At 58.0% G+C, this 230,686-nt stretch carries 194 protein-coding genes and 1 tRNA gene (2 of these 195 only partly in view); 94 read left to right on the top strand and 101 right to left on the bottom strand.

Annotated elements, in window-relative coordinates:
- The 14 genes from ACWXTG_RS10790 to ACWXTG_RS10725 form a co-directional block, all read left to right on the top strand.
- A protein-coding gene (locus tag ACWXTG_RS10790; RefSeq protein WP_309565979.1) for a ParA family protein crosses the window boundary here: on the top strand, positions 1-315 show its final stretch. The gene continues 474 nt to the left of window position 1, outside the view; 315 of the gene's 789 nt are visible here — the last part of the coding sequence; its start codon lies beyond the left edge, outside the window; it ends in the stop codon at positions 313-315.
- A gap of 8 nt (positions 316-323) precedes the next feature.
- Complete coding sequence (locus tag ACWXTG_RS10785; RefSeq protein ID WP_309565978.1) at positions 324-1,184, top strand: ParB/RepB/Spo0J family partition protein; 861 nt, start codon at positions 324-326, stop codon at positions 1,182-1,184.
- A gap of 109 nt (positions 1,185-1,293) precedes the next feature.
- Positions 1,294-1,680: an ATP synthase subunit I gene (locus ACWXTG_RS10780; protein WP_309565977.1), complete on the top strand. Its 387-nt coding sequence runs from the start codon at positions 1,294-1,296 to the stop codon at positions 1,678-1,680.
- Between the two features lie 11 nt (positions 1,681-1,691).
- Entirely contained in the window at positions 1,692-2,495 is an 804-nt protein-coding gene (gene atpB, locus ACWXTG_RS10775) for a F0F1 ATP synthase subunit A (protein ID WP_309565976.1), read from the top strand.
- A gap of 60 nt (positions 2,496-2,555) precedes the next feature.
- Positions 2,556-2,828: a F0F1 ATP synthase subunit C gene (atpE, locus tag ACWXTG_RS10770; RefSeq protein WP_011480965.1), complete on the top strand. Its 273-nt coding sequence runs from the start codon at positions 2,556-2,558 to the stop codon at positions 2,826-2,828.
- Positions 2,829-2,900: 72 nt separating this feature from the next.
- Positions 2,901-3,371 (top strand): F0F1 ATP synthase subunit B, encoded by a 471-nt coding sequence (locus tag ACWXTG_RS10765; protein ID WP_309565975.1) that lies wholly within the window; start codon positions 2,901-2,903, stop codon positions 3,369-3,371.
- A gap of 20 nt (positions 3,372-3,391) precedes the next feature.
- The gene (locus ACWXTG_RS10760; protein ID WP_309565974.1) at positions 3,392-3,928 is read left to right on the top strand and encodes a F0F1 ATP synthase subunit delta; all 537 of its coding nucleotides are present in this window, start codon (positions 3,392-3,394) and stop codon (positions 3,926-3,928) included.
- Positions 3,929-3,937: 9 nt separating this feature from the next.
- Positions 3,938-5,479: a F0F1 ATP synthase subunit alpha gene (gene atpA, locus ACWXTG_RS10755; protein ID WP_309565973.1), complete on the top strand. Its 1,542-nt coding sequence runs from the start codon at positions 3,938-3,940 to the stop codon at positions 5,477-5,479.
- Positions 5,480-5,507: 28 nt separating this feature from the next.
- The gene (atpG, locus tag ACWXTG_RS10750) at positions 5,508-6,383 is read left to right on the top strand and encodes a F0F1 ATP synthase subunit gamma (protein ID WP_309565972.1); all 876 of its coding nucleotides are present in this window, start codon (positions 5,508-5,510) and stop codon (positions 6,381-6,383) included.
- Between the two features lie 62 nt (positions 6,384-6,445).
- Entirely contained in the window at positions 6,446-7,843 is a 1,398-nt protein-coding gene (gene atpD, locus ACWXTG_RS10745; RefSeq protein WP_309565971.1) for a F0F1 ATP synthase subunit beta, read from the top strand.
- Between the two features lie 42 nt (positions 7,844-7,885).
- Positions 7,886-8,311 (top strand): F0F1 ATP synthase subunit epsilon, encoded by a 426-nt coding sequence (locus tag ACWXTG_RS10740; protein ID WP_309565970.1) that lies wholly within the window; start codon positions 7,886-7,888, stop codon positions 8,309-8,311.
- 158 nt (positions 8,312-8,469) lie between these two features.
- Complete coding sequence (gene glmU / locus ACWXTG_RS10735; protein ID WP_480221230.1) at positions 8,470-9,783, top strand: bifunctional UDP-N-acetylglucosamine diphosphorylase/glucosamine-1-phosphate N-acetyltransferase GlmU; 1,314 nt, start codon at positions 8,470-8,472, stop codon at positions 9,781-9,783.
- Position 9,784: 1 nt separating this feature from the next.
- The gene (gene glmS, locus ACWXTG_RS10730) at positions 9,785-11,617 is read left to right on the top strand and encodes a glutamine--fructose-6-phosphate transaminase (isomerizing) (RefSeq protein ID WP_309565968.1); all 1,833 of its coding nucleotides are present in this window, start codon (positions 9,785-9,787) and stop codon (positions 11,615-11,617) included.
- Between the two features lie 37 nt (positions 11,618-11,654).
- Positions 11,655-12,314: a DUF2490 domain-containing protein gene (locus tag ACWXTG_RS10725; protein ID WP_309565967.1), complete on the top strand. Its 660-nt coding sequence runs from the start codon at positions 11,655-11,657 to the stop codon at positions 12,312-12,314.
- Between the two features lie 134 nt (positions 12,315-12,448).
- Here ACWXTG_RS10725 and ACWXTG_RS10720 read toward each other — a convergent pair whose 3' ends face one another.
- Entirely contained in the window at positions 12,449-12,694 is a 246-nt protein-coding gene (locus tag ACWXTG_RS10720; protein WP_309565966.1) for a hypothetical protein, read from the bottom strand.
- Between the two features lie 453 nt (positions 12,695-13,147).
- Positions 13,148-13,513, bottom strand: a complete 366-nt coding sequence (locus ACWXTG_RS10715) for a four-helix bundle copper-binding protein (RefSeq protein ID WP_309565965.1) — start codon at positions 13,511-13,513, stop codon at positions 13,148-13,150.
- A gap of 313 nt (positions 13,514-13,826) precedes the next feature.
- Between ACWXTG_RS10715 and ACWXTG_RS10710 the strand changes: the two genes are divergently transcribed.
- The 7 genes from ACWXTG_RS10710 (at position 13,827) to ACWXTG_RS10680 (ending at position 22,997) form a co-directional block, all read left to right on the top strand.
- Complete coding sequence (locus ACWXTG_RS10710) at positions 13,827-14,549, top strand: response regulator (RefSeq protein ID WP_480219894.1); 723 nt, start codon at positions 13,827-13,829, stop codon at positions 14,547-14,549.
- Positions 14,546-15,955: an ATP-binding protein gene (locus ACWXTG_RS10705; protein ID WP_309565963.1), complete on the top strand. Its 1,410-nt coding sequence runs from the start codon at positions 14,546-14,548 to the stop codon at positions 15,953-15,955. Before ACWXTG_RS10710 ends, ACWXTG_RS10705 begins: the two co-directional genes overlap by 4 nt.
- Positions 15,956-16,096: 141 nt before the next feature.
- Positions 16,097-18,898 (top strand): sensor domain-containing protein, encoded by a 2,802-nt coding sequence (locus ACWXTG_RS10700; protein ID WP_480219893.1) that lies wholly within the window; start codon positions 16,097-16,099, stop codon positions 18,896-18,898.
- A gap of 109 nt (positions 18,899-19,007) precedes the next feature.
- The gene (locus tag ACWXTG_RS10695) at positions 19,008-19,490 is read left to right on the top strand and encodes a sigma-70 family RNA polymerase sigma factor (RefSeq protein WP_480219892.1); all 483 of its coding nucleotides are present in this window, start codon (positions 19,008-19,010) and stop codon (positions 19,488-19,490) included.
- A 3-nt stretch (positions 19,491-19,493) separates the two neighbouring features.
- Positions 19,494-20,474 carry a FecR domain-containing protein gene (locus ACWXTG_RS10690; RefSeq protein WP_480219891.1) on the top strand — a complete coding sequence of 327 codons (981 nt, stop codon included), beginning with the start codon at positions 19,494-19,496 and terminating at the stop codon, positions 20,472-20,474.
- 87 nt (positions 20,475-20,561) lie between these two features.
- Positions 20,562-21,797: a TonB-dependent siderophore receptor gene (locus tag ACWXTG_RS10685; RefSeq protein WP_480219890.1), complete on the top strand. Its 1,236-nt coding sequence runs from the start codon at positions 20,562-20,564 to the stop codon at positions 21,795-21,797.
- A gap of 81 nt (positions 21,798-21,878) precedes the next feature.
- On the top strand, positions 21,879-22,997 hold the full coding sequence (locus ACWXTG_RS10680) for a TonB-dependent siderophore receptor (protein ID WP_480219889.1): 1,119 nt from the start codon (positions 21,879-21,881) through the stop codon (positions 22,995-22,997).
- 59 nt (positions 22,998-23,056) lie between these two features.
- On the opposite strand, the gene ACWXTG_RS10675 is transcribed toward ACWXTG_RS10680, so the two are convergent.
- A complete protein-coding gene (locus ACWXTG_RS10675) occupies positions 23,057-23,269 on the bottom strand; it encodes a hypothetical protein (RefSeq protein WP_407996326.1) in 213 nt (70 codons plus the stop codon).
- A gap of 314 nt (positions 23,270-23,583) precedes the next feature.
- Here ACWXTG_RS10675 and ACWXTG_RS10670 point away from each other — a divergent pair, with 314 nt between their 5' ends.
- From ACWXTG_RS10670 to ACWXTG_RS10555, 24 genes are all read left to right on the top strand, one after another.
- On the top strand, positions 23,584-29,094 hold the full coding sequence (locus ACWXTG_RS10670; protein ID WP_309565958.1) for a glutamate synthase-related protein: 5,511 nt from the start codon (positions 23,584-23,586) through the stop codon (positions 29,092-29,094).
- Positions 29,095-29,161: 67 nt separating this feature from the next.
- Complete coding sequence (locus ACWXTG_RS10665) at positions 29,162-30,910, top strand: sulfite reductase subunit alpha (protein WP_480219888.1); 1,749 nt, start codon at positions 29,162-29,164, stop codon at positions 30,908-30,910.
- Positions 30,911-31,180: 270 nt separating this feature from the next.
- A complete protein-coding gene (locus ACWXTG_RS10660) occupies positions 31,181-31,807 on the top strand; it encodes a hypothetical protein (RefSeq protein ID WP_480219887.1) in 627 nt (208 codons plus the stop codon).
- The gene (locus tag ACWXTG_RS10655) at positions 31,808-32,965 is read left to right on the top strand and encodes an efflux RND transporter periplasmic adaptor subunit (protein ID WP_480219886.1); all 1,158 of its coding nucleotides are present in this window, start codon (positions 31,808-31,810) and stop codon (positions 32,963-32,965) included.
- A complete protein-coding gene (locus ACWXTG_RS10650) occupies positions 32,962-34,908 on the top strand; it encodes a MacB family efflux pump subunit (protein ID WP_480219885.1) in 1,947 nt (648 codons plus the stop codon). Before ACWXTG_RS10655 ends, ACWXTG_RS10650 begins: the two co-directional genes overlap by 4 nt.
- A 1-nt stretch (position 34,909) precedes the next feature.
- Positions 34,910-36,298 carry an efflux transporter outer membrane subunit gene (locus ACWXTG_RS10645; protein WP_480219884.1) on the top strand — a complete coding sequence of 463 codons (1,389 nt, stop codon included), beginning with the start codon at positions 34,910-34,912 and terminating at the stop codon, positions 36,296-36,298.
- A gap of 164 nt (positions 36,299-36,462) precedes the next feature.
- Entirely contained in the window at positions 36,463-37,380 is a 918-nt protein-coding gene (locus ACWXTG_RS10640; RefSeq protein ID WP_480219883.1) for a tetratricopeptide repeat protein, read from the top strand.
- A 97-nt stretch (positions 37,381-37,477) separates the two neighbouring features.
- Positions 37,478-37,978, top strand: coding sequence for a sigma-70 family RNA polymerase sigma factor (locus tag ACWXTG_RS10635; RefSeq protein WP_309565950.1), 501 nt, complete (start codon positions 37,478-37,480; stop codon positions 37,976-37,978).
- 11 nt (positions 37,979-37,989) lie between these two features.
- Positions 37,990-38,949, top strand: coding sequence for a FecR family protein (locus ACWXTG_RS10630; protein ID WP_309565949.1), 960 nt, complete (start codon positions 37,990-37,992; stop codon positions 38,947-38,949).
- A 165-nt stretch (positions 38,950-39,114) separates the two neighbouring features.
- On the top strand, positions 39,115-41,517 hold the full coding sequence (locus ACWXTG_RS10625; RefSeq protein ID WP_309565948.1) for a TonB-dependent siderophore receptor: 2,403 nt from the start codon (positions 39,115-39,117) through the stop codon (positions 41,515-41,517).
- Between the two features lie 27 nt (positions 41,518-41,544).
- Entirely contained in the window at positions 41,545-42,678 is a 1,134-nt protein-coding gene (locus ACWXTG_RS10620; RefSeq protein ID WP_309565947.1) for a PepSY-associated TM helix domain-containing protein, read from the top strand.
- Between the two features lie 29 nt (positions 42,679-42,707).
- Complete coding sequence (locus tag ACWXTG_RS10615; RefSeq protein WP_309565946.1) at positions 42,708-42,881, top strand: hypothetical protein; 174 nt, start codon at positions 42,708-42,710, stop codon at positions 42,879-42,881.
- Between the two features lie 352 nt (positions 42,882-43,233).
- Positions 43,234-43,884: a PEP-CTERM sorting domain-containing protein gene (locus tag ACWXTG_RS10610; protein ID WP_480219882.1), complete on the top strand. Its 651-nt coding sequence runs from the start codon at positions 43,234-43,236 to the stop codon at positions 43,882-43,884.
- 383 nt (positions 43,885-44,267) lie between these two features.
- A complete protein-coding gene (locus ACWXTG_RS10605) occupies positions 44,268-44,786 on the top strand; it encodes a sigma-70 family RNA polymerase sigma factor (protein WP_480219881.1) in 519 nt (172 codons plus the stop codon).
- Complete coding sequence (locus tag ACWXTG_RS10600; protein WP_480219880.1) at positions 44,783-45,766, top strand: FecR family protein; 984 nt, start codon at positions 44,783-44,785, stop codon at positions 45,764-45,766. The genes ACWXTG_RS10605 and ACWXTG_RS10600 overlap by 4 nt, the downstream gene beginning before the upstream one ends.
- An 87-nt stretch (positions 45,767-45,853) precedes the next feature.
- Positions 45,854-48,280: a TonB-dependent siderophore receptor gene (locus ACWXTG_RS10595; RefSeq protein ID WP_480219879.1), complete on the top strand. Its 2,427-nt coding sequence runs from the start codon at positions 45,854-45,856 to the stop codon at positions 48,278-48,280.
- A gap of 127 nt (positions 48,281-48,407) precedes the next feature.
- Positions 48,408-48,938, top strand: a complete 531-nt coding sequence (locus ACWXTG_RS10590; protein ID WP_480219878.1) for a sigma-70 family RNA polymerase sigma factor — start codon at positions 48,408-48,410, stop codon at positions 48,936-48,938.
- Positions 48,939-48,943: 5 nt separating this feature from the next.
- The gene (locus ACWXTG_RS10585) at positions 48,944-49,912 is read left to right on the top strand and encodes a FecR family protein (protein WP_480219877.1); all 969 of its coding nucleotides are present in this window, start codon (positions 48,944-48,946) and stop codon (positions 49,910-49,912) included.
- An 82-nt stretch (positions 49,913-49,994) separates the two neighbouring features.
- Positions 49,995-52,454, top strand: a complete 2,460-nt coding sequence (locus tag ACWXTG_RS10580; RefSeq protein ID WP_480219876.1) for a TonB-dependent siderophore receptor — start codon at positions 49,995-49,997, stop codon at positions 52,452-52,454.
- A 238-nt stretch (positions 52,455-52,692) separates the two neighbouring features.
- A complete protein-coding gene (locus ACWXTG_RS10575) occupies positions 52,693-54,291 on the top strand; it encodes a PepSY-associated TM helix domain-containing protein (protein WP_480219875.1) in 1,599 nt (532 codons plus the stop codon).
- The gene (locus tag ACWXTG_RS10570; protein ID WP_457136869.1) at positions 54,288-54,578 is read left to right on the top strand and encodes a DUF3649 domain-containing protein; all 291 of its coding nucleotides are present in this window, start codon (positions 54,288-54,290) and stop codon (positions 54,576-54,578) included. The genes ACWXTG_RS10575 and ACWXTG_RS10570 overlap by 4 nt, the downstream gene beginning before the upstream one ends.
- Positions 54,575-55,378 (top strand): DUF3325 domain-containing protein, encoded by an 804-nt coding sequence (locus tag ACWXTG_RS10565; RefSeq protein WP_480219874.1) that lies wholly within the window; start codon positions 54,575-54,577, stop codon positions 55,376-55,378. Before ACWXTG_RS10570 ends, ACWXTG_RS10565 begins: the two co-directional genes overlap by 4 nt.
- Position 55,379: 1 nt before the next feature.
- On the top strand, positions 55,380-55,715 hold the full coding sequence (locus ACWXTG_RS10560; RefSeq protein WP_309565935.1) for a hypothetical protein: 336 nt from the start codon (positions 55,380-55,382) through the stop codon (positions 55,713-55,715).
- A 160-nt stretch (positions 55,716-55,875) separates the two neighbouring features.
- Positions 55,876-56,118 carry a DUF2789 domain-containing protein gene (locus ACWXTG_RS10555; RefSeq protein WP_480219873.1) on the top strand — a complete coding sequence of 81 codons (243 nt, stop codon included), beginning with the start codon at positions 55,876-55,878 and terminating at the stop codon, positions 56,116-56,118.
- An 11-nt stretch (positions 56,119-56,129) separates the two neighbouring features.
- On the opposite strand, the gene ACWXTG_RS10550 is transcribed toward ACWXTG_RS10555, so the two are convergent.
- From ACWXTG_RS10550 to argS, 5 genes are all read right to left on the bottom strand, one after another.
- Positions 56,130-56,759 carry a pyridoxamine 5'-phosphate oxidase family protein gene (locus tag ACWXTG_RS10550; RefSeq protein WP_480219872.1) on the bottom strand — a complete coding sequence of 210 codons (630 nt, stop codon included), beginning with the start codon at positions 56,757-56,759 and terminating at the stop codon, positions 56,130-56,132.
- Between the two features lie 261 nt (positions 56,760-57,020).
- Positions 57,021-57,815: an SDR family oxidoreductase gene (locus ACWXTG_RS10545; protein ID WP_480219871.1), complete on the bottom strand. Its 795-nt coding sequence runs from the start codon at positions 57,813-57,815 to the stop codon at positions 57,021-57,023.
- A 16-nt stretch (positions 57,816-57,831) separates the two neighbouring features.
- Positions 57,832-58,467 carry a thiol:disulfide interchange protein DsbA/DsbL gene (locus ACWXTG_RS10540; RefSeq protein ID WP_457136863.1) on the bottom strand — a complete coding sequence of 212 codons (636 nt, stop codon included), beginning with the start codon at positions 58,465-58,467 and terminating at the stop codon, positions 57,832-57,834.
- A gap of 79 nt (positions 58,468-58,546) precedes the next feature.
- Complete coding sequence (locus ACWXTG_RS10535) at positions 58,547-59,158, bottom strand: SPOR domain-containing protein (protein ID WP_480219870.1); 612 nt, start codon at positions 59,156-59,158, stop codon at positions 58,547-58,549.
- Between the two features lie 134 nt (positions 59,159-59,292).
- Positions 59,293-60,951 (bottom strand): arginine--tRNA ligase, encoded by a 1,659-nt coding sequence (gene argS / locus ACWXTG_RS10530; protein WP_480219869.1) that lies wholly within the window; start codon positions 60,949-60,951, stop codon positions 59,293-59,295.
- A gap of 106 nt (positions 60,952-61,057) precedes the next feature.
- Between argS and ACWXTG_RS10525 the strand changes: the two genes are divergently transcribed.
- A complete protein-coding gene (locus tag ACWXTG_RS10525) occupies positions 61,058-63,268 on the top strand; it encodes a primosomal protein N' (protein WP_480221229.1) in 2,211 nt (736 codons plus the stop codon).
- A gap of 3 nt (positions 63,269-63,271) precedes the next feature.
- On the top strand, positions 63,272-64,336 hold the full coding sequence (locus tag ACWXTG_RS10520) for a glycosyltransferase family 2 protein (protein WP_480219868.1): 1,065 nt from the start codon (positions 63,272-63,274) through the stop codon (positions 64,334-64,336).
- On the opposite strand, the gene ACWXTG_RS10515 is transcribed toward ACWXTG_RS10520, so the two are convergent.
- Complete coding sequence (locus ACWXTG_RS10515; RefSeq protein ID WP_457136858.1) at positions 64,333-64,623, bottom strand: DUF5666 domain-containing protein; 291 nt, start codon at positions 64,621-64,623, stop codon at positions 64,333-64,335. The genes ACWXTG_RS10520 and ACWXTG_RS10515 overlap by 4 nt on opposite strands.
- 246 nt (positions 64,624-64,869) lie before the next feature.
- On the opposite strand from ACWXTG_RS10515, the gene ACWXTG_RS10510 reads away from it, so the two are divergent.
- Positions 64,870-65,658, top strand: a complete 789-nt coding sequence (locus tag ACWXTG_RS10510; RefSeq protein WP_480219867.1) for an SDR family NAD(P)-dependent oxidoreductase — start codon at positions 64,870-64,872, stop codon at positions 65,656-65,658.
- 67 nt (positions 65,659-65,725) lie between these two features.
- On the opposite strand, the gene ACWXTG_RS10505 is transcribed toward ACWXTG_RS10510, so the two are convergent.
- The 7 genes from ACWXTG_RS10505 to thiD all read right to left on the bottom strand — a co-directional run bounded on the left by ACWXTG_RS10505 (position 65,726) and on the right by thiD (position 71,045).
- Positions 65,726-65,980 (bottom strand): hypothetical protein, encoded by a 255-nt coding sequence (locus ACWXTG_RS10505; RefSeq protein ID WP_309565923.1) that lies wholly within the window; start codon positions 65,978-65,980, stop codon positions 65,726-65,728.
- A gap of 18 nt (positions 65,981-65,998) precedes the next feature.
- Positions 65,999-66,475 carry a peptidoglycan-binding protein LysM gene (lysM, locus tag ACWXTG_RS10500; protein WP_309565922.1) on the bottom strand — a complete coding sequence of 159 codons (477 nt, stop codon included), beginning with the start codon at positions 66,473-66,475 and terminating at the stop codon, positions 65,999-66,001.
- Positions 66,476-66,610: 135 nt separating this feature from the next.
- Positions 66,611-67,675 carry a uroporphyrinogen decarboxylase gene (gene hemE / locus ACWXTG_RS10495; protein ID WP_480219866.1) on the bottom strand — a complete coding sequence of 355 codons (1,065 nt, stop codon included), beginning with the start codon at positions 67,673-67,675 and terminating at the stop codon, positions 66,611-66,613.
- Between the two features lie 58 nt (positions 67,676-67,733).
- Positions 67,734-68,297, bottom strand: a complete 564-nt coding sequence (locus ACWXTG_RS10490; RefSeq protein ID WP_480219865.1) for an ATP-binding protein — start codon at positions 68,295-68,297, stop codon at positions 67,734-67,736.
- Complete coding sequence (gene hemL, locus ACWXTG_RS10485) at positions 68,294-69,580, bottom strand: glutamate-1-semialdehyde 2,1-aminomutase (protein ID WP_480219864.1); 1,287 nt, start codon at positions 69,578-69,580, stop codon at positions 68,294-68,296. Before hemL ends, ACWXTG_RS10490 begins: the two co-directional genes overlap by 4 nt.
- A gap of 9 nt (positions 69,581-69,589) precedes the next feature.
- Complete coding sequence (thiE, locus tag ACWXTG_RS10480) at positions 69,590-70,219, bottom strand: thiamine phosphate synthase (protein WP_480219863.1); 630 nt, start codon at positions 70,217-70,219, stop codon at positions 69,590-69,592.
- A complete protein-coding gene (thiD, locus tag ACWXTG_RS10475) occupies positions 70,206-71,045 on the bottom strand; it encodes a bifunctional hydroxymethylpyrimidine kinase/phosphomethylpyrimidine kinase (protein ID WP_405029510.1) in 840 nt (279 codons plus the stop codon). The genes thiE and thiD overlap by 14 nt, the downstream gene beginning before the upstream one ends.
- A gap of 401 nt (positions 71,046-71,446) precedes the next feature.
- Between thiD and ACWXTG_RS10470 the strand changes: the two genes are divergently transcribed.
- The 3 genes from ACWXTG_RS10470 to ACWXTG_RS10460 all read left to right on the top strand — a co-directional run bounded on the left by ACWXTG_RS10470 (position 71,447) and on the right by ACWXTG_RS10460 (position 75,444).
- Positions 71,447-74,137, top strand: a complete 2,691-nt coding sequence (locus ACWXTG_RS10470) for a cation-translocating P-type ATPase (protein WP_480219862.1) — start codon at positions 71,447-71,449, stop codon at positions 74,135-74,137.
- A 14-nt stretch (positions 74,138-74,151) separates the two neighbouring features.
- Positions 74,152-75,018: a universal stress protein gene (locus ACWXTG_RS10465; RefSeq protein ID WP_480219861.1), complete on the top strand. Its 867-nt coding sequence runs from the start codon at positions 74,152-74,154 to the stop codon at positions 75,016-75,018.
- Positions 75,019-75,195: 177 nt separating this feature from the next.
- Entirely contained in the window at positions 75,196-75,444 is a 249-nt protein-coding gene (locus ACWXTG_RS10460; RefSeq protein ID WP_480219860.1) for a DUF2171 domain-containing protein, read from the top strand.
- 33 nt (positions 75,445-75,477) lie between these two features.
- On the opposite strand, the gene ACWXTG_RS10455 is transcribed toward ACWXTG_RS10460, so the two are convergent.
- Positions 75,478-76,791 carry an OmpP1/FadL family transporter gene (locus tag ACWXTG_RS10455; RefSeq protein ID WP_480219859.1) on the bottom strand — a complete coding sequence of 438 codons (1,314 nt, stop codon included), beginning with the start codon at positions 76,789-76,791 and terminating at the stop codon, positions 75,478-75,480.
- A gap of 219 nt (positions 76,792-77,010) precedes the next feature.
- Here ACWXTG_RS10455 and ACWXTG_RS10450 point away from each other — a divergent pair, with 219 nt between their 5' ends.
- Positions 77,011-77,901, top strand: coding sequence for a crotonase/enoyl-CoA hydratase family protein (locus tag ACWXTG_RS10450; protein ID WP_480219858.1), 891 nt, complete (start codon positions 77,011-77,013; stop codon positions 77,899-77,901).
- A gap of 3 nt (positions 77,902-77,904) precedes the next feature.
- Here ACWXTG_RS10450 and ACWXTG_RS10445 read toward each other — a convergent pair whose 3' ends face one another.
- The 4 genes from ACWXTG_RS10445 to ACWXTG_RS10430 form a co-directional block, all read right to left on the bottom strand.
- Positions 77,905-80,037 carry an ATP-binding protein gene (locus ACWXTG_RS10445; protein WP_480219857.1) on the bottom strand — a complete coding sequence of 711 codons (2,133 nt, stop codon included), beginning with the start codon at positions 80,035-80,037 and terminating at the stop codon, positions 77,905-77,907.
- Between the two features lie 151 nt (positions 80,038-80,188).
- Positions 80,189-81,250 carry an HD domain-containing phosphohydrolase gene (locus tag ACWXTG_RS10440; RefSeq protein ID WP_309565910.1) on the bottom strand — a complete coding sequence of 354 codons (1,062 nt, stop codon included), beginning with the start codon at positions 81,248-81,250 and terminating at the stop codon, positions 80,189-80,191.
- A 406-nt stretch (positions 81,251-81,656) separates the two neighbouring features.
- A complete protein-coding gene (locus ACWXTG_RS10435) occupies positions 81,657-82,838 on the bottom strand; it encodes an MFS transporter (RefSeq protein ID WP_480219856.1) in 1,182 nt (393 codons plus the stop codon).
- A gap of 230 nt (positions 82,839-83,068) precedes the next feature.
- Positions 83,069-83,142: transfer RNA gene (locus tag ACWXTG_RS10430), tRNA-Gly, on the bottom strand.
- Between the two features lie 185 nt (positions 83,143-83,327).
- On the opposite strand from ACWXTG_RS10430, the gene ACWXTG_RS10425 reads away from it, so the two are divergent.
- On the top strand, positions 83,328-85,436 hold the full coding sequence (locus ACWXTG_RS10425) for a TonB-dependent receptor (RefSeq protein WP_480219855.1): 2,109 nt from the start codon (positions 83,328-83,330) through the stop codon (positions 85,434-85,436).
- Here ACWXTG_RS10425 and ACWXTG_RS10420 read toward each other — a convergent pair whose 3' ends face one another.
- The 21 genes from ACWXTG_RS10420 to ACWXTG_RS10320 form a co-directional block, all read right to left on the bottom strand.
- Positions 85,437-86,375, bottom strand: a complete 939-nt coding sequence (locus ACWXTG_RS10420) for a hypothetical protein (protein WP_480219854.1) — start codon at positions 86,373-86,375, stop codon at positions 85,437-85,439.
- A 169-nt stretch (positions 86,376-86,544) separates the two neighbouring features.
- A complete protein-coding gene (locus tag ACWXTG_RS10415) occupies positions 86,545-86,751 on the bottom strand; it encodes a CsbD family protein (protein WP_011480867.1) in 207 nt (68 codons plus the stop codon).
- A gap of 144 nt (positions 86,752-86,895) precedes the next feature.
- A complete protein-coding gene (locus ACWXTG_RS10410) occupies positions 86,896-90,429 on the bottom strand; it encodes a glycosyltransferase (RefSeq protein WP_480219853.1) in 3,534 nt (1,177 codons plus the stop codon).
- Between the two features lie 129 nt (positions 90,430-90,558).
- Positions 90,559-92,295 (bottom strand): hypothetical protein, encoded by a 1,737-nt coding sequence (locus ACWXTG_RS10405; RefSeq protein WP_309565905.1) that lies wholly within the window; start codon positions 92,293-92,295, stop codon positions 90,559-90,561.
- Positions 92,296-92,298: 3 nt separating this feature from the next.
- The gene (locus tag ACWXTG_RS10400; RefSeq protein ID WP_480219852.1) at positions 92,299-93,012 is read right to left on the bottom strand and encodes a methyltransferase domain-containing protein; all 714 of its coding nucleotides are present in this window, start codon (positions 93,010-93,012) and stop codon (positions 92,299-92,301) included.
- Positions 93,013-93,261: 249 nt separating this feature from the next.
- A complete protein-coding gene (locus ACWXTG_RS10395; protein WP_480219851.1) occupies positions 93,262-96,063 on the bottom strand; it encodes an FkbM family methyltransferase in 2,802 nt (933 codons plus the stop codon).
- Positions 96,064-96,131: 68 nt separating this feature from the next.
- The gene (locus ACWXTG_RS10390) at positions 96,132-98,105 is read right to left on the bottom strand and encodes a hypothetical protein (protein ID WP_480219850.1); all 1,974 of its coding nucleotides are present in this window, start codon (positions 98,103-98,105) and stop codon (positions 96,132-96,134) included.
- An 11-nt stretch (positions 98,106-98,116) separates the two neighbouring features.
- Positions 98,117-98,875: an SDR family NAD(P)-dependent oxidoreductase gene (locus tag ACWXTG_RS10385; RefSeq protein ID WP_480219849.1), complete on the bottom strand. Its 759-nt coding sequence runs from the start codon at positions 98,873-98,875 to the stop codon at positions 98,117-98,119.
- A complete protein-coding gene (locus ACWXTG_RS10380) occupies positions 98,872-99,810 on the bottom strand; it encodes a phosphoglycerate dehydrogenase (RefSeq protein ID WP_480219848.1) in 939 nt (312 codons plus the stop codon). Before ACWXTG_RS10380 ends, ACWXTG_RS10385 begins: the two co-directional genes overlap by 4 nt.
- Positions 99,807-100,514 (bottom strand): acylneuraminate cytidylyltransferase family protein, encoded by a 708-nt coding sequence (locus tag ACWXTG_RS10375; RefSeq protein WP_480219847.1) that lies wholly within the window; start codon positions 100,512-100,514, stop codon positions 99,807-99,809. Before ACWXTG_RS10375 ends, ACWXTG_RS10380 begins: the two co-directional genes overlap by 4 nt.
- A gap of 20 nt (positions 100,515-100,534) precedes the next feature.
- Positions 100,535-102,199 carry an MBL fold metallo-hydrolase gene (locus tag ACWXTG_RS10370; protein ID WP_480221228.1) on the bottom strand — a complete coding sequence of 555 codons (1,665 nt, stop codon included), beginning with the start codon at positions 102,197-102,199 and terminating at the stop codon, positions 100,535-100,537.
- A 22-nt stretch (positions 102,200-102,221) separates the two neighbouring features.
- Positions 102,222-104,465, bottom strand: a complete 2,244-nt coding sequence (locus ACWXTG_RS10365; protein WP_480219846.1) for a glycosyltransferase family protein — start codon at positions 104,463-104,465, stop codon at positions 102,222-102,224.
- Complete coding sequence (locus ACWXTG_RS10360) at positions 104,462-105,100, bottom strand: DapH/DapD/GlmU-related protein (RefSeq protein WP_480219845.1); 639 nt, start codon at positions 105,098-105,100, stop codon at positions 104,462-104,464. The genes ACWXTG_RS10365 and ACWXTG_RS10360 overlap by 4 nt, the downstream gene beginning before the upstream one ends.
- Entirely contained in the window at positions 105,090-106,238 is a 1,149-nt protein-coding gene (locus tag ACWXTG_RS10355; protein WP_480219844.1) for an aromatic ring-hydroxylating oxygenase subunit alpha, read from the bottom strand. The genes ACWXTG_RS10360 and ACWXTG_RS10355 overlap by 11 nt, the downstream gene beginning before the upstream one ends.
- 25 nt (positions 106,239-106,263) lie before the next feature.
- Positions 106,264-106,899 carry an acetyltransferase gene (locus ACWXTG_RS10350; RefSeq protein WP_480219843.1) on the bottom strand — a complete coding sequence of 212 codons (636 nt, stop codon included), beginning with the start codon at positions 106,897-106,899 and terminating at the stop codon, positions 106,264-106,266.
- Complete coding sequence (locus ACWXTG_RS10345; RefSeq protein ID WP_480219842.1) at positions 106,896-107,471, bottom strand: SDR family NAD(P)-dependent oxidoreductase; 576 nt, start codon at positions 107,469-107,471, stop codon at positions 106,896-106,898. The genes ACWXTG_RS10350 and ACWXTG_RS10345 overlap by 4 nt, the downstream gene beginning before the upstream one ends.
- A complete protein-coding gene (locus tag ACWXTG_RS10340) occupies positions 107,468-108,232 on the bottom strand; it encodes an SDR family NAD(P)-dependent oxidoreductase (protein WP_480219841.1) in 765 nt (254 codons plus the stop codon). Before ACWXTG_RS10340 ends, ACWXTG_RS10345 begins: the two co-directional genes overlap by 4 nt.
- A complete protein-coding gene (locus ACWXTG_RS10335; RefSeq protein WP_480219840.1) occupies positions 108,229-109,281 on the bottom strand; it encodes a ketoacyl-ACP synthase III in 1,053 nt (350 codons plus the stop codon). The genes ACWXTG_RS10340 and ACWXTG_RS10335 overlap by 4 nt, the downstream gene beginning before the upstream one ends.
- Positions 109,282-109,288: 7 nt before the next feature.
- Positions 109,289-109,513: an acyl carrier protein gene (locus ACWXTG_RS10330; protein WP_480219839.1), complete on the bottom strand. Its 225-nt coding sequence runs from the start codon at positions 109,511-109,513 to the stop codon at positions 109,289-109,291.
- A 27-nt stretch (positions 109,514-109,540) separates the two neighbouring features.
- Entirely contained in the window at positions 109,541-110,701 is a 1,161-nt protein-coding gene (locus ACWXTG_RS10325; protein WP_480219838.1) for a DegT/DnrJ/EryC1/StrS family aminotransferase, read from the bottom strand.
- Complete coding sequence (locus tag ACWXTG_RS10320) at positions 110,698-112,356, bottom strand: O-linked N-acetylglucosamine transferase, SPINDLY family protein (RefSeq protein WP_407993405.1); 1,659 nt, start codon at positions 112,354-112,356, stop codon at positions 110,698-110,700. Before ACWXTG_RS10320 ends, ACWXTG_RS10325 begins: the two co-directional genes overlap by 4 nt.
- Before the next feature lie 315 nt (positions 112,357-112,671).
- Between ACWXTG_RS10320 and thiS the strand changes: the two genes are divergently transcribed.
- The 4 genes from thiS to mltA are packed head-to-tail and all read left to right on the top strand — an operon-like array spanning position 112,672 to position 115,320.
- Positions 112,672-112,878: a sulfur carrier protein ThiS gene (gene thiS / locus ACWXTG_RS10315; protein WP_309565888.1), complete on the top strand. Its 207-nt coding sequence runs from the start codon at positions 112,672-112,674 to the stop codon at positions 112,876-112,878.
- Complete coding sequence (locus ACWXTG_RS10310) at positions 112,879-113,658, top strand: thiazole synthase (RefSeq protein WP_309565887.1); 780 nt, start codon at positions 112,879-112,881, stop codon at positions 113,656-113,658.
- 24 nt (positions 113,659-113,682) lie between these two features.
- Positions 113,683-114,060: a Co2+/Mg2+ efflux protein ApaG gene (apaG, locus tag ACWXTG_RS10305; protein WP_480219837.1), complete on the top strand. Its 378-nt coding sequence runs from the start codon at positions 113,683-113,685 to the stop codon at positions 114,058-114,060.
- Between the two features lie 3 nt (positions 114,061-114,063).
- A complete protein-coding gene (gene mltA / locus ACWXTG_RS10300) occupies positions 114,064-115,320 on the top strand; it encodes a murein transglycosylase A (RefSeq protein ID WP_480219836.1) in 1,257 nt (418 codons plus the stop codon).
- 177 nt (positions 115,321-115,497) lie between these two features.
- Here the strand turns inward: mltA and ACWXTG_RS10295 are convergent, their stop codons facing one another.
- Both ACWXTG_RS10295 and ACWXTG_RS10290 read right to left on the bottom strand, forming a co-directional pair.
- Positions 115,498-116,265: a DODA-type extradiol aromatic ring-opening family dioxygenase gene (locus tag ACWXTG_RS10295; protein ID WP_309565884.1), complete on the bottom strand. Its 768-nt coding sequence runs from the start codon at positions 116,263-116,265 to the stop codon at positions 115,498-115,500.
- A 136-nt stretch (positions 116,266-116,401) separates the two neighbouring features.
- Entirely contained in the window at positions 116,402-116,839 is a 438-nt protein-coding gene (locus ACWXTG_RS10290) for a DoxX family protein (RefSeq protein ID WP_480219835.1), read from the bottom strand.
- A 126-nt stretch (positions 116,840-116,965) separates the two neighbouring features.
- Here ACWXTG_RS10290 and ACWXTG_RS10285 point away from each other — a divergent pair, with 126 nt between their 5' ends.
- Complete coding sequence (locus tag ACWXTG_RS10285; RefSeq protein WP_480219834.1) at positions 116,966-117,823, top strand: LysR family transcriptional regulator; 858 nt, start codon at positions 116,966-116,968, stop codon at positions 117,821-117,823.
- Positions 117,824-117,898: 75 nt separating this feature from the next.
- Here the strand turns inward: ACWXTG_RS10285 and pqqA are convergent, their stop codons facing one another.
- From pqqA to ACWXTG_RS10260, 5 genes are all read right to left on the bottom strand, one after another.
- Positions 117,899-117,970, bottom strand: coding sequence for a pyrroloquinoline quinone precursor peptide PqqA (pqqA, locus tag ACWXTG_RS10280; protein WP_081774944.1), 72 nt, complete (start codon positions 117,968-117,970; stop codon positions 117,899-117,901).
- A gap of 151 nt (positions 117,971-118,121) precedes the next feature.
- Entirely contained in the window at positions 118,122-118,256 is a 135-nt protein-coding gene (locus tag ACWXTG_RS10275) for an entericidin A/B family lipoprotein (protein WP_457136820.1), read from the bottom strand.
- 223 nt (positions 118,257-118,479) lie between these two features.
- Complete coding sequence (lplT, locus tag ACWXTG_RS10270; protein WP_480219833.1) at positions 118,480-119,688, bottom strand: lysophospholipid transporter LplT; 1,209 nt, start codon at positions 119,686-119,688, stop codon at positions 118,480-118,482.
- Between the two features lie 2 nt (positions 119,689-119,690).
- Positions 119,691-121,814, bottom strand: coding sequence for a bifunctional acyl-ACP--phospholipid O-acyltransferase/long-chain-fatty-acid--ACP ligase (gene aas / locus ACWXTG_RS10265; RefSeq protein ID WP_480219832.1), 2,124 nt, complete (start codon positions 121,812-121,814; stop codon positions 119,691-119,693).
- 16 nt (positions 121,815-121,830) lie between these two features.
- Positions 121,831-122,136, bottom strand: coding sequence for an ArsR/SmtB family transcription factor (locus ACWXTG_RS10260; RefSeq protein ID WP_480219831.1), 306 nt, complete (start codon positions 122,134-122,136; stop codon positions 121,831-121,833).
- A 149-nt stretch (positions 122,137-122,285) separates the two neighbouring features.
- On the opposite strand from ACWXTG_RS10260, the gene ACWXTG_RS10255 reads away from it, so the two are divergent.
- The 7 genes from ACWXTG_RS10255 (at position 122,286) to ACWXTG_RS10225 (ending at position 131,731) form a co-directional block, all read left to right on the top strand.
- Positions 122,286-123,035: a 2OG-Fe dioxygenase family protein gene (locus tag ACWXTG_RS10255; protein WP_407996264.1), complete on the top strand. Its 750-nt coding sequence runs from the start codon at positions 122,286-122,288 to the stop codon at positions 123,033-123,035.
- Between the two features lie 256 nt (positions 123,036-123,291).
- Complete coding sequence (locus ACWXTG_RS10250) at positions 123,292-126,978, top strand: EAL domain-containing protein (RefSeq protein WP_480219830.1); 3,687 nt, start codon at positions 123,292-123,294, stop codon at positions 126,976-126,978.
- Between the two features lie 84 nt (positions 126,979-127,062).
- Entirely contained in the window at positions 127,063-127,344 is a 282-nt protein-coding gene (locus tag ACWXTG_RS10245) for a DUF5666 domain-containing protein (RefSeq protein WP_480219829.1), read from the top strand.
- Positions 127,345-127,709: 365 nt separating this feature from the next.
- Entirely contained in the window at positions 127,710-129,509 is a 1,800-nt protein-coding gene (locus tag ACWXTG_RS10240; protein ID WP_480219828.1) for a GGDEF domain-containing protein, read from the top strand.
- Positions 129,509-129,937, top strand: coding sequence for a GNAT family N-acetyltransferase (locus ACWXTG_RS10235; RefSeq protein WP_480219827.1), 429 nt, complete (start codon positions 129,509-129,511; stop codon positions 129,935-129,937). Before ACWXTG_RS10240 ends, ACWXTG_RS10235 begins: the two co-directional genes overlap by 1 nt.
- A 128-nt stretch (positions 129,938-130,065) precedes the next feature.
- Positions 130,066-130,428 carry a VanZ family protein gene (locus ACWXTG_RS10230; RefSeq protein ID WP_309565871.1) on the top strand — a complete coding sequence of 121 codons (363 nt, stop codon included), beginning with the start codon at positions 130,066-130,068 and terminating at the stop codon, positions 130,426-130,428.
- A gap of 67 nt (positions 130,429-130,495) precedes the next feature.
- Positions 130,496-131,731, top strand: a complete 1,236-nt coding sequence (locus ACWXTG_RS10225; protein ID WP_480219826.1) for an MFS transporter — start codon at positions 130,496-130,498, stop codon at positions 131,729-131,731.
- 21 nt (positions 131,732-131,752) lie between these two features.
- On the opposite strand, the gene ACWXTG_RS10220 is transcribed toward ACWXTG_RS10225, so the two are convergent.
- Positions 131,753-132,667 (bottom strand): LysR family transcriptional regulator, encoded by a 915-nt coding sequence (locus ACWXTG_RS10220; RefSeq protein ID WP_407993391.1) that lies wholly within the window; start codon positions 132,665-132,667, stop codon positions 131,753-131,755.
- A 178-nt stretch (positions 132,668-132,845) separates the two neighbouring features.
- On the opposite strand from ACWXTG_RS10220, the gene ACWXTG_RS10215 reads away from it, so the two are divergent.
- Genes ACWXTG_RS10215 through ACWXTG_RS10205 form a run of 3 tightly spaced genes read left to right on the top strand, consistent with a single transcriptional unit; the run spans position 132,846 to position 136,613 of the window.
- Positions 132,846-133,307, top strand: coding sequence for a (2Fe-2S)-binding protein (locus ACWXTG_RS10215; protein ID WP_407996259.1), 462 nt, complete (start codon positions 132,846-132,848; stop codon positions 133,305-133,307).
- Complete coding sequence (locus tag ACWXTG_RS10210) at positions 133,304-135,604, top strand: xanthine dehydrogenase family protein molybdopterin-binding subunit (protein WP_480219825.1); 2,301 nt, start codon at positions 133,304-133,306, stop codon at positions 135,602-135,604. The genes ACWXTG_RS10215 and ACWXTG_RS10210 overlap by 4 nt, the downstream gene beginning before the upstream one ends.
- A 4-nt stretch (positions 135,605-135,608) precedes the next feature.
- Positions 135,609-136,613 carry an XdhC family protein gene (locus ACWXTG_RS10205; protein WP_480219824.1) on the top strand — a complete coding sequence of 335 codons (1,005 nt, stop codon included), beginning with the start codon at positions 135,609-135,611 and terminating at the stop codon, positions 136,611-136,613.
- A 177-nt stretch (positions 136,614-136,790) separates the two neighbouring features.
- Here the strand turns inward: ACWXTG_RS10205 and ACWXTG_RS10200 are convergent, their stop codons facing one another.
- The 16 genes from ACWXTG_RS10200 to ACWXTG_RS10125 all read right to left on the bottom strand — a co-directional run bounded on the left by ACWXTG_RS10200 (position 136,791) and on the right by ACWXTG_RS10125 (position 158,506).
- Positions 136,791-137,387, bottom strand: coding sequence for a nucleotidyltransferase family protein (locus ACWXTG_RS10200; protein WP_480219823.1), 597 nt, complete (start codon positions 137,385-137,387; stop codon positions 136,791-136,793).
- A gap of 19 nt (positions 137,388-137,406) precedes the next feature.
- A complete protein-coding gene (locus ACWXTG_RS10195; RefSeq protein ID WP_480219822.1) occupies positions 137,407-137,838 on the bottom strand; it encodes an NUDIX hydrolase in 432 nt (143 codons plus the stop codon).
- Positions 137,839-137,900: 62 nt separating this feature from the next.
- Positions 137,901-138,401 carry a ProQ/FinO family protein gene (locus tag ACWXTG_RS10190; RefSeq protein ID WP_480219821.1) on the bottom strand — a complete coding sequence of 167 codons (501 nt, stop codon included), beginning with the start codon at positions 138,399-138,401 and terminating at the stop codon, positions 137,901-137,903.
- Positions 138,402-138,532: 131 nt separating this feature from the next.
- On the bottom strand, positions 138,533-139,354 hold the full coding sequence (locus tag ACWXTG_RS10185) for a mechanosensitive ion channel family protein (RefSeq protein ID WP_480219820.1): 822 nt from the start codon (positions 139,352-139,354) through the stop codon (positions 138,533-138,535).
- 17 nt (positions 139,355-139,371) lie between these two features.
- Positions 139,372-141,324 (bottom strand): amylosucrase, encoded by a 1,953-nt coding sequence (locus ACWXTG_RS10180; RefSeq protein ID WP_480219819.1) that lies wholly within the window; start codon positions 141,322-141,324, stop codon positions 139,372-139,374.
- A gap of 31 nt (positions 141,325-141,355) precedes the next feature.
- Entirely contained in the window at positions 141,356-143,533 is a 2,178-nt protein-coding gene (locus ACWXTG_RS10175; protein ID WP_480219818.1) for an HAD-IIB family hydrolase, read from the bottom strand.
- Entirely contained in the window at positions 143,530-144,465 is a 936-nt protein-coding gene (locus ACWXTG_RS10170) for a carbohydrate kinase family protein (RefSeq protein ID WP_480219817.1), read from the bottom strand. Before ACWXTG_RS10170 ends, ACWXTG_RS10175 begins: the two co-directional genes overlap by 4 nt.
- 163 nt (positions 144,466-144,628) lie before the next feature.
- Positions 144,629-145,642: a DUF2235 domain-containing protein gene (locus ACWXTG_RS10165; protein WP_480219816.1), complete on the bottom strand. Its 1,014-nt coding sequence runs from the start codon at positions 145,640-145,642 to the stop codon at positions 144,629-144,631.
- Between the two features lie 85 nt (positions 145,643-145,727).
- Positions 145,728-148,877 carry a type I restriction endonuclease subunit R gene (locus ACWXTG_RS10160; RefSeq protein ID WP_480219815.1) on the bottom strand — a complete coding sequence of 1,050 codons (3,150 nt, stop codon included), beginning with the start codon at positions 148,875-148,877 and terminating at the stop codon, positions 145,728-145,730.
- Complete coding sequence (locus ACWXTG_RS10155; protein ID WP_480219814.1) at positions 148,874-150,148, bottom strand: FRG domain-containing protein; 1,275 nt, start codon at positions 150,146-150,148, stop codon at positions 148,874-148,876. The genes ACWXTG_RS10160 and ACWXTG_RS10155 overlap by 4 nt, the downstream gene beginning before the upstream one ends.
- On the bottom strand, positions 150,145-151,464 hold the full coding sequence (locus ACWXTG_RS10150; RefSeq protein ID WP_480219813.1) for a restriction endonuclease subunit S: 1,320 nt from the start codon (positions 151,462-151,464) through the stop codon (positions 150,145-150,147). Before ACWXTG_RS10150 ends, ACWXTG_RS10155 begins: the two co-directional genes overlap by 4 nt.
- Positions 151,454-153,181: a class I SAM-dependent DNA methyltransferase gene (locus ACWXTG_RS10145; RefSeq protein WP_480219812.1), complete on the bottom strand. Its 1,728-nt coding sequence runs from the start codon at positions 153,179-153,181 to the stop codon at positions 151,454-151,456. Before ACWXTG_RS10145 ends, ACWXTG_RS10150 begins: the two co-directional genes overlap by 11 nt.
- Before the next feature lie 41 nt (positions 153,182-153,222).
- Positions 153,223-155,853 (bottom strand): S8 family peptidase, encoded by a 2,631-nt coding sequence (locus ACWXTG_RS10140; RefSeq protein WP_480219811.1) that lies wholly within the window; start codon positions 155,851-155,853, stop codon positions 153,223-153,225.
- A gap of 17 nt (positions 155,854-155,870) precedes the next feature.
- Entirely contained in the window at positions 155,871-156,884 is a 1,014-nt protein-coding gene (locus tag ACWXTG_RS10135; protein WP_480219810.1) for an AAA family ATPase, read from the bottom strand.
- Between the two features lie 321 nt (positions 156,885-157,205).
- Positions 157,206-157,940, bottom strand: a complete 735-nt coding sequence (locus ACWXTG_RS10130; RefSeq protein WP_480219809.1) for a dienelactone hydrolase family protein — start codon at positions 157,938-157,940, stop codon at positions 157,206-157,208.
- Between the two features lie 158 nt (positions 157,941-158,098).
- The gene (locus tag ACWXTG_RS10125) at positions 158,099-158,506 is read right to left on the bottom strand and encodes a PsiF family protein (RefSeq protein WP_480219808.1); all 408 of its coding nucleotides are present in this window, start codon (positions 158,504-158,506) and stop codon (positions 158,099-158,101) included.
- Between the two features lie 444 nt (positions 158,507-158,950).
- Here ACWXTG_RS10125 and ACWXTG_RS10120 point away from each other — a divergent pair, with 444 nt between their 5' ends.
- Positions 158,951-159,196, top strand: coding sequence for a hypothetical protein (locus ACWXTG_RS10120; RefSeq protein ID WP_480219807.1), 246 nt, complete (start codon positions 158,951-158,953; stop codon positions 159,194-159,196).
- 22 nt (positions 159,197-159,218) lie between these two features.
- Here the strand turns inward: ACWXTG_RS10120 and gndA are convergent, their stop codons facing one another.
- Entirely contained in the window at positions 159,219-160,730 is a 1,512-nt protein-coding gene (gene gndA / locus ACWXTG_RS10115; RefSeq protein ID WP_309565854.1) for an NADP-dependent phosphogluconate dehydrogenase, read from the bottom strand.
- Positions 160,731-160,890: 160 nt separating this feature from the next.
- Positions 160,891-161,301 carry a MerC domain-containing protein gene (locus ACWXTG_RS10110; protein WP_480219806.1) on the bottom strand — a complete coding sequence of 137 codons (411 nt, stop codon included), beginning with the start codon at positions 161,299-161,301 and terminating at the stop codon, positions 160,891-160,893.
- Positions 161,302-161,647: 346 nt separating this feature from the next.
- Here ACWXTG_RS10110 and ACWXTG_RS10105 point away from each other — a divergent pair, with 346 nt between their 5' ends.
- The 3 genes from ACWXTG_RS10105 (at position 161,648) to ACWXTG_RS10095 (ending at position 163,142) form a co-directional block, all read left to right on the top strand.
- On the top strand, positions 161,648-162,001 hold the full coding sequence (locus ACWXTG_RS10105) for a hypothetical protein (RefSeq protein WP_480219805.1): 354 nt from the start codon (positions 161,648-161,650) through the stop codon (positions 161,999-162,001).
- 14 nt (positions 162,002-162,015) lie between these two features.
- Complete coding sequence (locus ACWXTG_RS10100; RefSeq protein ID WP_309565852.1) at positions 162,016-162,552, top strand: YMGG-like glycine zipper-containing protein; 537 nt, start codon at positions 162,016-162,018, stop codon at positions 162,550-162,552.
- A 71-nt stretch (positions 162,553-162,623) separates the two neighbouring features.
- Positions 162,624-163,142: a hypothetical protein gene (locus ACWXTG_RS10095; RefSeq protein ID WP_480219804.1), complete on the top strand. Its 519-nt coding sequence runs from the start codon at positions 162,624-162,626 to the stop codon at positions 163,140-163,142.
- A gap of 22 nt (positions 163,143-163,164) precedes the next feature.
- Here ACWXTG_RS10095 and ACWXTG_RS10090 read toward each other — a convergent pair whose 3' ends face one another.
- The gene (locus tag ACWXTG_RS10090; protein WP_480219803.1) at positions 163,165-163,863 is read right to left on the bottom strand and encodes a uracil-DNA glycosylase; all 699 of its coding nucleotides are present in this window, start codon (positions 163,861-163,863) and stop codon (positions 163,165-163,167) included.
- Between the two features lie 166 nt (positions 163,864-164,029).
- Between ACWXTG_RS10090 and ACWXTG_RS10085 the strand changes: the two genes are divergently transcribed.
- Complete coding sequence (locus ACWXTG_RS10085) at positions 164,030-164,326, top strand: hypothetical protein (RefSeq protein ID WP_309565849.1); 297 nt, start codon at positions 164,030-164,032, stop codon at positions 164,324-164,326.
- Position 164,327: 1 nt separating this feature from the next.
- On the opposite strand, the gene ACWXTG_RS10080 is transcribed toward ACWXTG_RS10085, so the two are convergent.
- Positions 164,328-165,227, bottom strand: a complete 900-nt coding sequence (locus ACWXTG_RS10080) for a LysR family transcriptional regulator (protein ID WP_480219802.1) — start codon at positions 165,225-165,227, stop codon at positions 164,328-164,330.
- A gap of 117 nt (positions 165,228-165,344) precedes the next feature.
- Here ACWXTG_RS10080 and ACWXTG_RS10075 point away from each other — a divergent pair, with 117 nt between their 5' ends.
- Positions 165,345-166,097 (top strand): SDR family NAD(P)-dependent oxidoreductase, encoded by a 753-nt coding sequence (locus ACWXTG_RS10075; protein ID WP_480221227.1) that lies wholly within the window; start codon positions 165,345-165,347, stop codon positions 166,095-166,097.
- 91 nt (positions 166,098-166,188) lie between these two features.
- Here the strand turns inward: ACWXTG_RS10075 and ACWXTG_RS10070 are convergent, their stop codons facing one another.
- The 11 genes from ACWXTG_RS10070 to ACWXTG_RS10020 form a co-directional block, all read right to left on the bottom strand.
- A complete protein-coding gene (locus tag ACWXTG_RS10070; RefSeq protein WP_480219801.1) occupies positions 166,189-167,406 on the bottom strand; it encodes a hybrid sensor histidine kinase/response regulator in 1,218 nt (405 codons plus the stop codon).
- Positions 167,396-168,007 (bottom strand): chemotaxis protein CheB, encoded by a 612-nt coding sequence (locus ACWXTG_RS10065; RefSeq protein ID WP_480219800.1) that lies wholly within the window; start codon positions 168,005-168,007, stop codon positions 167,396-167,398. The genes ACWXTG_RS10070 and ACWXTG_RS10065 overlap by 11 nt, the downstream gene beginning before the upstream one ends.
- The gene (locus tag ACWXTG_RS10060; RefSeq protein ID WP_407996224.1) at positions 168,004-168,819 is read right to left on the bottom strand and encodes a CheR family methyltransferase; all 816 of its coding nucleotides are present in this window, start codon (positions 168,817-168,819) and stop codon (positions 168,004-168,006) included. Before ACWXTG_RS10060 ends, ACWXTG_RS10065 begins: the two co-directional genes overlap by 4 nt.
- Positions 168,820-168,870: 51 nt before the next feature.
- A complete protein-coding gene (locus tag ACWXTG_RS10055) occupies positions 168,871-172,335 on the bottom strand; it encodes a response regulator (protein WP_480219799.1) in 3,465 nt (1,154 codons plus the stop codon).
- Positions 172,336-172,554: 219 nt separating this feature from the next.
- Positions 172,555-172,752, bottom strand: a complete 198-nt coding sequence (locus ACWXTG_RS10050; RefSeq protein ID WP_407993361.1) for a DUF3008 family protein — start codon at positions 172,750-172,752, stop codon at positions 172,555-172,557.
- Between the two features lie 90 nt (positions 172,753-172,842).
- Positions 172,843-173,748 carry an efflux RND transporter periplasmic adaptor subunit gene (locus ACWXTG_RS10045; RefSeq protein ID WP_480219798.1) on the bottom strand — a complete coding sequence of 302 codons (906 nt, stop codon included), beginning with the start codon at positions 173,746-173,748 and terminating at the stop codon, positions 172,843-172,845.
- Between the two features lie 13 nt (positions 173,749-173,761).
- Positions 173,762-173,959 carry a DUF1656 domain-containing protein gene (locus ACWXTG_RS10040; RefSeq protein ID WP_407993359.1) on the bottom strand — a complete coding sequence of 66 codons (198 nt, stop codon included), beginning with the start codon at positions 173,957-173,959 and terminating at the stop codon, positions 173,762-173,764.
- Positions 173,952-176,135, bottom strand: coding sequence for an FUSC family protein (locus tag ACWXTG_RS10035; RefSeq protein WP_480219797.1), 2,184 nt, complete (start codon positions 176,133-176,135; stop codon positions 173,952-173,954). Before ACWXTG_RS10035 ends, ACWXTG_RS10040 begins: the two co-directional genes overlap by 8 nt.
- Positions 176,135-177,571, bottom strand: a complete 1,437-nt coding sequence (locus ACWXTG_RS10030) for an efflux transporter outer membrane subunit (RefSeq protein ID WP_480219796.1) — start codon at positions 177,569-177,571, stop codon at positions 176,135-176,137. The genes ACWXTG_RS10035 and ACWXTG_RS10030 overlap by 1 nt, the downstream gene beginning before the upstream one ends.
- Positions 177,572-177,622: 51 nt before the next feature.
- The gene (locus tag ACWXTG_RS10025; protein ID WP_480219795.1) at positions 177,623-178,126 is read right to left on the bottom strand and encodes a MarR family winged helix-turn-helix transcriptional regulator; all 504 of its coding nucleotides are present in this window, start codon (positions 178,124-178,126) and stop codon (positions 177,623-177,625) included.
- Between the two features lie 96 nt (positions 178,127-178,222).
- Positions 178,223-178,822: a TetR/AcrR family transcriptional regulator gene (locus ACWXTG_RS10020; protein ID WP_480219794.1), complete on the bottom strand. Its 600-nt coding sequence runs from the start codon at positions 178,820-178,822 to the stop codon at positions 178,223-178,225.
- Between the two features lie 102 nt (positions 178,823-178,924).
- Between ACWXTG_RS10020 and ACWXTG_RS10015 the strand changes: the two genes are divergently transcribed.
- From ACWXTG_RS10015 to ACWXTG_RS10000, 4 genes are all read left to right on the top strand, one after another.
- Entirely contained in the window at positions 178,925-179,716 is a 792-nt protein-coding gene (locus ACWXTG_RS10015; protein ID WP_480219793.1) for a quinoprotein dehydrogenase-associated SoxYZ-like carrier, read from the top strand.
- A 114-nt stretch (positions 179,717-179,830) separates the two neighbouring features.
- Positions 179,831-180,106: a DUF4242 domain-containing protein gene (locus ACWXTG_RS10010; protein ID WP_407993354.1), complete on the top strand. Its 276-nt coding sequence runs from the start codon at positions 179,831-179,833 to the stop codon at positions 180,104-180,106.
- Positions 180,106-180,456: a c-type cytochrome gene (locus tag ACWXTG_RS10005; protein ID WP_480219792.1), complete on the top strand. Its 351-nt coding sequence runs from the start codon at positions 180,106-180,108 to the stop codon at positions 180,454-180,456. The genes ACWXTG_RS10010 and ACWXTG_RS10005 overlap by 1 nt, the downstream gene beginning before the upstream one ends.
- A complete protein-coding gene (locus ACWXTG_RS10000) occupies positions 180,453-181,712 on the top strand; it encodes an FCSD flavin-binding domain-containing protein (protein WP_480219791.1) in 1,260 nt (419 codons plus the stop codon). The genes ACWXTG_RS10005 and ACWXTG_RS10000 overlap by 4 nt, the downstream gene beginning before the upstream one ends.
- A 36-nt stretch (positions 181,713-181,748) precedes the next feature.
- Here the strand turns inward: ACWXTG_RS10000 and ACWXTG_RS09995 are convergent, their stop codons facing one another.
- The 3 genes from ACWXTG_RS09995 to ACWXTG_RS09985 form a co-directional block, all read right to left on the bottom strand.
- Positions 181,749-182,681 carry a GGDEF domain-containing protein gene (locus ACWXTG_RS09995; RefSeq protein WP_480219790.1) on the bottom strand — a complete coding sequence of 311 codons (933 nt, stop codon included), beginning with the start codon at positions 182,679-182,681 and terminating at the stop codon, positions 181,749-181,751.
- Positions 182,682-182,851: 170 nt separating this feature from the next.
- Positions 182,852-183,766, bottom strand: a complete 915-nt coding sequence (locus ACWXTG_RS09990) for a DMT family transporter (protein ID WP_480219789.1) — start codon at positions 183,764-183,766, stop codon at positions 182,852-182,854.
- A gap of 85 nt (positions 183,767-183,851) precedes the next feature.
- On the bottom strand, positions 183,852-184,748 hold the full coding sequence (locus ACWXTG_RS09985) for a LysR family transcriptional regulator (RefSeq protein WP_480219788.1): 897 nt from the start codon (positions 184,746-184,748) through the stop codon (positions 183,852-183,854).
- Between the two features lie 118 nt (positions 184,749-184,866).
- Here ACWXTG_RS09985 and ACWXTG_RS09980 point away from each other — a divergent pair, with 118 nt between their 5' ends.
- The 3 genes from ACWXTG_RS09980 to ACWXTG_RS09970 all read left to right on the top strand — a co-directional run bounded on the left by ACWXTG_RS09980 (position 184,867) and on the right by ACWXTG_RS09970 (position 187,572).
- Positions 184,867-185,733: a pirin family protein gene (locus ACWXTG_RS09980; RefSeq protein WP_480219787.1), complete on the top strand. Its 867-nt coding sequence runs from the start codon at positions 184,867-184,869 to the stop codon at positions 185,731-185,733.
- Between the two features lie 42 nt (positions 185,734-185,775).
- The gene (gene ycaC, locus ACWXTG_RS09975) at positions 185,776-186,399 is read left to right on the top strand and encodes an isochorismate family cysteine hydrolase YcaC (protein ID WP_480219786.1); all 624 of its coding nucleotides are present in this window, start codon (positions 185,776-185,778) and stop codon (positions 186,397-186,399) included.
- 174 nt (positions 186,400-186,573) lie between these two features.
- Positions 186,574-187,572 (top strand): catalase family peroxidase, encoded by a 999-nt coding sequence (locus ACWXTG_RS09970; RefSeq protein WP_480219785.1) that lies wholly within the window; start codon positions 186,574-186,576, stop codon positions 187,570-187,572.
- Positions 187,573-187,676: 104 nt separating this feature from the next.
- Here ACWXTG_RS09970 and metE read toward each other — a convergent pair whose 3' ends face one another.
- Positions 187,677-189,962: a 5-methyltetrahydropteroyltriglutamate--homocysteine S-methyltransferase gene (metE, locus tag ACWXTG_RS09965; protein WP_480219784.1), complete on the bottom strand. Its 2,286-nt coding sequence runs from the start codon at positions 189,960-189,962 to the stop codon at positions 187,677-187,679.
- 105 nt (positions 189,963-190,067) lie between these two features.
- Between metE and ACWXTG_RS09960 the strand changes: the two genes are divergently transcribed.
- Entirely contained in the window at positions 190,068-190,958 is an 891-nt protein-coding gene (locus ACWXTG_RS09960) for a LysR substrate-binding domain-containing protein (RefSeq protein ID WP_480219783.1), read from the top strand.
- Between the two features lie 224 nt (positions 190,959-191,182).
- Here ACWXTG_RS09960 and ACWXTG_RS09955 read toward each other — a convergent pair whose 3' ends face one another.
- Positions 191,183-191,509, bottom strand: coding sequence for a hypothetical protein (locus tag ACWXTG_RS09955; RefSeq protein ID WP_309565825.1), 327 nt, complete (start codon positions 191,507-191,509; stop codon positions 191,183-191,185).
- Between the two features lie 206 nt (positions 191,510-191,715).
- Between ACWXTG_RS09955 and ACWXTG_RS09950 the strand changes: the two genes are divergently transcribed.
- The 3 genes from ACWXTG_RS09950 to ACWXTG_RS09940 all read left to right on the top strand — a co-directional run bounded on the left by ACWXTG_RS09950 (position 191,716) and on the right by ACWXTG_RS09940 (position 196,828).
- Entirely contained in the window at positions 191,716-192,054 is a 339-nt protein-coding gene (locus tag ACWXTG_RS09950) for a hypothetical protein (RefSeq protein WP_407996208.1), read from the top strand.
- Positions 192,055-192,487: 433 nt separating this feature from the next.
- The gene (locus ACWXTG_RS09945) at positions 192,488-193,681 is read left to right on the top strand and encodes an efflux RND transporter periplasmic adaptor subunit (protein WP_480219782.1); all 1,194 of its coding nucleotides are present in this window, start codon (positions 192,488-192,490) and stop codon (positions 193,679-193,681) included.
- A 21-nt stretch (positions 193,682-193,702) separates the two neighbouring features.
- A complete protein-coding gene (locus ACWXTG_RS09940) occupies positions 193,703-196,828 on the top strand; it encodes an efflux RND transporter permease subunit (protein ID WP_480219781.1) in 3,126 nt (1,041 codons plus the stop codon).
- A 173-nt stretch (positions 196,829-197,001) separates the two neighbouring features.
- Here the strand turns inward: ACWXTG_RS09940 and ACWXTG_RS09935 are convergent, their stop codons facing one another.
- Complete coding sequence (locus tag ACWXTG_RS09935) at positions 197,002-197,820, bottom strand: IclR family transcriptional regulator (RefSeq protein WP_309565821.1); 819 nt, start codon at positions 197,818-197,820, stop codon at positions 197,002-197,004.
- A gap of 155 nt (positions 197,821-197,975) precedes the next feature.
- Here ACWXTG_RS09935 and ACWXTG_RS09930 point away from each other — a divergent pair, with 155 nt between their 5' ends.
- Positions 197,976-198,632 carry a pyridoxamine 5'-phosphate oxidase family protein gene (locus tag ACWXTG_RS09930; RefSeq protein WP_480219780.1) on the top strand — a complete coding sequence of 219 codons (657 nt, stop codon included), beginning with the start codon at positions 197,976-197,978 and terminating at the stop codon, positions 198,630-198,632.
- 1 nt (position 198,633) lies between these two features.
- On the opposite strand, the gene ACWXTG_RS09925 is transcribed toward ACWXTG_RS09930, so the two are convergent.
- The 4 genes from ACWXTG_RS09925 to ACWXTG_RS09910 all read right to left on the bottom strand — a co-directional run bounded on the left by ACWXTG_RS09925 (position 198,634) and on the right by ACWXTG_RS09910 (position 204,024).
- A complete protein-coding gene (locus ACWXTG_RS09925) occupies positions 198,634-201,186 on the bottom strand; it encodes an ATP-binding cassette domain-containing protein (RefSeq protein ID WP_480219779.1) in 2,553 nt (850 codons plus the stop codon).
- Positions 201,187-201,231: 45 nt separating this feature from the next.
- A complete protein-coding gene (locus ACWXTG_RS09920) occupies positions 201,232-202,239 on the bottom strand; it encodes a sugar ABC transporter substrate-binding protein (RefSeq protein WP_480219778.1) in 1,008 nt (335 codons plus the stop codon).
- 26 nt (positions 202,240-202,265) lie between these two features.
- A complete protein-coding gene (locus ACWXTG_RS09915; RefSeq protein ID WP_480219777.1) occupies positions 202,266-203,243 on the bottom strand; it encodes an ABC transporter permease in 978 nt (325 codons plus the stop codon).
- Between the two features lie 124 nt (positions 203,244-203,367).
- Positions 203,368-204,024 carry a pyridoxamine 5'-phosphate oxidase family protein gene (locus ACWXTG_RS09910; protein WP_480221226.1) on the bottom strand — a complete coding sequence of 219 codons (657 nt, stop codon included), beginning with the start codon at positions 204,022-204,024 and terminating at the stop codon, positions 203,368-203,370.
- 1,008 nt (positions 204,025-205,032) lie between these two features.
- Between ACWXTG_RS09910 and ACWXTG_RS09905 the strand changes: the two genes are divergently transcribed.
- Genes ACWXTG_RS09905 through ACWXTG_RS09890 form a run of 4 tightly spaced genes read left to right on the top strand, consistent with a single transcriptional unit; the run spans position 205,033 to position 207,068 of the window.
- Positions 205,033-205,209, top strand: a complete 177-nt coding sequence (locus tag ACWXTG_RS09905) for a hypothetical protein (protein ID WP_480219776.1) — start codon at positions 205,033-205,035, stop codon at positions 205,207-205,209.
- Positions 205,202-205,648 carry a hypothetical protein gene (locus ACWXTG_RS09900; protein ID WP_480219775.1) on the top strand — a complete coding sequence of 149 codons (447 nt, stop codon included), beginning with the start codon at positions 205,202-205,204 and terminating at the stop codon, positions 205,646-205,648. Before ACWXTG_RS09905 ends, ACWXTG_RS09900 begins: the two co-directional genes overlap by 8 nt.
- 28 nt (positions 205,649-205,676) lie before the next feature.
- Entirely contained in the window at positions 205,677-206,261 is a 585-nt protein-coding gene (locus ACWXTG_RS09895) for a hypothetical protein (protein ID WP_480219774.1), read from the top strand.
- 51 nt (positions 206,262-206,312) lie between these two features.
- Entirely contained in the window at positions 206,313-207,068 is a 756-nt protein-coding gene (locus ACWXTG_RS09890) for an exonuclease domain-containing protein (protein WP_480219773.1), read from the top strand.
- Positions 207,069-207,301: 233 nt separating this feature from the next.
- On the opposite strand, the gene ACWXTG_RS09885 is transcribed toward ACWXTG_RS09890, so the two are convergent.
- Positions 207,302-208,456: a hypothetical protein gene (locus tag ACWXTG_RS09885; RefSeq protein ID WP_480219772.1), complete on the bottom strand. Its 1,155-nt coding sequence runs from the start codon at positions 208,454-208,456 to the stop codon at positions 207,302-207,304.
- Positions 208,457-208,945: 489 nt separating this feature from the next.
- On the opposite strand from ACWXTG_RS09885, the gene ACWXTG_RS09880 reads away from it, so the two are divergent.
- From ACWXTG_RS09880 to ACWXTG_RS09870, 3 genes are all read left to right on the top strand, one after another.
- A complete protein-coding gene (locus tag ACWXTG_RS09880; protein ID WP_480219771.1) occupies positions 208,946-211,693 on the top strand; it encodes a dsDNA nuclease domain-containing protein in 2,748 nt (915 codons plus the stop codon).
- 122 nt (positions 211,694-211,815) lie between these two features.
- Positions 211,816-212,969 (top strand): IS3 family transposase gene (locus tag ACWXTG_RS09875; RefSeq protein ID WP_480219770.1). Its coding sequence is split into 2 segments (ribosomal slippage): positions 211,816-212,050 and positions 212,050-212,969, totalling 1,155 coding nucleotides; the frame shifts between segments, so codons are not numbered across the junction.
- A gap of 46 nt (positions 212,970-213,015) precedes the next feature.
- Complete coding sequence (locus ACWXTG_RS09870) at positions 213,016-216,900, top strand: NACHT domain-containing protein (RefSeq protein WP_480219769.1); 3,885 nt, start codon at positions 213,016-213,018, stop codon at positions 216,898-216,900.
- Between the two features lie 245 nt (positions 216,901-217,145).
- On the opposite strand, the gene mauJ is transcribed toward ACWXTG_RS09870, so the two are convergent.
- From mauJ to ACWXTG_RS09835, 7 genes are all read right to left on the bottom strand, one after another.
- A complete protein-coding gene (mauJ, locus tag ACWXTG_RS09865; RefSeq protein ID WP_480219768.1) occupies positions 217,146-218,489 on the bottom strand; it encodes a methylamine utilization protein MauJ in 1,344 nt (447 codons plus the stop codon).
- A 140-nt stretch (positions 218,490-218,629) separates the two neighbouring features.
- Positions 218,630-220,162 (bottom strand): TniQ family protein, encoded by a 1,533-nt coding sequence (locus tag ACWXTG_RS09860; protein ID WP_480219767.1) that lies wholly within the window; start codon positions 220,160-220,162, stop codon positions 218,630-218,632.
- On the bottom strand, positions 220,159-221,172 hold the full coding sequence (locus tag ACWXTG_RS09855) for a TniB family NTP-binding protein (protein WP_480219766.1): 1,014 nt from the start codon (positions 221,170-221,172) through the stop codon (positions 220,159-220,161). The genes ACWXTG_RS09860 and ACWXTG_RS09855 overlap by 4 nt, the downstream gene beginning before the upstream one ends.
- Positions 221,162-223,105: a Mu transposase C-terminal domain-containing protein gene (locus ACWXTG_RS09850; protein WP_480219765.1), complete on the bottom strand. Its 1,944-nt coding sequence runs from the start codon at positions 223,103-223,105 to the stop codon at positions 221,162-221,164. Before ACWXTG_RS09850 ends, ACWXTG_RS09855 begins: the two co-directional genes overlap by 11 nt.
- Entirely contained in the window at positions 223,087-223,791 is a 705-nt protein-coding gene (locus ACWXTG_RS09845) for a Tn7 transposase TnsA N-terminal domain-containing protein (protein ID WP_480219764.1), read from the bottom strand. The genes ACWXTG_RS09850 and ACWXTG_RS09845 overlap by 19 nt, the downstream gene beginning before the upstream one ends.
- Positions 223,792-224,258: 467 nt before the next feature.
- Positions 224,259-224,972, bottom strand: coding sequence for a TSCPD domain-containing protein (locus ACWXTG_RS09840; protein WP_480219763.1), 714 nt, complete (start codon positions 224,970-224,972; stop codon positions 224,259-224,261).
- A gap of 71 nt (positions 224,973-225,043) precedes the next feature.
- Positions 225,044-227,203, bottom strand: a complete 2,160-nt coding sequence (locus ACWXTG_RS09835; protein WP_480219762.1) for an adenosylcobalamin-dependent ribonucleoside-diphosphate reductase — start codon at positions 227,201-227,203, stop codon at positions 225,044-225,046.
- Positions 227,204-227,668: 465 nt separating this feature from the next.
- Here ACWXTG_RS09835 and waaA point away from each other — a divergent pair, with 465 nt between their 5' ends.
- On the top strand, positions 227,669-228,946 hold the full coding sequence (gene waaA, locus ACWXTG_RS09830) for a lipid IV(A) 3-deoxy-D-manno-octulosonic acid transferase (RefSeq protein ID WP_480221225.1): 1,278 nt from the start codon (positions 227,669-227,671) through the stop codon (positions 228,944-228,946).
- Between the two features lie 21 nt (positions 228,947-228,967).
- Here waaA and ACWXTG_RS09825 read toward each other — a convergent pair whose 3' ends face one another.
- Together ACWXTG_RS09825 and ACWXTG_RS09820 are read right to left on the bottom strand one after the other, a co-directional pair.
- Complete coding sequence (locus tag ACWXTG_RS09825) at positions 228,968-229,525, bottom strand: isochorismatase family protein (RefSeq protein ID WP_407993329.1); 558 nt, start codon at positions 229,523-229,525, stop codon at positions 228,968-228,970.
- A 26-nt stretch (positions 229,526-229,551) separates the two neighbouring features.
- On the bottom strand, positions 229,552-230,686 hold the 3' portion of the coding sequence (locus ACWXTG_RS09820; RefSeq protein WP_480219761.1) for a TolC family outer membrane protein. Its footprint extends 245 nt past the window's final position; the window shows 1,135 of its 1,380 coding nt (coding positions 246-1,380); its start codon lies beyond the right edge, outside the window — the gene reads right to left on this strand; its stop codon occupies positions 229,552-229,554.

Genomic DNA, 230,686 nt, shown 5'->3' with positions numbered 1-230,686 from the left:
GACCTGGTGAACACCATCAAGAAAGTGCGTGCGCACCTCAATCCGCATCTCGAGATCGAGGGCCTGTTGCGCACCTTGTTCGATAACCGCAACACACTGGCGCAGCAGGTTTCCAATGAATTGGCGCAACACTTCGGCGACAAGGTGTACCGCACGGTGATACCGCGCAACATCCGCCTGGCGGAAGCGCCCAGCTACGGCGTCCCGGTGTTGCTGCACGACAAGGCTTCCAAGGGTGCCAAGGCATATCTCGCGCTGGCGGGGGAGATCATCAACCGGCATATCGTCAGCAATAGGCAAGTTGCAGCAAATTAGGAGTCACAATGGTTAAGTTGAAGGGTTTGGGGCGCGGGCTGGATGCCCTGTTGGCGGGAGATGTGGAGACGGTATCGGCCAATGATACGCCCAATACCTTGTCGGTAAGCCAGTTGCAGCCGGGCAAATACCAGCCTCGTACCCATATGGACCAGGCATCGCTGGCCAGCCTGGCGGATTCAATCCGCGCGCAGGGCATCATGCAGCCCATCCTGGTGCGCAGGGTGGCGGACGATAAGTTTGAAATCATTGCCGGCGAGCGACGCTGGAGGGCATCCCAATTGGCGGGCCTGTCGGAAGTGCCGGTGTTGGTGCGCGAGATTCCCGACGAGTCCGCCTTGGCCATGGCCTTGATCGAGAATATCCAGCGGGAAAACCTCAATCCGCTGGAAGAGGCGCAAGGCATCCAGCGCTTGATCAATGAGTTTGATATGACGCACCAGGCGGCGGCAGATGCGGTAGGACGTTCGCGCAGCGTGGTGACCAATCTGCTTAGATTGCAGAATTTGAATAAAAATGTGCAGGAAATGTTGATGCAGGGCCAATTGGACATGGGGCATGCGCGCGCCCTGCTGTCGCTGCCGGAGGCCAAGCAGATCATGGCGGCCGAGCAGATCGCCCAAAAACAGCTTTCTGTCAGGGAGGCAGAAAAGCTGGTCAAGCAATTAAGCGCCGAACCCCAGCAAAAGGCGCCCAAGACGGTGGATCGGGATGTGCTGCGCCTGCAGGAAGACTTATCGGAATTGCTGAGTGCGACGGTTGAGATCCGGGCCGGAAGCAAGGGCAAGGGCGAGGTCAAGATCCATTACGGAAGTTTGGATCAACTGGATGCGCTAATTCAGAGATTTAAGGGTGGAAATAGCAATTAAGCTTGACTTAATGCTGATTTAACAACAAAATCTCGGGATTTTACGGGTAGGGCAAAAATGCTCGGCTTTTCTTTTGCCCGTCATTTGTGAAACAGGGAATTCTCAAGGCATGGATGAACTACTGGCAAGAATGATCAAAAGACAGGTCTTTGCCACGTTGGTAGTCGCGGTGCTTGCGTTTGTCTTCCTCAACAAGTTTGGCGTCGGCCTTCATGGCGCATTTTCCGCGCTGGCGGGTGGTGGTTCGGCCATCTTGGGCGGCTTGGCCGCCAAAATGAAGCTGCGAAATAAGACAGCGGGGTTGGGCGCAGGTTCCGTACTGGTCAATATTTTGATCGCTGAGGCGATCAAAATCGCAGTGATCGCAATCACCCTGCTCTTGGTATTCAAGTTTTACGAAAAACTGGTTCCTATCGCGCTGATCGCAGGATTAGCGGCGGCGGCAATCATGTCTGGTGCAGCAATTTTTGCAATTAATGAGAAAAACAACGCTTAAGGTTTGAGGTTATGGCGACAGGTCAATTAACTCCTTCGGAATATATCGGGCACCACCTCTCTTTCAATACAAAGAGCGTCGGTGACGGCGGTTTTTGGGTATTGCACATGGATACCCTGGTCATGTCGATACTGCTCGGTGTTGTCGTGTTCGGCCTTCTCTGGTGGGTGGTGCGCGGCGCTACTTCCGGCGTGCCGACCAAGCGCCAGGCATTCGTCGAATTGCTGATCGAGTTCATCGACAACCAGGTCAAGAGCATTTTCCATGGCGACCGCCATGCTTTCGTTGCACCATTGGCATTGACCGTATTCGTCTGGGTACTGGTGATGAACGCGATGGACTTCCTGCCCATCGACATCATGGCGATTGTCTACGGCTGGCTGGGCCTGCATGAGTGGCGCAGCGTGCCGACTTCCGATATTAACGCGACTTTCGCATTGGCGCTGGCTGTCTGGCTGCTGATGATTTTCTTCAGCATCAAGGTTAAGGGCCTGGGCGGCTGGATCCACGAACTGTTCTGTTCGCCGTTCGGCTCAAACCCGCTGGTTTGGCCTGCCAACTTTGCGTTCAACCTCATCGAATACATCTCCAAGCCTCTTTCACACTCCCTGCGTCTGTTCGGCAATATGTACGCGGGCGAGATCATTTTCCTGCTGCTCGGTATGTGGGCGGCAACCGGCCTGGCTGGCACCTTCTTCGGTGCGTTGCTGGGCGCTGGCTGGGCGATCTTCCATATCCTGATCGTCTGCCTGCAGGCATTCATTTTCATGATGCTGACGGTTGTCTACATATCCATGGCGCATGAAAGCCACTAATTAGTTTGCTGTAGTTGATTTTTTATCGTTAACACTCTCTAAAAGCCGAAAGGAAATTAAATGGAGAATTTGCAATTGTTGGCCATGATTCAAGCTTACACCGGTGTTGGTATCGGTTTGATCATCGGTTTGGGCGCAGCTGGTGCCTGTATTGGTATCGGCATCATGTGTGCAAGCTTCCTGGATGGCGCTGCTCGTCAACCAGAACTGATCCCTGCCCTGCAAGGCAAGGTATTCCTGCTGCTGGGTCTGATCGATGCTTCCTTCATTATCGGTGTTGGTCTGGCCATGATGTTCGCCTTTGCAAACCCATTGCTGAGCGTAGTCGCTTAACTGAGCCAGTTCTGGATTAAGTGTAAGTAATTAAACTTAAGTCTGACTGGATTTAACGGCTCGGGAGCAAATATGAATATCAACCTGACACTCATTGCGCAGGCTATCTCATTTGCCATTCTGATCTGGTTCACCACAAAGTTCGTGTGGCCATATCTCCTGAATGCAATCGAGACTCGCCAGAAAACCATTGCGGATGGTCTGGCTGCGGCTGAGCGCGGTAAGCAGGAGCTTGACGTGGCAACCCAGCGTTCCGCTGAAGTTGTCAACGATGCCAAGCAGAAAGCGACTTCCATCATCGCTCAGGCTGAAAAGCGTGCCAGCGATATTGTGGAAGAAGCCAAGGCGAATGCCAAAGCAGAAGGCGATCGTATTATCGCTGGCGCCAAGGCCGAAATCGACCAGGAAGTGAATCGTGCCAAGGAAGGCCTGCGTCAGCAAGTATCTACGCTGGCAATTGCTGGTGCCGAGAAGATCCTGCGCAAGGAAATCGATGCCAAGGCGCATGCTGACCTGTTGACCAGCATCGCAAACGAGCTCTAAGGAAGGAATGGGAGCACGATATGGCTGAAGCGATCACCATTGCGAGACCTTATGCGGTAGCGGTTTACCGCCTGGCCAAGGAAAAGAATGCGTTGGCAGACTGGTCGCAAATGCTTGCTCTTGCCGCTGCAGTGGCGGCAGATGAGCAAATGCGGGCGTTTATTGACAACCCCAAGGTTGATGCGGCTGAGTTGGAGCGCGTATTCCTCTCCGTTACTGGAGACAAACTCAACGAGACGGGCGTCAACCTGGTCAAGTTGTTGGTGGAATACGGTCGTTTATCCATCCTGCCGGAAATTGCCACTGCATTCGAAGACTTGAAGTCCCAGGAAGAAGGTGTGTTGGAGGCGGAGATTACCGCCGCCGCCCAGCCTAGCGATGCTGAGTTTTCAGCCATCGTGAAACGCCTGGAAACCAAGTTCGGCAAAAAGGTTGAAGCAAGCGTAAAAGTGGATCCGGCAATTATTGGCGGAATCAAAATTGTAGTCGGCGATACGGTCATTGACGCTTCAGTCCGTGGCCAATTGCAAGAGTTGGCCTACACGCTGAAAGGTTAGGAAAAAGTAATGCAATTATCTACGTCAGAAATCAGTGAACTGATTAAGAGCAGATTAGAGAATTTCTCCACCAGTGCTGAAGCGCGTACCCAAGGTACCGTGATTTCAGTGACTGATGGTATTGTCCGTATTCATGGCCTTTCCAACGTGATGGCCGGTGAAATGATCGAATTCCCAGGCAACGTATATGGTCTGGCATTGAATCTGGAGCGTGACTCCGTAGGTGCCGTGATTCTGGGTGACTACGAAAACATCACCGAAGGTGACACCGTCAAGTGTACCGGCAAGATCCTGGAAGTGCCAGTTGGTCCTGAACTGGTTGGTCGCGTAGTGAATGCGCTGGGTCAGCCTATCGACGGCAAAGGCCCGATCAACGCCAAGCTGACAGACAAGATCGAAAAGGTCGCGCCAGGCGTGATTGCCCGTAAGTCTGTTTCGCAGCCAGTACAAACTGGTATCAAGGCGATTGACTCCATGGTGCCAGTTGGCCGTGGCCAGCGTGAGTTGATCATCGGCGACCGCCAGACCGGTAAGACTGCGGTTGCTGTTGATGCCATCATCAACCAGAAGGGTCAGAACATGACCTGTATCTACGTTGCGATCGGCCAGAAGGCTTCCACTATCGCCAACGTGGTACGCAAGCTGGAAGAGCATGGCGCGCTGGAGTACACCATCGTCGTGGCTGCCTCCGCATCCGATCCTGCTGCCCTGCAATTCCTGGCGCCGTATGCCGGTTGTACCATGGGTGAGTATTTCCGTGATCGCGGCCAAGATGCACTGATCGTCTACGATGACTTGACCAAGCAAGCTTGGGCATATCGTCAAATCTCCCTGCTGCTGCGTCGTCCACCAGGCCGCGAAGCTTATCCAGGTGACGTGTTCTACATCCACTCCCGCCTGCTTGAGCGTGCCGCTCGCGTGAGCGAAGAGTATGTCGAGAAGTTCACCAACGGCGAAGTGAAAGGCCAGACCGGTTCCCTGACCGCATTGCCTATCATCGAAACCGCTGCAGGCGACGTTTCCGCGTTCGTTCCGACCAACGTGATCTCGATTACCGACGGTCAGATCTTCCTGGAAACCGACCTGTTCAACTCCGGCATCCGTCCTGCGATCAACGCTGGTATCTCGGTATCGCGCGTAGGTGGTGCAGCGCAGACCAAGGTCATCAAGAAACTGGGCGGCGGTATCCGTCTGGCACTGGCTCAGTATCGTGAACTGGCTGCGTTTGCGCAGTTTGCTTCCGACCTGGACGAAGTGACTCGTAAGCAGTTAGATCGCGGTCGTCTGGTCACTGAATTGATGAAGCAGGCGCAGTATCAGCCATTGTCTACTTCCGAAATGGCAGTAAGTTTGCTGGCAGCCAACAAGGGCTTCTTCGACGATGTGCCGGTTGCACGCGTATTGGCATTTGAATCTGCCCTGCACTCCTTCCTCAAGTCCAAGTACAAGAACATCCTGGACAAGATCGACAGCACCAATGACCTTGGTGGTGACGACGAGAAGGCTCTGGAAGCAGCGATTCAAGACTTCAAAGCAACCAACGCTTACTAAGCTTAAGTACAGACAGGCAGACTAGACAATGGCTGGTAGCAAAGAGATACGTAGCAAGATCAAGAGCGTAGAAAATACGCGCAAGATCACCAAGGCGATGGAAATGGTGGCGGCGTCCAAGATGCGCAAGGCGCAAGAGCGCATGCGTATGGCTCGCCCCTATGCGGAAAAGATTCGTAATGTGACAGCTCACCTGTCGCAAGCCAATCCTGAATACAAGCACCCTTTTATCGTTAAGCGCGAGAAGGTGGCAAACGTCGGCTTGATCGTCGTGAGTTCGGACAAGGGCTTGTGCGGTGGCTTGAACACTAACGTTCTCCGCCTTTCGCTGAATCAGATGAGCGCATGGGAAAACGAAGGCAAGAAGATTGCCTTGAGTGCCATCGGCAATAAAGGTTTGACTTACTTGAACCGTGTTAATGCCGATGTGAGATCCCATGTCGTGGGTCTTGGCGATACGCCAAACCTGGAAAAGCTGATTGGCAGCATCAAGGTGATGTTGGATGCTTATATCGCCGGTGAGATTGATCAACTGTATATCTCTTATACCCGCTTCATCAATACCATGAAGCAGGAAGCCGTCATTGAGCAGCTGCTACCGCTGTCTGATGACAAGCTGGATACCACCAACAAAACAGCAACAGGCCCTTGGGATTACATTTACGAGCCCGATGCCAAGGTTGTTATCGATGAACTGATGACACGTTATATCGAGTCTATCGTTTATCACGCCGTTGCTGAAAACATGGCGTCTGAACAAAGTGCCCGCATGGTCGCGATGAAGGCCGCTTCGGACAACGCGAAGACCGTGATTGGCGAATTGAAGCTGGTGTACAACAAGGCACGCCAGGCTGCGATTACCAAGGAAATTTCAGAGATTGTCGGTGGCGCGGCGGCTGTCTAGTCGTGCTGAACTGTAGCTTAGCTAAAGCTCAAAGAATTTAAGTATAGATTGAGGATACCAAGATGAGTCAAGGTAAGGTTGTTCAATGTATTGGTGCCGTGGTTGACGTCGAGTTCCCACGCGATCAGATGCCCAAGGTATATGACGCACTGATCCTGGATGAAGAAACATCCACGGCAGAAGCAGGTTTGACACTGGAAGTGCAACAGCAACTGGGCGACGGCGTGGTTCGCGCCATTGCCATGGGTTCCAGTGACGGTCTTTCCCGCGGTATGAAGGTGAAGAACACTGGCAGCCAGATCCAGGTTCCAGTGGGCCATGGCACCCTGGGCCGTATCATGGACGTGCTGGGTCGCCCTATCGATGAGGCTGGTCCTATCGAAGCTGACGAAAAGCGCTCCATCCACCAAAAGGCACCCACTTTCGAAGAGCTTTCCCCTTCCGTTGACTTGCTGGAAACCGGCATCAAGGTGATCGACCTGGTCTGTCCTTTCGCCAAGGGCGGCAAGGTCGGCCTGTTCGGTGGCGCCGGTGTGGGCAAGACCGTGAACATGATGGAGCTCATCAACAACATCGCCAAGCAGCACAGCGGTTTGTCCGTGTTTGCCGGCGTGGGCGAGCGTACCCGTGAAGGTAACGACTTCTACCACGAAATGAAGGACTCCAACGTTCTCGACAAGGTGGGCATGGTGTTCGGCCAGATGAACGAGCCGCCAGGCAACCGTCTGCGTGTAGCGCTGACCGGCCTGACCATGGCGGAGCGTTTCCGTGACGAAGGCCGTGACATCCTGTTCTTCGTCGACAACATCTACCGTTACACCCTGGCCGGTACCGAAGTATCCGCGCTGCTGGGCCGTATGCCTTCCGCCGTGGGTTACCAGCCTACGCTGGCTGAAGAAATGGGCCGCCTGCAAGAGCGTATCACTTCGACCAAGGTTGGTTCGATTACTTCCATCCAGGCCGTTTACGTACCTGCGGATGACTTGACCGACCCGTCTCCAGCGACCACCTTCCTGCACTTGGATTCGACCGTGGTGCTGTCCCGTGACATCGCTGCCCTGGGTATCTACCCTGCGGTTGACCCGCTGGATTCCACATCGCGTCAGCTGGATCCGCAAATCGTCGGTGAAGAGCACTACAGCGTGGCACGCTCCGTACAGTCCACACTGCAACGCTACAAGGAACTGCGCGACATCATCGCGATTCTGGGCATGGACGAACTGTCCCCAGAAGACAAGCTGGCCGTGGCCCGTGCGCGTAAGATCCAGCGCTTCCTGTCCCAGCCTTTCCACGTGGCCGAAGTATTTACCGGCGCGCCTGGCAAGTACGTGACACTGAAGGACACCATCAAGGGCTTCAAGGCGATTGTCGCTGGCGAATACGATCACCTGCCGGAACAGGCATTCTACATGGTAGGCGCGATTGAAGAAGCGGTTGAGAAGGCTAAGACTCTTAACTAAGAGCTTCTCAACTCATTTCTGCAAAGCGAAGGATAGGACGATATGGCATCGACAATACACCTGGATGTGGTGAGCGCGGAAGAGTCCATTTTCTCGGGCGAGGCGGAGTTTGTCGCCGCACCTGCGAAAATGGGCGAGGTAGGTATTTACCCCAACCACGCACCCTTGATCACCACCATCAAGCCAGGCGTGCTACGCGTTAAGGTCGCCAATAGCGGTGAGGAACAGGCCATCTATATTTCCGGCGGTTTGCTGGAAGTGCAGCCCGGCGTGATCACCGTATTGGCGGATACCGCGATCCGTGGCCACGACCTGGATGAAGCCAAGGCGATTGAAGCCAAGCGTGTTGCCGAAGAAGCATTGAGAAACAATGCCTCTGGCGTGGACTATGCGCGTGCGCAAGCTGAGTTGTCAGAAGCGCTGGCCCAATTGCAGACAATTGAGCAATTACGCAAGACGACGCACTAAACCTGCAAGTTTTGCTTGAGAAGGCAGCCATTTGGCTGCCTTTTTTCATTTATACTTTCAGTTAATTTTCAATGCTTGAACCGGACCAGAACTTGTCTCTTTCATCTCCCTCACCCAAGCTCAATATCGTGATTCTCGCAGCGGGCAAAGGCACCCGCATGCATTCCAGCAAGCCCAAGGTACTGCACACGCTGGCTGGTAAACCCATCCTTCAGCACGTGCTGGATACGGCACGCCAGCTCAAGCCCAGCAAGATCATCGTCATTTATGGCTTCGGCGGCGATGCAGTGCCGCAGGCCTTGCCAGCCGATGACATTACCTGGGTGGAACAGGCCGAGCAATTGGGCACAGGGCATGCCATGCAGCAAGCCCTGCCCCACCTCGAGGCTGATGCGAGGACATTGATCCTGCTCGGTGACGTGCCGCTGCTGGAAATGGCAAGTTGCGAAAAACTGCTCGCGCAGCAAGCCCCGTTGGCCTTGCTTACCGTCACCAAGCACAATCCTGCGGGCTATGGCCGCATCGTGCGCGAACAATCCTCGGTAAAGGCAATCGTCGAGCACAAGGATGCCTCGGAAGCGCAACGCGCGATCCAGGAGGTGAATACCGGCATCATGGCGGCGGAAAATGCCTGGCTGGAACAATGGCTCGCTCGCCTGGACAATCGCAACGCCCAGCAGGAATACTACCTGACGGATATCGTGGCATTGGCCGTAGCGGACGGCCAGGCGGTTGCCGCGACGCAGAGCGATGACGAGTGGCAGGTCACAGGCATCAACTCGAAACAGGACCTCGCGACGCTGGAGCGCGTCTATCAGCAGCGCTATGCGGCCAGGTTATTGGCGCAGGGCGTGACGCTGGCGGACCCTGCGCGCATTGACGTGCGCGGCACATTGACCGCCGGGCGCGATGTCGAGATAGACGTCGGCTGCGTGTTCGAGGGCGACGTGACCTTGGCTGACAACGTGCGGATCGGCCCTTATTGCGTGATCCGCAATGCCAATATCGGAGCCGGCACCGTATTGGCGGCTTATACCCATATCGACGATGCCAGCCTGGCGGCAGGCTGCAAAATCGGGCCCTACGCGCGTTTGCGTCCGGGTACGGCCCTGGCCGACCATACGCACGTCGGCAACTTCGTCGAACTGAAAAACACGCAGGTGGATACGGGCAGCAAGATCAACCACCTGAGCTATGTGGGCGACGCCACCGTAGGCAAGGACGTGAATATCGGCGCAGGCACCATCACCTGCAACTACGATGGCGTGAACAAGTCGCGCACCGTGATCGAGGATAGGGCATTCATCGGTTCCGACACGCAATTGGTGGCGCCCGTGACCGTCAAGGCCGGTGCGACCATCGCGGCCGGATCGACGATCACGCAGGATGCGCCGGCGGACATGCTGACCATGTCGCGTGTGCGCCAATTTACGATAGAAAACTGGAAACGCCCTGAGAAAGTGAAGAAATAAGATGTGTGGCATCGTAGGCGCAGTCGGTGCGCGTAATATTGTCCCGGTATTGATAGAGGGCCTAAGCCGCCTGGAATACCGCGGGTATGACTCAGCAGGGGTTGCCGTACTCAGCGAGGGTCATCTTCGTCGAGTACGTGCAGTGGGGCGCGTGGCGGAAATGCAGGGCAAGGCCCAGGCGGAAAACCTCACCGGGACGCTAGGCATCGGCCATACGCGTTGGGCCACCCATGGCGGCGTGACGGAGTCCAACGCGCACCCGCATATCTCGCGCGGGGAAATTGCCGTGGTGCATAACGGCATCATCGAGAACCATGACGAGCAGCGCCAGCGCCTGCAAGCGATGGGCTACGAATTCGAGTCGCAGACCGATACCGAAGTGATTGCGCACCTGATCCATCACTACCTTGCCCAGGATTTGGCATTGCTGGACGCGGTCAAGCATGCGGTCAAGCAGCTGACCGGCGCGTTCGCGATCAGCGTGGTGTCCATCCACTACCCAGGCCAGATGATCTGCGCGCGTCAGGGCTGTCCGTTGTTGATCGGCCTCGGGGAAGGCGAGAACTTCATTGCTTCCGACGTCTCCGCCGTGCTGTCCGTCACCCGCAACGTGATTTATCTCGAGGATGGCGATGTGGCGGATATCACCAAGGACAAGGTGATGATATTCGATGCCGCGGATCAGCTCGTGGAGCGCACCGTGCACCGCAGCGACCTCTCGCTGGCCTCGCTGGAACTGGGCCCCTACTCCCACTTCATGCAGAAGGAAATCCACGAGCAGCCGCGGGCGTTGACCGACACGCTGGAAGCCATCATCGACGACAACGCCTTCAGCCCGGCCCTGTTCGGCGCAGAGGCGGAAGCAGTGTTCAACGAGGTGGACAGCATCCTGATCCTGGCGGCAGGCACGAGTTATTACGCCGGCCTGACGGCCAGGTACTGGCTGGAGAGCATCGCGCAATTACCTACTTCAGTGGAAATTGCCAGCGAGTACCGTTACCGAAAATCCGTGCCCAACCCCAGGCAGTTGATCATTACCATCTCCCAGTCCGGCGAGACCCTGGATACCATGGAGGCGCTCAAGCATGCCAAGTCGCTGGGGCAACATTTGACGCTGGCGATCTGCAACGTGCAGGAAAGCGCCATTCCCCGGGCATCACGCCTGGTCTTGTATACCCGCGCAGGCGCCGAGATCGGCGTGGCGTCGACTAAGGCGTTCACTACCCAATTAGTGGCCTTGTTCACGCTGGCCGCGACGTTCGCCAAGCAGCGCGGCTTGCTGGGCCAGGAACAGGAGCAGGCCTATATCGATGAGTTGCGCCACTTGCCCGGCAGCGTGCAGTATGCGCTCAACCTGGAGCCGCAAATCCGCGAGTGGGCCAAGGCGTTCAGCAACAAGTTCCACGCCCTGTTCCTCGGGCGCGGCATGCATTACCCGATCGCCCTCGAGGGCGCGCTCAAGCTCAAGGAGATTTCCTACATCCATGCCGAGGCCTATCCTGCCGGCGAGCTCAAGCACGGCCCGCTGGCATTGGTGGACAAAAACATGCCCGTGGTGGTGATCGCCCCCAACGACGCCCTGCTGGAAAAAGTGAAATCCAACATGCAGGAGGTCAGTGCGCGTGGCGGCGAGCTATTTGTCTTTGCTGATGCTGACAGCAATTTTACCGGCAGCGAAGGCGTGCACGTGATCCGCACCCCCAGGCACGTCGGCGTGCTGTCCCCCATCTTGCATACCATTCCCGTGCAGTTGCTGGCCTACCATGCCGCCCTGCTCAAAGGCACGGACGTGGACAAGCCGCGTAACCTGGCTAAGTCGGTGACGGTGGAGTAACCCCGGGATGAAGCCAACGAGGGGTGTATGCTGTTTTTTGGGTTTGATATTGATCGCGGGCGTCCAGGGCGTGCGTGCGGATACCGAGATTGACCACGGCTATTGGTTCAACCTGCATTTGCAGGGCCGCTTGCCCACAGAACATTTCTACTGGAGCATGGATAACAACCCGCGCTGGCGTGAAAGCGGGCACCACCTCGACCAGCTGTATTTGCGGCCGTCGGTGTTCTACATGGCGGACCCCAAAACCAGCGTCTGGCTGGGCCATGACACCATCGTCAGGCATCCGGACGGCAAACCGGCCTCCCATGAATATCGGCTCTGGGAGCAATTCCAATACCAGTTCGATCCGGTCGCGACAGTGACGCTGTCCAGCCGGTCCCGGTTGGAGCAACGCAGGCGCGAGGGCTACCATGAGACGGGACACCGGTTGCGGCAAATGCTCAAGGCGGTCACGCCCTTATCGCTGCATCCCAAGCTGTCGCTGGTTGTTTCCGACGAGCTGTTCATCAATATGAACAATACTGACTGGGGAGCCAGGCATGGGATCGACCAGAACCGGTTTTTCGTCGGGCTCAATTGGAAACTCAATTCGTCCTCGAGCATAGAAACGGGCTACCTGAACCAATTCACCAACGCTCTGGCAAACAATCGCGACAGCCATATATTGACCACCACGCTGGGGTTCAAATTCTAGTTCGGCGATATTGAGTTGGAACGAGGCAGACCCTTCGCCGCGGGAAAAGTATGCTTGGATAAAGCAGAAGCATTATCTATTTTATCGGACAAGCCTGTGAGTACACTATTTGAAATCGCTAAACATTGATCGTATCAATAAAACCGGTCAGTAGCATAAATCACTAGCAGGGCTAGAAAAACTAGAAGAACTGCGATGGCTAGTATCATTGCCAACTTTTTCATGAAGCCTGGTTTATCAAATACCACGCCTTCTGCTTCCCTCACCCTCCTCTCTTCATCAAAATGCCATTTAATAGCAAAATAGGCTCCAATACCCAATACAATAAGCTTAAAAGCTCCAGCAAAGTATGGAAAGGAGTTAGCCCAACTGCCGTTCATTATCTATCTCCATCAAATTCAATATCGATTTTGCGGCAGCATAATCAAAGGTTCATGTTTAGTGCGCACCCAAAGCCAAGCTTTCTAGCTAGCGCAAGTCTACTGCTCGCGCTAGCTGTCCACAACTCTCTTTGCAATACCTGTAGTTATGGCGGTTTGCTAAATTAGCAAAAGCACTGGCACATTTATGTCCAAAACTGAGTTACACCAGTATGATATTTTAATACTCAGTTGTAGTTCGATTCAAACTTGGTAGTAGCAATATGTGGCGGGTGGTAAAGCATGTGTTTTAGCAGGAGTTTGGCCGCTTGTTGCCTATTCGTATGGCAGATATTGATCTGCATGATGATCTAGAAACGGGCTACCTGAACCAATTCACCAACGCTCTGGCAAACAATCGTGACAGCCATATATTGACCACCACCCTGGGGTTCAAATTCTAGGCCGGTGCATTTAACTCGAGCTAGGCAGACCCTCCACCCCGGGCGATGGGGATATTGCGTCAAGACATGCATTCAGGCATTCTTGGCAAGCGCGTGCACATTGCTGGCAGTGGCCTGCCTGATGCTGCGCGCATTCCTCCCCGCAGGTTTTGCATATTTCTGCGCAATCTTCCAGAATCAAATCGCTGAATTCGCTCTCCCGCTGCAGGAAATTGACAGCGAGCTGGCAAAACTCGGCACAGTCCAGGTCAAGCTGGATGCATCGCTGCAAATGATGGGGCGAACCTTCGGCCTGGCATGCCTCGGCACAATGCTGGCATGCCGCAATGCATTGCTTGAGTAATGGAATACAATCTTGCGCGGGATTGGTATGCATATTGTTTCCTCATGTTCCTGTGGAGTTTGACAATATATTCTAGAAAGCCCGCGAAGAGAGATTTATACGCATTCATCTCAAGTTCATGTCAGAATCAATGACTTAGAACGGCTGACCGAGCTCTCTTGGCGTTGTTGTCCTGCCTTGTCGCAACAGTTGTACTTCCTACGGCAGAGCGCCTAGCCAGGATCGCTTTGCTGGGTGTTGTCAGCCGTTCTTAAATCCTGCACGAGGCATCATAAAAGGGAATGGCTTGTTTTTTCGGCTGTTCTATAATGAACCCGCTGTTATTGTCCAGAATCCATTTATTTATATGAATAAGCAAGATCATATCCTGGTGGTCGATGACGACCACGAAATACGCGAGCTTTTAACCGATTATCTCCGCGATGCAGGCTTCAACGTATCGGAGGCCGCGAACGGGCGTGAAATGTGGCGGGTGGTGAACAAGGAGCCGGTCAACCTGATCGTGCTGGACTTGATGCTGCCGGAAGAGGATGGGTTGAGCCTGTGCCGGGAAGTGCGCGCGCAAGGCGATACGCCGATCATCATGTTGACGGCGAAAGGCACCTTGGTGGACCGCATCATCGGCCTGGAGGTCGGGGCCGACGATTATCTGCCCAAGCCGTTTGACCCGCGCGAGCTATTGGCGAGAATCAAGGTGATCTTGCGCAGGACCCGTACCGATACCGACAAGGCCGCCGCCGATGAGTTTCCCTATATCAGCTTCGAGGGCTGGCGTCTCGATACCCATGCCCGGCAGATGTTCTCGCCCGATGGCGTGATAGTGTCGCTGGGCAGCTCGGATTACATGGTATTGCGCGCGTTGCTCGAGCACCCCAACCGGCCCTTGAGCCGGGAGTTCCTGATCGAGCATGTCTATGGCAAGGACAGCCATGCGATGGACCGCTCGATCGACGTCTGTATCAGCCGCTTGCGGCACCATCTCGAACTGGACTCGCGCAACCCGAGTATTATTCGTACCGTGCGTAACGCGGGCTATATGCTGGCGAGCCAGGTCAAGCACGAAAAATGAAATGGAAATGGCTGTGGCCGGCTTCATTATTCGGCCGCCTGGTGATCGTGCTCGTAGCCGGCACCATGACGGCGCAAGTGCTGACCGGGTTCATCTGGTACGACATGAACTACGGCAAGGCGCTGGAAATCCCCACGCGCGTGCTCGCAGCCAAGCTCTCTGACAGCATCAGCCTGATCGAAATCAGCAAGGTCGAGGATGAGCGCTTGCTGATCCACAAGCTGAGCAATTCCATGTACCGCTTGTCGCCCGTGGATGCCCCTCCGCGCCTCAAGACCCTGAACACGCGCGATCGCGCGGTGGAGCTCTTGTTCAAGCACGTGTTCGAACAGGAGTTCGGCCGCTTGTTGCCCATCCGCATGGTGGATATCGACCTGCATGACGATCATGGCAGGGAGGCAGGCTGGCTGGACCTGTTCGAGTCGCACTACCCTTCCGCACATTTCGTCCTCTACGTGCAGCTCGATAGCGGCCAATGGCTGCAGCTGGACGCCTACGAAGGCCAGGCGGGCATGAGCATGGCGCCGCTCATGGACTTGTTCGACTACCTGTTCCGGATTTACTTCATCCGCATCATCGTGATCGTCGGCATCGCGTTGTTCGCCGTGCGGCAGATCATGCAGCCGCTGAACCGCCTGGCCGCGGCGGCAGAACGCCTGGGACGCAATATCTACAGCGCACCCCTGGACGTGGACGGTCCTACCGAAGTGCGGCGTTCCGCCAAGGCGTTCAACCTGATGCAGCAGCGGCTGATCGATACGGTGACGGAAAAAACCCGTTTCCTGGCTGCAATCTCGCATGACCTGCGTTCCCCCATCACCCGCATGCGCTTGCGCACGGAGCAGATCGACAAGCCATTGCTGCGCGAGAAATTCCGCCGCGATCTGGAAGACATGGAAACCTTGATTTCTTCCACGGTGGACTTCATGCGCGGGGTGGAGGTACATGAAAACCGCCATCCCATCGATATCAACGCCATGTTGCAAAGCTTGCAGATAGACGCGCAGGAAACAGGGGCCGAAGTGTCGCTTGCCGGCGAGGCGGCTCCCATCGATGGCTATGCCGTCAGCTTGAAACGCTGCCTGCAGAATTTGCTGGAAAATGCGATCCGCTATGGCAAATCCGCGCACATTGAAGTCATGGATGCCCCGAACCGGTTGCGCATCGCCATACGCGACCGCGGCCCTGGCATCCCTGAAAACCTGCTCAAGCAGGTGTTTGAGCCGTTCTACCGGGTTGAAACTTCCCGCAATGCGGCGACAGGCGGCTCTGGCTTGGGTTTGAGCATTGCCAAAACTATTGTGGAAGCGCATGATGGACAAATCCATCTGCGTAACATGGCTTCAGGAGGTCTTGAAGTGCTGATTGACTTGCCAAGGCAGTTTTCCGAACCTGCCGCAGAATAAAAATTGCGAGTAATGGGAGACTGTTTCACGATTGCCATGATCGTCCGGCCCCATTGAGATCAAAATAAATAGATTGTGGTGAAAAGAATGAGCAGCACAAATATCTCTGATCGGGGCTTGAGCGTTGCAATGCAGCTTCATATGCTGAGTTTTGCAATCAATCGGATTCAAGAGATTGTGCTTGTCTGTGATGCTGATGCCAGAATATGCCTGGCCAACCTAGCTGCCTGCGAAGTGCTGGGTTGCAGCGAGTCCGAATTGCTGCAGATGTCCGCCACCGATATTTTCCCCCATCTTGATGCCGCACAATGGCAAAGGGATTGGCAATCCTTGCAGCAACAGCACGTCATCATCCGGGAAACCACGCTGCATGGCAAAACCGGCGCCTCGATTCCCGTAGAGCTCCAGGCCAATTACTTCGTGGATGCAGGCCAGCCGTATTGCATATTGCTGGGGCGCAACCTCACTGCCCATCTCGACATGCTGGAAAAGCTGCGGGAGCAGGAGCTGCAGTATCGCCAGCTGGTAAAGAACTCCCCGGATATCTTCATCCGTTACGACCGGGACTGCCGGCGCATTTTCCTCAGCGATGGCTATGAAGCGGTGTTCGGGGTGCCTGCGGCACAAGCCTTGGGAAGGCGGCCGACCGAAATCTGGGGCCGGCCCACGATGCGCCCGGAGGATTACGAGGCCCGGTTGCGTGAAGTCATGCAGTCAGGAAATACGCAGGAAATCGAGCTGGAATGGACGGAAGGTGACCACTACGTCTGCCAGTCCTTGCATGTCGTGCCCGAGCGCAACGTGAAGGGCGGGATTACCGGCGTTTTGACGATCACCCGCGATATTTCGCATATCCGCCGCGTGGAGAGGGAGCTGAGGAAACGGGAAAAATACCAGAGCGCGCTGATCGAGAATTTTCCCTTCGTCGTCTGGCTCAAGGACCTGAACAGCAAATTGCTGGCGGCCAACAGCGCCTATGCCAAGTTTGCCGGCGTGGTCTCCAAAGAGGAGTTGGAAGGGAAGACGGATTTCGACCTGTTCCCCCTGGAAGACGCCACCACCTATGTCGACGGGGATAAACGCGTGCTGCAAAGCGGCCAGCCTTACCTGGCGATAGTGCCGATCACCAAGGCTAACGGCGAGAAAGGCTGGATAGAGGCCTACAAGTCACCAATGGTAGTGGACGGCAAGGTGATGGGGACGGTAGGTTTTTTCCGCGACATCACCGATATCAAGCAGAACGAGGAGAAACTGCTGCAGCGCGAGCGCGAGTTGCAGTCGCTGATCGATAATACGCCAGACACCATCATCCGTTACGACCTCAACGCGCGCAGGCTGTATGCCAACACGCCCAAATTGAAGCGCATCGGCATCGAAACCGGCAAGCTGATCGGCACGACGCCATCCGAGTATCCCGGCGGCGAGGCCTATGTGAAGTATGAGGAAAAGATCAAGGGCGTCATCAGCAGCGCAACGCCGGATTTCCTCGAGCTGCACGGCAAGGCTGACAATGGCAGCACCTGGTTCATCCATGTGCGCATCGTGCCCGAATTCGGCGAGCAGGGGCAGGTGATCGGGGTGCTGGCGGTGGAGCGCGACATTACCGAGCTGATGGAATACCGCGAGCGCATCCATTACCTGGCCTATTACGATGCGTTGACAGGTTTGCCTAATCGCACCCTGTTTGCCGATCGCGTCAGCCAAGTGTTAGCGGACGCCAGCTGGCACGAACAGCGCTTCGGTCTGATGATGCTGGACCTGGACCGCTTCAAGGAGGTCAATGATACCCTCGGCCACCAGGCCGGCGACGACCTGCTGGTGGCGGTTGCTCAGCGGCTCAATGCCTCGGTGCGCAGCTACGATACCATTGCCCGCCTGAGCGGGGACGAATTCGCCATCCTGTTGCCGGAGCTGCGCAACCCGGACGATCTGGCCACGATTGCCCGCAAGATCAACGATGAGATCGCCAAGCCGTTCCTGATCCACAAGAAAGAGCTATTCATCTCCACCAGTATCGGCATTGCGATCTACCCGAACGATGGCGATGATCGGGCGACATTGTTCAAGAGCGCCGATGTGGCGATGTACCATGCCAAGAGCTATGGCCGCAACAATTACCAGTTCTACTCCCGTGAGTTAGGCTCCAAGGCTTCGGAATACATCATGCTGGGCGCCTCTATCCGCCAGGCGCTCAAGAACGCCGAGTTCGAGCTGTTCTACCAACCCCAGGTCGACCTCATGAACGGGGCGATCGTCGGTGCCGAGGCGTTGCTGCGCTGGCGCAACCCGCAACTGGGCGTGGTGATGCCCGACCGCTTCGTCAAAGTGGCGGAAGAAAGCGGCCTGATCGTCGAGATCGGGGAGTGGGTGTTGCGCGAGGCCTGCAACGCCGTGGTTCGCCTGAACCGCTATCGCCCCGACGACGGCCCGCTCAGCATGGCAGTCAATCTTTCGTCCCGCCAGTTCCTCTATAACGACCTGCTCGCTTCGGTGCAGGAAATCCTGGCAGAAACAGGCTGCAAGCCCGAATGGCTGAAGCTGGAAATCACGGAAAGCCTGTTGCTGGAAGACAGCCAGGAAATCATCAACACGCTCAGCTTGTTCAAGGAAATGGGCATTACCATTTCCATCGACGATTTCTGCACCGGCTATTCCGCCATGAGCTACCTTGGGCAGTTCCCCATCAGCCAGGTCAAGATAGACCGTTCCTTCGTGCGCGATATTGCCGCCAAGCAGGACAAGCTGGAATTGATCACCGCCATTATCCGCATTGCGCATGCGTTGCGGCTTGAGCTCGTGGCCGAGGGGGTCGAGAGCAAGCAGCAAGCCAACCTGCTCAAGATCCAGGGCTGCACGATTGCGCAAGGATATTTCTTCGGCAAGCCGATGCGCTTGCGCCACCTGGAGTTGATCCTTGCCGACGGGCAAGACCTGATGCAATAAACTGCCCATTCCTGGAGCAGCAAACGGCAGGGTTTGCAGGAATGCGACACTGCTATATAATGAGATTTATTCTCATTTATTGCGATTTCGCAATACGGCTTGTCCTATCTTGAACGCTTTCAAGGCTCTATACGCGAACCACCATAGCTGGCTCAACCATTGGTTGCGCAAGAAAATGGGCAACCATTCCGATGCGGCCGACCTGGCGCAGGATACCTTCCTGCGCGTCCTGCTGAGCGGGGATGCCGACAAGCTGCACGAACCCCGCGCTTTCCTTACCACCGTGGCCTCCGGCCTGGTTTCCAATTTCTACCGTCGCAAGAAGCTGGAGCAGGCCTATCTCGATGCGCTCCTGCACCTTCCCGAAGCCGAAGCTCCCTCCCCCGAGGCAAAAGCCATCATGCTGGAAACCTTGGTCGAAATTGATGGTCTTCTTGATGGTTTGCCATACAAGGTGCGCAAGGCGTTTCTGCTATCTCAGCTGGATGGCATGAGCCAGGCGGATATTGCCGGGGAGCTGGGCGTGTCGATATCGACAGTCAAGCGCTACATTGTCCAGGCGGTAGAGCAATGTTGTTTCGGAGGAGCGTAGTCAATGGGGGCTAATTCAGAAAAAGCGATTTCCCCGAAAGTGAGCCGTGCGGCGGCAGAATGGCTGGTGGAGCTGCAATCGGGCAAGGTAAGCACGGAGGTGCGTGAGCGGTGGCAAGCCTGGCGCGCAGCGCATCCGGACCATGAACGCGCATGGCAGCATATCGAAATGCTGGGGGAGCGGCTGGGCGGCCTGTCGTCGTCGGTTGCCCATGCCACGCTGGCGCCTCGCGGATCGCTCAAGCGCAGGCGCGCCATCAAGACGCTTGCCATGCTGCTGTTTGCAGGCGGCAGCGCCTGGGTGGTACAGGAAAAACTGCCCTGGTGGCAGCTCAGCGCCGACTACAGTACCGGCGTCGGCGAACAACGGCGCGTAGTGCTGGAAGACGGCACGGCGGTCGAGCTCAATTCATCCAGCGCCATCAACGTGGCTTATACGCAGCAGCAACGCATCGTCATGCTGCTGCGCGGCGAAATTCATGTAGCGACCGCGCACGAGCCTGCACAAACGCGCCCGTTCCTGGTCGCGAGCGATCAAGGCAGCATGCGCGCCCTGGGCACCCGCTTCGTCGTGCGCCAATTGACCAATGAGAAGGATAGCCCGATCAAGATCGGGGTGCTGGAAGGCGCGGTCGAGGTCGCCCCGAGCGAGATGCAGGCAAGGGTGAGGTTGCAGGCCGGTGAGCAACTGTCGTTCACGCGGCACATGGTGGCGCCGGTCGAGCCCGTGATCCCGCATGATACGGCATGGCTCCAGCGCATGCTGGTGGCGGACGATATGCCGCTGGGCGAATTCCTGGCCGAGCTCAGCCGCTACCGCAAAGGCAGCCTGGGTTGCGACGACAGCATCAAGCACTTGAAAGTGAGCGGTACGTATCCGCTGGATGATACCGACAAGGTGATTGATATGCTGCAGCAGAGCCTTAATTTGCAAGTCCGCATGCTCACCCGCTACTGGGTGCGCCTGACGCCTTCGGCAGCATAAATTTCGCCATAGGTTGAGCTGTTTTTGATTCTTGCGTGGCATGAGAAATAGGGGACCTATTTCAACCGCTACACTAAGGGAAAATCAATGCAGCACAAGCACGACATACTACGGTTAAGGCTGGGACACTTGATCCTGGCCCAGGCACTTTCCACACTATTAGTTTTCACCACGCCCATGTTCGCCGGTTCCGCCATGGCAGAACCGGCAGCCAGGCAGTACCAGATTCCGCCCGGGTCGCTCAAGGATGCGTTGGCCCAGTTCGGCCGGGAAGCCCAAGTCATGTTGTCTTACAACAGCGAACTGGTATCCGGCTTGCATAGCAACGGCTTGAACAAGACGGCTTCCGTGCGTGACGGTCTGGAACAGTTATTGACGGGCACCGGCCTGGAAGCTGTCTCGCAGGAAAATGGCGGATATCTGCTGCGCAAGTCCAACAAGCCGGCAACAGGAAGTTCGGAAAGCACCTTGGATGAAGTGCGGGTCAGCGCCAGCAAGGATCCGACAACGGAAAACACGGGTTACTATACCACCAGCTCCACAGGCGCTTCCGCCAAATTGCCATTGTCGCTCCGCCATACGCCGCAATCCGTCAGCGTGATCACCCGCCAGCGTATGGACGACCAGAACCTGACCCAATTGCAGGAAGTGCTGGAGCAGACGGTGGGTATCAGCGTCGTGCAGAGCGGATATGTCGGCGCGAACTGGAACACGTTCCAGTCTCGTGGATTCAATATCAACAATTACCTGGTCGATGGCCTGCCGCTGGGAAGCGGTTTCCAGCAAATGACGAACGATATGGCCTTCTACGACAGGGTGGAGGTGTTGCGCGGCTCATCGGGATTGATGGTCGGTATCGGTGCGCCGGGCGGCAGTATTAATTACGTCCGTAAGAAACCGACGAGGGAGTTCCAGGCTTCCGTTACCGGGCAATTTGGCTCGTGGGACAATTACCGGGGCATGGTCGATATCTCCACGCCGTTCAATGCGGACGGCAGCGTGCGCGGCCGCATTGTGGCAGTGAAGCAGGATAGCGGCTCGCACCTGGACCGCTACGGCCTGGAGCGCGACATGCTTTACGGCATTCTCGAAGCAGACCTGACGCCTTCGACCCTGTTTACTGCCGGTCTGGAATACCAGAATCATGAAACCCATGATTCTCCCGAGGCTGGTTTGCCGTTGTTCTATAGCGATGGCAGCCATACCAACTGGAAGCGCTCCAAGAACCCGGGCGCAAGCTGGGCTTCCAGCGAGAATGAAAAGCTCGCTTTCTTTACTTCGCTGGAACACAGCTTCGACAACGACTGGCGCGCCAAGGTGTAGTTCAACCATATACGCCACAGTTACGACAGCATCATCGGCTCTGGCGGTTCAGGCAGCCTGGACAAGGCTACCGGCAGCGGCGTGACATTGTGGGGCGGCCGCTGGAAGGCTGATCCAATCAAACAGAATGCCCTGGACGTTTACGCCACAGGGCCATTTACGCTGGGCGGACGTCAGCATGAGCTGGTTTTTGGCCTGAACTATTCTCATACCGAGCAGCACAATGACCCGTCGTACAATCTCTGGTATTTTATTCCCGTGGCTAATTACGGTAGTTGGGATGGTAATGTGGCACAGCCTGACTTATCGCCGATCGGCCGCTACTCTGAACGTGCACGCCAGTTTGGAGGCTATCTGACTGCGCGTTTCCGGCCGACAGATCAATTGTCCATCTTGACTGGTGCTAGAGTCATTCATTGGCATCAAGCGACTGAGTCAGATCCTTATTCTGGTACGCCCAGCGCGACAAGTCGATCTGAAACCGGGGTACTCACTCCTTATATTGCAGCAACCTATGATGTCACCGATACGGCTTCGCTGTATGCGAGCTATACCAAGATTTTCAATCCGCAAAGCCGATGGGATATCAATAGGCAGTATCTTGATCCTGAGGAAGGCGACAGTTATGAAGCAGGTATCAAGCAGGGCCTCTATGGCGGCAGATTGAATACCAGCCTGGCATTGTTCCGTGTTGAGCAGGATAACCTGGCAGTTCAGGATAATAGTCCTGGAGCACCTGCTGGCAGTTATCGGGCAATACAAGGCACAGTTACCAAGGGGGTTGAAGTGGAGGCCAATGGTGAGTTGGCACCTGGCTGGCAGGTCAGTGGTGGTTATACTTTCCGTATATCGCAAGATGCCAACGGGAACAAAGTCCAAACAGTGACGCCGCAGAATCTATTCAAGCTGTTCACTACCTATACCCTGCCTGGTGCCTGGAACAAACTCACTGTCGGCGGCGGGGCAAACTGGCAGAGCCGTATCTATACCAACGATACCGGCCCCAATAATGAGCGCTTCACCCAGGGAAGCTATGCCGTGGTCAATCTCATGGCGCGCTATCAGTTCGACGAGCGTTTCTCGGCGGCGTTGAACGTGAACAACTTGTTCGACAAGGTGTATTACACCAATACGGCGTCGGGCATGGGCTTTTATGGCGTGCCGCGCAATGCCATGCTGACCTTGAAATACCAGTTCTAGATAGCGAATGAATCACAGGAGCGGCAATATAATGCCGCTCCTGCGAAGCTTGATGCACATTATTGGTGCTGAATCTTCTGCAGCCGGATATCGCTGCTTGTCGGAAATTTCTCTTCGTTTTTCCCCTGAAATCGGGAATTCGCCCAGCTCATCAGTGCAATACGGTCTTTGGTCCGGTGTTCCGGCCAAGTGAGCTGCGGTTTACCGCTACCACCCTTCAATCTCGCAGATTTGCCATATTTGACTTGGCTTCTTGCCTTTTCGTCATCCATACGCACGAAAAATGTGCTTCAAATGTGCATGCGCACATTTTTGGTGCTTTTGATAATGTTCTCAACAACGCCTCCGAGTGCGCAGGCCATGATCTGCATAATGTAATCCCTTGTTTTTAAAGTGGATACATCGGGGCAGGAAAACCGGGATTTGATAGGGAGATGCCAGCTCATTTTGGTACGGTAATTGCTTATAAATAAGCCCGGCGAAAGTTGGGGTGTGTGGAATAACACACGAGCAGGACAATATACCATGCCGTGGTGCAGGTATGACAAAGCCGCATCAGATATTAATGAATTTGCTGGAGAGGTACATGAGCGCACTCAATGGTCCGCAGAGCGAGAATACTTTTGGCTTGTATGACAGTTCCCTGGAAAAGGATAACTGTGGCGTTGGCTTTATCACCCGCAAGGACGGGGTGCAAACGCACGACGTACTAGTCAAGGGGCATGAGGCTTTGTGTACGATCCCCCATCGCGGCGGCATGTCTGCCGAGGGCGTGGGCGATGGCGCTGGCGTTTCCATCGACCTCTCGCTGCCGTTTTTCCGCAGGCTGACCGGCCAGGCGCTTGAGGCCGGCCGCTTCGGCGTCGGCAACTTCTTCCTGCCAAGCGACGAAGGTGCGTATTGCCGTGCCGACGACATCATCCGCACTGCCTTGTCCGGGAAGGGTTTCGATATCTTGCTGGTGCGGGATGTGCCGGTGGACAATGAGGCCATCCGTCCTGCCGCCATCCGCTACCAGCTGCCCATCCAGCAATGGGTGTTTGCGGCCCCTGCCGATATCGACGCGCAGGAGTTCGATCGCCGCATCTACCAGGCATTGCTCGTGATCGAGGAGCAGGCTTATACGGATGCCGCCTTGAGCGGGCTCTATCCGTTATCGATGTCCGCCCATACCCAGGTGCTCAAAGGCCGCCTGAATTCCAATGAAGTGATTCCTTACTTCCATGATCTCATGGAAGAGGATCACGCCGTGCATACCATGTATTTCCACACGCGGTTCTCCACCAATACCGATCCGCACCCCAGCATGGCGCAACCGTTCCGCATGATGGCGCACAACGGCGAGTTGAACACCGACCGCAAGAACCGCATCGCCGAAGCCGCATTGGCGCGGGCGCGAAATGGCAGGATTTTCCGCCCCAAGGGCCAGTCCGACAGTTCACGCCTGGACCAGACGTTGAACAGCCGCCTGATGGACGACGGCCTCGACCTGGTGACGGCCGTGGTCTCCATGATGCCTCCGGCCTGGGAAAACGACCCTACCTTGCCCGAGAGTATCAAGGCGATGCTGGAGTATTTCTCCCTCTACGAAGAGAAGAACGACGGCCCTGCCGCCTTGATCTTCGGCAACGGCAGCGTGGTCGGCGCGCGCCTGGACCGTCTGGGCTTGCGCCCGTTGCGCAGTGTCGAGACCGAAGAGTACCTGTGCGTGATGTCCGAAGCCGGTCAGATCAACTTCCCGCCGGAAAGCGTATTGCGCCGCGGCCGCATCGAGGCTGGCGGCATGCTGTATTACGACCACAACGAGAAGCGTTCCCGCGGCACGCTGGAAACCCTGGAAATGCTCGCTGCCAAGCGCGATTATCCTGCCTTGCTCGAGCAGGCGCGTGCGACGCTGAAGCAGCTTCCCGCAGTGCCTGCCGAGGTGGCGGGCTCCCCGCAGCGATACCATGGCGACCTGGCGCTGTACCAGCGTTTCGTTTCCTATTACTACAACCAGGAAAGCTTCAAGTTCATGATGGACCCGATGCTGGCAACCGGGGCGGAAAAGATCTCCGCCATGGGTTACGGCAACGCCATCAATGCGCTGACCGACCATGAAGGCGGCGTGGCGCACTACTTCTCGCAACGTTTTGCGCAGGTGACCAATCCCCCGCTGGATTCCATCCGCGAAGCCGATGGGATGACCTTGCGCGTCGCGCTGGGCGCCAAGCCCAATATGAACAAAGGCAAAGGCAGGCAGATCGTGATCGACTCGCCTATCCTCAGCCACCTCGACATGCTCAAGCTGCGCGAGCAGGCGGAAACGCCGTACCGCTGCTTCGAATCGTTGTATACGCCTGTCACCGGCGATGCGGCTGCCAACGAAAAGGCGCTGGAACAAGGCATCGATGCGCTGGCGGATGCCGTGGTGGCATTTGCGCGCGAAGAAGGCGGCATTGCCGTCATTTCAGACCGCCACGTATCGTCCACCCAGGCCGCCATGCCGTTGCTGCTGGTGGTATCCGCCATCAACCAGCGCCTGATCGACGAAGGCTTGCGCCTGGACGTGTCTATCGTGGCTGAAAGCGGCCAGGTCGTGTCATCCCACCACGTGGCCGCCGCCTTGGGCTTTGGCGCTTCTGCCGTTTATCCGCTGGGCGTGCAGCTGCGTGCCGAGGAAAAATACGGCGCAGATGCCGACAAGGCCTTCAAGAAGTACGCCAAGGCGGCTGAAAAGGCGCTCATGAAGACCATGGGCAAGGTCGGCCTGTGTACCGTCGAGAGCTACATCGGCGGCGAATTCTTCGAGCCCAATTTCCTCAATACCAATGACCCGGTATTGCGCAAATACTTCCCCAACCTGAAGACGCCGGTTGGCGGCGCCGATTTTGCCGCGATCGCGAAAATGGTCGTTGACTGGCACCAGGAAGCGCAAACAGTCACCGATGAAAACAGCGTGCCGTTGCTGGGCCTGTTCAAGGAGCGCTCCGAGGGTGCCGGCCATTCTTTCGGCACCATTGCCGTACGCGGTTTCGTCGAGATGACGGAAGAAAAGATCCACTTCGACAAGCAAGAAAAGCGTGCGGAAGACGAATTCCTGCGCCTGATGACCTTGTCCAAGCTCGAGGATGCGTTCTCCTTCAAGAAGGGCGAGGCGTTCAGCGGCAGTTTCGACCGCCTGAGCGCCGAAGAGATCGACAACTTCGGCGTGACCCAAAGCTACCGCAGCTTTTCGCACATGATGGCGGAAGAGCGCGCCAAGCGACCGTCCGCCCTGCGCGACGTGCTGGAGTTCCCGGCGGACCTGAGCGGCCTGAAGACCTCGGACGAGTTCCGCGCGGTATTGGCCCGCTACGCCATCGTGGGCAACAACAGCATTGCCGTACGCGGCCTCGAAGCGCAGGAATTGGGCAATGACCGCTTCAGCCTGCAGTTGACCGGCCCGCTGGCCGGGGATATCTCGCGCTTGTCCACCCTGGGCCAAGCCCTGGTGGCGCATTTCGGCAAGGCCATCAGCGGACACTGGCTGGAAAGCGGCGTGCTGACCGTCGAGGCGACCGGCAAGGCCGCGGACTACTTCAGGCTGCTGCGTGTCGCGCCTGCCAGCGTGCCTTTGGCCGAGGTGCAGCCCGCCAGTGAAATCACCCGCAGCTTCGCCTCCGGCGCAATGAGCCACGGCGCGTTGGTGGCGCCCGCGCATGAGGCGGTAGCGCACGGCACCAACATGGTGGGCGGCATGTCCAATTCCGGCGAAGGCGGCGAACATATTTCCCGCTACGGAACTATCCGTGCTTCGCGCATCAAACAGCTCGCGTCCGGCCGTTTCGGCGTCTGGGCGGGCTATCTCGCCGACCCGATGCTGGAAGAGCTGGAAATCAAGATCGGCCAGGGCGCGAAGCCGGGCGAAGGCGGCCAGTTGCCCGCGCCCAAGGTGACGGTGGAAATCGCGGCCGCGCGCGGCGGCACGCCGGGCGTGGAGCTGGTTTCTCCGCCTCCTCACCACGATACCTATTCGATCGAGGATCTGGCGCAGCTGATCCATGACTGCAAGGCGGCGCGCGTGCGCGTGATCGTCAAGCTGGTGTCCTCCGAGGGCATCGGCACGATCGCCGTGGGCGTGGCCAAGGCAGGCGCCGACGTCATCAATGTCGCCGGCAATACCGGCGGCACCGGCGCGGCGGCCGTGACCAGTCTGAAATATACCGGCCGCGCCGCCGAAATCGGCATTGCCGAGGTGCACCAGGCGTTGTGCGCCAACGGCTTGCGCGAAAAGGTGATCCTGCGTTGCTCCGGCGCGCACCAGACCGCGAGCGACGTGGTGAAGTCCGCCATGCTGGGCGGCGACAGCTTCGAGTTCGGCACCACTGCCCTCATGATGCTGAAATGCGTGATGGCGAAGAACTGCAACGTCAAGTGCCCTGCCGGCCTTACCACCAATGCCGAAGTGTTCGACGGCGATCCGCGCGCATTGGCGCAATACCTGATCAACGTGGCGCACGAAACCCGCGAGATTCTTGCCGCGATCGGCCTGCGCTCGTTGCGCGAGGCGCGTGGTCGCAGCGACCTGCTGCAACTGCTGGATCATCCTGCCAGCGTCGGCCAGCTCGACCTGCGTGCGATGCTGACCGTGGTGCCTGAAGTCAAGATCGAGAATCCTGTCTACATGGAGAAGGATTTCGCCCTCGACGACGCCTTCATCGACGTGCTGCGCCAGGCGCTCGTTGCTGACAAGCAGCTCGAAGTCCAGCTTGGCGAGGGCCGCAGGCTGAACAATTGCAACAAGACCGTGGGCGGCCAGCTTGCGATCGATATCGAGCGCTTGCTCAACCATGAGCTGACCGCGGAAGAAGCGTTGCGCCTGCCAGCCGTAATCGCCGACAAGCGCGGCCGCCGCTTCCTCAAGCCGGATACCGTCAAGATCACTACCAGCGGCTCCGCTGGCCAGTCCTATGGCGCTTTCTGCAACGACGGCATGGTGCTGCGTCATAGCGGCACCTGCAACGACGGCGTGGGCAAGGGCCAAGCTGGCGGCGTTATCATCGTGACTTCCCCGGGCGGCGGCTCCGAGCAGGCCGGAGGCAACGTGCTGGTGGGCAACTTCGCGCTGTTCGGCGCAACCGGTGGCCGCCTGTTTGTCGAAGGCCAGGCCGGCGACCGTTTTGCCGTACGTAACTCCGGCACGACTGCCGTGGTGGAAGGCGTGGGCGACTTTGCCTGCGAATACATGACCAACGGCGCAGTGCTCAACCTTGGCGCGTTCGGCAAGGGCTTCGGCAACGGCATGAGCGGCGGCTTCGCCTACCAGTACGATCCCTACGGCGAGCTGTCGGGCAAGGTGGCTGCGGATTCCGTATTGCTGGGCAATATCACCGACGATACCGAGATGGCGCGCGTACACAGCCAGGCCATCCGGCAATTGCTGCAATGGCATCTTGAAGCCACCGGCTCCAAGCGCGCCGCATGGCTGCTGGAAAACTGGGAAGCCGAGCGCCAGAACTTCGTGTTCGCGATGCCGCGCGCGCTGTTGCTCTACCAAGATAGCGACGAAATCCTCAAGGCAAAGCCGCGCAAGGAGCTGCTCGAAGAGCTGTCTTCCGCGCTGGCAGCGTTCCAGGTGCGCAAGTTCAAGCTGGCTTACCGTGACGGCAAGCCGGTGGTAGGCGGCAAGGTGCCGGGCCACGGCGAGGCGGACAGCGAGGAAATGTTCGAACTGCTGAACAACTACACCGTGCTCAACATGGCGCAGCAAGTGGCCATGGCCAAGGTGCCCAATGCGCAGTCGGTGGCCGACCCCGCCGTGCAAAAGGCGGTGCGCAACCTGTTGCTGACCGAGGACTTCCTCCTGATGCAGAAACTGCAGCGCTATGCGCGCGAGGCGATTGACGGATATAACGACCAGGAGCTTGCCGTGCTGATCGCGGACAAGCGCCTGCGGGATTACAAGTCCGCCTTGAGCCTGCGCAACATCTTCTCCATGGATAGTCCGGGCACTTACGGCTGGATCATCCACCAGAGCTTGAAGAACAGCACCCAGCTTGGCGCACTGCCCAGCTTGGAAGCCTTGTTTGCCAAGGCTTCCATGCAAGAGCTCGTGGCTACGCTAAAATCCAATTAAGACTATACTAATAGTTTGACCCCATGCCGTGCCTGGCGCACGGCATGCATTTGTTGACGACCAGATAATGAAGATTCCTTACATTCCTGAAGATTCACCATTCAATCAAGACCAGAAGGCCTGGCTTGCCGGCTTCATGGCCGGCCTGCAGACCAGGCTGCTCAATACCGATAGCGGCAGCGGGCGCGGCAAGCCGCCGATTTACATTCTCTACGGGTCGCAAACCGGCAATGCGGAGGGCCTGGCCGCCACAGCTGCCAGTGCGGCCAAGCAGCATGGACTGGAGCCCGTCGTGAAGGCGCTGGACGAAGTCGAGCTGGAAGAGCTCGGCGCCATGCGCCGGGTATTGATCGTCACCTCCACCTACGGCGAAGGCGAAATGCCCGACAACGCCCAGTTGTTCTGGGAGGCGTTGTCATCCGAACATGCCGAGCGGCTTGAAGACATGAGCTTCGGCGTGCTGGCGATTGGCGATACCGGTTACGACGGTTTCTGCGAGGCTGGCAAGAACCTGGACACCCGCCTGGAGCAGCTGGGCGCCAAGCGCCTGCTGGCGCGAGTGGATTGCGACGTGGATTATGAAGAGCCGGCGAATGCCTGGATCGAGGCCGCCCTGCCCTTGTTCGCGGAAGTGGAGGGCGGCCCGGACGAAGCCGCTGCAGCCCCTGCCGCTGCCGACACTTCCGCTCCCGCGGCATCCGCCTATAACCGCAAGAATCCATATGCCTCCACATTGGCAGTGAACCGCCGCCTCTCGGGCCAGGGTTCAGGCAAGGAAATCCGCCATTACGAATTCGACCTCGGCGACAGCGGCATTCATTACGAGGCCGGCGATGCGCTCAACGTGGTGCCGGAAAACAATCCCGAGCTCGTGAGCCTGATCCTGGAGCGCCTGAACGCCAAGGCGGATGCCGCGGTCTCCAAGCACGACCAGCCGCTGGCCGAGCTGCTCACGCGCGGCTTCGAGATTTCCACGCCGTCGCGCGAACTGATCGCGGCGGTTGAGCAACGCGCCGGCAACGCAGACTTGAGCCGTCTCGTGCAAAGCGGCGACAAGGCGGCACTGGAAAACTGGCTATGGGGCAAGGATATCCTCGACCTGCTGCAATTGAATCCGTCGCTGAACTTGAGCGTGGACGAATTCGTCAGCCTGCTCAAGCCGTTGCAGCATCGCGCCTACTCGATTTCTTCCAGCTCGCTGGCGAACCCCGAGCGCATCCACCTCACCGTCGCGAGCGTGCGGTATGTTTCCGGGGGCAGGCCTCGTGGCGGCGTATGCTCCACCTATTTGGCTGATCGCGTGCCGGAAGGCGGCCAGGCCGGCATCTTCCTCACCACCAACAAGTCCTTCCGTGTGCCGGCAGACAAGAATGCCCCCGTGATCATGGTGGGCCCGGGCACCGGCATCGCGCCTTTCCGTGCTTTCCTGCAAGAGCGCCGTGCGTCTGAAGCACCAGGCAAGAACTGGCTGTTCTTTGGCGACCAGACCCGCGCCAGCGACTTCATCTATGAAGACGAGCTCACCGCCATGATGAAGGACGGCGTGCTCAACCGCCTCGACCTTGCCTTCTCGCGCGACCAAGCCGAGAAGATATACGTGCAGACCCGCATGAGGGAAAACGGCAAGGAGCTGTATGCCTGGCTGCAGGACGGCGGTCATTTCTATGTCTGCGGCGATGCCAGCCGCATGGCCAAGGATGTGGATCAGGCATTGCACGACGTGGTCGCCGAGCATGGCGGCCTGGATGCAGAAGGGGCGACGGCCTACGTCAACCAGCTCAAGCGCGAGAAGCGCTACCTGCGCGACGTTTATTAAGAGCCTGTTCACGATCATTTCATATCGTACTGTCTGCGGCAGAGCGCCTAGCCAGAATCGCTTGGCTGGGTTTTGCTGGCGGCTCTGGATAATAGCCATTCCAAGCGTATAAAACGGGGCTTCATGTCCCGTTTTTTCTGGCCGTTTAATACGTAGCGCCTGCCTATTTTTATGAAATTTTCTGTGCAGGGGTGTCCTTTTTTCATTCTCGCGTGTCATTACTAGTGAGAGCGCAATTTTTACTCACGCTATAACGAGAATGGAAAACACATGAGAACACGACAATCCTTGGCCGCCCGCTGGGCCATCGCCGCAACGGCATTGCTTGCGAGCTTCAGCGCAGGTGCAAACTACCTCTGGCTGGAACCGGACGAAAGCGGCGCGAAGGCCTACCTGGGGCTTTACGAGTCTTCGCGGCTCGATCCTGCCGGCTTGAGCGCCATTCGGGGATTGCTGGCTGACGGCAAGGAGCTGGCAACCAAGGTTGCAGCCGACCGCGTGCAGGTGACGGCACCGGCCGGCGGCGATATCCGGCTGACGGCGCAAGCGGTGGGCCAGGACAAGGTGCTGCATTTCTACCAGGCAAAGTTCGGGCGCGGTGAAACCAAGGCCGTGAACGACCTCGAGCTGGTGCCGACCGAGGCCGGCGGCAATACCTTCAAGCTGGTATGGAAGGGAAACGCGGTCGCGGCCTCGCAGGTCAACGTGAGCACCAGCGAGGGCTGGATCCGCACCTTGAAGCCGTCGGAAGACGGCACCGTGACGCTCACCACCCCGTTCGCGGGCATCTATATCCTCGAAGTCACCGCGCGCGTCAACGGCAGCATGACCTACCAGGGCACCAAGTACGACGATGTACGGCATACTGCGACATTGAGTTTCGAGGTCAAGCGCTAGATGAGGCGGGGGAGGATTGCCCTGCTGGCCGTCGTGCTGGCAGTGGTTGGCGCAGCCTGGCTTGCACGCAGCCAGGACCCGGCTGACGCTTTCGAGATCGAGCTGGTCAAGCGCGGGGATATCGAGCACAACGTCACGGCCATCGGCACTTTGCAGCCGCTCAGCTATGTCGATGTCGGCGCACAGGTTTCCGGCCAGATACTGGCCTTGCATGTGGAGCCTGGCGATACGGTCCAGAAAGGCCAGTTGCTGGCCGAGATCGACCCGCGCGTGCCCCAGGCGACCGTCGATGCCGGTCGCGCCGCATTGGCGGGTTTGCAGGCCCAGTTGCAGGAGCAGGAGGCGCAATACGTGCTGGCTAGCCAGCAGCATGAGCGCCAGCAGCAGATGCAGGCGGACGGCTCGACACGTACCGAGGAGGTGCAGCAGGCGCAAGCCGCCCTGAAAACCGCGGCGGCGAGGATCAACAACCTCAAGGCGCAGATAGACCAGACCCAGTCGACCCTGCAGGGGAATGAAGCCCTGCTCGGCTTCACCAAGATTTATGCGCCCATGTCCGGCACGGTGGTCTCGATCGAGGCCAAGACCGGGCAGACCCTCAACGCCACCTACCAGACCCCCACCCTGCTGCGGATCGCCGACCTCTCCACCATGACCGTATGGACGGACGTTTCCGAGGCCGACGTGCGGCATGTGAAACCCGGCATGCAGGTCTATTTCAAGACCTTGGGCGGGGACGAGCGCCGCTGGACCAGCACGGTGCGCCAGGTGCTGCCGGCGCCGCCCAAACCCGAAGGCGCGAGCGCTACCGCCACGCAAACGCCGAGCAGCAATAAAGTCGTGCTCTATACCGTGCTGTTCGATGTCGACAACAGCGATGGCGAGCTGATGCCGCAGATGACCGCGCAGACTGCTTTTGTCGTGGCGGCGGCCAGCCAGGTCATCACCGTGCCGATCATGGCGCTCACTGAAGTCGATGCCAAAGCGGGTAAGTACAAGGTGCGCGTATTGAAGGATGGCAAGGTGGTATGGCATGAAGTGACGACAGGCGTGCGCACGCGCTTGCGCGCCGAAGTGCTGTCCGGCCTCTCGGAAGGCGAGCGGTTGATCACGGCGGACAAGACGCCCAAGCCCAGCCCCTGGAGATTCCAGTTTTGAGTGACCGTCAGCCCCTGATCTCGCTGGCGGACATCCGCAAACACTACGGCGGCGGGGACAAGCCCCGGGTGGATATCCTGCACGGCATTTCACTGGATATCCATGCCGGCGAATTCGTGGCGATCGTCGGCGCTTCCGGCTCGGGCAAGTCCACCCTCATGAATATCCTGGGCTGCCTGGATAAGCCGAGCTCGGGCCAGTATCGTTTTTCCGGGCGCAATGTGGCGGAGATGGACGTCGACGAGCTGGCGTGGCTGCGCCGCGAAGCGTTTGGCTTCGTCTTCCAGGGCTATCACCTGATCGCGACCGAGACCGCGCAGGAAAACGTGGAAATCCCGGCGCTCTACGCCGGCATGCCCGAGCACGAACGTGCGGCGCGTGCCCGGGCATTGCTAGATAGGCTCGGGCTGGCCGAGCGTTTGCATTATCGTCCCAAGCAATTGTCCGGCGGCCAGCAGCAGCGCGTGTCGATCGCGCGTGCGCTCATGAACGGCGGCCGCATCATCCTGGCCGATGAGCCGACCGGCGCGCTCGATTCGCGCAGCGGCGAGGAAGTCATGCGCCTGCTCAACGAGCTGGCCGATGCCGGCCATACCATCATCCTCATTACCCATGACCGCGACGTGGCGGCCAATGCCCGGCGCGTGATCGAAATCCGCGACGGCCATGTCATCAGCGATACCGGCTCCGTGCAACGCGCTGCCGGTGATGCGGCGCCTGAGTTCACGCTGGAAGCCGATGCGGGACAGGTGCAGTGGCGCGGTGATTTCCTTGAGGCATGCCGGGCGGCCTGGCGCGTCATGTGGGTCAACCGCTTCCGCACTGCGCTGACCCTGCTCGGCATCATCATCGGCGTGGCCTCGGTGATCGTGATGATGGCGGTGGGCATGGGCACCAAGGAGCGCGTGGTGGCGGAGTTGGGCGCCTTCGGCACCAATCATATCTACGTCAATCCCAAACGTGAAAGTTCGCGCGTGCCGGGCCGCGGCATCAGTGCGGGCGACCTGGAGGCCATCGGGGAGCTGCCGCATATCACTTATGTGCTGCCCAACCTCTCCGGCAGCAAGGTCGTGCGCTACGGCAACGAGGATGTGCAGACCCGCATCAAGGGCTCGGGCGCGGCCATGTCGCGCATGTTGAACTGGCCGGTGGTCAATGGCTCTTTCTTCACTGAAGAGGATGACCAGCGCATGGCGACGGTGGCCGTCATCGGCCCGCGCCTGGCGCAGAACCTGATGCCGGACGTGGAAAACCCGGTGGGCGAAACCATCCTGATCGGCAACGTGCCGTTCCAGGTGATCGGGGTGCTGGTTTCAAAAGGCGCCGTGACGGGCGACCAGAGCGACGACGACCTGGTGGTCATCCCTTATTCCACTGCCAGCACGCGGGTGTTCGGCGAGCGTGATCCCTCCTATGTCACGCTGGAAGTCGGTGACATGAGACAAGTGGATGCTGCGGCAAAAGCCGTCGATGAAGTCCTGTTTTCGCGTCACAGGGTTCGGGATTATGGCCTGGAGAATGCGGCGGCCTGGATTGCGGCCCAAGCCAAGACCCAGGACAGCATGAGCATGATGTTGGCCCTGATTGCCATTGTTTCGCTAGGCGTTGGCGGCATAGGCGTGATGAACGTCATGCTGATGACGGTGCGGGAGCGCACGCGCGAGATCGGCATCCGCATGGCGACCGGCGCGCGCCAGCGCGACATCCTGCAGCAATTCCTCACCGAGGCGGTGCTGGTCACCACGGTCGGCGGGGTGACCGGCGTGGTATCCGGCCTGGCGATAGGCGTCGTGCTGGTGTTCTGGGGCATGCCCGTGATCTTTTCCCTGAGCGCCATCATCGGCGCATTCTTCTGTTCCGTGATTACCGGATTGGTCTTTGGTTTCATGCCTGCGCGCCAGGCGGCCAAGCTTGACCCGGTGGTCGCCCTTGCCAGTGAGTGACATGAAAGTCCTGCGTTTATTCCTGCTGTTGCTATTGCCTGCCTGCACCAACGTCAAACCGCTGCAATTGCAGGCCGAGGACGGCCTGCGCAACCTGCCTGCGCAATGGCGCAATGGCGCGCCCGGTACTGAGCTTGAAGCGGCCCAGGCGCGGGATGGCGACTGGTGGCTGTCTTTCGGCAGCAATGCGCTTGCGGGCATGGTGCAGCAGGCGCAACTGGACAGCTACGATATTGCCGCTGCCATTGCGCGTGTCGAGCAGGCACAGCACCTAGCCGTGGTTGCCGGGGCGCCCCTGCTGCCGGAAGTCTCCGCTACCGGCAATATCGGCCGCCAGCAGCGGCTGGGAGGAAGCAGCGATGCCAACCGCCTGAGCACCTATTCCGCAGGGCTGCTCGCGAGTTATGAAATCGACTTCTGGGGCAAGAACCGCGCCGCCTACCAGGGAGCGTTGAGCAATCTCCGCGCCACCGAGTTCGATCGCGACAGCATGCGCGTGACCCTGGGCGCCAACGTCGCCATGACCTGGGTGGAGGCAGTCGGCCTGGCCGAAAGAGTCGGCATAGCCAGGAGCAACCTGGAGAACGCCGAGCGTGTATTGGCCCTGGTCGAGTCGCGCTACCGCGCCGGGGCCGCTACCGCGATCGAGCAAGCCCAGCAGCAAGGCTTGGTGGCAAGCCAGCGCCGCACCGTGGCCTTGCTGCGGCAACAGCAAGGCAATGCTGAAGCCGCCCTGGCAACACTGGCCTCAAGGCCGATGGGAGAGTTGCAGCTCATGGAGAACAGCGTGCGCCAATTGCAGCTGCCGATAGCCGATTCGGGCGTGCCCTCTGAATTGCTTGTCCGCCGGCCGGACATTGCCTTGGCCGAGGCCAGGCTGCTTGCCGCCGATGCCGACATCCAGGTGGCGCGGGCTGCCATGTTGCCCAGCATCAGCCTGACAGGCGGGTTTTCCAGCAATAGTGAGCACTTGCGCGACTTCTTCGATGCCCCGCTGTACAATCTGGCGGCCGGGCTGACGGCCCCCATTTTCAATGCCGGCCGCCTCGCGGCGCAACGCGACTATGCGGTCGCGCGCCGCAAGGAACTATTGGCGAATTACCGCCAAGCCATCATTGCCGCATTGGGCGATGTCGAGGCGGCGCTCAACCGGATTGCCGGGCTGGAACAGCAAGCCATTGCGCAAACCCTGGCGCTGGAGAATGCCGAACGCGCTTTTGCCCTGGCCCAGTCGCGCTACCAGGCGGGCGCGGAAACCATGCTGACCATGCTCGATACGCAACGCACCCTGTTCACGGCACAGGACCTGGACCTGCAGTTGCGTCAGCAACGACTGCAAGCCGCTGTCGATCTTTATCGCGCCTTGGGCGGGGGCTGGCAACGCCCCTAGCAAGCAGAGGGCGTGCGTTTTGCAGCCATATCCTCGGGCTTGTCCCGTCAGTATGCTCGCCGCGGTTCAAAGCCTCGCCGCGTCTAATTGACCGCATTGGATAGAATAAACGGGCAGGATTTGGTGTATAGTCACCTCCTGATTAATTCCTGTTCTCACTCAGCATGTCTGCCAGCAGTGCCCAATCCATTACCCCTGAACACCTCAACAACATCAGTGCGGAAGAACTGAAGCGCCGTCTCGCAAGCGATCCGCGCGAGGCCGTGCAATGGATACGCGCGCTGGCTGAACAAGGGGAGCCAGAGGCGCAGGCGTTGCTCGGGCAGGCTTATCTTGACGGGCATGGCATGGAGCCAGATCCCAGGCAGGCGAGGATATGGTTCCGCAAGGCGGCGGAAGCGGGCCACCTGCTCGGGATGAACATGCTCGGACGCGCCTACGACCAAGGCTGGGGCGGCCCGGTGGATCATGTCTGCGCGGCATACTGGTTCCGCATGTCGGCCAACCAGGGGCTGGATTGGGGCATGTACAACTATGCCAACCTGTTGCTGCATGGCTTGGGCGTGGAGAAAAATGAGCAGCAGGCGTTCGACTGGTATCGCAAGGCCGCCGAATTAGGGCACGCCAAGTCGCTGGGCGTGGTCGGCAGGTTCTTCGAGGAGGGCTGGCTGGGAGAGCAGGACCAGGAAAAAGCCTTCGACTATTACCGCCGTTCTGCCGAGGCAGGGGATTTCCGCGGGCAATACAACTATGCCTTGATGTTGTCGGAGCGCGGCCAAGCGGAGGGCGCGCGCCATTGGATGCGCGAAGCGCTGGTCAATGCGCACCTGGCGTTTTCCCGTACCATGGCGGCCAACTTGCTCCAACATCCTCACCCGGCTTTGCGCCAGGTGGGCATGGAAGCCTTGCACAAATGCGCGCAACAGGGCGGCGGGCATGATGCTTATGCCTACGCCAGGTTCCTATTGGGCCAACAGGATATCGCCAGCCTTTCCGTGGGGCGCTGGTGGCTGCGCTGCGCGGCACGCCGGGGCCATGTGCAGGCGCAAGGGGAAGCTTCCCTTCACATCAGCCTGAGCTGAACATCCTGGCTGGCATTGATTGCCATCTCCCCATAATTAGCTAATAATAAGAATGATTTTTCTTTAATTCCGGCCGGTGTCCAGCCACCGCGTTACTGTGTCCGCTAAGAATCCCATCATCTCCAACCTAGTGCATCAGCTTTATAGCAGCCATCATGGCTGGCTTTATGCCTGGCTGCGCAAGAAGCTGGGTTGCCAGCATATTGCGGCCGACCTGGCACACGACACTTTTGTCCGCCTGATGGTGGCAGGCAAGGCTCCCTTGCCAGAGCAGTCGCGCGCCTATCTCACCCAGATCGCCAAGGGCCTGGTGGTTGATCTCTACCGCCGCCGTCGCCTGGAGCTGGCTTATCAGGAATGGCTGCTGCAATTGCCGTTGGTGGACGCCCCCTCGCCGGAAGACCAGGCGATTGTCCTGCAGAGCCTAATCCAGCTGGACCAAGTGCTGGATCAATTGCCGAGCAAGGTTCGCCAAGCGTTCCTGCTGTCGCGTTTTGACGGCTTCACCTATAGCGAAATTGCCGTCCAGCTCGGGGTGTCGGTTGCAGCGGTGCGCAAGTATATGCTCAAGGCCGCGCAAGCCTGCATGGGGTTGTGATGGAGCACGGGATGGCCGCTAAGCCAATGCCTGAACATGAAGCGCGGCTGCGACAACAAGCGCTGGAATGGCAGGTGGCCTTATGGTCAGGGGAAGTGACAGCCGAGCAGCGGTCCGATTTCGACAAGTGGCTGGCGGCCAGCGACTCGCATCGGCAAGCATGGAGCGAAATAGCGGCCATAGAGCGAAAACTGCAATTGATCCCCGCCGAGGCAGCCGGGTTGCTAAAAGACAAACCCGATGCGGAGAAGCGCCGCCGGTTACTGCAGCTGCTGGGCCTGGCGGCGGCGACAGGCGGTACGGTGCCCATCGTGCGTAACAGCGATGCGTGGCAGGCCTGGGTTGCAGACCATCACACGCACACTGGAGAGCAGCAGCAGCTTGCCCTTTCGGATGGCAGCCAGTTGTTCCTTAATACCTCGACGGCGGTCGATATCGAATTTAATTCCCGCGAACGGCGGCTGGTATTGCACCATGGCGAGATGTACGTCAGGACTGCGGCAGACGCCGAGCAGCCTGTGCGCCCTTTCCTGATACAAACTCGCCATGGCGTTGCCCAGGCGCTTGGCACCAAGTTCAATGTGCGCCTGAAGCAGGAAGAAACACGGGTTTCGGTACACGAAGGCACGGTGCAAATCCAGCCGCGTCTAGGGGCTGGCCATAGGCTGGAGCACGGTTTCCAGGCTGGATTTTCCGCCCACGGGTTCACAGCAGCCACGCCCAATGGCAATGAGCTTGCCTGGCTAGAGGGCAAGCTGGTGGCGGAACGTATGCGGCTAGGGGACTTCCTGGACGAGTTGGGCCGTTATCGCCAAGGCATGATCCATTACGATGCCAAGGCGGCCGAGATGGTGGTTTCCGGTGTATTTCCCTTGCCTGATACAGACAGGATACTGGAATCGCTATTGCAGGCATTGCCTTTGCGCGTCAGTTATTTCTCGCGGTATTGGGTGTCGGTACATGGCTTGTGATTGGCAGGGATTCGAACTAGGGTAAAAAAATCTGAGGCAAGCGTAGCACTTTTATTTTTTCGTCCGGGATAGCAGTGAACACTTCTATTTCTGAACGAAGGAATTATCAATATGCTGAAGCACGCCAATCCATCGGACCGGTTACAAGTCGCTGATGTTTTTCGCATGAGCAGGCTTGCCGGCCTGTTGTTGCTCTCCGGCTTGGCCAGTATGGTCTTGATGCCGGTCGCCCACGCCGAAACTGCACAAGCGGGCCATGTCGCCAGGTCATTCGATATCCCCGCAGGGCCCTTGGACCAGGTGCTCAATGCCTATGCCAGGGAAACCGGGATATTGCTGGTGATCGACGGCAAGCTGACTGAGGGCAAGCAAAGCCGTGGCCTGAGCGGCGCATACGATTTGCGGCAAGGCCTGGATACGATTCTGACCGGCAGCGGGCTACAGGCGGTGGTGCAGGATAATGGCAGCTACAAGCTGCAGAAGGCGCTGCAAGCTACCCGGCCAGCAGGCGATGCAACGGCGACATTGCCCGAGGTCGCCGTATCGGCCAGCGCCGAGAAAACAGGAGATTTGAGCCAGGAGTATCCCGGCCTTCAGGTGGCGCGCGGTGGACGTGCGGGCTTGCTGGGGCAACGCGACTTCATGGATCTGCCTTTCAACGCAACCAACTACACGTCGGATGTGATTGCGAACCAGCAGGCGCGCAGCATCGGCGACCTTCTGCAGAACGACCCGTCGGTAAGGCAGGCCAGTGCACGCACCAACCTGAATGAGGATTTCTCCATTCGAGGCTTTACAGTCTCCAGTCAGGATATTGCCTTCAACGGCATGTATGGATTGATGCCTTTCTATCGTGTGCCGGTGGAAATGGCGGAACGCGTCGAGGTGCTGAAAGGCCCTAGCGCCCTGCTCAACGGCATGCCGCCGAGCGGTAACGTGGGCGGCAGCATCAATGTAGTGCCCAAACGCGCCGCCGACCAGCCCCTCACGAGGTTCACCGCGAGCTATATGTCGGATTCCGTGTACGGCGGCCATGCCGACCTCGGGCGCCGGTTCGGCGAGAACAACGAGTTCGGCGTCCGCCTCAATGGCGCGTATCGCAAGGGCGACATGCGCATAGACCGCCAGGATGTTGAAGAGACTGTAGGCAGTTTGGCGCTGGATTACCGTGGCGAACGGTTGCGTTTGTCTGCTGATGTCATGTACCAGCAGGAGGATCTGGGCGTAGTAGTCAGGCAATTCATGGTGGGAACCAGCCTGACCAAGATGCCAAGTGCGCCTGATAACAAGCTGAATTATCCCGGTTATGGATATTCCAAGATGAAGGACAGCACCGTGGTATTGCGCAGCGAGTACGACATCAATGACCAAGCCACCGTGTATGCGGGGTTTGGTTATCGCAAGAGCCGCATGGACGCATTGGCAGGCAATCCCACGTTGGACAATGCGGATGGCACTTTCAGTTCTGCCCCTGCTTTACAACTCTATGATGTGAGTTCAAGGTCGGCAGAGATCGGGGGCAGGTTCGAGTTTTCGACGGGGCCTGTCAAGCACCAGATAAGCGCAGGCGTGACGCGCGTGACGCAAAATGCCGACATACATTTTGTCGGCGTGGGGCTATCGGAAACCAATAACATCTATTCCCCGGTGTATGGTAATACGCCGAGTACCAGCGGTTTCCGTGGCAAGACGCTGAAATATACCACCATGGAACTGACCAGCTATGCCCTGGCCGACACCTTGTCCTTCATGGACGGCCGTTTGCAACTGACTCTAGGTGCGCGGCACCAGAATGTTGAGCAGCAGAATTATGCGATAGGCACAGGCCAGAAATCCGGTGCCGGGTACGATAAAAATGCCGTGACACCCGTAGCCGGCATCGTGTTCAAGCCTGTGGACCATGTCGCCTTGTATGCCAACTACATTGAAGGCCTGAGCCAAGGGCAAGTGGCACAGCCGCCGGCAAGCAATGCCGGGCAGATGTTTTCCCCTTACAAAACCAAGCAGAAGGAAGCCGGGGTCAAGGTGGATTGGGGCAGGATTGCCACTACGCTCAGCCTGTTTGAGATTGAGCGCCCCAGTGCGATCACCACCGGCAACGTATATCGCGTGAGCGGTGAACAGCGTAACCGGGGCATCGAACTCAATGTTTTTGGCGAAGTTGCTTCCGGCGTGCGGCTGTTGGGCGGCGGTGCCTATAGCCAAGGCAAGCTGGTCAAGACGGAAGGTGGTGCGTTCAATGGCAATACCGCGATCGGGGTGCCGGACTGGCAGGTCAGCCTGGGCAGCGAGTGGGATCCCGCATTCGCCCAGGGGCTGACATTGACGGCCAGGGTCATCCATACCAGCAAGCAGTACGTGAACGAGGCGAATACTTTATCGATCCCCAGCGCGACGCGTTTCGATATCGGCGCGCGATACCAAGCTGTCCTCAACGATACGCCGGTGACGTTGCGGGCGAATATTGAGAACCTGTTCGACCGGGATTTCTGGAACACCTCCAACGAGGGTTACATTTACCTTGGCACGCCGCGCACTGTGCTATTGTCTGCTACCGTCGATTTCTAGCAGGATAATCTGGGCAAAAGGAACAGGATGAGCATCAGAAAGTGGTATCTCGTACATAAATGGACCAGCCTGGCATGCACGGCATTTTTGCTGATGCTGTGCATTACCGGGCTGCCATTGATATTCCATGAGGAGATCGAGCACCTTTCCGGCGTGGTGGAAGCTCCGCCCATGCCTGAGGATACGCCCTATGCCAGCCTGGACAAGGTGGCGGAGGCTGCGCACAAGCAGCGCCCGGGCGACGTCATCCGCTTCATGTTCTGGGAGCAGGATGAGCATCCGCATGTGACATTGGTCTCGATGGCGGAATCCATGGATGCGCCGCCCGATGCCGGCAAGATCGTATTGATCGACAGCCGTACCGCCCAGATATTGGACGAACCACCGCCCGACCGTGGGTTCATGTATGTGATGTTCAAGCTGCACGTCGACATGTTCGCCGGCCTCCCCGGCATGCTGTTCCTCGGTTTCATGGGGCTGTTGTTCGCGGTTGCGATCGTTTCCGGCATCGTCTTGTACCACCCTTTCATGCGACGGCTGGATTTCGGCACCATCAGGCGCGAAAAGCAGGCGCGCCTGAAATGGCTGGACATCCACAACCTGCTGGGCGTTGCCACGCTGGTTTGGGCGTTGGTGGTCGGGTTGACCGGCACTATCAACACCCTGAGCCAGATCGTGATTTTTATCTGGCAAAGTGACCAGATGGCGGAAATGACCGCACCGTACAAGGATTTGCCGGTGCCCACAACATTCGGCTCCTTGCAGGCGTCGATCGATACCGCAAAACTGGCGATTCCCGACATGCACGTGAGTTTTGTCGCCTTCCCGGGCAGCATGTTTTCCAGCCAGCACCATTACACCGTGTTCATGAAGGGCAATACGCCCGTGACCTCGCGCCTGCTCAAGCCGGCGCTGGTGGATGCCCAAACCACCGAATTGACGGATGCGCGCGAGATGCCCTGGTACGTGAAAACGTTGCTGCTGTCCCAGCCATTGCATTTCGGCGATTACGGCGGCTTGCCATTGAAGGTGATCTGGGCCCTGCTGGACCTGGTCACTATCGTGGTGCTCGGCAGCGGCCTCTATCTCTGGATCAAGCGCCGCAAGCAGACGGAAAAGCGCCTGACGGAGCTGGAGCAGCACCATGCGGCCCGTGCCTAAATCATGACCGGCTTTGGGGAAACCAGGATATGAACAAGCGTTTTACCGACATATGGGGCTGGCCGATCCTGCTGGCGGTCCTCACGACCTTAGGCCTGCTGTCGGCCTTGCTGGGCGTCGGCATCTGGCATTGGCTGGCCTGGGCCAGCCTGGCGGTGCCGATTATCGTGATCTGGCATTATTGGCTACGGCCGAAGCGATGAGCTGCATATTAAGTTAAACGCCGCTTGTGCGAATGGGCAGTAAGGGCATAAAGTGAGAAATCGTTTTATTAACAAAGCTCCGCGCTTGCAGGCTGATCATAATCCACGTCATGATTCTTTATGGCGTGCCACAAAGTGTCATGCTGACCGTGCGCGGCAATCCATCGAGTCCTGCAAAATCTTCTACCCTCTGGTGCGATAAGTTTGCCATCGGGTGGAAGATATTTGGTTATATTGATTTTTGGCGTAAGCTTTAATTGACATAAACAAATGAGAAGACTTATCATTATTGTTACTAATTAACTCACGGCAGTTACGCTCATAGTCGCTGCCACACTAAGGGGAATTCAATATGATCAAGCATTTAGTAGGTTCAGCAGCACTGGCAGTGACCATGATGGCCTCTGTCGCACAGGCGAACGACACAGCAGCGCCGTTTGTCGATGTTGCGGATTCTGCCGAGTTCAATGGCTGGAACCAGTTGTACCGCCCATTGACCGTGGATGATATCGTGGCTGGCTATAGCGCCAATGTCGCGGGTTCTGGCGATGCCGTCTTCACACGTATCGCAGGCACTGCATATCCTGCAGGTGGCGGTTTGTACGAGTACGCAGGTGCTTTCTCCACCTTCACCCTGACAGATTTCACGGTGGCAGACAGCCTGACTTCGATCGTGTTCCAAAGCCATAGCGCAGCTGGCGGCACCGGCAAGGGCCTGTATGACGTTTCCCTGAGCTACACCATTGACGGCGTCGATTACCTGGCTGCCTTGGTTGACGGCAATGCGCAAGCAGACGCTTACAAATACTTCTCCTGGGATCTGAGCAGCGTGACCGGCATTGATGCCATCAAGGTGACATTCTCCACGGAAGCGCATGCCAACTCCTTCGCATTCCAGCTCGACCAAGTGGTAGCGGCAGTTCCAGAGCCTTCCGAATATGCCCTGTTGCTGGCTGGCCTGGCTTTCGTAGGCTTTGCCGCACGTCGCAAGCAGCAAGCCTAAGCCAAAAGCTGAGGCCTGAAGTAAAAACGGCAACCTCTCGAGGTTGCCGTTTTTTTGCCTGCCTTTAAGATAAAAGCCCTGACAAGTCAGGGCGGTAGCCAGGGATAATCGCAATCTTCGGGGGGAATGGATGATATGACCAAGCTACGCGACCTATCCTAGCCTGCTTATATGATGGTTAAGTGGTACCTGCATGACGGTTTGATGACAGATGGCTATAATCCGCTAAACCCCTATTGCAAATGTTGTTGACAATGATTTTCATTTAAATCATGATAGGCATCATACATTCTTGGCACTCTAACTTTCTCCGCCAAAAATGTACTCTCACAAGGCTAGCAGTTCCTGCTGGCCTTCTTTTTATGATACTGGGTCGGCAGGTTATGGCTAACAATTCAGCATCTCGGCACCACTTGTTAGCCGAATGGTATCGCAATCACCATGGCTGGCTGGTCGGTTGGCTGAGACGCAAGCTTGAGAGCGCGGCGCAGGCCGATGATCTAGCCCAGGAGGCGTTCGTGCGCTTGTTCAAGGCGCCGCAGCTGGAGGATGTACGCGAACCCCGCGCCTTCCTCACGGTGGTGGCCAAGCGCGAACTGTACAATTTCTGGCGGCGGCGCGAGCTGGAACAGGCCTATCTCGAAGCCCTGGCGCAGATGCCGGAAGAGTTCGGCCTTTCACAGGAGGAATATGCCTTGCTCAAGGAAGCCATCCTCATCATAGACCGCCAGCTTGAAGGCTTGCCAGGCAAAGTGAAGCAGGCGTTCCTGCTCAACCGCCTGGAAGGCCTGACCTATGTGGCGATCGCGAAAGAAATGAATCTCTCTGTCGCGACCATTGAGCGCTACATGAAGCAGGCCATCATGCATTGTCACCTGGCGCGTCTTGAGGGCAGGTTATGAACCAACAAGCCTTGTCCCGTGAAGCGATTGAGGCCGCCGTCGACTGGCTGGTCAAGCTGAGTTCGGGCGCCGTGAGCGACGAGGTGAATACGCAATTCCAGTCATGGCTGGATGCCGACACCCATCATCAGGCGGCATGGCAGCAGCTTGCCCAGAGCATGACAGGTTTCGAGCAGGTCCACCACCTAACGAACCGGCAGGCGGGACATGCGAATGCGGTGCGCCAGGCATTGGCAGGCCATGTCTCCGCAGAGCGCCGCCATTTCATGAAAGGCGGCGTTGCCGTCGTGGCGCTCGGCTTGGGCACGGCATATCTGACCAACCGGGTCACTCCCCTCACTCACATCACGTCGGACCATGTCACGCCTACCGGTGAGCGCAAGGATATTGCCCTCACCGATGGCACCCGGGTGCAACTCAATGCGCGCTCCGCGCTCGACATTGATTTTTCCGAGAAGCAACGCGTGCTCACCTTGCATCAGGGCGCCTGTATCGTCGATGTGGCGCCGGACGCCTTGCGGCCTTTGCTGCTGCGCACCGTGCATGGCGTGGTGCATGCTACCGGCGGGTGCCGCATGCTGGCGGGGATTTCCGGCGGGCAAAGTTATGCCATGGTGCAGCAGCAATCGCTGGTGGTCGCGCCGCTGCATTACCGCGAAGCCGTATTGACCTCAGGCGAGGCTATGGCGGCCTGGTTCGATCAACACGCCCTGATCTTGAAGCCGGCCAATGTGAACGCCAGCATGGCGTGGGAACACGGCCTGCTGGATGTGCGCGACCAGAGCCTGGAAGAAGTGGTGGAGAGCCTGCGCGCCTACCATGCAGGCTGGATCAGGCTTTCCCCGCGCGCCGCGGGCTTGCGCGTATTCGGCATGTTCCAGCTGGATGACGTCGGGCAGGCCATGCATGCATTGCAGTCCATCCTGCCGGTCAGCATTCGTCGGTACGGCAACCTGCTGACCATGATCGACCTGGTGTAGCAAAATGTTCAGAAAAAATTGAGGGGTTTTCCCGGGGTTGTTGGACAAGGAAGTAGAAACCTTCGATAACATTCAGGGAGCAACTCAATGCAGTCCACAGTTTTCCGGCCTTGCCTCCTGGCATTGGCCATTTCCTCAATCTCCCCGCTTATGCCGGCATTCGCGGCCGAGCCAGCCTCGCAAGCCGCTGCCGTGCAATACGACATTGCGGCGGCCGGCCTGGCGGACGTATTGAGCCAGATTGCCGTTGTCAGCGGCCAGAACATCGTCGCCGAGCCAAAATTGGTGGAAGGCAGGCGCGGCAGTGCGGTGCGAGGAAATTACACCCCGCGCCAGGCCATAGAGCAGGCGCTGGTGGGGACCGGCCTGCAAGCGATTGCCAACGAGGCCGGCGGCTTCGTCATCCGTGCGAGCGCACAGCTCAATAGCGCAGTGCAGGAAAACGCCTTGCCGGAAGTGGCGGTAAAGGCGGCGGCCTTCGAGGCGGTAACGGAAGGCAGCGGCTCCTACACCACGCAGGCCATGAGCACAGCTACCCGCCTGCCGCTGTCCATGCGGGAAACGCCCCAGTCTGTCACGGTAGTCACGCGCCAGCGCATGGATGACCAGGGCATGCTCAATATCAACGACGTGGTCAAAAGCACGCCAGGCATTTTCCTCAGTAACGCGGATGGCCCGGGGCGTCCCAACTTCGAAGCGCGAGGGTTCGGGATCAGCAACATCATGTACGACGGGGCGCTGGTGCCATGGTCGTCCTACATTCCAAGCGCACAGGCCAACCTGGCGATGTACGACCGTGTGGAAGTGGTGCGCGGCGCGACCGGGCTCATGCAAGGGGCCGGCAATCCTTCGGCCGCGATCAACCTGGTGCGTAAAAGGCCGACTAGCGAATTTCAGGGCTCCTTGACTGCCTACGCAGGAAGCTGGGATAGCTACGGCAGTATTCTTGACATGGGCGGCGCATTGAATGAGGCGGCTTCGTTGCGCGGGCGCGTAGTGGCTTCCGTGCAGGAGGCGGGAAGTTTCCGCAACGGGCAGAGCTATGACAACCATCTTTTCTACGCAATCGGGGAAGCCGACCTATCGGAGAAAACCACGCTGACCGTGGGCGCCTATAGCCAAAAAGACGGGACAAACGGGGCCTGGTGGGGAGGACTCCCCGTCAACCCGGATGGCAGCCACGTCAAGCTCAAGCGTTCTGCAACCCTGACGAATAGCTGGGAATACCTGGACCAGGAAACCAAGAACATTTTCGCTATTATTGAACATAACTTCAACGACGACTGGAAGCTGAAGCTCAACACGACATACATGTGGAGCCACATCGACGGCCTTGGCACCTTCATGCGCAGTACGGTGACCGGAGGCAATATCAATCGCGACCTCATGGCATGGCGCGGAGAGCAGGAAAACAAGGCATCCAGCTATGACTTGGTCGTGAACGGCAAGTATGAGGTGTTTGGGCGGCAACATGAGCTGGTGTTCGGCGCTAATCGGAACCAGTTCGACTCCAGCCCGAGAAATTACGGAACGACGTATATCGGCAGCAATACGGATATATACAACTGGAGCAGGAGCGCATTGCTCAAGCCCAACCTTCCCTACACCAGCACCGGCCATACGCGCACGAGCCAGGACGCGGCCTATGTGACGACGCGCCTCAATCTAGCCGACCAATGGAAACTGATACTGGGCGGCCGGTTGGATTGGTACGACTACGACAACTACCGTAATGCCTCGGATTACAAAGTGGTGCGCAACGTCACGCGGTATGCGGGGCTGATATACGATATCAACGACCAGCATTCGCTATATGCCAGCTTCACCGATATTTTCAGTCCGCAAAGCAGCATTGGGCGGGATGGCAACGTGATCCGCCCGATTGATGGCGAGAATTATGAACTGGGGCTCAAGGGCGAATACCTGGACGGCGCGTTGAATGCCAGCATCGCCTTGTTCCAGGTGAACCAGAAGAATCGTTCGCGCGCAGTCAGGGATGTCAGCGAATGCCAGGTAGGTACAAGTTGCGCGGAAGCCTCGGGCGAGGTGCGCAGCCGGGGCGTGGATATGGAGCTGCAAGGCGCATTGCAGCCCAATTGGCAAGTCGGGGCAGGCTATACCTATACCAACACCGAATACATCAAGGACAACACTTATGACAAGGGTGACCGTTTCAATACGATGCTGCCCGAGCACATGTTCAAGCTGACGACTATTTATCGTTTCCTCGGCGATTGGGAAAAATGGAGGGTGGGCGCTAACTTATATCGCCAAAGCCGGATGTATGCGATGGCAGAAGAATCCGGCACTGCTAATGATGTCGAGCAAAAAGCCTATACCTTGGTGGATGTGATCATAGGCTACAAGGCCAGCAAGAACCTTGATTTCCAGCTCAATATCAACAACCTGCTGGACAAGAGCTATTACCGAGGCATTTCCAACAGTGCTCAGTGGGCCTGGGAAAGCTATGGCGAGCCCAGGAGCGCCAGGTTGACCGCCAGATATACTTTCTAACCGTTCTTCATCGTATCGACCGCTTTCCAGGCTGCACCGCCGGAAAGCGGTTTTTTTATTGCTTAACCCAGGCATAAAATAATAAAATGAGAACCATTTCCATTCATTGACTGTGGTTCCCGCTGCCATGTCTTCGGCAAACACCCCTTCCCGCACCGAGATCCTGCGTACCTTGTACCTCGACCATCAAGGCTGGCTGCAAAACTGGTTGCGGCACAAGCTAGGGTGCCATCACCAGGCGGCAGACTTGGCGCAGGAGACGTTCTGCCGCCTATTGTCGGTGTCCCGCGTCGGTCTAGCGGACCTTAAAACGCCTCGCGCCTATCTCACCACCACTGCTACCCGCCTGCTGATCGACCAGGCCAGGCGGCAGAAGGTGGAGCAAGCCTACCTCGAAGCATTGTCGCTGGCATGTGAGGAAAACCGCTCCGTCTCGCCCGAGCAGCATCTCGAAGTCATTGAAACCCTGACCCTGATTGCCGGCATGCTGGAAAGCATGCCTGAAAAGCCGCGCCAGGCCTTCATGCTGAGCCGCCTCGAGAATCTCACCTACCCTGAAATCGGCATGGTGCTTGGGGTTTCCAGCAGCATGGTCAAGCAATACATCGCCCTCGCCATGGTGCATTGCCACAATATCGCCTATGGCGAAGATGCTTGAAACACATGCAAAGCCCAGCCGCCAAAATTGCTCCCGGCATCATTGAGCAAGCCGCCAAATGGCATGTGCAGGTGCATTCCGGCGAAGCCACCGAGGCCGAGCGCAGGGAGTTCGAGCAATGGCGCCAGGCGGACGCGACGCATGCGGAGGCGTATGCGCGTATGGAAAAGCTATGGTCCAGCTTCGACGAAGCGCAGGGCGCGCCAGGCAAGGCGGCATTGAATGCCGTGCTTAAACCGCGCCGCGGCAAACGCATGAAGACGGCTACCAGGATACTTTCGCTGCTGGCGGTTACCGTGGCGGCCGGATTGGCATCGCAGACCCAGCCCGCCCGGGTCATGCGGGCGGATTACAACACCGGCATCGGTGAGCAGCGCGTGATCCAGCTGGCGGACAGCAGCCGGATCACGCTGGATACTCATAGCGCGGTGAACGTGGATTTCAGTCACGGGCAACGCCGCATAGAACTGTTGCAAGGCAAGGTTTTCGTGGACGTGGCCAAGGACAAGCAGCGGCCATTCATCGTCGAAACCGCCGAAGGTACGGCACGGGCGCTGGGTACGCAATATGCCGTCAGGCGGCAGAAGAAAGCGACGCAGGTCACGGTGATCGAGTCCAGCGTCGAGGCCTGCGGCCTGCAGACCGAGTGCGTGACCCTGCAGCCTGGCGAGTCGGCCCGCCTGCAGCGCGGCCTGGCGCTCACCAAGGCCCAGGCCGACGTCCAGGCCGAAACCGCCTGGACGCGCTTCAAGCTGGTGGCGGATGACATGCCGCTGCCGTTGTTGCTGAAGGAATTGCAGCGCTACCATCGCGGGTATCTCTACTTCAACGGCGAGGCGATCGGCGATATCCATGTGTCCGGCGTATTCGCGCTCGACGACACAGCCCATACCCTCAAAGTGCTCGCGGATACGACCCCCGTCGTCATGACGCAATACACGCCCTGGCTGACGGTCATCACGGCTATCAAATAAAAATATTTCGCATTCGCTGTCCCTCCCTGCTTTTGATGCGTCATCGTTGATGAAGACAATACAACAGGGAGCACTACCTTAAATGCAACATTTTGACTCTAGGAGAAAGCCATTGTCCGCAGCCATGCGGGTGGCGCTGGCTTTTTCATCCATTTCCTTGCTTGCTTACGCATCATCCAGCCAGGCTGAACCTGCTGTGCAGGCTGAAAGTGTAAAGTTCTATGAGATTGCCGCCGGTTCCCTTACCGGCGTACTCAATAGCTACGCGCAAGCGGCGGGCGTGATTTTGTCGTTTGATCCTACCCTTACTTCAGGGAAAACCAGCTCCGGGCTTAAAGGCAGCTACACTATCAAGCAAGGCTTTGACCTAGTGTTGCGGAATTCCGGGCTGCAGGTGACACCGGCGGCGGATGGCGGCTACACATTGAAGAAAGTGCCGTTAGGCAGTATTTCATCAAGTCCTGATGTATTGCCGGAAATCTCCGTCAAGGCCGTGGCGGAAACCAAGGCTGTTACGGAAGGCACAGGCTCGTACACCACAAAAAGCATGAGCACTGCGACCAGGATGAATTTATCCTCCAGGGAAACGCCGCAATCGGTGAGCGTGTTGACCCGCCAGCAGATTGAGGATCAAGGCCTGATCACATTGGACGACGCCGTACAGAACATCACTGGTTTGATCGTGCAGAAAGGCTACTACACTGGGGATTCAGGCGGCTTCTTCTCGCGCGGTTTCCAGATTTCCAACTTGTTGCTGGATGGCTTGCCAACCAGCACGGGGGCGAACGGTACGTTCAATGCCGATAACGACGCCCTGGATATCTACGACCGTGTGGAGGTCGTACGCGGTGCTACGGGCCTGACCACCGGTGCCGGCACGCCATCGGCAGCGCTCAATCTCGTGCGCAAGCGGCCGACGGCGGAAGCGCAATCCAGCGTGACCTTGAGTGTGGGAAGCTGGAACAATTTCCGCGCGGTGCTGGATGCGAGCGGCCCGTTGAATGCCGCAGGCACCCTGCGTGGACGTACCGTGGTCACGGCACAGGATAACGATTACTTCTACGATGCTGCGCATGGGCGCAACCAGCAGTTTTATGGCATTTTGGAAGCAGACCTGGGCGATGCCACGGTCGCTGCGCTGGGCATACATTATCGCAGGGTAGATAACGACGGCTTGATTCCCGGCCAGCCTACCAATGCGGACGGCAGTTTTCTTTCCGGGCTCAAGCGCTCTACCAACCTTGCCAACAATTTCGACTATTGGAAACAAACCGACGTCACGGTATTCGCCGACTTGACCCACAAGTTCGCCAATGATTGGCAACTCAAGGCGGCTGCCGTCTGGAAGCGCCCGGAGCAGGACATGCTGTTCTCCGGGCTGAGCCGGAACAGCGACGTGCTCTACCAGAACAGCCAAAGCTACCGGCTAGATAACAAGCAGGATAGCTATGATGCGTCGCTCAATGGCCCTTTTACCTTGTTCGGGCGCAGCCATGAATTGATGTTGGGCGCCAATTACCGCCAGTATGACAACAAGAACTGGGGCGGCTGGGCATCTTATAGCTGGTCCACCTCCGCTCCGGTGGTCGACCCCTACAACTGGAACTCATCCAGCGTCGTTGAGCCGGGCATTAATATGTCGTTGTGGGAGATCGACACCACGACCCGGCAGAAAGGCGCGTATGCCGCGACACGCTTGAATATCGCCGATCCCTTGAAAGTCATTTTAGGCTTGCGTTCCAATTGGTATGAAAACCAGAATCACCTGAATCACTCCGAATATAAGGTAACGCGAGAGATCACGCCTTATGCCGGCATTATTTACGACGTGAACGAGGCGCACTCGGTCTATGCCAGCTGGACCGAGATTTTCGAGCCGCAAAGCAGCGTGGATAAGAGCGGCAACCTGCTTGAGCCGATCACAGGCACCAATTATGAAGTCGGGGTGAAAGGGGAGTATTTCGGCGGCAGGCTGCATGCCAGCCTGGCTACCTTTATCGTCAGGCAGCAGAACCGCGCCGTCAACGACTTGAGCGGCCCGAATCCTTGTCCCGGCACCACTGGAGGGTACTGCCAGCGGGCTTCCGGCGAGGTGGAAAGCAAGGGAGTGGAGCTGGAAGTCGGCGGTGCGTTGACGCCAAACTTGCAGGTCATGACCGGCTATACCTATGTGGCGGCCAAATATACCAAGGATGAAGACCCGGACAATATCGGCAGGCTGTACAACAGCAATTTGCCGCGCCACCAGTTCAAGCTGATGACGAACTACCGTCTGCCGGGCGAACTTTCACGCTGGCGCGTCGGTGGCAGCGTGTATGCGCAGAACAGCATCAAGGCGAACGACGACCCGCGCATCCAGCAATCTGCTTACGCGATCGTGGGGCTGAATGGCAGCTACATCTTGAACGAGAAGACGGAATTCCGTCTGAATATCAACAACCTGTTTGACAAGTACTATTACCAGACCATAGGCTGGGGCACTGGGGGCAATGTGTTTGGCACCCCCAGGAACGTGTTGCTGACGGCACGCTACCGGTTCTAAGCTATGCATAAATAGTAGTTGGTATCCCCATCAAGCAGGCCGCCTCTGTGCGGCCATTGATAGCCAGGCAAAAAAATTTTGGGTTTGGGGTGTCCTTTTTGCATTCTCAAGTGTCATTACTAATAAGAGGGTAATATTTCGAAATATTGGCCCATCCGCATGATGGGCTGCTTCAATGAATATGCAAGGCGGATAGCGGCCCTATCCGCCTTTTGATTGAACCGAGCAAGGATTTGTCGTGAAAGAAGGCTTTCGCCAGAGCATGGCCTGGCTGCACACCTGGGTGGGCCTGCTGGTCGGCTGGGTGTTGTTTTTCGTATTCGTCACCGGGACGACGGGCTATGTGAACGCCGAAATTACGCGTTGGATGCAGCCGGAGCTGCCCTTGCCCAAGAAAGTGGTCGAGGTACCGTCCGCCCAGGTGCTGAAGCTAGGCCTGGACCGGCTCGAGCAGGTGGCCCCCGACGCCAAGATGTGGAGCATCACCTTGCCGCATCGCGGGCTGGCCGAGCGCACGGACCGCGAAGCCGGCATCGCCTGGGAAGACATGCCCCGTCCGGGGCTGGAGCGCGGGCGGCGCGGCAACGAGAATTTCGACCCGGTGACCGGCGTGCCGGACCAGCCTGTGGAAGGCCGGGAGACCGGCGGCGGCTGGGAGCTGTATGAAATGCACTACGCGTTGCATTACATCGATTACGACGTCGCGTTCCGCATTGTCGGCGTGTGCACCATGTTCATGCTGCTGGCGATTATCAGCGGCGTGATCACGCACAAGAAGATTTTCAAAGACTTTTTCACCTTCCGCCCCGGCAAGGGCCAGCGCAGCTGGCTGGATGCGCACAACCTGGTGAGCGTCATGGCATTGCCGTTCTTCCTCATGATAACCTACAGCGGGCTGGTGTTCTTCGCATTCCAGTACATGCCGACAGTGAAGGATACCTTGTACGGCTCCTCGGAAAAGCAATTGCGCCAGCTGTACGACGAACTGTTCAAGCGCGACCCGGTGGATAAGGTCTTCGAACCGGTGAAGCGCCCTGCCGCTTCCGTGGAGAACATGATCGCGACGGCCCAGGCGGCTTGGGGCAAGGTGCCGGTCGCCACAGTGATGTTGCGCCATCCTGCCGCTGAAGGGCTGTACGTGGAGATCATCGGCGATTACTCCACCACGCTCAACCGCGGTTTTCCGCCCAAGTTGCGTTTCGATGCGGTGACGGGCGAGCCGGTGGAATTCGACAATGAGACCAATGCCTCCATGCTGACGCGCAACGTGATGCTGGCCTTGCACGAAGGGCATTTCGCCGGCTGGTGGCTGCGCTGGCTGTATTTCCTCTCCGGCGTGCTCGGCTGCGCGATGATAGGCACCGGCCTCGTATTGTGGACGGTGAAGCGTCGCAACAACTATCTAGGCAAACACGGCGGCACGCCGGGCTTCGGCCACCGCCTGGTGGAAGTGCTCAATGTCGGCACCATCGTCGGCCTGCCGGTGGCCGTGGCCGCGTATTTCTGGGCCAACCGCCTGCTGCCGATAGAAATGGCGGATCGCGGCGAATGGGAAATGCATTGCCTGTTTGCCTCCTGGGGCTGGATGTTCATCTATGCCGGCCTGCGCCCGCTCAAGCGTTCCTGGCTGGAGAGCCTGTATATCGCCGTGGCGGCGTTCGGCCTGATCCCGGTGCTGAATTTCCTCACCACCGATAAGCACCTGGGCGTCACCCTTCCGCATGGCGACTGGGTGCTGGCAGGCTTCGACCTGACCATGCTGGCGTTTGCCGCCGCCTTCGCCTATATCGCCCATAAGCTCAAGAAGAGGTGGCTCAAGCAGGAGGGCAAGGCATGAGCGAAACGGCACGTTACCGCCTGGCGGTCGCCTCGCGCATAGTGGCCGCGGTCGTCGCCGGCTACGCCCTGGCTTCCGCGGTATCCATATTGTTCGCGCTGTTGCTGCCGGTCTCCAGGGCCGAGGCCGTGCTGGCTTCCACCATGTTGAGCTTTGCCGTCTATGCGGGCATCGTCATCTGGGTGTTTCATGCGCGCAGCGCGACGCGGGCCTGGATCGGCCTGCTGGTTCCCCTGGCCGTGATTTCGCTGGCTTGCTGGCTATTGATGCCGGGAGGCGCCGCATGACCGCATACCATGTCGCCGTGTTGCTGTTCGCCCTGGCAGGCTTTGCCGCGCTGGCCGCCAGCATGGAGAAGCACGGCAGGGAGCTGACCGGAAGAGAATTGAGCTTGGGACAGCGCAGATTTGTTTACTGGCTGGGCTGGAGCCTGCTGGCAATCGCCTTGGCATGCGGCGTGGCAGGATGGCGCTGGAATATCGGCCCGGTCGTACTGCTGGGCTGGCTGAGCGTCGTGGGCGTGCTGATCGCGTTCATGCTGCCCTGGTGGCCTCTGCAGCCGAAGCATGCGCCGCGCAAGGAAAAGCCGCTGCCGCAACTGCAGGAGACAGTCCTGTCCTTGCCCTTACGAGCCTTGCTGGTCCTGGCATTGCTTGCAGTGCCGTCATGGGTGGTGTTCAATGCCTGGAAAATGTCGGAGCAGGCCGTGCTGCGCGAGGATGCCATCCACGGCAAGATCGGCCCCTGGACCTTCGTAATCGCCGAAGAAAACCAGGACGGCCCGGAATTCTTTGCCGGCAAGACGCCGGTCAAGGAGTTCCATCTGCGCTTCTGCGAAGCCTGCGATGGCGAAATCCGCGCGGCCTACCTGAAGATACGCAAGCCGCGCTCCCTGCGTGCCGCAGGCCTGGCGTTCCAGGGCGCAAGGTGGACGAGGGAAGTGGCCATTTACATTCCTCCCGCCGCCACGCTGGAAGACCAGATCTGGCTGACGGTGGAAAGCAAGCGCGGCGAGGTGTATCACCAGGCCTTCGATATCGAGCGGTTATCCCCCGCCACCGCCAAGTTCATCAAGGAGAAGCGATAGCATGCAAGTTGGCAAAACCTTCATTTCCCGTACCCTCGTGCTGCTGGCTTTGCTGGGCAGCTCGCCGGCATGGGCGCACGGCGTGCATATCCCGATAGGCAAATGCTGGACGGAAGCCAAGGAAATCGTCTGCGAGGGCGGCGAATCCGACGGCCATCCGCTGCTCAACGCGTTGGTGGAAGTGATCGACTACAATGAAAACATGCAGTTTTCCGGCAAGCTGGACGACCATTCCCGCATCCGTTTCAAGCGTCCCCAAGGCGAGTTCTACATCCTGATCGATGCGGGGCCGGGACAAGTGATCGAAATCGACTGGAAGGACATCAAGGGCGTTTAGCGCGGCTGGCACAATGCTCCTGGCGTCCCGCACGCTTGCAGGCCGCTCTTGCTTCCGATGTAGGCGTAGCGCTGATTGAACGGCATCACCGCCTATGCTTAAATCGATGGGTGATTGACCTGTGCAATGTTCGCCAACGATTTGAGACGAGGTGCCACCCATGAGCCAGACCTTCCACCCTTTTTCCGAACTGTTTGCCCAGCTTGGCCTTCCCACTGATGAATTGGGCATCCGCCGGTTTCTCGCCGAACACTCTCCCCTGCCTCATGACGTTCTATTGCCTGACGCCCCTTTCTGGACGCCCGCACAGGCAGCCTTCCTGCGCGAAGGCTGGTTGCAGGATGCCGACTGGGCCGAAGTGATCGACCAGCTCAACATCGCATTGCGTCCGGCCGCGGCGTGAAGCCGCAAGTCCTAATACAAATTCTTCTTCGCATCATGATCCAGCGCCAGGTTGATCAGCTTGGCCGGGACGAATAGCTTGTACTGATCCTTGGCAATCTGCCCCAAGGTGGGAAACTCCTTCCGGTTGATCTGCTTGTCCGCATTCCACAGCTCCGAGCGCCGCAACGCCTTGGAGCAATGCATGTACACCTCCTTCACTTCCACCACGATCACTGCGCGAGGCTGCTTGCTTTGGTGCACGAAGCGCTGCATGAGGTTCTCATCCAGGGTAATGGACGCCACGCCGTTGATGCGCAGCATTTCATGAATGCCCGGCAGGAAGAACAGCATGCCCACACCGGGCGAAGCAAGGATGTTGGTCAGCGTATCCAGCCGGTTGTTGCCTGGCCGGTCAGGAAAGGCAATGTGCCGGTCATCCAGCACATGGACGAACCCCGGTTCCCCGCCGCGCGGCGAAAGGTCGCCCAGGCCCTCCTGCCCATGCGAGCTGATGCAGAAAAAGGGCGATAGTCCGATAAACCTGCGGCTATATTCGTCCAGCCCGGGCAATGCCTTGTCGCGGATGGCTTTGGCTGGCTCATCGTAAATAGTCCTGAGCTCCGATAGGGAGGAAATGGCAGTAATGCCGGACAATGACATGGCATGCTCCTGGGTAAAAGTGATTGCATGGGAGATTGACCGTAGTTTATCACGATGTTAATAATTCTTATTTGCGACAATCGCGGCGAATTGTCAATCCATGCTGACAGTTCATATTCATATCCACGATGAGTGCAACACTGAAATGACAATCTGTCGTGTGGAGCAGCTATACAGCCATTACCGTGGCTAGCTGCATAATTGGCTGCGCGGGATCAGGATGGAGAAGTCGTTCTGAGCGCCGTGCGGCCGTGCGGTATGTCAAAGCTCTATCCTGGGCTTATGCGGTGCGTTCTTGGTCAACCTATCCCATAACCAGCGCGGGATAATGCGCAGGATGCGCGCTACCCAGCCCATCTGCCAGGGGATGACGACAAAGCGCTTGCGTCGGGCGATGGCGTGGGCAAACTTTGCTGCGGCAATATCGACGTCCATGAGGAAGGGCATGCGATAACCGTTGACGTCTGTCATCGGGGTGCGGATGTAGCCTGGGGCGATGGTGGTGACGGCGATGCCGTGGTGCTGCATCTCGGTACGCAGGCTTTCGAGATAGGTGATGGTTGCGGATTTCGAGGCGCTGTAGGCGCCGGCCCCCGGCAGGCCGCGTATGCCCGCGACGCTGGCGATGCCGACCAGCTGGCCTTGCAGGCCGGATGCCCGTATGGCGGCGATGAAGGGCTGGAAGGTATGTACCAGTCCAAAGACGTTGATCTCGAACACAGTATGGAAAGCTTCGATGTCTTCAGCTTCAGCGGTCAACGTGCCGCGGCTGACGCCGGCATTGGCGATGACGATATGCGGCACGCCCGCGGCCTGGATGAACGCCTGGGCAGCACCCTGCATGGCGTGGGCGTCACGCACATCCACCTGATAGGGCAGGCATTGCCCGGCAGGAAATTCTGCGGCGAGTGATTCCAGCAGGGTCGATCTGCGGGCAGTAACGCCGACAATTGCGCCCTGCCTGAGGTAGTGCCGGGCAAGCGCCAGGCCGATGCCGCTGGAGGCGCCGGTAATAAAAACCCGCTGGCCGGCAGCGGGTGTGGACGTGTGCAGCATCGCGACAGTTGGGAAATTACTTGGCGCCGCCGCTCTTTTCCTTGCGCACGTTCTCGATGAGGTAGTCGGCGACCTTGAGCACGTTCTGGTTGCCCCCCGCCATGGAGCTGGAGGTGATGTAGCGGCCGTCAATGATGATGGCAGGCACGCCAGTGGCACCGGAATCGCGGAAGGTGTTCATCGCGCGCACGACATTGTTGTTGGTGGAGAATGAGTTGAACGCTTCTTCCACTTTCTTGCGGTCCTGTCCGCCTTGCTTGGTGATCCAGTCGATCAGTTGCGCTTCCACTGTCGGGTTGACGGTGCGGGCCTTGTGAATGGCGTCGAACAGCTGGTTATGCAGCTTCTCGGTCAGGTTGAGGGCTTCCAGCGCATAAAACGCCTTGCCGGCAGGCGCCCAGTCTGGACGAGGGACGCCGGGAACGCGCTTGAAGTAGACATCCTGCGGCAGCTTCTTCACCCAGGTCGCCAGGCTTGGTTCCAGGTGGTAGCAATGCGGGCAGCCGTACCAGAAAATTTCCAGCACTTCGATCTTGGCCGGGTTGTCGGTCTTGATGGTCTTGGCTGTCTGGTTGAATTCGTTACCCAGTTGCGGATCCGCCATGGCCGTTGCAGATACCAGCAGCATCAAGGCAGCGAGAAGCTTTTTCATATCATGTCCTTACGATCGAGTTTAGGTGGTTAACGTTGTGCAAATTGTTCTGGATGACCTAAGGGAAATAGATCCTAACTTATTGTCCAGGGCTATTCACTTTGATCAAATCCGCCTTGAAGCCGTTTTGCGCAAGATCAGACTTGGCGCTATTGATTTGGTTCAGGTCGGCGAACGGGCCGACGCGCACGCGGTGCCACACGCCCTTGCCGGGGATCGTGGCCGTCTGCACGATGGCTTCTTGCCCCAGCAATGCCAGCTTGGCCTTCATGTTGTCGGCCTCTTGCTCGGTCTGGAACGCCCCGACCTGCAGGAAATAGCTTTCCTGCGTTTGCGCGGGGGCCGGGTCAGCCTCCTTCTGCTTTATTTCCTGCTCCGTTACCTGGCTTTCGGTGCCAGGCAGGATGGTATAGAAATCGAAACGCGGCTTTTCGCTGCCGGATTGTCCATTGCCGGCTTCATTGGTTGGCTTACTTTCCGACTTGGGCAACGCGATCTCGCCTGGCTCCAGCTTGGGCTTGCCTACCTTGTCCGAAAACGGGCTGTCGCTCTTCATGACGACGATGGCGACACCGACGGAAATGCCGACACCTAATAGCAGACCGACCAGCAAACCGGTGAAAAACGGGCTGCCTTTGCTGTTGCCGCTGGAGCTCGATTTGCGCTGTGCTGGCTTGTAGTCTCGACTCACGATAATTCCTCTTCCTCTTTCATTCATGTCCTGGCAGGCCTTGCATGGAGGCCTGCCTAGCGACTTGACTCAGGTTGCGATGGTTCCCCGTCAACAATCAATTCTTAAGCAATGCTTGAAGTTTACATCTTCGCTTACATTTTTTCTGGCGCGCTCACGCCGAGCAGTTCCAGGCCATTGCGCAGCACCTGGCGCGTGGCGCTGACCAGTGCCATGCGCGCTGCGGTGATATCGGCATTTTCCACCAGGAATTTATGCGCGTTGTAATAACTGTGCAGGTCGCCGGCGAGATCCTTGAGATAGGTCGCCACCATGTGCGGCGCCAGTTCCTGCGCGGCATTGGCAACCAGCTCGGGAAATTCGCCCAGGCGCTGCATCAGCACGGCTTCGTGCTCGGTATCCAGCGGGCTGAGGTCGGCCTGGGCCAGGCTGGCGATGTCGCCGCCCCATTCGTTCAATACGCTGCAGATGCGCGCATGGGCATACTGGATGTAATAGACCGGGTTGTCGTTGCTCTGGGCGCGGGCGAGGTCGATGTCGAACACCAGTTGCGAATCGGCGCGGCGCGCGGCCAGGAAGTAGCGTGTGGCATCGCAGCCGACTTCCTCGATCAGGTCGCGCAGCGTGACGTAGCTGCCGGCACGCTTGGAAATCTTCACCTCCTCGCCGCCGCGCATCACGGTGACCATCTGGTGTAGCACGTATTCCGGCCAGCCTTTGGGAATGCCGACATCGAGCGCCTGCAAGCCGGCGCGCACGCGGGTGATGGTGCTGTGATGGTCGGCGCCCTGCTCGTTGATCACGCGTTCGAAGCCGCGCTGCCATTTGTCGAGGTGGTAGGCCACGTCGGGGACGAAGTAGGTATAGCCGCCCTCGCGCTTGCGCATGACGCGGTCCTTGTCGTCGCCGAAATCGGTAGTGCGCAGCCAGAGGGCGTCGTCCTGCTCGTAGGTGTGGCCGCTCTTGACCAGGTTGCCGACAGTACTTTCCACTTTGCCTTCGCGATAGAGCGCGGACTCGAGCGAGAACACGTCGAAATTGATCTTGAACGCCTTGAGGTCGAGATCCTGCTCGTGGCGCAGGTAGGCCACGGCAAACTGGCGGATCGCCTCGGCGTCCTCGGCGTCGCCCTTGCCGGTAACGGCCTGGTCGTCGGCGGTGACGGTTTCCTTCGCCATGTAGGCGGCCGCGACATCGGCGATGTAGTCGCCGCGGTAGCCGTCTTCCGGCCAGGCGGCATCGTCAGGCGTGATGCCCTTGCAGCGCGATTGCACGGAGATGGTGAGGTTGTCGATCTGTGCGCCGGCATCGTTGTAGTAGAACTCGCGCGTGACCGCCCAGCCGTTGGCGGCGAGCAGGCGCGCGAGACAGTCGCCGACTGCGGCGCCGCGCCCGTGGCCGACATGCAGCGGCCCGGTCGGGTTGGCGGAAACGAACTCCACCTGCACCTTGCGTGCCTGCCCTGCGTCGTTGCTGCCGTATTGCGCGCCCTGGCGCTGGATTTCGCGCACCACCGCTTGTTTGGCGGCGGGGCTCAGGTAGAAGTTGATGAAGCCTGCGCCCGCGATCTCGACCTTGGCGACGTATTCGGAAGCGGGCAATGCCTTGATCAGGGATTCGGCAATCGCGCGCGGATTCTGGCGCAACGGCTTGGCCAAGGTCATGGCGAGGTTGGTGGAAAAGTCCCCATGCTGCGTGTTCTTGGGACGCTCAAGCTGGATGGCGCTGGTGCCCGCGTCGGCAGCTAGGCTGTTTGCGGCGACCTGCAGTAATTCGGTAAGATGTGCTTTCAAGGCGAGCGACGAACGTGAATAAAAGCATTATTTTAACCTACTGCAAGCTTGCACTGATATGCAATTGTCGAACTTCGTCATGCGGACGGCAGATGATGGGGACGGCATGAGCCAGCATTCTTCCGATATGCATATCCTCAAAGTCGCGCTGGATGTCCCGCTGGACGTCGTGTTCGATTACCGTAGCGATGTGCCTGTGCAGGTTGGGCAGCGCGTCGTCGTGCCATTCGGCTCGCGCAAGCAGGTGGGCGTGGTGGTCGATATTGCAGCCGCCAGCGATATCGCCCCGGCCAAGCTCAAGTCCATCATCCGGCATTTCGACCACGAGCCCGTGCTCGACAGCGAATTCTTCTCGCTGCTGAAATTCTGCGCCGATTACTATCAATATCCTTACGGGCAGGCCCTGCTTTCGGCACTGCCCGCGCGCCTGCGCCAGACCGAGCCGGCGCAGGCGAGGCAGCAGTTCTGCTATTGGCTCAACGCTGCCGGCCAGGCCGCCGACGTGGCGTCCATTCCGGCGCGGCAAACGATACAGCGCCGGATTTTCACCGCATTGCGCGAGCATGGCCGCCTGAACGAGGCGGAACTGGCGGAACTCAGTCCGGGTTGGCGCAAGGGGCTGGCGGCCCTGCGCGAACAAGGCTGGATAGAGGAAGAGCAAGTCTATGCAGGCTTGAGTTCGACATTGCACGCCTCCAATGTGCAGCCTAAGCTGAACGACGAACAATCCCATGCCGTGCACAGCATCCTGCAGCAGCGGGATACGTTCAAGCCATGGCTGCTGCACGGCATCACCGGCAGCGGCAAGACCGAGGTCTACATCCGCCTCCTGCAGGCGGTGCTGGAGGGCAATCACGACCAAGCGCTGGTGCTAGTGCCGGAAATCAACCTCACGCCGCAGCTGGAGGCGCGGTTCCGCACCAGGTTGCCGCAATATCCGTTGGTCACGCTGCATAGCAATCTCAGTGAAAGTGAGCGCTTGCAAAACTGGCGTCTGGCGCAAACCGGTGCGGCACGTATCGTGATCGGTACGCGCCTGTCGGTTTTCGCTCCCCTGCCCAGACTCAAGCTCATGATCGTGGACGAGGAACACGATACTTCCTACAAGCAGCAGGACAGCATGCGCTACCACGCGCGTGATGTGGCGCTGGTGCGCGCGCAACGCCGCAATATCCCCATCGTGCTGGGTTCGGCCACTCCGGCGCTGGAAACCTGGCATAACGCCCAGAGCGGCCGCTACGGCATGCTCAGCATGCAGCAGCGGGCGGTGAGCCAGTCGCAGCTGCCGCGGGTGAATTGCGTGGACGTTTCCCGCGTGCAGATGCAAGAAGGCTTGTCGCCGCAACTGGTCAAAGCCTTGAAAACCCGCCTGGAGCGGGGCGAACAGAGCCTGCTCTTCATCAACCGCCGCGGTTATGCACCCGTGCTGCTGTGCAACGCCTGCCATTGGATCGCGCCCTGCATGCGCTGCAGCAGCAGGCTGGTGGTCCACTTGCGCCAGGGTTTCCTGCGCTGCCATCATTGCGGCCACGAGCAAAAAATCGTGCGGCAATGCCCGAGTTGCGGCAATGCCGACCTCCACCCCACCGGGAACGGTACGCAGCGCCTGGAGGAAACCCTGGCCAAGCTGCTGCCAGAAGCGCGCGTATTGCGGGTCGACCGCGACAGTACGCGCCGCAAGCATGCCCTGAGCGAGATGCTGTCCGCGGTGCATGAGGGAGAGGTGGATATCCTGGTGGGGACGCAAATGCTGGCGAAAGGCCACGATTTTCCCAACCTGACTTTGGTGGGTGTGCTCGATACCGATAGCGCCCTGTTCAGCCCGGATTTCCGCGCCGCCGAGCGATTGTTTGCCCAGCTCATGCAGGTCGCGGGGCGAGCGGGCCGGGCGGATAAGCCAGGCGAGGTATTGATCCAGACCACCTTCCCTGAGCATCAATTGTTCAACGCCTTGCGCGGCCAGGATTACGCAGCTTATGCCGCCGGCCTGTTGCAGGAGCGCGAAATCGCCCAGTTCCCGCCCTACGAATTCCTGGCCTTGATCAAGGCTGAGGCCAACGAATACGGCCCTGTGCAACGCTTCCTGCAATTTGCTGCCGATGCCGCACGCGAGCTGGGCACCGACGCGCTGGTGTACGACCCGGTCCGGCCGCAGATGGAGCGCTTGAAAGGCATGGAGCGCGGGCAACTGCTGTTCCAGGCCGCAACCAGGCAAGCTCTCCAGGTGGTCCTGAGGCAGCTCACGCCGCAATTGCGCGCGCATCCGCTCAGCAACAAGATACGCTGGGCGGTGGACGTGGACCCGCAGGAGTTCTAGCCCGTGTCCAGCAAGCGCATAGCTCTGGTGATGATCGCCCGCAACGAGGCACACTCGATAGCGCGCTGCCTGCTAAGCGCCCAGCCATGGGTGGATGAGATGATCGTGCTCGATACCGGCTCGCAGGATGAGACCGTCACCATTGCCGAGTCGCTGGGCGCCAAAGTGCATCCGTTTATCTGGTGCGATGATTTTGCCGCTGCCAGGAACGCGGCGTTGGAATTATCCAGCGCTGATTGGAACCTGGTGCTGGACGCGGATGAGTGGATTATCTCCGGCGGTGAGGCATTGGCCGCATTACGGCATTGCAACGAGGAGGTGATCGGCATATTGCGCCGTGACGATGAGGCCGAGGTGGACGGGGGGCTACAGGTTGCCAGCGTGTGGATATCCCGCATCCTGCCGCGCCACGTGCGCTATGCCGGGCGTATTCACGAACAGCCGGTCTGTCCCGGCATGCCGAGACGGCAACTGGCTCTGGTCGTCGGACATGACGGCTATTTGGAGCAGAACAAGGCGGCCAAGCAGGGGCGCAACGAGGCTTTGCTGCGGTTGGAACTGGCATCGAACCCGGAGGATGCCTACCTCAATTACCAGCTAGGCAAGGAACTGGAAATCTACGCGCATTTTGCCGAGGCGGTGCCGTTTTACGAGAAGGCGTTGCTGCGTACCGGAGCCAATGCCGCCTGGCGGCACGACCTGGTGGTGCGCAGCCTGTTCAGCCTGAAGAAGGCAGGCCGTTTCAGTCAGGCTGTCGACTTGGCTGAAGCGGAGATGCCGCATTGGCAGCATTCTCCCGACTTCTTCTTTGCGCTCGGCGACGTCCTGCTGGACTGGGCAATTGCCGATCCTTCGCAAGCCGAGGCCCTGCTGCCAATGATCGCCTCAAGCTGGGAAAGATGCCTGGAAATCGGCGACAACTCCACCCTCAACAGCACAGTAGTCGGCAGGGGCAGCTTCCTGGCTGCCAAAAACCTTCACGCCTTTCACCTTAGCCTGGGACAGGCGGACCAGGCTGAATACTTCGCCAACCTTGAACGCGAGCTGCTGCGGCAACGCAGTGTTTAGTTCTTGCCGCATTTTTCAGGCTTGACGGTTTCGATCTCGGATACCACGCCCTTGTCATGCTCCACCTCGACACAGGCGCCTACCACCAACGGGCCTTGATCGGGATCGATATCGGTCTTCTCGGTGACTTCCACCTGTTGACCGCTGATGGTCCAGATACCTAGGTTGCCTGCTGGGCGCGCGTCGATACGTCCGACGAATTCTTTATCCGCCATGGCGGGGGTGCTGACCAGCAGAGTACTGACGGTGAGGAGGGAAATAGTGCTGAATAGATTGGCGAGCTTCATGTTGTTATCCTTTCTTGATGTTGAGCTTGGATGAAAGCAAGCTTAACCATTGGAATATCGCCACCGTATCGGAATCAGGCTGATCTTGATGTAGGACTCCTGCCGAGGCGTTATCAATTTCTGACAGCAAATTGAATGGCTTAGTACCAAGTTGAATGGCGCTTTTGTCATTCCCATGCCTGCTGCTTATCAAGCCGGTGTATGGAGCGCATACTTGACCCTATTCATTGATCGATAGGAGTCACCATGCAACTCAACCTGGAAAATAAGTTGGCGCTCGTGACCGCATCCTCCGCCGGGATCGGCCTGGAGATAGCGAAATCGCTGGCAAGGGAAGGGGCGCGGGTCATCATCAACGGGCGCAGCCAGGCCAGTGTGGACAAGGCGATCAGCCAGGTGCGGCAGGATGTGCCGCAAGCTGATATGCTGGGGCTGGCGGCGGATAACGGCACGCTGGAAGGCACACAGGCGACGCTAGCGCAATTCCCGGAAGTCGATATCCTGGTGAACAACCTGGGTATCTACGAAGCGGTCGGCTTTTTCGACGAGACGGATGCCGCCTGGCAGCATTTGTTTGAAGTGAACATCATGAGCGGCGTCAGGCTGGCCAGGCACTACCTTGGCAAGATGCTGGAAAACAAGGCCGGGCGCATTGTGTTCATCTCGAGCGAGTCCGGCGTCACGCCTGCCCCTGAAATGGCGCATTACAGCGCCACCAAGACCATGCAGCTCGGGATTTCGCGCTCACTGGCGGAGTTGACCAAACAGACGGCGGTGACGGTGAATGCCGTACTGCCCGGCCCCACCCGTACTGAGGGCGTGGAGAAATTCATCCAGGATATTTATCCAGGCATCAGCCTGGAGGAAGCGGAAAAGAAATTCATCAGTGAAAACCGCCCTACTTCGTTGATCGGCAGGTTGATCGACCCGGCGGAAATAGGCGACATCGTGGCATTTGTCTGCAGCGAGCGAGCCGCCGTGATTAACGGCGCCACTATACGTGCAGAGGGCGGATTGATCCGCTCCGCTTTTTGATTAGGCAGGTGCCAAGTGAGAAATCGGTAGGAAGATACCCGGGCGTAGGCCCGGGTATTGATAGGAGTTAGTGCTCGGCGGAATGTTCTTCCTGATGCTCGGCAGCGGCTTCGCGCGCCTTCTCGATAGCGTCTTCAGCAGCGTCCTTTGCGTCGTCGACCGCTTCCTCGGCCCTGTCGGCAGCGTGTTCCGCATGCTCCTGGGCTTGCTCTACGGCTTCCGCAGCGGCAGCTTCAACATTCTCTTCTTCCTTGTTGCTGCAACCTCCCAGCGCCAGGCTGGCAAGGAAAATGGCAAGGACGGACGTTGATAGTAATTTCATCTGAATCTCCTGTTGATGTTATTGGGGGATACGTAGGGTCTGGCCCGGATAGATTTTATCGGGATGGTTCAGCATGGGCTTGTTCGCCTCGAAAATCTTCATGTAGGCATTGGCGTTGCCGTAGTGCTCCTTGGCAATCTTGGACAAGGTATCGCCGCGTACCACGGTGTAGAACACGGGGGCGGTTTCTGCCGCAGTGACCTTGAGGTTGTCCACGACATCGCTGACGCCGTTGATGTTGCCGCAACAGAGCAGAATCTTTTCCTTGATCTCCTGGGTGGCCGCAGTGCCGCTGACCGTGACCTTGCCCGTGGCGCCGTCGAAATCCACCTGCAGGCCGTCTGCGTCAAGCTCCATTTTGTGGATGTAGTTGAGTATGGCCTTGCTGGCCTCGGCATTGGCGGAAGCTACCGGATTTTCGGTTTTTGACTCGACGGCGGGGTGGGTGCCAAACAGCTTTTCGCCGGCGTCCTTGATGAATGAAATCAAACCCATTTGCTTATCTCCTTGTTGTTATGAAGTCGTGACAAACGAAACGCGTTAATAGTTCATCTTACTCCCATATTGCGGGAGATGGCGGCCGCGAATGTCATTTTTTGTCAATCGCGGCCATGGGGTATTAATGGGCTCTTACAGGTGGTATTTGCTGCTGATGGCATGCACCGCCTTGATCATGGCCTCCGCATTCTCGGGCGGGGTGAATTGCGTGATGCCGTGGCCGAGGTTGAAGACATGGCCGCTGCCTATGCCGTAATCGGCGAGAATGCGTGCGGCTTCCTTTTCCACTGCTGCAGGGGTGGAAAGCAGGATGGCGGGGTCCATGTTGCCTTGCAGGGCGACCTTGCCGCCCACGCGCTTGCGCGCTTCGCCCAGGGAGACCGTCCAATCCAGCCCCAGTGCGTCCGCGCCGGTTTCCGCCTGGGATTCGAGCCAGAGCCCTCCGCCCTTGGTGAATACGATACTGGGCACGGCGCGGCCTTCGTTTTCCTTGGTCAACCCGCTGACGATCTGCTTCATGTACTGCAGCGAGAACTCCTGGTAGGCATGGTGGGAAAGCGCCCCGCCCCACGAGTCGAATATCATCACGGCCTGTGCGCCGGCGGCAATCTGCGCATTGAGGTAGTCGGTGACGGCCTGGGCCGTTACCGACAAGATATGGTGCAGCAGGTCCGGCCGGGCGTAGGCCATCTGCTTGATGGTGAGGAAATCGGTGCCGCCGCGGCCTTCCACCATATAAGTCGCCAATGTCCAGGGGCTGCCGGAAAAACCGATCAAGGGCACGCGGCCATCAAGCGCACGGCGGATCTGGCTCACGGCGTCGGTGACATAGCGGAGCTCGCTGCCGATGTCCGGCACGGCAAGCTTGCGGATGTCGCTTTCCTCGAGCAATGTGCGCTCGAACTTGGGGCCCTCGCCTTCCTCGAAATACAGCCCCAAGCCCATTGCATCGGGAATGGTGAGGATATCCGAGAATAAGATGGCGGCATCGAGCGGGAATCGGTCCAGCGGCTGCAGGGTGACTTCGGTCGCCAGGTCCGTGTTCTTGCACAGGTCCATGAAGCTGCCTGCTTTTTTGCGCGTTTCGCGGTACTCCGGCAGGTAGCGCCCTGCCTGGCGCATCATCCAGACCGGGGTGTAAGGCGTACGCTGGCGTTGCAGTGCGCGGAGGAAAACGTCATTTTTCAGTGAAGTCATTACGGCTGATCCTGTCAATCAAGGCTTTATTCTAATGGCATAAGCGAGGCAAGGGCTATTAATGGAGCTCATGCCCAGGCAAGGCGGAAACGACTTGTGCCGCCAGGCGGTCGGGATGGTCGGTGCCGTCCAGGCGCAGGACCGGCAATGACTGCTGTGCAAGCCAGTTTTCATGTCGCGCCAAATTTCGCCCGGTATGGCCGGGTCCGGGCGATTCGTACTGAGATGCCCATTCGGCAAACGCAAGGTGCGCCTCGTACATGTCGCCGCCCGGCGCTATGCGTTCTCCATGACGTTGTTTTTCACGCTTTCTTAGCCTGTCCATGCGCACCGCATGGGGCGTGACCACAAACACGATCAGGCTGGCATGCTCGATCAGGGCGTCGCCCCAGCCATCGAACGAGCCGGCCAGGATCCAGCCATCCTCGCCCAATGCGTCGCGGATCAGGCTGACGCGCTCTTGCGGAGGGCGTTTGAGCGAAAAAGGCGGGTCGGTGGGCAGCCAGTAGAACTGGTCCACATCGATATGCGGCAGCCCTAACTGCCGTGCAAGCGTAGCGCCCAGCGTCGTGACGCCGGCACATGACGCACCCGTGATATAGATGCGCGGCCGGTTGGTCATTGGGCGTTGATACGGCTGAATACGCTTTCCGCTGCGGCAATGGTCTGGTTGATATCCGCCTCGCTGTGTGCGATCGAGACAAAACCGGCTTCGAAAGCGGATGGCGCCAGGTAAACGCCCTCTTCCAGCATGCCGTGGAAGAAGCGGTTGAATGCGTGTTTGTCCGCCTGCATCACCTCGGCGAAGCTGGCGGGGCATTCGGCGCTGAAATAGACGCCGAACATGCCGCCGACGCTTTGTGCACTGAACGTGACGCCGGCATCGCGTGCCGCCTGGGCCAGGCCGTCGGTGAGTTGGCGTGTTTTCGCGGAAAGCGCTTCATGAAAGCCGGGCCGCTGCAATTGCTTCAATGTCGCCAGGCCGGCGGCAACGGCGACCGGGTTGCCGGACAAGGTGCCTGCCTGGTACACCGGCCCCAGGGGCGCGAGGAAGGCCATGACGTCGGCACGGCCGCCGAAGGCACCCACCGGCAGGCCGCCGCCGATCACCTTGCCGAGCGTGGTGAGGTCGGGCTTGATGCCGAACAATTGTTGTGCGCCGCCCAAGGCGACACGGAAGCCGGTCATGACCTCGTCGAAAATCAATAGAGTGCCGGATTGGGTGCAGAGCGAGCGCAATGCGGCCAGAAATTCCGGCGTAGGTCGCACCAGGTTCATGTTGCCTGCCACCGGCTCGAGGATGACGCAGGCGATCTCTTTGCCTAGCTCCTCGAACAACTGCACCAGCGCCTGCACATCGTTGTAGGGCAAGGTCAATGTATGGGCAGCCAGCTCGGGCGGCACGCCGGCAGAGCTGGGCTGGCCGAAAGTGAGCGCTCCCGAACCTGCCTTGACCAACAGGGAGTCGGCATGGCCGTGGTAGCAGCCCTCGAACTTGAGAATCTTGCTGCGGCTGGTGAAGCCGCGCGCCAGTCTGATGGCGCTCATGGTGGCTTCCGTCCCCGAGCTGACCAGCCGCACTTGCTCCATGCTGGGGACAAGCTGCGTGATCAGTTGCGCCATTTCCAGCTCCAGCGCGGTCGGCGCGCCGAAGGACAGGCTGTTGGCGGCGGCGGCCTGCACCACGGCAACCACGTCAGGTTGGGCATGGCCGAGGATCATCGGGCCCCAGGAGCCAACGTAGTCGATGTATTCCTTGCCGTCTTCGTCCCACAAGCGGGAACCAAGGCCGCGCTTGAAGAACACCGGCGTGCCGCCTACCGAGCCGAAGGCGCGCACCGGCGAGTTCACGCCGCCCGGGATCAGGGTTTGGGATTGTTCGAATAATTGCTGGTTTCTGCTCATGGCCTGGCTCTAACTGAAAAGTTGGTTGAATTGACTGGCTTGTGTCTTGATGTCGGGAGCGTTCCACAATGCCCCGATCACGGCGACGGCATCGGCGCCTGCGCTGATGATGCTGGCGGCATTCTCCAGATTGATGCCCCCTATGGCAACGACTGGCAAACCGAGTTCACGCGCCTTGGCGAACAAGGCGAGGTCGGCGCGTGGCGCGTTTGGCTTGGTGGAGGAAGGAAAACATGCGCCGAAGGCGACGTAATCCGCGCCCAGGCCGGCGGCCTGCCGGGCTAGGCCGAGGTTGTTGTAGCAGGAGGCGCCGATGATCTTGCGTTGGCCCAATGCCGCCCGTGCGGCGGCAATATCGCCGTCGTCTATGCCCAGGTGCACGCCGTCCGCATCCAGCCTGGCGGCAAGCTGGACGTCATCATTGATGATGAGGGGCACCTGGAAACGGCGGCACAAGGCCAGGAGCGCGCTGGCCTGGGCGTGGGCCTGTTCGCCGGAAACTCGCTTGTTGCGGTATTGCAGCACCCCGGCTCCTCCGGCGAGGGCAGCCTCGCAGATGGTCAGCAGCCTGGGCGTGTCGGTTTCATCCGGGGTGATGGCATACAGTCCGTGGATTGCCGGGAGGTTATTCCGCGTCATCGGATTCTTCGCGTGCCCAGAACAAGCGGTCGGGGATGTATTGCCCCATGCCGGGACGGAAGGCGTGGCGCAGCGAGTGCCAGGTATATTCTTGCGCCTCCGCGATGGCTTCCTCCATGCCCAGCCCGTGCGCCAGGCAGGCGGCGATCGCCGAGGCCAGCGTGCAGCCGGAGCCGTGGTAGCTTCCCGGCAGGCGCTCGCAAGGATAGGAGCGCAATAGCTTCTGCGAGCCGTAAAGATTGTTGACGACTTGCGGCGAGCGTTCGTGCGTGCCGGTAATCAGGACATATTCAGGCCCGAGCGCCAGCAGGCGCTCCGCCACCTCTTCGATAGAGGCATGTTCGCTTTCGTCGGTAAAGTCCCCGGTGAATGCCAGCCGCCGTGCTTCCAGGCTGTTCGGCGTGAGCAGCGTCGCTTGCGGGAACAGCAAATCTATCATCGCCTCCTGCATGGCTTCGTTGGCCAACTCGTCGCCACGGCCCGAAGACAGGATCGGGTCTATCAGCAACGGCACATCGGGGTAGTCCGCAACGATCTCGGCAATCACGGCGATATTTTCCACGCTGCCCAGCATGCCGAGCTTGAAGGCCGATATCTGCATATCTTCCAGGATGGTGCGCGCTTGTTCGTTGATGAGTTCCGCGTCCAGGGGGACGACATTTTCCACTCCTACCGTATCCTGTACGGTGACCGCCGTGACGACAGACAAGGGGTGGCAGCCGATGCTGGCCAATGCCAAGAGATCTGCCTGCAGGCCTGCGCCGCTGCTCGGGTCGGTAGCGGCAAAGGTGAGTACGCTGGGAGGCATGAGGTTGATTGTTTCCATGGCGGAATCCTGTCAGATGGATAAACGGGCTCGAACAGGCAAATGACTGGACGGGCCGATGTTAGAGCCGCTGACAAAACCCTTCTGTCGTCGTTGCTCTGCCTTGCCGTACTCGTTGTACTGTCTGTGGCAGAGCGCCTAGCCAGAATCACTGCGCCGGGTTTTGTTAGAAGCTCTTAATTCAAGAGGCCTATTCTAGCCTAATCACTCCTGAAAGAAGAGGGTTGGGTTGCAACGGGCAGATCGGGATGCCGGGTGACGCGCATCATTGTGGATTCCGGAGGAAATATATGGAAAGCAATAGACGCACTTGATTAAGCCATATTAGAAAAATGGTTTTGCCTGATCGCGGCAAAGCCTTTTAGAATAAAAAGACATCGACCACTGAAAGGCCATTGCCCATGCCGCAATCCAGCCAGAATGATGCAGTTGCCGCACCGCCATGGCATGCGCTCAAGTCGAGCGAGGTGCTTGAGCGCGTGCAGTCCAGCCCAGAGGGCCTGAGCAGCAGCGAGGCCGAAAAGCGGTTGCAGGAGCACGGGCGCAATGAATTGCCTGCCCCGCGACGGCAGCATCCCGTCATGCGCTTCCTGTCGCAGTTCAACAATGCCTTGATCTATTTCATGTTGTCCGCGGCGGTGATTGCATTCTTTCTTGAGCATGCCGTCGATTCGGCAGTGATACTCGCCGTGGTGCTGATCAACGCGATTGTCGGGTACATCCAGGAGGGCAAGGCCGAACAGGCGCTGGATGCCATACGCAACATGATGGTGCCGCATGTCACGGTATTGCGTGATGGACACCGCCAGCACCTGGACGTGGCCGACCTGGTGCCCGGGGACGTGATCGTGCTCGAGGCGGGCGACAGCGTGCCTGCGGACGCGCGTTTGCTCAAGGCGCGGCAGCTTTCCAGCGAGGAGGCCATCCTGACCGGCGAATCGGTCCCGAGCCAGAAGCAGGAGCAAGCCGTGGCAGAGGACGCCGACCTGGGGGACCGCCATTGCATGTTGTATTCCGGCACCATCGTGGCGGCGGGCCAGGGCCGTGCCGTGATTGTGGAAACGGGCAGCGCGACGGAAATCGGGCGCATCAGCAGCATGATTTCCAAGGTGGAAACCCTTGAGACGCCCCTCTTGCAGCAAATCAACCATTTCGGGCGCCTGTTCACATGGTTCGCTCTCAGCCTGGCCGTGGCGTTGCTCGCGTTTGCCAAGCTGGTGCAAAACTACAGCTGGATCGACGGATTCATGGTGGTGGTGGCGATCTCGGTCGGGCTGGTGCCCGAAGGCCTGCCTGCCGTGATTACCATCACGCTTGCGATCGGCGTGCAGCGCATGGCGAGGCACAACGCCATTATCCGCCGCCTGCCTGCGGTGGAGACGCTGGGCGCCACCTCGGTGATCTGCTCCGACAAGACGGGCACCCTCACGCGCAACGAAATGACAGTCAGGCGCCTGGTGGCAGGCAAGGCGCATTATCTGGTCGAAGGCACGGGGTATGTGCCCGAGGGCGAGATCAAGCCGCAGGACGGTGCGCCAGACCATGAGTGGGAGGGCCTGGTGCGGGCAGGCCTGCTTTGCAACGATGCCAAGCTGGAGGAAGAGTCCGGGCAATGGCATGTCCTGGGCGACCCGATGGAAGGCGCGCTGGTGGCGCTGGCGATGAAGGCAGGCAAGGATATCCAGCAGGAGCGCAACGCCTGGAAGCGGCTGGACGAGGTGCCTTTCGACAGTAAGCACAAGTTCATGGCGACGCTGCACCATCATGAGGAACACGGCACCTGGATGTTCATCAAGGGCGCGCCGGAAAGCGTGCTGGAAAGGTGCGGGCAGCCTGACCACGAGTACTGGGCGGAGCGCATCAGCGAGGCGGCACAGCATGGCGAGCGCGTACTGGGCTTTGCCGCCAAGCGCTGCGAGGACGGCAAGCAGCATCTCGAATTCAAGGACGTGGAGGGCAATCTGGAACTGCTGGGCGTCATGGGCTTCATCGATCCGCCGCGAGAAGAGGTGCTCGATGCCATAGCCAGCTGCCGTTCCGCCGGTGTCAAGGTCAAGATGATCACGGGCGACCACGCCGCCACGGCGCAAGCGATCGCCAAGCAGCTGCACCTGGCGGACGAGCCGGGCGTCATGACCGGGGCCGACCTTGACAAGGTGCCGGATGAGGAATTGAGCGCCGTGCTGGCGAAAACCAGCGTGTTTGCGCGCACCACGCCCGAGCACAAGCTGCGCATCGTCAAGGCCTTGCAGCAACAGGGCGAGGTGGTCGCCATGACAGGAGACGGCGTCAACGATGCGCCCTCCCTCAAGCAGGCCGACGTGGGCATCGCCATGGGCAAGAAAGGCACGGAGGCGGCCAAGCAGGCCTCGGAAATGGTGCTGGCGGACGACAATTTCGCCACCATCGTCTCTGCGGTGCATGCCGGACGCACGGTCTACGACAACGTGCGCAAGGTGATCGCCTGGACATTGCCGACCAACGGCGGCGAGGCGCTGGCGGTGGTGGTAGCGCTGCTGCTGGGCATGTCCTTGCCCATGACGCCGGCACAGATTCTCTGGATCAACATGGTGCTGACGGTGACGCTGGGGCTGGTGCTGGCGTTCGAGCCTTCCGAGCCCGACGTCATGGAGCGTCCGCCGCGCCCGCGCAATGCCGCCCTGCTTTCCCCTTTCCTGCTCTGGCGCGTGGGTTTTGTCTCGGTCTTGTTCACCATGGGCGTTTTCATTATTTTCGAATATGCCATGCGGCGCGAACTTGGCGAGGAAGTGGCACGCACCATGGTGGTGAATACCCTGGTGGTGCTGGAAATCTTCTACTTGTTTAATGTGCGCTACCTCAATGCCCGGTCGTTCAGCTGGCGCGGGCTGGTCGGCACGCCGATACTGCTGATCGCGCTTGCCGTGGTGATCGTGGCGCAGTTGGCCTTCACCTATGCCGCCCCCTTGCACGCCTTGTTCGCTAGCGCGCCGATTGACTGGAAAGACGGTCTCGTGATCATATTGATCGGTATTGTCTTCATGCTGGTGTTGGAATTCGAGAAAATGTTGATGCGAAAACGCGGCAAAACCAATGTGCTGGCAGAATCTTAAGGAAGGAAACCCTGGTGACGACAGAATTCAAGACCAAACGGCCACGCCAGTTGTTGTTGGCTACCGATCTCGGCGCGCGTTGCGACCGTGCGCTGGACCGCGCGGTGCAGCTTTCGCGGGAATGGCATGCTCCGCTGACGGTGGTGCATGCCTTTGAGCAGATAGAACCGATCGCAGACGAGCCTGGCTGGCGCCAGCCGCAAGATGCCGCCCTGGCGATCCAGGCCGAGCTGGAGGATGAGCTGGATGCGACCGGCCTGCCCGGCATCACCGTCCGCGTGCCGAAAGGCAAACCGAGCGCGGTGGTATTGAATGTAGCCGAGGAGGTGCAGGCCGAGCTGATCCTCACCGGAGTCAAGCGTGACGGGGCCTTCGAGAAGGCGCTGCTTGGGGATACCGTGACGGAGTTGGCGCGCCATTCCAAGGTGCCGGTGCTGGTAGTGAAGAAACGCCTGCGCAAGCCTTACGGCAAGATCGTCGTGGCAACCGACCTTTCCGAGTTGTCCCGTGCGGCGCTTGCCCGCGCTGTGGACTTGTTCGGGCCGGAAAACCTGGTGGTGTTCCACGCCTCCTTCGCCCATTTCGCCAGCCGCATGGATGACCGGGTGGCGTATGAGAGCGAGCTACGCAGCGACGCCATCCAGAACTGCCGTGACTTTATCCGCGACGTGGCGGGCGACGCGGCTGCCGTCAGCATCGAAGTGGTAGTGGAATATGGCGAACCAGACCTGCTGCTGGAGAAATATGTGCAGGACAAAAAAGTGGACCTGGTTGTCGCTGCAACCCGCGGCCGCAGCGGGCTGCTAGGCGTATTGTTGGGCAGCGTCGCCATCCGCATACTGGATAGCGTCGCTTGCGATGTGCTGATTGTGCGGAGCTGAGCCGGTCATGATCCAGGGCTTGACCAGACGGATTGGGGTTGCTTGCTTTACCCAATGTTTTGTTAGGTTTTATTAGCCGCTGTTTAGGTAATTCTGACAGGGTTTTCAGAGCATTGCCTATCCAGCCAGGCGTGGCGCACCCGTAAGCTGTAAGCTCATTTTGCAAGGAGCAATATCATGAGTCTTTCCCATGGAATCTTGCCCGGTATGCCGGTCATCTGTTCCCAGGGCGGCAAGTTCGCCACGGTGGACCATATGGAAGGCAGCAACCAGATCAAGCTGCAGAAGGATGAAAACGGCCAGCACCACTACATTCCGGTGAGCTGGGTGACTGCTACCGACAATGCCGAAGTCACGGTCGACCGCCCCGGCAAGCAGGCGATGCAGGACTGGTCCACTAGCCCATTGCCGGAGAAGTTTAGCTAGCAATAATTTTAGCGATTAGCTCACGGCCTATGGTCAGAATGAGTGGCTCCACTGTGCGCTCAATATGTTGACTTTGGAGGAGAATTCTCCTTGGATGTTGTGGCGCACAGCCCCCTCGCTACTGTTCTCCATGCTGGAGTCCTTCATGCGTAGATAGGCGTAGCCGACATCGATGGTATTGAAGGAATCCAGCTTCCAGCTTGCGCCAACCGCGAACCAGGTGCGGTCGGCATCCGGAATGCGCGGGGTGCGGTGGCTGGAGTTGGAGACCGGGGTCTGATCATATGCAACGCCTGCGCGTAGGGTGAGCTGGTCGTTATAGCGGTAGTTACCGCCTAGCGAAATCCGGTAGCTGTCGTTCCACTTGGTGGTAGTGACATTGTCATCCAGCGCGCTGTCAAATTGGATGCGCAATTCTTTGAAGCGGCTCCAGTTAGTCCAGGTGACATCGGCCAGCAATTCCACTTTGTCGTTTAATTGTTGTGCCAGGCTGAACGAGACGGTTTCGGGCATGGAAAGGTTGGCAGTAATATCCGAGTTACTCAGACGTGAGGCAAGTTGTGCGACTTGGTTGATTGCGGCGGAACGTCTAAAGCTCGCCTCGCCCTCCAACTTGTGTTTGATATGGGAACGGTAACTGGCTCCCAAAGTGATGTTTTCCCATGGTTTGTAAATCACGCCTAGGTTGAAACCCAAGCTGATGTCATCGCCCTTCATTTTGCTATAACTGTCGACGGCTGCATTACCGGCTTGACTCAAGCCACTGGGCGAACATACCCCTAATCCATTTAACGGACTGCCTAAGCACAGCGCGCTTGAATCTATTGCATTCGTGAGCTCAGCCTTGACGTATTGCAGGCTGATGCCGCCGCCAATCGACCATTTCTCTGACGGCTTGAATGAAAGGGCCGGGTTGACATTGACGGTTATCAATTCGGATTTCAAAGCTTGGTAGCGGCCTTTCCAGCCGTTGTCGTATTCCGAGGTCAGCCCATAAGGCACCGTAATCCCCAAACCAAACTTCAGGTCAGTGCTCAGGTCGCTGGCGAAATAGAAATTAGGTACTAGCTCCAGGGACGCGGCGTTACCGCCATTGTTGCCGGAAATTGGAGTTTGGGGCCCAGTAGGGTCAATATAGCTTGAGTTGGTATTACTGAGCTTGGCGCTAGGGAGAATGGCGCTGCCGCCCAACACGATCTGCCTGCCTGCAGGCAGCCATGAAAGGCTGGCCGGGTTGAAGAATTGGATGCTGGCGTCGTCTGCTCGGGCAGCCATGCCCGCATAGGCATTGCCGAACCCGGAAGCGCTTTGCTCAATCAGGGCAAAACCTGCCGCATGCGCCGTCATGTTCACTCCACTGCTGATTCCCAAAATCGACAAAAAGCATAAGCGCTTGATCATTTTTTTTATTTCCATCGGTGGTATTTGGCGTCAAGAGTGGATATTAACGGCAAAGTTTAAAGAATGTTGAATTTCTAATAATCAATCAGGCATTTACCTTGCAATACAATTGTGCTACGTCTGCGAGTGTAGTGTGATTTTTTTAACCTTTATGGGGAGTTCTTTATGAATGCCGTTGTTGATTTCAATCCTTTAAACACTGTTCAATTTGAGCAAGTACGTGCCCACTATGAGCCCGAGTTCGGTATTACATGGCTGTTTATGCAGCCCAACCCGCGGCCGTGCTTCAACCGGATTTGCATGAGCGAACTGCTGATGAACCAGACGCAGATCGAGGCATCGCATGCCAATCCGCTTCACCGTCCGCAGCAGGCTACAAACTACCTGGTGCTGGCGTCCGATGTGGAAGGCGTGTTCAACCTGGGCGGCGACCTGGCAACATTCAAGGAAGCCATTGAGAAGAAGGAAAGGAGCAAGCTGCTGGAATATGCCCATTTGTGCATAGACAACCTCTGGACCTTCTACAATATGCAGGCTCCGATCACCACGATTTCCCTGGTCAAGGGCCAGGCCATGGGAGGCGGATTCGAGGCTGCCTTGTCCGCGCATGTGCTGATCGCCGAGAAAGGCGCGCTCATGGGCTTGCCCGAGGTGTTGTTCAACCTGTTCCCCGGCATGGGGGCGATGAGCTTCCTGTCGCGCCGGATCGGATTGAGCGCCGCCGATAAGATGATCCGCTCGGGCAAGGTCTACACCGCCGAAGAGCTTTACGACATGGGGGTGGTGGACGTGCTGGCAGAAACCGGCCAGGGCGAGAAAGCGTTGCATGACTGGGTGCGCAAGACGCATAAGTCGCTGAACTCGTTCCAGGCGATCCAGAAGGCCAAGCAGCGCGTCAACCCGGTTACCAAGCAGGAGCTGCTCGACATCACGGAAATCTGGGTGGATGCGGCATTGCGGCTGACCGAGCGCAACCTCAAGGTGATGGAGCGCCTGGTGCGCGCCCAGAACACCAAGGTGGGAGATCAGGAAGAAGCCGTCAGGGCAGCAGGATGACAGCTAGCTCGAGGCAGCCTGCCGACTACTCAAGTAGTCGTTAATGGCTTGCGTGGCTGCCTCGAACTCTTTCTCGAGTTGATCCAGCATGATGGTGCCGCGGAAACGCAGCTCCTCAGGACTGGCTTTGTCCATCATATCCGCTTGTTTGCTCACGGTGACTGCACCGATGCTCAGGCTATTGCCCTTGAGCGCATGGCAAAACTCGTGCAGTTCGCCATAACGCTTGGCGCCGAGATTCTGCTTGATGACTTTGACCAACGCTCCACAGTCGGTGACGTACTTGCTTAGGAGGCGGGGTACGAACATGCTGTCCTGCCCGCCCAGCAGTTCCAGTTCCGACAGCGTCGCAGGCGACAATACGTCGTTTGCCTTTGCTGCTTCCTGCGGCGGAGCCGCATTCTTTTTCGCATAAAACTGTGCCACCTGGCCCGAAACCGGCAGGCCGCCCTTGAGGCTGGCTATCGTGTCGAACAACAGCTTGGTTTCGATCGGCTTGGTCAGGTAGGCGTCGAAGCCCGCCACTTCGGCTGCAGACTTGGTTTCCACCGTTGCGTCGGCAGTGAACAGGATAAACTTGGTTTCCCTGTCGTCCGGCCGCAGGAAGCGATACAGCTTCAGCGCGTCTATCCCATTCATTCCGGCCATATTGAGGTCGGATACCACAAGGTCGAATTGCTCGATTTCCAGCCTGTCCAGCAGCTCATCGGCATTGTCGACCACGGCGACATTGTGGCCGGGCAGTTGCAGTAGCTTGACGATGATGGTCTGGTTGGTGACATTGTCCTCGCAAACCAGGATCTTGAGCGGCTTGGTGGAGGGCTGGGGATTATTGTCGACCGCGGCAAGCGAAACGACAGGCGCAGGTGCGACGATTTCCAGCGTGAGGTCGAACCAGAACCGGCTGCCGACATTGAGGCCGCTGGTCAGGTGCAGCTCGCTGCCCAATGCTTCGACCAGGCGCTTGGCGATGGTGAGGCCTAGGCCGCTGCCGCCAAACTTGCGCGTGGTGGAGATGTCTGCCTGGGTGAAGCTTTCAAAAATGCGTTCGCGCTGCTCGTCGGAAATGCCGATGCCGGTATCGATAACCTCGATGCGGTATATGCCTTGGTCGGCGGTCGACTCCAGTGTGTGCACGGCAAGCGTGACCGAGCCGCGCTCGGTGAACTTGACGGCGTTGCCGACCAGGTTGGCCAGGATCTGCTGCAGGATGTAGGGATCACTCTTGACGCGTACGTCGTCGAGGTCGATGCTTTTTTCCAGGGTGATGCGCTTGTTGAGCGCCTGGCCCTTGAATACCTCGATGGTTTGCTCGGCCAGCTCGCGCAGGGAAAGCTCGGTTTTTTCCACTTGCAGCTTTTCCTGCTCGATCTTGGAAAAGTCCAGCACGTTGTTGAGCTGGGAGAGCAACAGCTTGGACGAGCTCTCGAGCGTGCGCAGCAGCTCGTCCTGCTCGTGGTTGAGCTGCGTGTTGCGCAACAGGGTGCTGATACCGATGATGCCGTTGAGAGGAGTGCGGATTTCGTGGCTCATGTTGGCGACGAAGCGGGTTTTCGCGTGGTTTGCGACCTCGGCTTTCTGCCTGGCCTCCTCGATGCGCGTGATCAGCGTGGCGACGTAGAGCGGCAACGCTACCAACATGAGCAACAGGCTGTAGCTGATGGCCCTGTGTTCCAGCCAGAACGGGTTGACGTTGATGGTATAGAGAAAGCCGATCACGCTCAGCGCCTGGGAGTGCAGCAGGTATTTCTTGCCGAAGCGGAAGCCGTTGCCGAAGGTCACCCAAAGGTATACCCCGACCAGGATGACCCCTAGTTCGCCGGTCATCGCCATGAACATGGTGGGCAGGCCGATATCCAGCCATGCGCCGGACAGCCTGCGCAAGGCGGCATGGCTTGTCGTGAACAGGATTAGCCCGATCAATACGAAGGACAGCACCTGGAACACCACCGTCATCGGGATGGCGAGCGGGAAGGCATGGCTGATGGTGTTGAGGCCGGTGACTTCGCGGTAGATCAGGAAGGACAGGAACGCCATGCACAGCCAGATGCGGATGATGGCCTGCTCAAGCTCCAGCGGGTCGCAATGCCTGCTCAGAGTCAGCCAGTACTGCCTGGCCCGCTTGAAGGGTTGCATCAATGACATATGCTGGTCGAGTATTAAAAGTTGGAAAGCGCTGCAATCGAGATTGCAGCTTCTATTATTCCGGTGCGTGTATTAGGTTGCGCTTAGATAAAGTTATATTCAAGTCCCCTGAAGGGGAAATTTGCAACTTTTAAACAGGCTCTTAGGAAGCATGACGCTTGTGAATTTCCTCGAACAGCATATGCACATCGGGTATGAGCTTGATCAATTCCGGGTCGAAATGCTTGCCGTTTTCTGCAATCAGGTATTCGATCGCCTTATCCACGCTCCAGGCCTCCTTGTAGGGGCGGCGGCTGGTGAGGGCGTCGAATACGTCCGCTACCGCCACAATACGGGCCGATAGAGGAATTTCCTGGCCGGACATGCCATAGGGGTAGCCCGAGCCGTCAAACTTCTCGTGGTGCGCGAGCGCGATCTCGCTGCCTTTCTGCAGGTACTTGGACGGGCTGCCCTGCAGGATTTCATAGCCGATCAGCGGGTGCCGCTGCATGACCTTTTTCTCTTCCGGCGTGAACGGTCCTTGCTTGAGCAGCACGCTGTCGGGGATGCCGATTTTGCCGATGTCATGAAGAGGGGCGGCCAACTCGATCAGCTCTGCCTCGTCTTCAGGGAAGCCCAATGCCTCTGCCAGCACGCGGCTGTAAAGCGACATGCGCAGTAGGTGCTGTGCGGTGTCGTAATCGCGGTATTCCCCGGCGCGGGCAAGGTGCATCAGGGTTTCCTTTTCCCGCATGAGGATGTTCTCGGTGGCCTCGCGCACCATGCTCTCTAGCAGCCGGCTTTTGTCTTCCAGGGTCAGCCGCTGCTGGCGCAAGGTGATCAGGTTTTTGCAGCGCGCCATGCATTCATGCATGTCCACCGGCTTGGTGAGGAAATCGGTGACGCCCGCATCCAGCGCGGCGTAACGGATCTCCACATCCTGCTTGATCGTGATCATGATGGTGGGCACGGTTTGGTACTGGGGCAGGCGCGTGATTTCATTGATGAAGCACAGGCCGTTCATGCCCGGCATTTCATAATCGACCAGCAGCAGGTCTGCGGTGTTGTCTTGCGCCCAGAGCAATGCCTCGGTAGGCGAGGAAAACTCGAATGTTTTGATACCGCGCCCGAGGTTCCTGACAATTTTGGACAGGATAGAGCGGCTGACGGCCTGGTCATCAAGGATCAGCACCTTGGCGGTATCAACGAGGTTGAGGGTCTTCATAATTACCTATGTTCTTAGTCCAGGGGGGTACTAGGCACAGCCTCCACAATCGCTTCGAATGACGGACAATCGTTAATGCAGAGGATCAGTTGCATTATTATCATACAGCCAGATGCAAAAGATTGAAGCATTGATGACATTGATTCATATTCACCAAGATCAAATCCCAGCAAGCTATTGCAGGAAATTAGGCTTAATGCCCTACTAAAAACCGTCCAGCAAAACTCCCATGACGTGGTTGCTCTGCTTGTCCTGGCCCTTGTAACGCCTGCGGCATGGCGCCTAGCCAGAAGCGCCTCACTGAATTTTGTTAGGCTGTAAATAGCAGAATATCGGCAATTGCCTCCATTTCTGTAAAACTTGGTAAAACCTCAGCTCAATTAACGGTCCTACCAATATGAAGTCCTCAACTGCGCGGGGATACTGCACGCGCGAGGAAGAACGCCAGCCCCACAAAGAACAGTACCACCAATAAGGCATGGCGCAAGGAATAATGTTCCCCAATAAATCCCAGCAACGGCGGGCCTGCCAGGAAAGCGACATAGCCAGCCGTCGCGACGATGCTGACGCGCGCGGTGGAATGGCTGCCGTCGCCGGTATCGCCGGCCGCGGAAATGGTCAGCGGAAAGCCAAGCGAAGTACCCAGGCCCCAAAACAGGACTGCCGCCGCGGCGACATAAGGATGATTGGCAAAAATGACCATGCCGATCCCGATGACGCCAAGCAGCGCGCTTGCGCGGACCACCGACACCCTGCTGTAGCGTTCGAGGAAGTAGTGGCCGCTGAAGCGGCCCAGCGCCATCATGCCGGCAAAACCGGTATAGATCATGGAGCCGATGGCGGCGCTGAAATGATGCTCATCCACCATGAGGATGGGAATCCAATCCGTCGCCGAGCCTTCTGCCAGCGCCATGCCCAGCACGATCAGGCTGATGCACATCAGTTGTAGGTCGCGCCATGGTTTGAACGGCTGGGCCGTCTCTTGCCTCAGTATGGATTGGCCGGATTTAGGCGACTCGATTCCTATCCCGGCTGGAATAGCCCGCAATCCCCACAAGACAACCGGGACTCCCGCCAGCGCAGTGAGGGCAACATGCCATGTCACCGGGAACGCAATGCTGGCCAGGCCAATACCCACGATGCCTCCCAGGAAGGTGCCCAGGCTGAAACCGGCATGCAGCATGGCAAGCGCAGGCTTATGGGTGATGCGCTCGACTTCGGCACCTTCGACATTGAGCGCGATCTCGCCCAGCCCGATGCCCAACCCGAACACCATGAGGCCCAGTGCGACCAATAGCGCCAGCGTCAATGCCAACCCCGCCGCCATGACGCCCAGGCCGACCAGCAGGGTCAGCATGCCTACGCGGATCACGGGTTTTGTGCCCCAGTGCTGTACCAGTTTGCCCGAGCTCAAGATACCGGTCATGGCACCTACGGATATGCTGAACAGGATCAAGCCCATTTCTGCGATCGAGACCCCGAGCTGGTCCCGGATGGCTGGAGTCCGCGTGACCCAGGAGGCAACGGCCAGCCCGGTCAGCAGGAAAAATGCGAATAATGCCTGGCGGCGGTGTATTGCGGTTTTCATGGATAAATTCAGGCGTACAGGGCAATATCCGCTCGGTTGACAGCGACCAAGGTTAAAAAACCAGGGCCTTGAAATCAGTTGGGCATCGTAACGTTGCCTTTGCCGCAGAAAATGTTATTGCCGTGAAATTTCTCGATGCTGCAATGGCCTGGCTAAGTGAATAACGACCAAGGGATTCATACTTCACCTCTTGCCGAAAGACTCCGGTCTACCGGGAAATTGCGAGGTATTGGAGCGGGCGACGGGAATCGAACCCGCGTATCAAGCTTGGGAAGCTGGCGTTCTACCATTGAACTACGCCCGCACAGGCGAGCAATTATACCTGTTTATCCCATCCGGAACATGTTCATGGTGCGACATTATGCCGCATCGTTGAGATATCCCATTCCAACTACAATCCTGCGTTTTGTAATGTATCAATTTACAGTTTTGGAGTCGGGAGCGGAAATGAAGGTCAAGGTAAGAGCGCGCGCGGGAGCGCATCAGGCAATGCCGCTGAAATGGACGGCGCTGGTGCTGGCGTCAGTATTCAGCAGTGCTGCCCATGCGGAGCATGAGCATATGGAGCATCTGCCGGAAATCGAGGTGACGGCGCATGCGCATGACGGCAATAGCAATCTGCACAAGCGCATGGTCAACAGCCCTGACGCAGCCAGCCTTCTGCAGGATTACACAGGCGTGTACTCCTACCAGGCAGGGGGAATTTCCGCCCTGCCCAATATCCGCGGGATGAACGACAACCGCATCCGTATCCTGGTCGACGGTGCTGAGTTGACGGCGGCCTGCGCCAACAACATGAATGCGCCGCTGACCTATATTTCGCCAGCCGCGGTGGCCAATGTCAGCGTGCTGGCCGGCATTACGCCCGTGAGCATGGGAGGCGACAGCATTGCCGGCACGATCGCCGTGGATTCCGCCAAGCCCATCTACGCCGCCAATGCTGATGCATGGCTATACAAGGGCAGCTTCTCCACGGTCTACCGCAGCAACAACAACGGCTTGAGCACTGCGCTGAATGCGACGGCTGCTAGCGACAACCTCAGCCTGAATTTCACCAGCACCATAGACCGTGGGCAGAGCTACCGTGACGGTAACGGCGACAAGGTGCGTGCGACCCAGTTCGAGCGCCATATTCAGACCTTGACGATCGGCGTCAAAGGCGAGAATGAGGATTTCGTGCTGCGCCTCAGCCACCAGGAAGTGCCCCACCAGGGCTTCCCCAATCAATACATGGACCTGGTCGACAACAAGGCGGATTCCATCAATGCGAGCTACAGCCGTCGTTTTGCCTGGGGCGACCTGGATACCCACGTCTATTGGCAGGAAGTGCGCCATGAAATGGGTTTCTTCACCTCCGAGAAGACCGGCGCCATGCCGATGAAGACGCATGGCAAGGATATGGGCTATAGCGTGAAGGCGACAATTCCGATTGGTGATGTCCATATCCTGCGCCTAGGGAACGACCTGCATCGCAATACGCTGGATGATTTCTGGCCTGCGATACCCGGCGATACCATGATGATGGGGCCTAACACTTATGTGAATATCAATGACGGCCGGCGTACCCGCGCCGGCATATTTGCGGAGGTGGAATCCCAATGGGACAGCCGTTGGAGTTCCCTGCTGGGTGCCCGTATTGACCATGTGCGCACCAGCACCGGCGAGGTACAGGCCTATGGCGGCATGATGGGTATGGCGGATATTGCCGCTGCGAGCGCGTTCAACGCGGGCAGCCGTTCTGCCAGCGACAATCACTTCGACCTGACTGCGACAGGGAAATACGAGATTTCCGAGAGTTCCAGCGTGGAGTTCGGATATGCACGCAAGACACGTTCGCCAAATCTATATGAGCGCTACTCCTGGGGAGCTGGCACCATGGCGCGCACCATGATTGGTTGGTTTGGCGATGCCAATGGCTATGTTGGCAACCCTGATTTGCGCCCGGAGAAAGCGAACACGGTAAGCGCCACCCTGGATTGGCATGATGCCAGGAAGAAGTCCTGGCAGGTGCGGGTGACGCCTTATTTCACCTACGTGCAGGATTACATCGGTGTCGAGCGTATCGGGACGTTCAATCCTCTGAGTCGCGTCGGCACCACCAATGCTTTGCTGCGTTTTGACAATCAGGATGCCCGCTTCTACGGCATCAATGCCGATGGTGCCAAGCAGCTATGGCAGGACAGTGCCTGGGGCGAGGGCCGGCTGCGTGGCAGCTTGGCCTGGACGTGCGGGGAGCGCACCAACGGGGATTCGCTCTACCAGATCATGCCGCTCAATGCGCGCATCAGCCTGGAGCAGAAGAAGGGGCCCTGGTCGAATGGCATCGATGTGCAGTTCATCGACAGCAAGACACGCGTCGACGATGCGCGTTTCGAGCCTGAAACAGGCGGCTATACCCTGGTGGACCTGCGCAGCAGCTACCAATGGCAGAAGGCCCGTCTCGATTTCAGCGTGACTAACCTGTTTGACCGCTATTATCTGTTGCCCACCGGTGGCGTGAACTATGCAAATTGGAAAGCGGAGAATGCGGCAGGCCCGATGAGCGCGCTGGCTGGCATGGGCCGCTCGGTCAATGTTGGTTTGACGCTGGATTTCTGATCAGGCGCCCGCCTTGACGGGCCGCTCCGCCCCGAACATCCTGACATAGCGTTCACGCATGGTGGCGCTGCCCTTCATGCCGCCCTGGTGCAGGTAAAGCCAGGGCTGCTTGAAATGCTCGCGGTGTTGCAGGATGCAGGCCCAGGCAGGCAGGTCGTACAGCAGGTCGAAACTGATGCCGGTTTCTGCCGCCAGTTCGGCCTGCAATTCCCACAGCTCGCGGTACAGCGAGCCAAAGCGGTAGTGCGGCTCATGTGTCAGGATGGCAGGATGGTTTTGCTGCGGCAGGGTTGAGAATACCTGCTGCAGATAGGGCGTATCGCCATAAACCGGCGTCGTCATGACCGCCATTTCTGGCATCAAGGCGGCCAAATGGCACGCGCTGGTCCCGGTCCCTGACGGCAGGAATACCTGGCGGAACCCCAATGTGTTGCCCACCTCAGCGATTTCATCGCCCAGGTATGCGAAGCCGTGCGCCGCATGCGCATGGTTGGCTCCCTCGGCGAATATCCATTCATCATCGCCTGGCACGAACGCCTGCTGCGTCATGCGGCGGTACAGTTTGCTGTCGATATGCAATTGCATGCCGCGATCCAATGCCAAGGCCAGGTTGCCTTTGGGCTGCGTTTTCAGCTCGTCGGCGATATATGGCAACACGTAATGAAATTCCGTGCCCATGAGTTGTGCGAGTGCACTCAAGGCCAGCATGGCATTGGACTGGGCTGAGCCATAACTCCAGATGCGTTTGGCAGGCGGCAGCGACGCAAGGTTTTCCAGGCAATAAGCCAGTTTGTAGAGTTTATTGCCTTCGATCGCTTCGAAATATTCTGCCGGAACGGCCTGGCAGAATGCGGGAGCTGGCATGGTCTTGAGAATGCGGTTGCCGGAAAGGATTGCGGGCGACAACAATCTGGACTCGATACGCAGGATGAAATCCATTCCGGCAAAACTGCATTGTAGATAGCTGAAGCTGGGCAAGGCCATGGGCGAGACTCGGTAAATTCTTATGATGATACTTAAGCAAAACCCAGACCATCAACAAGAAAAAACCGGCCAAAAGGCCGGCAGAGGGAGTAATACTAGAGGAGAATCAAATCACACTATTTGACTAGTGTTTGGTACAGCTCTTGTTGAAGGAGTCGATTTGCTTTTCAGCTTCTTCCTTGGAGATGCCATAGAGCTCCTGCAACTTGCCGGATAACATTTCGCGGTTGCCCTTGATTTGCTCGAATTGGTCGTCAGTGAGCTTGCCCCACTGCTGGCGCACCTTGCCCTTGAGTTGCTTCCAGTTACCTTCTACTTGATCCCAGTTCATGGTGTACTCCTTGTTGAATTGTTCAGTAGAAAATCGCATGGCGATTCATCTGGTAACCATGGTAGAGCACGTGCGGCTCGGAGAGAGTCGGGATGAGGATGAATTGCATGTCAGCATGCACTGACATGCAACGATGCGCCGACGTTAATCGCCGTCCGGCAACCAGGCGCGGCGCCAGTGGTATAGGTGCTCTCCTTCCAGCATCCAGTTGCTGAGCACTTCCTGGCGCAACGCATCCCCCACCTCGGCTGCCGCATCCAGGTCTGCAATATGCGTGCGGATGGCATCCACCCAGTCGCGGAAGCGGTTCTTCACCCGGGTGACGGGAAGGTCATCCTCCTGGTAGCAGCGGATGTCGCTGCAAATGACAGGAAAGCCGCATGCGCCGTATTCCAGCAGGCGCAGGTTGCTTTTGCACTCATTGAACAGGTTCTGCTCGACCGGTGCCAAGGCAAGGTCGAGATTCAGGCCGGCCAGGGCTGACGGGTATTTGTCGATGGCGACCCCGCCATGAAATTCATGCACGTAGGGGCGCAGCATTTCCGGGCACATGCCGAAGAACACCCACTCCACCTCGTCCGCCAGTTCCTTGACCACATCGGCGATCAGTTCCAGATCCCCGGTATGGCTGTTGCCTCCGGCCCAGCCCACGCGAGGCTTTGCCGCGGTGCGGCGCAGGGCTTGCAGGTCTTTCCACCAACTGACGGGCAAGCGGTTCTTGACGACGCGGATATCGGCATGCAGCCCGGCAAACGCTTCGGCCAGGGCGGGGGTGGAGACGACAAAGCGGTCGACGAACCCCAGCCCCTGCCGCAAGGCTTTGACGGCATCCTTGGTGACGTGCTTGCGGTACATGCTTTTCATCGGCAGGTTGGGCAGGTAGTCGTCCAATTCATACACCTTGAAAGCCTGGGAAAAGGCCTTGATCCTGCGTATCGCCTCGACCCGGTCTTCCGTGGTCTGGCGCTGCAGTACGACGGCATCAGGCTGGTAGCGCTCAAGCTCGACCGGCGATAGCAGGTCTCCGGATATCGTGCCATCGATGAGCGCCGCTGCGCGCATGGCGATGAGGGGCTGGATGACGCGGTAATGGCCGCACCCGTAGGGATCGGCATGATGGGCGAGGATGGCCGGGAGCGGTTTCCAGGCTTGCAACGGTCGCCACGACAACGGCGGCTCGGCAAGCTTGAAGCCTGGCTCGGCTTTGACCGAGAAGCCGGGATTGTAGGCAGGGTCGCGCGCAAGCACGGGCAGCCAGCGGGCGTACATGGCATCCTCTTCCCGTGCGCTGGCGGCAGCGGCGGCCGGCATGTCCATCAGCAGCGTCACCCGCGGCGTCCAAACATTGAGGAAGCCCGCCTGCTGCAGTTTCAGGCACAAGTCGACATCGCACCAGCGCGAGAGCAAGGGGTTCTCATCGAAACCTCCTGCCTGCAGGAATAATTCGCGGCGCAGCAATAGGCATTCCCTGCTCAATGCAGAGTACTGCTGGTCGACCTGCAAGCGTTGCATATAGCCGCCCTCGTCGTGGGACAGGCCTTCAAACGCACGTCCTGCCGGGCCGTTGAGGCCGAGCAACAAGCCGGCATGGCGTATCTTGCCGTCGGCGGAAAGCAGCTTGCCGCCGACAGCCCCTACTTCGGGGCGCAAGCCGTGGTTGAGGAGCTGCTGCAGCCAGTCCTGGTTGAGGATGCCGGCGCCGTCTCCCAGCCAGAGCAGGAAGTCGCCATGGGCATGCTGGGCTGCCTGGTTGCACAGGGCCTCGCGCGCGATCCCAGCATCGAAGCGCAGGACGCGCAATTGCGGCAAGGCCATGGACTCAATGCCCGCCAGCCAATTGCGAATGTCCGCGGCCTGGTTGCCATGGTCCAGCAACAGCACTTCGTAATTGGGATAGCTGGTGTGCTCGAGCAAGGTTTCCAGGCAGCGCTGCACTTGCGGCAGCCGGTCCTTGACGATCACCAGGATACTGACGCCGGGCTGCTGCGCATGGCCGTAATCGATTGCATAGCACCTCGGCAAGTGGCTGTGGACGACAGGTTGCTCGTAGCCGCGTGCGGCCAGGTGCTGCGCGATGACGGCCTGCTCTTCCGGATATGCCTGCAGGTCCAGCTGCTTGCCGATCAGCAGCGGCTCGCTGACGTGGGCGATGCTGCCCAAGCCCAATTGCTCGATCAGGCGCAATTGATATTCCAGCTCAAAGGCACGGCCCGATGTGGCGGAGAAGCCGCCTTGCTCAATCAGGGTCGTCCTGCGGAACAGCCAATGCGGCGACATGCTGGCGGGAAAGCTAAGCAGCAAGTCCAGGTTGAGGTCAGGGCGCAGGTTGAGGCCCAGCTCGTTGTCTTCCAGGCGGATGATGTCGTCGGCATAGGCGGCATGGCAGGATGCCGGCAGCGTCGGCAAGTCCAGCGCGGCGATCAGCAGTCCGCTGGGCATGAAGTCGGACCCAGCCTCGGCCAGCAGGACCCACTCCGCCCGCGTTTCGGCAATGGCGCCGTTGATGGCGCTGGCGCTGTTCCCGCCTGGATCGAGCGCCACGACCTTGGCCTTGTCTGCAAGATGGGGCAAGGCCAAGGAAGAGAATACCCATATTTCCAGGTTCCGGTAGAGATTGCCTTCTTGCAGGCTGGCCAGCGTATGTTCGATAGACTCGGCCGAGCCTGCGCGATCGAGCAGCATGACGGCAATGCGCGGTCCGCCCTGTTGCGCCGCCAGGCGCTGGTCGACGAGCGCCTGCTGTACCTTCGTGGGGCGGCGTATATTCATCCAGCTTGCCAACGATACGCTGCCCAGCCCTGCTGCGCGGTGCAGCGCCGCCAGCAGGTTGACCGGCTTGAACACCCGCGCCTTCAACTGCGTGATGGGCGCGACGCCGACCAGCTTGTTGTCGCCCGACGTGCGATACCAGCCCAGGTCGCGGATGGCCTTACGGAAGTCCGCATGGCCCTTGTCGCCGATGCCGACCTGGTCGCGGCCTGCCTGGCTGAACTGCGCGCTGGAGACGCGGAACTTGGTCAAGGGCTTGGCAAGAAACGCCAGGTTGCCCCGCTGCAACAGCTTGGCATACAGCGCCAGGTCGCCAACCCAGTGAATCTCCTTGCCATTGAGCGACATCAGCTCATCGGCAATCGCCAGCAGGTCGTCACGCCGCGCCAGGATGCAGCTGGGCTCGCCGATGAAGTTGATCGTGTGGTCGCCCAGGAACGAAACCAGTTCCTTGCCGTCGATCAGCACGTCGCCGGAAAAAGGGAAGCAGGTCGGCAGGATGTCCGGCAACGGCTCGCCATCGCCGTCGATCCGCTGGCGCCGCGAAGAAGCCAAGGCGACGTTCGCTTCGTTCTCGAAGGCGGCCACCAGTTCGGCTATGCAATCAGGTTCCAGCATGTCATCGTCATGCAGGAGCTTGATGTATTTTCCTTGGGCCAGGCGGATGCCCCTGGCGGTGCTGCCATATTCTCCCAGGGAGCTTTCATTCTTGAAATAGCGAACGGGGATGGTTGTGTCAGCCTGTACCGTGTCGGCAATTTCCGCAACGTATACGCTAGTGCCGTCGTCGCAGATGACGATCTCGAGTGCAGGATAGGTCTGCTCAAGCACACTGCGCAGCGTTCTTGTCAGATACGTGATCTTGTACGCAGGTACGACGATGCTGACTAGCGGAAACCTATCTGCCATTCTGTATTACCTTTTTCATGCTTGTTGGGCAAGACCATATTGCAACAGTATAGGAGGGAAAGACGAGGGCGCATTGCCGGAACAGTGGCGATAAAGGCCGGTTAATGCCTGGATTGAGGAAGCAATGCGTCATTGCGGGTTTAAGCGGCGCTTGACTTCGTCTTCAATGATTTTTTCCCACGACAATACGTCTTCCTGCTGCATTTCCTGGCGCAAGGCATGTTTCTGTACGAGTCTCAGGAACGCATGCCCGTGCAACAGGTAGGTTTCCGGATGCCGCTGCCGTATTTCAAGGACAAGCTCGGGAATGTCTTCGCGGGCGGCGTCCGCGGCGGCGGATATGTTCTGGATGAGCGCGGTTGCCCGGAAGCGGTGGCCTGTCTCCTGGAGGAGTTGCCAGGCTTCATTTGCTGCGAACGGATCGGCATCCGTAAAGATGTAGCTCAACAGGCAATCATAAGCCATGCGCGGATCGACGGACTCAATCACCTGGTGCAGCCGTGGATGCCAGAACGCTCTGACGAAATCCATGAATTCGGAAGAACCCACTCTATATAGCGCATTGCCATTGATGTGCCTGGAAAAGCGTTTGTCGAGCTTGGCGATGCCGCGATAGTAGCTGCCAATCAGCCAGGATTCGTGGTCGCTTGCCGCCAGCGCTATTATCCTGTCCAGCCAGCCGGCCTGCACTGGGACGCAATCGCACTCCATGTAGAAAATGAATTCGCCCACGCCTGCATGCATATCCATCAGCCTGAAGAACTGTTCGTTCGGCCCTGACTTGAAGCCTTTGCCGGTCACAGCCCGGTTGTAATCCCGCTGGTAATAGTCCAGGGACGCATCCAGGCCGATGAATTCGACCTCGACGCGGGAAAAGCATTGCTGCAGCCGCCGCGTTCGTGCGACCGCCTCCAGCAACAGTGATGCCGAAGCCGGGTCTTCTTCACCGCTGAAGGCAAACACCAGGTCCGGTTTGTTTTCCTCGGGTAATGCGGCCTGCAAAGGGAAAAAGGCTGCCTGATCCCATATCTGGACATTGACCAATAATTGATCCAGTTCCGTTGCCGTGGTGGGGATCACGATGGCTCCCAAGGGGCGCCTATGCAGAAAGTCCCTTGCCGGGACAAAAGGGAATATCTGTTCGTCGAACAGGACGGATTGCGGGTTTGAGTTGAATATCCTCGTTTTCCAGCCGAATTGTTCCCGGTCGTTGGCAACGATCCTGAATGCCGCTACATGGAGATTTTCCCCGTGGGATGCCGGATTGGGGACATTGAACTTGTCGCCCGCCTGCTGGTAGTCATCAAAGAAATAATTCGGGTTGTGCTGTGGCGTTTCGGCCATGACCAGTTTAATGCCTTCCGCCTGCCTTGCTTCAGGAAGCAATTCGACATAGCGCAAATCCACGCCCAGAACGCTGATCTCGTCATAGCCGAGATGGGCGCCGTAACGTACCGCATAGGCGCCAGTCGTCACTTTGCTGGCGTCGGACTCCTGGAACGGGATCGAGAAAATGAACGGGATTCCGCGTTCCGCAACACGTTGTTGCCGAACCGCGTTAAAACTTTCAAGGAAGAATACGTTTTCCCGTTCCCGCAAGTCCGGGTAAAAATCAAGAATCTTGCCGATCAGGAAAGCCGATCTCACCTTGCCGGTCATGATCATGTCGTAAATGGCTTCAGCATGCGTTTCGATCAGCTGGTCGTCGAGGCATGCATAATGATCCGGATACCAGCCGATTCTCTGCCAATACCGGTATGCCGCATTCATGCCCAGCGTATCCACGCCACGGAATGTATGGAAATCAATGCCTTTGAGTGATGGGCCATTGCCAAGGACAATCAATTTTTTGCTGACAGTGAACATGGCTTAGCTGCCTTTTTGAATAATCGCGGCAATGCTGACCGATTGAGATATGCGGCGTATGTCTTGTAAAGCAGGCACGTTTTTGTTCCAGCGCCACATGCCCCAATCGGAATTGGAGGCCATCTCGCAGCGGAAAGAGGCGGGGCGGGCCAGTGCCGGAGGGGAGACGAAAACGAAGCCATGGTCACGTATGTTGCTCAAATAGAGGTCTATCCGCTCTTCAAGCTCCGGACTGCCTTCATCCCCGACATAAATGTCTATTGCATGATAGGCCATTCCGCCGGGTTTCATGATGCGCGCATGATCTGCAAAAAAACCAGGCAAGGCCTCTGCAGGAATGTGCTCAATGACTGAAATGCTGAATGCCAGATCAAAGTAAGCGTCCGGCAGCTCTGGGGGGAAATCGCCCAGTTTCTTGCGCAGCAGCTTGCATCCCTCAAGCTCCACCGGAGCCGTTACGCCATTGCCATCGCCGAGGAACTCGTCCAGATTCCAGCGTTCGTTGCTTGCATCCAGCGCGGGCAATACGCGGCTGGCGCCTCCGCCTATTTCAATGATCCGCAGATTGCGCAGCGGGAGCAATTGATGCAGTGACCAGGCATCCTGTATGTGCTTCAAGCCATCCAGCGCCTTGAGGGTAAATCCTCCCAGCCGCGAGAATACTTGAGGGTCATCCAGTGCTGCCCAATAATCAGTTTTGCGGATGATATCAAACATGAATTTCCAACCGTGCAATCATTGATCGCCTTGTATATTCCATATGCAATGTCGAGCTGGCCTTATCTTCGGCATAGCCAGATGGATTCCAGAAACTCTGGCATTCCAGGCAGGAAAGCAAGGCGATCTGCCTCTTGGTCCTGCGTGTAGGCACATCCCTCGCATAGGCCATGTATGGAGAGGCGCATACCGGGCAGGACTCACGCGCAGACGGTGCTTGGCCCGCTGGTGGCATATGGCTCAGGGTCATCATGGTTCAAGCGCCTGGCGATCAGCGCAATGCTCCCGGCCTGGGCGAATCAATAAATCCACCTGGCCGCCCAGCTCACCCCGGTTGAGGGCGGCGACATATGACACAAAAGCTGCCCTCTGATCCTTCTGCAATGAGTAGGCAAACAATGATTCCAGCCCGGCTGTGCCGTAGGGAATCCGCTCGCTGAGTTCGGCGACTTCAAACCCGCAGTCGTCCTGGAGCCAGGCAAGCAAGGCTAGCGGGTCTGCCCCTTGTGAACGTAGCAGGCCGGGCGCAAACTCCATCTTGATCATCCAGTCCCGGTGCGCGCGCAACCATGGTTCGCAGCCGCGCAACACCATATGTTCAAAGCCCTGGACGTCAATCTTGAAAAATGTTTTCCCCGCGATGCCCCGGTCATGCAGCACCTGGTCAAGTCGTACCATAGGCAGCAGCGTTTTCTGCCATCCGCTGACATTGACGCGGTTATCGAGGCTGCTGTGCGGATTCAAGCTGAAAGAAGCTCGCGGAGAGGGTTCCTCGCCGACGATTGCATTGATCACCTGGATGTTTTCCAGATCCAGCCTTGCAATATTGCGATGCATGAGTTCAACCAGGCGCGGATCAGGTTCGAGCGCGATGACATGCAGGTCTGGAACGGCCAGCTTGGCCAGGATGGAGATGAAGCCGACGTTGGCTCCCACGTCGATGAATTCGGTGAAGCCTTCCTCGCGGATGAAACGGTAGAGCAAGGACACTTTTTCTTCAAAGACCTTGCGTTGCTGGTACCAGGTAACGTCGAACTTGTCGCCGAGCACTTCGAGCGGCAAACCGCCAAGATCGAGCAAATGCGAAACGAAACCGAGCGGTGAAGAGTCACGCGGAGAAAAGCGGATCAGGTTCCCGACGGCTTCTGCCAGCACGAGCTCATCCACGGGATCGCGGAAAGCCAGCAAGTTTCCCCAGGATTTTTCATCCTGCAGTTCATAGGGATACTTTGCCAGGCAGTGCCAATCATGGCGTGCGCCATATTGCAGGATGGGGTGCCATTCGCTGACGTACACCGTATATCCCTTGTCCACCAGGAATTGCGCCAGGTCGTGGAAGTCGTAGCCCAGCGGGGCGGTCTTGCCATTCTCGAATTCGCATTCGATCACGGCAGGCTTGGCCTGTTCCCAGGGAAAACCTTGCAGCACGAAAAGATCGTGGCCCTCGGTATCAATCTTCAGAAAGTCGATCCCGGGTATTGCGCCGTTTGGGAAGAAATCGCCCAGGGTGACGGTGCTGACGCGTTGTGCTTCGACATGGGATTCGTGAAAGGCGGACAGGCCGCTGATGCCCGAGCTTTGCTCGGAGCGGTAAAACGACAGGTCATGCCCCGTGGCGTTGCTGACGCAGCGGGCGTCCAGCGTCACCAGGTGCCTGTTGGCATGGCTCGCCAGGCCTTCCAGCAGCTTGCCCCGGTTTCTGTCGTCCGGTTCGAAGGCGTAGATATGCCAGCCCTTGTTCAGGAACGGCCGGAATGCGGAGCCGAAATGCGCGCCGACATCGATCATGGTTTTATCCGGGCTGTATGTCCCGGCCAGCATATGGGCGATGGATTGCGTTTCGTCGTAATGGGCGGATTGCTTTCTCTCGAAAGGCCCGACCAGCACATGCCCTGCCGGCAGCGGGGAAAAGGAGACGTATTGCCTGAATTTCTTTTGCACAATGCTCCGGGAAAGGTGCGTAGCCGCATGCTTTTGCGCCTTGGCGGCGAGTGCCTGCCGTGTTTCCGGTGCCAGCGCCAGGGCCTTGATTGCCTCGCGCAATTTGCCAGGCGCCTTTTCCGTGACAAGCGCCGCACATCCCGCATCGCGCAGGTAGGCAATAGTCGCGCTCCCTGGCGGGCCATAAGCGAGCACCGGCGTGCCCGACGCCAGGCATTCAGGCATTTTGTTGGCCATGGACAGGCCCGTGTAGGCCATGCTGACGGCATCGAAATTATAGGCAATCAGCAGCGCGTCCGCCTCGCATAGTATTTTTTTGTAGGCTTCGGCATCGACCTGCCGGTGTACGGACACGCCCGGCAAGCCGCCCATGTCATGGATTGCCTTGTCCAGCCATTCCTCGGACGTGTAAATTTCAAAGCTGACCGGGCATTCTTCCTGCAATGAGGCGATTGCTTCGGCTACGTCCCGGACGCTGCCGTAAGTCATGTCCGAGGCAAGCGATCCCATGTAGCGGAGGATGAACGGGGCTTTCCCGGCAGTCGGGGCGTCAACCGCAGTGCGATGCGCCGTGAAGTCTGACAGATTCACGCCGTTCGCCAAGGGGAGCCAGTAACCGCCATAACGGGATGCATAGGCCCTCGACATGGCGGTGCCTATGCTCAAGCGACGCGAGCTGTTTGCCAGAATGCGCCGCAAGCTTGCGTCGAACCAGGAAAACCGTGCCGGGTCTTGGATGCGCAGACGCTCCGGCCAGTCGTCCATCATATGCACGACCAGCGGCGCCGGGGTCCTCGCTTGCAGGCGTTCCACAAACCCGAGCAAGGTGCCGGATTCCACAGGCCGGAGATAGATGACTTCCGGGGCGAACCGGATACATTCTTCCATCACAGCCTCGATGGAGCCCGCATGCATGGCGCTTTCTTGGAAGGACTGCCCTAGCCTCATGGTGTGCAACGGTTGTGCCACATCGCTTTCGTACCATACTTGCAGAAAGTTTTCTTGCGGCCAGTCTCCGAGAAACAGTTGCCTTAATTGGCTGGTGGCGCATACGAGGCCAAGGGGTGTCGGATCGACCACCAACAGGCGGGGAAATGTTAATGGTGGCATGCGTTCAGCATTCCTTGGCAGGCCCACATGTTGAAACCGGACAATCCTGCATCAATCGAGCAGCTCATTCATTCCTCCAGAAACTCTTCAATGGCGACAAACGGGAAAACAGACTCATCGAACAACACGGATTGCGGGTTGGAATTGACGATGCGCGTCGTCCAGCGATAGGCATCGCGGTCTGCGGCAACCCGCCTGAATGCGCTGACGTGCAGGTTCCAGCCGGGGTTGGGGATGTTGTATTTGTCGCCTGCGCGCTGGTAGTCGTCAAAGAAGTAATTGGGATTGTGCTTTGGCGTGTCGGTCATGACGAGCTTGATCTCCCCTGCGTGTCTGGCTTCGGGCAGGACTTCCACGTAGCGCAGATCCACCCCCAGGATGGCGATGTCCGCATAGCCCAGGTGGGCGCCGTAACGCACGGCGAAGGCGCCTGTCGTATGCTCCAGGTAGCCGGTGCCCTTGAACGGCACCGAGGACTGGATTTTCAATCCACGCAGATAGGCGCTCTTGCGCGATGAATTCTTGAAGCTTTCCAGGAAAAAGACGTTTTCCCGGCCGCGCAGGTCAGGGTAGTCATTCAATATCTTGGCAATCAGGAACGCCGTTTTCACCTTGCCCGCGACGATCATGTCATGAATCGCGCCGGCATGCGTCTCGATCAACTGGTCATCCAGGCAGACGTAATGATCGGGATACCAGCCGATGCGCTCCCAATGGCGGTAGGCCGCGTTCATGCCCAAGGTATCCGCGCCGGCGAGCGAGCGCAGGTCCAGGCCCTTCAGCGAAGGCCCATTGCCCAGCACGACCAGCTTTTTGCTATTGCAGAAGCCGTTTTCCCCGGTTGCCGCCTGACGTGCGGAGGCGGATTCTTCCAGGGACTCCACACGCTGGATCAGGCTGAGGCCGCCCGAGCGCAGGAAGGATTCGTACGGCAGGGTCCTGCCCCACGTCATGACGGCGGAGTAGTCTCCCCACTGATCCAGCGTTTCCCGCGCGTGGTGGTGCGCCAAGGCGGGAATCTCCGCCACGGCCGGCGCCTGGCGTCCGGGAGCCAGCACCTGGTGCCAGAACGCGGGGGAAAGGAAATCCTTGAAATGCACCTGCTGGTAGGCCGTGGAGGAAAAACCGCCTTGCCCGGCCAGCGGCACGGCAGGCTGGTGGAGCATGTGCGAGCGTTTGTCGAACCAGGCCGCCTCTTGCAGTATGTCCGCGGAAATTCCGGTCAATGCCAAGTCCGCAGGCGAGGAAAGTATCTGGTAGGCGCTTTGCTGGCACAGGCCAACCGGCTGGCCGGCGATGCGCGCCAGCGCGGCACGCTCCTGCTGCGCAAAGTCCGCCACGGGGGAATGACTCTTGTAAAGCAGGCGCCGTCCCTGGCACAAGGCGTTCAGTCGTTCGGCAAAATCGTCGCAACCCAGGATATGCCCGTCCGGCGTCTGCAGGGAGGTTTCGAAAGGCGATTGGCCGATATAGATCAGACTGCCGTCGAGGTCGTCGAAGTGGAAACTGCCCTCCTCCTCCAACAAGGCCTGGTGCATGCGCACGTTGGCAGCCAATGCTGCGGCCTCGAGCCTTAATTCTTCCCGCTTGACCGCATGCGTGGCGATTTTCTGGAAGACGCCCTCATCCGAACAGCGTATCGCGATGTACAGGTCGCGCGCAAAACGTAATGGCGACATCGTGACGTCCATGAAGCCGTACTCCCGCTCCTCGCATGCTTGCGACAACCAAGGCGGCATGTCCGCCGACAGCACCAGCGTATTTTCCGGTATGAAGGAGAACAGGTAATCCGTTGCCGCACGGGGAGCGGTCCATGGCGAGCGCCGCGGCTCATGCCGAGCCTCCGCCGCCAGGGCGAGGAATTGCTCAAGATCGAACCCCGCCAGCAGGGAGGACGATTTTTTCCTGATGGCGGGCGGATGGCCAATATCGATACCGCATCCTTGCAGGATGGGCTCCCGCACCAGGTCGAACATGCCGTTCTGGCGTGCCAGCTGGCTCTTGAACAGGTCAGGCAGGCATATAATATTCGTCACGGTCATGGGCGGTTCTCTCAATCCGGGTCATGCAGCCTGCCGCGTATGCCGCCATCGAGGGCTACACAGCTACCGTTGGCAAAAGGCAGCGCATTGCTGCACAGCATCAGGGCCAGCCTCGCGACTTCGGCTTGCTGGCCGATGCGGCCAGCAGGGTGGTAGGCTTGCAGTTGCGCGAAACCCTCGGGGTCGTTGCTGAAGCCCTCCCTCAGCATGGCGGTGTCGATCGCCGCTGGCTCGATGGCGTTGACGCGGATGCGGTCGCCCAGTTCCACCGCCAGCGCGCGCGTCATGCCGCTCAACGCCGCCTTGCTGGTGGCGTAGGCCACGAAGCGTTTCTTGGTTTGCGCCGCATGGATGCTGCTGATGTTGACGACAGCGCCTTGCGCCGCCTCCAGTTCGGGCAGGAGGCTTTTCACCAGCAGGAATGGGGCGGTCAGGTTGACGTCCAGCGTCGTCTGCCAATCAGCAAGATCCAGTTCGCCGGTATCGGCAAGGATCTGAACCGCTGCGTTATTCACCAGGGCGTCCAGCGGGGATTGTTGCAACGCCTTGCGTACTTCCGTCACGAACGCATCTGCATATGTATGCTCCCTGGCCAGTCTTGCCAGGTCGGCAGCCAGCCATATGGCGGCTTGAGGCAGCCATTCCGGCCTGTTGCCGATGTCGGTGGCAATGATGCCGTAGCCTTCGGCATGAAAGGCCTCCACCAGCGCGCGGCCTATGCCGCCGGCCGCGCCGGTGATGAGCGTATGGCGGCGCGGCGCGGCGCTCATTTAGCCGTAGCTCCCAGGAGGCCCATCAGCCTGTCGATGGCGATTTCGCTGGTGCGCACTACCGCGTCGGCGGTGTTGGAGGCGTTATGCGAGCCGAAAATGCAGCGCGGATGGGCGCGTAGCGGGGACTCAGCCGGCAACGGCTCGACCTCGAACACATCCAGTGCCGCGGAGTAGACCTTGCCGGATTGCAGCGCGGCTGCCAGCGCGGCTTCGTCGATGATGGGGCCGCGACCGACGTTCACCACCCTGACGCCATCCTTTGCCTTGGCCAGCGTGACCGCGTTGAGCATATGACGGCTGCTAGAGGTCAGTGCGCATGTGACCACGATGAAGTCGGCTTCGTTCAGACGGTCTGGCCAGGCCGCGCGCTGCACTGTCCCAAGCCCCGGCACGTCTGGCGCCGCCGGGTCGTAAGCAATCACTTTCATGTCCGCGGCCAATAAGCGTCGAGCCGTGTTGCTGCCGATATCGCCGAAACCGGCAAGGGCCACGGTTTTGCCTGCGAGCGATATGCCGCGCGGCTTAGGCCAGCCGCCCTGCCGGACGGCAGCATCGGTCTGGAACGTCTCGCGCGCCAGTGCGATCACATAGCCCACGGCGATGTCGGCGACTTCGCCGCCGAACATATTGGGCGTGTTGGTGATAGGGATGCCCAGTTCCTGGCAGGCGGCGAAGTCCACGTTGTCCACGCCTATGCCCCACTTGACGGCGGCCTTGAGCTTGCCGGCCTTGCCTGCCATGAATACTTCGCGCGTGGCGGGGTCGTCGCCGATAATCCAGCCGTCGTGCCGCGGCACGATATCCTTCAATTCCTCCACCGACAAGGTCTGCACCACCTTGGCCGCGGTCAGTTCCACGCCGTACTTCGCGAAATGCGGACGGAAGGCATCTATCATCCCCAGCATCGGCGGGCAGGTCACCAGGATCTTCATTGTCCACCTGCTTTCTGCTGTTGCAGGTAGCTGGCCGCGATCACCGCTAAGTCCCAGTCGTCCTGGTCGTCGATATCGATGGACTCGATGCGCGGCCCCTCGTACATCATCGGCTGTTTGCCGATGCGCGCCTTGGTCCTGGCGAAACTGTCCCGCGTAAACAGGTACAGGTTGGAATTCTCCTCGAACCACGGTTCCAGATCCTGGGTGCGGATCAGGTTGTCCGGGTCGTGGTTGACCGCGCTGGCGTCCGCGCGGTAGAAGCGCGTCTGGACCTTGTCGACGGTGAACAGCGAATCCGCCTCCCCCGCTGCCAGGCTGGTCTGGTAGGCGGCCAGGGCCTTGCGTATCGTGTCGGCCGACATCAATGGGTTGGTGGTGTGCGTCATGAGATAGATGTCAGCGGGCACGTTGTCGATGTCGTCGGCGAGGATCAGGTTCATGCTGACCAGGTCGCCGCAGATTTCCGGCTTGCGGTCGCGGATTTTCACCTTTCCGCTTTCAGCTAGGCCATTTTCGGCGAGGATATGCCGCGCGTCGGTATTGATGATGATTTCGTCAATCTCCTCGACCGACAGCAGGGTGTCCAGGATCCAGCGGAACAGCGGCTTGCCGCAGAAGTCCCGGAAGTTCTTGCCGGCAACGCGCACGCTGTTGGCCTTCATCGGCAACAACGCAACGACACGTGGCTTGGGATTGCTCATGTTATTCACTCGTACAAAAATTATTGAGGATAAAAGTATTTTTCTTTTTCGGCACGGGACATGCGCCGGTGTTCGTGGTTGCCCTTGTATGCGCCCCAGTACTGGTTGAGCCGGTAGCGGAACACACCCAGCATACTGGCCTTGTGCCCGTCGCGCCAGGCTTGCCGCATGTCCTTGAGGAAGCTGCTGAGGATGTAGCGCATGGTATCGGACAGGCTGACGTGCAGTTGCGGCATGATTTTCTGCAATGCAATCGCTTCGCGCTCGAACCTTCTCCGTATTTGCGGCCAGCTTTCGTCATGGTAATGGTAGACCGCCGCCTCGGCGACATATCCCACCCGGCCGCCGTCGCGCACCAGCCTTTGGGCCAGCTCCATATCCTCCAGCCCGGTCAGTTCTTCATTGAAGCGGTATTTTTGCCAAGCCTGGCGCGACAGTGCGGCATTGGCATTGTTGCAGAAGAAGCCGCTTTGCGGAACGGCGGAGCGTTCAGGGAAGTACTTGCAAAATATGCGTTTTTCGCTGAAGTGGCTGCCATCTCCGCCCAATTGCCTGCCATAGGCATATTCCGCCTGCTGTTCGAGGACTGGGCGGCAGAGATGTTGCAGCCAATGCGTATCCGCAGGGACGCAGTGCCCGCTGACGATGACCAGCACCTCGCCCTCGGCAGCCTCGCATCCGCGATTCAACGAGCGCCCGAAAGAAAACTCCTGCCGCGAAATATGCAGGATGCGGCAGCCGTGGCGTTCCGCGATCTGCAGCGTGCCGTCGGTGGAACCGGAGTCCACCAGGATCACTTCATGCCCCCAGTCGGCCTGCTGGCGGGAAATGCTTTGCAGCAGGGTTTCCAGGTGGCGGGCCTCGTTCAGGGTGCGGATGATGATGCTGGCACGGATATCGCCCAGGTGGATGCTGGTGGGGCGCAGCAATAGCGCGAACCCCGGGTTCAGTTTCTGGTGCAGCAGGCGGATTTCGTCGGGATCGACCGAGTTGACGGAGAACATGTCCCAATGCACGGCCACTACCTGCCTGACGCCGATTTCCTGAGCAAGCTGGAAGGCTTCGCGGACCGACATATTGCCGATGATGCCGCGCCTGCCGCGGAAAAAGTTGTGTTCGTTGACCGGCAGGAAGGCGGTATGGATGGGACCGAGCGCAAGCAATGCATCGATGATTTCCTGTTTGGCGGACGTATCTCCTGCAAGATAGATTTTTTGCCCGCCGAATTCGAGCACATAACCCACGCACACCGGGTCGCCCCCGGCATCGCGCAACAGCTCGGGATGCGCCGCCGGAACCGCATGGACGCGCAGGCTTGTGCTATGCAGTGTCTGCCAGCATTCCTTGGCCGGAAGCAGGCGCTCCTGCGCAATTCCCCATGTTGCAAGCAGTTGCAGCACGGGTGCGGGGCCGACGAAGCAGGCCTGCGGGGAGGCTGCTGCCAGCTTGGGCAGCGTATGCGGGTCGCAGTGGTCGATATGCTCGTGCGTGATCAGCACCCAGTCGGCATCCCGTACATCCTCCGGCTGCATGGGGATGGGCAGCAAGCGGTCGAGGCCTGGCCCGTCCAGTTCCTGGACCGAGTTCGACAGGTAAGGGTCGACATAGACCGTACATCCGGGAAATGCCAACCGGCAGCCGGACTGGCCGAGCATTTGCAACGGGATGCGCAGGGAGGCGTTCATCACGGTAATGGAAGCTTGACGGTCATAGTGATTCGGAAGAAAGCAAACCTGATGATTGGCTCAATATCTCGGCAATCATCCGGCGCAAGTCATCCAGCACCCGCTGCGCCTGTCCAGTAGCGATGTCCCGATGCGCCATGGCCTGCCATTGATAACGGAACAGCGGGTAACCGATGGCTTCAAACCGGCTGTGGTTGACCAACAGGTCTGCAATATGCCCTCCCTCATGAGGAAATCCGTACAGCTCCCAAATGATAAAAATATTCTGCTCGATGGCTCCTGGTATCCGGGCCAGTTCTGCTGCAACACTGTCGAGATTACCATGCGTGATCTTGAGTGTAATTGCGGAAAAAGGCGGGTAATTACCCAGCTTTGTCCAGGGCGTGGCCCCCAGGTTCAGGAACATGGTGTGCATGACATCCGCATTGCCGGGACCGCCCAGCCATGCCGTCTTAACATCCAAGGCCGAGGTTTGGCGCAGGCTGTCGGCGTATGCCGGGTGCTGGGCATAATGGCGCAAGATCGCACGCGAGAAGGCCTCGACATTGGTGGCCAGGTCTTTTTGGCCTGTGGCGCCGGCATAATCGCGCATTTTCTCGTCTATGTGCCGGGTGAGGATGGACAGGCATGGATTCCTGACCTTGTAGCCTGCCGTGCGCAGGATGGCGGCAATAGCCGTATCGCAACCGTAGGTGGCGATTGATACGGAGGCCAGTTCCGGAGACACTGACAGCGGCGTGTCGAATACGTAGCTGTCATAAGACAGGCAATGCTTTTCAAAATAGTTGCGGGCTTCCGGCGGCCATTGCGGCCAGGGCGGGTGCGCTTGCAGGCCCTGCAGGAAATCACCAGCCGCTGTCCGGTTCCAGCGCGTCAGCGCATATACCGGATAGCCGTCGGCATGGCGGCCCGCCTGCAGGGCCTGCACAGCCTGTGCAGGCAAGAGGATGTCGGCGTTGATAACGGCGATCGTGACTTCGCCCAAGGAGTTTGCATAATCAAACAGCGTTTGATAATGCGGCCGCGCATGGATGGGGAAGAAGGTCAGCTTGCCATGCTCCAGCAGGGAACGAAGCGCCTGTACCTGTAGCGGTTGCAACTGCGCCTCCAGCGTTGTCAGCGGGCCTTCGAGCAGGACATGCACATGGTCTATCAGCTGGTTTTGGCCGTTTTCCAGCAGGATGGCAACGTAATTCCGTATTTCTTCCGCAGTGCCAGCGGCACGAAAAGAGGTAAGCAGCATAAAGGGACGGGCGTCATCCCGCCGCGAGACTGTCATGGCCAGGGCATCGGTATATGCTGCCGCTTTATCCTGGGGATAGGGGATGTCCAGGCATTCGCAGGCAGCCAATAGCACGGAAGGGGCTTTATCTTGCAGCCCCAACGAGATGGCATTGTGCACGATGGCTTCTTTGGCGTGTTGCGCCAGCCTGTCGGGCTGTTTTCTCAAATTGACGAGGTAGTGGCGTGCTGCCTGCAAATAGATTTCGTCCTTGATGGAGCTCACCATCCAGGTATTGAGGAATGCCACCAGGCCTGCGCTCTCCATCATGGACCGGCACATGCCGGTGTTGTTGCTCACCAGGCACCAAATGAACAGCGAGAACTCGCGCAAGCGTCTTGCCACCTGGATGGGAGGCTGCCTGAGCCCCGGTGTGGCTGCTGTACGTGCAAATGCATATATCCAGCCCAGTACGTCCCGCAATGCGGTTTCGTGGCGCTGTAGCTCTGCATCCACGGTCGGCGTTCGGCAAACCCTGTGTTGGGCGCCGCCGTGCTCGACGTACTCTGAAGTCGCTCCACTGCTCAATACCTGGGCAAACAGCAGCCAGCCCCGGTGCCAGCCAAGGGCTGCATCCCGGGACAAGGAAAGTCCGCGGAACAGTTCGCTCTTGCCCATCACCCCGCTGAGGTGAACCGGGTTCACGGCGGCATCGAACCCGACGGCCTTGGGGCGCACGATGGCTGCGCCCAAATCGCTGCCGTCCATGTCGATCAGCCTGACCGGGCCATGGACCAGGGAAGTTTCAGGATGCGTTTGCAGATATTCGAGCCGTGCCCGCAAGGCGCCCGGATCGAATGCGCCATCAGCCTCGAGAAAGGCGAGGTACTGTCCAGCGGCCTGCTGGATATCATCTCCGATGATCAGTTCAAGGCCGTCTATACCTTGTGACCGTACGGAATCGATCGCCTGCGACAGAAACCTTGAGTCCTGGGAATCCAGGATGATCACGGAAATTAGTGGTTGGGCGGCTGGGCTGGTCATGTCTGTGATGGCGAATGGTTGTAGACGTATATCGGCTCATCGTAACGAATATCGTATACGGTCTTATCCGCGATGTCGGTATTGTAGATTTGCGGCCAGCCCAGCTCCGCCGACTTGCCTATCCTGATGTTGCTGTGCACGATGGCGCCGGTGCGGACGATGGCATGCGCGCCTACCTTGACCCCGCTGCCGATCTGTACCCCTGGCTCTATCCACACGGATGAGCGCAGGTGGCTGTTGGCGCCGAGCTGCGCGCCGGCATGGACCACGCTGTTGTATTCCACCTTGCAGCCGTGGCCGATCACGGCGCGAGGGCCGACGAATACGTTCCTGCCGATGGCCGCATCCCCTGCTACGTCGGCGCTGGCGCTGATGAATGGGGCCATGGCGAAGCCGCGCTCAAGCGCGGCGCGGAACAATTCCATGCGCTTGAAGTTGCCGAAGCGGTCGTCGAAGGCAATGAAGGCATCCCCGGTTTCCGGGTCCAATTGCTCGAAGACGGCGAGATTGAGCTCATCCTCCTCGCCTTGCGCAACCTCGATCTTCTGCACATGCTCATCCGGGCTGGCCTGCTTCCAGGCATGGAACGCGAGATCCAGGTAATCCCCGCCGCCGATCACCCATCTAGATTTCATGACCGGTCTCCATCAGCGTGGTGTACCAGCGCTCGACCAGGCGGTTCTGGGTCTCATAGGCGCCTTGGCTGGGCATGGGCGCATCGGGGTGCAGCGCAGACTGCACGGCTTCCAGTATCGCGATATCCTCCCCGACCACCTTCTTGCTGTAGTGCATGTGCGAAAGCAGCACTTGATGCGAGGTGGCATAAGGCTGCTTCTTTTTGGCGGTGAGGTAATAGATTTCGACGTCCGTCTTGCTTGGGGATAGCGGGATATGGTTCTCGATGGAGAACGAGTACCCGCCCGTGCCGCTGGCAATATGCAGGTTGGGGTACGCCAGCCAATTGTAATAGCCATCGGCCCCCCGCCACGGCTCTACCATGTCCATCCAGGCGTAATGGCGCGTTTGCGCATATTCGGCATCTTCCGCTCCCGCCTGGCTGAAACGGCGCATTTCCGTACGCAGGCCTGTCGGCGACAAGTCCGTGAGCGGGCCTGCCGCCTCGTCGATGAAGATGTCGCTTGCATGCTTCTGGAATTTCAAGGCCTGGCCCAGGCTTCTGGGATGGACATAGCGGACATGGTTGAGGTCGCGCAGGTTCTCGTACACCAGTTTCCAGTTGAAGCTGGCATGCCAGGTCGTGAACATGACCTCGGTGTCGTACTGCTTGGAACTGTCTTCCAGCAGCTTGATGAACTTGTCCGAGAACTGGGCCTCCAGCGGCATGGGATCACTGCTGAGGTTGATGAACAGCAGCGAGCCGACCTGTTGCAGGGCAAACTCGCGCAGTTTGAGCGATTGCCTTTCTTCGTCGCTGAAGCGGTAGAGCGCGTCGCAATCGGGAATCTGCCTCACGGCGCCGCTGCTGTCGTAGCTCCAGGCATGATAGGGGCAGACCAGTGCGCGGCGCCCGCAGAACCCTTGCTGCAGCGGCGCGCTGCGGTGCAGGCAGATATTCTCGAATGCCTTGAGCTCGCCCTTGAAGTTCTGGATCACGACGGGAACGCCGGCAATCTTGCGGGTCAGATAACTGTTGTTTTCGGACACCAATGACGCCAGGCCGGCAAACAACCAGACCTTGCGGAAAATCTTGGCCTGTTCGCGGTCGAAGATTTCCTGCGACAAGTAGTATTTCGGGTGCATGCGCGATTGCATCAGTCTTTTCCTGTCCGGCCTGCAGCTAGAAAATGACTTTTGCCGGATTGCCGAACACGGTGGCGTCCGGCGGCACGTCCTTGATCACCACCGCCCCTGCGCCCACCGTGGCGCCCTCGCCCACCTTGATGCCCGGCGTGATGGTGGCATGGGGATAGATGATCGCCTTGTGGCCGATCTGCGCTCCGCCGCCGAGGAACACCATGGCGCCGATCTGGGCATAATCACCTATGCGCACGTCATGGCTGACGATGCTGCCGCTGTGGATGTTGGCGAAATCGCCGATCTGCACATCGGGGCTGACCTGCACGCGGTGCGAGAGGATGGCGCCCAGGCCGATCTGCACCCGTACGCTGATCCAGCCCAGGGGGGCGTCATGCAACGTGAAGAACCTGCCGCCCTTTTCCAGGATAGGCTGCGCGAAGGACTGCCGTCCATTGGGCAGGCCGACGGCGCATACGAATAGCTCGTCTTCTTTGGGCAGATGCGTCAGCGGGTCGCCTACGATGCCGACATCGCAACCGGTGTCGTCCAGCATATGGGGACGCGTATCGAGAAAGCCGGCAATGTCCCATGCCGAGCCGCAGTCCGCATGGTCCCGCAGCAGGATCAATACTTCCCTGCCCCAGCCGCCTGCGCCAATGATGTAAAGCTTTTTCATGAAGCCAGTTCCGTCCCTGCTCCGTTAACCGGCAAGCTGGTTCCAGTGATCCAGCGGCTCGCGTCGGAAAGCAGGAAAATAACGCCGTTGGCTACATCCAGCCAGAGCGCTTCATGGGCGGCAGGGGAAATTCCGTTGACGCGGATGCCGTGGGCAGCCTGCTCCAGGGCCAGGCACTTGATCAGGCCGGACAACGCCGCCTTGCTTGCCGCATAGGCGCCCTGCCCCTTGGCGCCTTGATGGGCGGCGGCGGAGAGCAGGAACACGATGGATGCATTGGGCGCCAGGCTTCCTGCCTGCAGCACTCGTTGCGTCAGCATGACGGGCTGGATCAGGTTGGACTGCAATACCTGCATGAGGTCGGATTCGCTCAAGTCCGCTACCGGGCATTCGAACTGCTGGTCCACGCAATGCACCAGGCCGTGAAGTTGCCGGCCTGGCTGGAATGTTGCCAGGATGTCGGCGCCACGCTGCTCGCACGCCTGCGTAATTGCCAGTCCCACACCCGACGCCATGCCGTTCACCAGGATGGTTTTTCCCTGCAGCGAGAATGCCTTTGCCTGCGACGTCATGCGTGAATATCCAGCGGTATGCTCAATCCGCCGTCCACGAAAGCGTAGTGGCGGGAAATGTGCCGGCTGGCGTCCGAGAGGTAGAACACGGCGGCATAGGACACGTCCTCCGGTTCGCCTATGCCGAGCGGGGTGCGGGCGATCAGCTCATCCATGTTCGCGCCTCCCTCTGCCAGGCCGTCCAGCATGGGGGTGCGTACATAGCCTGGCGCAATGCAATTGGCGCGGATGCCTTGTTTCGCAGTTTCGATGGCCAATGTGCGCATCGCGCCCAGCAACGCGGATTTGCTGGCGGCATAGGCGCCCGTGGCAATGGCACCGCTGTGGGAGGCCAGGGCCGAAATGAAGAGAATGGAACCGTGCCGGGCGATGCGCCTCTTGGCAAGCAGCCCCTTGGTCAGCAGCAACGGGGCAAAGGTATTGCTGTCGAAGATTTCGGCCAGGTGGCTTTTATTGATGAGCCGGAAAGGCACCAGTTTGGAGATCCCCGCGGCATGCACGACGCCATCCAATACCCCGGCCTGCTCCGCGAGCAGGTCAATGCCTTCCTGCTGCGATATATCCGCAGGGATGGCGCCATGCCCTGTGCCCTGCAACGATGTCGCGGTCGCCTGCAGGCGCTCCGGGTTGCGCCCGGTGATCACCACTTCGGCGCCCATTTGCGAGCAGGTGATGGCGATTTGCCTGCCAATGCCGGAAGATGCGCCGGTCACCAGCACGCGCTTGCCACAGAGAGAGAATGGGTCCTGCGCTACGCTCATGAAATGATCAGTTCGGGGAACACGGCATTTTCCACGTCCACGATCGCGCCGCCCCAGGACAGGCCTACGCCAAAGCCGCAGAACAGCAGGCGTTTCTTGCCGGCAGCCAATGCATCGCGCAAGCGGGCGGTTACGGTGACAGGCAGCGAAGCGCCGCTGGTGTTGCCGAACTCGCGCAAGGTGGAAGGGACTTTTTCTTCAGGCAGGCCCAGTTTCTTGCGGATGGTTTCATTGATCATGCGGTTGGCCTGGTGGAAGATGAAATAGTCAATGTCATCCTTGGCAATGCCGGAATAGCCCAGCAGGTTCTCCACCATCGGCGGCACGCGCTGCGTCGAGAAGCTGATTACGGCCGGGCCGTCGAGGATCAGGTCCAGGTCCGAGCGCCAGAAGCCGTCGTCTCCCTTGCGGGCGATGCCATGCTCGAGCTGGAACGGGTTTCTGTGCCCGCCGACCGGGACGATGATCGCCTTGTAACCGCTGCCGTCGCTGTTGAGGTCAAAGTGCATGGGCGGCGCGCCTTCCTGGTATTCCAGGGCGGTGGCTGTGCCGGCGTCGGAAAACAGCGGGTCCTTCAGCGGGTCTTTATGCTTATAGCTGGAACGGTCGCCAAGCAGCACCAATCCCTTCTTGATCGCGCCCGATGCGATCATGCTGCCCAGGATCTGCAAGGCGAATGGATAGGCCGAACAGCCCAGGTTGACGTCGAATGCGATCGTGGAGTGCGCCAGGCCCAGCCGGTCCTGCAGAATGATGGCGGTGGCCGGCACCAGGTAGTCGGGAGACTGGGTGACGACGATCAACGCGCCGATCTCCTCGCGCGACCATTGCAGGTCGTTCAGCAGCTTGTCCGCGGCATCGTATGCCAGGTCGGAAAAACATTGCCAGTCCGGGCAGACGCGGCGGGTTTCTATGCCGATGTTGCGTACCAGGCGCTCACGCTCTGAACGCAGGTGCGGCGGCACGTCATGCACATTGTGGACCACATGCTTGGGCACGCAGGTCGCCATGCCTGCGAAGCGTACGTTGTTGAGCGTGGAGGTAGCCATATCGATCTCAGGCAAGTAGTTGATAGAGGTCTTGCACGGTAGAGGCTTGTTTCAGGTGTTCGCCGGTGATGGTTTTGCCGTATTCCATGTCGAACATGACGATCACGCCCAGCGCCGCGAGCGAATCCCACTCCGGCAAGTCTGCAAGCCTGGTGTCGGGATTAATCTCGACGGTTTCCTGGAAGTCGACGGCGGTAATGAATTTCTCAATGAAGGTTTCGATGTTGTCCATGGTCGTTCTCGCTAGGGTTGATGAGTTCTAGGCTTGATGAGTTAAAGTTAAGCTGGCCGTGGCCAGGCTGGCCGCCTTGGTGACGCGGGCAATGTCTTCACCGGTCAGGAACGGTGAAAACGGCAGGCCGATCAGGCCTGACGCCACGGCTTCCGCCACAGGCGTCGGCTGCTTGATGATGGGGGCCACTTTCGCGGCATGCTGGTGCAGCAGCGGCTGGTACCAGCGCCGGGTGGCGATTTGCCGTTGCCGGCAGATTGTTTCCAGCCGGTCGCGCGCTTCTGCGGCCATGCGCAGGCAGAAAATCGTCGGCGCGGCCAGCGTGATGCCGCCCTGCCATTGCAGCAGGTCCCCGCAGGCGTCTTCCAACGCCTGGCGATAAGCGCGGTAAATGTCCTGCCTGAGCCTGGCTTGCGCGTCCCATTGGTCCAGGCTGGCATGGGCGACGGCGGCATGGTATTCGGACAGCTTGGCGTTGCTGCCTACAAACGAAAGATGTCCGACCGGGAAGCCGGCGTTCGAGTCCAGGTTGATGCCGAAATTGCTGAGCTGGCGGATATGGGCGTTGATGACGCTGTTGCCGCTGACGACCAGCCCGCCCTCGCCCGCTGCGAGCGATTTGGTGGCGTGCATGCTGTAGACGACCGGAATATCTGGCGCTTCCACCCACTGGCTGCCGAATGCGCCTGCAGCATCGATTACGACATGGATGCCGGATTTGCGCTGGAAGTTGCTCCAATGCCTGGTATCCTGGGGTTGGCCGAATGCCGCGACGGCCAGCACGGCACGCGCCCCGGTCTGTATGGCGGCTTCTGTGGCGATTTCCGGCGTCAGCAGCCAGCTTTGCGCATCGATGTCGGCGATGACCGGGATATACCCTGCGCGGATGATGGCGGTCAGCGAGGCGACGAAAGTCAGCGCCGGCACAATGACCTTGCTGCCGGCCGGCAGGTCGAGGCTGCTAAGCGCCAGCTCCAGCCCGAGCGTGGCGCTGCTGGTGGTGGTGACATGCAGCGGATAGGCGCCGTGTTCTTCGAACATGCCGGCCAGCCGGGCTTCCAGTGCGTTGTTGAGCGGGCCGAAATTGGAGTAGTGCCGGTTTTGGTCCAGCTTGGCCAGGTATGGAGCGAGCGCCTCCCGGTCAGGCAATAGCGGGGTCAATAGCGGGATGGCGGCATGCTGGCTCATATGGGTTGCCCTTGCTTCTGGTCATAGGCGTTGCGTAGTTGATGAAGGTCTTCCGAATACGTGGCGCCCACCCTGAGGAACTTGGGGCGCCCGAGCAAGTAATTGATCCAGAGCTGGCGGTACGCGGTTTCCAGCTCGCGGCAACGGCCGGCATAGTCCATGAGCGCGGATGACTGCATCAGCCGGCGCGCCCTGGCGCGTTGTTCAGTCAACAGCTCAGGATGGTCGAGCAAGTGCAGCACCTTGGCAATATATTCATCCTCATCGCGCGCAACCCAGTCGTGCAGTCCCAATCCTTTCAGCGTGGCTGCAGTGGAGGCGGACACCGCATCGGTGGCATCCATGGCGACGACGGGCAAGCCCATCCACAAGGTATGCAAGGTGGTGGTGCCGCCGGACACCGGGAAGCTGTCGAGCGCGACATCCACAATCTGGCCGCGCGTCATGAATTCGGCCATGGGCACCATGGGCGAGACGATGATGCGCTCCAGCGGCAGCCCTAGCCTGATCAGCCTGGGTTCTATGGTGTTGACGGCGTCTTCTACGCTTTGCTCCTGCACGTGGATGAGCAGCTGCGCATCGGGACGGGCCTCGAGAATGCGTTTCCACACCAGCAGGGCGGCATCGGTGAGTTTGCGCGAGCTGTTGAGCGAGGCCAGCGTGGGCGGGTTGCCTTGCAGCATGGGAGGTGACGGCTCTAGCGGCGCGTCGGCGGGCGGGATGTAGCTGGCCATGCAGTTCAGGCGGAACAGCTTTTCCACGTAGAACTGTTCGTTGCCTACCGGGTCCATGCCCCAGTCGGTGAGGCGGTAGTCCATGCCCTGCATGCCCAGCGTGCCGCCGACGTAACCCAGCCATGTGACCTGCACCGGGGCCGCGCGGCGGGCAAAGACGAACAGGCGGTGGCCCTGGGTATGACCGGAAAGGTCGACCAGGATATCGATCTGGTGCTTGCGGATCAGGGCATGGAGCGCCTGGTCGTTGAGTCTGGAGACATCATGCCAGTGCGGCACCAGCTTTTTCAGCCTGTCCGTGACGGCATCCGGCTGGTTGCTGGTGGCGTAGACGAAAACCTCTACCTGCTCTGGATCGTGATGGGCGAATACCGGCTCCATGAAATAAGCCACCGCGTGGTCGCGCAAGTCGCCGGAGACATAACCGATACGCAGCACGCGGTCGGGCGCGCGGTCATGGCCGAACGCGATGGGGTTCTTGCCCAGCGGGTCGGCAAAACGCCGACCCCATTCTTCATAGAGCTGGCGTTTGCGGGCCGGATCGGGCTTGGCGAGCGAATGGATATTGGCGCGATCCAGCGCATAGGTATTGTTGTCCGGCTGCGTTTCCACCGCATGGTCGATGAAGGCGCAGGCTTCCTCGTGGCGGCCCAGGTAGAAATAGGCAATAGCCAGCCCGTAGATCGCTTCGATATTCTGTGGCTCCATGCCCAGCACGAACTCCATGGTTTCCGCGGCCTGCTGGTATTTCATGGTGCGCAGGAACAGGTTGCCGATCTTGAGCCAGGTCTGGAGTTGTCCGCTCCCGGCCTCGAGCGAGGCGGTGTATTTCGACAGGGCATCCAGGTAGTTGTGCTCAGCCTCGGCAGCTAGGCCGGCCTTGAACAATGCCTGTGAATGTGCGGATGGCTGATATGACAATTTCTCTGCCTAGTCTTATTCTCGTAGTGTTCACCCTGTATAATCTGCCGAAGCCTATATGGCACGGCATGTCCAGTCAAGCAGGGCTGTTGCGGGCATTTGCCCATGCTTCTATCTTACTATCGGTTATTCGGCTGCAATGTTGAGAGCAGCAGGGTAAATGGCTTGTTATTCAAGCATTTCAAATATCATCCCATATCCCTGGTTTGCTAATTGCCCATGAACCTACGTAAAATGTCGCTCTATCGGCAGCGGTTCCTGCCTGTCTCTAAATCGTTCATTTCACTTTGGGTAAATTCATTAGGGTAGTATCAATTGATTCATCTGACCATCAACGGAAATCCACGACAGTTCGATGTTGAGCGCCTGACGGTGGGAGAGCTGGTAGAAAAGCTGGGACTCGCCGGAAAGCGCCTTGCCATCGAGCGCAACGGTGAAATCGTGCCGCGCGGCAGTTTTGCCGAGGCGGTGCTCGACAGTGACGACAAACTTGAAATCGTGGGCGCAGTAGGAGGCGGTTGAATGGATACATTGAATATTGCAGGCAAGAGCTACAACTCGCGCCTGTTGGTGGGTACGGGCAAATACAAGGATTTCGAGCAGACCAGGGCGGCCATCGATGCCAGCGGCGCCGAAATCATCACGGTGGCGATCCGCCGCACCAATATCGGCCAGAATGCGGGCGAGCCTTCATTGCTGGAATACTTGCCGCCGGAAGAATTCACCTACCTGCCGAACACTGCGGGCTGTTACAGCGCGGATGACGCCGTGCGCACCTTGCGCCTCGCGCGCGAGCTGCTCGACGGCCACAAGCTGGTCAAGCTCGAGGTGCTGGGCGACCCCAATACCCTGTACCCGAACATGCTGGAAACCATCAAGGCGGCGGAAACGCTGATCAAGGACGGCTTCGACGTCATGGTCTACTGTTCGGACGATCCCATTATCGCCAAGCAGCTCGAAGACATGGGCTGTGCCGCGGTGATGCCGCTGGCGTCGCTGATCGGTTCCGGCATGGGCATATTGAACCCGTGGAACCTGCAGATCATCATCGAGAACGCCAAGATCCCGGTGCTGGTCGATGCCGGGGTGGGTACGGCCTCCGATGCCGCGATCGCGATGGAGCTGGGCTGCCAGGGCGTGCTCATGAACACCGCGATTGCCGCGGCGAAAGACCCAGTGCTGATGGCGGGCGCGATGAAGAAGGCGATAGAGGCGGGCCGCGAGGCTTTCCTGGCAGGCCGCATGCCGCGCAAGCTTTATTCCGCATCGCCCAGCTCGCCAACCACCGGCCTGATTGGATAAGCCGGGCCAGGACAAGGAAGACAGATGACCAAGCGCTATGCATTTTCAGTGAAGGTGGAGACAGCGTTTGTGCCTGACCAGTCCGACGTGGAGCAAAACCGCTACGTGTTCACCTATACGGTCCATATCGAGAATACCGGAAACGTGGCGGCGCAATTGATCAGCCGCCACTGGATCATCACCGATGCCGCCGGCAAGACGCAGGAAGTGCGCGGCCTGGGCGTGATCGGCCAGCAACCCCTGCTCCAGCCTGGCGAGCGCTTTCAATATACCAGCGGGACCATGCTGAACACGCCCGTGGGCGAGATGCGCGGCTTTTACCACATCACGGCAGAAGACGGCACGCAGTTCGATAGCGAGATCGCGCCTTTCAAGCTCAACATGCCGCGCGTGCTGCACTGATCCATGAACATGCCTTTTTACAGCCTGCGCAAGCAGTCGTGGTTGTTATTGGCTTTGCTGTTGGCGGCGTGTGGCGGCCATCGCCACGTCAAGGTAGAGCAGCCCTGCCAGTGCCCGGAAGTGGCCGCGCCATCCGTGCCTGTTCCGGAACAGCCCAGGCAACCTCCTGCCGCACCTCCCTCTGCGAGCAAAATTCCTGATTATGGCTTCCTCAAGCCGGCCCATTGGCAGGACCTTGCCGGGTTCGAGCAGGCGCAGTTGGGCGCGGCCTGGCCCGCCTGGCTGCTGGGTTGCAGTACCCTGAAGAACCGCCAGCCGTGGCAGGCGGCATGCGAGGCTGCGGCGCATTTGCCGCAACGCCCCGCCGATTCGCAGGTGCTGGCTTACTTCCAGCAATATTTCAACGTCTACCAGGCCGCCAACCAGGACGGCGGCGATACCGGCCTGGTGACGGGCTATTACGAGCCCCTGCTCAAGGGCAGCCGGGTCAAGACGGCGCAGTACCGCTACCCATTGTACGGCCGTCCTGACGACCTGATTACCGTCGAATTGGCGAGTCTGTTTCCCGAGCTTGCCAACAAGCGCGTGCGCGGCCGTGTCGTCGGCAACAAGCTGGTGCCCTACTTCACGCGCGCCGAAATCGAGAATGGCATGGCGCCGGTGGCCGGTCGGGAATTGCTCTGGGTCAACGACCCGGTGGAATTGTTCTTCCTGCAAGTGCAAGGCTCCGGCCTGGTCCAGCTTGATAATGGCGAGGCGGTGCACGTCGGCTATGCGGACCAGAACGGCATGAGCTACCAGTCTATCGGCCGTACCTTGGTCGAGCGCGGGGAGCTGACGCTGGACAAGGCCTCCATGCAGGGCATCAAGCAATGGGGGCGCCAGAATCCCGCCAAGCTGCAGGAGCTGTTGAATACCAATCCCAGCTACGTCTTCTTCCGCGAGCTGCCTCCCAACCTGCCGGGGCCGTTAGGCGCGCTGGGCGTGCCCATCCTTGCGGAGCGGGTGATCGCGGTGGATCCCAAGTTCATCCCGCTGGGCGCGCCGGTGTTTCTCGCCACCACCTATCCCAACAGCAGCGCGCCGCTCAACCGCCTGGTGCTGGCGCAGGACACCGGCGGGGCGATCAAGGGCGGGGTGCGCGCCGATTTCTTCTGGGGGGCGGGAGACGCAGCCGGCCAGCAGGCTGGCGCCATGAAACAGGAAGGCCGCATGTGGGTGCTTCTGCCGAAAAATTTCCCGCTGCCGGTCGCCAAGTAGCGGTCATCTCCAATAGCCGCGTGCTGTTGCAGACGGATGGAGTATAAAAGCCTGTTCACGGTTTGAGCGCATAACAAAACTCAGCGGAGCGGTCCTGGCTAGACGCCTTGCCGTAGGCAGTACTAAGGAGCACGACAAGACAGGGCAACAACGCCAGGAGAGTTTTGTCAGCCGTTCTTAATCCCAGACATAGGCATCCATCGCCAGGATGCCGAACGTATTTTCGGGTTGATAGCGGATGGCTTTTCCGCTGGCGGCGCCCAGGGCGACAAACAGCGGCATGAGGTGGTCTTCATGCGGGTGGGCGCGTACGCCGCCGGGCGCTTGCCGGCGATAGTCCAGCAGCGCCTCGGTGTCGCCCGCGGCAATTTTTTCCGCCATCCAGCCGCTGAACGCTGGAACATAGTCGAGGACGTGCGCATCGCGGTCCGCGCTGAAGAAATCATGCAGGTTATGGGTAATGGCGCCCGAGCACAGCAGCATGACGTTCTGAGTGCGCAATCCTGCCAGCGCCTGTCCCAGCCGGTAATGCGTGCGTGGCCCGGCATGGCTTTGTATCGAGAGCTGGGCGACGGGGATGTCCGCCTCCGGATACATCAGCATCAGCGGCACCCATGCGCCATGATCCAGCCCTCGTACCGTGTCTATTTGCACTGCAATGCCTTGGGCCGCAAGTCCTTCCGCGACTGTGTGGGCCAATTCCGGGGCGCCGGGCGCCGGATATTGCATCTCGTACATGGCGCGCGGAAACCCGCCGAAATCATGAATGGTCTCGGGACGCGCTGCCGCACTGATGCGGGGTTGCTGGGTATCCCAGTGCGCCGAAACTGCCACGATGGCATCCGGGAGGGGCAACGATTTACCCAGCTCTGCGAGCATTTCACCAGTTTTGCCAGGCTCAAGCACCAGGCTGGGGGCGCCATGCGAAATGAACAATGTGCTCATGGAGTGCTCCTGTTTTTGCTTGTGTGTATTACATCCGTCATGCCCAAGCATGATGAATGTTCTCGAGTTTTGCATATATTTGAAGCAGTCATAAAACTCAGTGCGGCGATCGGTTAGGCGTTCTGCCGCCGACAGTTCAAGTAGTGCAGGCAGGGCAAGAGCGCCAGGAATGTTTGTCGGCCGCTGTTAACGGCGATAGGCATCCAGGCTCAGGCGCGCCTGCGCCATGGACGGCGATCTGCAGCAGGCCGCCCGCGATCGCCAGGTTCTTGAGGAACATGATGGTCTGGACCTGGTTGTTCAAGTCGAAGTGGAACATGAACGCGGCGGCCAGCGTGAACAAGGCGATCAACAATGCCGAGATGCGTGCGCGATAACCGACCAGCAACGCGGCAGCCAGCCCCAATTCGACCAGCAACGCGATGGCATAACCCAGTTCGGGCAAGGGCGCGCCCGTGCTGCCGATGAAGGCGATGGTGCCGGTGGGGTCGGCCAGCTTGCCGAATCCGCTAATGATGAAAATGGCGGCCAGCAGCGCACGGCCGAGCGATGCGGTGATATTTGCGGCATTCATGATGTTTCCTTTTTGGTTGAAGTGAAAGAATGAATGCATTGTATTTTGTGAAAAAAATATTGATAATCAGGTTTTTATTGGTAAGACTGTCCCTATATAGTTGACAATATGAATCAACTGGAACAAATGCGCATTTATGCCGAAGTGGTGAAAAGCGGGAATTTCACTGCGGCCGCCAGACATCTGGGCATCAGCAAGCAACTCGTCAGCCGGCGCGTGATGGAGCTGGAAGAGCGCTTGGGTGCGCGCTTGCTGCAACGCACGACGCGCAAGTTGTCGCCGACCGAGCTGGGCCGGGTGTTTTTCACGCGCTGCCTGGCGATCCTGCAAGCAGTGGATGAAGCCGAGCAGGCAATATCCAGCAGCACGGGGGAACTGCGCGGCCTGCTACGCCTTTCCGCCCCGGTGTCCTTCGCCAGCATGGTGCTCTCGCCCGCGCTCAACCAATTCATGCAACTGCATCCCAACCTGGAAGTGGCGCTGGATGTGGATAACCGCCTGGTGGACCTGGTCGGCGAGGGTTACGACATGGCGATCCGCATCACCAAGCAGCCGGACGAAGGCCTGGTCGCGCGCAAGTTGACGGATTCGGCCTTGGTCTATTGCTGCAGCCCGGGCTACTTGGCGCAATATGGAGCGCCGCAATCGCCGACGCAGCTGGGTCGGCACCGCTGCATCACGGCAAGAGCCGGGGAGTGGTTGTTCACCGATGCGGGTGAACCGCTCAAGCTGCAGGTTCATCCGGTATTGCGCTCCAACCACGGAGAGGTGATGTGCGAGGCGGCGATTGCCGGGCTGGGCATTGTCGGCCTGCCGGAGTTCTATGTGCGGGAGGCGCTCGGGAAAGGCGAGTTAGTGCAGATCCTGCAGGAGTATACCGCCGACATCGGCGCCGTCTATGCGCTGTATCCGCAGCATAGGCAAGCCTCGCTCATGGTGCGTACTTTTGCTGATTTCTTGCAGGATTGGTTCAAGACGGAGTAGTCATAGCTGGCGTTGCAATCGCCGGAAAAACAATGGGAGCGTAAGCTCCCATTCACTATGTACCTGGACAATCGATTAACGATTGCAAACGTACATTGTCACTTCAAAGCCGAAACGCATTTCGGTCACTTCTGGCTTGGTCCACATGATAAACCTCCTTAGTTGATGATTTCGGGGTTGTAACCGTTTTGCAAACTGCAGAACGTGGATCGAACTCTACGCCCCTCGAACAGGTTTGACATGCGTACCAGCCATTAAAACCGGCTCATGATTTTCATGAGCCTGCATGGGCTTGAGCTTATTTATGACGGTCTGCCGCGTCTTCCAGCTTTTCGCCGCCGCGCTGGATATCCTGGCCGGCGCCCTTCATGGTGTTACAGCCAGTCAGGACAATAAATCCACATAACATCAGGAACGCAGTCAGTTTCTTCATGGAACTCTCCTTCGCAAAATGATCGGGTACAAGATCGGTGTCAGCGTGGCTAACAAAACCCTCCTGGCGTCGTTGCTCTGCCTAGCCGTAATGATTGTACTGTCGGCGGTGGAGCACCTGGCCAAGAACGCTGCGCTAAGTTTTGTTAGCCACTGTCAGCAATATAGTGGCTTTAGCTCAGCAGCAAATTCAGATGTCGGCTGAATGATGTGTAGGATGACTCCTACCTGGCTTCCTGGCGGATGCGTGACCAGGCGAGCCAGTTGATCGCAAGGAACACCAGCCCGCCTATGGTCACCGTGATCGGGACGACAGGCAGTTGCTGCTTGCTGAGCAGGATGTAGAGCCCCATCATCAAGAGCATGCTGATATTCTCGAACAGGTTCTGGATCGCGATGGCGTGGCCGGAGCCCACGGATTCGTGGCCTCTTTCCTGCAGCAACGCATTGAGCGGCACGGCGTAGAAACCGCCGAGAAAGCCGATCAGCAGCAGCCATGCGATCGCGGTGGCGATGTTGCCGCTATAGGCAAACGCCATGATCGCCAGCCCGATCAGGACGCCCGCGGGCAAGGCGCGGTTGACCGTGCGCAGGTCCACCCAGCGCGCGGCGGCAATCGCGCCTAGCGCAATGCCGATGGCGACGGCGCCGCTGAGGTTGGCCGGCGTGCTCAGGTCGTGGATGTTCAACGCGACCGGCACCCAGGCCACCAGCAGGAAGCGCAAGGTGCTGCCCGCCCCCCAGAAAATGCTGGTGCCGACGATGGAAAACTTCGCATCCCGGTCCTGCATCAAGGTGCGGGTTGCATGGAGAAAGTCCCGGCACATGGCGAGCGGTGCGAAGTTGGTGAGGACATGGGAGGGCGGTAGCCGGGGGATCAGCAGGTTGATGGCAGCGGCAAGCAGGTAGGCCGTTGCGATGGCATACAATGCGCCGGCCAGCCAGTAGTCCGCGAGCCAGCCGCCTACCACCGCGCCTAGCAGGATGGCGACAATGGTGGAACCTTCCATGAGGCTGTTGGCCTTGACCAGCTTATCCACTGCCACCAGTTCGCTCAGGATGCCGTACTTGGCGGGCGAGTAGGCGGCCGCGCCGAGGCCGACCATGCCGTAGGCGAGCAAAGGGCTGAGCCCCGCAAGCATGGCGGCGGCGCCGAGGAATTTCATGCTGTTGGCTATCAGCATCACGCGCCCCTTTGGCAATGTATCGGCGAACGGCCCGGCAAAGGGCGCCAGGATGATATAGGCAATCACGAAGAATTCTTGCAATAGTGGAACCTGCCATGCCGGGGCGCTACCGGCCTTGATCAGGGCGATCGCGGCAAACAGCAGCGCGTTGTCGGCCAAAGCGGAGAGGAACTGGGCAAGCATGACGGCCAGCATGCCGCGGCTGAGCAGCGAGGTTTGCGGGACGGTCGGGTTGTGAGCTGTCATGGTTATCTTTCGTTTTCAGCCATTTGCTTGAGCGTGACGTAGTCGGTCTTGCCGGTGCCGAGCAGCGGCAGCGCCTTGACGGCCACGATCCTGCGGGCAACCGCGAGTTCGATGTTGCCGGTGTGGCGTGCGGCGTGCGCCAGGGCATCGCGGGCCAGCGCGGCATCCGTGGTATACAGCACGATATTCTCTCCGCGTTGTGTGTCGCTTTGTGTAGTCGCGGCATGCTGGTGGTCGGGCGACGCGGCGTGGGCGATTTGCTCCACGGTTTCCAGCGAGACCATTTCACCCGCGACCTTGGCAAAGCGCTTCACCCGCCCCTGGATGGTGACGAAGCCGCGGGCATCCATGCCGACGATGTCGCCCGTGTCGTACCAGCCGTCCTGCGGCGGCTGCAACTTGCCGGGATTGTCGTAGAAATAGTAGCCCAGCATCACGTTGGGGCCCTTGACCTTGAGCAGGCCGCCGCCGTCGATGCCTGGCACCGGTTCCAGCTGATGGTCCAGGCCGGGCAGCAGCATGCCGACGCTGCCGGCCTGGTTCGCCATGGGAGTGTTCACTGCCAGCACAGGCGCGCACTCGGTCGCGCCATAGCCTTCCAGGATGCGGATGCCGAACTTGTCCATCCACAGCTTGCGGACTTCATTGCTGAGCTTTTCCGCTCCCGCCACGACGTAACGCATTTTGTAGAAGTCATATGGATGCGCGAACTTGGCATAGTTGCCGAGAAAGGTGCTGGTGCCGAACAGCGCGGTACAGCCGCGGTCGTAGATGACTTCCGGGATGACGCGGTAGTGCAGAGGCGACGGGTAGATGAACACCTTGCTGCCGCATACCAACGGCATGATGCCGCCGCAGGTGAAGCCGAAGGCATGGAACAAGGGCAATGCCATCATGAACTTGTCGCGGTGCGAGAAATCGATCACGGCGCGGATCTGCGCAATGTTGGCGAGGATGCTGCGGTGACTGTGCACCACGCCCTTTGGCTTGCCTTCGGAACCTGACGTGAACAATACCACGGCGGGCGCGTCCGGGTTGCGTACCCGCGCAATGCGCTTGGGAAAGCGTAACGCATACGCCATCAGCCATAGTTTGTCCGCAAGTCCAAACTCGCTGCGCATGTCTTCCAGGTACACCACGTCGATATGGCTCAGCTTGGTGACGGCATCGACCAGCTTGGCGGTCTCGAGGAATTTGCGCGAGGTGATGACGGTCTTGATCCCGGCGGCAATGCAGGCGTTCTGCATGCCGCTGGTGCCGGCCGTATAGTTGAGCATGGCGGGGATGCGGCCAAGAGCGCTCATGCCGAAGATCAGGCAAACCGTGTTGGTGACATTGGGCATCAGCACGCCGACGGTCTCCCCTTCGGCGCTGACCTTGCTGGCAATGCGGCCTAAGGCCAGGCTTTTCTTGAGCACGGTGCCATAGTCCTCCTCCACTTGCTGCATATCCTCCACCAGCTTGCGCTTGCGGCCATAAGTATCAATCGCGTTGAGGAGCGCGCCGTACAGGGTATCGGTGGGCTCGGAGGCGAACATCATGTGCTGCATGATGCCTTGCATCTGTTCGCCTGCCAGGCGGCGCCTCTGCTTGGCGCTGGGTGCGTCAGGCAGAGGCAGGGCGGTAGGCGGCAGGATGGTGAGCGTGATCTTGGGCAGCAGCTGGCGCGGGAAGTCGCGCTCCAGGCGGCTGAACCAGCTTCTTGCCGCGCCGCGGATGCGTACCGGCAGGACGGTGGCGCCAGTCTTGGCGGCAACGAAGGCAGGCCCGTCATAGACCTTCATGAGGCTGCCGGTGAGGGTGATGCGGCCTTCGGGAAAGATCATCACCGATTCGCCAGCTTCGAGAAGGCGGATGACTTTCTTCATCGCCAGCGGGCTGGCGGTATCGACGGCCAAATGGGGGACATGGCCCAGTATCCAGCGGAAGAACCAGTTGTCCAGCACCGTGGTATGCACGACGAAGGTGGTGCGGATCGGCAGGAACAGGCCGAGCAGGAAGCCATCGAGAAAGGAATCGTGGTTGCTGATGATGAGGAGCTTTTCAGGCGATGGGATGTGTTCCTGCCCGAATACTTCAATGCGGAACAGCAGGCGGGTGATGGTCTTGGTCAATGACAGCAACATTGGGGAATCTCTTTCGTTAGATTTCTTGTTGGATGTAATGCAGCACGCTTTGCAGGGCGGTCTGCATGTAGTCTTTGTCTATGGAAAAAAGCACCTCTTTACCTACTTTTTCACTCTTCAATGCTCCTCCTTGCTGCAGCACCTTAAGATGATGGGTGATGGCGGTCCGGCTCAGGTCCGAGGCGCTGACGATCTGGCTGATGCTCAAGCGCTCGCTGGGTTCGAACGAAAGCAGGATGCGCTGGCGGTGCGCATCGCCAAGCGCGACGAATAGATCGGAAATGTCCTGCCATTCGGTTGGGATATTGACGGGCGTTTTCATAACTAAATAATTAGTTATGTAGTGATGATTGTCAATAAGTTTTTTTCAAAGATCGTTCGCGATTCGCTAATATGCTGGTGTAGTTCGCAGGACATGTTGATGCCTGTGGATGCTTGAGAATAATGAGAACCAACCCCTGGCGGTGTTAAGTGAGTGAAAAGCTTTTGATGCAGGTAAATGATACGGTAAGCCTTTGTGAAAAGATCACGGGCGATGGATTCAGCTTTGTCCCGGGGCAACAAATAAAAGCATGGCTGCTGGCTTCCAATCCTGACGCGTTATCGGACTGGCAAGCATTCGACGCCAGCTGGGACGGGATGCCCCTGGATGAATACATGGCGGATGGCGGGCGCTACCGCCGCCGCCGTTTTGCCACGCTGAGCGCCGAAGCCGCAGGCCCTATCGTGCTGGAGCCGCACCAGCCGCATTACCAGAGCCGGGAGTACAACTCGCTCAATGGCGGGATTGCGCGCATCTACGAACCCATACCCTCCAGCCTGATCCATGGGCAGACAATGCAGGGTATCCTGCAGCTCAGTCGCGACTTGTTCAGCCGCCTGCGCCCGCAGGCGCGCTGGCATATCGAAGCGCACCAATTCCGCATAGAGGCCAATCAGCAGGAGCATGGCCAGCCTGCGCCCGAAGGCGTGCATCGCGACGGCGTGGACTATGTGCTGGTCATGATGGTCAAGCGCGTCAATATTTCTAGCGGCACCACGACCCTGCACAACCTGGATAAAGTCGTGCTGGACAGCTTCACCCTCACCAACCCGCTGGACTGGGCGCTGGTGGACGACCGGCGATGTATGCATGGCGTGACGCCTGTCGAGCAGATCGACCCCGCCATGGCGGCATATCGCGACGTCCTGGTGGTGACGTTTACTGATAAGAGCAGCTAACAGCGCTCTTATCTGTCGTTGTCGTCCTGCCTTGCCATGCTATTTTGTACTGCGCTGTTTTGTATTCCCCGTTGCAGAGTGCCTGGCCAGGAACGCTTCGCTGAGTTTCGTTGGCGGCCCTAAGTCCTGAAAGGGATGTGTTCGTGTTCCTGTTGAACCTGATGGGTGCAGTATTGAGAGTATTTCGCTGAGCGGCAGCAGTTTGCTCTGTCGGCGAAAGTGAAGGAATATGGACTGTTCAATTCATCATATTGTGATGCGTTTCTTGTTATTGAGCCTCCTGCTGGTGAGCGGGCAAGGCTTTGCCGAGCCTTTGGAAAAGGTCAGGCTGCAACTCAAGTGGTATCACCAGTTTCAGTTCGCCGGCTATTACGCGGCCCAGGCAAAAGGCTTTTACCGTGAGGAGGGCCTCGATGTCGAGATCGTGGAAGCGGACATGGCGCACTCTTCCATCGAGCGCGTTGTCTCCGGCACGGCGCAATACGGCATCGGGGATGCCGAAATCGCCATCGCCCGCCTGCACGGTAAGCCGATCGTGGCACTCGCCTCGATCTTCCAGCATCCTCCCCACGTACTGCTGAGCAAGAAGTCCAGCCACATACGCAGCCCTGCGGACCTGGTCGGCAAACGCATCATGCTGGCGAATACCGAATGGCGCGACGCCCAGCACCGGGCGTTGCTGCGCAAGCATGGCATTGACATGCAGGAAGTCACCATCCTGCCTCAAAGCGGCAGGCTGGAGGATTTGCTGGAGGACAAGGTGGACGCCATCTCCGCTTATGCCACCGTCGAGCCCTTGCGCATGGCGGAGCTAGGCGTCGAAACCTCGATGCTGATGGCGATGGATTTCGGCGTCGATTTTTACGGCGACACCCTGTTTACCACCGAGTCCGAGCGCAACGCGCATCCGGACCGGGTGGAGGCCTTTCTGCGCGCGAGCCTGAAGGGCTGGAAATATGCGCTGGCCAATCCGCATGAAATCGCGCAGCTGATCGTGTACATGCCCTCCGCCAGGAAACCGGCCCCCAGCTTGAAACAGCTGATGTATGAAGCCAGGGAGATGGAGCGCTTCATTCTGCCGGATGTGGTTGAGCTGGGGCGTATGACGCGTGCGCGCTGGGAATTCATTGCCCGCATGTTTGTCGATCTCGGTCTGATCGAGCCCGGTTATTCACTCAATGGATTCCTCTTGAAAGAGGAGGAAGACACCACGCATCTGGTCAAGTGGTTCGCGGGCGGCGCGTTGCTGGTGAGTCTGGCTGCGGGCCTGGTATTGCTCTGGAACCTGCAAATCCGCAGAAAGGTGCGGGAGCGCACGGAGGCATTGCATGCGGAAATCCATCAGCGGAAGCTGGTCGAGATGGAACTGGAATCCAGCCAGGAGCAAGTCAGGTTGACTTTCCACAGCGCCTCCGCTGGGATCGCCATGATTTCCATCGAGGGACGGTTTCTGCTGGTGAACCCGGCTTTCTGCGACATCGTCGGCTATTCCGAGAATGAGTTGAAGAGCCTGCACTGCCATGACCTGGATTATGGGCAGAATGACCTGGAGGCGTGGAAAAACCGGCAGCGTCTGTTGGAGGGCGAGATCGACCATTCGGTAGTGGAAAAGCGCTACAGGACGAAGTCCGGCCGTTCTGTCTGGGTGCGCATCAGTGCGACCCTGGTCAAGAACCCGGACGGCAGTCCGCGCAACCTGATCAAGGTGGTGGAAAACATCGAGCAGCAAAAGCGCCAGGAAAGCCTGCAGGTCGAGCAGCGGCACCTCTTGGAGCGCATTGCCGCCGGCGCCGTCCTCGACGACGTGTTGGTGGCGACAGTGGCGTTGCTGGAGGAGCAATATCCGGACGTGCTGTGCTCGATCATGTTGCTGGACAAGCCGGATACGTTCGGCAGAAGCATTGCGCTGCGCTTGCCGAAACGTTATCTGGACAAGCTCAAGGGCTTGCAGATCGGTCCTTCGGTCGGCTCTTGCGGTACGGCGGCGTACGAGCGCCGCACGGTGGTGGTGGCGGACGTTCAGCAGGACTCGTTGTGGACGGATTACCGCGACCTGGCCAAGCGCTACGGGCTGAGGGCGTGCTGGTCGATGCCGATCTTGTCGAGCAGCCAGCAGGTGCTGGGCACATTCGCCGTGTATGGCCGCGAGGTGCGCGTGCCCGAACAGCGTGAAATGGAATTGGTGAGCGCATGCTCGCATATCGTCGGCATCGCGATCGAGCGCCATCACTCCGAGGAGCAGCTCAAGTTGCTGGAAACCAGCATTGCCCGGCTCAACGATATCGTCCTGATCGCTGAGGCCGATCCGGAAGGCATGCAAAGCCCGCGCCTCATTTTCGTCAACAAGGCGTTCGAGCGGCTGACCGGCTATACGGCCGAGGAGGTGCTGGGTAAGGACCCCGGCCTGCTCGACGGACCAAGCACGCAGATGGATGAAATGCGCCGGGTGAAGGCCCTGCTCAAGCAGGGCGAATCCGTGCGCACCGAGCTGATCAATTACAGGAAGAACGGCGATGAGATCTGGCTGGAAATGGATATCCTGCCGATAGCGAACAACGCCGGAGTGTTCACGCACTGGGTCGCGGTCGAGCGCGACATTACCGAGCGCAAGGCGGCAGAGAGCAGGATCCAGCATCTGGCGTTCTACGATATGCTGACCAACCTGCCGAACCGGCTGCTGTTGCTGGACCGGCTCGAACAGGCATTGCTCAACAGCATGCGGCTCAAGCGCTCCGGTGCCCTGCTGTTCCTGGACCTGGACAATTTCAAGACGCTCAACGACACCCACGGCCACGATTTCGGCGACATGCTGCTGGAGCAGGTGGCGCAACGCCTGCTCGGCAGCGTGCGCATTACCGATACCGTGGCGCGCCTGGGCGGGGACGAGTTCGTGGTGGTGCTGGAGAACTTGAGCGAGCAGAGCGGCGACGCGGCGCAGGAGGCTAGCCTGGTCGCCGACAAGATTCTCCTGGCGTTGAGCCAGCCGTTCGGGTTGTCGGGATATGAGCATTATTCATCCTGCAGCATCGGGGTGGCCCTGTTCTGCCCGGAGCAGCAAGTCACCGTGGACGAGTTGTTGAAGCGGGCCGACCTCGCCATGTACGAGGCAAAAGCCGCCGGGCGCAATACTTTCCGCTTCTTCGACCCGGCGATGCAGGCATTGATCACCAAGCGTGCCGCCATGGAAGAGGACCTGCGCCAAGCCTTGCGGCGCGATGAAATGCGCTTGTACTACCAGCCGCAGGTGGATAATCACGGCAAGCTGCTGGGCGCGGAGGCGTTGATACGCTGGGAGCACCCGCAACAGGGCTTGCTCTCACCGGCGGCGTTCATCGAGCTCGCCGAGGAAACCGGCCTGATCCTGCCGGTCGGGGAATGGGTGCTCAAGACGGCATGCCTGCAACTGGTGGCATGGGCGGAGCGACCGGAAACCGCAAGCTTGGGCTTGTCGGTCAATGTGAGCGCACGCCAACTGCACCAGCATGACTTTATCGACCGCGTGTTTGCCATCCTCAAGGAGACGGGGGCTAATCCGCAATTCCTCAAGCTGGAGCTTACGGAAAGCACCCTGGTGGAAAATATCGAGGACATGATCGTCAAGATGAATACCCTCAAGGCGATGGGGGTAGGTTTCTCCATGGACGATTTTGGTACTGGCTATTCTTCATTGGCCTACCTCAAGCGTTTGCCCTTGTCTCAACTCAAGATCGACCGTTCATTCGTGCGCGATGTGCTGATCGACAGCAACGACGCCTCCATCGTGCAAACCATCATCGCCCTCGGCCAGGGGCTGGGGATCGAAGTGGTGGCGGAAGGCGTGGAAAGCCGCGAGCAGCAGCTATTCCTGGAGGAGCACGGCTGCCTTGAATACCAAGGCTATCTTTTCGGCAAGCCGCAACCGGTCGACCAGCTTGAGCGCGAGTTCGGCCTGGCTAAAAATTGACATCAGGCTAGTTTTTGGGAACTATTCCTCTGGATATGTGCAATTTTTCACATATCTTCCGTATTCACATGAGGAGAAAGTGCCATGAAAAAAATACTATGTTCGGGTGTTGCCATGCTTGTGCTTGCCGGATCGGCATTGGGCGTGCAGGCGGCGGAAGAAGAGTTTTACGGCGTGCTTGAAAGCCGTCCGCAAACGGCGGAAGGTACCTGGGTGGTATCCGGGCGCAAGCTGGAAGTGACCAAGAAGACCGAACTTGAGGAAAAGCATGGCCCGCTGGTTGTCGGCGCCTGTGTAGAGGTTGAAATCGAGGACGGGCTGGTGGAGGAAATCGAAACCAAGAAGAAGGAAAAGTGTGCCAAGTAACGCAGCCTTGCCATAAGGTCGCTCGAGGCACCAGTCATCAAGCCTTCCTGCGTTAAGAGCCGCTAACAAAACTCCTTCTGACGTTGTTGCCCTGCATTACCGTACTAGCTTCGCTGAGTTTGTTAGCGGCTCTTTGAACAGATTATTGATCCCAGCTGATGACTGCCCGGACCTGGTTTAGCTCTATCTTTATCCGGGCGGTTCCCGCCATGCTCTGGTCGCATCCGCAGAATGCCGGGGTGAAAATCTGTTTGATCCATATATTGAATCCTCATGATTAGCGCTATGCTAATCGCCATGGCTGCATGGGGCAGCCTGATGGCCGTCACGGTCTACTTCACCATTTGTCTGAAGATTGAGCAATCATGCAAGAATCCGCTTCTGCCATTGAGATTGCGCGTCAAACCCTGATACAGCTTTCTTCGCGCAAGATACCGCCTACGCCGGACAATTTCCGTATCGTCTATGACGAAATTGCCGGTGTGAAATCCATGGATAGCGCTGCCGAGCTTGCCAATGCCCTGGATGAGGTGCTGCTCGTCGCCAGCGTGCAAAGCCCGAAATACCTGGCTGCGGCGCAGGCGATCAAGCAGTCGGTGGATGCCCGCAACTGGTCCCGCTTCAAGGAGCAGCTGGGCAACCTGCTGCCTCAGGCGGCGGCAAAGGACGATGTCACCTGGCCCGCGGCATTGCGCCATTTGCTCAAGCAGCTGGAAAGCAGCCACAGGGGCATCACTCTCAGCCGCAAGCGCGAGGGCTTGCAGCGCTTGCTGAACAATTTCGAGCAGGATCCTGCATTGCCGCAGAAAATCCACGCACTGGCGAGCTCATGGGGGGCAGGCATCAGCGAGGACTTGGTGGACGGCGCCCAGCAGGAGGGGGCGGCAGTACAGGAATCATCCCCAATGCAGGCCGGCAATGAGCAGGAACCGGCACGCACCTATTATGCGAGGATCGCCGACCATTGGCGCAATATGCTGATGCGCACGATCAACCTGATCGTGATCCCCCAATTGGCGGCCTGGCCTGAAATGGCAAAGAAGGCGGAAGCCTTGCTCGAGGATATCCGCCTCGCCTATGCGGAAAACGATGTGCTGAAGCAGGCGGAAAGCCTGAAAGCTGTCCTGTTCACATTGGAAATGCACGGGGATACCCAGCAGCGCACCCATGAAGGCCTGCTGCAATTGCTGCGTTTGGTGGTGACCAGCATGAACGAGCTGGTGATGGAAGATCAATGGCTGCACGGGCAGGCCATAATCGTGCAGGAACTGCTGCAAAAGCCGTTGTCGCTGGATATGCTGTACGACGCGGAAAGCAGCCTCAAGGAGCTGATTTTCAAGCAGGGGCAGCTCAAGCCCCGCTTGCTGGATGCCAGGGATTCCATGAAGAAAATGGCGGAGGTCTTTGTCGGCCGCCTGGCGGACCTGGTGGACAGCACCAATGAATACCAGGAGAAAATCGACGGCTACAAGCAGAAAATCACCGAGTCTGAAGATATTGTCGAGCTGAATGCGCTGATCGACCGCATGCTGGAAGATACGCGCAGCATCAGCTTCAATATCCGCCAATCGCGGGAGATACTGACAGAAACCCAGCAACGCGTGGTGGAGTCCGAACGCCTGGTGCAGGAGCTGACTGCCAAGCTGGAGCATGTGAATGAAGTCGCGCATGAGGATTTCCTCACGGGCACGTTGAACCGGCGCGGCATGGAGCAGGCGCTGGAGCGCGAGTTCGACCGGGCGAACCGCCATGCCACGCGCTTGAGCCTGGCGATGATGGATATCGACCATTTCAAGCGCCTCAACGACAAGCTCGGCCATGCGACGGGCGACAAGGCCTTGGTGCATCTGTCGAAGGTAATCAAGGAATCGTTACGCAGCACCGATGTGCTCGCCCGTTATGGCGGAGAGGAGTTCATCATCATCCTGCCGGGCACGGGAGAGGCCGAGGCCGTGGAGATCATGAAGCGCGCGCAGCGCGACCTCACGCGCAATTTCTTCATGCACGACAATGAGCGCGTCTTGATCACCTTCAGCGCCGGCGTCGCGGAACGCGAGCAGGACGAACCGGCCCAGTCGTTGCTGCCGCGGGCGGACAGGGCCCTCTATCGCGCCAAGCAGGCGGGTCGCAACCTGGTGGCCGGCGCGGCCGATATCGCCAAGTGATGTTCACCGAGATTGCCTATGGTTCCGACCTCTACCGGCAGAGCCTGCATTTGCGAGAACAGGTGTTGCGCGTCCCGCTCGGCCTGACGCTGAGCGCCTCGGACATGGCCGGAGAGGATCAGCAAAAACATTTTGGTATCGTCGAACAACACGCATTGCTGGCTTGCCTGGTGATCAAGGCCGGGCGGAAGCCATTGGCGAAGCTGCGGCAAATGGCCGTAGCCCCCGCCATGCAAGGCCGGGGATTGGGCAGGCTGCTGGTGGATGCCGCAGAGCTGTGGCTGCGGCAGGCCGGATTCGACCAAGTCGTATTGGATGCGCGCGAAACCGCGATCGGCTTTTACCAGTCGTTAGGATACCGTGTCGATGGCCCTGTATTCCAGCAGGTGAGCATCCCTCATCGCTGCATGCATAAGCTGCTGGCATGACCCGTGCATGGGTTAATGATGGCTGCTGGAGCCCTGCCGTGCTAGCATGACGCATCCGCTGCCATGAGGCGTGGCGCTGTCACCGCGGTTCGCCGCATATCATTTTTACTGGCCTGAATACAAAGCAATTGATTACACCTGAACGCCTGAAGTACCTGGCACTAGGCATGCTCATCCTGTTGGTCGCCGGCATTTTCATCGGAGGGGAAGCGCCCGGCGCGGGGTCGCTGTTCCCGCCGCCTTGGGATAAAGTCGTGCATTTCTTCGTCTTCGGCACTATCGGGGTGCTCGCGGGCCTGGCGTTTTTACGGCTGCCGCTGGCTGCCGTCTGGATCATCGTCGTGGCCCTGGGCGCTGCCGATGAGCTGCACCAGCTGTTCATCGAGGGCCGGCAGGCCGGCCTGGACGACTTGCTGGCCGATGCGCTGGGAGGGCTGGCCGCGTTGCCGGTGCTTGCCCTGTTGCGGCGCTGGCTGGGCCAATATTCGTGACCTCGGGGAAATAGTCTTAATTTGCGCCATGGTGTCATGAGGGCGGCGCATTCTTTACAATACCGACATGGCCCCTGACGTTTCACCTTATCCGCTACGCAATATTGCGTTCCTGAAACTGCTGGCTTTCCGCGTCAGCATCACGTTTTCCTACCAGATCATGGCGGTGGTGGTGGGCTGGCATATTTACCAGATCACGCGCGACCCCCTGTCGCTGGGCCTGATCGGTTTGGCCGAGGTGATCCCCTATTTCTGTACCGCCCTGTTCGCCGGTTATGCCGTCGACCATTATTCGCGGCGCATGTTCGGCGTGATGGCTAGCATCGTGCTGGTGATCAACGCCCTCGTGCTGGCGGGGATCGCGGCCGGGTGGTTGTGGCACCCCAGCGAGTCGTCGCAATTCATCTATCTTTCGATTGCCTGCGTCGGTTTTGCGCGCGCTTTCATCGGCCCGTCCTATAGCGCCCTGTTTGCACTGGTATTGCCGCGCCAGCAATTCGCCCGGGCGGCCAGCATCGGCAGCTCGGTACTGCAGACCGGGCTGGTGCTGGGGCCGGCGATCGGGGGCGGGGTGATCGCCCTGGCGGGAATCAGTACGGCTTACGCCTGTTCCGCAGTGTTCGCAGGGGTCGCCGTCGCCGCCATGCTGAGCCTGAAGGTGAAGTCGCCGGTTGTCGAGGCGGATGCGCCAATCTTTGCCAGCATCGCCCAGGGTTTGCGCTTTGTATTCAGCAACCAGGTCATGCTGGGTGCGCAGGCGCTGGACATGTTTGCCGTATTGTTCGGCGGCGCGGTCGCCATGCTGCCGATGTTTATCCATGACGTGTTCCAGCACGGGCCTGAAGGCCTGGGCATCTTGCGCGCCGCCCCCGCAGTCGGCGCGATAGCCACCGGCGTCTGGCTGACGCACCACCCGGTCAATCGCCGTGCCGGGCGGATATTGCTGGTGGCTGTGGCCGGGTTCGGGTTCAGCATCATCGCTTTCGCCTTGAGCAGGAATTTCTGGCTAGCGGCGTTCCTGTTACTGATTTCAGGTATTTGCGACGGCGTGTCGGTGGTGGTGCGGACGACCATCATGCAGCTGGTCACCCCGGATGAAATGCGCGGCCGCGTTTCCGCGATCAACGGCATATTCATCGGCTCCTCCAATGAGCTGGGCGCATTCGAGTCGGGAATGGCGGCCAGGCTGATGGGCTTGATCCCTTCCGTCATTTTCGGCGGGGCGATGACGATTGCGGTGGTGGGCGCGGTGGCGCGTTTTGCGCCCAAGCTGCGCCGCCTCAACATGCGCGACTTGCACTGACCTATTTAAGACCGCAGCCGCCTAGCGCTGGGTAGGGAAATGCGCCGGGTCGCTCAATGCCTGGACAATTTCGTCATACACCAGGCGGATACGCTCCGGCACCGGGCCGCGGCGCGGACGGTAGACATTCAAGTCCCAGGCCGGCGCCACGAACTCGTCAAGCACGCTCACCAGTTCTCCGCTTTCGAGCTGCGGTATCACCAGCGGGGCGCCGATCTGGGCGAAGCCGACGCCGTCCAGGGCAAGCGACACCTCGCTATCGGAATCGTCGGTGATAAAGCTGGCCTGCCGGGGGTTGATCTGCTGCCCGTCGGCGAAGAACCAGGGCCAGTTCTTCCCGCTGCTCTTGTCGACGAGGGCGATGGTGGGGACGTGATGCAAATCCTCCAGTTGCTGCGGCGTGCCTGCGCGTGCCGCCAGCTCCGGCGTGGCGACGACGAGGAACGATACCTTGGCGAGCGAGCGGGCGACAAAACTGCTGTCGCGCAGCAATCCCACGCGCACCCCGATATCAATCTGCTGTTCCACCACGTCGCTGTGCATGTCGGAGAGGCGCAAGTCGATGGTGATATGCGGATGCTCCCTGGCGATGCGGCTCAGTATGGGTTGCAGGAAACGCCTGCCGATCACGACCGGGGCGGTGATGCGCACCACGCCGCCTATATCCCGCTCCTGCCGCTTGCCGCTGGTCATGAACAAATCATCCACGCCGCTGATGGCGTCGCGCCCGCGCAGGGCCAACTGCTCGCCAAACTCGGTGATGCGTATCTGCCGCGTATTGCGGTAGAACAGGGGTTCTCCCAGCAGCGATTCCAGCTCCTTGACCGCGCGGGTTACCGCCTGCGGCGAGATGCTGAGCCTTGCGGCGGCCTCCTTGAAGCTGGAGGCCTCGGCGGTGGCGCAGAAGATACGCATCATTTCCAGGCGGTTGAGCATAACGGTTCCGGTTGAAAGTCCAGCCTTAATTATTCCATAAAATGGAATTCTAAAATGAGCATATTTCCATTTATAGAATAGGGGAATTTGCGCATACTCGGCATATCCCATTGATAGCAAACGATATATTTAATTGTATATAGCGTTTGCCGGTTTGCAAAAAAAGAAAGGAATTCACATGGTAACGCTGGACATCAACGGCAAAAGCCAGCAGCTCGATGTGCCGAACGATATGCCCTTGCTGTGGGCGATCCGCGATATCGCACAGTTGACCGGGACCAAGTTCGGCTGCGGCATGGCGTTGTGCGGGGCATGCACCGTGCATCTGGACAGCGAGCCCGTCAGGGCTTGCGTCACCCCGGTCTCGGCCGCGGTGGGCAAGAAAATCACGACGGTCGAGGCCGTGGGCGAGGACAAGGTCGGCAAGGCGGTGCAGGCGGCCTGGCTGGAGCTGGGCGTCGCCCAGTGCGGCTATTGCCAGGCCGGGCAGATCATGTCGGCGACCGCGTTGCTGCGTTCCACGCCCAATCCCACGGACGAGGATATCGACGAAGCCATGAGCGGCAATATCTGCCGCTGCGGCACTTATCCGCGCATCCGCGCGGCGATCAAGCTTGCTGCCAAGGAGGGTGCGAAATGAGCCGGGAACTGGTATTGGATTTGCCGGACCTCAGCCGCCGGCGGCTGCTCAAGGGCATGGGCCTGGCGACCGGCCTCGCCCTTACGATCGGCGTCAACGGCCTGGTGCGCGCCGCAGTGGAAGAACCTAAGAAATACGGCGGCGACGCCATGCCGGGCGGCCTCAAGGAGGACGTGCTGGTATTCGTCTCCATCGGTACGGACGGCATCGTCAACATCGTCGCGCACCGCTCGGAAATGGGCCAGGGCGTGCGTACCAGCCTGCCCTTGGTGGTGGCTGACGAGTTGGAGGCGGACTGGGCGCGGGTCAACGTGGTGCAGGCCGAGGGCAACGAGGCGCGGTATGGCAATCAGAACACCGACGGCTCGCGCAGCATGCGCCACCACTTCGAGCCTATGCGCCGCATCGGCGCAACGGCCCGCATGATGCTGGAAGCCGCCGCTGCCGCCACTTGGGGCGTGCCTGTCGGCGAAGTGCAGGCAAGGCAGCATCAGGTCATCCACAAGCCTAGCGGCAAGACGCTGGGTTACGGCGAGCTGGCGACGGCAGCGGCCAAGATTCCCGTGCCTGCGAAAGCGCAATTGAAGCTCAAGCCGGCTTCGGAGTTCCGCTACATCGGCAAACAGAACACGCGCAATGTCGATGGCCAGAAAATCGTCACCGGCACCACGCATTACGGCATCGATACCAGGCTGGAAGGCATGCTGTATGCCGTGGTGGCGCGGCCGCCGGTATTCGGCGGCAAGGTGAAGTCCTTCGATGCCAGCGCCGCGCTCAAGGTGCCGGGCGTTGCCAAGGTCATCGAGCTGCAAAGCAGCAGCCTGCCGCCATTGTTCCACCCCCTGGGCGGCATCGCGGTGCTGGCGAGCAATACCTGGGCTGCCATCAAGGGACGCGAGGCGCTCAAGATCGACTGGGACCACGGCGCGAATGCTGCTTACGACTCGCCCGCCTTCCGCAAAACCCTGGAGGATGCCGCACGCAAGCCAGCCAAGGCCGTGCGCAACAACGGCGACGCCGCGGGCGTGCTGGCAAAATCCAAGCAGATTTTTGCCGCCGAATATTACCAGCCGCATATTGCCCACAGCACCATGGAGCCGCCGGCAGCGACCGTGCGCATCGTCAACGGCAAATGCGAGGCCTGGGCATGCGTGCAGGACCCGCAAGCGACGGTGAACGCCTTGGCCGGCCATCTCGGCTTCAAGCCGGAAAACGTTCGCGTCAACGTCACCTTGCTCGGCGGCGGTTTCGGCCGCAAATCCAAGCCGGATTTTGTGGTGGAAGCCGCCCTGCTTTCCCAGGCGATGGACGGCAAGCCGGTTAAGGTCACTTGGACGCGCGAGGACGACCTGCACCACGACTATTTCCATACGGTCTCGCTCGAGCGCATCGAGGCCGCACTGGATGCCAAGGGCGTACCGACAGCATGGCTGCACCGCACGACGGCGCCTACCATCGCCTCGACCTTCGTCGAGAACGCCAAGGGCGGCGCGCCGTTCGAGCTCGGCATGGGGGCGGTGAACCTGCCGTTCAACATCCCCAACATGCGGGTCGAGAGTCCTGAAGTGCCCGCGCATACCCGTATCGGCTGGTTCCGCTCGGTGTCCAATATTCCGCACGCCTTTGCCACCCAGTCCTTCGTGGCCGAGCTGGCGCACAAGGCCAAGCGCGACCACCGCGATTACCTATTGGACCTGCTCGGCCCCGCGCGCAAGGTCGCCCCGGACAGCATCTCTGATAGCTGGAACTACGGCGAGTCGCCCGAGCGCTACCCGCTGGATACCGGGCGCATGCGCCACGTGGTGGAACTGGCCACGCAGAAAGCCGGCTGGGGACGCAAGCTGCCCAAGGGTCACGGCCTGGGCTTGGCGTTCTGCTACAGCTTCGTCACCTATGTTGCCGCCGTGGTCGAGGTGGTGGTGGGCGATGACGGCGAGATCAGCATTCCGCGCGTGGACATCGCCGTGGATTGCGGTCCGCAGGTCAACCCGGACCGTATCCGCTCGCAGGCGGAGGGCGCGTGCATCATGGGCGCCAGCCTGACGCTCACGGGCGAGATCAGCTTCAAGAACGGCGTTGCCCAGCAGAGCAATTTCCATGAGTACCAGGTGATGCGCATAGAGGAGGCGCCGCGCGAGATTCGCGTGCATCTGGTCGAGCACAAGCTGGATGTGCCGCTGGGCGGCATCGGCGAGCCTGTGACGCCGACGATCGCCCCTGCGATCTGCAACGCCATTTTTGCCGCGACGGGCAAGCGCATCCGCACGTTGCCGATCCGCGACCAGTTGAAGGCATAAGCTCATGCATGTCCCTGAGCAGGAAGTGCTGGAACATGCCATCGCCTGGTTGCAGGCGGGCCATCGCGTGCACCTGTGCACCGTGGTGCGCACCTGGGGCTCGTCGCCGCGCCTGCCGGGCGCCATGCTGGCGTTGCGGGACGACGGCCAGTTGCTGGGCTCCGTTTCCGGCGGTTGCATCGAGGACGAGCTGATCGATCGGGCGCGCCACGGCCGCCTGCCGGAGGTGAATGGCTTGCTCGAATATGGCGTCAGCCGCGACGAGGCGCAGCGGTATGGCATTCCTTGCGGCGGCCGACTGCAGATTTTCGTCGAGCAGGTGACGGATGCCGATGCTCTACGGCCGGTCCTGGAAAGCCTGCGGCAACGCAGGCTGTTGCGCCGCTCAGTGCGGCTCGGCACCAGCGAGTTCATGCTTGGCGAGGCCATGCCGGGTGCCGTGGCTTGCCTGGAGGATGGCTGGTTCCACCATTATTTCGGCCCGCAATGGCGCTTGTTGGTCATCGGCGCCAACCAGCTGGGCGCCATGCTCGCGAGCATGGCGCAGGCGCTGGAATTCAATGTGCTGTTGTGCGACCCGCGCGAGGAAATCCGCGCGCAATGGCAGGTCGATGGCGTGCAATGGTGCGAAGGCATGCCGGATGACGTGGTGCTGGAGATTGCGCCTGACGCCTATACCGCGATCGTGGCGGTGACGCACGACCCCAAGCTTGACGACATGGCCTTGCTGGAGGCATTGCGCTCGGAAGCCTTCTACGTCGGCGCGCTCGGCTCCAGGCTCAACCAGGATAAGCGCCGCGAGCGCATGCGCATGTTCGACCTCAACGAGGAGGAAATCAGCCGCTTGCACGGCCCGGTAGGCCTGCCTATCGGCAGCCGCACTCCTGCGGAAATCGCGGTCGCGATCCTGGCCGAGATCATCCAGATCCGCTCGCAGCAGCGTGCGGCGGCGATCACCAGCCAGTCGATTGCAAATGCGCTGTCGGCAGGCAGCGCTTGCGCCAGTTAAGAGCGGAGAGGCGAACAAAACTTTCCTGGCGTCGGTTGCCCTGTCGCCATACTGCTTCTTGTACTACCTGAAGCGGAACGCCTTGCCAGGACCGCTTCGCTGAGTTGTCAGCCGCTCTGGGACATCCTAAACCAAGCCGCTAGATTGCTTTTGCTTTCTTCCTGCAGGCTTGCCCGGTCAGGGTTGCGGCAATAAGCGCTGCAGTTCCTCCCAGGTGTCGAAGTCCTGCAGGATGCCCGGGTCATCGCATTCCAGTAGCCGAATTTCTTTTGCATGGCGGCGCAGCACCGAGCGTGCGCCCTCGTCGCCGCTCAAGCTCGCCAGCTCGGTAAAAAAACGCCTGCCTAAGCTTACCGGGTGTCCGCGTACCCCTTGGTACGCAGGCGCGGCGATATGTGCGCCTGCCGCGAGCTGCCCGGCGACGGCGGCAATAGTCTCCGGGCGGATGAACGGCATATCCGCCAGCGCTACCACGACGGCATCCGGAGGCGCGGGCCGTAAAAGGACATGCCGCACGGCGGCAGCCAGACTGTCGGCCATTTCCTGCTGCTCGGGCTGGCAGAGGAGGACTTCCATGCCGATGCCTGAAAGCAATGTGGCGAGATCGGGAGTCTCGGGCCTGACCACGGCCAGGCTCTCGGGCAAGGCCGCGAGCAGGTGTTGCGCGGAGACGATTGCGGTCGGCTGTCCCGGCTGTAACGGGAAAAGCAGCTTGTTGCCATGAGTGAAGCGACGGGAGTGGCCGGCCGCGAGCAAGATGCCGGTAACGTTCATGTCCTATCCAATATCGGCGCTAACATCCGTCAGCAGCCATGTGCGATATGCCCAGGCGGGCGACCTCGGCCACATCCTTGCTCAACAGCAGGTTGGTGTCTTGGAGCGCGTCGAGCGAGAACCACCCTGTCTCCAGGGCATCGTCGGCGGGAGCCGGCGTGCCTGAAATCCACCGGCATAGCACCGCGATCAAGATGAAATGCTGCTGGCTAGAAGGCTGAGCATCGCCGGAGAATGCGTCCAGCGCCGTCAGGACGCTGATCGCCTTGCCCTCGATGCCGGTTTCCTCGAGCAGCTCGCGGGTGGCGGCCTGCTCGATGCCCTCGCCGATGTTGATCTTGCCGCCCGGAAACCCCCAATAGCCCGCATCAGGCGGGTTGGCGCGCCTTACCAGCAATACCTGGCGGTCATGGGCGACGACGGCGATGGCGGCGGGAACCGGGTAAGGCATCAACGCGACGGGGATGGATTGGCAGGGACGTCATGCAGGTCGGCAGGTCTCACCAGGATGCGTCAGGCGGCCGGTTCTGCAGGATTCTCTTCGGGAGGAGTGGCGGCTGGCGCTGCTTCCGGCTTGGGCTTGCGCGGCTGCTTGCGCCGCGCTTCCAGGGAGCGCGCCTGCGCGGCATCGCGTGCCGTGACCTCTCCCGCCGGGTTGCCTTCGAGGTCGACGCGAGGCGCCCCCTCGACGATGCTGGCCCAATAGCGCGTGCCGCGGCACCAGGTCTTCACCGCATCCGTGATCGCGGCTTCCTCCAGGCCGATTTCCTTGGCTTTCGCCAGCAGTTCCTGGTGGATGCCGATCTTGAGCGGCAGCTTGGGCGCGGGGTTCTTGGGAAATGTCTTGGGAAAGTGCCTTTGCAGCCTGCCTATGCTGAGCACCACGGGGTCGACCGGGTTCTCCGGCTTGCGCGGCGCGGCGGTCCTTGGCTTTGCCTGGGGCTTGGCCGGACGTTCCGCCTTGGCCTTGGCTGCCAGTTGTTTTTTCAGTTCTGCGAGTTGTTCGAAGCCCATGATGGTGTTTTAGAAACAAAAACGGGATTCTACTACTGAAAGCCGGGTAGCCAGAAGGTTATTGCATTCCCTAGCGTTGCAATCTTGCTTGCCCTGTCACCAAGGCTGCATATCCCGGAGGAAAGCGCGTGTCAGCTGGCCTCTTGCACCGGTGTGTCCAGTGCCTGTTTCAAGCGGTAGATGAATTCCCTGCGCACGCTGCTCTTTTCCGATGGCCGGACCTGGAAGCGGGCGCGCAGCACGGCGGTTTCGTGGTCCATCTGGTCGACGCCGGCCACTTCGAGGTCGCCTTCAATCTTGTTCTGGTAGGCTTCTTCCGCACGCAATTGTTTGCCGATTTCACGCATGGTCTGCAGGATGCGGCTGAAATCGCTGGCGATCGGCACCTTGATGTCGATCACGGCGTAGGCAAAGCCGCGGCTCATGTTGCTCACGGTGGTGATGACGCTGTTGGGGATGAAGTGCACGGTGCCTTCGTAGTCGCGCAGACGGATGTGGCGCAGGGTCACCTCTTCCACGGTGCCGCTCTTTCCCGCAGCCTCGATCGAGTCGCCCTGGCGGATCTGGTTTTCCAGCAGCATGACCAGGCCGTTGAAGTAATCCTTGACCAGGCTCTGCGAGCCGAAGCCGACGGCCACGCCGACGACACCGGCAGCGGCGAGCACCGGCGCGAGCGAGATGCCGAACTCGTGCAGGACCTCGATCACGGCAATGCTGCCGATCACGGTGGAAGCGATGTAGCTGATGACGCGTCCCAGGGTCTCGATGCGCTTGAGCTCCTCCAGGTTCTGCTGCGCATGCGTGCGCAATCTGCCCTTGAGCAGGCGGATCGCCTTGTTGCATAGCTGCACGAGGATGATGGCTGCAAGGACGATGAACAGGATGCGCAGGCCGGACAGGATCAGCGGGATGATGTTCTCGGGCACGCCTAGGGAAGCGAGGAATGATGGCATGGGTTTCCTTTTCTGGGTTAGAGCTGTAGCCAATAAAAGCCGAGTGGCGGGATTTCCAGGGTGCCGCTCCTGGTGGAGAGGGATTTCCCGCTATAGAGATCCTTGGCCTCGCGGCGCTCGAACAGGTTGACCGCCTCGAGCTCACTGAGGTTCATGGTTTGCGGCGAGACGTCGAAATTGGCGGTCACGAGCACGCGCGAGTGCAAGCCGCGCGATGTGAAGCGCAGGAAGGTGAACAGGTGCGGGTTGCTGGTCTCGAATATCTCGCGGTTGTTGAGGTCGGCAAAAGCGGGAATTTGCTTGCGTACGGCCAGTATTCTCTGGATGGCGGTAAAGATGCGGTTTTCCACCGTGCCCGGCTCATGGCGGCGGGCAGCCTTGTTCCAGTCCAGGGCGGGGCGATGCACCCAGCGGCTGTCGTGGTGCTTGTTCTCGTCGTCCAGGTAGGTGTTGTCGTTGAGGGTGCCGATCGAGTCCCCGTAGTAGAGCAAGGGAATGCCGCCAAACGAGGCAATCAAGCTATGCAGCAGGATGATGGTACGGATACTGGCGTCAATGGCATGCTCGTCGTTTTGCAGCAATGCGGTTTCCAGCCCCGCCAGCGAGGCCAGCGAGCCCGAGATGCGCGCGTCGCCGGTCTTGGGGTTGACGCCGAAGGCGACGCCGGTAGCCGTGGAGCCCGGGTAGGCGCCGGTATAGTAGTCGACCAGGAAGCGGCGGTGCGCTTGCGGATCGTAGCCCGAGGCGCGGATGTCGTTATCGTCGAACCCCAGGCCGATGTCGTCATGGCAGCGCACATAGTTGAGCCAGGTGGCGCTGTCGAGCTTGGTGGGCAGGCTGCGCAGCCCGCGGTTGAGCAGCAAGGTCTTCTTGGTGGCGACGGCTTCCCACAACAACGCCATATAGGTCGCGTTGTAGGCGATCTCGCATTCCTTGGCGTTGACCGCATCCTCGCCGAAATACTTGATGATCTCCAGCGGGGCGACAATGGCCTCGGCGATGAACAAGGTGCCCGGCGCGGTGACCTGGCAGCAGTCCTTCATGAGCTGCAGGATGAGGTGCGCCTCGCGCTCGTTCTGGCTGGCGCTGCCGATCTTCTTCCAGAGGAAGGCCACGGCGTCGAGGCGCACCACGTCCGCGCCATGGTTGGCCCAGAACAGGATGATGTCGATCATCTCGATGAAGACGGCGGGATTCTTGTAGTTGAGGTCCCACTGGAAATTGTTGAACACCGTCATCACCCAGCGGCCCATCTTGTCGTTCCAGGTGAAATTGCCGGGCGCGGTTTCGGGAAACACCTCGGGCATGGTCTGCTCGAAGAGGTCGGGAATTTTCCGGTCCGAATAGGTGTAGTAGTACTCTTGGTATTTCTTGTTGCCTTTCTGCGCTTTCAGCGCCCATTCGTGTTCATCAGAGGTATGGTTCACCACGACGTCGAGCACCAGCAGCATATCGCGGCTGCGCATGTCGGCGCTCAGGGCGTCGAGGTCGTCTAGCGTGCCGTATTTCTCGTCGATCTTGCGGAAATCGCGCACGGCATAGCCGCCGTCGTTGCGTCCCTTGGGACCGTCGAGGATGGGCATGATATGGACCAGGTTGATGCCCAGTTCCTGCAGGTAATCCAGTTTCTCGTGCATGCCTTTCAGGCTTTGTGCGTATTCCTGGCAATAGAGGGCGTAGCCCGCGAGTTTCTGGCTCAGGAACCAGTCATGGTCCTTTTCGCGCGCCAGGTCGCGTTGGCGGAATTCCTGGGGACGGTTGACGTATTGCTTCGCCATGACGGCCACCAGCTTGTGCATTTGCAGGCGGAAATCGCGCCGGTCGCCATAGAGCTGGTGGAACAAGGAATGGATGGCGTAGAAATTGGCCCCCAGGCGGATGTAGAAGTGTTTGAGGTCTTCACATCCTACCTTGGGGTCGAGGCCGATCAGGATATCGTTCAGCAACGAGTGGGATACTTGTTCATACATGCCGGTTCACTTTCTTGCGGTGACGATGATGCTAGTGCTCGTTAACGGGAATGGGCTCGATTTCATCGAAGCGGTAATGGGCGATGCCCTCGAGGATGCCGGCCGCATAGCGTCCTTGGGCGAAATAGACTTGCTCCATGCCGCGCAGCTCGTCCAGCTCTTCGCTGTGGTTGCCGACCACTACGCCCAGCGTGTCGCCCACCAGCATTTCGTGGTCGTTGCCCGAATCCCCGGCCACCAGGAAGTGCCGGACCGGCACGCCCCATTTATAAGCCAGATAGCGGATGGCATGGCCCTTGGAAGCGCGGATGGGCAACAGGTCGAGGAACTCGTTGTGCGAATAGATCAATTGCGCGAACAATTGCTGGTCGCGCAGGCGGCGGTTGATTTCCTCGACCGGCAGCATCTTGTCCGGGTCCGCGATGTAGCTGAGCTTGAACTCCCGTTGGTTCTCCTGGGATTGCAGCGTCAATCCCGGGAAATCCTTCATGGCTTCCTCTAGCGCGTCGCGCCGCCATTTGTGGCGGATATGGTTGGCCCAGCCGGTATCGGGGATCAGGCGCGCGCCGTAGTGGATCTCGCTGCCGACGGAAGTGATCAGCACTTCCGGGACTGGCACCTGCCATTGCTTGAGGATATCGACCGCGCTATCGATGGTGCGGCCCGTGGCGATGCCGAAGGCGAACTTGCCCTTGCGCTCCTTGAGCCAGTTCACCAACTGGCGCAACGAGCGCCTGTCGCCTAGCAAGGTGTTGTCGATGTCGCTGATCAGGGCGGAATTGACCAGCGGCATGTAGGCCTTGCCCGAATCCAGCGTGATGACCAGCTGGCGGCGCCAGCGCTTGCGGTCTCGCCGCAGCACGTGGCGCACCTGCTTCATGTAGGTGTTCACATGGGCCGGCCAGATGTAGTGGCGCCTGATGCCTGCCAAGCCGTTCTTGGCCCAGGTGCGCCAACGTTTCTTGTCGGTCAGCACTTCCTTCAGGGCTTCGGCAATCGCGCTGCTTTCCAATGTGTTGGCGAGCAGGCCGCTGCGGCAGTTCTGCACGATGTCGCGCGGACCGCCATCGTCCGGCGCGACAAAAGGCAAGCCGCTGGCGGCGGCCTCGATCAATGTGAGGCCGAACGGCTCGGTGAGGGCCGCGTTGACGAAGACCCCGCGGCGGCGCGCTGCGAGGCGGTAAAGCTCGGGGATATCGTCCTGGGACACGTGCTTGGGGATGGCGACCTTGCCCCAGAGGTCGTAGCGGTCGATATCCAGCAGCAGCTCCTGCATGACTTGCTGTTGCGACTCTTCCAGGTTGCGGATGTCGTCGCGGGTGCCCGCCACGATCAGCAGGTTGGCTTGTTGCCGCAGTTCCATGCTTTCGCCAAAGGCGGCGACCAGGCCCTTGAGGTTCTTGCGTACCTCCGGACGACAAATGGTCAGGATCAGCGGCTTGTCGGGATCGGAAAAAAAGCGGTCTATGCTCTCTTGCAATTCCGAAGCGATCTTCCTGCGGCCGGGCGGCGAGAAGCGCGTGGTGTCGGTACCGGGCGGAATGACACGGAAGCGCTGGTGGTCGAAGTGCCGATACATGCTGTATTGCTCGTCAATCTCCTGCTGCGTGCTGGTGATGATCATGGAAGCGTGTTCCAGCACGGATTCTTCTGCGGCAATCCTGCGCTCGAAATTGAACTGGCGCTCTATGCTGGATGCCTTGCGGCCCGAGGCGAGCAGGCGCTCGCGCTTGGAGTGGCCGAGAGAGTGCCCGGTATGCACCTGCGGGATGCCGAGCAGCAAGGATAATTGTTGCCCGACATAACCCGCATCGGCGTAGTGGGTATGCAGCAGGTCGGGCAGCCGTCCGCCCTGGTTGCGCAGGAAGTGCAGGCACTGGTCCACCATCTGGTCCAGGTGCGGCCACAGGGATTCCTTGCGCAGGTAACGCTTGGGGCCGCAAGGCAGGCGGACGATACGGGCATTCTGCTCGAGCTGCTCTTCAGGGATGTTGTAGTCCGCCGGCAGGCTGTCGTCATCGATGCGGCGCGTGAGCAGGTCGACTTTTTCCACCATCGGGTGCTTGCTCAGCGCGCGCGCGAGCTCGACCACATAGGTGATCTGGCCACCGGTGTCGGCATCGCGGCCCAGCTCCAGGTTTTCCGAGCGGATCAACCCATGCATGCTGATCATGAGGATGTAGATAGGGCGTTCGTCCGGAGCGCTCATAGTTGCCACTCCTGCTTGTACGGCGCATAGAACTCCATCGAGGACGGCGCCGCCCCGCGTACTCCGCACAGCGCGGCGGCAAACTGGTTGGCGCGCGCGAGGGTCACGTCGGCAGGCCAGCCCTTGAGTATGCCGAGGATAAAGGCCGAGGCGAACGCATCGCCGGCGCCTACCGTATCGACAAAGGTCTCGGGCGGCTCGGTGCCGTCGACGGTGATGACCTGCCCGGCCCCATCCATTAACCATCCACCGTGCTCGCCTTCCGTCACTAGGAGCAGGTCGAGATTAAAGCGCTTGATCAGCGCGGCAGCATGTTCATGCGGCGTGCGTCCAGGTAGCCGCAGCATTTTCACCAGGGTAGCCAGTTCCTCGTTGTTGAGCTTGACGAGATCGGCGCGCAGCAAGGAACGGCGCACCGTATGCTTGTCATACCAAGGGTCGCGCAGGTTGATGTCGAGGAAGCGCGGGCTGGTGCCGTAGTTGAGGAAGTTGTCCACGGCCAGGCGAGATTCCATATTGCGCTGGGCCAGAGTGCCGAAATACACCAGGTCGGGCTTGGTCGCCATGGTCACCATATGCGTCACTCCGGCATGGATGTAGTCATAGGCCTGGGAAGGCAGGATCTCGAATTGATGCCCTTTCGGGGAGAGGCGGACCTTGACTTGCCCGGTCGGGTTGAGCGGGTCGACCTGCACGCCGCTGGTATCCATGCCGAGGCGCTGCATTTCGTCCAACAGCTCGCGCCCGAGGTCATCCTGGCCAATGCGTGTAATCATGACGGGATGCAGGCCGAAGGCCTGCAGGTGGCGGGCTACGTTGAACGGTGCGCCGCCCAGTACGCTGCCGTCGGGGAAGACATCGGCGAGCACCTCGCCGAAAATGGCAACCGCATGGCCGTTGTTTTTCTTGAAGTCGCGTTGAGGTAATGCCACTGTTGCTCCTTTATTTATTGTGTAGAGCGGCTGACAAAACTATCGGTCGCATTGCCTTTATGCCGTTGACGATTGGCTAGCTAGGCTGCCAGGCTGAGTTTTGTGAGTCGCTTGTTCTGAGCGCAAGGCGTTTTCACGCGCGGCAAGCGGTTAGCGTATTGAATCAGACCACGGCTATCTTGCTCCAGTCGCCGCCCGCTCCATCGAGCAGCCGCGCAAGGGCCTTGCTCTTGCTACGGTAGTTGTCTGTATTGGCTTCCCAGCGTTGCTTGACCGACTTGTGAACTGGCCCAGAGATGGTACGGACATGCTCTTCGCGGGCCAGATAGATACCTTTGCGCTCATTATGTTGCTGGTCATGTGCATCAGGTTGGATGGCATTCTTGAGGTGAGGTTCAAAAATTAGTCCGTTTTGTTCCGCTTCCGCGATCATCCATTGGGCCGCGCAATAGCTCAAACCAGGCTGAGGGTAGCCGCCGCCGATATCGGAATGCACCCCTGCGAACCAGACCTGCTTCAAGTCCAGCCCAGGTTTCTCGCTCCACAATGTCGGCTCGAAATCCTTGCGGTTTTCATCAATCGACACGGCATGGCGGGCATGCAGGATGATCTTGCTGGGCTCGGTATCGTGGAATAGGAACTCGCGCTCGCCCAGCGTGCCCCAGAACGGGATGGGGATGCCAAGCGCTCCTACCGTATCCCAGACGCCGACGAATTCGATGTAGGTGATATCCGCCACGGCGTAGGCCTGGCGGAATGCGGTGGCTTCCGGCGCGCTTGGGCCGCTGTTGCGCGAGCGCTTTCGGTAGAGCTTGTAGGCTTCGCCGATGCGGCCCGCATGCTTCCTCCTGAGCAAGCCACTATTGCGGATGAAGCCGGCCAGCGAGCGCACGGTGTAGGCGCCACGGCTAAAGCCGAAGAAATACAGCTCGTCGCCGGGATCGTAGTTGTGCACGATAAAGCGGTAGCAATCCATGATGTTCTTGTCTATCCCGGCGCCGGTGATGCCTGCGGTGATCTTGTTCCCGTCCGACCCTATGCCCCAGTCGTAGAACGCCACCTGCTCTGTGCCGCCCGTGTTCGGGCTGACCGCCTGCGCCATGTGCAGCACGTTGGTGGGTTGGGATTGCTCAGGCGAATTCCAGGTGCCGTCGGCAAAGATCGCGATTCTTTTCATGGTTGCTCCCTTTGTGTCAGTTAATCAATGTTCAGATTAATTCCTTTTAAACTCATATGATTAGTAATGTGGTTGTACGGGGAATTTAGTGTGACCAGATATTAGCTAGTGACTCTGCTTGCTTCAGCACCAATTCGATTGCGGCATCCTCACCCACTGGCGGGTACTTCCACTTCTTCAGCGTGCGTCGCACCAGAATCCGCAGCTTCGCCCGCACGCTCTCGCGTACTTGCCAATCCACAGTGGTGCTGTTGCGCAGTTTCTCGGTGATCTCGACGGCGATCTTCTTCAAGGTGTCGTCGCCCAACTCGCGCACGGCACTTTCGTTATTGGCCAATGCATCGTAGAAGGCGATCTCGTCCGGGTTCAGTCCCAGCGCCGCTTCGCGTTCCAGCGCCGCCTGGAAGTCCTTGGCCATCTGGAGCAGCTCCTCGATGACCTGCGCCGTCTCCACCGCCCGGTTGTGGTACTTGCGCAGGGTTTCCAACAGGCGGTCGCCGTACTTCTTCTCCTGCACCACGTTGTTGCGCGCCCGCGCCTTGATCTCGTCACGCAGCAGCTTTTCCAGCAGTTCCACCGCCAGGTTGCGGCTCTTCATCTGTCGCACTTCTTCCAGGAACTCGTCTGAAAGCAGGCCGATGTTGGGCTTGTCCAAGCCCGCCAAGGCGAAGATGTCCGCCACCCCGTCCGCCACGATGGCGTTGTCCAGAATCTGCTTGAGCGCGCTGTTCTTGTCGGCGTCGGAACGCTTGCGATCCACTGTAGTGAACTTGACGATGGCGGCCTTGACGGCGGCGAAGAAGGCAATCTCCGTGCGCAGGGCGGCGGCTTCATCGAGCGTGCTGCACAGGGAAAACGCCTTACTCACGGCCAGCATGGCATCGAGGAAACGCTGCTTGCCGTCTTTCAACCCCAGGATATGGTTGGCCACCGGCACCAGCAGCCTCATCGCATCGGTCTCGAACCCGCTGTAGTCGAAGCCATGCATCAGCCCGCGTACGATGTCGAGCTTTTCCAGCAGCACCGCCAGGGCTTCGGCCGCATTGTGCGCCGGGTCGCCCTTGCCCTTGGATTCGGTGTAGGTCTTGAGCGCCGCTTTAAGTTCGTTGGCAATGCCGATGTAATCCACCACCAATCCACCGGGCTTGTTGCGGAACACCCGGTTGACGCGGGCAATGGCCTGCATCAGGTTGTGGCCCTTCATGGGCTTGTCTACATACATGGTGTGGCAGCAGGGCGCGTCGAAGCCAGTCAGCCACATATCACGCACGATCACCAGCTTCAGCGGGTCTGCCGGATCTTTGAAGCGCTTTTCCAGGCGCTTTTTCACCTGCTGGCTGTACAAGTGCGGCTGCAGCAAGGGTTTGTCCGCTGCCGAGCCGGTCATGACCACCTTGATCGCGCCCTTCTCCGGATCGGCATCGTGCCAGTCCGGGCGCAGGGCGACGATGGCGTTGTACAGCTCGGCGCAGATATCGCGGCTCATGCAGACGATCATCGCCTTGCCTTCCAGCGTGGCGGTGCGTGTCTCGAAATGTTGCACCAGATCCGCCGCCACCTGTTCCAGACGCGGCTTGGCGCCCACCAGCTTGGTCAGTGCCGCCCAATCGCTCTTGGTCTTCTCGCGGGCGGTGAGGTCTTCCTCGTCCTCGATGACCTCATCCACCTGGGCATTGAGCGCGTCGATTTCGGCCTGGTCCACATCCAGCTTGGCCAAGCGGCTTTCATAGAAGATCGGTACCGTGGCGCCATCGTCCACCGCGTCCTGAATGTCGTAGATGCTGACGTAATCGCCGAACACCGCCCGCGTGTCCTTGTCTTCCAACGCGATTGGCGTGCCGGTGAAACCGATGAAGGTGGCATTGGCCAGCGCATCGCGCAGATGCTTGGCATAGCCGAACACATATTTGCCGGTCTTGGTGTCCAGCCGCCCCTTCATGCCGTACTGGCTGCGGTGCGCCTCGTCGGAAATCACCACGATATTGCTGCGATCCGACAGCAGCGGGTGCTGTTCTTCGTCGTCCAGCAAGGCGAACTTCTGCACCGTGGTGAAGATGATGCCGCCCGCCTCACGCGAGGCCAGCATCTCGCGCAGTTCCTCGCGGCTACCGGCCTGCACCGGCGTCTGCCGAAGCAGGTCTTCGGCGGCGCAAAAGGTGCCGAACAATTGCCCATCCAGATCGTTGCGGTCGGTCACCACCACCAGCGTGGGGTTCTTCATCTCCGGCTGCTGCAACAGCTTGCCCGCGTAGCAGGCAATGGTGATGCTCTTGCCCGAGCCTTGCGTATGCCACACCACGCCGGCCTTGCGGCTACCCGGCTGCACTTCCTTACCGTAGGTAGCACGCGGCTCCTGCACTTCCAGCATGCCCTTGTTCGGATTGCTGGCGGCGATCACCGTGGCCTTCACCGCCTCGCGCACCGCATGGAACTGGTGGTAGCCGGCGATCTTCTTGATGATCTGGTCGGCGTCCTGTTCGAACAGCACGAAGTGGCGCACGTAATCGAGAAACAGCGCAGGCTCGAAAAAGCCGCGCACCAGCGTTTCCAGCTCGAATTCCAGCAGCGGCCGGTCGTCCTCATTGGCGATCGCCCGCCAGGGCTGCATGCGCTCCTGGTTCGCCGTGAGCGAACCTAGCCGTGCCGTGAAGCCGTCACTGACCACCACCGCCACGTTGGTGTTGAACAGGTCGCCAATCTCTTCCTTGTAGGTCTGGATCTGGTTGAAGGCATCCCAGATGTCGGTCTGCTCGTTGGCCGGGTTCTTCAGCTCGATCACCGCCAGCGGCAGGCCGTTGACGAAAGCCACCAGATCGGGGCGGCGTGGCTGTTTGGTGCCGGTCACGGTGAACTGGCTGACCAGCAGGAAGTCGTTGTTGCGTGGATTGGCGAAGTCGATCACGTTGACCAGGTCGGTGCGCTTTTCATCGCCTTCGGAGAACTCGACGGGGATGCCGGACAGCAGCAGCCGATGCGCGCGGCGGTTGCGGGCGATCAGCAGCGGCTCGCTGATCGTAAGAAGCTCGTGTGCCGCCTGCTCCAGCGCCGCAGTGGGGATGTGCGGATTGATGCGGGTGAGCGCGACTAACAAGCGTTCCCGCAGTACGGTCTGGCGATAATCAGTGCGCGCAGGGCTTTCTCCATCGGGTGCAATGCTTGAACCCTGAACGTACTGCCAACCAAGCTCCTGAAACCAAGCGATGCTGTGGTCTTCGAATTGTTGTTCAGTAATCATGTCCCCTCCGCTGCCTGCTGCTTCACCGCATCCATGATTTGTTCGACCACTCCATCACGCAGTTGCGATGGATAGCCGTTCTTTCGCAACGTGACTCGGATAACATTACGCATTCGAGCCTGAGCGTCTTCGCGCTTGTCCCAATCTACAACCTGATGTTTGGAAATATCGCGGGACAGCTCGCTAGCAATCAAAGCTATACGTCCTGGTTCCACTTGCTGAGCATCAGGATGCGCACGCAAGATGGCATCAATGTTGAAAGAAGCCTGCTCCGAATCAATGATGGGAGCCTCCACAACATCAATAGCCGGAACAGAGGGCACTGGAAAAAATTGAGTAGCGGTCAAGCGCTCACGCTCTGCAGCTCGCGCAAGGCTAGCTTCCTCCTCCGCTTCGGCGGTTGTGATGTTGCAATAATCAGACGCGCCGATTAGGTCAGGAAACAGACTGGCATGATGCACGTTCATGCGCCGAAGATGGCGCAAGCATGCATCACGCCCTTCGTTGCGAATATAAATCTTGCAGATGTATCGAGCCAATAAATCAGGCTGATCTTCTTCCGATGCGGAGCGCAGCCCCTCATCTTCAAAAGCCTCATCGTCAGCTAAGACATTTGCCAGCTTGTTTTCTATCGTGGCGTCATATGGAGAGAAGGTGAATAGTCCAGCCTGATTAACCAACCTCCCATAGCTGTCCTTACGTGGCTCCCAAAGCCGAATGCCAGTCTCATCCTGATGCTCGAGAATAAAACTCTTGTTGAGAACGTAGACGACACGATACGGATTTTCTTCTTCATCCTTGCTGTCAGCCTTGGCAAAGGCAAAAAACAGGGCGACATAGGGGGAATAAGTCCAGTCAAGTAAAGGAGTCATCAATCCGTGATGCTGACCAATGGACCAAAGCTCGTCATCTTCGTCCACGAGACTATTGTCACTAAGCCGACCTCGGATCGCGCGCTTGAATCGCTCAAGCTGAGTCGCTGCCAAATTTTCGGTGACGATCCCATTGTCGGATAGACGGCCCAAGGTCGGCATCAGACTCCAGTCGGAGCGGCGCTGGCCGCGAAAAATCAGTTGCACACCTGGATGATTGAAAAAAGGGCTTTCCAGTAGCTCAGTGTAATCCCGCCAAGATTCTAATCGGGTTACTGGAATACGACCGCTGCGTTCGTCGGCCATGACCTCAAAGCATTTCTGACCATCTTTCCAGACAGGGATTTTCTCAAAGTAGCCCTTACTTTGTATTTCCAGGATGGTTTCTGCCTGAGTCATTGTCCGACCTCGTTCATCAAGGTCTCTACAGGAATCTCTCCAGAGAGGAGTTTGGGAAGGATGGTATCGCGGAGTTCGGCCAACGACTGACTTGCAGTTTCATTTACTCGTATTGCCTCCCTTATCCGACCGACCAGCCTATCGAAGGCATTTAAAACAGATGTAGATGGTTTAATCAAATCAAGTCGGTACACGTTCTCACGATTCAGGCCGGGAACCGCCGCATCGGTATTCATTTTGTCCAACCCGAGCGTTTGCATGGCGTAAAAGCAGTAGGTCATCGGCACAGCTTTTGGTTTGACGTAAAAGGTTGTGTCGATTGGGAAAAACGGCTTATCTTCCCAGTACAGGCTACCCACGGTTCCTTTGCGACCAACAATGATTGCACCGTGTGGCACCAGTGCTTCATTGTGGTAGCCAGTGACGCCGCCAGACCCGTAAACAGGAACAGAGCCTTGTTTACGGTCGGTTGATTTGAGAGCTTTGCCGTATACCAATTCAATCAGATCACCAACGCGCTTTATTTCCCATCCCTTCGGAATCTCCCCCAACTCCGACGCTTCCATGGCATCAGGAAACAGCGCGGCGGTGGCGGCGAGTTGGTCGTGGTGCTCGCGGGGCATCTGGTCGAGTTCGGCGTCGGTCTTGCCGCTGATGGTGCGCATAGCGGCGCGCAGCGGGTCTTGGCCCTGTTCGATGGCTGCGATCTTGGCCTTGACCGGGTCGAAATCGACAAACCAGGATTTGAAGATGGCTTGCGCCATGGCTTCGAGGGTTTGGTTGATGCGGTGGTTGAGGTCGATTTTGTCGTCAAGCGCACCGACAGCCCGTTCAATTACTCGCTGAATATTAAGATCAGAAGGAACTGAAACTTCAATTTTTTCAAGATCCGATACATTCAAATATGGAAGCGCTGTTCCTGCCGATATCGTATTAAAATCAAGTGATGTCAAAAGAAGATATAGAAAACGAGAGGTGACTTCACCATCCATTGGTGTTGCTGACATCATGTTGTTATCAACAATGGTCGGCCTAATCAGTAGGCGGCGCCTATTTGTTGTCAGTGCTACTCCTATTTTTGCAAAAACCGTTGCGCCTGCCGGATGCAACTTTGCCTTCATTGCTGCGCGATGGCTCTCGTTTACATAATTCTGTGCATTATTGATGAACAACTCATTACCAACGATATTCATATCGCTGACTTTGATGAATGGGTAATCGCCAAAATCCTGCCCCTGATATTCGGGCTTGAATGCGGAGCCTGCGGTGAATTTACATATCTCGCCGAGACTTATTGTTCTCCATTCAGTACTCATAACCCAGTCCTACCAGATTCTTCCTAATCTCCGCTTCCAGCTTGGCACTCTCCGCAAACTGCTCCGCCAGTTGTGCCGTTAGCCGCTGCATCTTCTCAGCAAAGGGTTCGCCATCGTCCTCCTGCTCTACCGCACCCACATAGCGACCAGGCGTGAGTACATGCTCATGCTTGCGGATTTCGTCCAGCTTGGCGGAATAGCAGAAGCCAGCCACATCCTCGTACCCCTCGTCCTGCTGCCAGGCATGGAAGGTATCAGCGATTTTCTGGATGTCGTCCGGGGTGAAGTCTCGCAGCACTCGGTCTTTCATGTAGCCCATCTGGCGGGCGTCGATGAACAGGAACTCACCGCGCCGGTCGCGTTTCTTCTTGTCCAGCGCGAAGCCATTCTGTTTGTCGCGGGTGAGGAACCAGATGCAGGCCGGAATCTGGGTATTGGTGAACAGTTGGCCGGGCAGCGCGACCATGCACTCCACGTAGTCGTCCTCGATCAGCCGCTTGCGGATTTCGCCCTCAAAGTTGGTATTGGAGCTCATCGAGCCGTTGGCCAGCAGCAGCGCCATGCTGCCGGTGGGCGCCAGGTGCCAGAGCATGTGCTGCAGCCACGCGAAGTTGGCGTTGCCTTGCGGCGGTGTGCCGGCGATCCAACGCGGGTCGTTGGCCAGTTTTTCGTTCCACCATTCCTTCATGTTGAAGGGCGGGTTGGCCATGACGAAGTCAGCGCGCAGATCCGGGTGCTGGTCGTTCAACAAGGTATCGGCCGGGCCGCTGCCGAAGTTGAAGTCGATACCGCGAATGGCCATGTTCATCGCGGCCAGCCGCCAGGTGGTGGGGTTGCTCTCCTGCCCGTAGACGCTGATCTGCCCGCTGGCTTTTTTGCCTTGGCCATTGGCGGGTTTGCCGCTGTGCTGTTCGATGAATTCCTCGCTTTGCACGAAGAAGCCGCCGGAGCCCATGGCCGGGTCGTAGACGCGGCCCTTGAACGGCTGGAGCATTTCTACGATCAGGGTGACGATGCTCTTGGGCGTGTAGTACTGGCCACCCTTCTTGCCTTCGGCCAGAGCGAACTGACCGAGGAAGTATTCGTAGACGTGGCCGAGGATGTCCTTGGATTTCAGGTCCAGCGGCTGGCCCTTGTACTCCTTGGCGCTGAAGTCGGTATCCGAGAAGTGGCTGATCAGCCCGGCCAGCTTGCTGGAGTCGAGCTGGACACGGGCGAAGTCTTTATTCAGCACGTTCTTCAGGCGGGCGTTCTCGCGCTCGACGGCTTCCATGGCGTTGTCGATCAGCCAGCCGACCGAGCGCATTTCCTCCGGCTCGTCCTTGCCCGCCTTGTTCCAGGGCAGCGCCGCCTTGGGCGGCAATTGCGCGCAATCGCGCAGGGTCTGCCAACGGGCTTCCACCGGCACCCAGAACACGTTTTTCTCGGTGTAGTAGTCGCGCACTTCCAGCTCGGCGGCGATGTTCTCTTCGTACTCCTGAGTACCTGCGCCGCCGTATTCGTCTGGGTCCATGTAGTAGTCATGATCCGGGTTGGTGAACTGCTCGCGCAGTTCGCGTTGCCGTTCTTCGAAGGCGTCGGAGACGTACTTGAGGAAGATCAGCCCGAGCACAACGTGTTTGTACACGGCGGCATCGAGGTTGGAGCGCAGCTTGTCGGCGGCGGTCCAGAGCTTCTTTTCCAGGTCGTTGAAGAACTGTTGTTCTATGGGTTTCATGCACAAATGCCTTGTTCTATATGTTTCATGCCGTTATGCGATCACCGGCCTATGCCCGGTGCAATACGCACCGGCTGCTTGATACGGGCGCGGACTTGCTGGTAGATCGGAATGTCTTCCGTCGCTTCCAACGTCACAGCGAGCCCGTAGGGAATGACAGCATCAAGGCGTGCAGTCGCGTCCTTTTTGCAGGTGACGCGAATGCGCAAGGTCTCGCCATCCTCGAAGGCCTGGATCTGCTTCTTGCCTTCCAGCACTTCATGCTGCACGGTGCCACGCTCGACCTGATTGTGGTCACCGTCCTGACGATCCAGTTTAAGGATCTGACTGGACCAATTTCCCCCTCCTGGCTCTAGCGTCAGCTTGGCTTCTCGAAGATTGCGGTGGTCCGGATTGATTGGTGTCAGCCAAGCGAGAGTCACGACCAACCGCCGCCAAATCCTTTGGGAAGAAAAACCAGGAGGGATGGGGAAGGCGTATTCATGTACCTCGTTTTCCCGTATTTCTCCGCAGCCTAAAACGGTTGCCCGTTGAGCAGTGCAGGTCAGCACACGCTCGATATCTACCGCGCCATAGCCAAGATAGCGCGTGATGACTTGCTTGAACTGACGAGAGTTGCGCGCATCTTTCAACGCTTGTTCGATGTGTTGCTTGCCAGCGTCGTCTTGCTTAGCGCCATGTACCAGTAGCGCTTTCATCAGCACCGACATCAACGTCTCGGGAATATCCTCCCCCTCCTCGTTGCGTAGTCTGTCCAGCATGTCGTACAGCCGCACCGCACCGCGTGTGGCCAGCGCCGTCGCATTGCTGGTGCCACGCCAGAAAGCTACTTTGTTCAAAACGCCTTGCTGCTCGCTGTCCAGTGCGACCTTTTGGCCTGGCGCACCGATGGAGTTGTTGACACTGTACTGGGTAGAACCATTCAGCACAGGGGCGTTGTAGAGTTGCCGCCCTCCGGGCATGAGGATGTCAGGCTTTATGGAGCGTTTAAAACCAAAGCCTAGGCGGGTGGCAGGGCTAAACAGTGTTGGTGAAGGCAGCACATCGACACGCTGGCCAAATCGCGGATATGCATCTCCAGAGTCATCGGCATGAGCGGCTCCTACCGTAAGGACGTTCATCGCTTCTGCCGGCGAAAGCAGACGCCGGGAAGTCAAGCTATTTGATATCGCTTTAACGGTGGCGCTTATCTTCTCTCCATCAGAAAGAGTGGCGAACTGCTGCTGATTGAGTCCGATATCAATCTCGTCGCAGTAGTTGCCTGCGCTTACGCAGAACAGCACGCGGTGGCGGTAGGCCAACCAGTCGAGTAACCGTGCCCAAGGACTTGGCGTATGGATAAATTCCCGCGCTGTATCACCAATGGAAAGATTGATGACCTTGACTGTAGGCGCTTGCGCGGGGACGTCGCCAGAGCCTTCGAACATGCGCCGAACGGCAATATGGATGCGGTCTTCAAAGAAAACGTCATCCGGCATATGTTCATCATGTTCGCGTGTCTGATGGTCAGGCTGCATCACCGGGATGCAATACAGTTTGTGCGGTAGCGGTTCGGACTCGGGATTGCTGCGATCCCCATGAAGAATCAAGGAAGCCATGGCAGTGCCATGCTTGCGCTCGCCAGGTTGATAAGAGGCCTCCAAGCCAAAGACGTCATCAACCAGCAGTCGATCTTTCAGCGCTTCATGCAATTGCAATGGAGCGCCATCAAGGAGCGCTGCGACAGGAGGAAGGTCACTGACACTTTCGGGGAACGCAGCCGGCTCTCCCTCGCCCTCCTCAGAAACCGCCAGGCTTTGCCCGGTAGGGCGGAAATACATGATGCCGGCGAATTTGAACAGTTCGATGTCGATATCAGCTCCATCTGCAGCTACTTGATGGAGCAGCGATTGAATGGCGTGAGCAGGCAATTCGGCCTTGACCGCATGGAATGCGATCTGAGGCATATCAAGGAACGCCGAAAGCGTTTGGCCTCCGAGGCCTTCAAGCAATGAACGAATTGCTGCTTCATTATTTCGACGCTTCTCAACCATCTTGCGGTAGAAAAGCTCAATCTGAAATCTGATCTTCTCTTCGGGGTCAAGGGGTTCAAGCAGGTCCTGCCAGCGGTCGATCATTCCTGTTTCAACCAATGTCTCCTCAATGCCCCAGCGCCTCAGCATGTTCAATTGCTCGAAAACGGCTTTCCACTTTGTTTTTCCGTGGGGCAGGCCTCTATTGGCTTTCCATTGCTCCCAAAGCGCGAGAATCTCTTGCAAGCCAGCCATGTTGCTCATGGCCAGAAACATGCGACCGCTCAGCGGCTTAACCGCAGGTTGACCGGCAGCATCTTGCTCATGGAAGCCTTCATCCTCAGCCTCCAGGTCGTCGATTTCCGTCTCCCCTAGCCACTCTAAGCCAGCCGCTTCAACGGCTTGTCGGAAGTCGTCCAGACGTCCAACGATCTCGATGACTAGGACCATTTCAGGTTCGAGCCCGGCCAGAGCACCAGTCAGGCTGGCCTGATAGCGTGCGAAGTCTTCTTCCAGATGTTCGATCTGTCTTCCAATACGGGCTACCTGGGCACCATGGCCGGGCAAATTCTGTTTTCCCGGAGGAAAACCGTTGCCCTTTTCTGGCTGGAGAATTCGCTTTTCAGGAAAAACCAGTAATGGCAAGTACTCATCAGGCATATCCCCCTCCTTGTGCCTTATTCGTCTGATACTTCTTTATTGGCAGGTTTCAACCGCTTCTTCCATTGTTCCAACCTGGAAGAGACGATGGTTCTGGCGTCATCCACCTTCTGATCTAGTACCGCTCTCCGGACTACTCCCAAGCAAAACTCTTCCACCTCTGAAAAACTGAGGCCTAAAAGTCTTTTTGCGACAGTCTCATTGGCCAAGCCAAAATTGACCTTGCTGCGTTCACTGATAGTGGCGACGAACGCGGTCAACTGTGCGCGAGTGGGAAGAGGGAGTTCCAGTCGAACCTGAAAGCGCCGCCAAACGGCCCTATCCAAAAGCTCTGGGTGATTACTAGCAGCAACGACAACGACATAATCTGGAAGATCGTCGAGTTGAAGAAGCAAAGAGCTGACTACACGCTTTATCTCCCCCGTTTCATGAGTGTCACCTCGCTCTTTGCCCAATGTTTCGAACTCGTCAAAGAACAACACGCAGCGCCGTGTTCGAGCGTAGTCAAGCAAGGCTTTCAAGCGTATAGAAGTTTCGCCCAGGTAGCTGCCAATCAACGACTCATAACGCACAACGATCAGCGGCACCATCAATTGAAATGCTAACGCTTCAGCAACCGATGTTTTACCGTTTCCTGGCGATCCAACCAGCAGGATTCGGTGCCTTGGGCTCAAGCCGTGAGCATGCAGCAACTCGGCACGATGCTGCTCCTCGACAACTTCTCGTAATTGCCCGCGAATACTTTCGTTAAGCACCAAGCTTTCGAGTGAGCGCTCCGGTGTCAACTCGGCAATCAGATCTTTCTGCGCGACACCCCCAGTCTGGGTTGGTCGCGTCGTTGCCGTGGAAGACTGGAACAAGGTTGGTTGATGAGCAGGCGCTCGTAATGCCTTTTCCAGGCGATCGGCCAGTATTCGGTGCCCCTTGCCGCGTTCTTCTTGAATCAAGGCTTCGGTCGACTTCCGAAAAGAAGGTTGGTCGCCGCTGCTGGCTGCTTTTACCAGGGCGACCAGGGTATCAGCTTGTGCCATAGTTATTTACCTTAATGAAATCGTGATGGGTCATTGTCGTGTGCTGGCTGTTAAGTGAGTATTGCTAGTCCACGCTAGTCTTTGCCTGGATATGACGTGTCATGATCAAGCACGCGGCACGCTTATGAAAGGCGTAGTCACCTTATCCATATTTCGTGACAATCTATTCTTTAGGCATCAACTGATGCGAATGATTTTATCAGGTATTGAGGCCTGAACTACTGGGGCAGTTTAAGGTATTGAATTCAACGTTGGTTGAAAGGTCGAGGTAGTTGTCTCATAACGGATAAAAACCACAGTTGCCTGTGGTTTCTGAAGTGCTTACAGCGTATTGCTGAACAGCTGCAAGGCCAGCTGGTAGCCCGTGGCGGCGAGCTGCGGGTCGTAGCGCTCGCCCTCGTCGCGCATGAAGGCGTGCTGGCCGTTGAACTCGTGCCAGGTGAAGCTGAGGCCCGCATCGGTCAATTGTTGGTAGACCTGCACGCGGCCTGCGGTCGGGATGTGGTTGTCCTGCTTGCCCCAGATCATGAGCAGTTCGCCCTTGATGTCGGCCAGGCGTTCCATGCTGTGCTGGCCCGGCTTGTTGGGGATGACCTGGGTATGCAGGTCGGTCGCGTAGAAACAGGCGGTAGCCTTGACTTCAGGTTGCAGGGCGGCGCGGAATGCCAGGTGGCCGCCGATACAGAAGCCTGCGGCGCCGATGTTGCCGTTGAACCATGGCTGGGTTTGTACCCATTCGATCATGGCACGGTTGTCGCTGTCGTAGCCTTGCACATCCTTGGCAGATTTGTCGGCATTGCCCTTGTCGCGGCCTGCGTCATCGTAGGCGAGCACGGTGCCGATCGGGTTGAGTTCGTGGAAGACTTCCGGCACCAGCACAGCGTAGCCGTGGCCTGCCAGGAAGCGTGCGGCACGCTCGATCGGGCCGGTCTGCTGGAATATCTCGGAGTAGAATAGGATCGCAGGGAAACGGCCTGCGCCAGCAGGACGATGCACAAAGGTGCGCATGGTGCCAGTTGGGGTCTCCAGGTCGACGATATGGCTTTGAATCAGCATTACGTGGCTCCTCCCACAAATAAATTATCAATGACTGCCTATATTCTATCGCGCCAGGCGCAATTCATGCAGGGATATCAAGCGGATGCGGGGCAAATCAGGCAGGCTAGCCCCGGGAAACGGCCTTGAACAGGCCCCGGGGTTGGCTGGATGGCGGGTTAGTTGGCGGACAGGCAGCTTTTCATGAAGTCCTTGCGGGCATCGCCGCTTAGGTTTTTCTTGCCTGCCTCGGTATTGCAGCTCTTCATTTTCTGCTGCTGGGAATTGCCGGCCAGCTCAGGCGTTCCGGACAGGCAGTTCTTCATGAACGCCTTGCGTTCGTCGCCCTTGAGGTTCTTTTCGCCAGCGGAGGCGTTGCATGACTTCATGCGCTCCTGCTGGGTGTTGGCCGGCGTATCGGCGGTGGCGGACAAGCACGATTTCATGAAATCCTTGCGGGCGTCACCGCTCAGGCTCTTGGCGGAAGCATCGGCATTGCAGGATTTCATCTTGTCCTGCTGCGGGTTGGCCTGGGCGGTGCTGATACAGAGGATGGATAACAACAGGGCGCTGATGAGCGGTTTCATTGCAAAGGTCTCCTCGTCGGGTAGTTGAGCCAAGTCCTGGCTTGTTGGGAACTGCAATGCCTATCTTACTGCCAATTCCACCCACGGGGTCGCTGTGGAGCGGTGAAATGACAATTGTTGACTAAGACAATTCTTCCACAATGTCCATCAAGGTATGCTGCACGTAAATGACGCCCAGCGCCAGGGCGTTGGCTAGGCGCAGCAGGGGCTGGCTGAGGAGTTGCATGGCGATATTCCTGACTTGTGAAATTCCTCGCCATCATCCCTCGACAGTATGACAATGATGTGATCCGAAAACCGGTGCCGTGCCAACCGATGAATGCATATACGGGTCGGCGTTGAAAAGCATGCAACACGGGGATCAAGGCTTTAAACCCTTGCAGGAATTGGGGTCCGGCCTGCAGAATTCATAATGACTTAGGTTGTTTGAAGGAGAGTGACATCATGCGGCAGTCATTGCTACAAGCCGTGGAGCTGGCGTTGAATGATGATTGGGATGCTGCCCATGAGATTGCGCAGGATTTCAACGACGTGGTTGCGCATTGGATCCATGCCGTATTGCACAAGATCGAGGGCGACGAGTGGAACAGCCGCTATTGGTACCGGCGGACTCCGCACGAATATGAGGAGTATGCAGACCCCAAGGCGGAACTGCGGGCGATTGCCGCGGTATTGAAAGGCGGGAACTGAAACTTCCCGCCTTAAGTCACGTTTATACCTTTAACTGAGGACGTCCCGGTTCAGGCCAGTCGGTGTGGAAGAACTCGCCGCGTGGCTGGTCCGTGCGTTCGTAGGTATGGGCGCCGAAGTAGTCGCGTTGCGCTTGCAGCAGATTGGCAGGCAATGTCGCACTGCGGTAGCCGTCGTAGTAGGAAAGCGCTGCGCAGAACGCCTGGGCCGGGATGCCGTTGCGCACGGCGAGAGATACCACTTCCCGCCAGCTTTCCTGACCTTCGTCTAGCGCCTCGGTGAAGTAAGGGTCCAGCATCAGGTTCTTCAGGCGTGAATCCAGCGCGTAAGCATCGGTGATCTTCTGCAGGAACCGGGCGCGGATGATGCAGCCGCCACGCCAGATTTGCGCAATCTCGCCGAAGTTGAGCTTCCAGTTGTAGGCGACCTGGGCCTTGTCCATCAATTGGAAGCCCTGGGCGTAGGCGCATATCTTGGAGCAATACAAGGCATTGCGGATCGCCTCGATCAGCTTCTCGCGGTCGGATTCCAGCTTGATTGCAGGCCCCTTGAGGATGCCGCTGGCTTCGACGCGCTCATCCTTCACTGTCGACAATGCGCGCGCGAACACGGCCGCGGCGATCGCATTGGCCGGGGAGCCCAGCTCAAGCGCGTTGGCGGCGGTCCATTGCCCGGTGCCCTTCTGCCCTGCGGCATCCATGATCTTGTCCACGAGGAAGCCGTCGCCGGCAGGGTCCTTCTGCTGCAGGATATCCCCGGTGATCTCGATCAGGAAGCTCGACAGCTCGCCCTTGTTCCATTCCTCGAATACCTTGCCGATTTCGTCTGCGCGCATGCCGAGCAGGTTCTTCATGAGCCAGTAGGCTTCGCAGATCAGCTGCATGTCGATGTATTCGATGCCGTTGTGCACCATCTTGACGTAATGTCCCGCGCCGTCGGGGCCGATGTACTCGGCGCAGGAGAAGCCGCCCTGCAACGGCTTGCCCGGCTCGGCACCCTCGATAGGCTTGCCGGTGCGCGGGTCTACCTTGGCAGCGATGTCGCGCCAGATCGGCTCCAGGGACGACCATGCCTTGCGCGTGCCGCTGGGCATGAGCGACGGGCCGAAACGCGCGCCGGTCTCGCCGCCCGATACGCCCGAGCCGATGAATTCGAGTCCCTTGGCCTTGAGTTCTTTCTCGCGGCGGATGGTATCCGTCCAGAGCGCATTGCCGCCATCGATGATGATGTCGCCCTCTTCCAGGAACGGGATCAACGCATTGATGGTGACGTCGGTGGCGCTGCCGGCTTTTACCAGCAATACGATCTTGCGGGGACGCTTGATGCTCAGTACGAAGGTGGCGAGGTCTTCAAAGCCCTTGAGGTTGCCGGCGGAAGGCTCGTTGTCCTTGCAGTGGGCGATGAATTTGCGTGTTTTTTCCGGATCGCGGTTGTAGACGGAGATCGTGTAGCCGTGATCTGCGATGTTTAATGCTAGGTTCTGCCCCATGACTGCTAAACCAATGAGGCCAATATCAGCGGTATTTGTACTCATGATGATTGCTTCTTGTTAATTAGGGTGGATAGAAACGAGAGCCAAAACCAACGCGCGAGCATATACAACTCTGTAAAACGGCTCCCAAGCCAGACTATAGACCTTTATGGAAAAACCTACAAAGCCAAAGTTCCGGGAATTTTGGAAATTGTGATGATTCTTATGGGTTTGCCGGGCTTGTGTCGGCGAGGTGGGAAATGAGCTTGAGACGGCGGTTGAGGGTATGGCCTGCGATCAGGAGCAAACTGCCCGGTATCGTCAGTGCGATTTCGGCAGCGGTGTTCATGGGCACGAATGCGGCGGCGCCTACCAAGGCCAGCCCGGCGGCCAGCAACAAGCTGGGCTTGCCATCGCCGTGATGGCGCAAACCCGACCATGCGCCGAAAATGGCTGCGGGCAGCAGGGCAATGAACAGCCAGACGTGCACAGCCTCATCGAGGAACACGGAAAGCGGCAGGATCATGGCGATCAAGGGCAGCACGGTACAGTGGATCAGGCAAAGCAGCGAGACGAAATTGCCGAATTTGTCCCAGCTAAGGAATTTTGGATCGGTGAGGCGGATGATGTGCACCACAGTTGCAGAGGTTAACGAATGTGGATTCTAGCCCAATGCGTGGCGTGGAGCAACTGTGTTGCAATTTTATGACACGGGGAACCGGTAGTTTTTCTCAGTCTGTGGTTATTCTCTTTGCCTGCCCAATCCGGCAGTCAGTCGACTGAGAAAAGAGCCTGCTGGCTGGGATATGACTGTCAGGGGATTGTTTACCCAGAATTACCTAACTTTACACTGGCCCTACAAACTTAGGCTCAGCCTTGCCAGTCTTACGTTTACTTTCCAAACAAGGGACGAATCGAGGTGTATGGTGGCAATCTCTAAACGGTCGATGATACTTCTTGCACTGACCGGCAGCTTGCTGATGAGCGTGAGTGCCCAGGCTGACCCATGGCGGGGCGGGCACCGTCATGGCGGCGGCCCCAATATCGGGTTTTATTTTGGCCCGGGTTTCTATGGTCCCGGCTGGGGGCCTTATTATCCGCGTCCTTACTATGCTGTGCCCACCTATCCCTATTACCCACCCGTGATCGTCGCCCCGGCGCCGGCACCTGTGCCGCCGCCGGTCTACATCGAGCAGGCTCCGCAGCAAAGCGCTGCCCCTGATGCGGCGGATAGCGGGTATTGGTATTACTGCAAGCAGCCGGAAGGTTACTACCCCTACGTGAAGGAATGCCCTGCGGGCTGGCAAAAGGTTGCGCCGCAGCCGGCACGGTAATGGAGGGATGCATCATGAAACGCGTTGCCGCATTGATTCCGTTGCTGTTGTTGAGCGCCTGCGCCACCTTGCCCCCGGACGGCCCGAGCCGCATGGCCCTGCCGGGCAGCACCAAGAGTTTCGACCAATTCCGCTATGACGACGGCATTTGCCGCCAGTTCGGCCTGGAGCAAAGCGGCTCTGCCAAGACCGCGGCCCAGGATAGCGCAGTGACGAGTGCCGCAGTGGGCACGGTGGTGGGCGGTTTGCTCGGCGCCGCGGTCGGGGGGCATGAAGGGGCTGCCGTCGGTGCGGGTTCCGGTTTGCTGGTCGGCACCATGGCCGGTACCGGCATGGCGGCGGACTCCTACCAGGCTTCCCAAGCGCGTTACGACAATGCCTATACGCAATGCATGTACGCCAAGGGGCACAAGGTGGCGGTGTCGGGCAGGCTGGCCCAGGTCCGCGAGCAGGCGGCCCCTGTGCGCCGCAGCGTGCCGCCTCCGCCCCCGCCACCGGGATATCGCGGCGAGCCGTTGTCGGCCGGCGTACCACCGGATTACCGGGAATAGAACATTTTCAAGTTGTTTGCATGTATCGGGGATAGATAGCGCGTTCGAGAACGCAGGATCAGGAGGACAGTATGAAACAGGTGAATAAAAACAGACTTTGGTCAGCCCTTGGCATGGTATTGATTGCCAGCATGCTCGGCCAGACGGCCGCCTATGCGGACCGGGACGACAGGCATGATCGGGGGCAGCGTCAGGAGCAACGCTGGGATAGAGGCCATGACCGTGGTCATGGCGACCGGCAGTACAGGCAGTACAGGCAGCAAGACAGGCGTTGGGATCGCGGTGCGCGTCCCGTGATTGTGCAGCAGAATGTGCACTATCAATTCCGCGACCAGGACAGGGCAAGGCTGTATACGCAATACCAGCGCAGCCTGCGCGGGGTCAGGTGGGACCACAGGCCGGATTTCCGCGCCGGCTACGCCGTTCTGCCCGCGTATCGTCCCTATATCACTCCCGTACCGGTCCATGTGCTGCGCACGTTGCCACCGCCGCCGCCAGGATATGTGATCGGCTACTACCAAGGTTATAACGTGGTTTACGATCCCACGACCTATGTCATCCTGACGGCGATAGACCTGCTGGCAAGGTAACGCCGGGGCTGGACAGTGCAGTTCAGCGGGCTATCGGCTCTCCCCACTGCACCTCGCCCAGCCCAAAATTGCGCAATGCAGCATTGACCCTGGAATAGGGTTGGCTGCCGAAGAATCCGCGATGGGCGGACAGCGGAGAAGGGTGCGCCGAGCTGATGACATGATGCTGGGGAGCGATCAACGGACGGAATTGTTGCGCATGGCTCCCCCAGAGGATGAACACCAGCGGCGTCTCGCGCTGGCCCAGGTAGTGGATGACGGCGTGGGTGAACGCCTGCCATATCTTGCTGTGGGCGCCCGCAACGCCGCCGCGCGTGGTGAGCGAGGCATTGAGCAGCAGAACCCCTTGCTTCGCCCACGGCATCAGGTTGCCGCTCGACAGGGTCTGGCCCACGTCCGTTTGCATCTCCTTGATCATATTGCGCAATGATGGCGGCGGCCTGACCCCTTCCGGTACGGAAAACGACAAACCATGGGCTTGCTGGATGCCGCGATCCTCGCCATGGTAAGGGTCCTGTCCCAGCAACACCACCCTGGCCTTTGCCGGCTCTACCTGGCGCAATGCCTCGAACCACAATCCCCGGCGCGGGCGTACATCCTCCACCGTCTCCAGGCTGGCGCTGATGCTGTTGTACAGCGCCTGCAATTCGGGAACGGCTTCTACCCAGGCGGCAGGAAGCGACTCCGGGTGCGGATGGGTCACGGGATCTAGCAGCGTCATTGTCGGTCTCAATCATGTAGGAACGATGCAGCCTACGGTACTAAATTCATTGGTGCCGGGCAAGCGCAAAAGGCGTAATATCGTTCTGGCGTGTACCGCCCTGAGAATAGATACCAAGACAGGCGCCAGACTTGTCGGCGATATGATTCAACACTATGGAGAAAGCATGATGAAAACCCTGGCTATCCTATCCTTGTCCCTCTTTGCCACCATGCCTGCCATCGCCAAATCAGTGGCAGAAGATGAGTTCCAGGTCATGAAGGCTTGTCATGTGAATGCGACCGCTATGAACCTTGATGGGCACGTGCGTGAGCACTACCTCAACAATTGCGTGCTGTCGAAAACCTATGCGAGCGAGGCGGCACACCAGGCCCGCAAACAGTGCCAGATCAGTGCCACGGCGATGAACCTGGACGGGGATACGCGGCGTAATTACCTCGCCTCCTGCCTGGCGAGCAATTGAATTAGGCAAGGTAGTCTTGTAACCGGTTCGCCAGCCAGTCCATGAATACGCGGACCCGGCGCGGTTGGTGGCGCCGGTTCGGGTATAGCATGGAAACCGGCATCGGCGCTGCGCGGTATTCCGGCAGCAGTTCGACCAGCCTGCCATCCCGGATATGGGCCTTGGCTGCCGCCTGCGGCACCTGGATGATGCCCAGCCCGGCCAGGCAGGCCTGGATGTAGGCATCGCTGTTGTTGACGGTGATGATGGATTGCATCTTCATGCGATTGGTGTCGTTTCCCTGCACGTATTCCCAGTACGCTTCCTCCGAACCCAGCACCTGCGCGTAATGCACCATGAAATGCCGTTCCAGGCCGTCCAAGGATAGCGGCATGCCGTGCCGCTGCAGATATGCCGGGCTGGCGCAGTTGACGATGGGGTGAATACCGATCTGGCGCGCGACCAGCCCGGAGTCCCCCAAGCTGCCGACGCGCAGCACGCAATCGAAGCCTTCCGCTACCAGGTCTACCCGGCGGTCGGTGCTGCTGAGCTCGATCTTGATGCCGGGATGCTGCTGCAGGAACGCAGGCAGGTGCGGCATCAGCACTTCGCGTGCGACGGCAAGCGGCACATCCACGCGGATGCGCCCTTGAATGCCTTTTTCGTCGAGCAGGAACATGGATTCCAGCTCATCCACGTCGGTCAGCAAATCCTTGCAGCGCTGGTAGAACAATTGGCCGTCATGGGTGAGCACCACCTTGCGCGTCGTGCGTTGCAGCAGCCTGGTCCCGAGGTGGGCTTCGAGGTTCTGCACCGCCATCGAGATGCTGCCCTTGGGCAGGCCTAGGCTGATGGCGGCCTGGGTGAAGCTAGAGAGTTCCGCAACGCGCGCAAACACCGTCATGGCATGCAGCTTGTCCATAAAGTGATTTCCATTTTGTTCAAATTATTTGAACAGTGTAATCATTTGGTGAGTATTTATCACGATTTGTTATCGCAATAGACTGTGTCCACATTCATTTACCAAGGAGGCAGCATCATGGGCAAGATCGCGATTATCACCGGCGGCAACCGCGGACTGGGGCGCAACATGGCCCTCCACCTCGCGCGCAAGGGCGTGGACAGCATCATTACCTACCGCAACGGCAGGGAGCAGGCAGACGCGGTGGTCGCCGAGATCGGGCAATTGGGGGCGAAAGCCGCCGCCTTGCAGCTGGACGTGGGCGACAGCAGCAGCTTTGCGGCCTTTGCTAGGAGCGTGCGCCCACTATTGCAGCAATGGGGCAGGCCGGATTTCGATTTCCTCGTCAATAACGCCGGCATAGGCATTCATAGCCCGATCATCGAGACCACGGAGCAGCAGTTTGACGAACTGGTGAATATCCATTTCAAGGGCGTGTTTTTCCTCACCCAGGCATTGTTGCCCTTGCTGCGGGACGGCGGGCACATCCTCAACCTCTCCAGCGGCCTCACTCGCTTCTCGCTGCCGGGCTATGCCGCCTATGCCGCGATGAAGGGCGGGGTCGAGGTGCTGACCAGGTATCTTGCCAGGGAGCTGGGCTCGCGCGGCATCCGGGTCAACGTGCTGGCGCCCGGGGCCATAGAGACCGACTTTGGCGGCGGCGCGGTGCGCGACAATGAGGATATCAACCGTTTCGTCGCCGAGCAGACCGCATTGGGGCGCGTAGGCCTGCCTGACGACATTGGAGGGTTGGTGGCGGTGTTGCTGTCGGAAGAGAGCGGCTGGGTCAACGGCCAGCGCATCGAGGCGTCCGGCGGAATGTTCTTGTAACACATATGTTTGGCTTGTAAGCAGGTGCCGATCCACGCACCTGCTGCCGGGACTTAATATTCCGCACGCAGCCATCGCGGACTTTATGTGTTTAAGCGTGGTGCGCCGTTTGCTGGATTTGCAACGGCAGATGCAACGTGAACGTGGAGCCTTCGCCGAGAGTGCTTTGCACCGTGATCCTGCCCTGGTGCGCTTCTGCCAGTTGCTGTGCAATATAGAGTCCTAACCCAAGCCCCGCGCTCACCTGGTTGCCCTGGCAGCGCTCGAAGGCGAGGAAGATGCGGGCCTGGTCTTCGGGCGAGATGCCCAATCCCTGGTCCTTGACGGCAATCAAGGCATGGCCTGCTTGCTGTTGCAGCGAGATATGGATGGGTTTTGCATTGCCATAGCGCATGGCGTTGGTGAGCAGGTTGGCAATGATCTGCTCCAGGCGGAAAGCGTCCCATTCGCCATGGATATGTTCCTCCGCTTCCAGCTCGAGGGTGTAGCCCAGCGTCTTTGCCTGCGGCGTCAGGTCGTGCACCAGGCGTTGCAGTAGTTCGGTCAGGTTGGTGCTGATCGGGCGCACGGACAATTTGCCGCTGGAGATGCGCGTGAGGTCCAGCATGTCGTCGATCAGGCGGATCATGTTCTTGATCTGCCGGCGGTCGCGTTCCGTCATCTTTTGCAGTTCCGCCTGGGTGAAGGCCGCGAGGTTTTCGCGCTCCAGCTGCAAGGTGCGCACCTGCACATCCAGGAACAGGGTGTTGAGGGGCGTGCGCAGTTCGTGCGCGACCATGGAGATGAAGTTGTCGCGGACGGTGATGGATTTCTCCAGCTCGGCTTGCGTGTGGCGCAGTTCCGCCAGCAGCGATTCCTGTTTTTTCCTGCTGGCTTCCAGCTCGGCAACCTGCCGCTGGATTTCCATGCGTTGTTGGTGTAGCGCGACGAAGACGTTGACCTTGCTCTTGACGGCGCCGATGTCGAGCGGCTTGTGGAGGAAATCGACGGCGCCGGTGGCATAGCCGCGGAAATCGAAGTTGGATTCAGTGGCGGCCGCGGTGACGAATACGATGGGAATGTCGCGCGTCTTGGCCGTGCCGCGCATGAAGTTGGCAAGTTCGAAACCGTCCATGCCCGGCATTTGCACATCGAGGATCGCCAGTGCGAAGTCGTGCTCCAGCATCAGCGCCAGCGCTTCTTCTCCCGATCGTGCCTCATAAATGACACGATCCTCACCACGGATGATGGCAGCGAGCGCCTGCAGGTTTTCTGCCAAGTCATCCACAATCAGCAACTTGCTGGGCAGCAGCTCTGTATTAGTGGACATGTCTTTCCCCCAATGTGATCAATAGTTGTTCGATATCCGCCAAGCGCAGTATCAAGTCGGGTTTTTGCAGACTGATGGCTGCGCGCGGCATGTAATCTATTTCCGCTTCATCCGGATCCTGCACGACGCTGAGGCCGCCGGCCTGCTTGACTGCCTGCAGGCCGGCGGCGCCGTCCTGGTTCGCGCCCGTGAGCAGGATGCCCAGCAGGGCGGCTTCATAGGCGTCCGCGGCAGATTCCATCAGGATATCGATGGCAGGCCGCGAAAAGTGCAATGGCGCTTCGCAGCTCAGCGAGAACTGCAGGTTGTGCTCGATCGACAGGTGGTAGCCTGGCGGGGCGAAGTACAGGGTGCCGGGAGCAATCTCCTCCTTGTCCTCGGCCTCCTTCACCGGCAGGCTGAGATAGTGTTGGAACAGTTCCGCCAGTTTGCTCTCGCGCAGGTTCTGCATATGCAGCAGGGCGACGATGGGAATGGGGTAGCGCATCGGCAATCGATGGAAGAGTTTCAGCATGGCGTCGACGCCGCCTGCGGAAGCGCCGACGACGACCGCCTGAATCGTGCGTTGTTTCAAGGATTGAATGAGTTTTTTCTGCATCATCCTAGCTTGCGGAAAATACGTTCACGTTTTTGCACGGCTTCAAAATGCTGGCTGTAATCAGAGAAATCGATGCTTTCCTTGCTACCCAGGCCAAGGAAGCCGCGATGGCACAACGATTCATGGAACAGTCCGAGCGCACGGTCCTGCAGTTTGCGGTTGAAGTAAATCAGCACGTTGCGGCAGGAGATCAGGTGCGTTTCAGAGAACACGCTGTCGGTGGCGAGGCTATGGTCCGCGAAGGTGACGTTTTCGCACAAGGAGCGATCGAATAGCGCTGCATTGTAGGCCGCCGTATAGTAGTCGGAAAACGCCTGCCTCCCGCCTGCCTCCTGATAGTTCTTGGTGTAAAGCTGCATGCGCGACAACGGGAAAACGCCCTTGCGCGCCTTGTCCAGCGAAACCGGGTTGATGTCCGTCGCATAGATGATGGTGCGTTCCAGCAGGCCTTCCTCGCGCAGCAGGATGGCCAGGGAATAGACCTCCTCCCCGGTGCTGCATCCCGCGACCCAGATATTGAGGGAAGGGTAGGTCCTGAGTATGGGCAGGACTTCCTCGCGCAGGCTGGCGTAATAGCCGGGGTCGCGGAACATCTCGCTCACCGGGATGGTGAGGAATTGCAGCAATTGCATGAACAGGTCGGCGTCATGCAGGATGCGTGCCTGCAGCTCCGAGACGGATTTGCAGTCGAAGGCGCGCACGGCCTGCACCACGCGCCGCTTTTGCGACGAGCCGGTGTAGTCGCGGAAATCGTAGTTGTAGCGCAGGTAGATCGCCTCCGCCAGCAAGCGCAGTTCGATATCCAGCGTGCTCATGTGAGCGTGCGGCTGTTCCGGGGGGTGTCCAGGTTTTTGTTGCATCGCGTTTTACTCGATATGGTTGAGCCCGGCCGGCAGCCAGACGCGCAGCAATGAATACAGGCGCGAAAGCTCGATAGGCTTGGCGAGGTAGTCGTTCATGCCCGCCTTCATGCATTGCTCCTGGTCGTCCTTCATCGCCTTGGCGGTGATGGCGATGATGGGCAGGCGCTCGAAGCGGCCGTCTGCGCGGATGCGGCGCGTGGCTTCCAGGCCGTCCATTTCCGGCATCATGACGTCCATCAGCACCAGGTTGATGTCGGGAATCTGGTTCAGCTTGTTGATGGCCTCGAGGCCGTTGCGCGCCACTTCCACCTTCATGCCCTTCTGCTCCAGCGCGCTGGTCAGGGCGAAGACGTTGCGCACATCGTCATCCACCAGCAGGATGTGGCGCCCGTCAAACACGCGTTCCCGGCTGCGCAAGGCTTGCAGCATGCGTTGGCGCTCGCTGGAAAGCTCGGATTCTACCTTGTGCAGGAACAGGGTGACCTCGTCCAGCAGGCGCTCGGGCGAGCGCGCGCCCTTGATGATGATGGAACGCGAGTACTTCAGCAGTTCCGCCTCTTCATCGCGGCTGAGGGTGCGGCCGGTGTAGACGATGACGGGCGGGAAGGCGCAGATGTCCTCGCTGGACATGCGCTGCAACAGCTCGCTGCCCTGCATGTCCGGCAGCTTGAGGTCGATGATCATGCAGTCGAAGATATTGCTGCGCAATTGCTCCAGCGCCTGCTCGCCGAATTCCACCGCGACGATTTCCACGTCGTCGTCGGCGATCAACTGGTGCACGCTCTCGCGCTGGCGTGCGTCGTCCTCGACCAGCAATACGCGCTTGATTTTCTGCGACAGTTTTTCCTCAAGGCGCGCAAACACCTGCTTCAGCTCTTCCAGCGTCGTGGGCTTGAGCGCGTAGCCGATCGCGCCCAGGTGGAGCGCGGCTTCGGTATGGTCCTCGCTGGAAACCACATGCACGGGGATATGGCGGGTGCGGGTGTTGTTTTTCAGGGTTTGCAGCACGCTGAGCCCCGATTCGTCCGGCAGGCGAATATCCAGCAGGATCGCCTGCGGCTGGTACTCTGCCGCGAGGTGCAGGCCCTCGTCGGCGGCGTGGGCCACTAGGCATTGGTAGCCCATTTCGTGCGCGAGGTCGAAGAGGATGCGCGCAAATGCGGGTTCATCCTCGATCACCAGCACCAGGCGCTGCGAATCCTGGGCTTGCTCGCGGTCATCAGGGAATGCCGGGCCGGTGAACTGCTTGGCAGGGGGCTCCTGCTGTTGCGCGGGTTCGGCCGTATGGGATGGCGCAGGTTCCGGCGGCAGCAAGATGGCGTTGGATTGCCATTCCCGCGGTACCAGCAAGGTGAAGCTGCTGCCTTCGCCGCGGGCGCTTTCCACGCTGATGGAGCCGCCCAGCAAGGCGGCCAGGTTGCGCGAAATCGACAGGCCGAGGCCGGTGCCGCCATAGCGGCGGCTGGAAGTCCCGTCCACCTGGCGGAAAGGCGCGAAGATGGCCTCGTGCATGCTCGGGTCTATGCCGATGCCGGAGTCTTTTACCGTGAAGCTGACCTGGTCGTGCTCATTGGCCGAGATGCGCAGGGAAATATTGCCGCGGTCGGTGAATTTGATGGCATTCGACAACAGGTTCTTCAGTATCTGTTCCAGGCGCTGGCGGTCCGTGTAGACCGTGTTCGGCGTTTCCGGATCGACCTCGATCTTGAAGGCGAGCTTTTTCTGCTGCGCCAGCGGCTCGAACACGGACTCCAACGAGCTCGCCAAGTGTTGGAGGGCGAGTTCCTGCGGCTTCAATTCCAGCTTGCCCGCTTCAACCTTGGAAATGTCGAGGATATCGTTGATCAGGTTGAGCAGGTCGTTGCCCGCGGAATAAATGGTTTGCGCAAACTTCACCTGTTCTTCACTGAGGTTGCCTTCCCGGTTGTCGGCAAGCAGCTTGGCGAGGATGAGGGAGCTATTGAGCGGGGTGCGCAGCTCGTGCGACATATTGGCCAGGAACTCGGATTTATACTGGCTCGCCCGTTCGAGGTCCTCTGCCCTTTCCTGCAACTGGGTTTGAGCCTCTTGCAGGGCAGCGTTCTTTTCATCCAGCCTGAGCGCCTGCTCGGCCAGCTTGTCGTTGGTCTGCTCCAGCTCGGCCTTCTGGTTTTCCAGGGTGGCTTGGGATTCCTCGAGCACGCGGGACTGCTCTTCCAGTTCTTCATTGCTGGTGCGCAGTTCCTCTTGCTGCACTTGCAGTTCCTCGTTGAGCTGCTGGGTTTCAGCCAGCAGGTCCTGCAGGCGCTGGCGCGACAATGCCGCCTCGATGGCGATGCTGAGGTTGCCTGAGATTAAAGAGAGGAATTCTATGGTCAGCGGTTCCGGCTTATGCATGAAGCCCAGTTCAATCACGCCATTGATGCGGCCGTCGTTGTTGATCGGCACGATGACCAGATGGCGCGGCGTTGCGTCGCCCAGGGACGAATTGACCTTGATATAGTCGTGCGGCAGGCTGTCGAGGTCGATGAGGCGGTTTTCTGCCACGGCCTGGCCCAGCAGGCCTTGATGTTCGCGCAATACGGAATCCCGCTGCTCATATTCAGGGCTGAAGCCGTATGTTGCAAAGCGGCGTAACGCGCCATCGTCATCGCGTACATATATAGCACCCACCTGCACGCCGATATAGCTGGCCAGGAAGTCGAGGGAGATGCGGCCGAGTTGCGGTAACGCCATTTGCCCGATGCCCAGCTCGGCCAGGGCTGTCTGGCCCGTGCGCAGCCAGGCCTGCTGTTGCTGGGTGTCCGCGTGTTCCTGCTGGCGCTGCAGGGTTTCCTCATAGTTGTTCGACAGGCTCAGCAGCTCGCGGCGCCCGAAATAGCCTAAAAAGCCGGTCAGTCCCAGTACGAACAGCAGATAGGATGTGAGCGAGAAGGCGATGGTCTTGCGTGCATTGTCATTCCTGTACTTGAGCATGCGCTGCTCGTCCATGACAAAATTGGAAAGCTCGTTGCGGATCTCGTCGAACTGCAGTTTTCCATGGCCTAAACGCAAGGTGGACAAAAAGTCTTCGTTTGCCCGCCGCTTGTCGATCATGATGTTGGCATAGGCATCCCATTGGTCGATGTAGGCCTGGGTACGCTTGAGGCGGTCGATCTGGGTGGGATTGTCCTTGACCAATACCGTCAATGCCGAGATTTCGGCCTGGATCTTGGGCTTGCTGAGCAGGTAGGGCGCGAGGAAGTTGTCATCCCCGCTCAGCAGGTAGCCGCGCATCCCGCTTTCCATATTGACGGCGAGCTTGGACACTTCTTGTGCCTTGCCGATCACGCGTTCGGTATGCTCCACCCAGTTCATGGAGTCGAGCAAGTTGAGGATGAGGACGACAAAGAGCGCTGCGCTTGCAATACCGACCCCGAGCGGCAGCATGATGTTGCGGCGCAGGATGCGCTTGAAACTGGCTTGATCGATATTGGCTTGACCGGTCATGGAGTGCATATCCTGCAGATTTCAAGATGCGGTAGTGTAGCGCAACTGATGGGTTTGCAGGCGTCAAAATCGCCGAATATCGGGAGAATTTCCGGCAAAAACCGGTAAATTCATACAAAGTAAGAATTGTCTTACAAGGGAGGGTAACGGGGTCCTACATAAAAACGCCGGCAAGCCAAAATATCCCTTGCCGGGCTTTTTGATCATTCAATAAATAGCTTAATGGTGCTTGTTCTTGTCCACCTTGTACGGCTTGTCCTTACGCTTGGTGGAAGCGAGCTTTTCCAACTCCTTCTCGCTCATGCTGTTGACCATGCTGCGCGAGGCACCCTTCAGGTCTTTCTTGCTGGCCTCACCGCGCTTTGCCGAAAGCGCTGCGCCTGCGGCCATTTGCTGAGCCTTGGATTTTGCGGGCATGATGCTCTCCTTTGAACTAAGGTCGAACCAGTCTGCGTGATATCAGGACATGTTGCAGTCAGCCGATGCCGGGTTTAGTTGTCGGAGAAATCAAGCAGGCGGTCCTGCGCTTGTTTTCGTGGCTTGGGCGGCCGGATGCACGATCACCGAGCAGGTCATGCCGGCGACCAGCACGGCGTTTTCAGGGACGTCGTCGATATGGATACGTACCGGCACGCGTTGCGCGAGGCGCACCCAGTTGAAGCTCGGGTTGACATTGGCAAGCAGCCTCACGTCGGTCGGGTTGTCGCGGTCGGTGATGCCGCGGGCGATGCTTTCGACATGACCGTGCAGGACGAAATCGGTGCCCAGCATGCGGATTTCCGCCGGGTCGTTCACATGGATGAGGGCGAGCTTGTGCTCCTCGAAGTAGCCGTAGACCCAGTAGGATTTCTGGTCGATCAGCGCGAGCTTGGCCTCGCCCGCCTGCGCATAGTCTCCCGGCCGCACCAGCAGGTTGGATACCCAGCCGTCGACAGGCGCCCGCACCTCGGTGCGCTTGAGGTCGAGCTTCGCATGGCCGAGCTCGGCGTGGGCCTGGTCCAGGTCCGCCTTGGCTGCCAAGGTGATGAGGTCGGAATCCTCGCGGTCTTCGCGCGAGATCACCTGGTCGTCCAGCATGGCGCGCCGCGTCGATTGCCCGCGCTTGAGGGCGAGATTGATCTTGCGCTGTTCCAGCCTGGCTTCCGCTTCTTCCAGTGTGTGGTGGTAGCGCTCGGCGTCGATACGGAACAATAGATCGCCTTTTTTCACGAACTGGTTGTCGCGCACCACTACCTCGGTGACCAATCCCGATACGTCGCTGGCGATATTGACGACATCTGCGCGTACCCTGCCGTCGCGCGTCCATGGCGAGTCCATATAGCGAACCCAGAGCAAATGGCCCAGGACCACGGCCGCCAGTACGATGACCAATGTGAGCGAAATGCGCAGGATGTGCTTGTAAAGGTCTTTCATGTGCTTTCCATTGTCAGTAAATCAGGAGTCCGAGCGAGCAGAACAGGCAGACGAACAGGCCCAGGCGGAACAGCGCGCGGTACCAGATGAATTGGTAGCCGCCCAGCCACACCAAGGCTGTGTCCAGCAGCCAATACAGCAGCAATGCCACCAGGAAGGCCAACATCAACGTCGGCATCAGCGCGTCGAGAAAGGCGATTTCCCTAGGCATGTTGCGGTGCTCCTGACGCCGGCGTTTCATCAAGCGGGGCGATGGGCGTGAGCACCGAGTCCTTGTCCAGCAGTGCGCCGCGGATGAAATGCAGCATCGCGAGCAGCTGTGCATGGTTGGATACGGTCAGCGCGGTTCTGGATTGCACGCGTTCGATGCTGTTGGCGACCGAGGCGATGGCGGTATGGCGCAACGCAGTGCTGGGCTGCTCGAACAGCCTGGCCAATTGCAGCAGGCTGTGGTCTATCGAGCCGCGAATGGCAGAATCGTCCGTGCTGTTCAATTCTGTCCGCAGTGCGATGACGGCCTGGCTGATTTCCAGCGTGGAAAACAGCCAGTCGACCACTTCCTTGTCCTTGGCATCGGCAACGCGCCGTGCCGACCCCATGCGCAGGAGCAGCTCGCGCGCATGGGTCTCGAGCTTGACGCGCGCCGGCGGCGGCGTTTGCACGCAGGCGTCCTGGATCAGCTCTCGCAACGCCTGGGCGACGCGGGTGCGCGACCACAGGTTGTTGGTGAGGTCGATCAGGCTGTAAAACAGGCCGGCGAGCATGATGGCAAGCAGGTCGGCAATCGCTTCATTGATGAAATTGACCGGGTTGGCGGCAAATACGTTGTTGAAGCCGATATGCAGGAAAAACACGATGAATATGCCGGAGCCGATCACGGCGATGGCAGGCCTGGTGGTGAACCAGGCCGCAATCGCGATTGCGGGGCACAATGCCAGCGCCAGCATGGCGAAACCCTGTGCCTGCGTCAGCAGGTGGAAGTTGCACAGGTAAAGCAGCGCCGTGCCGATCAATGCGCCGATGATGAACTGGCGCACCGTCCTGCCCGGCGCAGGCGACGAGGCGAACAGCGTGCTCGCGATGGTGGCAATGGTAATGGCCTCTATGCCCGAACGCAGGTCGCAGGCGATCCAGAGGAAGGACATCACCGCGAACACCAGGCCGCCGCGTATTCCTGCCAGCAAGGCCGCCAGCGGGTCGAAATGCATCCCCAGCCCCGGGGACTGCCGGGTTTTCAATGTGCCTGCTTTCCCCGGCCTGTTCAGTCCGGCATAGGTATGCACGTAGGCATGCAGTTCCGAGAGGATGCGCAGGCCCAGCTCCGCACCGGTGGCGAAATCCAGTTTTTCATTCTCGCCGAGTGCGGCCGGCAGGGAGGACTGCACCTCGTTAAGGTGGATGGGCCAGCGCTGCAGCAATGCGTCGATAGTGAGCGCTACCTGTCTTGCCTCATGTTCATCGCGCGCTTCGTGCCCGCGGGTCAACACGGCGGACTGGATCGGGGCGAACAATGCCAGCAGGCCGTCCACTACCTGCGGGTGGCCGCTTGCATGCAGGCGCCGCATCAATTGCTCGAACGAGTGCAGGCTGGTGGTGACCGTCATGAACTCGGAGTTCAGCAAGTTGAGCTGCTCGCGGTAGGCGCGCGAGTGGCTGCTCTCCATGGACGAGGAGGCATGGAATATTTCCAGCTCGAATACGTCGCCCACCATGCGCAGGGTTTCCGCCTGGGCGGCGGGGCCGGCGAGTTTCTTGCGGTCCAGGCTGGCAAGCAGACGGGAAAAGTCGCGAAAGCGCTTGCGCACGGCATTGCGCAGCAGTTCGCTGATGCCCTGGGGAAACACGAGCGCGCTCACCAGGCTGGCAGAGGCGAGCCCGACCATGATCTCGGAAAGCCGCGTCATGGCGATGTCGAAGGTCTGCCCCGGGTTGAGCGTGGCCGGCAGGCCGACGATGCAGATGGTATAGCCCGCCAGCACGAAGGCATAGGATTGATGGTGGCGGAAGACGATGGAGCCCGCGGTGCAAAAGCTGATCCACAATGCCAGGTAGATGAGGAAAGGCACGCGTTCCTGGGCGAACAGCGCGACCAGCAGCACCGAAGTGGCAATCCCGACCAGGGTGCCGATGAGCCGGTAATAGCTTTTGGCCAGTACCATGCTGGTCCTGGTCTGCATGACGATGGCGACGGTAAGCAGCGCGGTGCGGGGCTGTTCCAGCTCGAACCTGAGCGAGACCCACATGGCGAGCATGCATGCCAGCAGTACCTTGCCAATGTAGATCAGCGTCTGCGCGTCCTCGCGCGTCCAGTCGCGCAGCACGCCGAGCAAGGCGTAGCGCCAGCGCGAGTGGCGCATGACGGCCGGGCCGGTGCTGTTGCGGCTCATCAATGCGCCCCGGCAGACGGCTGGCCGGCTCCGCCGCCCAACGCCTTCATCAGTCCGGCATAAGTGCTGAGCCTGGAGGCTTCCAGGTCGACCAGGGCTGTACGCTGGCTGAGCACCTGGTTTTCGGCGTCCAGCACCTTGAGGTAGTTGGCCAGCCCGGCATGGTTGCGGGTCTGGGCGAGTTTCCTGGTTTTCTCGGCAAGGCGCAGCCCCTCGAGCAATTCCGCCTGCTGGATCGCGTTGGAGTGCAGCGTGACCAGCTGCGCGCTGATTTCCTGCATGGACTGCAGCACGATGGCGTTGTATTGCTCGACAGCCAGGTCGTATTCCGCAGCCGTCGCTGCGAGATTGCCGCGGCGTTGCCCGCCGTCGAACAACGGCAGCGAAACCGCCGGGCCGACGCCTGCCACCAGGCCGCTTTCGCTGAGGATCTTGCCGAAGCCCATGGCCTGCAGGCCAACAAAGCTCAACAGGTTGATGTTGGGGTAGAAAGCCGCCTTGGCGCTGGCGATATTGTGGCTGGCGGCTTCGATCCGCCATCTTGCCGCGACGATATCGGGCCGGCGGCCCACCAGGTTGGCAGGAAGGGCATCGGGAAGGCCGATGTCGGCGTCCAGGGATAGCCTGGGCGCTTGCAGGTGCTCGGTAAAGCCCGGCCCCTCGCCAGCAAGCGCTGCAAGCTGCTGCCTGGTCAAGGTGATGCGCTCGTCGCTCACTTCCAGTTGCGCCCGCAATCCCGGGACTGCGGATTCCGCCTCGCTGACCTCGATTTCAGTTCCTAGGCCTGCGGCAAGCGCGCGCTTGCGGATATCCAGTTGCTGCTGGGCGATATCCAGCCTCTGCTGGATGATGTTATGCAGCGCATGCTCCCGCGAGAGCGCGATGTAATGCATCACCAGGGCGGTGGTTAGGCTTAGCCGGACTTGCTGGGCCTCCGCAGCGGTCGCCTGGATGCGGTCGAGCGCGCCTTTCCATTGCTGTTCGCGCTGTCCCCAGAGGTCTAGGTCGTAGCCGAGGTTGAGCGTGGCCTTGTTGTTCCACTCCGTATGGCCTCCCCACGGCGGCGGGATGAATTGCAGGTTGGTAAAGCGTTCGCGTACGAAGTTGCCGTTGATGCCGGCTTGCGGAGCGAGCAGTGCGCCGGCGGCCTGCGCCTGTGCTTCCGCCAGGGCAGTGCGGCTGCGTGCCGCCCGGATATCGGGATGTTGTTGCAGGCTGTGGCTGACTAACGCATCGAGTTGCGCATCCTGGAAGACCTGCCACCATTCCTCCCTGGGCCATGGCAGGTCGTGCCGGGCCTGGGCGATGTCATGGCCTGCATCCAGCAGGGCGGGGTCTTTAGGCTGCGACGTGGTGGAAATGCCGGACATGCTCATGCATCCAGGCAACACCGCGATCACAGCGGTGCTGAAAGCCTTGAGGATGTTGCGATGCATGTTGGACTCCCGCCCAGGATAACGATGTAGAAACGGTTTGGTGCGCTTTTGTTACTTGATGATGTCGGCGTTGGCGCCCAGGGTCTGCATATGGCGCACCACATCCTGGCGATGCTGCAGGGACAAGGTGGACATCAGGGCCGCGACGTTGGTGTAGTACACCGGCATGACCTCGTCGAGCTTTTTGCGCCCGGCCGCCGTGAGCTTGATCTTGAGCTTGCGCCTGTCCTTGCGGTCGGTGAGGCGGCTTACCAGCCCTTCGCTTTCCAGCCCGTCGATGAAGCCGGTCATCGTGGCCTTGGTGACGCCGGCCTTCTCGGCCAGCTCCGAAGGGGATGATCTGAGGTTGTCCTCGCGCAGCAGCAGCACCAGCACCCACCAGCGTCCTTGCAGCAGGCCGTGTTGCGCCAGCATCTTGTCCAGTGCGTCCGAGAGGTCGGACGCGGCGCGCAGGATATTGACGAATTCCCAGATCGCGACGATGTCGGCTTCCGGGTAATAGCCTGCAAATTTTTTCAGCGACTCTGAGGTCGGCAATTCTTTAATCAGTAGCATCGTACGGATTATGATAGTTAGGTGCCTTAACGAGTGTCAATAGCCCGCATGGGTATTTCCATAAAAATTTTATGGGTTTTATGCATGCAGGCTTGGCTACCGCTTGGCAACCTCGAGCAATTGCCGCTTGTAGAGTGAGAGCGTGCGGGCGATCACTTGCGTGTCGTTCATGGCCTTGGCAAGCAGCAAGGCGCCCTCGAGGGCGGCGATATACAGCTCTGCCCAGGCGTCTGCATCAAAGGCGTCAAGATGCTGTTCGGCCTTGATCTGCTCGAACATGCCGGTCAGCTGGTTGCGCCAGTCCTGGAAATATCGCCGTGAGACCTGGAACAGGCGCGGGTTGGTCTCGGCAAGCCCCATGGTGAAGATAGCGAGCATGCAACCCTGGCTGAGCTGCGGGTCCTGATAGGAAATAATGGCATCGTCCAGGTAGGCCACCAGCTGCTCCAGCCTGGAGGCGTGCGTCGATTGCATGACGTGCTGCTGCCGTTCCAGCGCATCTTGCCAGAACTGCTGCAATACCGCTTCGCCCAGCACTTCCTTGTTGGAGAAGTGATGGAAGAACCCGCCCTTGGTAATGTCGGCCTGTGCGCAGATCATGTCGATCGACATTGCGGAAAAGCCGCGCGAGAGGATCAGGTCCCTCGCAACATGCAGGATGCGGTCACGCGTGGATGCAGTGGTCTGGCTGGGCATATGAATGTTCCGTCGAAGTCCTTTATGATGCTATTGACAAATCTGTATACTGGCATAACATACCATCTGGTTGGTATTCTATACGATGAAATGGATAAAGCAATGATGACACGTTTGCTTTCACGAGCACTGCTCGCAATGGGGTTGGCATTATCAATGGCCGCCACGGCGGAAGTCACGGACCAGAAGTGGCAGAGCATGCAGCGCGACTTCTTCCCGGGCAAGACCTTGCAGCAAAGCGATGTAATCAAGATCACCGCGCCCAGGCGTGCGGAAAGCGGCGCCCAGGTGCCGTTTGCGTTTTCCGTCGACCAACCGGGAGAAGGCCAGTACGTGAAGTCGGTCTCGGTGATCGTGGATGCCAACCCAGTACCGCTTGCCGCCGTGTTCCATTTCAACCCGCATAGCGGCAAGGCCGAGGTCGCGACCCGCATCCGCCTGGAGACGGATTCGCTGGTGCACGTGGTGGCCGAGACCAGCGATGGCAAATGGTATGTCAATGCAGCGCCAGTGAGGGCGAGCGGCGGGTGCGGAGGCACGCTCGACAGCGATGAGAAGGAGGCCCGCCAGAGCGCAGGCAAGATGCGCCTCGCCCTGGATAACGAGGCTGCGGAGGGCGACCTGCGGTATGCCAAGCTGCAGATCAAGCACCCGATGTTCACGGGCCTGCAGCGCGACCTGGTGTCGCAGGGTTTCCGCCCCGCGTTCTATATCAGCAAGATCGACGTACGCTACAACGGCGAGCCGGTGCTGCAAGCGGATACTTACATCGGCATCAGCGAAGATCCCAATATCCGCCTGCCCTTCATCGCCAAGCACGATGGCACGCTTACGGTCACCATCCAGGATAATGAGGACAACGAGTTCACCCAAAGTCTGGCCGTCAAGCTTTGAAGCGGCGCACAATGTGCGTGCGCCGCAATGCCCAGCCGAAACCATTTCAATGAATTTGCCAGCCGGGTTCTTGTTAGCAGGCTTGATCGATCAAGCCATTATCGAGGAAGAGCAATGCCGAAATTTATCATCGAACGGGAAATTCCAGGCGCTGGCAGCCTGGGCGCCGAGGAATTGCAAGGCGTTTCTGCGAAGTCATGCAGCGTGCTGAAGGCCTTGGGGCCGCAAATCCAGTGGGTGGAGAGCTACGTCACCGACGACAAGATTTATTGCGTCTATATCGCGCCATCTGAAGAGCTGATCCGCCAGCACGCGAGCGAAGGCGGATTCCCTGCCAACCGCATTTCACAAATCAGGCGCATGATCGACCCGACGACAGCAGATTCCTGATGCGGCTTTTCCTGATCGGCCTGCTGGGTATGGGCTATCTCATACCAGGGGCGGCATCGGCCGGTCCGGCCAACAGCCATATTCGCACGCTGGCGGCTTCCTGCGCGGCGTGCCATGGATATGAGGGCAAGAGCCGCGGCGAGATTCCCAGCCTGGCCGGCATGTCTGCCGAACATTTCCTCGACAAGATGCGGCAATACCGCGATATGCAAGATGACGGCAGCGTGATGAACCAGCATGCCAAGGGCATGGAGTGGGAAGAGATTGCAGGCCTGGCCGGCTATTTCGCCTGCACCGCTCCCGAGGCGGCGGCCTGCCGTGAATACCGGCAACAGGCGGGTACGCAATGAAGCGCCGCAGCTTCAACAAGCTGGCATTGGCTGGCCTGCTGCTCCCTGCTTCATTGCGCAGTTTTGCCTCGTCGGCAGGCGCGCCGCGCGTGATAGTGGTGGGCGCCGGGTTTGCCGGCGCGACGGTGGCGAAGTATCTGCGCGTATGGAGCCAGGGCGGCATCGAAGTCATCCTGATCGAGCCGGGCAAGACCTTCGTCTCATGCCCCGCGAGCAACCTGGTGTTGGGCGGCAGCAGGCAGATGCAGGAAATTTCCCATTCTTACGACCAATTGGTGCAGCGCCACGGCGTCCAGATGCGGCAGGCCAGCGTTGCCGGCATTGATGCGCACAAGCGCAGCATTCGGCTGGACGACGGCAGCCATATCGCATATGACAGGCTGGTGCTCGCGCCGGGGATCAGCTTCGACTACAGCCACCTCAACGCCCTGGCAGGCACGGATTTGCAGCAACGCTTCCTGCATGCCTGGAAGGCGGGCCAGCAGACGGCAGCTCTAAGGCAGCAATTGCAGGCCATGCCCGACGGCGGCGTGTTCGCGATCACCGTGCCGGCGCTGCCCTACCGTTGCCCGCCCGGGCCTTACGAGCGGGCATGCCAGGCGGCTTATTACCTACAGCGGCACAAGCCGCGCTCCAAGGTACTGGTGTTGGACGCCAACCCGGCGATCACTTCCAAGCGCGCGCTGTTCGAGAAAGCCTGGTCCGAACTTTATCCGGGGTTAGTCGAGTACCACGCCTCAAGCGAATTGAAAGGCATAGACCCGGGCAAAGGCACGCTTGAAACCACTTTCGAGCGGGTCAAGTTCGACGTGCTGAACCTGATCCCGCCGCAGACCGCGGGCCGGCTGGCTTTGGACAACGGCTTCGGCAATGCGGACGGGCGCTGGTGCGACGTCGATTACGTCACCTACGAATCCCCGCAGGCGCGCCACGTGCACATCCTCGGCGACGCGCTGGATTCCGGCCTGCCGAAATCGGCGCATATCGCGACTTCGGAAGCCAAGGTGTGCGCAAGCGCGATCATCGCCTTGCTGGCCGGCGAGGAGCCCGATCCCGCGCCTGTGTTCGCCAATACCTGCTATAGCTATGTCAGCGCGGACGAGGCCATGCACGTGGCCAACGTCTACCGCTTCGACGGGAAAAGCCGCGAGATGAAGCCGGCGCCGGGGGGCGGCGTCTCGCAGGCCCGCTCTGCCTCCGAGGCGCGCGAGGCGCGTTCCTGGGCGGCCAATATCTGGCATGACGTCCTGGGCTAGATAGGACCTGGACAAGCCAAGCCGCCTACCACCCTGCTAGCCGTCGTTGACCACGCAGTCGCGGCCACGCAGCTTGGCCTGATATAGCCGCTGGTCGACCTGCCCGACGAACGCCATGGCTTGGTCCTGATGGGTGGGCACCATGGTGCCCACGCCCATGCTCAAGCTGAGTATCCGCCCGCCGGGCGAGTTCGCATGCGGGATCTGCTCCTCGAGGACGAGTTCGCGGCAGCGGTGTGCCACTACCTGAGCGGATTCGGCGTCGGTATTGGGCAGGATGAGGACAAACTCTTCCCCGCCGAAGCGCGCCAGGAAGTCCCTAGCGCGCACCGCGCCGCTCGCAAGCAGCCTTGCCACCCGCTTGAGACATTCGTCGCCTTGCAGGTGGCCGTAATGGTCGTTGTACTGCTTGAAGTAATCGATGTCGCACATGATGAGCGACAGCGGGCTGCCATGGCGCTGCGCCGTGGCCCACTCCACGCTCAGCACGGAGTCGAACATGCGGCGGTTGGCGACGCCGGTGAGTCCGTCCTTGAAGGACAGCTCCTCAAGCTCCTTTTGCAGCTTGAGCAGTTGCTCCTCGTTTTTCTTGCGCTCGCTGATATCGAACATGAAGCCGATCAACGACTCCACTTCGCCAGCGGCATCGCGCACCACATGCACCACGTCCCGTATCCAAATGTATTGCCCGTCCTTGGTCAGGGCGCGGTAATCCGCCTCGTGGTCGTTGCCGGAACGCGATTGCGCGACGCAGAAATCCACCACCCGGGCCTGGTCGTCGGGATGCATGCGGGCGGCCCAGTCCTGGGCGCTCACCCAACTATCCTGGCTCCAGCCGAGCAAAGCCTCGATCTGCGGGCCGATGTAGGCGAATGTCATGGTCTTCCAGTCGATCTTCCAGGGAATGGCCTTGGTGGATTCCAGCAGGGTCTTGTAAACGGCAGGGTCGTCGGTGTTGGGCGTACTCATGGTGGAGGCTCTCGGTGGTTCCTGACATGCGCAATCTGGCGTAGCTTACAAGCGAATTGCATGCCATGCCTGTATCGGCGGATTCTTTTGAAAATGAATGGGCTGGCGGAAATGCTGGGGCCGGCCCTTGCGGAAAATATGACTAATTCGTTGACAATCCGGCAGGAAGGCTAGGCCGTATTGCGTGTGGACAATGCCAGCCCGCCCAGGATGGCGGCAATGCCGACGGCATGGAACAGGTGCAGGCTCTCGCCCAGGAACAGCACGGACAACACGCTGCCGAACACTGGCATCAGGTGGATGAACAGGCCGGCGCGGGCCGCTCCTGCCCTGGCGACGCCAATGGTGTAGAGCGTGTAGGCGATCACGGAAGGAAAGATGCCGACATACGCGAGCGCCAGCCAGGTTTCATGTTTCCATGCCGGCGCCGGGCCGGTGTGGGATTCCCAGGCATATAACGGCAGCAGCAGAACGATGGCGATGAATATCTGCACGCCCATGAGGCCGATGCGGTTGATATGCGAGGGCAGCCCGCGTAGCCAGAGGGTATAGAGCGCCCAGCAGATCATCGCCGAGAAAATCACCAGGTCGCCGCCGGAAAAGTCCAGGGCCGCCAGCCGCGCCCACTCCCCGTGCAGGATGATGGTAAGCACCCCGGCAAACGACAGCGCGAGCCCGAGAATTTGCAAAAAATGCAGTTTCAGGCGGTAGAACAATGCGCCGAACAGCAGGATCAGGATAGGGATACAGGAATTGAGTAGGATGCCGTTGGTGGCGGTAGTGTGGTGCAAGCCGCTGTAGACCAGGGTGTTGAACGCCGCGACGCCCACCAGCGACACGGCCAGCAGGCGCCAGCGGTATTGCCGGTAGAGCCGCCAGTCACGCCGGATGGCCGGCAAGGCGAAAGGCAGTATGCAGGCGAAGGCGATGACCCAGCGCCCTAGCGAAAGCGTGAACGGGGGAATGTCCGCATGCACAGCGCGGCCGACGACAAAATTGCCGGCCCAGAACAGAGGCGGCAGCGACAGGACCAGGATGAGCAAGAGCGGCGAAAGCGGAGCTTGGCTGGTGGCAGGGGTTTGCATAAGGCATACAGTATAGTCGGTCAGTCTGTGTTGCGCGCTGTGATCGTGGGGCGGTAATGCTCAGGTTTCCCCGCCGGTTTATGGCTCAGGAATTGTCGTCGAACCATGGCCTCAACTCGGACTGGGCGATGTCGATGAACGCGCGCAGCTTGGGCGGCATGAAACGCTGGCGCGGATACACCAGGTGGATCGGGTCGCTTTGCGCCTTCCATTCCGGCAGTACGCGCTCGAGTTCGCCGATGATCATGCCGGGCCTGCATACATAGGTGGGCAGCAATGCAACGCCCTGCCCGTTCAACGCCATGTTGCGCACGATGCCGATGCTGTTGGCCATAGTGCTGCCCTTGAGCGGCACGGTGACGCTGCTGTCGCTGCGCCTGAACGTCCAGGCGTCGCGGCCCATGGGGCTGAACTGCAGGCAGTGATGCCGGTTCAGGTCTTGCGGGTGCTGCAATGCCGGGGCATGCTCAAGATAATGCCGGTGGGCGAAAGCCGCCCAGCACACGCTGCCCAGGGGCTTGGCGATCAGGCTGGAATCCCGCAGTTCCCCGGTGCGGATGGCGGCATCGATGCCTTCCGCGACCAGGTCGACGTAGCGTTCCGTCAATACCAGCTCCATTTCCAGCGCGGGATATTGCGATTGCACCTGTTTCACCAAGCCCGCCAGCAGGGTGTCGCCCAGATCGGCGGGAGCCGAGACCTTGAGCTTGCCCTGTGGCGCCTGCCTGGCGGCATCGAGCGCGGCTTCGGCTGCCAGCATATGCCCTAGCCCCAGCGCGGCGTGCTCGAAATAAGCGTGGCCGGCCTCGGTCAGGTTCAGGCGGCGGGTGGTGCGCTGTAGCAGCGTGACGCCCAGCCGCTGTTCCAGCCTGGCGACCCTCGTGCTGACGGTGGAAGTGGGCAATTGCAGTTGCCTGGCCGCTGCGCTGAAGCTGCCGGCCTGCACTACCTTGATGAATACGGCGGCCTCGTTGAAATCCACGATTGTTCCATTAATTGAAAAGTAATTTTATATTTAACCATCTAGTGCCATAAAAGTCTTCTCCTTATAGTAGGCCCATCGACATCCACTTATCGACATTCGCTTCAGGAGAACCATCATGAAGAAACTGGCATTCATCAAGCGCAGCAACGGTCGCCATTGGGTAGGCGACGGCTTTCCCGTGCAGAACATTTTTTCCTACCGCGACATCCACGAGGAAATGTCGCCGTTCCTGCTCATGGATTACGCCGGTCCTGCGCAATTCGAACCTACCGAAAAGCGCCGCGGCGTCGGGCAGCATCCGCACCGCGGCTTCGAGACGGTCACCATCGTCTACGACGGCCAGGTCTCGCACCATGATTCCACCAATGCCGGCGGCACCATCGGCCCGGGCGACGTGCAGTGGATGACGGCAGGCTCCGGCATCGTTCACGAGGAATACCACGGCGACGACTATGCCAGGACCGGCGGCGAGTTCGAGATGATCCAGCTCTGGGTCAACCTGCCTGCCAAGGACAAGATGGCCAAGCCGGGCTATCAGGGCATCACAAGAGAGCAGATTCCCGAGGCGGCCTTGCCGGGGAATGCAGGCAAGGTGCGCGTGATTGCGGGCGAGTACCAAGGCAGTCCAGGCCCGGCGCGCACCTTCAGTCCCATGCAGGTGTGGGATGTCCGGCTGAGTGCCGGCAGCGAGGCACGGTTCGACCTGCCTGAGGGCCACACCACGGCGATCTTCGTCCTGCATGGCGCCATCGGCGTGGGCGACGTGCATACCATCCGCCCGGCAGAGCTGGCCGTGATGCAGCGAGAAGGCAGCGAGCTGGTATTGGAGGCCCGGCAGGATAGCGTGCTGCTGCTGTTGAGCGGCGAGCCGCTGAATGAGCCGGTGGTTGGCCATGGGCCTTTCGTCATGAATTCCTGGGAGGAAATCAACCAGGCGATTGATGATTACAACAATGGCCGTTTTGTCACTGTGGAAATTTGAGCGCCTTGAAACATCAACATCATTCATGAAAAGGAGAAAACCATGACCAAGCCCTATGTACGCCTGGACCGCGATAATGCCGCCGTGTTGCTAGTGGACCACCAGGCCGGATTATTGTCCCTGGTGCGGGACATCGAGCCAGACAAGTTCAAGAACAATGTGCTGGCGCTGGCTGATGCGGCGAAGTATTTCAATTTGCCCACCATCCTCACCACCAGTTTCGAGACCGGGCCCAACGGCCCGCTGGTGCCGGAGTTGAAGCAGCTGTTCCCGGACGCGCCGTATATTGCGCGCCCGGGGCAGATCAACGCCTGGGATAACGAGGATTTCGTCAAGGCGGTCAAGGCGACGGGAAGGAAGCAGTTGATCATCGCGGGCGTGGTGACGGAAGTGTGCGTGGCATTCCCTGCCCTGTCGGCACTGGAAGAAGGCTATGAAGTCTTCGTGATCACCGACGCATCCGGCACCTTCAACGCCATGACGCGCGATGCCGCCTGGGAGCGGATGGCGGCGGCCGGCGCGCAATTGACGACGTGGTTCGGCGCGGCCTGCGAGCTGCACCGCGACTGGCGCCGCGACATCGCAGGCCTGGGCGCCCTGTTTTCCAACCACATTCCCGATTACCGCAACCTGATTACCGCCTACGATACCTTGACATCCAAATAGGCAGAAACGGAACGGTTTCCCGGTTGCCGGACACGGCGCCGGGGATCAGGGCCGTAGCGGCTGCCACCGGCTCATGCTGGACAGTTTGCATAAGCGCTTGATTGATATTAGGCTAATCGAATTGGCCCAACCAATCTGCAGCCCAGCTTTTTTACGTAATCAGGAGCTTTTATCATGCAACCTGCCGTACTATCCATGCTGTTCATAACGCTGCTTTGCAATATGCTGCCGACCGTATTTGCCGAGACGCCCGCCAAGCCAGTGACGGAACAATTGGTGGACACCCTGACCGAGCTTGCCGGGGGGCCGCATCCCGGGTTTCGCTCCAACCATGCCAAAGGCATCGTCGTGGAAGGCCATTTCACCCCTGCGTCCAGTGCTGCAGAGGTGACCAAGGCCGAGATATTCACCGCGCCGCACCCGGTCGTGGTGCGTTACTCCAACGCCACCGGCGTGCCCAATAGCGCGGATAACGACGGCAGCGCCTTTCCCAAGGGAATCGCCATCCGCTTCCAGCTGGCGGACGAGGCCAGCGCGGACCTGGTATGCATCTCGGTGAACGGCTTCCCTGCGGCCACCCCGGAAGAGTTCCTGGGCTTGCTGCAGGCCGTCGCGGCTTCGCGCGATAGCCAGGCGCAGCCCAAGCCGATCGAGGCCTTTCTCGGCCAGCATCCCGCTGCGCTCAGGTTCGTGACGATGCCCAAGCCAGTGCCGGAAAGCTTCGCCACGCAGCCTTTCTTCGGCGTGAACGCGTTCAAGTTCACCAACGCCCAGGGCGAAACGCGCTACGGGCGCTACCGCATCGAGCCGGTCGGCGGCGCCAAATTCCTGAGTGCCGACGCTGCCAAGGCAGTGGATGCGGACTACCTGATGCACGAACTGCCCCGCCGCCTGCAACAGGCGGCGTACAGCTACCGCATCTCTGTGCAGCTGGCCGATCCCGGCGACGAGGTGAACGATGCCACGGCGGTTTGGCCGGACAGCCGCCGGGTCGTGGAGCTGGGCACGTTGACGATCGACCGTTTCCGCACCGATGGCGCGGCATTCGAGAAAACCGTGATGTTCAGCCCGCTCAACCTGGTGGACGGCATCGAGGCCAGCGACGACCCTATCCTGCATGCCCGCCCTGTGGCCTACAGCATCAGCTTCAACCGCCGCTTGCAGGCACATTGATTGACGATGTGAAAAACTGGACCGGGGTTCGTGAAATGAACCCGGTCCAGTTTTAGTTGCGTTCTTCTGCTGTCTCGTGAGCAGGCGCTAAGAGGCTACGGCCTTCAGGCGCGCAAGGTTTTCGCCGCCGCCACCATATTGGCGAGCGCGGGGATGACCTCGGTCCACTGGCGCGTCTTCAGGCCGCAGTCGGGGTTCACCCACAGGCGCTCGGCGGGAATGCGCTCGGCCGCCTTCTTCATCAGTTGCACGATATGCTCCTGCGTCGGGATGTTGGGCGAGTGGATGTCGTAGACGCCGGGCCCGATCTCGTTCGGATACTTGAAGTCGTCGAACGCATCCAGCAGCTCCATGTCCGAGCGCGAAGTCTCGATGGTGATGACGTCGGCATCCATGTCCGCGATCGAGGCAATGATGTCGTTGAACTCGGAATAGCACATATGGGTGTGGATCTGGGTGTCGTCCTCCACGCCGTTGGCCGTGATGCGGAACGATTCCACGGCCCAGCCGAGGTATTCCTTCCACTGCGATTTGCGCAATGGCAGGCCCTCGCGCAATGCGGCCTCGTCGATCTGGATCACGTGCACGCCGGCTTTTTCCAGGTCCAGCACTTCCGCGCGGATGGCCAGGGCCAGCTGGTAGCAACTGACGGAACGCGGCTGGTCGTCACGCACGAAGGACCAGTTGAGGATGGTCACCGGGCCGGTGAGCATGCCCTTCATCGGCTTGCTGGTCAGCGATTGCGCATACTTGATCCACTCCACGGTCATCGGCTGTGGGCGGCTGATGTCGCCGAACAGGATGGGCGGCTTGACGCAGCGGGAGCCGTAGGACTGCACCCAGCCGAACTGGCTGAACGCATAGCCTTCCAGTTGCTCGCCGAAATATTCCACCATGTCGTTGCGCTCGGCTTCGCCGTGCACCAGCACGTCCAGGCCAAGCTTCTCCTGCTCGCGCACGCTGCGCTCGATCTCTTTCTGCATCGCCGCTTTGTAGCCGGCCTCGTCCAGGCGTCCGGCCTTGAATTCGCTACGTGCATGGCGGATGTCGGCGGTTTGCGGGAAGGAGCCGATGGTGGTGGTCGGGTACAAAGGCAGCTTGAGAGATGCGGCCTGCCTGGCCGCACGCTGGGCATAAGGGCTCTTGCGCTGGCCGAGCCTGGCATCGAGCTCGCCGAGGGCGGCCTTGACGGCAGGGTTGTTCACCCGCTTCGAGTGGCGCCGCGCGTCGATTGCGGCCTGGTTGGCGTCTAGCGCCGCTTTCACCGAGGCTCGGCCGTTGCGCAGGGCTGCCGCCAGCAGCTTGAGCTCATCCAGTTTCTGCACCGCAAACGCCAGCCAGGATTTCACTTCCGCATCCAGGCGCTGTTCGCTGTCGAGGTCTACCGGCACGTGCAGCAGCGAGCACGACGGCGCAATCCACAGGCGGCCGCCCAGTTGCTGCGCCAATGGCTCGATCCAGTCCAGCACGGCATTGAGGTCGGTCTTCCAGATGTTGCGGCCGTTGATCACGCCCAGGGACAATACCTTTTCCGCGGAAAGCAGTTTCAGGAGCGGGGCGACATCGTCACGGCCGTTGATCGCGTCGACATGCACGCCGGCGACCGGCAGGCTTGCCACCAGTTCGCGGTTTTCCAGCAGTTGGCCGAAATAGGTCGCCAGCAGCAGCTTGACCTGGACGCTCTTGAAATAGCTGTAGGCGGTCTCGAAAGCGTCCTGCCAGGCGTCGTCAAGCTCGGTGACGAGGATGGGCTCGTCGATCTGCACCCATTCCACCCCTTCTGCCGCCAGCGTTTCCAGCAATTCCGCATATACGGGCAATAGGCGGCTCAACAGATTGAGCTTGCCGGAGTCGTCCTTGGCCTTGCCGATCGCCAGGTAGGTGACCGGGCCGATGATGACCGGCTTGGCCTTGACGCCTTGCGCCCTGGCCTCGGCCAGTTGTTCCAGCAGGCGGGAGGCGTCCAGCTTGAATTCGCTATCGGCGTTGAATTCCGGCACGATGTAATGGTAGTTGGTGTCGAACCACTTGGTCATCTCGCCCGCGGCCACCCCGCCGCAGCACGATGCATGTTCCTCTGCGGATTTCGCCGAGCGGCCGCGCGCGACGCGGAAGTAGTTGTCCAGCTGGTCGCCATGGAAATCCTTGACGCGCTCGGGCAGGTTGCCCAGCGTGAAGCTCATGTCCAGCACCTGGTCGTAGAAGGCGAAGTCGCCGACAGGCGCAAAATCCAGGCCGGACTGGAGGTCCCAGTGGCGCTTGCGCAGCGTGGCGCCCAGCGCTTTCAGCTCGTTGCGCGGGGATTCGCCCTTCCAGTACGATTCCAGCGCGAACTTCAATTCGCGCCTGGCGCCGATGCGCGGGAAGCCAAGGTTGTGGATGGTGGTCATGTCGGGTCTCCAGCTTTTGAATTTGAGATCACGGCATGTTAGAGTGATGAAACCATGAGGTAAAATGGTTTTATTTCACGAATTGATGAATTTTATTCATATATCATGCTGGACAGGATACATCTCACCATCATTCAAGAAGTAGAGCGGCAGGGCTCGCTGACCGCGGCGGCCAACGTGCTGTTCCTGACGCAATCCGCATTGAGCCACAGCATGAAAAAGCTGGAGCAGCAGCTCGGCACCGAGATATGGTTGCGCGAGGGGCGCAGCCTGCGCCTGACGCAGGCCGGGCAGTACCTGCTGGCCGTGGCCAACCGCGTGCTGCCGCAACTGAGCCTGGCGGAGGAACGCCTGCGCCAGTTCGCCCAGGGCGAGCGCGGCACCTTGCGCATCGGCATGGAGTGCCATCCCTGCTACCAATGGCTGCTCAAGGTGGTGTCGCCATACCTGGAGGCGTGGCCGGATGTCGACGTGGACGTGAAGCAGAAATTCCAATTCGGCGGCATCGGCGCATTGTTCGGCTACGAGATCGACATGCTGGTGACGCCCGATCCGCTCTACAAGCCCGGCCTGCACTTCCAGCCCGTGTTCGATTACGAGCAGGTATTGGTGGTGGGGCCGCGGCACGGGCTGCGCAAGGCCGGTTTTGTGCTGCCGGAGCAGCTGGCGGAGGAAACCTTGATCACCTACCCGGTGGAGATCGACAGGCTGGATATCTATACCCAGTTCATGCTGCCGGCGGGCATCAGCCCCAAGCGCCACAAGCCGATAGAGACCACCGACATCATGCTGCAGATGGTCGCGAGCGGACGCGGGGTGGCGGCGTTGCCGCGCTGGCTGGTCAATGAATACCAGGCCAAGTTCGACGTGACGCCGGTGCGCCTGGGCAGGGACGGCATCGCCAAGCAGATTTTCTTAGGCATCCGCGAGGCCGATACGCACATCGATTACGTCAAGGCCTTCGTCGAGCTGGCACAAGCAAGAGATAGACAGTAGACCATGCGCAATTTCAAGCGCAACCCTTTGCCATTGTCCAACCGGCACAACAAAGCGCTGCTGCATTCATAAACGGGCCTCATGCAGCGGCGAAGCCATGCTGGCTTCCGGAAGCAGGGATTACACCTTTTTTCTACAACCGCAACATTATCCGCTCAAGGCGTATGGACTGCGCAAGGAGTATCCGTGCCGAAGCGTCGAGGCAAACAGTCAGGCGGGAACGGTTAATGCACGACCTGGTTTTCCTTGTCCCTCAATATCTTGCCGTTGGTGTACGCACGGTATAGCGCGATACCGGCCTCGCGTAACTCGCTGGCATCGCCGGTCAGGGCGGGATGCCCGAACGATTCTTCACGCACTTTGTAAACCGGGTTGATTTCAAGGTTGTTCTGGGATGACAGCGATTCAAACCACAGGTGGCCGACGATCAGGCCATTCATGTAGAAATTCACCCTGTAAATCTGTTCGACGGAGATACTCAACACAGTGCCGGTGTCGAGGGTGATCAATTGGTCACGCTTGTTGATGGCTTGAATATCCAGGATGGGCATGATCTGGCGCTTTCGATTTGGGTATCAGCCGGCATTATCTGAAAAATGGCGAGAAAGTAACAGATTCAGAATCCGTGATGAATTGCATATCAGATTGATGGGCTCGATCGGAGGGGCAAGTAATGCCTGTTGGACAAGACTTTCCCGTTCGATGCAAATCCCGGCATTTCATGTACACTAACGCCATGATAAGAATCTTTATCAAAATGCTCGTGTTCGTCTTCCTGCTGGAATCCTCTGGTGCGGCAGTGGCCCAGTATTGCGAGCATGATCTTTACCCGTTGGTTTCCGCCAAGCTTTCTGCTTCAGGCTCGGCGCAAGGCTCCATCCAGGCCGCGGCAATTTCCATGGACCAGAGCAATGCCAATTCTGTTGCAGATAACGAATGCGGCTTTTGCCATGTCGGCACTGTTAAATCCTTGATGCTGAACTATGGATTGGTCAGCCCGGATTTGACGCTGCCGCTTGCTCCCGAATCCTTCTTGATATCCCGAACCCGTTCCCCCGACCTGCCCGAACGCCCCAATTGGTTCTTCGCAACCTAAGAGTTGCTGACACCACCCTTCTGGCGTTGTTGCCCTGCCTTGCCGTACTTAGTTGTACTGTCTGTAGCAGAGCGCCTAGCCAGAATCGCTTCGCTGGGTTTTGTCAGCAGCTTTAAGTCCAGCGAAAACTTCCCCATGCAATAAATCATGCGATCTTTTCGCTGGATTCTTCATGTTTATCGGAGAGTTCAATGCGAACAACTTATGTCGTTATTTGTTTTACCTTGCTCAGTCTTTGGCATGGTCAGGCAAGCCCAATGGAGGCTGGACAAAACCCTGGCTTGCCTCAAACCCTGCTGCTGCTTGAAGTGCTGGCTGAGGTTCCTGCGCCTGCCCTGCTCAGACATTCGGAACCTGCGCTCTTTTCCTCCACTACTCGGAAGATGTCTGGCCAGCCAATATCCAGCATTGCCAATGGACATCAGGAGCGATCATGTCCTTAAAAAAAATCTCGTTATTCACCAATATTGTATTGATCGCCGCGTTATTGGCGCTGGTCATCCTGCATTTCGGCCAACCCTACCCCCGCGACGAGGACGAAGTCACGGCGGCACAGAAGGCTGCGGAAATCGAGCATGGCCACGACCACGCCGAGCACGATGACCATGTTTCCATGACCGACAGGCAATTGTCGCTGAGCGGCATCGAGATACTGGAAGCGAAACCCGCCATCATCAAGACCAGCCTGAACCTCATCGGCCAGATCAAGCTGAATGCGGACAGGAGCGTGAATGTGACTTCGCGCCTGCCGGGGATTGTCGAGTCCGTCGCGGTCAATGCCGGGGACCACGTGCGGAAAGGCCAAGTGCTCGCCGTCCTGTCCAGCCAGGCGCTTGCCGATCAGCGGGGCGAGCTTCTCGCAGCGCAAAAGCGCTTGGCGCTTGCCAAGGCCACTTATGAGCGCGAGCAGCGGCTATGGGAGGCCCATGTCTCGGCGGAACGGAACTATTTAATTGCCAAGCAGGCATTGGAAGAGGCGGAAATCGTCCTGGCCCAGGCCGAGCAGAAACTGCGCGCGATCAATACCGGCCTGCAAGGCAGGGACCTGACCCGCTATGAAATCCGCGCGCCGATAGCGGGCATCGTGACAGAAAAATCCATTACCACCGGCCAGGTGCTCAACGGCACGGAAATGATCTACATGATTTCCGATCTTTCCAGCGTGTGGGCCGAGCTTACCGTGTATGCCAAGGACATCAATTCGATCAAGGCCGGGCAGCAGGTCACCATCAAGTCGGCTACGTTTGATGGCCATGCCCCAGGGGTGGTGTCATATATCGGTTCCCTGGTTGGCGCGGATACGCGGGCCACCATCGCGCGGGTGGTGCTGCCGAACCCGGACGGGCTATGGGTGCCCGGCTTGCCTATCAATGTCGAGCTCAGCATGAAGGAGGTGGAGGTGCCATTGGCCGTGTCGGTCGAGGCATTGCAATCGATGGCGGGCGAAACGGTGGTATTTACGCGCCATGAGGATTCCTTCGACGTACGCAGGGTTAGCCTGGGGCGCAGGGACGGGCGTTATGCGGAGGTGCTTGACGGCCTGCGCCAGGGCGAACGCTATGCTGCCGGCAATAGCTATCTCGTCAAGGCTGAAATCGGCAAAGCCGGTGCCGAGCATGACCACTAGGACAGTAGGAGCGTCGATAGCATGTTTGATAGATTGATTCGATTTGCCGTTTCTCAGCGCTGGTTCGTTATGCTGCTGACCGTGGCGGCGGCCGTCATGGGCGGCTATAGCTACCTGAAGCTCCCGATTGATGCCGTCCCCGACATCACCAATGTCCAGGTGCAGGTCAATACGGCCGCCCCAGGCTATTCCCCGCTGGAAACGGAACAGCGCATCACGTACCCGATTGAAACCGCCATGGCTGGCATCCCCGGGCTTGAGGAGACACGCTCCATCTCCCGCTACGGTCTGTCGCAGGTGACCGTGGTGTTCAAGGAGCATGTCGATATTTATTTCGCGCGCCAATTGGTCAACGAGCGCATCCAGCATGCCAGGGAATCCCTGCCGCCCGGCATCACCCCTTCCATGGGGCCGACTTCGACCGGCCTCGGCGAGATTTACATGTGGACGGTAGAGGCGGAGCCGGGCGCGCTCAAGGCGGACGGAACGCCATATAGTCCGATGGACTTGAGGGAAATACAGGACTGGGTGGTCAAGCCCCAGTTGCGCAATGTCGCCGGCGTGAACGAGATCAACACGATAGGCGGTTTTGCCAAGCAATACCAGGTTTCCCCGTTGCCTGACCACCTGGTGGCGCATGGGCTGTCGATGTCCGACGTCGTTTCGGCGCTACAGAGAAACAATGCCAACGTAGGCGCGGGCTATATCGAGAAATCCGGCGAGCAGTACCTGATCCGCATACCCGGGCAGGTCCGCAGCCTGGACGAGATAGGCAATATCGTCGTCTCAACCCGCCAGGGGGTGCCTGTCCGCATCCGCGACATCGCCGATGTGGGCTTCGGGCAGGAATTGCGTAGCGGTGCCGCCAGCGAAAACGGCGAGGAAGTGGTCATCGGCACCGTGTTCATGCTGATCGGGGAAAACAGCCGCGAGGTATCGGCAGCGGTGGATAAGCGCCTGGCGGAGATCAACAAGACGCTGCCCAAAGGCATCGTCACGAAAACTGTCTACGACCGGACTGCCCTCATCGACAAGGCGATCGATACCGTCAGGAAGAACCTGGTCGAAGGCGCATTGCTGGTCGTGGCCGTGCTGTTCGTGTTCCTCGGCAATATCCGCGCAGCCGTCGTCACGATGCTGGTCATCCCCTTGTCCATGCTGCTGACCTTTACCGGCATGCTGGGCAGCAAGGTCAGCGCCAACCTGATGAGCCTGGGCGCGCTGGATTTCGGCATCATCATCGACGGCGCGGTCGTCATCGTCGAAAACTGCATCCGGCATATGGCGCATGCGCAATCCAGGCTGGGCCGTCCGCTTACGCGGGAAGAGCGCTTCACGGAGGTATTTACGGCAGCAAAAGAGGCCCGCCGCCCCCTGGTCTATGGTCAGTTGATCATCATGATCGTCTACCTGCCGATATTCGCGCTGACCGGGACGGAGGGCAAGATGTTCCATCCCATGGCGTTCACCGTGGTGACGGCATTGCTGGCCGCGATGGTATTGTCGGTCACCTTCATTCCGGCTGCGGTCGCGCTCTTCATCACCGGCTCCGTGCAAGAAAAAGAAAGCCGTGTTTTACACGGCATGAAGCAGAGATACCCGGGCATGTTGCGTTGGACGCTAGCCAACCGGGCTATCGTCCTGACGGCGGCTGCCCTGGTTATCGCTCTGGGCGGCCTGATGGCCAGCAGGATGGGCAGCGAGTTCATGCCCAATCTGAACGAGGGCGATATCCTGGTGCAATCCGTCCGCATGCCTGGCACCAGCTTGAGCCAGTCCATGGCGATGCAGCGCGAAATCGAGCATACCATCATGCAGTTCAAGGAGGTGGAGCGGGTATTTTCCAAGGTCGGCACGGCGGAGATTGCCAGCGACCCCATGCCGCCGAGCGCGGCGGATACCTATGTGATGTTGAAGCCAAAAAGCGCATGGCCCGACCCGCGGCTCAGCAAGGCAGCCTTGATTGCGCGTATCCAGCATGCGGTCGAGCTGGTGCCCGGCAGCAACTATGAAATCACCCAGCCGATTCAAATGCGGTTCAATGAGCTGATCTCCGGCGTGCGCAGCGATGTCGCCGTCAAGGTCTTCGGCGACGAGATGGGCGTAATGCAGAACACTGCCAGCCAGATCGCGAACGTGCTGCGCAGGATTCCCGGCGCGGAGGATGTCAAGGTCGAGCAAACCAGCGGCTTGCCTATTCTGACGATCCAGATCGACCGCGAAAAAATCGCCAGGCTGGGCGTCAATGTGGGCGACGTGCAGCAAACCATGGCGACCGCCCTCAATGGGCAATCCGCCGGGTATGTGTTCCAGGGCGACAGGCGCTTCGGCCTCATGGTCAGGCTGCCGGAGCATATCCGCGTCGATATCGAGGCCATCAAGCGCCTGCCGATACGATTGCCCGATCTTGCGGCGAGGAGCTACCTGCCGCTCAGCGAGCTTGCCGACATCGACATCGCGCCCGGTCCCAACCAATTCAGCCGCGAGAACGGCAAGCGCAGGGTCGTGGTCACTGCCAACGTGAGAGACCGGGATATCGGCTCGTTCGTGCAGCAGGCGCAGCGGCAGATAGAACAGGATGTGGAAGTGCCGCCCGCTTACTGGCTGGTGTGGGGCGGCACCTTCGAACAGCTGCAATCCGCCACCCATCGCCTTGCCGTCGTGATTCCTGTGGCCTTGCTGCTGGTGATGGCGCTCTTGTACGCCATGTTCGGCAATATGCGCGACGGCCTGATTGTGTTCACCGGCATTCCGTTTGCCCTCACGGGCGGCATCCTGGCGCTCTGGTTGCGCGGGATCCCCTTATCGGTATCGGCAGGCGTGGGGTTCATCGCCCTCAGCGGGGTTGCCGTTCTCAACGGACTGGTCCTGATCAGTTTCATCCGGGGCCTCCGGGAGGCCGGAGCCCCCCTGCTCAATGCCATCGAGGACGGAGTCGTCACGCGCTTGCGGCCTGTGCTGATGACGGCATTGGTCGCCTCATTGGGCTTCATCCCCATGGCGATAGCGACCGGCATCGGCGCGGAGGTGCAACGCCCATTGGCGACCGTCGTCATTGGCGGGATATTGTTCTCGACGATCCTGACGTTGCTGGTCCTGCCCTTGCTGTACTGGATCGTTAACCACAAGGAAGAAGTCCAGCCTTGATGCGGGCCGGGCAGTCCGGCAGGAGGGGAGCATCCTTTAAACAGGCGCAAGACATCAAGATAATTGGTTGGCGATCGAGTTCGAGAAAATCTGAGCGCGTCTCTCAATCGGCTGGCGATAGCGTATTGATGGCGGCTTGTCGGCAGTGTTCATGAACAGATATTGAATAGGCGCTAAGACTCTATCATGTGGAATTTCTGCAATACGCCTGAAATAAGCTGGGCGGATTCCTGCATCTTGGCAAGGCAAGCGTTCAATTGGTTCTTGTCCAGTTTCCCGGTGGGGAATGTAGTGCCTATGCCCGCAATCGGGTAGCCGGTTTGGTCGCAGATCGCCACTCCCAGGCCGCTCATGGAGCGGTCAAGCACGATGCCGTCGTAGGTGCTGTAACCGTCCTTGATCGCTTTTTTCACCGCGTTGCGGAAACCGCGTTCATCGAAACCTTCGATACGGTAGTAACGCGGCAGGTTGAGATTGATCACCGACTCGATCTCATGCAGCGGGAGGCGGGCCAAGATCGCCATGCAGCTTGGCGTCAGCCCGAGCGGATAGCGCAGGCCGGCCCGCCCTTTTCCTTCCTTGATGGTCAGTTCGCTTTCGTAGCGGCCGATGCATGTATGATCCAGCCCGGTACGGACGCCCAGGTAGACGACCTGCTTGAGGGTAAGCGCCAAGTCGTTGAGGTATATAGAAGCGATGCGTTCGATGGCGTGGCGGCTGATGGCTGTGTAGCCGAGCGCAGCCAGGCTTGGGCCCAGGTTATATAGCTGCGTGGCTGGATCGCGGTACGCCCAGCCAATTTCCATCAGCATATCCATGGTGCGGTGGATGGTGGGACGGGGCAAGCCAGTCCTTGCGACCAACTGGCTCAGGGAGCTGCCTTTGCTGGACCCCTGCGCAATCACCTTGAGCAGGATGACGGCGCGGCTGAGGCTGCCTTTGGCTGACGATTCGTCGATACTGCTGAAAAGGAATTGGGACTCTTGTTTCATTATCGCTGGCGCGTTGTAATGCGGCTTGGGGCCTCTAGCTCCGATTTGACTTGGCGTCTGTTTATGTTAACACTTTTCAGCAACAGGCCGCATTGAAAGCCGCGATCGAGCCAGGCACGAGCCTTGGCTGAGATATACATAACGAAAGAGTGCAGATGAGTGATTTCTATAGTAAACAGCATCGGCATATACAAGAACGGTTCGAAACCACCCAGCTTGCCGATGCAGTACGCAAGAACATCGTCGCGTCGAGCATTACGGCATCCCATCGAGAGTTCATCGAAAGCAGGGATATGTTCTTCCTGACCACGCTGGACCACCGAGGCTACCCTACTTGTTCCTACAAGGGCGGCGACACCGGTTTCATCCGGGTGCTGGACGAGAAGACGCTGGCCTTTCCCAGTTACGACGGCAACGGCATGTTCCTCTCGATAGGCAACATGCTCGCCAACGACAAGATCGGCATGCTGCTGATTGATTTCGAGACCCCCAACCGCATCCGCATCCACGGCACCGCCTCGGTGGATTTCGACGATCCCTTGCTAAGCGCCTATGCGGGCGCGGAGGTGGTCGTGCGCGTCCACGTCACGGATATCTTCACCAATTGCCCGCGCTATATCCACCGTTACCAGCGCATCGAGCGCTCGAAGTACGTGCCCAGCGCCGAAGAGCCGACGCCGGAACCCCAGTGGAAGCGCATCGACGACCTGCAGTCCGCACTGCCCGAACGCGCCCAAGGGATAGCGGAGTCGTTGGGCGGCCTCATCAGCCAGGAGGAGTACGCGGACAAGGTGAAGAAAGGCGAAGCCTGATTTAGTGCGCCGCCAGGTTCAGGATGTCGTCCTGGCTCGCCTGTTTCAGTTCGCCTTCGACCTTGCCCTTGCGCAGCACCAGGATGCGGTCCGACAGCTTGAGGAGCTCAGGCAGGTAGGAGGAAATCAGGATGACGATCTTTCCTTGCGCGGCCAGTTCCCGTATCGCCTCATGTATCTTCGCGATGGCGCCTATGTCCACGCCGTGGGTGGGTTCGTCGAAGAAGGCCGCCTGCGGCGAGAGGATGAGCGCCCGCGCGATGAGGATTTTCTGCTGGTTGCCGCCGGAATAGGTCGCAACCGCCTGCTCGGCATGCAGGCCGCTGATGCCGAGCTTGGCCGTCCATGCCGCGGCCAGCTCGCGCGCCACGCGGCGGGAATGCCAGAACCGCCAGCCCTTGCGCGTTGAGAGCAATGCCAGGTAGAGGTTGTCGGCCACATCCATGGTCGCGAACAGGCCGTCCTCATGGCGGTTCTCGGTGACGTAGACCAGGCCGTTCTCGATAGCCTGTCGGGGGTTGCGCAGACTGACTTCCCTGCCTCGCAGCAAGACCTGGCCCTTTACCTTGGCCTGGTCGCGCGAGGTGCCCGTCGCGGCCCTGGCGATTTCGGTCCGACCTGCCCCGACCAGGCCTGCCATGCCGGTGATGCCGTGGGGAGGGAAGTCCAGCGAGATATCCTCGCCCAGGCCGGGCAGGCTGAGGTTGCGCAGCGCCAGCCCGGCGCCTGCAGCGGCATTGAGCTTGGCATGCGCCGCCGGCCCGGCGTAGCTATCCTCAAGCTCCCGCCCCACCATGTGCCGGATCAGGGCGGCGCGATCGAGTCCGCCAACCGGCTGTCGCTGCAGAACGCAACGCCCGTCGCGCAGGATGGTCACCTGGTCGGCGACCGCCAGCACTTCTTCCAGGGCATGCGTGATCAATACGATGGCGACTCCCTGCAGCCGCAGATGGCGCAGCAAGGAATAAAAATAATCCGACTCGGCCTGGCTGAGGCTGGCCGTGGGCTCGTCGAATATCATCACCTTGGCCTGGAGGCGGATGGCCCGCATGGTTTCCACAAGCTTTTTCTGAGCAATGCTGAGGTCGGCGACTTCTGTAGCCGGGTCGAGCTCCAACCGGAATTCCCGCAACAGGCTGCGTACCTGCTCCATGGCGTCATGCGTAGGGTAAAGCCAGGGCTCCTGGCCAAGCATGATGTTTTGCGCGACCGTCATATGCTCGATCAGGCTGCTCTCCTGGTAGATCATCGCGATTCCCGCCTGGATACTGTCGGCAGGGGTGCGGAACGTCATGGGCGAGTGCCGGACCGATAATTGTCCGCTGCTCGGCATGACCGCCCCGGCCAGGATCTTGCACAATGTGGACTTGCCCGCGCCGTTCTCCCCCAGCAGCGCCATGATCTCGCCCGGGTAAAGCTCCAGGCCGACATGCCGCAAGGCATGCTGCCCGCCATATTGCTTGCCGATATCGTGCAGGCTCACCACGCAGGCGCGGTTACCCGGCACCCCGGCAGCTGCATGGCCGGATGCAGCATCCAAGGGCACGTCCAGCGGCTTGGGCACGCCGGCGCCGGGCAGCGCGGCCGGCACTTTTTCCTGCCTGGCCCTTCCCATGACAGCAATCGCGCCCAGTAGCACGATGCCGGTCAGCGTGGCGGACAAGCTGCCGCTGATATTGAAGCGGATCAGGCCGTTGATGAGCAGGAAGATGAAGGCAGTGCCGAGCAGGGCGCGCATGATGGAGCCCTTGCCGCCGGAAAGACTGATGCCGCCAAGTACGCAGGCGGTGATGGCCATGAGCTCCATGCCGATGCCGGTGTCGGTGCCCGTACTGTTCTGGCGCGCGGCATACAGGATGCCCGCCAATGCCGCCAACAGGCCGCTGCAGGCATACGACAGCAGGACGACCCGGTTGACGCGGATGCCCGCATGGCGCGCGGCCTTGTTGCTGGCCCCCACTGCGGCAAGGTAGGTGCCCCACCGGCTTCGTGTCAGCAGCAGGTGCGCCAGCAGGCCGCACGCCGCCAGCACCAGCATGTTGACCGGGATGCCCGCAAGCGCGCCGCTGCCGAGAAAGTCCCAGGCCTCGCTCTCGTGATAGGCATCCACCAGGTCCATGGCGTAGGCATCCGACACCCACTCGTAACCCGCGCGCAAGATCAGCAGCATGGCCAGGGTGGTCAGGAAGGGCGGCGTCCTGACATAGCCGATGAGCACGCCGTTGGTCAGGCCGATCAGGAGACCGACAGCCAGTGTCAGGGGAATCGCGGCTTCCAGCGGCACGCCGTGCAGCTTGAGCAGGAAAATCGCCGTGAAGTTGGCGACCGCGAACACCGCGCCCACTGAGAGATCTATCCCACCTGCGATGATGACGATGGCCATGCCCGCGACAATCAGCGCGGGTTCGGCGTAATCCCGCAGCAATTGCTCGACGTTCATCGCGCTCGCGTAGTGCGGCAGCAAGGCGGCAAACACGCCGAACAAGGCCAGCACTGCAACCGCCAGCGCCCAGGCGCCAGGGTCGGCATGTTTCATCCAGCCCGGCTTACGCATGCTCCGTCCTTGCACGACCGGTCACGGCCCTTCCGTACAACGGGCTTATTTCGGCAGGTCGTAGCAATAGTTGCGCTCCTGCTTGCCGGTGACCCAGTAATTATTGGAAAGGATGGTCATGTGCTTGCTGCCGGGCTTGTTGCCGCTTTGCAGCAGGCTGATCACGGCGTTCGACACCTGCTCTCCCTGAACGTCGGCGCGGAAAGACAGGATCTTGTGGAAGAGCTTCTGCTCGACCAGGTCGCAATCCGAACGCGGGCCGTCGCTGGAAGCGTACACCTTGACCTTGCCTTGCAGGCCCGCGGTCTTCACGGCCTGGGCGGCGCCTTGCTGCATGATGCCCCAGGAACCGTAAGTGGCGCACAGGTCGGGATGCTGCTGCAAGGTGGTGGCCGTGATCTGGTTGGCCAGGTTGCTGTCCCATTTGGCCGACTGGGTGGAGACCAGCTTGATGCTCTTGTCCTGCTTGAACACTTCCATGAGGCCCTTGAGCTGGTCTATGCTGTCCGTGGCCGTGGCCTCGCCCTGCACGAAGGCGACCTTGCCGGAGGACTTGCCGCCGCCGCATTCCTTGACGATGTCCCTGGCGATCTGGCGCCCGACATCGACGTAATCCACGCCCACATAGGCATCGGTCGGCTGGTTGGAAAGCAGGTTGACCTGCACCACGTAAATGCCGTTGTCCATGGCGCGCTTCAATTCCTTGGTCAGCAGCGTGACATTGGCGTTCTGGACGATCAGCACGTCCGGCTTCTGGTTGATGAGGTTGGTGACCGCCTGCAACTGGGCGCTGGTGCTGAAATTGGGGTCGCGCACGAGGAACTTGACGCCGTACTTCTCGAAGTTCTGCCGCATGGCGGCGGTCCACATGTCGCCTATCGGGTTGCCGAGGGTGATCGGCACCCATGCCACGGTCTTGCCCTTCACGGCCTTGTCGAAATCGAGCCGCATCTGGTCGCGCGGCGTGGCGTAAGCCACTGTTCCCGCCGTCAGCGAAAGCATCATGCCGCCGAGCAGAAGCTTGCGTAATGGGTTGTTTTTTTTGGTCTTCATGAATCATCTCCTCTTTGTCAAACTGGTCAAATACTTTGCCGGGCGGATTCCTCGTCCAGCGGGTTCAGGCATTTGTCTACGATGAGCACGGCAAGCAGCACCGCGCCCTTGATCATGTTCTGCAACTGGCTGTTGATGTCCATGATGGTCATGGCGTTGAGCAGCACCCCCATGAGCAGCAATCCGGCCAGCACGCTCGCCACGCTGCCGCGCGCGCCCGAGAAGCTGGCGCCCCCGATGATCACCACCAGGATCACGTCGAAGATCAGCGTGGAGCTTACGGTCTTGAGGTCGACGATGGCCGTGCCCGACACCATGAGCACGCCCGCCACGAAGGCCAGCAGCGCCGAACTCATATAGGCCATGAACAGGATGGAGCGGATGGGCATGCCGTAGAGCCTGGCAGTCTCGGCATTGTCTCCATAAGCATAGAGGAAGCGGCCGGGCGTGGTGTGCGCCAGGAACACATGCATGAAGAGGGCGCAGGCGGCAAACACCAGCATGGGCACCGGCACGCCGTGCCAGTTCATCGAGAGCACGGTCAATTCCAGCTTTCCCGGAGGCAGGTTGATGATCATCGAGGGCAGCACGGTAATCCTCGCCAGGCCGACGAAGATGAAGACGGTGGTCAAGGTGACGAACAGCACGGGAATCTGCAGGCGGTCCACCAGCAGGCTGTTGATCGCGCCCATCGCCAGGGCCAATGCCAGCCCGACCAGCAGGCATAGCGGCAAGGGCAATCCCAGGACAATGCACTTCACCACGATGGCCGACGACACCATGCTGATGCCTACCTGCGAGAGGTCTATGCCGCGCACGATGACGACCGGGATCATGCCGAGCGCCAGTATGCCGAGCACCGACACGCTGCGTAGCAGGGTCATCATGTTGCCCCAGGTGGCGAAGGCGTCCAGGGTCACGGCGAACAAAAGCGCCAGCAGGAGCGCCGCCAGCAATACGGCGGTTTCCTGGCTTATGATGCGGGTTCTAAGGAGGGACTTCATGTTCGTGTTATTCATTCAACCAGACAGAACGGAAAATCTGACGACTTCCACGAAGCCGCCGATGAAGGACAGTACACATGCCTTTGCAGAGGTAATTGAACATGATCGCAATGCCCGGTGAAAATTAGGCCTTGCCTGTCCTGACCAATACCTCGTACTCATCCGGCGTAATAGTGCCGCCCAATGCCTCGGCGATATGCTTGTCGCGCTGGGGTAACGATTCCTGCAGGTTGTCGATGCGCTTCCATTCGGGCAGCCTGGTTTCGGCGCCGTGGCGCGGTATGTAGTCGGAGTCCGCCACGCGCTTGAAGCGGTGGATATAGCGCGAGCAATTGACGAAGAGCTCGGTGATCTCCACCCGCACCACCAGCTCGCTGCCGGCATATTCGGCCAGGAGCGGGTCGTCGCGGTCTATGCGGGCTTTGCCATGGATGCGGATGCGGTGCGGAACTTCGAAGTCGATCAGCAGCATGCCTACCTGGCGGTTGCGCTTGATGTTGCCCGTGGAGAGGAACATGCCGTTGCCGTCATAGCTGGGGAAAGCCAGCGTCTTCTCGTCCAGCACCTTGATGAAGCCGCGGTCGCCGCCTTTATAGGAGCAGGTCGGGTAGCCGCGGTGGTCCACCGTGCTCAGGAAGAACATGTCCCTGCTCTCTATGAATGGTTTATGCATTTCCTCGATTTTCTGGCTGACGATGTTGCTGTGCACTGCGGCGGCCAGCTTCAGGGTCTCGAAGTCTTCTTGCAGCGCCAGATGCTGTTCGCCGTACAAACTGTCCAGGTGGTGGCTGCTACCCATATTGATATCCTCGCTTCATGCCGCTCGGCTTCATCAGCCTGCCCCTTGCCAGATGCATGCCGTCCGGTCCCGTTCCGTGCATATAGGCAAGTTATGAAGTTTCTCTTTGGTAACGTGAGGATAAAGAATTACAGGACAGGGTCAATGGAAGTGGCTGAATAACCTGTCCGATATTCGGACAGACTTTCTATGGTGGGCCGAAGAAGATACGAATTGGGAACCAAAAGGGGCTTGGGGCTGCTGAGTGACCTTGAGCTGCCAGAATACTTTTCTGGCTAAAGGATACTTGCGAGACTGCTGCCCTGCTATCCCAAGCTGCCTGGCTTAGGTCTGACGCTATCGAGTGTTGAGTTATCTATTTTTTTGCCATAAAACTTCTCAATGTTGCTTCCGTACAACATGGTTAACATGGCTGATCTAAAGTCGGAATATGGCTACTGCAATGATCGCCAGCACTAAAAGCGCACGAGTTTTGATAATTCATTTTGGATTTAAGAAAGCTGGAATGAAACGTTTCAGCGTTCATCCATCCAATGTATTGCAGAAAATTAAAGAGTTATAAAAATATGCGGTTTTAGATGTAAATCAACATGTGCTTATACCCAAGAGTGTAAATCTCTGATGCATTTTAATCAGTAGGTTAGAAATACGCGGTCCGCAAGAAAATAAATGGGATATACCTCAAGAACGTAAAATTTTGTATTTTTTGCACCCAAGAATATAAATCACATTTCTCACCATCTTTATAAAGTGGACTTGGGGTGTTAACAGAGAGTGAGATTGTGTTTCTAGTATTAGATAAATTTTATGTAAATAATTGATTTGACATGTATATTTATTTCTTGTAATAATTTCTCCCATGCATATTCTCCGCAAACATTTCAGTTTGTTCCTCAGACGCATCGGCTCAACCGGCCGACGAATACCTCCTGTGCGCAATTCCTTTATTCAATACTAGGTCGTCAGTCATGGCGACCATAAGGAGTCGTCATGGTAATCAGCAAATCATCCATTGCTCGCCCAGAGCAATTTCAAATCCAAGTCAAAGACATTGATATCAACACCCGCGTTGTTAGTGCGCCGCTGGCTCCGGAGCTGACACACGTTCGCCCTGTGCGTGCACGTTCATCTGATTGGTCCGATTGTAAGGAGATCCGAAATGCTTAATGACAAGGTAGAGATACTGCAAAACATCATTCCAAAAACTCTGGATGGGATAGTTAGGAGTAATCGTGAGGAAATGCAGCTTGAATATGCGACTGAGCAGGATCTAGCAAAAATTCAAAAGCAAATACCTGGTGATTTTTACAGGGGAGCGTTGCGGAGTGCCTTTATCTATAAACGCATCTTTCCTGCCTTGCAGCAGGAGGCTTTATATCTTGTGGGCTTTATGGACGAGCGAGGTCGTACCATCACCTGGCACACTTCGCGTATAGAAGAGTTTGATCCAGAGACCCGGATGGTCTTTACTGCATCTGGTTCTTTGTATTGGGTTGAGGATTTTGTGGCAGGTGAGCCAGATAGTCAGTTGCTCATCAATGTTTGCGCCATTCTTCATCGCGACGGGCTGGGGAGTCGCTTCGGCGTCCCCCATTTCTTTTACTAAATGGGATGGCTCAGGTGGAGTAAGCAAAGTGACTAAGCATAGTAGTGGTGATCAACTCCTATCAACTAAGGTGTTTTTCGATACTGAGTTTACTGACCTGCTGGGTATTGCTCAGGATCCAGCCCTCATCAGTATTGGATTGATAACTGAAGATGGTATGCGCACCTTCTATGCTGAGCTGACGGACACTTACACACTTGAGCAATGCAGTGATTTTGTACATGTGGGTGTGCTTCCTCTCCTCGATGCTCCTGAATTACCTGAGGTACTGGACTTAACCGCTATCTATGCGCGAGTGAGTGCAACGCAATGTAGAGACTTGTTAACACAATGGCTTGCGCAAGCCGGAAAGCATGCCGAGCTATGGTCAGATGCCCCTTCATATGACTGGCATTTTGTAGTTGAGCTATTTCATGAGCATGTTTGGCCCAAAGTCCTATCCCAAATACCTAGATCATGTCTTCCATTAGAAGAAGCATCACTTTCTAGGCATTCCAGGCGTGTGGAACAGATGTATGCAACGCAGCGTTTCAGGAGGCATCATGCACTGGATGATGCCAGGGTGAATCGTGAAGTGTGGTTGGTGGAAAGTGCTGAGAGACAGAGGTCCTAAAGGTAACTACTTGCCATCTAATACACATGAGATAAATAGGAAAACTTGCTTTTGACTACCCCGATTCTTGTTATTGATCTTGAGGCTACATGCTGTGATCAAGGCACAATTCCGCCGGACCAGATGGAAATCATCGAGGTGGGCGCGGTATGGGCGAAGCCCAATGGTGAAATCATCGAAACCTTTCAGCGCTTCGTGAAGCCACTGGAGCGACCCAAGCTGACATCCTTTTGCCGATCACTCACTCATATTGAGCAAGACAGTATTGATGCGGCACCATGCTGGCCAATGGTGGCTGCTGAGTTGTCAGAGTTTTCCCGTCGTTACACCGGTGAATGTTGGGGAAGCTGGGGCGCCTATGACCGCCGACAGATTCAGCGTGAATGTACTCGGCACGGCATCGAAAATCCGTTGTTAGATATGCCTCACATCAATCTTAAAGGCTCGTTTGCCAAAGCACGCAATATTAAACAGGTTGGCATGACCACTGCTCTGGAGATAGTGGGTCTCAGGTTGGAGGGTACTCACCACAGAGCACTAGCTGATGCTCAGAACATCGCTCGGTTGCTACCATGGGTGATGATTGATGACGTCCATTTAATTAATATGGTTTACCAAGCGGTTAAGGACTCGAATCCAGAGGCCATCGCAAATGGGTTTGACTCTGGGAAATGGCTCAGAAATTGGCTTAGTGATCCACTGCCGACTCTTGGTGGGGTTGCACCAATTAAACTTATGGGGACGCAGCAAGGGCAGGCTCAGGTAGCAAAAGTGCTGAGTCAGGCGCTTGAAGGTACTTTCGCGTGATTTTATTGCAGTTAGTCACTAGCCTAATGGGGCGGCATTATCTTTGCGTTAGGATTAGCAATTTTTTTATAATCAGCATTAATTTAAACGGAAGTACTTAATCGGTACTGTAAGCTTAAAAACTATCGTTTTTTATGTGATGAACCAAACAACTTTATAAATACTTGTCGGTAAGACTAACTCTATTGAGCATGAAATACGTAGGCGTAACTTCTCGATGAAAGGCTTACCCATCATCTAGAGCGAAGGTCGATTCGATGCTCTGCTAAATAGCCTGCGATCTCACCCAGTAAGTGACCGCGGGGATAATAGACTGTTAGTTCAACCGATTCTGGTAGTCGTTGTCGTAGTTCAATGAAAAACTGCGACGTACCGCTAAGGAAATGGATATTGCCTAGGTTGATGACAAGTTCTTTAATACCAGCAGGGATAGTTAACGAATCCGCAAGTCTACCTCCGGATTGGCGGCCAAAGAGGTTGGTGAAATCAATAGAGATTTCCATCACTTCAGGTACAGACTCTAAGCGAGCCTCATCTCCGATGTTGAATGTGACTATGTTTTGTGCGATTCCTTCTGATGACTGCACTCTCTCGTATCTGACACCTATTCTCCCGACATAACGGTGTACAAAAGAACGGAATGCCAATGAGCCTAGATGTCCGGCTGCCGATGCCTTACTTGCATCTAACGTGGAGGTTGGATCGAAAGCAACGCCATCGTCTACAATTGAAAAATTTGTTCCGTCGAATTGCAAGCGTACTTGCTTCGCTTTGCCATGTAGAAATGCATTGTCACAAAGCTCGTACGCAACTTGTATCAACGAGTCTCGGATGAGTGGACCAAACGCTTCGACTATCGAGGGCCGACTGAAGAAGGCCCAGAACTGGTCTCGCGGTGCAGAAGCAGCTATGCGAACTGAACTATCAGTGGCGTGACTGGGGGCTGTAGGATAGAACGCTTGAATCAAACTAGGGCGAGAGGCTACTTCAGCTTCAATGTCGTCCCACGACCAGACATGGATCTGGAAAGGATAAGCCTCCCCGTAGTTAAGTAAGCGCGCTACCTCCTGAAGTGGCGCATCTCTCGGCGCTGTTGTAGCCATGGTGAACACATCAAGGTTCGGAGCAAAAGTCTTTGCCTTGGCGCACTCATCTAGGAGTTCTGCCTTGGTTAGCTTGCTTCCCAGGAGGCCGTTTTTGTCTTTGCATTGAACGCCCGCCAAGTGTGCGGTGTAAATGGGTTTTCCCCAAACATCTACCCCTGCCTGAGCCTGGCCAGATCGGCCATTAAGCTGTGCGTTCGGATCAGACCAAACTTGCTTCCAAAGCTGATGACACAACGCCTCAAAGTCTTGCCATGTTGCCGGGATGGGTAGTCTTGTTCGCATGATAATTATTTATAGTGAAGTTTTGAATTTAAGAGACACGCTCTAGCGTGTCCCACATGAATGTTGGGTTAGAAGTTATCAACCAAGTCGATATCGGACTTGTACACAGAGCCGATTACGATCTATTTGCTTATTGGTCAGAAGCTAATTTGGTAATGATTGTTGAATGAAAATATAACAAGCTATCTTACACTGCCAAAGTTAGGTGTTGTTTAAGAGCTAGGATATTCGGGAGAGCTGAAGATGATAGGCGTGGCCAAACGATGAAGATGGTACTGCGCAAATTTTTTCTTGCGATGAACCGAACTTGACTGCTTCAATTACTCAATTGGCCGCTCACGAAGAGCATCGAAGTGAAAAACATAGAGTTGTATGTTTTTTGTGATGTATATTTCTGTATTTTTAATCCAAAATACCCCGCCCCAACTTATTTTATGCGAATTAAATAGTTGGATACATTGATAAGTACAGCTATCAAAGGGCTGCAAGATGATGCAACCGACGCTTGATCCAGCACAAGAAAAGAGAATTGATGCAGTACATAGGGGCTTTCTTTATCAGCACCTCTACGCTGCTGCATGTTTACTATCCGCACAGGAAATCGGAGCGAATTTTGTTCTAATCGAAAGAGATGAAGACGTAGAAATCGTTACCTCGACTAAAAGAATTTATATTCAAGTTAAGACTCGCAGTAAGCCCATTATTCTGAGTGACATTGATGGAGCAATTGAGCGATTTCAGCTTTTGCGCGAAGAGCATGCATCTGGAAGACGCAGTGGACATGCAAATTTTATAATTCTTGCAAATCAAAACCCCGGCCCTTTACTCGCCAGAAGAATCGCTGACGGTGCTTTGGGGGATGTTGTTTTTTCATGTCCAGAATCAAATGTTCCGGAAGAGTTACAATCGCTTCCGCCTGCTTGGAATACCTTAGAGCAAGCTACTGAGTGGTGTATTGCTAAAGCAGAAGCATTGCCTCACGCAACGATATCAGCTGATTCTTTAGTATGGAAGCTAGCAGGTCTAGTCCTTGCTTCCGCAGCTGGAAATCCTCCTTTCGAAGACCATTCATTCAATGTCAACCAGTTGCCTGAACTGTTTGAACAATTGTTGATTCAACTCCAGCAATTTCCAGCTCCACCAATTCCATACAGGCCTCAACAAAATGAACCAGTAATTGATACCAATCAGCTAATTAGAATCATTTCTGGATTTTCAGGGGCAGGTAAAACTTCCTGGGCTTCTCAGGCAGCAATGCACAGCAGTAAAACCTGGCTTTACTTTGATTGTGCAGATATTCCAAGCGAAGCATTTGCTGTATCTCTGGTACGCGAATTGGCAGGAAAATTCAGTGAGAATATTCAAGGTGTACGCAAAGAGATTCTATTACCCGGCGTAACTGGATTGGAGTCTCTAAGGATTCTGGACACTTTTCTCAAAAGACAAGGAATTGAGCCCGTTGTTGTCATAGACAATGCTCATAAGGTTGAGGCGGATAGCTTGCGAAAATCGTTTGAAGGCCTAACTTCATTACAGTTTGTTTTACTTTGCCAACCCATCGGATCTACACGTGAAATCGAAGCAGTTACAGGTGTTGCAATAGAACACCTCAATGGATGGGGGTTGGATGAAATAGCTGCTGCATGTAGCGCGATTGGTGCGACAGGTAGTGCAGCGGCATTTGGAAGATTGCAGTTCCTAACAGCAGGTTCTCCTCTGTTTGTGGAAAGCGCAGCGCGTATAGCTGTTAGAGAGCATGAGGGAGACCTAGAAGCATTTTGTACTTCAATTGAACAACTTTCCCAAACTGCAGAGACAGCACAGGATATCATCTTAGAAAAATTTTTTGATGCATTGCCCGAGAGAGCAAAAAATGTAGTTGCTGTTTTAAGTCTCTCTGACATCGGTCTTAAACAGGATGAGATAAGTGTATTACTCAATGATACATTTTTAATTAACTCCTTAGTATGTTCAGGAATCATTCGGGAGTTACGCCGAGTAGGTGTTGTAGAGGTGTTTGGTTCCAACGCGATAAAGATACACGATGCCATGCGAATTTTTGGTATAAGACATCTTCAGGAATTAGGGGATGAGATATCTCAAAAATCCAAAGCTTCACTTAGAGAAATCTTACATAGATCAATTATAGAAAGCCGAGATACGTCGAGATTTTCTTTATATACTCGAATGTTGGTTGAAACGCGCGAAATTAAAGTTCTGGTTGATCTCGTTGGCGAAGAGATGTTTCACGAACTGGGAATTGCACCAAGCATCTGGCAAAGCTTAGAACTACTGATTCAAGATCCCTCGGTGAGCCCGAAGGATAAAGTATGGGCATTTGACGGATTAATCTTTTCTGGCTTTAAACGTGGTATCGAAGAGAATCAGCAAGCTAAGCTAGATTCAATGGAATCGTTGATAAGAGAGCACGATCTTGGTGATCAGGAGCGCATGACTTTCATCATGAAAAAGATGACGTTCGAATCTGCTTCCGGTAACCAAAATGCTGTACAGAGAGCCAGGCAGGCAATGGAGGAAATGCTTCCCGGTAAGCCTAAGCACTATCTTGTTTTTCAATATAATGCCGCTTGTGCCTTATTTGCTTTAAAGCAATATGATGAGGCTGAATCGCAAGCTCTAGAGGTAGTCCAGAAATACTATGAAACGATAGGTATTACTCCAGAGCAAGTAATTGGATTGAGCCAAGAAGCACTATTAAAGTTAGTTAGCCGGCTACACGCAACGCAGGACGATACGAAGCATCTGGCTGATGCATTGGAGCTTCTTGCAATTGTGACAAAAAAGCTTGGCCGAACTGCGATATTAGCCAGAATACATGCAATGAAATTTTATTCACTTGTAGGTGCACTTGATTCCATTGTGCGAGTTGGCCAAGACCTTGCGGATGACTTTGTATTCATTAATGATTTTGAGGAAGCTAGAAGAGTTCTTGAAAAGTACGTGTTACCTACGGTACTTCAAGCCAAAATGTTGGACAGAATTGTTGCTGTAAGAAGTCATTATGCAGTGGTGCTTGCTTATTGTCTTGAAATTGATGCTGCTGAAGCAGAAATGGCGAAGTTGGAGTCCTATGCCCCAAGTTTCAGCGATCAACAAAAAAAAGAAATTGCGGACCAAAAGGCGTTAATAGCAAAGCAGCGTATCAAACCAGTCTTATCTCGTCGTGAATTGGAATCTCTCAAGAGGGAGTTACTTCAAAGATATGCATTTTATTGAACTTCTATGTCTAAGCTGAATTACTCGCCCCTACTATCCTAGATAGGTGCGCACTAAACCATGAATCGGCCAGAGTTTAATAGACACTTTTTAGCCTCATAATACTCACAGAGGAGAGCATTATGAGCACGGTCCGATTTACAGAAGAATTCAAACTCGAAGCGGTGAAACAAATCACCGAGCACCAGCGTCCGGTGGCCGATGTGGCCAAGCGGCTTGGTGTATCGACCCACAGCCTGTATGCATGGGTCAAGCGGTACAGCAAGTCGGCACCGCAGCGTGAGCAAGATTGCAGTGAGGCCGCTGAGCTTCGACGCCTGCGTGCTGAGGTAAAACGTCTGACCGAAGAGCGCGACATATTAAAAAAAGCCGCCGCGTACTTTGCCAAGGAGTCCGGATAAAGTACGCGTTCATTGAGCAATATGCGACTCAATATCCCGTGCGCAGGCTCTGTAAAGTGCTCGAGGTTCACCCCAGCGGCTATTACGCCTGGAGGCGCAATCCCTATAGCCAGCGCCATCATGAAGACCTGCGCTTGCTGGAGCTGATGAAGCCCTCCTGGCTTGAGAGTGGCCGAGTGTACGGGTATCGTAAAGTGCACCACGACTTGCTGGCCCTGGGAGAATCCTGTAGCCGGCATCGTGTCGCGCGGTTGATGCGTAGCCGTGGCTGGCGTGCCCAGGTTGGCTATCGTCGCCGTCCCGGATTCCATAGTGGTGCCGTGCATAACGTGGCGGCCAACATCCTGGACCGTCAATTTAATGTGGCCGCGCCCAATATCGCATGGGTAACTGATATTACCTACATCCGCACGCATGAAGGCTGGCTCTATCTGGCTGTGGTTGTCGACCTGTTCTCGCGCCAGGTAGTCGGATGGTCGATGGATGCCCGCATGAGTAAAGACGTGGTTCTACAAGCATTATTGGCAGCGGTCTGGCGGCGCAAACCCAAACAAAGCGTGATGGTGCATTCTGACCAGGGGAGCCAATTTACCAGCTACGAATGGGCCGCCTTTCTGGCTTCCCATAATTTACAACCCAGCATGAGCCGACGCGGAAACTGCCATGACAACGCTGTCGCAGAAAGCTTTTTTCAGTTGCTCAAGCGCGAACGCATCAGGCGCAGAATTTATCCCACCAGGGAGCTGGCACGCCAGGATATCTTTGACTACATCGAAATGTTCTACAACCCGATTCGTCGGCATAGTCACGCCGCGAACCTTTCCCCAGTAAACTACGAACGGCAATACTTTTCTGAGGCAACAAACTGTCTATAAAAGACTGGCCGATTCACCATTTGGATAAACTGCTACATAGTAAGCCATGACCTTTGATCAGATATCACTTTCAGCAGCACTCGCAAATCTCTGCAGGGAGCAGATAAATCAAGCAGGGCAAAGGTATACGCCCGGAGTAGATAAGAGTGCACCTAATCTTCGGATTGCCGCCTTATCTACCGCCATCGACAACGTTGCATGTGGTGATGCAGCACAAGCTCGCTTCAAATCAGTTCTCGACGAATTCGCAGAGGTTTGGAGCCGTGCTAAACATCACAGCCAACGTCCCGCTGAGATCGAGCACCTCGTTGACGCCGCTTGCACATCCTTGCCAACAATGATGAGACGCTTACGTTCGCGCGACGCCGCCGCGGCTGATGAATGGGCAGACCGGGTGTCAAAAATTGAAACAAGCTTGATGGAGGATGTTGCCTATTGGCGGGCAGAGGAGGCCAAGCTCGACGCAGACGACGGCAGTTACTCGTCCGCGCGTAATACTGTACGCGCCAACATGGATTCGATTTACAGGTGCCTGGGAGTCGTTCGCGACGAAACCGAATATGCAACCAGTCCCTCGTTCAAGCTGCTTTTTAACCCGATTCTCCTGATAGGCGGCGAGTGGGGCACGGGCAAAACACACCTTTTGTGCGATGTCACAAGTGAGCGCCTTACTCGTGAAGCTCCCACGGTCTTAGTACTGGCAAAGAACTTCGAGGGCAAAGTGCTTACAGATATTTGCGCACGCCTCGGAAGTTCCACTTCGGTAGAGGCCAAATTCTCCGAACTGGATGCGGCAGGGCAAGGGGCAAGTGAACGAGCAATCTTCATTGTCGATGGAGTCAATGAAGGGCGTAGGCGTGAGTGGAGGCTGGCGATCAATGCCTTGCTCTCTATCGTGGCTGAGCATCCCAACATAGGGTTGGTCGTTACCTGTCGGACTCCTTTCGAATCCATGGCTATTGAGAAGTCAGACCTGGAAAAATTCCACTGTCTCCAGCACTACGGTTTCGATGACCAAGAATTCGATGCACAGGCGGCCTTCTTCCAGTACTACCAGTTACCACTGCCTGAGGTTCCGCTATTGGACAGGGAGTTTTCTCGTCCTCTTACGCTGAAGCTTATCTGTCAATCACTGCAGAGCCTGTCCGGCAAGAAGCTGGCAAAGGGCTTTGCAGGCATCGCCTCTGGACAGCGTGGCATGACCTACGTGTTGGAGTCATTTGTCAATCGCGTTGGAGAACCTATTGAACACGGTTTTGGGTTGCAGCCCAAGGGCTGCTGGATCTTGCTGAAAGGTAATGAGCAGTTCGCTGACAAGCGGATTGCCGGCTTTGCTCCATGCATGGCAACGAAACTTCGCGGCTATGTTCTTCCGTCAGAGGCAGACCGGATTGTCGCTGCTAGCTACCCTGCACTACGACCTGGTCAAAGGCGCTCGCTACTGGAGGCGATGCGCACAAACGGGCTCATAGAAGAGGATGCCATCTGGTACTCAACGAAGTCCGGGCTGCATAAATCCCGAGTGGTATACCGACTGCCCTATCAGCGATTCAGCGACCACTTGATAGCGAGGCACCTACTCAAGGCATACTTAGATGTGTCATCGCCAGCTTCCATCAAGGGCAGCTTTGCTGCCAACTCTCCGCTGGGGAGAGTCTTTCGGCTGACCGATCAAAACTTCGGCCACTATGCGGAGCCTGGATGGGCACAAGCACTGATCACGGAGTTCCCGGAGCGTGTCGGGAAGAAGATCCCTCCAAAAAATTGTGAACTTTTCTTCTCCTTGCCGCGGAATGCACAGAGTCTGAATGCGTATTTCGAGCCGCTCATCGAGGGACTTTTTTGGAGAAATCCGACCTCGTTCACCGAGGGCACGCGAGTTGTGATCAACAAGTACTTGGGCGCAGGCTCTCGGACCTGGGAGCGCGTCGTGGATGCGTTGGCAGCCGTCGCGACGAAGCCCAATCATCCTTATCATGCTAAGCGGCTATACAACTATCTGTCGCGCTACCCGATGGCTGACCGAGACCTGCAATGGTCCGAATATCTGCGACGAAGATACGCGTCGCCGACCATCCATCGACTACTGACATGGGCAGAGAAACTCGACATTGTGACCATGACTCGCGACGCAGCTGCCGAACTTGTGGTGTTGTTCTCCTTGGTCCTGACTACCGTTGTTCGTAACGATCGCGATCTTGCGACCAAGGCACTTGTACTAATCGGAGAGCAACATCCAGAAGTGCTGTTCTCGCACGTTCTGATATGTTTGGACTTCAACGACCCATACCTTCCGGAGCGGGTACTTGCAGCCACATATGGGACGGTTCTGTCTCTGGTCGATTCAGAAAAAGCGGCTTCGTTCCGACCTCTACTTGGAGACCTGGCTCTGAAGATTTACCGCCAAATGTTTGCTCCTCGTGCCCGCTACGCTACGCACCACGCGCTGATTCGGGACTACGCGCTTGGCATTATTGAAGTGGCCCAGCGAGCTGGGTGTGTCAAGCTACCGAATACCTCTGTCCACCACCTCAGCCGACCGTTTTCGAATACGCCGTCAACATTCTCCAGCAATGGAAATCCCGACAGCTCGGTCAAGGACGCAATTGGACACGCCATCCACATGGATTTCGGTAACTACACTATTGGTAGACTGATTCCCAATAGGGCAAACTATGACCACGATAAACCAGAATATGTTCGGGTTCGCGCCAAGATCGAGAGTCGCATGTTCGCCTTGGGGTATCGGGATGAGGCATTCAAAGATATCGACTCGGAGATTGGACGGTACTCTTGGAATTCTCGCGAAGAACACGATGTGGATCGCTACGGGAAAAAGTATTCCTGGATCGCTTACTTCGAGATGTGGGGGGAGCGCGACGCGAACCGCAAACTCCCAGATTGGCGCCAGGGCAGCAGACCTCCCGACTGCGGGGTGGATCCATCGTTTCCAAAAGCGCCCCCTGATTGGACGCCGCCCTTGCCGGACACTTTTGGTCCGCCAGCTGCCACCACTGAGGATTGGGTTGTAGGGGGGTATACGCCGGACTGGCACTCTCTTCTTGTGGTTTCGGAGATCAATGGACATCAAGGAGAGTGGGTGCTCGTTGAAGGATTTGTCCAAGAGTCTGACAGTACGCATGATCGTGAGATCTTCGCTTTCCTACGTGGGATGTTCTTGGCCAAGAATGATGTGGATAAGCTGAGATCGCAGTTCCTATCGATTGACTATCCAGGTAATAACAAGCTCCCAGAGGGAGCAAAAGAGCACTATCTGTTTGCTGGTGAGGCGGGCCACCGTCATAACTTTGCTCGGCATCTTCTCAAGTCGAATGGCAAATACCGCCGCCAGACAACGGAGGCGTTCGATGAGTACGTGCCTGACTACAGCGCCCCTAAGAAAGAGCCACTGACTATCAAGATTGCCTCAATGTCAGGCGAGGTAGCGGACGACGAGGACACTACTGTTTTTGAGTTCGACTGCCCCACCTATCGCCGTATTCCGGGTGTCCGGGTTGAGTTACCATCTATTCAATTTTCATGGGAATCATGTCACTCCGAACACAATAATTTCTCTGGTTTTGATATCCCTGCACCAAGCCTGATTCAGCGTCTCAGACTTTCTTGTTGCAACCGCGGAGTCGACTTTTTCGACTCAAGTGGCCGTCCAGCAACGCTCTACAGACAAGCAGGAAAAGGTTATTTGGGCAACCAGTACAAGCTGCTATACATTCGAGCCGACTTGCTTCGTTGCTATCTTAAAGAGACTCGGCAGGTGCTTGTCTGGTGCAACTGGGGCGAACGTGACTGGCTTAACAAGATGGAGGACAGTTTGCTTACCAATGAGGCTAGACAGAAAGTCTTTCAAACTCACACTCACATCCATAGAACCTTTTCCCAATGGTCGGCGAAAGACGGTGTCGTGTTTTAGGCAACTATTTGCCCCAAGTGCTGCATTCGCAGCGCACTCTCAAACCAGTGCAGTTACCTAGAAAAGTGGCCGGTCTGTGCGCCTAAAAAGATGCTCTAAGCAGACTCGGTGTGGGTCCAATTTGGCCGATTGGAAGAAGATCATGCCCTCTGCTTGGGCTTTAGATCCTTAGCTGAGAGGGGCGAGCTGTGAGTCAATGGTGTAATTATGTTAGTTTGTGTGGATTGGCCAGCACCCAATTCAGCCTATGTGTCCCGAGCAACCTTGGATTGCCTAAATTGCTCTAGTGCTTGAGCTACAGCCTCCTCTGGAGCACGCGGAATGATGTTCACCGGAATAACTACCTCACAGTTAACCGGTTCAACTGCTTCGATCGCTAACTCCACGGATCCATTTCCCACAACACTATGGAAATAACGCGTAAAGTCTTCGACATCTTCCTCAGTAATTTCAAAGTCATCGCGCATCCCACTTTCATTAAGTAGCGTATGGATGCGTCCATTCGCCACGTCTAGGGCAAACGCCAATACGATCGACTCTCGTGCACTTACTGCAATGAGCTTCACGACCCCATTGCCACTCCCTATAGGCAATAAGGTCATTTTTTGAAATTGTTTAGGTGGTTGATCTGGCCACAGTCGGACTGATACAGCTGCACCATTCAGGCCGCTTAACCCTTCAATATTTTCGACTATACCACCGCCTTTTAGCGTAACTAACGCTTCAGGCGTGATTAGTGCATGCCAAGGCTCTGTCCGATCCCGTGTTAAGTAAAGATCCATTTCATCAGGAACGCCGGCATCGACTTTTAGATAGCGATATGCCAAGGCGTCGATGATGTCTAGGTCGGCGGTAATTCGCTTACGATCTGCTGGAATGTCGGGATCTATAATATTTCCATCTACGCTAGCATGAGCAACGGCACAGCGCCCCGAATCATATAGGTGCTGGCTGACGTTGACGTTCTCTGCACGCAGTTTATTGATGCGCGTCAGAGCACGCCCTTCATTGATAGCATCCAGATTCTGGTTGATCCATGCAACTCTTTGCTGAGACGTATCGAACTGGCTTTCCAACACCTTGAAGAAAGACAAAAAGGAGTACGGCTGGTGCACTCTCTCCAGTCTTTTTCCCTCTCGGAAAAAGGCAAGCGCCTTGCGTACTTTGTCGTCCTCAATAATAGGCATGTGGTTGCAACTGAATCTTTTGTTCCCACCTTGCAGGAGCGTCGCGAAGGCATCCGGACCAGCGCCAAAGCGATTCATATGTGTCGCCCACATCCGGCCAGTGATATCTACATATCCTCTCTTAAAAAATCCTAAGATGGATGTAAAGCGATACAACCGAGAGAGTGCTTCATCGAAGTGCTGTTTGGTAGTTGCTGGCGTACTAATTGCCGGAGCAATCCTATGCTCCCCCTCTTGCCGTGCTCCATGAAGCATGTACTCGACTCCATCGTATTCGACCAATACGTCTTCCTGAGGCCATGCAATAGAAGACGCAACACTAACAGTCGCCCAGCCTAAGCGGTTGCGGGTTTTGGCTAGAAGGTCGGCTTCGAAATAATGACGAACATAAGGCGTTTTCATATCAGCTATTCTAAAAAGTTTAGATGTGGCTAGATGTAGGAGATTTGTGCAAGGGTAAACGCATGGGAGCAAATTTGACTTAAGTGCAAACTCGAGTTCTTGTATATATCAAAGTCACTAGGTATGTGGTGTACATTGATCTAAAAAAGCGATTTTGAAGTTTCAAGGTGAATCTTACCTGTTAGGAAATTCAAATTGTGCCGCAGCTGCAGTTTCTGAAGATCATCAATCAAGAAAGTTAAGCTAGGCAGATTTGTACCAGCAACAGGAATAATCTCTCCGTTCAAGGTTAGACCAATGAGTTTGGCTATCGCAGTATGCTGGATGTGTTTCTTCTTCAAGATATCTTGCAGCGTGACTGCGGCACCATTATTGTTTCTACGCGATTTGACTACCATGCTTATCACTCTATCCAGGAAGCCTTGTAAAGATAGAAGGTTATATCCGTGGGTACCCACTGCGAGCCTGTCCAAGATTAATACTCGTTCTGCCTTTAAAGCTTTAAGGAGGTTCACTGGTATCTTCAACCAAGCAGCAGCGTGCCTTTGATCTAGCGATTCCCCTTCAGAGGGCAAGAACGGAAGTGAGCTAACATCAAAAATATAGCGGACACTAGCGCCAGCTTTAATTTTCTTACCTGAAATGATACCGTCCTTCATGTATTGCATGACAGTTGGTTTGGTTACCTTTAAGTAATCAGCGAGAGCGTTGATGCCCATTATATTGGGTATTAAATCTGCACGCTTCAAGGACCGTTTGTCCAGAGTAGATTTCTTCCAGCGCTGATTGCCAAAGTCTATAAAGCTTTTATGCAAGAAAGCAATAGGTTTATTTCTTTGGCCAGCTAAGCAAAACGCATAATAAAACGTGCGGAATTGCGTTGTAATATTCAGAGAGGAATCAGGTTCAACCGCATGATTCTCAAGATAGTCCCAAAATCCATTTGGCCAATTGTGGAGAAGTGCATGTGCAGCTTCAAGAGACCTTTCCCTAGCTGTACTATAACTTGAGTTCTGGATATGTAGTTGGGGCCGAATCTCCAACCGCCTGAAAATACTGAGGAACGCATTCAGGTCGAGATTTAACAAGTGTTCTAATGGATAACCTGAGGCTGATATTTTAGTTAAAGATTGTTCATCCTTATATAACCTCCATTTTATCAAATGCAGTACTTGAGTGAGATCAGCTGGTAATTCGCGGTTGATGTGTTCAAGTGTATGTCCACAGTTACATTTCAATAGACCCGGTCTGTTCCATTTCAATTTTCTATCGCAAGTAGGACATTGCCTCTTAAATGATAGAGCATGATCTGGGCATCCAATTGCATATTTGGTATCAAAGAAATTATGGTGGTATCCATTCTGTTTGATGCAAATTGGACAGAGTCGTGGTGAATTGCACCCCATGTAGATATCTGGAATTTCGATGTCATGGGCTAAAGATGCATACTTGTTGTGGTCTGAGCTTGAAAAATATTCCGCAAGATTAAAACCAAGTACATTGCTCAATGAAGAGTAAACACTGGGGTTGATGGTAAAGTGATCATTATCTATCCCTGCGTACGTCAAGATCAAAGAAGGTTTTGTATATCCATTGGATTCTGATAGGCGCAATAGATATCCTGGGAAGCTTTCGTAAGGAAAAGGCCTAGGTGTTACGACTAATGTCTTCATTTCTGGAACACCTCATCAGGCCTGGTCCTACGTCTAGAACTCTTAGCATAATTTGGATTGTTTTTAACCTCATCCCAACCTACCTGGTGAGCCAACTTGATATAGTCTGGTATTTGTCCGAGTTCAAAGTTTGGAGAAAAAGGATCGCCCGCGTGACTCCATACAGTGTGGTCAGGCACACTGTATTTCCACGCATCAGAAAAATCCTTCCATTCTAGTGATCGTTTTTTTGACTTAATCGCAGAAATGACAGTCTGGGTAATGATTTTTGAAACATAGCCGATGAATCCACCACTGGCACAGAAAAATGCATTAACGAAATGCGGTGATGAAAGTGCTGGAATATTTTCAAATGATTCCTCCATTGTTCTCTGATATGCGTCCAAGATGATTTTTAACTCATTTGTGTCGCTATTCTTACTAATATTAAATCTTTTGAGGTATACGCTAGACAACATTCTGCGTTTAAATTGGCTGCTTTCCAAAATGACAGTCTCGCAAGAGGGCAGTCCAGATACGATGATACCGATATCCATATCCATAAAGTCTTTAGCCATTTCACTGATATCTAGAATTTTTTTCAAGGTTTGCCTATCAACCAAACGTTGATATTCATCAATGATGATTATTTTGGTCTTGCATGCTCTTAATAGGATGAGTATTCTTTGTAGCTTATCGCCCAATGTTCCTTTTAAATAAAGAGGATCTCCTAATTCTTTGAGAATTTTCTCGTAAGTATTTTTAAGATTGGGAGTGTTTGGTAATGAGATATACAGGATAGGGATATACCAACCCTCATCGTTCTTTGTTTTTGGAACTCTAGTGAGAAGGTCATAAATTAGTGTGGACTTACCTGTACCAGACTCACCAATGATCGCAACAGAGTTATGTCTTGAGCCACGTACGGAGTTCTCATAGACATCATGTAGTTTTCTTAAGGCGGCTTTATAAGCACTATGGTCAACAACAAGCTTTTCTATGTGGTCAGCTAAGGAGAAATTATTCATCATAACCTCCTGGGCGTTTAATAACTCGAGTTGTGAATGCAATGGTTGGAGGAGACTCCTCTTCAGGCTGGGTATTGGATTCACTGTGGTTAATTGCAATTTTCTCGTTATCAATTTGTGGTTCGCTGTGGGAATAAGAAGGCTCAATGAATCTCCCTGCACGTTTACCAATTTTTTTAGGTTCATTTCGGAAAATAGAATAAATCTCAGCTAAAGCAATACGCCAACTCGTATTATCTTTTGGTAAAGCATTTTTCCTGCAATATTCTTTGATGGTTTTATGCATATAAAGAGATAAATTTTTAGTATATTCTTTATCTTTTGCTTCAACGACGATGTATCTATCTGTGTCCTGAGGAAGAAATACCCAAACTTTGCTGAGATCATCCTCGTCATATCTTACTTCTGTCTTGAACGCTGCCCCATATTGTTTTCTTAGATCCAGTAGACTCTTGTTTGAATACCAAATATCCTCAAATACAACTCCTCGATGATCTACGGTTAACATTTTTGATTTTGAAAATATGAGATCAATATCATCGATGTCTGTCATAAGTGGTATTTGACTTGGGTTAATTAGTCGTTGCCAAGCTTGACGCGGAGACTCATTTTTCAGTCCTTGATGAGGTTTTTCATGGTAGACGTCAACAATATACTTGTTCAAGATCGCTTTAAGCATATCCAGTGTTACATTGGCATTTTTTTCTGACTTATAGTCTTTACGTTCTTTTGGGTTACTTTTAGTTGTACCTGGGATGGCATGTATAAGCTGTGTATTTAATGTGCGGAAAAATCTTTCATTGTTTGGTTTTTCCCAAGGTGTTCCACGACCACAGTAAAGAATTTCCGTATACATATATGCGCACAGTCTTTCAAAGTCTGCGGCATGAAATTCCAATCCGTTGTCTACCATTAATAAGTCAAAGGTTCCAAAGGGTAGCCATTTGTTTTTTATTTGTACATGTTTGTTAGTGAGATCAGGTTTTGGTGAAACAGCGTGTTTAAAACACTTAGCCACTATATTTAAACTGGGAGGATTAAATCCAACGTAGTAGCCATAGATACATCGTGATGGAACGTGAATAAAGATCGTCAATGTTGGTCTTCCAATTAATCTACCATCCTCATCGATAATCATGACATCTAATGTTGTGTGGTCCATTTGACCGACATGCATACCAATAGGGTACGTTTTGGGTTTATTTAGCACCTGTCTATACTTGGCTCTAACATAATTAGCGCCTTCACGTGCCAAATCACGTTCGTATCTGGGAATTTGATTTATTAGCCTTCGTAAGTATTCGAAGCTGGGGTATTTATATTTTTCATGTGACAGTCTATTTTTATTTTCTTCATTTATCTCATTAATAATTTCTGTTAATGTCATCTGCATGGAAGTTTTTAAAAGCGTTAAATAATTTTCGTGTATTTTCTTAAGGCAAATGTCTCTCACATAAGGGTCAATTCTTTCGTACTTCCCTTTCTTGGAGTTGTCAGCCAGTAACGATTCTGGCTTTTGGTTTGATTCTTCATACTTAATTCTCCAATTCCTGACTGTACCAATGCATGGTTCTTTGTCTGGATCATTCATTGATTTGTGCTCAGCATGGATGGCTTGCTTCATCAGCTCACCATGGGGAAGACCTTCACATGCTTTAATGTATCTTCTTCTTTTGTTTATAATTTCCCACTTATCGTCACTTAATTCTGGTAATTTTCTGATCATTTTTTCAAGTTTAAAAGGATTAACCCTGGTTGATGTGCTTGGTGTAATTTCTTTATGGACTAAATTTCCATATAGTTGATCATAGGAAATTAATGTGAAATTTCCTTTTTCATCAGATATCGATATTCCATCACTGGTAACCGTTTCGATGACCACAGTTTCATCATTGAAATTGAACTTCTTACCAGGAATTAAATTAAGTTTTTCCATGATAATTTCCCTTCTGATGGTGGTGTAAGAGACACAATGCTTCCGCTTTCCAATGGAGCATTCATGTTGATATGTAAATGTCCTGACAAAATAAGCTGAGCTGCTAGAGGTATTTGTGTGTCAAGATAACTTCCCCAAGTTGAGGGGGAATTGAAACTTCCATCGTGTGGTAAATCTGTAAGGAATTTAAGTCGCGGTCTGCGAGCGTGTAAGAGAAGAGTGTGGCAATTTTCAACTACAAGAGTAGGTAGCTCAGACATCGTTACAAGCCTGTAACGAAACCCAAGTTTTGGTAAATTTTCACTAAGCAACTGCGTGCGATCAATGATCTCTTGGTTGATTTTGCTTGGATGGGGCTTAACTTCCACAAAGGTGGGATAGTGATCACCGCAGTCCACTAGAAAGTCCGGGAAGTGTCTTTTTCGCGCGCCATCTTGAAGAAAATTGATGGTGGCTGGTTGCTCACGGTAGTCAATAACATCAGGCATACATTCCAACATGCGTTGGAATTCGATTTCAGCTTTTGACTCACACCGAACAGTCCTCAACGTAGCGGCTTTGTGAGAAATGCCTTTGTATCGTTGATGTAACTGACTTCGGTTGATAGATTGCCTAGCCATTTGGCCGGCAGGTGGGAAGGTTATTGTGATGCCAAGGCTGACATCATAGGTGTCGCGATACTGCATTATCATTCTCCTTTTACGGTTTTAGCGCAAAAGGGTGGTCGCCCTGCATGTCGTGAAAATTGACATGCAGGGTTTAAAAGAGCAGACTATCGGTGGGTTTGGGCTAACTAAATCCACCAGAACCCCGGGCAGCTCTAACTGTTCCGGGGTTCATCATTTCTACTCATGCCACCCGTTCGGGTAATTCTAAGTAATTAATTTTATTCGTTTTAATTTATTTTTCCACACATGTGGAAAAATCTTCCTTGGTTTTGGCAGGTCTTCGATTATTCCCAATATATTAGCAAAAGTCAAGACTATATTACTATTGCGTATAAGGTACTAGATAAGCATCTTCATAAAAAAACCCCTCACTTGAGGGGTTTTTCATTTAAGTTATTGAGAGTAAATATTTATGTTTATGGGTAGTGAATTTAGGTTTATGCCTTTATGCACACAACAAAAAGCCCGCATTTGCGGGCTTTGCCTTAACCGCATTTGCTGTCTCCGCAATTGAGGCACGTCAGGCACCCGTCCATGACGATGGCGGCCTTGGTTTGGCATTTGTTGCAAAGTTGCGCACCGGGCGGGAAGCCTTCGGCATTGGTTTCGGCACCTGGTTTGGCGTGTTTTTCCATGTATTCGGTGCGCTTTTCGTTGATGAGTTTCTGCTGGTGTTCGTCGGGGCCGGATTTCTTCAGCATGCCGATCTGATAGAGGTGTTGTTCCAGCACCTCGCCGATCTCGGCGACCAGGCTGGGGATGTATTTGCCGCCTTTCTTGAAGTAGCCGCCGCTGGGCTCGAACACGCTCTTGAGCTCTTCCACCAGGAAGGTGATGTCGCCGCCCTTGCGGAAGGTGGCCGACATGACGCGCGTGAGCGCGACGATCCACTGGAAGTGCTCCATGTTCTTGGAGTTGATGAAGATCTCGAACGGGCGGCGGTGCTCCTGCGGGGTGCCTTCGTTCATGACGATGTCGTTGATGGTGATGTAGAGGGCGTGCTCGGTCACAGGGGTCTTGATCTTGTAGGTGTTGCCGATGAGCATTTCCGGGCGGCTGAGCGGTTCGCCCAGCTGGACGATTTCGGCGAGTTTCTGCTCGTGCGCCTTTTGCTCGGCGGCGGCTTGTTCCGCCTTGAGCTTGTCTTCTTCGGTAATGACGTTGTAACCGGTGATTTTCTTGTCGATCTTGATTGCCATGTTCGTCTCCTGTGCGCGTGCGTCACTGGGACAGACAAACGGACTCTTAATCCGTTTGTCTGCGATATTGTTTAGAACTTGCCGTAGTAGCCTTCCTTGAGGGCGTCGTAGAGATTGGCGGCGGTGTGGATTTCGCCGTCGTACTCGATTTCCTCGTTGCCCTTGGCCTCGATCACGGTACCGTCGTCCAGGGTGAACTTGTAGGTGGTGTTCTCGAGGTCCTTCTCGGTCACCAGCACGCCCTGGAAGGCTTCGGGATTGAAGCGGAAGGTGGTGCAGCCTTTGAGGCCTTTTTCGTAGGCGTAGAGGTAGATGTCCTTGAAGTCGTTGAAATCGTAGTCGGTCGGCACGTTGATGGTCTTGGAAATGGAGCTGTCGATCCATTTCTGCGCGGCGGCCTGGATGTCCACATGGGCCTTCGCGGCGATGGTGGAGGAATCCAGGAAGTATTCCGGCAATTGCTCTTCAGCCTTGTCGGAGAACGGCATCGCGTCCGCATTGACCAGTTCGCGGTAGGCGAGCAGTTCGTAGGAGAACACGTCGACCTTTTCCTTGGATTTCTTGCCTTCGCGGATGACGTTGCGGCTGTAGTGGTGCGCGAACGACGGCTCGATGCCGTTGCTGGCGTTATTGGCGAGGCTGAGCGAGATGGTGCCGGTCGGCGCGATCGAGCTGTGGTGGCTGAAGCGCGAGCCGGTCTTGGCGATCTGTTTGCGCAGTTTTTCCGGGAATTGCTGCATGTAGCGGCTGTAAAGGCCCATGAGCACCTTGCCCTTGATCTTGTCGCCGAGCTTGATGCCGTCTTTCGCCATTTCCGGACGCTTGGACAAGAGGTCGGCGGTGATCTCGAATTCTTCCTCCATGATCGGCGCGGCGCCTTTTTCCTCGGCGAGTTCCACGCCGACTTCCCAGCCGACCTCGGCCATGACCTTGGTGACCTCTTCGGTGAACTGCAGCGAATCGGCCTCGCCATATTTCATCCTGAGCATGGTGAGCGTGGAGCCCAGCCCCAGGTAGCCCATGCCGTGGCGGCGCTTGCGGGCGATCTCGTCGCGCTGCTGCTGCAACGGCAGACCGTTGATTTCGACGACGTTGTCGAGCATGCGTGTGAAGATGGCGACGACTTCGCGATATTCGTCCCAGTCGAAATAGGCGCTGTCGGTGAATGGCTGGCGCACGAACTTGGTCAGGTTGACAGAGCCGAGCAGGCAGGCGCCGTAAGGCGGCAAGGGCTGCTCGCCGCATGGGTTGGTGGCGCGGATGTTCTCGCAGTACCAGTTGTTGTTCATCTCGTTGACGCGGTCGATGAGGATGAAGCCGGGTTCGGCGAAATCGTAGGTGGAAGACATGATCACGTCCCACAGGCGCTGTGCCTTGATGGTCTTGTAGACGCGGCAGGCTACCTTGCCGTCGGATTCGCGCGTGAGGTACTTGTCCTTGACCGGCCATTCGCGCCAGACCACGGTTTCTTCATTGTCGACGTCGAGGCCGTCCTGCTCGGCTTCCTTCGCCGTGACGGGGAAGGCGAGCTTCCATTCCGCGTCGGCCTTCACCGCTTCCATGAACTCCTTGGTGATCAAGGTGGAAAGGTTGAACTGGCGCAGCCGTCCCGCCTCGCGCTTGGCCTTGATGAAATCGGTCACGTCGGGGTGCGAGATGTCGAAGGTCGCCATCTGCGCGCCGCGGCGGCCGCCGGCGGACGAGACGGTGAAGCACATCTTGTCGTAGATATCCATGAACGAGAGCGGGCCGCTGGTGTAAGCGCCCGCACCGGCGACGAACGCGCCCTTGGGGCGCAGGGTGGAGAACTCATAGCCGATACCGCAGCCTGCCTTCAAGGTCAGACCTGCTTCGTGCACTTTCTCCAGGATGCCGTCCATGCTGTCCTCGACGATGCCGGAGACGGTGCAGTTGATGGTGCTGGTGGCGGGCTTGTGCTCCTGCGCGCCCGCATTGGAAGTGATGCGCCCGGCGGGAATCGCGCCGCGGCGCAACGCCCAGAGGAACTTCTCGAACCACAGGCCGCGCTTCTCCTCGGTCTCTTCCACATCCGCCAAGGCGCGCGCCACGCGCTTGTAGGTGTCGTCCATGTCCTGGTCGATGAAACTGCCTTGCTTGGTTTTCAGGCGGTACTTCTTGTCCCAGATGTCCAGGGAAACGGACTGCATCGGGACCTCTGGCACGTCGGCCTCCTGAGTTGCGGGTTTAGCAGTTTTCACGGCCTTGAGCATGGGGGGATCCTCTCTAGTTTTCTGGCTGAATTCGCTGTTTTTTTGAATACCCGCTTAAATGTTGCGGAATATCCGCCGACCACAACATATAGTGAGTGAATGGAAAGTTATGTCATTTTATTGTGTTGGTCAAGGGTGTTTTTTGGTGCATGAGCGAATGGACATGCATCGGAAAGGGGCAGGCTGGACGAATGCCTTTTACCTGCAGCGTCTTGGCGCGGGGTGAGTCCTTGCTTCGCTTTATTTTGCTGCCTGGAAAGTATTGGCTGGGCGAGTCAATGGAAGTTTCAGGTAGGCAGCAATGCATGATGAGTGGGAACTGAAGTCCTGTTGCTGGACCTGGCCGATATCCAGCCCACGCAAAGCAGTCAAGAGGAAAACGAAGGTTCTTGGAGTCACCGCTGTCAGGTAGAGGCAAAAATCACGAAGCGTGATTATGCCCTGTATTCATGCGAAAATTGGCTGATGCCGCGCCTAATTTACACCTTCCTGATTTATCTCCTGTTGCCTTTTGCCCCTTTGCGTTTGCTGTGGCGCGGTATGCGCCAGCCGGAATACCGCCGGCACTGGGGGGAAAGGTTCGGTTTTTTCAAGACGCCGGTGACCAAGCCCGTCATCTGGATGCATTGCGTGTCCGTCGGGGAAACCCGTGGCGCGGCGCCCTTGATCAAGCTGCTGCAACAGCGATATCCGCAATACCAAATCCTCATTACGCATGCGACGCCCACCGGGCGCGAGGCGGGGGAGCAATTGTTCGGCGACAGCGTGTTGCGCTGTTATCTGCCTTATGACACGCCGGGCGCGGTTGCGCGATTCCTCGGGCATTTCCAGCCCAGGCTGGGCATGCTGATGGAAACCGAACTGTGGTTCAACCTGATTGCAGGCTGCAAGACGCGCGATATCCCCATCCTGTTGGTGAATGCGCGGCTTTCCGCAAAGTCTGCGCAAGGATATGCCCGGCTGGGACGCCTGGTCGGCAATGGTTTGCGGCAATTGACGGCGATTGCGGCGCAGACCATGCAGGATGAGGAGCGCTTGCAATCGCTGGTTGCAGCGCATGGACATAGCTTGCCGGTCGAGGTGACGGGCAACTTGAAGTTCGATGTGACGCCGCCGCCAGAGGCGTCGGCGCAGGGCGAGGCATTGCGCGAGCATTTTGGCCGTACTCGGCCGGTGTTTCTGGCCGCCAGCACGCGAGACGGCGAGGAGGCGATGATCCTGGATGCGGTTGCTGCGGCAAAATTGCCGCAGTTGCTGACTGTCATCGTGCCGCGCCATCCGCAACGCTTCGACGAGGTAGCCAACCTGTTGACGCGGCGCGGCATTCATTTCTTGCGACGCTCCGAGCTATCGCAGGCGGTACCCGCCAATGTGGAGGTGGTGCTGGGCGACAGCATGGGGGAAATGTTCGCCTACTATGCGGCCTGCGATGCCGCCTTCATCGGCGGCAGTTTGCAGCCGCTGGGCGGGCAGAACCTGATCGAGGCCAGCGCCATGAGCAAGCCGGTGCTGGTCGGCCTGCATACGTTCAATTTCGCCGCGGCGACGGAAATGGCGATTGCGGCCAAGGCTGCCTGGCGCGTGCAGGACGTGGCAGACTTGGCGCGGGCCTTGCAGCGCCTATTCGGCGATCCGGAGCTGCGCCAGTCCATGAGCTGGAAGGCGCTGGAATTCAGCGCCAGCGCGGGAGGCGCTACGCAGCGCATTGCGGATTTGGTGTCGCGCTACATGCCCGATAGGTAATCCCGGCCCGACTGGGCCGGATTACCGCACCAGCCGGGAAACCGCCTTGAAGGCTTCGCCTTCGGCAATGCCCAGCCACTCGAACACGATGGATTCCGTATTGCTGATGATCACGCCCGCCTGGCGCAGCCTCGGCAATGCATTGGCCTTGTTGGCCGGGTCGCGCGACAGCACGGCATCTTCCGCCACGATTGCCTGGTAGCCGTCCCGCTGCAATTGCAATGCGGTCTGCAGCACGCAGATATGGGCTTCCATGCCTGCAAGCACGATTTGCGGCCGGTCGGCGTGCAATCGCTCGCGGAACGCGGGCACCGCGTAACAGGAAAACGCGGTTTTCTCTATCCTGCAGGCATGGCCCAAGCTGTCTTGCAGGCCGGCGATCGTATTGCCCAGGCCCTTGGGATATTGCTCGGTGCAGATGGCGGGCACGTCGAGCAGGTGGGAGGCCTGCAGCAGGATATCGCAATAACGCGCCACCGACGTCATGGCATCCTGGTCCATGGCGGCGGCGAGCCTTTCCTGGACGTCGATGACGACGAGCTGGCTGAGGGAGCGGACGGCTAAATCGGTGGCAGGCATGGACTTGTTCCCGGCTCTATCGTCGCTCAGTCCGACAATTGGCTGGTCAGGACCAGGCGCTCGTTGACTTCGCTCAAGTCGGCCTCATTCAGGAGGCCGACGGCATATCTCAGGCGGAGCACATTCATCAGGTAGTTGTAGCGCGATTGAAGCAGGTCGCGCTTGGCGGTGAACAATTGCTGCTGGGCATTGAGCACATCCACGCTATTGCGCACCCCGACCTCGTAGCCCAGGTTGGTGGAATCGAGCTGGCTCTGGCTGGAACTGAGCGCCTGTTCATAGGCCTGGACCTGCGCCACGCTGCCGGTGAGGTTCAGGTAGGCCTGGCGCGTATCCAGTTCGGATTTCCTGCGTGCCGCCTCGACTTCGTCCTGGGCCCTTTGCTGGTTGGCGACGGCTTCGCGCACGCGGGAGCTGATAGCACCGCCTTGGTACAGCGGGATGTTCAGCCTGAGGCCGATGGTGGCGTTCTGCAGATCGCTGCCGAAGCCGTTGGGGCTACCGCTCGCGCGGGTGTCGGCATAACTGCCCACCATGTCCAGCGTGGGCCAGTGCCCTGCGCTCATGCGCTCGACTTCTTGCGTGGCGAGCCGCAGCGCTTCCTGCTGGATGCTTAGCGCCAGGTTGTTCTGTACGGCAAGGTTGACCCATTGCTCCATGTCCAGCGGCTGGGGCGAACGGGTTTTCAGGTCCTGGCGCACCGTGGCAAGGCGCTCGGGCAAGCGTCCAGTGATGGCCTGCACCGCGCGCTTGCGCACCTCGTAATCGTTGAGCACAGCGATTTCCTGGGCCTTGAGCAGGTCGAACCTCGCCTGGGCCTCATTCACGTCGGTGATGGTGGCCGTGCCCACCTCGAAATTGGCCTTGGCCTGTTCCAGCTGCTCGGCAATCGCCGCTTTCTGGCTGTTGATGAGGTCGATCTGGTCCTGCGCCATGAGTACGTCGAAATAGGCCTGGGCGCTGCGCAGCATCAACTCCTGCTGCGATTGGATCAATTGCTTGTCCGCTTGCGACACCTGGGTTTCCGCCTGCTTCATCTGCACCCAGTTTTCCTTGCGCAGGATGGGCTGGCTGAAGTTGACGCCGAAGCCGAAGGTGTCGAAGGACTCCCGGCCCGCATTGCGGAAAATGGCGTTCTGCCCAAGATAGCGGATGTCGGTC

It is taken from the genome of Methylobacillus sp. DLP286, from assembly GCF_056636515.1.
Note: the sequence above shows the minus strand (reverse complement) of the source record. Positions and strands in the feature narration are given on the sequence as shown.

What these genes read in the sequence shown, in the direction of transcription:
- ACWXTG_RS10785 (WP_309565978.1), top strand. Translation starts at nt 324, where the DNA reads ATGGTTAAGTTGAAGGGTTTGGGGCGCGGGCTGGATGCCCTGTTGGCG.
- ACWXTG_RS10780 (WP_309565977.1), top strand. Translation starts at nt 1,294, where the DNA reads ATGGATGAACTACTGGCAAGAATGATCAAAAGACAGGTCTTTGCCACG.
- atpB (WP_309565976.1), top strand. Translation starts at nt 1,692, where the DNA reads ATGGCGACAGGTCAATTAACTCCTTCGGAATATATCGGGCACCACCTC.
- atpE (WP_011480965.1), top strand. Translation starts at nt 2,556, where the DNA reads ATGGAGAATTTGCAATTGTTGGCCATGATTCAAGCTTACACCGGTGTT.
- ACWXTG_RS10765 (WP_309565975.1), top strand. Translation starts at nt 2,901, where the DNA reads ATGAATATCAACCTGACACTCATTGCGCAGGCTATCTCATTTGCCATT.
- ACWXTG_RS10760 (WP_309565974.1), top strand. Translation starts at nt 3,392, where the DNA reads ATGGCTGAAGCGATCACCATTGCGAGACCTTATGCGGTAGCGGTTTAC.
- atpA (WP_309565973.1), top strand. Translation starts at nt 3,938, where the DNA reads ATGCAATTATCTACGTCAGAAATCAGTGAACTGATTAAGAGCAGATTA.
- atpG (WP_309565972.1), top strand. Translation starts at nt 5,508, where the DNA reads ATGGCTGGTAGCAAAGAGATACGTAGCAAGATCAAGAGCGTAGAAAAT.
- atpD (WP_309565971.1), top strand. Translation starts at nt 6,446, where the DNA reads ATGAGTCAAGGTAAGGTTGTTCAATGTATTGGTGCCGTGGTTGACGTC.
- ACWXTG_RS10740 (WP_309565970.1), top strand. Translation starts at nt 7,886, where the DNA reads ATGGCATCGACAATACACCTGGATGTGGTGAGCGCGGAAGAGTCCATT.
- glmU (WP_480221230.1), top strand. Translation starts at nt 8,470, where the DNA reads ATGCATTCCAGCAAGCCCAAGGTACTGCACACGCTGGCTGGTAAACCC.
- glmS (WP_309565968.1), top strand. Translation starts at nt 9,785, where the DNA reads ATGTGTGGCATCGTAGGCGCAGTCGGTGCGCGTAATATTGTCCCGGTA.
- ACWXTG_RS10720 (WP_309565966.1), bottom strand. Translation starts at nt 12,694, where the DNA reads ATGAACGGCAGTTGGGCTAACTCCTTTCCATACTTTGCTGGAGCTTTT.
- ACWXTG_RS10715 (WP_309565965.1), bottom strand. Translation starts at nt 13,513, where the DNA reads ATGCATACCAATCCCGCGCAAGATTGTATTCCATTACTCAAGCAATGC.
- ACWXTG_RS10710 (WP_480219894.1), top strand. Translation starts at nt 13,827, where the DNA reads ATGAATAAGCAAGATCATATCCTGGTGGTCGATGACGACCACGAAATA.
- ACWXTG_RS10705 (WP_309565963.1), top strand. Translation starts at nt 14,546, where the DNA reads ATGAAATGGAAATGGCTGTGGCCGGCTTCATTATTCGGCCGCCTGGTG.
- ACWXTG_RS10700 (WP_480219893.1), top strand. Translation starts at nt 16,097, where the DNA reads ATGCTGAGTTTTGCAATCAATCGGATTCAAGAGATTGTGCTTGTCTGT.
- ACWXTG_RS10690 (WP_480219891.1), top strand. Translation starts at nt 19,494, where the DNA reads ATGGGGGCTAATTCAGAAAAAGCGATTTCCCCGAAAGTGAGCCGTGCG.
- ACWXTG_RS10685 (WP_480219890.1), top strand. Translation starts at nt 20,562, where the DNA reads ATGCAGCACAAGCACGACATACTACGGTTAAGGCTGGGACACTTGATC.
- ACWXTG_RS10675 (WP_407996326.1), bottom strand. Translation starts at nt 23,269, where the DNA reads ATGGATGACGAAAAGGCAAGAAGCCAAGTCAAATATGGCAAATCTGCG.
- ACWXTG_RS10670 (WP_309565958.1), top strand. Translation starts at nt 23,584, where the DNA reads ATGAGCGCACTCAATGGTCCGCAGAGCGAGAATACTTTTGGCTTGTAT.
- ACWXTG_RS10665 (WP_480219888.1), top strand. Translation starts at nt 29,162, where the DNA reads ATGAAGATTCCTTACATTCCTGAAGATTCACCATTCAATCAAGACCAG.
- ACWXTG_RS10660 (WP_480219887.1), top strand. Translation starts at nt 31,181, where the DNA reads ATGAGAACACGACAATCCTTGGCCGCCCGCTGGGCCATCGCCGCAACG.
- ACWXTG_RS10655 (WP_480219886.1), top strand. Translation starts at nt 31,808, where the DNA reads ATGAGGCGGGGGAGGATTGCCCTGCTGGCCGTCGTGCTGGCAGTGGTT.
- ACWXTG_RS10645 (WP_480219884.1), top strand. Translation starts at nt 34,910, where the DNA reads ATGAAAGTCCTGCGTTTATTCCTGCTGTTGCTATTGCCTGCCTGCACC.
- ACWXTG_RS10640 (WP_480219883.1), top strand. Translation starts at nt 36,463, where the DNA reads ATGTCTGCCAGCAGTGCCCAATCCATTACCCCTGAACACCTCAACAAC.
- ACWXTG_RS10630 (WP_309565949.1), top strand. Translation starts at nt 37,990, where the DNA reads ATGGCCGCTAAGCCAATGCCTGAACATGAAGCGCGGCTGCGACAACAA.
- ACWXTG_RS10625 (WP_309565948.1), top strand. Translation starts at nt 39,115, where the DNA reads ATGAGCAGGCTTGCCGGCCTGTTGTTGCTCTCCGGCTTGGCCAGTATG.
- ACWXTG_RS10620 (WP_309565947.1), top strand. Translation starts at nt 41,545, where the DNA reads ATGAGCATCAGAAAGTGGTATCTCGTACATAAATGGACCAGCCTGGCA.
- ACWXTG_RS10615 (WP_309565946.1), top strand. Translation starts at nt 42,708, where the DNA reads ATGAACAAGCGTTTTACCGACATATGGGGCTGGCCGATCCTGCTGGCG.
- ACWXTG_RS10610 (WP_480219882.1), top strand. Translation starts at nt 43,234, where the DNA reads ATGATCAAGCATTTAGTAGGTTCAGCAGCACTGGCAGTGACCATGATG.
- ACWXTG_RS10605 (WP_480219881.1), top strand. Translation starts at nt 44,268, where the DNA reads ATGGCTAACAATTCAGCATCTCGGCACCACTTGTTAGCCGAATGGTAT.
- ACWXTG_RS10600 (WP_480219880.1), top strand. Translation starts at nt 44,783, where the DNA reads ATGAACCAACAAGCCTTGTCCCGTGAAGCGATTGAGGCCGCCGTCGAC.
- ACWXTG_RS10595 (WP_480219879.1), top strand. Translation starts at nt 45,854, where the DNA reads ATGCAGTCCACAGTTTTCCGGCCTTGCCTCCTGGCATTGGCCATTTCC.
- ACWXTG_RS10590 (WP_480219878.1), top strand. Translation starts at nt 48,408, where the DNA reads ATGTCTTCGGCAAACACCCCTTCCCGCACCGAGATCCTGCGTACCTTG.
- ACWXTG_RS10585 (WP_480219877.1), top strand. Translation starts at nt 48,944, where the DNA reads ATGCAAAGCCCAGCCGCCAAAATTGCTCCCGGCATCATTGAGCAAGCC.
- ACWXTG_RS10580 (WP_480219876.1), top strand. Translation starts at nt 49,995, where the DNA reads ATGCAACATTTTGACTCTAGGAGAAAGCCATTGTCCGCAGCCATGCGG.
- ACWXTG_RS10570 (WP_457136869.1), top strand. Translation starts at nt 54,288, where the DNA reads ATGAGCGAAACGGCACGTTACCGCCTGGCGGTCGCCTCGCGCATAGTG.
- ACWXTG_RS10565 (WP_480219874.1), top strand. Translation starts at nt 54,575, where the DNA reads ATGACCGCATACCATGTCGCCGTGTTGCTGTTCGCCCTGGCAGGCTTT.
- ACWXTG_RS10560 (WP_309565935.1), top strand. Translation starts at nt 55,380, where the DNA reads ATGCAAGTTGGCAAAACCTTCATTTCCCGTACCCTCGTGCTGCTGGCT.
- ACWXTG_RS10555 (WP_480219873.1), top strand. Translation starts at nt 55,876, where the DNA reads ATGAGCCAGACCTTCCACCCTTTTTCCGAACTGTTTGCCCAGCTTGGC.
- ACWXTG_RS10550 (WP_480219872.1), bottom strand. Translation starts at nt 56,759, where the DNA reads ATGTCATTGTCCGGCATTACTGCCATTTCCTCCCTATCGGAGCTCAGG.
- ACWXTG_RS10545 (WP_480219871.1), bottom strand. Translation starts at nt 57,815, where the DNA reads ATGCTGCACACGTCCACACCCGCTGCCGGCCAGCGGGTTTTTATTACC.
- ACWXTG_RS10540 (WP_457136863.1), bottom strand. Translation starts at nt 58,467, where the DNA reads ATGAAAAAGCTTCTCGCTGCCTTGATGCTGCTGGTATCTGCAACGGCC.
- ACWXTG_RS10525 (WP_480221229.1), top strand. Translation starts at nt 61,058, where the DNA reads ATGAGCCAGCATTCTTCCGATATGCATATCCTCAAAGTCGCGCTGGAT.
- ACWXTG_RS10515 (WP_457136858.1), bottom strand. Translation starts at nt 64,623, where the DNA reads ATGAAGCTCGCCAATCTATTCAGCACTATTTCCCTCCTCACCGTCAGT.
- ACWXTG_RS10510 (WP_480219867.1), top strand. Translation starts at nt 64,870, where the DNA reads ATGCAACTCAACCTGGAAAATAAGTTGGCGCTCGTGACCGCATCCTCC.
- ACWXTG_RS10505 (WP_309565923.1), bottom strand. Translation starts at nt 65,980, where the DNA reads ATGAAATTACTATCAACGTCCGTCCTTGCCATTTTCCTTGCCAGCCTG.
- lysM (WP_309565922.1), bottom strand. Translation starts at nt 66,475, where the DNA reads ATGGGTTTGATTTCATTCATCAAGGACGCCGGCGAAAAGCTGTTTGGC.
- hemE (WP_480219866.1), bottom strand. Translation starts at nt 67,675, where the DNA reads ATGACTTCACTGAAAAATGACGTTTTCCTCCGCGCACTGCAACGCCAG.
- ACWXTG_RS10490 (WP_480219865.1), bottom strand. Translation starts at nt 68,297, where the DNA reads ATGACCAACCGGCCGCGCATCTATATCACGGGTGCGTCATGTGCCGGC.
- hemL (WP_480219864.1), bottom strand. Translation starts at nt 69,580, where the DNA reads ATGAGCAGAAACCAGCAATTATTCGAACAATCCCAAACCCTGATCCCG.
- thiE (WP_480219863.1), bottom strand. Translation starts at nt 70,219, where the DNA reads ATGACGCGGAATAACCTCCCGGCAATCCACGGACTGTATGCCATCACC.
- thiD (WP_405029510.1), bottom strand. Translation starts at nt 71,045, where the DNA reads ATGGAAACAATCAACCTCATGCCTCCCAGCGTACTCACCTTTGCCGCT.
- ACWXTG_RS10470 (WP_480219862.1), top strand. Translation starts at nt 71,447, where the DNA reads ATGCCGCAATCCAGCCAGAATGATGCAGTTGCCGCACCGCCATGGCAT.
- ACWXTG_RS10460 (WP_480219860.1), top strand. Translation starts at nt 75,196, where the DNA reads ATGAGTCTTTCCCATGGAATCTTGCCCGGTATGCCGGTCATCTGTTCC.
- ACWXTG_RS10455 (WP_480219859.1), bottom strand. Translation starts at nt 76,791, where the DNA reads ATGACGGCGCATGCGGCAGGTTTTGCCCTGATTGAGCAAAGCGCTTCC.
- ACWXTG_RS10450 (WP_480219858.1), top strand. Translation starts at nt 77,011, where the DNA reads ATGAATGCCGTTGTTGATTTCAATCCTTTAAACACTGTTCAATTTGAG.
- ACWXTG_RS10445 (WP_480219857.1), bottom strand. Translation starts at nt 80,037, where the DNA reads ATGCAACCCTTCAAGCGGGCCAGGCAGTACTGGCTGACTCTGAGCAGG.
- ACWXTG_RS10440 (WP_309565910.1), bottom strand. Translation starts at nt 81,250, where the DNA reads ATGAAGACCCTCAACCTCGTTGATACCGCCAAGGTGCTGATCCTTGAT.
- ACWXTG_RS10435 (WP_480219856.1), bottom strand. Translation starts at nt 82,838, where the DNA reads ATGAAAACCGCAATACACCGCCGCCAGGCATTATTCGCATTTTTCCTG.
- ACWXTG_RS10425 (WP_480219855.1), top strand. Translation starts at nt 83,328, where the DNA reads ATGCCGCTGAAATGGACGGCGCTGGTGCTGGCGTCAGTATTCAGCAGT.
- ACWXTG_RS10420 (WP_480219854.1), bottom strand. Translation starts at nt 86,375, where the DNA reads ATGGATTTCATCCTGCGTATCGAGTCCAGATTGTTGTCGCCCGCAATC.
- ACWXTG_RS10415 (WP_011480867.1), bottom strand. Translation starts at nt 86,751, where the DNA reads ATGAACTGGGATCAAGTAGAAGGTAACTGGAAGCAACTCAAGGGCAAG.
- ACWXTG_RS10410 (WP_480219853.1), bottom strand. Translation starts at nt 90,429, where the DNA reads ATGGCAGATAGGTTTCCGCTAGTCAGCATCGTCGTACCTGCGTACAAG.
- ACWXTG_RS10405 (WP_309565905.1), bottom strand. Translation starts at nt 92,295, where the DNA reads ATGTTCACTGTCAGCAAAAAATTGATTGTCCTTGGCAATGGCCCATCA.
- ACWXTG_RS10400 (WP_480219852.1), bottom strand. Translation starts at nt 93,012, where the DNA reads ATGTTTGATATCATCCGCAAAACTGATTATTGGGCAGCACTGGATGAC.
- ACWXTG_RS10395 (WP_480219851.1), bottom strand. Translation starts at nt 96,063, where the DNA reads ATGCCACCATTAACATTTCCCCGCCTGTTGGTGGTCGATCCGACACCC.
- ACWXTG_RS10390 (WP_480219850.1), bottom strand. Translation starts at nt 98,105, where the DNA reads ATGACCGTGACGAATATTATATGCCTGCCTGACCTGTTCAAGAGCCAG.
- ACWXTG_RS10385 (WP_480219849.1), bottom strand. Translation starts at nt 98,875, where the DNA reads ATGAGCGCCGCGCCGCGCCGCCATACGCTCATCACCGGCGCGGCCGGC.
- ACWXTG_RS10380 (WP_480219848.1), bottom strand. Translation starts at nt 99,810, where the DNA reads ATGAAGATCCTGGTGACCTGCCCGCCGATGCTGGGGATGATAGATGCC.
- ACWXTG_RS10375 (WP_480219847.1), bottom strand. Translation starts at nt 100,514, where the DNA reads ATGAGCAATCCCAAGCCACGTGTCGTTGCGTTGTTGCCGATGAAGGCC.
- ACWXTG_RS10370 (WP_480221228.1), bottom strand. Translation starts at nt 102,199, where the DNA reads ATGAACGCCTCCCTGCGCATCCCGTTGCAAATGCTCGGCCAGTCCGGC.
- ACWXTG_RS10365 (WP_480219846.1), bottom strand. Translation starts at nt 104,465, where the DNA reads ATGACCAGCCCAGCCGCCCAACCACTAATTTCCGTGATCATCCTGGAT.
- ACWXTG_RS10360 (WP_480219845.1), bottom strand. Translation starts at nt 105,100, where the DNA reads ATGAAATCTAGATGGGTGATCGGCGGCGGGGATTACCTGGATCTCGCG.
- ACWXTG_RS10355 (WP_480219844.1), bottom strand. Translation starts at nt 106,238, where the DNA reads ATGCAATCGCGCATGCACCCGAAATACTACTTGTCGCAGGAAATCTTC.
- ACWXTG_RS10350 (WP_480219843.1), bottom strand. Translation starts at nt 106,899, where the DNA reads ATGAAAAAGCTTTACATCATTGGCGCAGGCGGCTGGGGCAGGGAAGTA.
- ACWXTG_RS10345 (WP_480219842.1), bottom strand. Translation starts at nt 107,471, where the DNA reads ATGACGTCGCAGGCAAAGGCATTCTCGCTGCAGGGAAAAACCATCCTG.
- ACWXTG_RS10340 (WP_480219841.1), bottom strand. Translation starts at nt 108,232, where the DNA reads ATGAGCGTAGCGCAGGACCCATTCTCTCTCTGTGGCAAGCGCGTGCTG.
- ACWXTG_RS10335 (WP_480219840.1), bottom strand. Translation starts at nt 109,281, where the DNA reads ATGGCTACCTCCACGCTCAACAACGTACGCTTCGCAGGCATGGCGACC.
- ACWXTG_RS10330 (WP_480219839.1), bottom strand. Translation starts at nt 109,513, where the DNA reads ATGGACAACATCGAAACCTTCATTGAGAAATTCATTACCGCCGTCGAC.
- ACWXTG_RS10325 (WP_480219838.1), bottom strand. Translation starts at nt 110,701, where the DNA reads ATGAGCCAGCATGCCGCCATCCCGCTATTGACCCCGCTATTGCCTGAC.
- ACWXTG_RS10310 (WP_309565887.1), top strand. Translation starts at nt 112,879, where the DNA reads ATGGATACATTGAATATTGCAGGCAAGAGCTACAACTCGCGCCTGTTG.
- apaG (WP_480219837.1), top strand. Translation starts at nt 113,683, where the DNA reads ATGACCAAGCGCTATGCATTTTCAGTGAAGGTGGAGACAGCGTTTGTG.
- mltA (WP_480219836.1), top strand. Translation starts at nt 114,064, where the DNA reads ATGAACATGCCTTTTTACAGCCTGCGCAAGCAGTCGTGGTTGTTATTG.
- ACWXTG_RS10295 (WP_309565884.1), bottom strand. Translation starts at nt 116,265, where the DNA reads ATGAGCACATTGTTCATTTCGCATGGCGCCCCCAGCCTGGTGCTTGAG.
- ACWXTG_RS10290 (WP_480219835.1), bottom strand. Translation starts at nt 116,839, where the DNA reads ATGAATGCCGCAAATATCACCGCATCGCTCGGCCGTGCGCTGCTGGCC.
- ACWXTG_RS10285 (WP_480219834.1), top strand. Translation starts at nt 116,966, where the DNA reads ATGCGCATTTATGCCGAAGTGGTGAAAAGCGGGAATTTCACTGCGGCC.
- ACWXTG_RS10275 (WP_457136820.1), bottom strand. Translation starts at nt 118,256, where the DNA reads ATGAAGAAACTGACTGCGTTCCTGATGTTATGTGGATTTATTGTCCTG.
- lplT (WP_480219833.1), bottom strand. Translation starts at nt 119,688, where the DNA reads ATGACAGCTCACAACCCGACCGTCCCGCAAACCTCGCTGCTCAGCCGC.
- aas (WP_480219832.1), bottom strand. Translation starts at nt 121,814, where the DNA reads ATGTTGCTGTCATTGACCAAGACCATCACCCGCCTGCTGTTCCGCATT.
- ACWXTG_RS10260 (WP_480219831.1), bottom strand. Translation starts at nt 122,136, where the DNA reads ATGAAAACGCCCGTCAATATCCCAACCGAATGGCAGGACATTTCCGAT.
- ACWXTG_RS10250 (WP_480219830.1), top strand. Translation starts at nt 123,292, where the DNA reads ATGCGTTTCTTGTTATTGAGCCTCCTGCTGGTGAGCGGGCAAGGCTTT.
- ACWXTG_RS10245 (WP_480219829.1), top strand. Translation starts at nt 127,063, where the DNA reads ATGAAAAAAATACTATGTTCGGGTGTTGCCATGCTTGTGCTTGCCGGA.
- ACWXTG_RS10240 (WP_480219828.1), top strand. Translation starts at nt 127,710, where the DNA reads ATGCAAGAATCCGCTTCTGCCATTGAGATTGCGCGTCAAACCCTGATA.
- ACWXTG_RS10235 (WP_480219827.1), top strand. Translation starts at nt 129,509, where the DNA reads ATGTTCACCGAGATTGCCTATGGTTCCGACCTCTACCGGCAGAGCCTG.
- ACWXTG_RS10225 (WP_480219826.1), top strand. Translation starts at nt 130,496, where the DNA reads ATGGCCCCTGACGTTTCACCTTATCCGCTACGCAATATTGCGTTCCTG.
- ACWXTG_RS10220 (WP_407993391.1), bottom strand. Translation starts at nt 132,667, where the DNA reads ATGCTCAACCGCCTGGAAATGATGCGTATCTTCTGCGCCACCGCCGAG.
- ACWXTG_RS10215 (WP_407996259.1), top strand. Translation starts at nt 132,846, where the DNA reads ATGGTAACGCTGGACATCAACGGCAAAAGCCAGCAGCTCGATGTGCCG.
- ACWXTG_RS10210 (WP_480219825.1), top strand. Translation starts at nt 133,304, where the DNA reads ATGAGCCGGGAACTGGTATTGGATTTGCCGGACCTCAGCCGCCGGCGG.
- ACWXTG_RS10205 (WP_480219824.1), top strand. Translation starts at nt 135,609, where the DNA reads ATGCATGTCCCTGAGCAGGAAGTGCTGGAACATGCCATCGCCTGGTTG.
- ACWXTG_RS10200 (WP_480219823.1), bottom strand. Translation starts at nt 137,387, where the DNA reads ATGAACGTTACCGGCATCTTGCTCGCGGCCGGCCACTCCCGTCGCTTC.
- ACWXTG_RS10195 (WP_480219822.1), bottom strand. Translation starts at nt 137,838, where the DNA reads ATGCCTTACCCGGTTCCCGCCGCCATCGCCGTCGTCGCCCATGACCGC.
- ACWXTG_RS10190 (WP_480219821.1), bottom strand. Translation starts at nt 138,401, where the DNA reads ATGGGCTTCGAACAACTCGCAGAACTGAAAAAACAACTGGCAGCCAAG.
- ACWXTG_RS10185 (WP_480219820.1), bottom strand. Translation starts at nt 139,354, where the DNA reads ATGCCATCATTCCTCGCTTCCCTAGGCGTGCCCGAGAACATCATCCCG.
- ACWXTG_RS10180 (WP_480219819.1), bottom strand. Translation starts at nt 141,324, where the DNA reads ATGTATGAACAAGTATCCCACTCGTTGCTGAACGATATCCTGATCGGC.
- ACWXTG_RS10175 (WP_480219818.1), bottom strand. Translation starts at nt 143,533, where the DNA reads ATGAGCGCTCCGGACGAACGCCCTATCTACATCCTCATGATCAGCATG.
- ACWXTG_RS10165 (WP_480219816.1), bottom strand. Translation starts at nt 145,642, where the DNA reads ATGAAAAGAATCGCGATCTTTGCCGACGGCACCTGGAATTCGCCTGAG.
- ACWXTG_RS10160 (WP_480219815.1), bottom strand. Translation starts at nt 148,877, where the DNA reads ATGATTACTGAACAACAATTCGAAGACCACAGCATCGCTTGGTTTCAG.
- ACWXTG_RS10155 (WP_480219814.1), bottom strand. Translation starts at nt 150,148, where the DNA reads ATGACTCAGGCAGAAACCATCCTGGAAATACAAAGTAAGGGCTACTTT.
- ACWXTG_RS10150 (WP_480219813.1), bottom strand. Translation starts at nt 151,464, where the DNA reads ATGAGTACTGAATGGAGAACAATAAGTCTCGGCGAGATATGTAAATTC.
- ACWXTG_RS10145 (WP_480219812.1), bottom strand. Translation starts at nt 153,181, where the DNA reads ATGAAACCCATAGAACAACAGTTCTTCAACGACCTGGAAAAGAAGCTC.
- ACWXTG_RS10140 (WP_480219811.1), bottom strand. Translation starts at nt 155,853, where the DNA reads ATGCCTGATGAGTACTTGCCATTACTGGTTTTTCCTGAAAAGCGAATT.
- ACWXTG_RS10135 (WP_480219810.1), bottom strand. Translation starts at nt 156,884, where the DNA reads ATGGCACAAGCTGATACCCTGGTCGCCCTGGTAAAAGCAGCCAGCAGC.
- ACWXTG_RS10130 (WP_480219809.1), bottom strand. Translation starts at nt 157,940, where the DNA reads ATGCTGATTCAAAGCCATATCGTCGACCTGGAGACCCCAACTGGCACC.
- ACWXTG_RS10125 (WP_480219808.1), bottom strand. Translation starts at nt 158,506, where the DNA reads ATGAAACCGCTCATCAGCGCCCTGTTGTTATCCATCCTCTGTATCAGC.
- ACWXTG_RS10120 (WP_480219807.1), top strand. Translation starts at nt 158,951, where the DNA reads ATGCGGCAGTCATTGCTACAAGCCGTGGAGCTGGCGTTGAATGATGAT.
- gndA (WP_309565854.1), bottom strand. Translation starts at nt 160,730, where the DNA reads ATGAGTACAAATACCGCTGATATTGGCCTCATTGGTTTAGCAGTCATG.
- ACWXTG_RS10105 (WP_480219805.1), top strand. Translation starts at nt 161,648, where the DNA reads ATGAGCGTGAGTGCCCAGGCTGACCCATGGCGGGGCGGGCACCGTCAT.
- ACWXTG_RS10100 (WP_309565852.1), top strand. Translation starts at nt 162,016, where the DNA reads ATGAAACGCGTTGCCGCATTGATTCCGTTGCTGTTGTTGAGCGCCTGC.
- ACWXTG_RS10095 (WP_480219804.1), top strand. Translation starts at nt 162,624, where the DNA reads ATGAAACAGGTGAATAAAAACAGACTTTGGTCAGCCCTTGGCATGGTA.
- ACWXTG_RS10090 (WP_480219803.1), bottom strand. Translation starts at nt 163,863, where the DNA reads ATGACGCTGCTAGATCCCGTGACCCATCCGCACCCGGAGTCGCTTCCT.
- ACWXTG_RS10085 (WP_309565849.1), top strand. Translation starts at nt 164,030, where the DNA reads ATGATGAAAACCCTGGCTATCCTATCCTTGTCCCTCTTTGCCACCATG.
- ACWXTG_RS10080 (WP_480219802.1), bottom strand. Translation starts at nt 165,227, where the DNA reads ATGGACAAGCTGCATGCCATGACGGTGTTTGCGCGCGTTGCGGAACTC.
- ACWXTG_RS10075 (WP_480221227.1), top strand. Translation starts at nt 165,345, where the DNA reads ATGGGCAAGATCGCGATTATCACCGGCGGCAACCGCGGACTGGGGCGC.
- ACWXTG_RS10070 (WP_480219801.1), bottom strand. Translation starts at nt 167,406, where the DNA reads ATGTCCACTAATACAGAGCTGCTGCCCAGCAAGTTGCTGATTGTGGAT.
- ACWXTG_RS10065 (WP_480219800.1), bottom strand. Translation starts at nt 168,007, where the DNA reads ATGATGCAGAAAAAACTCATTCAATCCTTGAAACAACGCACGATTCAG.
- ACWXTG_RS10060 (WP_407996224.1), bottom strand. Translation starts at nt 168,819, where the DNA reads ATGAGCACGCTGGATATCGAACTGCGCTTGCTGGCGGAGGCGATCTAC.
- ACWXTG_RS10055 (WP_480219799.1), bottom strand. Translation starts at nt 172,335, where the DNA reads ATGACCGGTCAAGCCAATATCGATCAAGCCAGTTTCAAGCGCATCCTG.
- ACWXTG_RS10050 (WP_407993361.1), bottom strand. Translation starts at nt 172,752, where the DNA reads ATGCCCGCAAAATCCAAGGCTCAGCAAATGGCCGCAGGCGCAGCGCTT.
- ACWXTG_RS10045 (WP_480219798.1), bottom strand. Translation starts at nt 173,748, where the DNA reads ATGAAAGACCTTTACAAGCACATCCTGCGCATTTCGCTCACATTGGTC.
- ACWXTG_RS10040 (WP_407993359.1), bottom strand. Translation starts at nt 173,959, where the DNA reads ATGCCTAGGGAAATCGCCTTTCTCGACGCGCTGATGCCGACGTTGATG.
- ACWXTG_RS10035 (WP_480219797.1), bottom strand. Translation starts at nt 176,135, where the DNA reads ATGAGCCGCAACAGCACCGGCCCGGCCGTCATGCGCCACTCGCGCTGG.
- ACWXTG_RS10030 (WP_480219796.1), bottom strand. Translation starts at nt 177,571, where the DNA reads ATGCATCGCAACATCCTCAAGGCTTTCAGCACCGCTGTGATCGCGGTG.
- ACWXTG_RS10025 (WP_480219795.1), bottom strand. Translation starts at nt 178,126, where the DNA reads ATGCTACTGATTAAAGAATTGCCGACCTCAGAGTCGCTGAAAAAATTT.
- ACWXTG_RS10020 (WP_480219794.1), bottom strand. Translation starts at nt 178,822, where the DNA reads ATGCCCAGCCAGACCACTGCATCCACGCGTGACCGCATCCTGCATGTT.
- ACWXTG_RS10015 (WP_480219793.1), top strand. Translation starts at nt 178,925, where the DNA reads ATGATGACACGTTTGCTTTCACGAGCACTGCTCGCAATGGGGTTGGCA.
- ACWXTG_RS10010 (WP_407993354.1), top strand. Translation starts at nt 179,831, where the DNA reads ATGCCGAAATTTATCATCGAACGGGAAATTCCAGGCGCTGGCAGCCTG.
- ACWXTG_RS10005 (WP_480219792.1), top strand. Translation starts at nt 180,106, where the DNA reads ATGCGGCTTTTCCTGATCGGCCTGCTGGGTATGGGCTATCTCATACCA.
- ACWXTG_RS10000 (WP_480219791.1), top strand. Translation starts at nt 180,453, where the DNA reads ATGAAGCGCCGCAGCTTCAACAAGCTGGCATTGGCTGGCCTGCTGCTC.
- ACWXTG_RS09995 (WP_480219790.1), bottom strand. Translation starts at nt 182,681, where the DNA reads ATGAGTACGCCCAACACCGACGACCCTGCCGTTTACAAGACCCTGCTG.
- ACWXTG_RS09990 (WP_480219789.1), bottom strand. Translation starts at nt 183,766, where the DNA reads ATGCAAACCCCTGCCACCAGCCAAGCTCCGCTTTCGCCGCTCTTGCTC.
- ACWXTG_RS09980 (WP_480219787.1), top strand. Translation starts at nt 184,867, where the DNA reads ATGAAGAAACTGGCATTCATCAAGCGCAGCAACGGTCGCCATTGGGTA.
- ycaC (WP_480219786.1), top strand. Translation starts at nt 185,776, where the DNA reads ATGACCAAGCCCTATGTACGCCTGGACCGCGATAATGCCGCCGTGTTG.
- ACWXTG_RS09970 (WP_480219785.1), top strand. Translation starts at nt 186,574, where the DNA reads ATGCAACCTGCCGTACTATCCATGCTGTTCATAACGCTGCTTTGCAAT.
- metE (WP_480219784.1), bottom strand. Translation starts at nt 189,962, where the DNA reads ATGACCACCATCCACAACCTTGGCTTCCCGCGCATCGGCGCCAGGCGC.
- ACWXTG_RS09960 (WP_480219783.1), top strand. Translation starts at nt 190,068, where the DNA reads ATGCTGGACAGGATACATCTCACCATCATTCAAGAAGTAGAGCGGCAG.
- ACWXTG_RS09955 (WP_309565825.1), bottom strand. Translation starts at nt 191,509, where the DNA reads ATGCCCATCCTGGATATTCAAGCCATCAACAAGCGTGACCAATTGATC.
- ACWXTG_RS09950 (WP_407996208.1), top strand. Translation starts at nt 191,716, where the DNA reads ATGCTCGTGTTCGTCTTCCTGCTGGAATCCTCTGGTGCGGCAGTGGCC.
- ACWXTG_RS09945 (WP_480219782.1), top strand. Translation starts at nt 192,488, where the DNA reads ATGTCCTTAAAAAAAATCTCGTTATTCACCAATATTGTATTGATCGCC.
- ACWXTG_RS09940 (WP_480219781.1), top strand. Translation starts at nt 193,703, where the DNA reads ATGTTTGATAGATTGATTCGATTTGCCGTTTCTCAGCGCTGGTTCGTT.
- ACWXTG_RS09935 (WP_309565821.1), bottom strand. Translation starts at nt 197,820, where the DNA reads ATGAAACAAGAGTCCCAATTCCTTTTCAGCAGTATCGACGAATCGTCA.
- ACWXTG_RS09930 (WP_480219780.1), top strand. Translation starts at nt 197,976, where the DNA reads ATGAGTGATTTCTATAGTAAACAGCATCGGCATATACAAGAACGGTTC.
- ACWXTG_RS09925 (WP_480219779.1), bottom strand. Translation starts at nt 201,186, where the DNA reads ATGCGTAAGCCGGGCTGGATGAAACATGCCGACCCTGGCGCCTGGGCG.
- ACWXTG_RS09920 (WP_480219778.1), bottom strand. Translation starts at nt 202,239, where the DNA reads ATGAAGACCAAAAAAAACAACCCATTACGCAAGCTTCTGCTCGGCGGC.
- ACWXTG_RS09915 (WP_480219777.1), bottom strand. Translation starts at nt 203,243, where the DNA reads ATGAAGTCCCTCCTTAGAACCCGCATCATAAGCCAGGAAACCGCCGTA.
- ACWXTG_RS09905 (WP_480219776.1), top strand. Translation starts at nt 205,033, where the DNA reads ATGGTAATCAGCAAATCATCCATTGCTCGCCCAGAGCAATTTCAAATC.
- ACWXTG_RS09900 (WP_480219775.1), top strand. Translation starts at nt 205,202, where the DNA reads ATGCTTAATGACAAGGTAGAGATACTGCAAAACATCATTCCAAAAACT.
- ACWXTG_RS09885 (WP_480219772.1), bottom strand. Translation starts at nt 208,456, where the DNA reads ATGCGAACAAGACTACCCATCCCGGCAACATGGCAAGACTTTGAGGCG.
- ACWXTG_RS09880 (WP_480219771.1), top strand. Translation starts at nt 208,946, where the DNA reads ATGATGCAACCGACGCTTGATCCAGCACAAGAAAAGAGAATTGATGCA.
- ACWXTG_RS09870 (WP_480219769.1), top strand. Translation starts at nt 213,016, where the DNA reads ATGACCTTTGATCAGATATCACTTTCAGCAGCACTCGCAAATCTCTGC.
- mauJ (WP_480219768.1), bottom strand. Translation starts at nt 218,489, where the DNA reads ATGAAAACGCCTTATGTTCGTCATTATTTCGAAGCCGACCTTCTAGCC.
- ACWXTG_RS09860 (WP_480219767.1), bottom strand. Translation starts at nt 220,162, where the DNA reads ATGAAGACATTAGTCGTAACACCTAGGCCTTTTCCTTACGAAAGCTTC.
- ACWXTG_RS09855 (WP_480219766.1), bottom strand. Translation starts at nt 221,172, where the DNA reads ATGATGAATAATTTCTCCTTAGCTGACCACATAGAAAAGCTTGTTGTT.
- ACWXTG_RS09850 (WP_480219765.1), bottom strand. Translation starts at nt 223,105, where the DNA reads ATGGAAAAACTTAATTTAATTCCTGGTAAGAAGTTCAATTTCAATGAT.
- ACWXTG_RS09845 (WP_480219764.1), bottom strand. Translation starts at nt 223,791, where the DNA reads ATGCAGTATCGCGACACCTATGATGTCAGCCTTGGCATCACAATAACC.
- ACWXTG_RS09840 (WP_480219763.1), bottom strand. Translation starts at nt 224,972, where the DNA reads ATGGCAATCAAGATCGACAAGAAAATCACCGGTTACAACGTCATTACC.
- ACWXTG_RS09835 (WP_480219762.1), bottom strand. Translation starts at nt 227,203, where the DNA reads ATGCTCAAGGCCGTGAAAACTGCTAAACCCGCAACTCAGGAGGCCGAC.
- waaA (WP_480221225.1), top strand. Translation starts at nt 227,669, where the DNA reads ATGCCGCGCCTAATTTACACCTTCCTGATTTATCTCCTGTTGCCTTTT.
- ACWXTG_RS09825 (WP_407993329.1), bottom strand. Translation starts at nt 229,525, where the DNA reads ATGCCTGCCACCGATTTAGCCGTCCGCTCCCTCAGCCAGCTCGTCGTC.